Annotated in this window: 208 protein-coding genes and 2 tRNA genes (2 of these 210 cut by a window edge); 119 read left to right on the top strand and 91 right to left on the bottom strand. The window is 69.3% G+C overall.

The genetic code is table 11. The annotated features are described in order from the left end of the window. A protein-coding gene (gene dgt, locus ACIPY8_RS11635) for a dGTP triphosphohydrolase (protein ID WP_400818221.1) crosses the window boundary here: on the bottom strand, positions 1-589 show its 5' portion. It extends 965 nt beyond the left edge of the window; only the first 589 of its 1,554 coding nucleotides appear in the window; its start codon is at positions 587-589; its stop codon lies off the left edge, out of view. 26 nt (positions 590-615) lie between these two features. Further along, on the bottom strand, positions 616-852 hold the full coding sequence (locus ACIPY8_RS11630; RefSeq protein WP_400818218.1) for a hypothetical protein: 237 nt from the start codon (positions 850-852) through the stop codon (positions 616-618). Between the two features lie 160 nt (positions 853-1,012). On the opposite strand from ACIPY8_RS11630, the gene ACIPY8_RS11625 reads away from it, so the two are divergent. The 5 genes from ACIPY8_RS11625 (at position 1,013) to ACIPY8_RS11605 (ending at position 8,047) form a co-directional block, all read left to right on the top strand. Then, on the top strand, positions 1,013-2,353 hold the full coding sequence (locus tag ACIPY8_RS11625; protein WP_400818215.1) for a hypothetical protein: 1,341 nt from the start codon (positions 1,013-1,015) through the stop codon (positions 2,351-2,353). Further along, positions 2,346-3,326 (top strand): hypothetical protein, encoded by a 981-nt coding sequence (locus tag ACIPY8_RS11620; RefSeq protein ID WP_400818212.1) that lies wholly within the window; start codon positions 2,346-2,348, stop codon positions 3,324-3,326. Before ACIPY8_RS11625 ends, ACIPY8_RS11620 begins: the two co-directional genes overlap by 8 nt. Continuing rightward, positions 3,326-5,302, top strand: coding sequence for a hypothetical protein (locus ACIPY8_RS11615; RefSeq protein WP_400818209.1), 1,977 nt, complete (start codon positions 3,326-3,328; stop codon positions 5,300-5,302). The genes ACIPY8_RS11620 and ACIPY8_RS11615 overlap by 1 nt, the downstream gene beginning before the upstream one ends. Next, positions 5,296-6,291 (top strand): hypothetical protein, encoded by a 996-nt coding sequence (locus ACIPY8_RS11610; protein ID WP_400818207.1) that lies wholly within the window; start codon positions 5,296-5,298, stop codon positions 6,289-6,291. Before ACIPY8_RS11615 ends, ACIPY8_RS11610 begins: the two co-directional genes overlap by 7 nt. Positions 6,292-6,718: 427 nt before the next feature. Continuing rightward, positions 6,719-8,047: a hypothetical protein gene (locus ACIPY8_RS11605; RefSeq protein ID WP_400818204.1), complete on the top strand. Its 1,329-nt coding sequence runs from the start codon at positions 6,719-6,721 to the stop codon at positions 8,045-8,047. Between the two features lie 409 nt (positions 8,048-8,456). Here ACIPY8_RS11605 and ACIPY8_RS11600 read toward each other — a convergent pair whose 3' ends face one another. Both ACIPY8_RS11600 and ACIPY8_RS11595 read right to left on the bottom strand, forming a co-directional pair. Continuing rightward, the gene (locus ACIPY8_RS11600; protein ID WP_400818203.1) at positions 8,457-9,263 is read right to left on the bottom strand and encodes a metallophosphoesterase; all 807 of its coding nucleotides are present in this window, start codon (positions 9,261-9,263) and stop codon (positions 8,457-8,459) included. A gap of 101 nt (positions 9,264-9,364) precedes the next feature. Next, complete coding sequence (locus tag ACIPY8_RS11595) at positions 9,365-9,829, bottom strand: hypothetical protein (protein ID WP_400818201.1); 465 nt, start codon at positions 9,827-9,829, stop codon at positions 9,365-9,367. 98 nt (positions 9,830-9,927) lie between these two features. Between ACIPY8_RS11595 and ACIPY8_RS11590 the strand changes: the two genes are divergently transcribed. The 4 genes from ACIPY8_RS11590 (at position 9,928) to ACIPY8_RS11575 (ending at position 15,828) form a co-directional block, all read left to right on the top strand. Continuing rightward, complete coding sequence (locus tag ACIPY8_RS11590; RefSeq protein WP_400818200.1) at positions 9,928-10,671, top strand: TnsA-like heteromeric transposase endonuclease subunit; 744 nt, start codon at positions 9,928-9,930, stop codon at positions 10,669-10,671. Positions 10,672-10,686: 15 nt separating this feature from the next. After that, the gene (locus ACIPY8_RS11585) at positions 10,687-12,708 is read left to right on the top strand and encodes a Mu transposase C-terminal domain-containing protein (protein ID WP_400818197.1); all 2,022 of its coding nucleotides are present in this window, start codon (positions 10,687-10,689) and stop codon (positions 12,706-12,708) included. 119 nt (positions 12,709-12,827) lie between these two features. Further along, positions 12,828-13,805 (top strand): ATP-binding protein, encoded by a 978-nt coding sequence (locus ACIPY8_RS11580; RefSeq protein WP_400818194.1) that lies wholly within the window; start codon positions 12,828-12,830, stop codon positions 13,803-13,805. Further along, the gene (locus ACIPY8_RS11575) at positions 13,795-15,828 is read left to right on the top strand and encodes a zinc-ribbon domain-containing protein (protein ID WP_400818191.1); all 2,034 of its coding nucleotides are present in this window, start codon (positions 13,795-13,797) and stop codon (positions 15,826-15,828) included. Before ACIPY8_RS11580 ends, ACIPY8_RS11575 begins: the two co-directional genes overlap by 11 nt. A 588-nt stretch (positions 15,829-16,416) precedes the next feature. Here ACIPY8_RS11575 and ACIPY8_RS11570 read toward each other — a convergent pair. From ACIPY8_RS11570 to ACIPY8_RS11540, 7 genes are all read right to left on the bottom strand, one after another. Then, positions 16,417-16,836, bottom strand: coding sequence for a hypothetical protein (locus ACIPY8_RS11570; RefSeq protein WP_400818189.1), 420 nt, complete (start codon positions 16,834-16,836; stop codon positions 16,417-16,419). An 83-nt stretch (positions 16,837-16,919) separates the two neighbouring features. Beyond that, positions 16,920-17,963 (bottom strand): nucleotidyltransferase, encoded by a 1,044-nt coding sequence (locus ACIPY8_RS11565; protein WP_400818187.1) that lies wholly within the window; start codon positions 17,961-17,963, stop codon positions 16,920-16,922. A gap of 505 nt (positions 17,964-18,468) precedes the next feature. Next, positions 18,469-19,437: a DUF2971 domain-containing protein gene (locus tag ACIPY8_RS11560; protein WP_400818184.1), complete on the bottom strand. Its 969-nt coding sequence runs from the start codon at positions 19,435-19,437 to the stop codon at positions 18,469-18,471. Between the two features lie 84 nt (positions 19,438-19,521). Further along, positions 19,522-21,024: an AbaSI family restriction endonuclease gene (locus tag ACIPY8_RS11555; protein ID WP_400818181.1), complete on the bottom strand. Its 1,503-nt coding sequence runs from the start codon at positions 21,022-21,024 to the stop codon at positions 19,522-19,524. Positions 21,025-21,803: 779 nt separating this feature from the next. Next, positions 21,804-22,340, bottom strand: coding sequence for a hypothetical protein (locus ACIPY8_RS11550; RefSeq protein ID WP_400818178.1), 537 nt, complete (start codon positions 22,338-22,340; stop codon positions 21,804-21,806). Then, positions 22,337-22,900 (bottom strand): hypothetical protein, encoded by a 564-nt coding sequence (locus ACIPY8_RS11545; protein WP_400818175.1) that lies wholly within the window; start codon positions 22,898-22,900, stop codon positions 22,337-22,339. Before ACIPY8_RS11545 ends, ACIPY8_RS11550 begins: the two co-directional genes overlap by 4 nt. Before the next feature lie 274 nt (positions 22,901-23,174). Then, entirely contained in the window at positions 23,175-23,429 is a 255-nt protein-coding gene (locus ACIPY8_RS11540) for a DUF3892 domain-containing protein (protein ID WP_400818173.1), read from the bottom strand. A gap of 319 nt (positions 23,430-23,748) precedes the next feature. Between ACIPY8_RS11540 and ACIPY8_RS11535 the strand changes: the two genes are divergently transcribed. Further along, positions 23,749-24,609 (top strand): hypothetical protein, encoded by an 861-nt coding sequence (locus ACIPY8_RS11535; RefSeq protein WP_400818170.1) that lies wholly within the window; start codon positions 23,749-23,751, stop codon positions 24,607-24,609. On the opposite strand, the gene ACIPY8_RS11530 is transcribed toward ACIPY8_RS11535, so the two are convergent. Then, a complete protein-coding gene (locus ACIPY8_RS11530) occupies positions 24,584-25,141 on the bottom strand; it encodes a hypothetical protein (RefSeq protein ID WP_400818167.1) in 558 nt (185 codons plus the stop codon). The two genes, ACIPY8_RS11535 and ACIPY8_RS11530, sit on opposite strands and share 26 nt — an antisense overlap. Positions 25,142-25,747: 606 nt before the next feature. Between ACIPY8_RS11530 and ACIPY8_RS11525 the strand changes: the two genes are divergently transcribed. Continuing rightward, entirely contained in the window at positions 25,748-28,807 is a 3,060-nt protein-coding gene (locus tag ACIPY8_RS11525; protein WP_400818165.1) for an RHS repeat-associated core domain-containing protein, read from the top strand. Between the two features lie 1,395 nt (positions 28,808-30,202). On the opposite strand, the gene ACIPY8_RS11520 is transcribed toward ACIPY8_RS11525, so the two are convergent. Then, entirely contained in the window at positions 30,203-30,523 is a 321-nt protein-coding gene (locus ACIPY8_RS11520; RefSeq protein ID WP_400818162.1) for an ATP-dependent DNA ligase, read from the bottom strand. A gap of 176 nt (positions 30,524-30,699) precedes the next feature. On the opposite strand from ACIPY8_RS11520, the gene ACIPY8_RS11515 reads away from it, so the two are divergent. The 8 genes from ACIPY8_RS11515 to ACIPY8_RS11480 all read left to right on the top strand — a co-directional run bounded on the left by ACIPY8_RS11515 (position 30,700) and on the right by ACIPY8_RS11480 (position 37,976). After that, complete coding sequence (locus ACIPY8_RS11515) at positions 30,700-31,038, top strand: hypothetical protein (protein WP_400818160.1); 339 nt, start codon at positions 30,700-30,702, stop codon at positions 31,036-31,038. 1,084 nt (positions 31,039-32,122) lie between these two features. Beyond that, positions 32,123-32,620 carry a hypothetical protein gene (locus tag ACIPY8_RS11510; RefSeq protein ID WP_400818158.1) on the top strand — a complete coding sequence of 166 codons (498 nt, stop codon included), beginning with the start codon at positions 32,123-32,125 and terminating at the stop codon, positions 32,618-32,620. 454 nt (positions 32,621-33,074) lie between these two features. Next, complete coding sequence (locus ACIPY8_RS11505; protein ID WP_400818156.1) at positions 33,075-33,728, top strand: excisionase family DNA-binding protein; 654 nt, start codon at positions 33,075-33,077, stop codon at positions 33,726-33,728. Further along, a complete protein-coding gene (locus ACIPY8_RS11500) occupies positions 33,721-34,662 on the top strand; it encodes a hypothetical protein (RefSeq protein ID WP_400818154.1) in 942 nt (313 codons plus the stop codon). The genes ACIPY8_RS11505 and ACIPY8_RS11500 overlap by 8 nt, the downstream gene beginning before the upstream one ends. A 324-nt stretch (positions 34,663-34,986) precedes the next feature. Continuing rightward, a complete protein-coding gene (locus tag ACIPY8_RS11495) occupies positions 34,987-35,262 on the top strand; it encodes a hypothetical protein (protein ID WP_400818152.1) in 276 nt (91 codons plus the stop codon). Positions 35,263-35,274: 12 nt separating this feature from the next. Next, positions 35,275-36,291, top strand: a complete 1,017-nt coding sequence (locus ACIPY8_RS11490; protein WP_400818150.1) for a hypothetical protein — start codon at positions 35,275-35,277, stop codon at positions 36,289-36,291. After that, positions 36,291-37,595, top strand: coding sequence for a HEPN domain-containing protein (locus tag ACIPY8_RS11485; RefSeq protein WP_400818149.1), 1,305 nt, complete (start codon positions 36,291-36,293; stop codon positions 37,593-37,595). The genes ACIPY8_RS11490 and ACIPY8_RS11485 overlap by 1 nt, the downstream gene beginning before the upstream one ends. A 69-nt stretch (positions 37,596-37,664) precedes the next feature. Further along, positions 37,665-37,976, top strand: coding sequence for a hypothetical protein (locus ACIPY8_RS11480; protein WP_400818147.1), 312 nt, complete (start codon positions 37,665-37,667; stop codon positions 37,974-37,976). A gap of 201 nt (positions 37,977-38,177) precedes the next feature. On the opposite strand, the gene ACIPY8_RS11475 is transcribed toward ACIPY8_RS11480, so the two are convergent. The 7 genes from ACIPY8_RS11475 to ACIPY8_RS11445 form a co-directional block, all read right to left on the bottom strand. Then, positions 38,178-38,930 carry a ThuA domain-containing protein gene (locus tag ACIPY8_RS11475; protein WP_400818145.1) on the bottom strand — a complete coding sequence of 251 codons (753 nt, stop codon included), beginning with the start codon at positions 38,928-38,930 and terminating at the stop codon, positions 38,178-38,180. Further along, positions 38,923-40,008, bottom strand: a complete 1,086-nt coding sequence (locus ACIPY8_RS11470) for a Gfo/Idh/MocA family protein (protein ID WP_400818143.1) — start codon at positions 40,006-40,008, stop codon at positions 38,923-38,925. Before ACIPY8_RS11470 ends, ACIPY8_RS11475 begins: the two co-directional genes overlap by 8 nt. 115 nt (positions 40,009-40,123) lie before the next feature. Further along, positions 40,124-40,624, bottom strand: coding sequence for a hypothetical protein (locus ACIPY8_RS11465; RefSeq protein ID WP_400818141.1), 501 nt, complete (start codon positions 40,622-40,624; stop codon positions 40,124-40,126). Beyond that, positions 40,621-41,997 (bottom strand): aldehyde dehydrogenase family protein, encoded by a 1,377-nt coding sequence (locus ACIPY8_RS11460; protein ID WP_400818139.1) that lies wholly within the window; start codon positions 41,995-41,997, stop codon positions 40,621-40,623. Before ACIPY8_RS11460 ends, ACIPY8_RS11465 begins: the two co-directional genes overlap by 4 nt. 37 nt (positions 41,998-42,034) lie before the next feature. Continuing rightward, complete coding sequence (locus ACIPY8_RS11455) at positions 42,035-42,946, bottom strand: carbohydrate ABC transporter permease (protein WP_400818138.1); 912 nt, start codon at positions 42,944-42,946, stop codon at positions 42,035-42,037. 8 nt (positions 42,947-42,954) lie between these two features. Continuing rightward, entirely contained in the window at positions 42,955-43,839 is an 885-nt protein-coding gene (locus ACIPY8_RS11450) for a carbohydrate ABC transporter permease (protein ID WP_400818136.1), read from the bottom strand. A 58-nt stretch (positions 43,840-43,897) separates the two neighbouring features. Then, positions 43,898-45,172: an ABC transporter substrate-binding protein gene (locus ACIPY8_RS11445; protein WP_400818134.1), complete on the bottom strand. Its 1,275-nt coding sequence runs from the start codon at positions 45,170-45,172 to the stop codon at positions 43,898-43,900. Positions 45,173-45,384: 212 nt separating this feature from the next. Between ACIPY8_RS11445 and ACIPY8_RS11440 the strand changes: the two genes are divergently transcribed. The 4 genes from ACIPY8_RS11440 to ACIPY8_RS11425 all read left to right on the top strand — a co-directional run bounded on the left by ACIPY8_RS11440 (position 45,385) and on the right by ACIPY8_RS11425 (position 50,407). Further along, positions 45,385-46,422: a Gfo/Idh/MocA family protein gene (locus tag ACIPY8_RS11440; RefSeq protein ID WP_400818132.1), complete on the top strand. Its 1,038-nt coding sequence runs from the start codon at positions 45,385-45,387 to the stop codon at positions 46,420-46,422. Between the two features lie 82 nt (positions 46,423-46,504). Next, positions 46,505-48,451 carry a primary-amine oxidase gene (locus ACIPY8_RS11435; RefSeq protein ID WP_400818130.1) on the top strand — a complete coding sequence of 649 codons (1,947 nt, stop codon included), beginning with the start codon at positions 46,505-46,507 and terminating at the stop codon, positions 48,449-48,451. A gap of 22 nt (positions 48,452-48,473) precedes the next feature. Continuing rightward, entirely contained in the window at positions 48,474-49,502 is a 1,029-nt protein-coding gene (locus tag ACIPY8_RS11430) for an SIS domain-containing protein (protein ID WP_400818129.1), read from the top strand. Continuing rightward, a complete protein-coding gene (locus ACIPY8_RS11425) occupies positions 49,499-50,407 on the top strand; it encodes an N-acetylglucosamine kinase (RefSeq protein ID WP_400818127.1) in 909 nt (302 codons plus the stop codon). The genes ACIPY8_RS11430 and ACIPY8_RS11425 overlap by 4 nt, the downstream gene beginning before the upstream one ends. On the opposite strand, the gene ACIPY8_RS11420 is transcribed toward ACIPY8_RS11425, so the two are convergent. The 11 genes from ACIPY8_RS11420 to ACIPY8_RS11370 all read right to left on the bottom strand — a co-directional run bounded on the left by ACIPY8_RS11420 (position 50,404) and on the right by ACIPY8_RS11370 (position 62,243). Further along, a complete protein-coding gene (locus ACIPY8_RS11420; protein WP_400818125.1) occupies positions 50,404-51,171 on the bottom strand; it encodes a GntR family transcriptional regulator in 768 nt (255 codons plus the stop codon). The two genes, ACIPY8_RS11425 and ACIPY8_RS11420, sit on opposite strands and share 4 nt — an antisense overlap. 95 nt (positions 51,172-51,266) lie before the next feature. Continuing rightward, on the bottom strand, positions 51,267-52,376 hold the full coding sequence (locus ACIPY8_RS11415; protein WP_400818123.1) for a Gfo/Idh/MocA family protein: 1,110 nt from the start codon (positions 52,374-52,376) through the stop codon (positions 51,267-51,269). Continuing rightward, positions 52,373-53,119: a sugar phosphate isomerase/epimerase family protein gene (locus ACIPY8_RS11410; RefSeq protein WP_400818122.1), complete on the bottom strand. Its 747-nt coding sequence runs from the start codon at positions 53,117-53,119 to the stop codon at positions 52,373-52,375. Before ACIPY8_RS11410 ends, ACIPY8_RS11415 begins: the two co-directional genes overlap by 4 nt. Before the next feature lies 1 nt (position 53,120). Next, positions 53,121-54,104, bottom strand: coding sequence for an NAD-dependent epimerase/dehydratase family protein (locus ACIPY8_RS11405; protein ID WP_400818120.1), 984 nt, complete (start codon positions 54,102-54,104; stop codon positions 53,121-53,123). After that, on the bottom strand, positions 54,101-54,865 hold the full coding sequence (locus ACIPY8_RS11400; protein ID WP_400818118.1) for a sugar phosphate isomerase/epimerase family protein: 765 nt from the start codon (positions 54,863-54,865) through the stop codon (positions 54,101-54,103). Before ACIPY8_RS11400 ends, ACIPY8_RS11405 begins: the two co-directional genes overlap by 4 nt. Further along, positions 54,862-55,515, bottom strand: a complete 654-nt coding sequence (locus tag ACIPY8_RS11395; RefSeq protein WP_400818116.1) for a ThuA domain-containing protein — start codon at positions 55,513-55,515, stop codon at positions 54,862-54,864. Before ACIPY8_RS11395 ends, ACIPY8_RS11400 begins: the two co-directional genes overlap by 4 nt. A 65-nt stretch (positions 55,516-55,580) precedes the next feature. Then, complete coding sequence (locus ACIPY8_RS11390) at positions 55,581-57,224, bottom strand: ABC transporter substrate-binding protein (RefSeq protein WP_400818114.1); 1,644 nt, start codon at positions 57,222-57,224, stop codon at positions 55,581-55,583. An 89-nt stretch (positions 57,225-57,313) separates the two neighbouring features. Then, positions 57,314-58,276, bottom strand: a complete 963-nt coding sequence (locus tag ACIPY8_RS11385) for an ABC transporter ATP-binding protein (protein ID WP_400818112.1) — start codon at positions 58,274-58,276, stop codon at positions 57,314-57,316. Continuing rightward, positions 58,273-60,156: a dipeptide/oligopeptide/nickel ABC transporter permease/ATP-binding protein gene (locus ACIPY8_RS11380; RefSeq protein WP_400818110.1), complete on the bottom strand. Its 1,884-nt coding sequence runs from the start codon at positions 60,154-60,156 to the stop codon at positions 58,273-58,275. Before ACIPY8_RS11380 ends, ACIPY8_RS11385 begins: the two co-directional genes overlap by 4 nt. Next, positions 60,153-61,136 carry an ABC transporter permease gene (locus ACIPY8_RS11375; RefSeq protein WP_400818109.1) on the bottom strand — a complete coding sequence of 328 codons (984 nt, stop codon included), beginning with the start codon at positions 61,134-61,136 and terminating at the stop codon, positions 60,153-60,155. Before ACIPY8_RS11375 ends, ACIPY8_RS11380 begins: the two co-directional genes overlap by 4 nt. 36 nt (positions 61,137-61,172) lie before the next feature. After that, positions 61,173-62,243, bottom strand: a complete 1,071-nt coding sequence (locus tag ACIPY8_RS11370; RefSeq protein ID WP_400818107.1) for a Gfo/Idh/MocA family protein — start codon at positions 62,241-62,243, stop codon at positions 61,173-61,175. Between the two features lie 180 nt (positions 62,244-62,423). On the opposite strand from ACIPY8_RS11370, the gene ACIPY8_RS11365 reads away from it, so the two are divergent. The 6 genes from ACIPY8_RS11365 (at position 62,424) to ACIPY8_RS11340 (ending at position 70,228) form a co-directional block, all read left to right on the top strand. After that, positions 62,424-63,377: a zinc-binding dehydrogenase gene (locus ACIPY8_RS11365; RefSeq protein WP_400818105.1), complete on the top strand. Its 954-nt coding sequence runs from the start codon at positions 62,424-62,426 to the stop codon at positions 63,375-63,377. A gap of 130 nt (positions 63,378-63,507) precedes the next feature. Further along, the gene (locus ACIPY8_RS11360; RefSeq protein WP_400818103.1) at positions 63,508-64,788 is read left to right on the top strand and encodes an ABC transporter substrate-binding protein; all 1,281 of its coding nucleotides are present in this window, start codon (positions 63,508-63,510) and stop codon (positions 64,786-64,788) included. Between the two features lie 64 nt (positions 64,789-64,852). Further along, positions 64,853-65,767: a carbohydrate ABC transporter permease gene (locus tag ACIPY8_RS11355; RefSeq protein WP_400818102.1), complete on the top strand. Its 915-nt coding sequence runs from the start codon at positions 64,853-64,855 to the stop codon at positions 65,765-65,767. 13 nt (positions 65,768-65,780) lie between these two features. Then, positions 65,781-66,698 (top strand): carbohydrate ABC transporter permease, encoded by a 918-nt coding sequence (locus tag ACIPY8_RS11350; RefSeq protein ID WP_400818100.1) that lies wholly within the window; start codon positions 65,781-65,783, stop codon positions 66,696-66,698. Position 66,699: 1 nt separating this feature from the next. Then, a complete protein-coding gene (locus ACIPY8_RS11345; RefSeq protein ID WP_400818098.1) occupies positions 66,700-68,430 on the top strand; it encodes a glycoside hydrolase family 9 protein in 1,731 nt (576 codons plus the stop codon). A gap of 49 nt (positions 68,431-68,479) precedes the next feature. Then, positions 68,480-70,228 (top strand): DUF4304 domain-containing protein, encoded by a 1,749-nt coding sequence (locus ACIPY8_RS11340; RefSeq protein ID WP_400818096.1) that lies wholly within the window; start codon positions 68,480-68,482, stop codon positions 70,226-70,228. Between the two features lie 25 nt (positions 70,229-70,253). Here ACIPY8_RS11340 and pgi read toward each other — a convergent pair whose 3' ends face one another. Next, positions 70,254-71,933 carry a glucose-6-phosphate isomerase gene (pgi, locus tag ACIPY8_RS11335; protein WP_400818095.1) on the bottom strand — a complete coding sequence of 560 codons (1,680 nt, stop codon included), beginning with the start codon at positions 71,931-71,933 and terminating at the stop codon, positions 70,254-70,256. Between the two features lie 75 nt (positions 71,934-72,008). On the opposite strand from pgi, the gene ACIPY8_RS11330 reads away from it, so the two are divergent. Both ACIPY8_RS11330 and ACIPY8_RS11325 read left to right on the top strand, forming a co-directional pair. Next, positions 72,009-73,037, top strand: coding sequence for a hypothetical protein (locus ACIPY8_RS11330; protein ID WP_400818094.1), 1,029 nt, complete (start codon positions 72,009-72,011; stop codon positions 73,035-73,037). A 46-nt stretch (positions 73,038-73,083) separates the two neighbouring features. Next, a complete protein-coding gene (locus ACIPY8_RS11325; RefSeq protein ID WP_400818093.1) occupies positions 73,084-73,410 on the top strand; it encodes a hypothetical protein in 327 nt (108 codons plus the stop codon). Between the two features lie 22 nt (positions 73,411-73,432). Here ACIPY8_RS11325 and ACIPY8_RS11320 read toward each other — a convergent pair whose 3' ends face one another. Beyond that, complete coding sequence (locus tag ACIPY8_RS11320; RefSeq protein ID WP_400818091.1) at positions 73,433-74,044, bottom strand: flavodoxin family protein; 612 nt, start codon at positions 74,042-74,044, stop codon at positions 73,433-73,435. A 136-nt stretch (positions 74,045-74,180) separates the two neighbouring features. Between ACIPY8_RS11320 and ACIPY8_RS11315 the strand changes: the two genes are divergently transcribed. After that, positions 74,181-74,384, top strand: a complete 204-nt coding sequence (locus tag ACIPY8_RS11315) for a hypothetical protein (protein ID WP_050722708.1) — start codon at positions 74,181-74,183, stop codon at positions 74,382-74,384. A 24-nt stretch (positions 74,385-74,408) separates the two neighbouring features. On the opposite strand, the gene ACIPY8_RS11310 is transcribed toward ACIPY8_RS11315, so the two are convergent. The 3 genes from ACIPY8_RS11310 to ACIPY8_RS11300 are packed head-to-tail and all read right to left on the bottom strand — an operon-like array spanning position 74,409 to position 75,884. Next, the gene (locus tag ACIPY8_RS11310; protein WP_400818089.1) at positions 74,409-75,011 is read right to left on the bottom strand and encodes a GNAT family N-acetyltransferase; all 603 of its coding nucleotides are present in this window, start codon (positions 75,009-75,011) and stop codon (positions 74,409-74,411) included. A gap of 33 nt (positions 75,012-75,044) precedes the next feature. Next, positions 75,045-75,485, bottom strand: a complete 441-nt coding sequence (locus tag ACIPY8_RS11305) for an ImmA/IrrE family metallo-endopeptidase (protein ID WP_400818088.1) — start codon at positions 75,483-75,485, stop codon at positions 75,045-75,047. Positions 75,486-75,509: 24 nt separating this feature from the next. Continuing rightward, positions 75,510-75,884 (bottom strand): helix-turn-helix domain-containing protein, encoded by a 375-nt coding sequence (locus ACIPY8_RS11300; RefSeq protein ID WP_400818086.1) that lies wholly within the window; start codon positions 75,882-75,884, stop codon positions 75,510-75,512. Positions 75,885-75,978: 94 nt separating this feature from the next. On the opposite strand from ACIPY8_RS11300, the gene ACIPY8_RS11295 reads away from it, so the two are divergent. The 3 genes from ACIPY8_RS11295 to ACIPY8_RS11285 are packed head-to-tail and all read left to right on the top strand — an operon-like array spanning position 75,979 to position 77,563. Continuing rightward, on the top strand, positions 75,979-76,188 hold the full coding sequence (locus ACIPY8_RS11295; protein WP_400818084.1) for a hypothetical protein: 210 nt from the start codon (positions 75,979-75,981) through the stop codon (positions 76,186-76,188). Positions 76,189-76,225: 37 nt separating this feature from the next. Then, positions 76,226-77,155, top strand: coding sequence for an aldo/keto reductase family oxidoreductase (locus tag ACIPY8_RS11290; protein ID WP_400818082.1), 930 nt, complete (start codon positions 76,226-76,228; stop codon positions 77,153-77,155). A 24-nt stretch (positions 77,156-77,179) separates the two neighbouring features. Beyond that, positions 77,180-77,563: a PLDc N-terminal domain-containing protein gene (locus ACIPY8_RS11285; RefSeq protein ID WP_400818080.1), complete on the top strand. Its 384-nt coding sequence runs from the start codon at positions 77,180-77,182 to the stop codon at positions 77,561-77,563. Here the strand turns inward: ACIPY8_RS11285 and ACIPY8_RS11280 are convergent. The 4 genes from ACIPY8_RS11280 to ACIPY8_RS11265 form a co-directional block, all read right to left on the bottom strand. Continuing rightward, entirely contained in the window at positions 77,560-78,480 is a 921-nt protein-coding gene (locus ACIPY8_RS11280; protein ID WP_400820327.1) for an epimerase, read from the bottom strand. The two genes, ACIPY8_RS11285 and ACIPY8_RS11280, sit on opposite strands and share 4 nt — an antisense overlap. Positions 78,481-78,545: 65 nt before the next feature. Further along, the gene (locus tag ACIPY8_RS11275) at positions 78,546-79,154 is read right to left on the bottom strand and encodes a DUF4166 domain-containing protein (RefSeq protein ID WP_400818078.1); all 609 of its coding nucleotides are present in this window, start codon (positions 79,152-79,154) and stop codon (positions 78,546-78,548) included. 13 nt (positions 79,155-79,167) lie between these two features. Further along, on the bottom strand, positions 79,168-80,112 hold the full coding sequence (locus tag ACIPY8_RS11270) for an NYN domain-containing protein (protein WP_400818075.1): 945 nt from the start codon (positions 80,110-80,112) through the stop codon (positions 79,168-79,170). Then, a complete protein-coding gene (locus tag ACIPY8_RS11265; protein ID WP_400818073.1) occupies positions 80,105-81,100 on the bottom strand; it encodes a Gfo/Idh/MocA family protein in 996 nt (331 codons plus the stop codon). Before ACIPY8_RS11265 ends, ACIPY8_RS11270 begins: the two co-directional genes overlap by 8 nt. Positions 81,101-81,235: 135 nt before the next feature. On the opposite strand from ACIPY8_RS11265, the gene ACIPY8_RS11260 reads away from it, so the two are divergent. The 8 genes from ACIPY8_RS11260 (at position 81,236) to ACIPY8_RS11225 (ending at position 90,162) form a co-directional block, all read left to right on the top strand. Next, positions 81,236-82,624 (top strand): NtaA/DmoA family FMN-dependent monooxygenase, encoded by a 1,389-nt coding sequence (locus ACIPY8_RS11260; protein WP_400818071.1) that lies wholly within the window; start codon positions 81,236-81,238, stop codon positions 82,622-82,624. A 114-nt stretch (positions 82,625-82,738) separates the two neighbouring features. Then, positions 82,739-84,373, top strand: coding sequence for a TIGR04028 family ABC transporter substrate-binding protein (locus tag ACIPY8_RS11255; protein WP_400818069.1), 1,635 nt, complete (start codon positions 82,739-82,741; stop codon positions 84,371-84,373). 10 nt (positions 84,374-84,383) lie between these two features. Next, a complete protein-coding gene (locus ACIPY8_RS11250; RefSeq protein ID WP_400818067.1) occupies positions 84,384-85,346 on the top strand; it encodes an ABC transporter permease in 963 nt (320 codons plus the stop codon). Further along, complete coding sequence (locus tag ACIPY8_RS11245; RefSeq protein WP_400818065.1) at positions 85,343-86,233, top strand: ABC transporter permease; 891 nt, start codon at positions 85,343-85,345, stop codon at positions 86,231-86,233. The genes ACIPY8_RS11250 and ACIPY8_RS11245 overlap by 4 nt, the downstream gene beginning before the upstream one ends. Beyond that, complete coding sequence (locus ACIPY8_RS11240) at positions 86,230-87,882, top strand: dipeptide ABC transporter ATP-binding protein (protein ID WP_400818063.1); 1,653 nt, start codon at positions 86,230-86,232, stop codon at positions 87,880-87,882. The genes ACIPY8_RS11245 and ACIPY8_RS11240 overlap by 4 nt, the downstream gene beginning before the upstream one ends. Beyond that, on the top strand, positions 87,879-88,955 hold the full coding sequence (locus tag ACIPY8_RS11235) for a putative FMN-dependent luciferase-like monooxygenase (protein ID WP_400818061.1): 1,077 nt from the start codon (positions 87,879-87,881) through the stop codon (positions 88,953-88,955). The genes ACIPY8_RS11240 and ACIPY8_RS11235 overlap by 4 nt, the downstream gene beginning before the upstream one ends. Continuing rightward, positions 88,952-89,545 carry a CMD domain protein gene (locus ACIPY8_RS11230; protein ID WP_400818059.1) on the top strand — a complete coding sequence of 198 codons (594 nt, stop codon included), beginning with the start codon at positions 88,952-88,954 and terminating at the stop codon, positions 89,543-89,545. The genes ACIPY8_RS11235 and ACIPY8_RS11230 overlap by 4 nt, the downstream gene beginning before the upstream one ends. Further along, a complete protein-coding gene (locus tag ACIPY8_RS11225; protein WP_400818057.1) occupies positions 89,542-90,162 on the top strand; it encodes an alkylhydroperoxidase domain protein in 621 nt (206 codons plus the stop codon). Before ACIPY8_RS11230 ends, ACIPY8_RS11225 begins: the two co-directional genes overlap by 4 nt. On the opposite strand, the gene ACIPY8_RS11220 is transcribed toward ACIPY8_RS11225, so the two are convergent. Further along, positions 90,159-91,103, bottom strand: coding sequence for a zinc-binding alcohol dehydrogenase family protein (locus ACIPY8_RS11220; protein ID WP_400818056.1), 945 nt, complete (start codon positions 91,101-91,103; stop codon positions 90,159-90,161). The genes ACIPY8_RS11225 and ACIPY8_RS11220 overlap by 4 nt on opposite strands. Positions 91,104-91,237: 134 nt before the next feature. Between ACIPY8_RS11220 and ACIPY8_RS11215 the strand changes: the two genes are divergently transcribed. Continuing rightward, positions 91,238-91,540, top strand: a complete 303-nt coding sequence (locus ACIPY8_RS11215) for a GIY-YIG nuclease family protein (RefSeq protein ID WP_400818055.1) — start codon at positions 91,238-91,240, stop codon at positions 91,538-91,540. A gap of 90 nt (positions 91,541-91,630) precedes the next feature. On the opposite strand, the gene hrpA is transcribed toward ACIPY8_RS11215, so the two are convergent. Further along, positions 91,631-95,530, bottom strand: coding sequence for an ATP-dependent RNA helicase HrpA (hrpA, locus tag ACIPY8_RS11210; RefSeq protein ID WP_400818053.1), 3,900 nt, complete (start codon positions 95,528-95,530; stop codon positions 91,631-91,633). Between the two features lie 59 nt (positions 95,531-95,589). Between hrpA and ACIPY8_RS11205 the strand changes: the two genes are divergently transcribed. Genes ACIPY8_RS11205 through ACIPY8_RS11195 form a run of 3 tightly spaced genes read left to right on the top strand, consistent with a single transcriptional unit; the run spans position 95,590 to position 99,216 of the window. Next, positions 95,590-96,759, top strand: a complete 1,170-nt coding sequence (locus ACIPY8_RS11205) for a heparan-alpha-glucosaminide N-acetyltransferase domain-containing protein (protein WP_400818051.1) — start codon at positions 95,590-95,592, stop codon at positions 96,757-96,759. Positions 96,760-96,813: 54 nt separating this feature from the next. Further along, positions 96,814-97,386: an FMN reductase gene (msuE, locus tag ACIPY8_RS11200; RefSeq protein WP_400818049.1), complete on the top strand. Its 573-nt coding sequence runs from the start codon at positions 96,814-96,816 to the stop codon at positions 97,384-97,386. 30 nt (positions 97,387-97,416) lie between these two features. Then, positions 97,417-99,216 (top strand): thioredoxin domain-containing protein, encoded by a 1,800-nt coding sequence (locus ACIPY8_RS11195; protein ID WP_400818047.1) that lies wholly within the window; start codon positions 97,417-97,419, stop codon positions 99,214-99,216. A 1-nt stretch (position 99,217) separates the two neighbouring features. Here the strand turns inward: ACIPY8_RS11195 and ACIPY8_RS11190 are convergent, their stop codons facing one another. Then, on the bottom strand, positions 99,218-100,774 hold the full coding sequence (locus ACIPY8_RS11190; RefSeq protein WP_400818045.1) for a dolichyl-phosphate-mannose--protein mannosyltransferase: 1,557 nt from the start codon (positions 100,772-100,774) through the stop codon (positions 99,218-99,220). 35 nt (positions 100,775-100,809) lie between these two features. Between ACIPY8_RS11190 and rsmI the strand changes: the two genes are divergently transcribed. The 3 genes from rsmI (at position 100,810) to ACIPY8_RS11175 (ending at position 103,516) form a co-directional block, all read left to right on the top strand. After that, on the top strand, positions 100,810-101,631 hold the full coding sequence (gene rsmI, locus ACIPY8_RS11185; RefSeq protein ID WP_400818043.1) for a 16S rRNA (cytidine(1402)-2'-O)-methyltransferase: 822 nt from the start codon (positions 100,810-100,812) through the stop codon (positions 101,629-101,631). Beyond that, positions 101,628-102,242, top strand: a complete 615-nt coding sequence (locus tag ACIPY8_RS11180; protein ID WP_400818041.1) for a class I SAM-dependent methyltransferase — start codon at positions 101,628-101,630, stop codon at positions 102,240-102,242. The genes rsmI and ACIPY8_RS11180 overlap by 4 nt, the downstream gene beginning before the upstream one ends. A gap of 179 nt (positions 102,243-102,421) precedes the next feature. After that, positions 102,422-103,516, top strand: a complete 1,095-nt coding sequence (locus ACIPY8_RS11175) for a LacI family DNA-binding transcriptional regulator (RefSeq protein WP_400818039.1) — start codon at positions 102,422-102,424, stop codon at positions 103,514-103,516. Between the two features lie 27 nt (positions 103,517-103,543). Here ACIPY8_RS11175 and ACIPY8_RS11170 read toward each other — a convergent pair whose 3' ends face one another. Further along, positions 103,544-103,912 carry a VOC family protein gene (locus ACIPY8_RS11170; RefSeq protein WP_400818037.1) on the bottom strand — a complete coding sequence of 123 codons (369 nt, stop codon included), beginning with the start codon at positions 103,910-103,912 and terminating at the stop codon, positions 103,544-103,546. A 58-nt stretch (positions 103,913-103,970) separates the two neighbouring features. On the opposite strand from ACIPY8_RS11170, the gene ACIPY8_RS11165 reads away from it, so the two are divergent. The 9 genes from ACIPY8_RS11165 (at position 103,971) to ACIPY8_RS11125 (ending at position 115,200) form a co-directional block, all read left to right on the top strand. Continuing rightward, positions 103,971-104,417: a MarR family winged helix-turn-helix transcriptional regulator gene (locus ACIPY8_RS11165; protein ID WP_400818035.1), complete on the top strand. Its 447-nt coding sequence runs from the start codon at positions 103,971-103,973 to the stop codon at positions 104,415-104,417. 117 nt (positions 104,418-104,534) lie between these two features. Beyond that, positions 104,535-106,199, top strand: coding sequence for an ABC transporter substrate-binding protein (locus ACIPY8_RS11160; protein WP_400818034.1), 1,665 nt, complete (start codon positions 104,535-104,537; stop codon positions 106,197-106,199). Then, positions 106,196-107,176, top strand: coding sequence for an ABC transporter permease (locus tag ACIPY8_RS11155; RefSeq protein WP_400818032.1), 981 nt, complete (start codon positions 106,196-106,198; stop codon positions 107,174-107,176). The genes ACIPY8_RS11160 and ACIPY8_RS11155 overlap by 4 nt, the downstream gene beginning before the upstream one ends. Before the next feature lie 55 nt (positions 107,177-107,231). Next, complete coding sequence (locus tag ACIPY8_RS11150; protein WP_400818030.1) at positions 107,232-108,155, top strand: ABC transporter permease; 924 nt, start codon at positions 107,232-107,234, stop codon at positions 108,153-108,155. Further along, positions 108,152-109,879, top strand: coding sequence for an ABC transporter ATP-binding protein (locus ACIPY8_RS11145; protein ID WP_400818028.1), 1,728 nt, complete (start codon positions 108,152-108,154; stop codon positions 109,877-109,879). Before ACIPY8_RS11150 ends, ACIPY8_RS11145 begins: the two co-directional genes overlap by 4 nt. Positions 109,880-109,912: 33 nt before the next feature. Next, positions 109,913-111,082, top strand: a complete 1,170-nt coding sequence (locus tag ACIPY8_RS11140) for a glycoside hydrolase family 1 protein (protein ID WP_400818026.1) — start codon at positions 109,913-109,915, stop codon at positions 111,080-111,082. A 60-nt stretch (positions 111,083-111,142) separates the two neighbouring features. Continuing rightward, positions 111,143-112,684 (top strand): molybdopterin-dependent oxidoreductase, encoded by a 1,542-nt coding sequence (locus ACIPY8_RS11135; RefSeq protein ID WP_400818024.1) that lies wholly within the window; start codon positions 111,143-111,145, stop codon positions 112,682-112,684. A 39-nt stretch (positions 112,685-112,723) separates the two neighbouring features. Then, positions 112,724-114,313 carry a methionine--tRNA ligase gene (metG, locus tag ACIPY8_RS11130; protein ID WP_400818022.1) on the top strand — a complete coding sequence of 530 codons (1,590 nt, stop codon included), beginning with the start codon at positions 112,724-112,726 and terminating at the stop codon, positions 114,311-114,313. Further along, positions 114,310-115,200, top strand: a complete 891-nt coding sequence (locus ACIPY8_RS11125) for a TatD family hydrolase (RefSeq protein WP_400820325.1) — start codon at positions 114,310-114,312, stop codon at positions 115,198-115,200. Before metG ends, ACIPY8_RS11125 begins: the two co-directional genes overlap by 4 nt. Here the strand turns inward: ACIPY8_RS11125 and ACIPY8_RS11120 are convergent. After that, positions 115,179-116,465 (bottom strand): MFS transporter, encoded by a 1,287-nt coding sequence (locus tag ACIPY8_RS11120; RefSeq protein WP_400818020.1) that lies wholly within the window; start codon positions 116,463-116,465, stop codon positions 115,179-115,181. The two genes, ACIPY8_RS11125 and ACIPY8_RS11120, sit on opposite strands and share 22 nt — an antisense overlap. A gap of 36 nt (positions 116,466-116,501) precedes the next feature. On the opposite strand from ACIPY8_RS11120, the gene rsmA reads away from it, so the two are divergent. The 7 genes from rsmA to ACIPY8_RS11085 all read left to right on the top strand — a co-directional run bounded on the left by rsmA (position 116,502) and on the right by ACIPY8_RS11085 (position 124,738). Continuing rightward, entirely contained in the window at positions 116,502-117,371 is an 870-nt protein-coding gene (rsmA, locus tag ACIPY8_RS11115) for a 16S rRNA (adenine(1518)-N(6)/adenine(1519)-N(6))-dimethyltransferase RsmA (RefSeq protein ID WP_400818018.1), read from the top strand. Positions 117,372-117,380: 9 nt separating this feature from the next. Continuing rightward, the gene (gene mgrA / locus ACIPY8_RS11110; protein ID WP_400818016.1) at positions 117,381-118,448 is read left to right on the top strand and encodes an L-glyceraldehyde 3-phosphate reductase; all 1,068 of its coding nucleotides are present in this window, start codon (positions 117,381-117,383) and stop codon (positions 118,446-118,448) included. Between the two features lie 7 nt (positions 118,449-118,455). Next, entirely contained in the window at positions 118,456-119,388 is a 933-nt protein-coding gene (locus ACIPY8_RS11105; protein ID WP_400818014.1) for a 4-(cytidine 5'-diphospho)-2-C-methyl-D-erythritol kinase, read from the top strand. A gap of 100 nt (positions 119,389-119,488) precedes the next feature. Then, positions 119,489-120,529 (top strand): LacI family DNA-binding transcriptional regulator, encoded by a 1,041-nt coding sequence (locus ACIPY8_RS11100; protein ID WP_400818012.1) that lies wholly within the window; start codon positions 119,489-119,491, stop codon positions 120,527-120,529. Positions 120,530-120,683: 154 nt separating this feature from the next. Then, complete coding sequence (gene mmsA, locus ACIPY8_RS11095) at positions 120,684-122,204, top strand: multiple monosaccharide ABC transporter ATP-binding protein (RefSeq protein WP_400820323.1); 1,521 nt, start codon at positions 120,684-120,686, stop codon at positions 122,202-122,204. Continuing rightward, a complete protein-coding gene (mmsB, locus tag ACIPY8_RS11090; RefSeq protein ID WP_400818010.1) occupies positions 122,201-123,559 on the top strand; it encodes a multiple monosaccharide ABC transporter permease in 1,359 nt (452 codons plus the stop codon). The genes mmsA and mmsB overlap by 4 nt, the downstream gene beginning before the upstream one ends. 57 nt (positions 123,560-123,616) lie before the next feature. Beyond that, a complete protein-coding gene (locus tag ACIPY8_RS11085; RefSeq protein WP_400818008.1) occupies positions 123,617-124,738 on the top strand; it encodes a substrate-binding domain-containing protein in 1,122 nt (373 codons plus the stop codon). A gap of 31 nt (positions 124,739-124,769) precedes the next feature. Here ACIPY8_RS11085 and ACIPY8_RS11080 read toward each other — a convergent pair whose 3' ends face one another. The 5 genes from ACIPY8_RS11080 to ACIPY8_RS11060 are packed head-to-tail and all read right to left on the bottom strand — an operon-like array spanning position 124,770 to position 131,446. Further along, a complete protein-coding gene (locus ACIPY8_RS11080) occupies positions 124,770-126,074 on the bottom strand; it encodes a glycoside hydrolase family 125 protein (RefSeq protein ID WP_400818006.1) in 1,305 nt (434 codons plus the stop codon). After that, complete coding sequence (locus tag ACIPY8_RS11075; protein WP_400818004.1) at positions 126,062-128,329, bottom strand: glycoside hydrolase family 3 protein; 2,268 nt, start codon at positions 128,327-128,329, stop codon at positions 126,062-126,064. Before ACIPY8_RS11075 ends, ACIPY8_RS11080 begins: the two co-directional genes overlap by 13 nt. After that, positions 128,326-129,177: a carbohydrate ABC transporter permease gene (locus tag ACIPY8_RS11070; RefSeq protein ID WP_400818002.1), complete on the bottom strand. Its 852-nt coding sequence runs from the start codon at positions 129,175-129,177 to the stop codon at positions 128,326-128,328. The genes ACIPY8_RS11075 and ACIPY8_RS11070 overlap by 4 nt, the downstream gene beginning before the upstream one ends. 19 nt (positions 129,178-129,196) lie before the next feature. Then, positions 129,197-130,129, bottom strand: coding sequence for a carbohydrate ABC transporter permease (locus tag ACIPY8_RS11065; protein WP_400817999.1), 933 nt, complete (start codon positions 130,127-130,129; stop codon positions 129,197-129,199). A gap of 18 nt (positions 130,130-130,147) precedes the next feature. Next, entirely contained in the window at positions 130,148-131,446 is a 1,299-nt protein-coding gene (locus ACIPY8_RS11060; protein ID WP_400817997.1) for an ABC transporter substrate-binding protein, read from the bottom strand. 132 nt (positions 131,447-131,578) lie between these two features. Between ACIPY8_RS11060 and ACIPY8_RS11055 the strand changes: the two genes are divergently transcribed. Both ACIPY8_RS11055 and ACIPY8_RS11050 read left to right on the top strand, forming a co-directional pair. Then, positions 131,579-132,601 (top strand): LacI family DNA-binding transcriptional regulator, encoded by a 1,023-nt coding sequence (locus tag ACIPY8_RS11055; RefSeq protein WP_400817995.1) that lies wholly within the window; start codon positions 131,579-131,581, stop codon positions 132,599-132,601. A gap of 35 nt (positions 132,602-132,636) precedes the next feature. After that, entirely contained in the window at positions 132,637-133,902 is a 1,266-nt protein-coding gene (locus ACIPY8_RS11050) for a glycosyl hydrolase (protein WP_400817993.1), read from the top strand. A gap of 138 nt (positions 133,903-134,040) precedes the next feature. On the opposite strand, the gene ACIPY8_RS11045 is transcribed toward ACIPY8_RS11050, so the two are convergent. Beyond that, positions 134,041-135,390, bottom strand: coding sequence for a DUF222 domain-containing protein (locus ACIPY8_RS11045; RefSeq protein ID WP_400817991.1), 1,350 nt, complete (start codon positions 135,388-135,390; stop codon positions 134,041-134,043). A gap of 135 nt (positions 135,391-135,525) precedes the next feature. Between ACIPY8_RS11045 and ACIPY8_RS11040 the strand changes: the two genes are divergently transcribed. The 11 genes from ACIPY8_RS11040 to ACIPY8_RS10990 all read left to right on the top strand — a co-directional run bounded on the left by ACIPY8_RS11040 (position 135,526) and on the right by ACIPY8_RS10990 (position 147,449). Further along, complete coding sequence (locus tag ACIPY8_RS11040; RefSeq protein WP_400817989.1) at positions 135,526-136,437, top strand: phosphotransferase; 912 nt, start codon at positions 135,526-135,528, stop codon at positions 136,435-136,437. A gap of 14 nt (positions 136,438-136,451) precedes the next feature. After that, entirely contained in the window at positions 136,452-136,931 is a 480-nt protein-coding gene (locus ACIPY8_RS11035) for a DUF664 domain-containing protein (RefSeq protein ID WP_400817987.1), read from the top strand. 45 nt (positions 136,932-136,976) lie between these two features. Next, positions 136,977-138,797 carry an ABC-F family ATP-binding cassette domain-containing protein gene (locus ACIPY8_RS11030; RefSeq protein ID WP_400817985.1) on the top strand — a complete coding sequence of 607 codons (1,821 nt, stop codon included), beginning with the start codon at positions 136,977-136,979 and terminating at the stop codon, positions 138,795-138,797. Positions 138,798-138,892: 95 nt separating this feature from the next. Beyond that, a complete protein-coding gene (locus tag ACIPY8_RS11025) occupies positions 138,893-139,852 on the top strand; it encodes an ABC transporter substrate-binding protein (protein WP_400817983.1) in 960 nt (319 codons plus the stop codon). A gap of 30 nt (positions 139,853-139,882) precedes the next feature. Then, the gene (locus ACIPY8_RS11020) at positions 139,883-140,926 is read left to right on the top strand and encodes a FecCD family ABC transporter permease (RefSeq protein ID WP_400817981.1); all 1,044 of its coding nucleotides are present in this window, start codon (positions 139,883-139,885) and stop codon (positions 140,924-140,926) included. A 3-nt stretch (positions 140,927-140,929) separates the two neighbouring features. Further along, positions 140,930-141,982, top strand: coding sequence for a FecCD family ABC transporter permease (locus ACIPY8_RS11015; RefSeq protein ID WP_400817979.1), 1,053 nt, complete (start codon positions 140,930-140,932; stop codon positions 141,980-141,982). Next, a complete protein-coding gene (locus ACIPY8_RS11010; RefSeq protein ID WP_400817977.1) occupies positions 141,979-142,764 on the top strand; it encodes an ABC transporter ATP-binding protein in 786 nt (261 codons plus the stop codon). The genes ACIPY8_RS11015 and ACIPY8_RS11010 overlap by 4 nt, the downstream gene beginning before the upstream one ends. Positions 142,765-142,804: 40 nt before the next feature. Continuing rightward, entirely contained in the window at positions 142,805-144,610 is a 1,806-nt protein-coding gene (locus tag ACIPY8_RS11005; RefSeq protein WP_400817975.1) for a Na+/H+ antiporter, read from the top strand. Positions 144,611-144,713: 103 nt separating this feature from the next. Beyond that, entirely contained in the window at positions 144,714-145,622 is a 909-nt protein-coding gene (locus ACIPY8_RS11000; protein ID WP_400817973.1) for a MetQ/NlpA family ABC transporter substrate-binding protein, read from the top strand. A 124-nt stretch (positions 145,623-145,746) separates the two neighbouring features. Beyond that, a complete protein-coding gene (locus ACIPY8_RS10995) occupies positions 145,747-146,790 on the top strand; it encodes a methionine ABC transporter ATP-binding protein (protein WP_400817971.1) in 1,044 nt (347 codons plus the stop codon). Then, entirely contained in the window at positions 146,790-147,449 is a 660-nt protein-coding gene (locus ACIPY8_RS10990; protein ID WP_400817969.1) for a methionine ABC transporter permease, read from the top strand. Before ACIPY8_RS10995 ends, ACIPY8_RS10990 begins: the two co-directional genes overlap by 1 nt. Positions 147,450-147,452: 3 nt before the next feature. On the opposite strand, the gene ACIPY8_RS10985 is transcribed toward ACIPY8_RS10990, so the two are convergent. Beyond that, positions 147,453-148,379 (bottom strand): pseudouridine synthase, encoded by a 927-nt coding sequence (locus tag ACIPY8_RS10985; protein ID WP_400817967.1) that lies wholly within the window; start codon positions 148,377-148,379, stop codon positions 147,453-147,455. Positions 148,380-148,389: 10 nt separating this feature from the next. Next, the gene (locus tag ACIPY8_RS10980; protein ID WP_400817965.1) at positions 148,390-149,325 is read right to left on the bottom strand and encodes a GlxA family transcriptional regulator; all 936 of its coding nucleotides are present in this window, start codon (positions 149,323-149,325) and stop codon (positions 148,390-148,392) included. 116 nt (positions 149,326-149,441) lie between these two features. On the opposite strand from ACIPY8_RS10980, the gene ACIPY8_RS10975 reads away from it, so the two are divergent. Next, positions 149,442-150,395: an NADP-dependent oxidoreductase gene (locus ACIPY8_RS10975; protein WP_400817963.1), complete on the top strand. Its 954-nt coding sequence runs from the start codon at positions 149,442-149,444 to the stop codon at positions 150,393-150,395. A gap of 18 nt (positions 150,396-150,413) precedes the next feature. On the opposite strand, the gene ACIPY8_RS10970 is transcribed toward ACIPY8_RS10975, so the two are convergent. Together ACIPY8_RS10970 and ACIPY8_RS10965 are read right to left on the bottom strand one after the other, a co-directional pair. Next, a complete protein-coding gene (locus tag ACIPY8_RS10970) occupies positions 150,414-150,908 on the bottom strand; it encodes a MarR family winged helix-turn-helix transcriptional regulator (RefSeq protein ID WP_400817961.1) in 495 nt (164 codons plus the stop codon). Positions 150,909-150,915: 7 nt separating this feature from the next. Then, positions 150,916-151,404, bottom strand: a complete 489-nt coding sequence (locus ACIPY8_RS10965) for a GNAT family N-acetyltransferase (RefSeq protein WP_400817959.1) — start codon at positions 151,402-151,404, stop codon at positions 150,916-150,918. 80 nt (positions 151,405-151,484) lie between these two features. Between ACIPY8_RS10965 and ACIPY8_RS10960 the strand changes: the two genes are divergently transcribed. The 7 genes from ACIPY8_RS10960 to ACIPY8_RS10930 all read left to right on the top strand — a co-directional run bounded on the left by ACIPY8_RS10960 (position 151,485) and on the right by ACIPY8_RS10930 (position 158,192). Further along, a tRNA-Gln gene (locus ACIPY8_RS10960) sits at positions 151,485-151,556 on the top strand. Between the two features lies 1 nt (position 151,557). Next, positions 151,558-152,988, top strand: coding sequence for a bifunctional UDP-N-acetylglucosamine diphosphorylase/glucosamine-1-phosphate N-acetyltransferase GlmU (glmU, locus tag ACIPY8_RS10955; protein WP_400817957.1), 1,431 nt, complete (start codon positions 151,558-151,560; stop codon positions 152,986-152,988). A gap of 8 nt (positions 152,989-152,996) precedes the next feature. After that, positions 152,997-154,031: a ribose-phosphate diphosphokinase gene (locus ACIPY8_RS10950; RefSeq protein WP_400817955.1), complete on the top strand. Its 1,035-nt coding sequence runs from the start codon at positions 152,997-152,999 to the stop codon at positions 154,029-154,031. Positions 154,032-154,149: 118 nt separating this feature from the next. After that, positions 154,150-154,620 carry an FMN-binding protein gene (locus ACIPY8_RS10945; protein ID WP_400817953.1) on the top strand — a complete coding sequence of 157 codons (471 nt, stop codon included), beginning with the start codon at positions 154,150-154,152 and terminating at the stop codon, positions 154,618-154,620. Between the two features lie 18 nt (positions 154,621-154,638). Further along, positions 154,639-155,496, top strand: coding sequence for an FAD:protein FMN transferase (locus ACIPY8_RS10940; RefSeq protein ID WP_400817951.1), 858 nt, complete (start codon positions 154,639-154,641; stop codon positions 155,494-155,496). A 46-nt stretch (positions 155,497-155,542) separates the two neighbouring features. Further along, positions 155,543-157,117, top strand: coding sequence for an FAD-dependent oxidoreductase (locus tag ACIPY8_RS10935; protein WP_400817949.1), 1,575 nt, complete (start codon positions 155,543-155,545; stop codon positions 157,115-157,117). Between the two features lie 238 nt (positions 157,118-157,355). After that, positions 157,356-158,192, top strand: coding sequence for an endonuclease domain-containing protein (locus ACIPY8_RS10930; protein WP_400817947.1), 837 nt, complete (start codon positions 157,356-157,358; stop codon positions 158,190-158,192). A 149-nt stretch (positions 158,193-158,341) separates the two neighbouring features. On the opposite strand, the gene ACIPY8_RS10925 is transcribed toward ACIPY8_RS10930, so the two are convergent. Both ACIPY8_RS10925 and ACIPY8_RS10920 read right to left on the bottom strand, forming a co-directional pair. Next, positions 158,342-159,817, bottom strand: a complete 1,476-nt coding sequence (locus ACIPY8_RS10925) for a sensor histidine kinase (protein ID WP_400817945.1) — start codon at positions 159,815-159,817, stop codon at positions 158,342-158,344. Positions 159,818-159,843: 26 nt separating this feature from the next. Continuing rightward, a complete protein-coding gene (locus tag ACIPY8_RS10920; RefSeq protein ID WP_400817943.1) occupies positions 159,844-160,572 on the bottom strand; it encodes a response regulator transcription factor in 729 nt (242 codons plus the stop codon). A gap of 174 nt (positions 160,573-160,746) precedes the next feature. Between ACIPY8_RS10920 and ACIPY8_RS10915 the strand changes: the two genes are divergently transcribed. Together ACIPY8_RS10915 and ACIPY8_RS10910 are read left to right on the top strand one after the other, a co-directional pair. Continuing rightward, the gene (locus tag ACIPY8_RS10915) at positions 160,747-162,216 is read left to right on the top strand and encodes an ABC transporter permease (RefSeq protein WP_400817941.1); all 1,470 of its coding nucleotides are present in this window, start codon (positions 160,747-160,749) and stop codon (positions 162,214-162,216) included. Between the two features lie 32 nt (positions 162,217-162,248). After that, positions 162,249-162,974: an ABC transporter ATP-binding protein gene (locus ACIPY8_RS10910; RefSeq protein ID WP_400817939.1), complete on the top strand. Its 726-nt coding sequence runs from the start codon at positions 162,249-162,251 to the stop codon at positions 162,972-162,974. 55 nt (positions 162,975-163,029) lie between these two features. Here the strand turns inward: ACIPY8_RS10910 and gndA are convergent, their stop codons facing one another. Continuing rightward, positions 163,030-164,484 (bottom strand): NADP-dependent phosphogluconate dehydrogenase, encoded by a 1,455-nt coding sequence (gndA, locus tag ACIPY8_RS10905; protein ID WP_400817937.1) that lies wholly within the window; start codon positions 164,482-164,484, stop codon positions 163,030-163,032. A 79-nt stretch (positions 164,485-164,563) separates the two neighbouring features. Then, positions 164,564-164,689, bottom strand: coding sequence for a hypothetical protein (locus ACIPY8_RS10900; RefSeq protein ID WP_268768105.1), 126 nt, complete (start codon positions 164,687-164,689; stop codon positions 164,564-164,566). 219 nt (positions 164,690-164,908) lie between these two features. Here ACIPY8_RS10900 and ACIPY8_RS10895 point away from each other — a divergent pair, with 219 nt between their 5' ends. Then, positions 164,909-165,538 carry a 50S ribosomal protein L25/general stress protein Ctc gene (locus ACIPY8_RS10895; protein WP_400817935.1) on the top strand — a complete coding sequence of 210 codons (630 nt, stop codon included), beginning with the start codon at positions 164,909-164,911 and terminating at the stop codon, positions 165,536-165,538. A 116-nt stretch (positions 165,539-165,654) separates the two neighbouring features. After that, a complete protein-coding gene (pth, locus tag ACIPY8_RS10890) occupies positions 165,655-166,236 on the top strand; it encodes an aminoacyl-tRNA hydrolase (protein ID WP_400817933.1) in 582 nt (193 codons plus the stop codon). Between the two features lie 10 nt (positions 166,237-166,246). On the opposite strand, the gene ACIPY8_RS10885 is transcribed toward pth, so the two are convergent. Together ACIPY8_RS10885 and trpS are read right to left on the bottom strand one after the other, a co-directional pair. Next, entirely contained in the window at positions 166,247-166,966 is a 720-nt protein-coding gene (locus ACIPY8_RS10885; RefSeq protein WP_400817931.1) for a hypothetical protein, read from the bottom strand. Between the two features lie 21 nt (positions 166,967-166,987). Next, a complete protein-coding gene (gene trpS / locus ACIPY8_RS10880; protein ID WP_400817929.1) occupies positions 166,988-167,992 on the bottom strand; it encodes a tryptophan--tRNA ligase in 1,005 nt (334 codons plus the stop codon). A gap of 64 nt (positions 167,993-168,056) precedes the next feature. Here trpS and ACIPY8_RS10875 point away from each other — a divergent pair, with 64 nt between their 5' ends. From ACIPY8_RS10875 to ACIPY8_RS10865, 3 genes are read left to right on the top strand one after another with little or no spacing between them, the layout of a single operon-like run. Then, positions 168,057-168,716 (top strand): SRPBCC family protein, encoded by a 660-nt coding sequence (locus tag ACIPY8_RS10875; protein WP_400817927.1) that lies wholly within the window; start codon positions 168,057-168,059, stop codon positions 168,714-168,716. Then, positions 168,713-169,399, top strand: a complete 687-nt coding sequence (locus tag ACIPY8_RS10870) for a DUF4166 domain-containing protein (protein WP_400817925.1) — start codon at positions 168,713-168,715, stop codon at positions 169,397-169,399. The genes ACIPY8_RS10875 and ACIPY8_RS10870 overlap by 4 nt, the downstream gene beginning before the upstream one ends. After that, the gene (locus ACIPY8_RS10865) at positions 169,396-170,043 is read left to right on the top strand and encodes a DUF4166 domain-containing protein (RefSeq protein ID WP_400817923.1); all 648 of its coding nucleotides are present in this window, start codon (positions 169,396-169,398) and stop codon (positions 170,041-170,043) included. Before ACIPY8_RS10870 ends, ACIPY8_RS10865 begins: the two co-directional genes overlap by 4 nt. Here the strand turns inward: ACIPY8_RS10865 and ACIPY8_RS10860 are convergent. From ACIPY8_RS10860 to ACIPY8_RS10830, 7 genes are all read right to left on the bottom strand, one after another. Next, complete coding sequence (locus tag ACIPY8_RS10860) at positions 170,031-170,870, bottom strand: exodeoxyribonuclease III (protein ID WP_400817921.1); 840 nt, start codon at positions 170,868-170,870, stop codon at positions 170,031-170,033. The genes ACIPY8_RS10865 and ACIPY8_RS10860 overlap by 13 nt on opposite strands. A gap of 10 nt (positions 170,871-170,880) precedes the next feature. Beyond that, positions 170,881-172,095: a YihY/virulence factor BrkB family protein gene (locus ACIPY8_RS10855; RefSeq protein ID WP_400817919.1), complete on the bottom strand. Its 1,215-nt coding sequence runs from the start codon at positions 172,093-172,095 to the stop codon at positions 170,881-170,883. A gap of 98 nt (positions 172,096-172,193) precedes the next feature. Beyond that, the gene (locus ACIPY8_RS10850) at positions 172,194-172,961 is read right to left on the bottom strand and encodes a succinate dehydrogenase iron-sulfur subunit (protein WP_400817917.1); all 768 of its coding nucleotides are present in this window, start codon (positions 172,959-172,961) and stop codon (positions 172,194-172,196) included. A 2-nt stretch (positions 172,962-172,963) separates the two neighbouring features. Then, the gene (sdhA, locus tag ACIPY8_RS10845) at positions 172,964-174,790 is read right to left on the bottom strand and encodes a succinate dehydrogenase flavoprotein subunit (protein ID WP_400817915.1); all 1,827 of its coding nucleotides are present in this window, start codon (positions 174,788-174,790) and stop codon (positions 172,964-172,966) included. 19 nt (positions 174,791-174,809) lie between these two features. Continuing rightward, entirely contained in the window at positions 174,810-175,253 is a 444-nt protein-coding gene (locus ACIPY8_RS10840; protein ID WP_400817913.1) for a succinate dehydrogenase hydrophobic membrane anchor subunit, read from the bottom strand. After that, the gene (sdhC, locus tag ACIPY8_RS10835) at positions 175,253-175,693 is read right to left on the bottom strand and encodes a succinate dehydrogenase, cytochrome b556 subunit (RefSeq protein ID WP_400817911.1); all 441 of its coding nucleotides are present in this window, start codon (positions 175,691-175,693) and stop codon (positions 175,253-175,255) included. Before sdhC ends, ACIPY8_RS10840 begins: the two co-directional genes overlap by 1 nt. A 162-nt stretch (positions 175,694-175,855) precedes the next feature. Further along, positions 175,856-177,133, bottom strand: a complete 1,278-nt coding sequence (locus tag ACIPY8_RS10830) for a CAP domain-containing protein (protein ID WP_400817909.1) — start codon at positions 177,131-177,133, stop codon at positions 175,856-175,858. Between the two features lie 66 nt (positions 177,134-177,199). Here ACIPY8_RS10830 and ACIPY8_RS10825 point away from each other — a divergent pair, with 66 nt between their 5' ends. The 9 genes from ACIPY8_RS10825 (at position 177,200) to ACIPY8_RS10785 (ending at position 187,701) form a co-directional block, all read left to right on the top strand. Beyond that, positions 177,200-178,315 (top strand): mannose-1-phosphate guanylyltransferase, encoded by a 1,116-nt coding sequence (locus ACIPY8_RS10825; protein ID WP_400817908.1) that lies wholly within the window; start codon positions 177,200-177,202, stop codon positions 178,313-178,315. Positions 178,316-178,463: 148 nt separating this feature from the next. Next, positions 178,464-179,546: a BMP family protein gene (locus ACIPY8_RS10820; RefSeq protein WP_400817907.1), complete on the top strand. Its 1,083-nt coding sequence runs from the start codon at positions 178,464-178,466 to the stop codon at positions 179,544-179,546. Positions 179,547-179,649: 103 nt separating this feature from the next. After that, positions 179,650-181,164, top strand: a complete 1,515-nt coding sequence (locus ACIPY8_RS10815) for an ABC transporter ATP-binding protein (protein ID WP_400817905.1) — start codon at positions 179,650-179,652, stop codon at positions 181,162-181,164. Beyond that, complete coding sequence (locus tag ACIPY8_RS10810; RefSeq protein WP_400817903.1) at positions 181,161-182,423, top strand: ABC transporter permease; 1,263 nt, start codon at positions 181,161-181,163, stop codon at positions 182,421-182,423. The genes ACIPY8_RS10815 and ACIPY8_RS10810 overlap by 4 nt, the downstream gene beginning before the upstream one ends. Then, a complete protein-coding gene (locus tag ACIPY8_RS10805) occupies positions 182,420-183,694 on the top strand; it encodes an ABC transporter permease (protein ID WP_400817901.1) in 1,275 nt (424 codons plus the stop codon). The genes ACIPY8_RS10810 and ACIPY8_RS10805 overlap by 4 nt, the downstream gene beginning before the upstream one ends. A 22-nt stretch (positions 183,695-183,716) precedes the next feature. Then, positions 183,717-184,115, top strand: coding sequence for a cytidine deaminase (locus ACIPY8_RS10800; RefSeq protein ID WP_226531693.1), 399 nt, complete (start codon positions 183,717-183,719; stop codon positions 184,113-184,115). Further along, on the top strand, positions 184,112-185,404 hold the full coding sequence (locus tag ACIPY8_RS10795; protein WP_400817899.1) for a thymidine phosphorylase: 1,293 nt from the start codon (positions 184,112-184,114) through the stop codon (positions 185,402-185,404). The genes ACIPY8_RS10800 and ACIPY8_RS10795 overlap by 4 nt, the downstream gene beginning before the upstream one ends. Positions 185,405-185,455: 51 nt before the next feature. Beyond that, positions 185,456-186,571 (top strand): adenosine deaminase, encoded by a 1,116-nt coding sequence (locus tag ACIPY8_RS10790; RefSeq protein WP_400817896.1) that lies wholly within the window; start codon positions 185,456-185,458, stop codon positions 186,569-186,571. A 17-nt stretch (positions 186,572-186,588) separates the two neighbouring features. After that, positions 186,589-187,701 carry a polysaccharide deacetylase family protein gene (locus tag ACIPY8_RS10785; protein ID WP_400817894.1) on the top strand — a complete coding sequence of 371 codons (1,113 nt, stop codon included), beginning with the start codon at positions 186,589-186,591 and terminating at the stop codon, positions 187,699-187,701. 11 nt (positions 187,702-187,712) lie between these two features. Here ACIPY8_RS10785 and ACIPY8_RS10780 read toward each other — a convergent pair whose 3' ends face one another. From ACIPY8_RS10780 to ACIPY8_RS10745, 8 genes are all read right to left on the bottom strand, one after another. Then, positions 187,713-188,462 (bottom strand): alpha/beta hydrolase, encoded by a 750-nt coding sequence (locus ACIPY8_RS10780; RefSeq protein ID WP_400817892.1) that lies wholly within the window; start codon positions 188,460-188,462, stop codon positions 187,713-187,715. Positions 188,463-188,471: 9 nt separating this feature from the next. After that, a complete protein-coding gene (locus ACIPY8_RS10775) occupies positions 188,472-189,794 on the bottom strand; it encodes a flavin-containing monooxygenase (RefSeq protein WP_400817891.1) in 1,323 nt (440 codons plus the stop codon). A 97-nt stretch (positions 189,795-189,891) separates the two neighbouring features. Next, entirely contained in the window at positions 189,892-191,064 is a 1,173-nt protein-coding gene (locus ACIPY8_RS10770; RefSeq protein ID WP_400817889.1) for a mannitol-1-phosphate 5-dehydrogenase, read from the bottom strand. Then, entirely contained in the window at positions 191,064-191,495 is a 432-nt protein-coding gene (locus ACIPY8_RS10765; RefSeq protein ID WP_400817887.1) for a PTS sugar transporter subunit IIA, read from the bottom strand. The genes ACIPY8_RS10770 and ACIPY8_RS10765 overlap by 1 nt, the downstream gene beginning before the upstream one ends. Positions 191,496-191,571: 76 nt before the next feature. Further along, positions 191,572-193,203: a PTS mannitol transporter subunit IICB gene (locus ACIPY8_RS10760; RefSeq protein WP_400817885.1), complete on the bottom strand. Its 1,632-nt coding sequence runs from the start codon at positions 193,201-193,203 to the stop codon at positions 191,572-191,574. After that, a complete protein-coding gene (ptsP, locus tag ACIPY8_RS10755; RefSeq protein ID WP_400817883.1) occupies positions 193,200-194,882 on the bottom strand; it encodes a phosphoenolpyruvate--protein phosphotransferase in 1,683 nt (560 codons plus the stop codon). The genes ACIPY8_RS10760 and ptsP overlap by 4 nt, the downstream gene beginning before the upstream one ends. After that, on the bottom strand, positions 194,879-195,157 hold the full coding sequence (locus ACIPY8_RS10750; RefSeq protein WP_400817881.1) for an HPr family phosphocarrier protein: 279 nt from the start codon (positions 195,155-195,157) through the stop codon (positions 194,879-194,881). Before ACIPY8_RS10750 ends, ptsP begins: the two co-directional genes overlap by 4 nt. Beyond that, entirely contained in the window at positions 195,154-195,468 is a 315-nt protein-coding gene (locus ACIPY8_RS10745) for a PTS sugar transporter subunit IIB (RefSeq protein WP_400817879.1), read from the bottom strand. Before ACIPY8_RS10745 ends, ACIPY8_RS10750 begins: the two co-directional genes overlap by 4 nt. Positions 195,469-195,638: 170 nt before the next feature. Between ACIPY8_RS10745 and ACIPY8_RS10740 the strand changes: the two genes are divergently transcribed. Beyond that, positions 195,639-197,561 carry a BglG family transcription antiterminator gene (locus tag ACIPY8_RS10740; protein WP_400817877.1) on the top strand — a complete coding sequence of 641 codons (1,923 nt, stop codon included), beginning with the start codon at positions 195,639-195,641 and terminating at the stop codon, positions 197,559-197,561. Between the two features lie 14 nt (positions 197,562-197,575). Here the strand turns inward: ACIPY8_RS10740 and ACIPY8_RS10735 are convergent, their stop codons facing one another. From ACIPY8_RS10735 to ACIPY8_RS10725, 3 genes are read right to left on the bottom strand one after another with little or no spacing between them, the layout of a single operon-like run. Continuing rightward, positions 197,576-197,839 (bottom strand): HPr family phosphocarrier protein, encoded by a 264-nt coding sequence (locus ACIPY8_RS10735; RefSeq protein WP_400817875.1) that lies wholly within the window; start codon positions 197,837-197,839, stop codon positions 197,576-197,578. Between the two features lie 8 nt (positions 197,840-197,847). After that, positions 197,848-199,518, bottom strand: a complete 1,671-nt coding sequence (locus tag ACIPY8_RS10730) for a phospho-sugar mutase (RefSeq protein ID WP_400817873.1) — start codon at positions 199,516-199,518, stop codon at positions 197,848-197,850. Next, positions 199,515-200,348, bottom strand: coding sequence for a purine-nucleoside phosphorylase (locus ACIPY8_RS10725; RefSeq protein ID WP_400817871.1), 834 nt, complete (start codon positions 200,346-200,348; stop codon positions 199,515-199,517). The genes ACIPY8_RS10730 and ACIPY8_RS10725 overlap by 4 nt, the downstream gene beginning before the upstream one ends. Before the next feature lie 48 nt (positions 200,349-200,396). On the opposite strand from ACIPY8_RS10725, the gene ACIPY8_RS10720 reads away from it, so the two are divergent. Further along, positions 200,397-201,845, top strand: a complete 1,449-nt coding sequence (locus ACIPY8_RS10720; protein ID WP_400817870.1) for an NAD(P)H-quinone dehydrogenase — start codon at positions 200,397-200,399, stop codon at positions 201,843-201,845. A gap of 61 nt (positions 201,846-201,906) precedes the next feature. On the opposite strand, the gene ACIPY8_RS10715 is transcribed toward ACIPY8_RS10720, so the two are convergent. Together ACIPY8_RS10715 and ACIPY8_RS10710 are read right to left on the bottom strand one after the other, a co-directional pair. Continuing rightward, positions 201,907-203,673 carry an acetyl/propionyl/methylcrotonyl-CoA carboxylase subunit alpha gene (locus ACIPY8_RS10715; RefSeq protein ID WP_400817868.1) on the bottom strand — a complete coding sequence of 589 codons (1,767 nt, stop codon included), beginning with the start codon at positions 203,671-203,673 and terminating at the stop codon, positions 201,907-201,909. 78 nt (positions 203,674-203,751) lie between these two features. Next, a complete protein-coding gene (locus ACIPY8_RS10710) occupies positions 203,752-204,390 on the bottom strand; it encodes a Maf family protein (RefSeq protein ID WP_400820320.1) in 639 nt (212 codons plus the stop codon). A 23-nt stretch (positions 204,391-204,413) separates the two neighbouring features. On the opposite strand from ACIPY8_RS10710, the gene ACIPY8_RS10705 reads away from it, so the two are divergent. The 5 genes from ACIPY8_RS10705 to ACIPY8_RS10685 all read left to right on the top strand — a co-directional run bounded on the left by ACIPY8_RS10705 (position 204,414) and on the right by ACIPY8_RS10685 (position 210,054). Further along, positions 204,414-205,643: a class I SAM-dependent RNA methyltransferase gene (locus tag ACIPY8_RS10705; protein ID WP_400817866.1), complete on the top strand. Its 1,230-nt coding sequence runs from the start codon at positions 204,414-204,416 to the stop codon at positions 205,641-205,643. Between the two features lie 42 nt (positions 205,644-205,685). Further along, the gene (locus tag ACIPY8_RS10700; protein WP_400817864.1) at positions 205,686-206,348 is read left to right on the top strand and encodes a response regulator; all 663 of its coding nucleotides are present in this window, start codon (positions 205,686-205,688) and stop codon (positions 206,346-206,348) included. Next, positions 206,338-207,570 carry an ATP-binding protein gene (locus ACIPY8_RS10695; RefSeq protein WP_400817862.1) on the top strand — a complete coding sequence of 411 codons (1,233 nt, stop codon included), beginning with the start codon at positions 206,338-206,340 and terminating at the stop codon, positions 207,568-207,570. The genes ACIPY8_RS10700 and ACIPY8_RS10695 overlap by 11 nt, the downstream gene beginning before the upstream one ends. After that, complete coding sequence (locus ACIPY8_RS10690; RefSeq protein ID WP_400817860.1) at positions 207,567-208,574, top strand: hypothetical protein; 1,008 nt, start codon at positions 207,567-207,569, stop codon at positions 208,572-208,574. Before ACIPY8_RS10695 ends, ACIPY8_RS10690 begins: the two co-directional genes overlap by 4 nt. A 265-nt stretch (positions 208,575-208,839) precedes the next feature. Next, complete coding sequence (locus ACIPY8_RS10685; protein ID WP_400817858.1) at positions 208,840-210,054, top strand: ROK family transcriptional regulator; 1,215 nt, start codon at positions 208,840-208,842, stop codon at positions 210,052-210,054. A 185-nt stretch (positions 210,055-210,239) separates the two neighbouring features. Here the strand turns inward: ACIPY8_RS10685 and ACIPY8_RS10680 are convergent, their stop codons facing one another. The 4 genes from ACIPY8_RS10680 to ACIPY8_RS10665 all read right to left on the bottom strand — a co-directional run bounded on the left by ACIPY8_RS10680 (position 210,240) and on the right by ACIPY8_RS10665 (position 213,937). After that, entirely contained in the window at positions 210,240-210,482 is a 243-nt protein-coding gene (locus tag ACIPY8_RS10680; RefSeq protein ID WP_400817857.1) for an acyl-CoA carboxylase subunit epsilon, read from the bottom strand. Continuing rightward, positions 210,479-212,068, bottom strand: coding sequence for an acyl-CoA carboxylase subunit beta (locus ACIPY8_RS10675; RefSeq protein ID WP_400817856.1), 1,590 nt, complete (start codon positions 212,066-212,068; stop codon positions 210,479-210,481). The genes ACIPY8_RS10680 and ACIPY8_RS10675 overlap by 4 nt, the downstream gene beginning before the upstream one ends. A 100-nt stretch (positions 212,069-212,168) precedes the next feature. After that, a complete protein-coding gene (locus tag ACIPY8_RS10670; protein ID WP_400817854.1) occupies positions 212,169-213,158 on the bottom strand; it encodes a hypothetical protein in 990 nt (329 codons plus the stop codon). Between the two features lie 86 nt (positions 213,159-213,244). Then, the gene (locus ACIPY8_RS10665) at positions 213,245-213,937 is read right to left on the bottom strand and encodes an NTP transferase domain-containing protein (protein WP_400817852.1); all 693 of its coding nucleotides are present in this window, start codon (positions 213,935-213,937) and stop codon (positions 213,245-213,247) included. A gap of 250 nt (positions 213,938-214,187) precedes the next feature. Here ACIPY8_RS10665 and ACIPY8_RS10660 point away from each other — a divergent pair, with 250 nt between their 5' ends. Genes ACIPY8_RS10660 through ACIPY8_RS10650 form a run of 3 tightly spaced genes read left to right on the top strand, consistent with a single transcriptional unit; the run spans position 214,188 to position 217,754 of the window. Next, positions 214,188-215,906, top strand: coding sequence for an ATP-binding cassette domain-containing protein (locus ACIPY8_RS10660; RefSeq protein WP_400817851.1), 1,719 nt, complete (start codon positions 214,188-214,190; stop codon positions 215,904-215,906). Further along, on the top strand, positions 215,882-217,447 hold the full coding sequence (locus ACIPY8_RS10655; RefSeq protein WP_400817850.1) for a hypothetical protein: 1,566 nt from the start codon (positions 215,882-215,884) through the stop codon (positions 217,445-217,447). Before ACIPY8_RS10660 ends, ACIPY8_RS10655 begins: the two co-directional genes overlap by 25 nt. 40 nt (positions 217,448-217,487) lie before the next feature. After that, entirely contained in the window at positions 217,488-217,754 is a 267-nt protein-coding gene (locus tag ACIPY8_RS10650) for a DUF3039 domain-containing protein (RefSeq protein ID WP_028503536.1), read from the top strand. Between the two features lie 25 nt (positions 217,755-217,779). On the opposite strand, the gene ACIPY8_RS10645 is transcribed toward ACIPY8_RS10650, so the two are convergent. Then, complete coding sequence (locus tag ACIPY8_RS10645; protein WP_400817847.1) at positions 217,780-219,180, bottom strand: nicotinate phosphoribosyltransferase; 1,401 nt, start codon at positions 219,178-219,180, stop codon at positions 217,780-217,782. Here ACIPY8_RS10645 and murI point away from each other — a divergent pair. The 4 genes from murI to ACIPY8_RS10625 all read left to right on the top strand — a co-directional run bounded on the left by murI (position 219,179) and on the right by ACIPY8_RS10625 (position 222,031). Further along, the gene (gene murI / locus ACIPY8_RS10640) at positions 219,179-220,006 is read left to right on the top strand and encodes a glutamate racemase (RefSeq protein WP_400817845.1); all 828 of its coding nucleotides are present in this window, start codon (positions 219,179-219,181) and stop codon (positions 220,004-220,006) included. The two genes, ACIPY8_RS10645 and murI, sit on opposite strands and share 2 nt — an antisense overlap. A gap of 62 nt (positions 220,007-220,068) precedes the next feature. Next, a complete protein-coding gene (gene rph / locus ACIPY8_RS10635) occupies positions 220,069-220,803 on the top strand; it encodes a ribonuclease PH (protein ID WP_400817843.1) in 735 nt (244 codons plus the stop codon). Then, positions 220,803-221,396 carry an RdgB/HAM1 family non-canonical purine NTP pyrophosphatase gene (gene rdgB, locus ACIPY8_RS10630; protein WP_400817841.1) on the top strand — a complete coding sequence of 198 codons (594 nt, stop codon included), beginning with the start codon at positions 220,803-220,805 and terminating at the stop codon, positions 221,394-221,396. Before rph ends, rdgB begins: the two co-directional genes overlap by 1 nt. A gap of 80 nt (positions 221,397-221,476) precedes the next feature. Then, a complete protein-coding gene (locus tag ACIPY8_RS10625) occupies positions 221,477-222,031 on the top strand; it encodes a dihydrofolate reductase family protein (RefSeq protein ID WP_400820318.1) in 555 nt (184 codons plus the stop codon). A 7-nt stretch (positions 222,032-222,038) separates the two neighbouring features. Here the strand turns inward: ACIPY8_RS10625 and ACIPY8_RS10620 are convergent, their stop codons facing one another. Next, positions 222,039-222,206: a hypothetical protein gene (locus ACIPY8_RS10620; RefSeq protein ID WP_400817839.1), complete on the bottom strand. Its 168-nt coding sequence runs from the start codon at positions 222,204-222,206 to the stop codon at positions 222,039-222,041. Between the two features lie 47 nt (positions 222,207-222,253). Next, on the bottom strand, positions 222,254-222,463 hold the full coding sequence (locus tag ACIPY8_RS10615) for a hypothetical protein (RefSeq protein WP_400817837.1): 210 nt from the start codon (positions 222,461-222,463) through the stop codon (positions 222,254-222,256). A 112-nt stretch (positions 222,464-222,575) separates the two neighbouring features. On the opposite strand from ACIPY8_RS10615, the gene ACIPY8_RS10610 reads away from it, so the two are divergent. Further along, complete coding sequence (locus ACIPY8_RS10610) at positions 222,576-223,496, top strand: cation diffusion facilitator family transporter (protein WP_400817835.1); 921 nt, start codon at positions 222,576-222,578, stop codon at positions 223,494-223,496. A 16-nt stretch (positions 223,497-223,512) separates the two neighbouring features. Here the strand turns inward: ACIPY8_RS10610 and ligD are convergent, their stop codons facing one another. Beyond that, on the bottom strand, positions 223,513-225,480 hold the full coding sequence (gene ligD / locus ACIPY8_RS10605) for a non-homologous end-joining DNA ligase (protein WP_400817833.1): 1,968 nt from the start codon (positions 225,478-225,480) through the stop codon (positions 223,513-223,515). 73 nt (positions 225,481-225,553) lie between these two features. On the opposite strand from ligD, the gene ACIPY8_RS10600 reads away from it, so the two are divergent. Next, positions 225,554-226,420, top strand: a complete 867-nt coding sequence (locus tag ACIPY8_RS10600) for a Ku protein (RefSeq protein WP_400817831.1) — start codon at positions 225,554-225,556, stop codon at positions 226,418-226,420. A 20-nt stretch (positions 226,421-226,440) separates the two neighbouring features. On the opposite strand, the gene ACIPY8_RS10595 is transcribed toward ACIPY8_RS10600, so the two are convergent. Both ACIPY8_RS10595 and ACIPY8_RS10590 read right to left on the bottom strand, forming a co-directional pair. Then, positions 226,441-227,196 (bottom strand): DedA family protein, encoded by a 756-nt coding sequence (locus ACIPY8_RS10595; RefSeq protein WP_400817829.1) that lies wholly within the window; start codon positions 227,194-227,196, stop codon positions 226,441-226,443. A 64-nt stretch (positions 227,197-227,260) separates the two neighbouring features. Continuing rightward, positions 227,261-227,330 (bottom strand) — tRNA-Leu (locus ACIPY8_RS10590); it runs 12 nt beyond the window's last position.

Below are 227,330 nucleotides of genomic sequence, written 5' to 3'. Positions count from 1 at the left end.
ACGGGTACTTCAAGATTGCTGCCAAAGTGACATCGGTCAGGTTCAGACCGAATTCCGATGTTCCTTTGATGCGGTCCAGGCGTGTCACAGTACGGAAGGTCTGCGCGTTCCCTTCGAACCCGTCCAAGACTTCATGGTCTTCCAAGTAGTCATTAAGCGCATCCTCGCCTGCGTGTCCGAACGGTGGGTGCCCGATGTCGTGAGCTAGACCCGCCGCTTCGCACGCGGCAATGTCGAGCCCACCATTCGCGACGACGACGTCGATCCACTTGGGGTGGTCCGGGAGGGAACGCACGATGTGATCCGCGATCTCTCGAGCAATCATCGCCACCTTGTGCGTATGTGATGACCGGCTGTGCATCTGCGACGAGGCGAGCTCAGGCGAGACCACCTGCGTGACTCCCGCGAGCCGACGGAGGTACTCGGAGTATCCCAGTCGCCCTCGGTCGCGTTCCGCAGGAGTTCGATGATCCGTCGCAGCCTTCACGGAGGTATCCCCGCGTCGGTGGCGTCGAAACTCCCGTTCGGGATCGATGACAGATCCGTCAGCAAGCTTGTCGAGAGGCGAGGCGAGACTATCCTTGGTCACCGGCTCAGCGTACTAGTTCGCGCGCTTTATACGAGTTCAAGCATCCCAGAGCGAAGGTCGGCCGTGAGCCTATGGTCGGCGACCGCTGAGTTCACGATGTAGGGAACCTCCGACAAAGGTAGACCCGTGATGTCCGCGACGACGGGCACAGCGTCACTCATGCGCATCGAACCGCCCTCGGATGCTACGACCTGCACAAGCTCCTCAATGAGGTTCCTGAGCTGCTGTGCGCGTGATTCTACGGGCGGCGATGCGATGGTCATCAGAATCCCTCCAGGTGAGCGTCGACTACCAGTCTAACGTTTGGGAGCCACAAACCATACCCTACGGCACCAACATCCGTCGCTTTCTGGGCCGGCGCGGCGAGCGTGTTCGGCTGACAGTGTACCGTGAGCGAAGGCTGAGCTAGAGGAAGGGGAAGAAATGGTCGCTGCGGCGGAACCGCTGGCGGAGCACGTGGTCGCGGCTGACGTACATCCGGCCGTCAAGCCCCCGACATCGAAGCACTACTCGCGAGAATACGCGGCGCTCGTCCGAGAGTACGTAGGGCAACCCGTAGACACCAGCTTCCGCGAGTTGGTCGGCCCACTTCCTGCCAGCGAGTACACACATGGCCTGTACCCGTATCCGGCCCGGCTTCTCCGCCACATTCCCCGTTTTCTCCTATCCACAGATGCCGTCGTCGCGGACATCGATACAGTCTTTGACCCGTTTGTCGGTTCCGGGACCGTGCTCCTCGAAGCACAGCTTCGTGGATACGCATCCATCGGGGTAGAGCAGAACCCTGTTGCCGCGTTAGTGAGCCGCGTCAAGGTGTCTCAGGGGTCACATGCTCACTCCGCGCGCATATTGAACGAGGCGATGGTTGCGGCCAAACGTCGCCGGCGTACCATTCTTCCCTCGCCGCTCCTCACACGCTGGTATTCAGAGGGATCGCTGTCCGCCCTCGGGCGCCTCGCCGCCGTAGCAGCGGAATACGACGGAGATGACCGAGATCTTCTGGAACTCTGCCTCGCTCTTACTGCGAGGCGCATGTCGACGACAGACCCTCGGATACCCGTGCCGGTGAAGAGCGCCCGGAACGCGGCCGCTTCCTCCTCGGACGTATGGAGCCAGTGGGCGCACCAGAGTGCCTCGATTGTCGCAAAGCTCGTTACCTTGCCGCCACAGCGCCCCAATGCGGATGTTCGCGCGGGCGATGCTCGGAATCCTGCGTTGTGGCCCAGCAGCGAACAAGCGGCGAAGACGCTGCTCTTGAGCAGTCCTCCCTATGGAGCCGCGCAGAAGTACGTCCGCAGCACCAGCTTGGAAGCCGCCTGGTTGGGTCATGCCCCGACCGGGAAGACCGTGCACCTCGAGCACGGCAGCATCGGGCGGGAACATCTCTCCCTGCAGGACCTGGACCTGAGCGTCTCGCAACTAAGCAGCGCACATCTCAGGAGTGCGCTCACCGCCATCGGGGAGAAGAACCCGCGTCGAGGCGCCATCTACATCGCGTACTTCGCAGACATGCAACGGATCTTTGAGAACGCGCGCGACGTCGGAATGAGACGGATCGCGCTGGTCTCGGGCGACAACTATGTGACGGGCGAGATCCTGAGGACAAGCCAGCACCTTGCGGATATCGTTCAGTCGATGGGATACCGACGGGCTCTCTCACTGCGCGATCCAATCCGAGGCAGAACGCTCCTGACATCCAGGAAGAACGGTGTCCCGGCACCGGCGGAGTACATCGAGATCTTCGAGATGGCCGACCGTGATTGAGCTGGGCGGCTTGGATGAAGACCTGGCATCCATTCGGAAACGAATCATGGTGTTGTCTGACAGCATTTGGGAAGGCAACGGGAGCACGGAGGATGTGAACCTCTGGCTGGAGAACTTCACAGGGAAAACCGACGACGTCTCCGCAGAAGTCGAACAGTACCACGCAGCACACTTGCTCTCCCACTTCACCTACTTCGGGCTTCGCGAACTTCGAGAGCTCCTCAAGGCGCTGTACCGAGACCTCTTCCGCTACGCGCTGATTCAGAAAATCAGGGAGGCTTCCGATGGGAGTGCCGACCCTAAGTTACTACGAGAGGCTTTTGACGATGCCCTCGCGCAGACACGCTTTCTCGGGGTGGGCAACCCCGCCGAGAGCGGTACGCATCTTCTCTACTACTTCAGGCAAGAAAACCGTCTCCCCAAAGAACTCTTTCCGAACCCGTATGAGGTCCTTCGCGCTTCGCACGATGAAGGCTTCCGCATCGCGGACCCGATGGTGCGACGACTCGTCTTCATCGACGATGTCGTCGGGACGGGACGGCAAGCCGCGGAACACAATGTTGCGTTCATCGACCACGTCCGTCGGGCCGCTGAACTCAGCGAGCAACCTATCGAGATCTGGTACCTCACACTCTTCGCGGCGCCGAAAGGCATGGAGATCGTCAAAGAGCTCGGATTCGACCACTCAGCTGCCGTCCATGAACTGAACGCGTCGCAGCTCGCCTTCAGCGAAGAGTCGCACGTGTACGCCGCACCGCCCGAAGGGATCAGCCGCGAGACCGCCAAGGCCATCGCCGAACGCTACGGCGCGGACCTCGTGATTGGGGACACGACGGGATATGGCGACGGCGAACTGATGCTCGGCTTACACCACAACGTCCCGGACCATACCTTGCCGATCTTCTGGGTACAGCGGGCCTACGGTCCGTGGAATCCAATGTTCCGCCGCTATCCGAAGGAGCTGAACGGCTAGTGCGAAGCCCGTTTGACATCACGAAGGCTGTCGACCTCAACGACCCCCAGATCGAACACACCTATGTGTCGTTCGGCGGTAGAGACCGGTCTATCGTCGACCCTGCCAGCGCGATGCCTCAGTTTTTGACCGGGCTGAAAGGCGGCGGTCGCACTCATCTTCTACGGCACTACTCGTACCCGCTGCAGAAGACGCGCAACGAACGCCCCCTCAGCCAGGTGCGGGCCGATGGCTACATCGGGATCTATTTTCGATGCGGGGGCCTGAATGGAAGCCGCTTCCAAGGGAAAGGTCAGTCAAAGGAGGCATGGGCTTCGACTTTCGCCTATTACATGGATCTGTGGATCACGGAACTCCTCATCGCGACCATCGCTGACGTGAACGAGTCGGAGCAGTGGAGTGATGAGGAAGCCGCCGGCGTGTACCTTGCGGTCGCGCGAGCGCTGCAGGTCTCCACGTCCGAAGCGGCTGGGGTCTCCCGACCGCTATCGGTGATCTTGGACTACATCACGCAGCTTCGTCGCGAAATCGACTGGGCGGTGAACAACGCTGCGCACACCGGGAGTCTCGGCGTCGTTGTGAGGTCGAACCCCGGGGAGCTCATTTTTGCAACCGCAGCGGCGGTCGCCACGCTCCCGGGTCTTGAGGGCGTCACCATTTCGTTTCTCGCCGACGAGTACGAAAACCTCACGGAAGAGCAGCAGGTGTACTTCAACACTCTCATTCGAGAGAAGGAAGCGCCTGCGACTTTTCTCGTGGGCGGGCGCAGTTGGGGAATCCGGACGTTCGAAACACTCAGCGCCGGCGAAGTGAACAAGAAGGGCAGCGAGTACGAGCTCTACCCGATTGACTCGGCCTACTCCAGCAAGCCGCGTCAGTACTATCACTTCTGTCGAGACCTGATTATGAGGCGTCTTATTGCGTTCAACCTCGATGAGCAGGAAGCAGAAGGCTGGATCTCCAGACTGTCGTTCGAGGCCGACGACCGTCTTTACACCAACCGGCTCCACGCCGTCACGACCCGCTACCCAGCGCTCGAGCGACCATACCTGGCTCGCTTGCGCAGTGCCGTGAAGACGGCGGTGGGTGCGGACGTCGCAGACGAAGTCATACACGTGGTGAGTATGCCCGAGCATCCGCTCATCGAGAAGCTCGCCGTTCTTCGTTTCTACCAGTTGTGGTCCGGTGGGCTGAGGCCGACTTCGGGTTTGGCAAAGGCGTCGCGAGACTTCGTTGCCCCGCTTGTCGACGGCGCCGAAGGCGCGGAGCTGATGAACTTTTTCAAGCACCGTAAGAGCGATGCGGTCGCTCAGATCTACGCGGACGTTGGGCGCCAGACCGCGTACGCCGGTTTCACGGAGCTGGTCAGCTTGTCGGGGTTTCTACCTCGCAATCTGCTGATGATCCTGAAGTACGTCTGTCACTGGGCCCAGTTCCACGGAGAGAACGTCTTCCGCGGTTCCACTCCGATATCGGAGCAGGCGCTCAGCGAGGGAGTGCTTGACGCGTCGCGATGGTACCTGTCGGATGCCAAGCCTCTCGGCCAGCAGGGAGAGGAGTGCGAGATCGCGATCCGAAGGCTCGGTCAGTACATGCACTCGATCCGGTACGCGGACAAGCCCAGCGAGATCGACATCTCGACCTTCTCCACGAGCCTGACTCATGTTTCGCCGGATGCGCTCGCCGTCTTGGAACGCTGCGCGAAGCACGGGCTACTCATCGAAGTCAAGGGAGGGCGCTCCGGACGCAACCATGGAGCGCGTCATCGTAAGTTCCAACTTCATCCCATGCTGACACCTTTGTGGGGGCTGCGGCCCGGCCGTCGGGGGGACGCGACACTGGAGCGCGCCACGGTGGAAGCGATCTTCAGCCCGAAGGTAGAGGACCTCGCGTTCCAGCAGGTAAGAGAAACGCTCGAGACGTCATTGAATGGCCCCTTTCGGGTCGTCTCCGACGAGGAGGACCGGCTGTGGTGACGCCCGTCGAGTACGCGGCGTTCAAGAGAAACCGGTTAGATCACGACGAAGTCAGCACGCGGCACTATGACCTTTTTCTGACGGCGCTCAACGACTCACCCCGCGTGCACGCGCTGGCCGGCGCGGTACATGCCTCCCGCAAAGTGTGGCTCGTTCATGACGAGTACGGGTATACCGCTGATGAACTACCCGAAGAGGAAGTGATCCACGCGCCTCATGGATCGAGTCCCGCAGAGTCGTGGGTGCATGTGCTTGAAGAACTGAGCGGCTCTGGACCGATACAGGACATGTCCATCGCGATTGACATCACGGGGATGATGCGCCCCCACATTGTGATGCTGCCGTTTGCGTTGAGGACCGCGGGCATCTCAAAGGTCACGGTCTTCTACTCAGATCCCGACTCGTACAAGCTGGGCGAACGAACAACGTTCACGCGTGGTCCGGTCTCCCGCGTAGGGCTGGTTCCCGGTATGGAGGGTGCGCACTCAAATCATCCAAGTCCGCGCGATGCACTGATTGTGGGCGCCGGATACGACCACAATCTGATTACAGCAGTGGTCGAAGATAAGCCGAACGCGGAGCACATCATCCTGATGGGACTCCCCGGGCTTCAGCCTCACATGTATCAGGAGAGCATGCTGATGCTGGCCAACTCAAGCAACTCCATCCGCCACCACCGGTCCGCGTCGCACATCTACGCCCCAGCGAACGATCCGTTCGCTACCGCACACGAGCTGTCGACGAAGGTCGAAGCAATGGGTGAACTAGACCACCTCTATCTGAGTGCGGTCGGGGCGAAGCCACACGTGCTCGGTTTCGCTTGGTACTACTGGTGCGAGGGAGTCACCCGCAACGCGAGTTTCCTCGTACCGTTCGCGGATAGATACGACCGCGAGACTTCCAAAGGAGTCGCAGCAGTACACGAGTACATTCTCGAGCTCGACTTCGTGCGTCTGCCCGAGCCTCCTCCCCCTGCGGTGCTGCGCTGAGCCGCTGGGCGGACACCTCTCCATCTCTGCGGGCCACTCCACCCGGACACCGCTTACTGAAGGGGGACCGCGTTGCTCGCAGAAGCGAACGCGTCGTCGCGCAGCTCCCGAACTGAGCGCGGCAGTAGCACCGGTCTCAGGTGTTTCGGGTGCAGGTCTGCGTTCCGAGGGCGGGCAAGCCGAGCCCGCATTCGTCGGCAACGGCAGTCGCCGTCTTTGCTGCGCCAGATCTCAGGCGGGAGCGGGCGACGCGGAGACGTACGTGGGAATAGCCGAAGGATCCGTTGGGAAACGCATGGGAATAGGGCTTTGTGAGCTCTGTAGAGAGTAGGCCGAAAGGAGATACGGGAAAGCCCCTGGATGAAGGTCTGGGCCGGGGAGTCCGCGAAGGCGCCCGAGTAACCATGCAGTGCGGTTGAATCGGACCATGGGGATCGTGGATTCGAGCAAACTGCCGACCGGTAACCGAGCGCGTGCCGCTTTCATCGCTGCGCTGGAGGCGAGCGATGACCGCGTCGAACGTCACTACCTCGAATTGAAGAGCGGCTTCGATCTGACCAGCAAGGCTGACAGGCGCAAGGTCGTGAAGTTCATCCTCGGCGCCTCTCATCGCGACCCTGCCAAGGCCGCGCGCCACTTCAACGGATACGCAGTGATGGTGCTGGGTCTGACCCGCGACGGTGTTGCAGGGGTGCCGAAGTTCGAGCTCATGGACCTGGAGCGCGACATTGACACGTTCGCGGGCACGGACCCGCCGGGATGGGACGTCGACCTTGTCCCGGCCTCGGGCGGACGTGACTACGTCATCGTTATCGTCGATCCGCCGGACGATAAGATCCGCCCGGTGCTGCAGTCCAGCGACGCGCTGCAGAGTGGCGACGTGTACATCCGTGTGGAGGGTGCCACGCGTAGGGCGACTGGGCCCGAGCTCGTCGCGATGATGAGGCGGGCGCAGGGGCAGGGTCAGGGGCCGGTCCTCGACGTCAGCGTCGAACCATCGGGGATCTTGCAATCGCTGGTCATCGACGTTTCCGAGCTTCGGAACCTCATCGATTGGCATCGAGACCACTTCGAAGCTCAGCTTGAAGACACCGCGCCTCGTTCACCTTTTCCGGTACTCCAGGGCTCATTCTCCTCGGACCGTCGCAGTCACCAAGAGTTTCTCGACGCCGTGGAGAGGTGGCGTGATGAAGCCCTGGATGAGCCCGAATCCGGGCTTCACGACCTCGCATCGCAGATGAGCCGACCGTTCCTCCTGAAAATCAGCAACAACAAGATGACGTCGCTGAAAGAGGTCAGGTTGGAGCTGACGTTCGACGCCCCGGTGACAGCTCTGTACTGGCGGGAGCAGGACAACACTTTTGATCTGTATGCGGATCGGCCCAAGAGCTGGGGGACCGACTCGTATCTCACGCCGTCGCTCAGCGGACTGCGACCGCTTGTTGCACCGCACGCGTTCGAGGGGGCGATACGCATTGCGACACAGCGCCCGGCTGAGCTCGTTGTCGAGATGCGGCGACTGCATTCCGAGCAGAGCCTCAGTACTCCCGACGACGACGTGGTCCTCGTTCTGTTCGCCGACGGACCGGACGCTATCCCTGATACCGTGACGGCGACATGGCGTCTGACTGCGGGCGAAGTGAATGAGGTGCTTCGAGGGTCATTCGAGATGGACATGTCGTGGGGAGACTGGCGTGGACCGTTGCACTCCACCATCGCCCGATTGCGGGGTGACGCCTCCGAAGAGTGCCGGTGACAACCGCTGCTCGCGTCGAAGAATGCGACATTTACCTCAGGAACTCCATGACCAGGCGGTGTGGCGGGCGTCGCGCAGCACGTCGTCCAGGTTTCCTGCTCGAAGTTGCTCGATTGCTGTGGGTGACGGTTCGCCCGACTCGTCGTCAACGGCTGCGTTCAGCCATTGCGCCCATGTCCACCTCGACTCCGTTCCGTGCGCAGCATGTGGAGAACTGTCGCGAGACTATCCACCACCCGGCCGTTCCTCACTTGAAAGGCGGGGTAAAGCAAGGTGCCCTCGACCGATTCGAGTTCGAGAAGGCTGAGCGTCGCCGCGGCCCTCGCCACCTCGTGCTCTGTCCACCCCAGTGCGCGCGCCAGAGATGCTCGCGTATAACACGGGCCGACGATGGCGGCCCACGGGTTCGTCATTGCCCGGCCGCGTCGCGGATCTCTCGAAGGCTGGGGGTGTGCATCGTCAACGTGAACATGTCGAGGAACGCGATACTGCCTTGCTGCCCGTCGCACCCGAAGCTCGCCACTCGCCGGCCGTCGTCGGTCTGACCGCCGCCCGGTGCGTGCATATGTCCGTGGGCGAGGAGGGCGGGATGAACGAGGTCCCACACCTTCGCGACGCGTCGTCGGGAGTGGAGAGAGTCGAAGAGTGCGCCGTCGGGGAAACCCATTGGGTTGGTGCGCAGGACCTCTTGTACTGCGCGCACAGGAGTGCGGTCGGGGGACTCATGTGTGAGCATCAGATCCACGTCGCCACCCTCAATAGCGGCTCGAACCTCTTCGTCCGAAATGTCCTCATCGGGCCACCAGCTGACACCTTCCCTCCTCCACGCCTTGTCGACGGAGGTGGCCCCGCCGAGGGAGAGTACTGATCGTTCCCCGATGGTCAGCCGTCCGGGCCGGGGGAGGATCCAGGTGATCTCGGAGACGCGGACAGCGTGCCCGGGGTGCGCGTTCAGCAGCGGGGTGATCTCGTTATAGACCTCGTGGTTGCCCAGCGTGACGTAGACGCGTTCGATCCCCGCCTCGATGAGGAGGGCGTCGGCGGCCGGGTCCATCGACCAGTCGCCGAGCTGCAGGATCGTGCGGATGTCGGGGGCGAGGTGGGGGATGGCCCTGGCTAACGTGCGGACCCAACCTATGTTCCCGTGCCAGTCGCCGCATAACGCGACACGGGTGTCGGGCAGAGTGATGTCTTCAGCGACCTCAAGGGCGTCCATGGGGATCCTTCCATCTGACTATTGTCGAAATTCACCATGCGTATTAATATCCGCACATGTCGAAACTACAGCTCGACACGCCGATGGTCAACGAAATTCGTTCAACGCATTGGCGGTGGCGACGACGGCCGTCGCGGTACTCCCGCGCGCATCAGTCGTTCTCGGCGTTCTCGCGCAGCCTCCCGATCCATTGCTGCGCGACCCTCCGTCAGCAGCGCCGCATGGCGCCCCCGGAGAAGCCACGGGTCCACACTGTCGCCGATGAGTTGGCGAAGTCGTCCGAGATCTTCGAGCTGCATCACGCTGTGCCCGGAGAGCATCTTCTGCAGCCGCGCGTAGGGAAAGTCGAGCGCCTCAGCCAGCGACGTCATCTGCCGCGTCTCCGAGCGTGGCATGTACAGCTGAGTGACGCCGTACGCGACGCCGTGTTGGAGGTGCGCTGCATCTCGCTGGGCGAGCTCTCGGGTCGTCAGACCATCCTCGCCGCGCCACTCGATGAGTGGCTTCCGTCCGAATTCGAGCGGGTAGAGCGCGAACTCGCGCGGGACGTAGCGAGGGTTCGACATGCCTCAGATTTTATCTTTTGGCACGTAGCGAAGCCAAAAGATCGCCGGAAGCCGTCGATCTCCGTCGCGACGCAAGGGCGACGCGCATGAGAAGAAACATGGCAAAGATAACTGGCATCAAGAAGACCCCCGGATTCGGGGTCGACCGTATCGAGTGGAAGGACGCGAAACACCGCGTCCACTCGGCCCGCGCCGTAGACCCGGCGTCGGTGGAGAAGGTCGCACCGGCCCAGCCCGCGCGGCTGCCGATGAAGTGGGACACGCAGCGCTCCTCCCAGGGCTACTACTGGTGCGCGTGCACCGAGACGATGGTCCGCTACGAGTCGATGAGCGAGTTCACCGCCCTGATGTTGTTGGACCACGTCTTCGACATCGTCGACATCATCTCCCAGCCCATGATGCTCACCTTCCAGCGCGACAACCTGCATCACGTCCCCGATGTCTTCTTCCGCACGGCGCAGGGCGAGAACATCCTCGTGGACGTCCACGACGCCGAGCGCACGACCGAGGCGGAAGCCTTGAAGTTCGAGCTCACCGCGCAGATGTGCGAGCGAATCGGCTGGCGCTTCGAGCTGTTCAACACCTTCCCCGACGTGACCCGCTGGAACCTCGAAATGATGGGCCGCTATCACCACCCGCGCTTCGAACCCGACGACGAGACCCGTGACCTGCTGCTGCACGTCGCACGCGAAGTCGGGACGTTCGGCGCCCTTCGAGATGCCCTCCGGACTGACCGCCCCGGGGAGCACCTCCCCGCCGCGTTCCACCTCATGTGGCAGCGCGCCATCCGCTTCGACCTCACCAAGCCCTTCACCGACAACACCCCTATCCACCCCGCCTAAAGAAAGCCCACACTCATGCGTAAGCCCCGCACCATCCTCATCGGACAGACCATCGAACTCACCGACGGCCTCTACAAGCTCGTCGGCTACGAAGGCGTCGTCTACCGCCTCCGCCACGAACTCACCAACGAGACCATCCTCCTGCACCAGTCCGAACTGTTCCGCCTCCTGGCGCCGGGAGAGCGACTCGACAACGTCGAGGCAGAAGCCGAGGACGACTCCAAGAAGAAGGGCAAGAAGAAGGTCCTCATGCCCATCGTCGAGGCCCTCGACCACCTCGATGCCGACACGGTCACCCTCATCCCGCACCTGCAGGAACTCGTCGACGGCACCGCGCCCGACGGGGGAGAGGCCCGAGCGAAGTACGACCCGCGGCTGCCCATGAAGGGCCGGCTCGAATGCAAGATGAAGGAGCTCGACGACCTGGGCATGCCGATGCCCTACCGGACGCTGCAGCGCCGGTTGCAGCGGTATCGCGACGGCGGTGTCGCAGCACTCGGCGACAAGCGCACCCATGACCGCAAGGAGGAGGCCTTTTCCCGCGCTGACGCGCGGGTCATCACCACCCTGCGCCGGGTGCTGAAGACGTACGCGGGACGGTCAAAGACGTCCTACGCCGTCATCCGGGCCGACCTGAAGCTGGAGCTGGAGGACGAGTACCCGCACCCGAACGACCGCCCCACCCTCCCGTCCACCTCCACCGTCGAACGGTACGTCAAGCAGCTCTCCGGCAACCAGGACCCCACGACCCTGGCGCAGCTGCGCAACACCGCAGCCCTCGTTCCGAAGCACACCTTCCGCAAGCGTGACGTCACCGCGCCCGGGGATGAGTGCCAGATGGACACGACCTGGTTCGACGCGTTCGTGCGCATGCCGGACGGGTCCGTCATCCGCCCGCACCTGACGACGCTCATGGACAAGCGCACCCGCAGCATCATCGGCTTCAACTTCACCGACGGTGCACCTGTCGCCGAAGACCACGCGTGGCTCATCGCTCGGACCCTCGTCCCGCACTCGCTGCGTCCGTGGAGCAACCAGTATGCGGAGCTCGAACTCCCAGAGATGCCGTGGGCGAAGCTCGTCGAAGACCAGGAGCACTCGTACGACACCTATCGGCCCTACATCTTCCCCCGCCGCATCCTCGTCGACAACGGCCAGGACTACCGCGGAATCGTCGTCCACGCCGCCTGCACCCGCTACGGGATGCACATCACTGAGACGCCACCGCGGACCCCGACCGGTAAGCCGCACGTCGAACGGCACTTCGACACCATCAAGACGATGTTCACCCGACACCTCCCCGGCTACGCAGGCGGCAGCCTCGCCGAGCGCAGCGCGAAGGCGGAAGAAGAGGACGTCCTCGAACTGCGCACGGTCATCGAGCTGTTCGACCGCTGGGTGAGCATCATCTGGCAGAACCGAGAGCACGAGGGTCTCACTGACCCGCTGGACCCGACGTTCGTGCACACCCCGAACACGATGTACGCCGCATCCATCGAGTACACCGGTCAGTTCATGCTCCCGCTCGGCGAAGAGGACTTCATCGCGCTGATGCCCCGCACCGACCGCACGGTCCAGGTCGACGGCATCCTCTTCCAGGGCCGCACCTATGACAGCCCGTACCTGGCGCCCATGCGTCTGCAGAAGGACGCAGACGGACACAGCATCAAGGTGTCTGTCCACTACGACCGCCTCGACCCGTCCCAGGTCTGGGTGCTCTCGCCGACCGACGGTGAGTGGATCACCTGCGGGTGGACCGACGACGCGGGGCTCCTCCGCCCGAACGAGCGCGCGATGCTCCACAACGCCCGCACCATCGGCAAGACCAGCAAGCGGTTCACCAACGAGGAAGCGCACGACTTTGTCGCACGCTCCCGCCGCGAAGCCGGTGTGGTGGAGAAGGCCCTGAAAGCCGAAGCCGCTGCCGCGAAGAAGAAGGCCGCGAAGCGCGCCACGCCCACCGACATCGAACCCGTCGTCGACCGCAGCCACGTCGCCGACGACTACCTCAACTTCGACGAGCTCGAGCTCGCCTAACCCCAGAGAAAGCACCCACACTCATGTCCCTCATCGACGACGCGCCCCTCGGCCACTTCGACCGTGAGCGCACCCTGCTCCCACTGCTGGAAAGCTATGAGACCCCGCATCCCGAGCCCATGACGCTCGACGAGTTCGCTGCGCTCGACGCATCTGCCCAGGCCGCGTTCAATGACCGTCGCGTCGACCGCATCGCCGGGAACACCGACATCCTGACCCCTGACCTGAAAGACCTCCTCCGCGAGGTACACCGCGCCTCTCTCCGGATGAGCCGCGCAGTCGGACGCACGAGCGTCATGGTCAGCGGCCCGCCGACCGCCGGAAAGACCACCGCCGCGAAGCACGTCATGGTCGACGCCCTGCGCCGCCACGAGCGGCAGCACCCGGAATGGAAAACGCTGGGGCACTCACCCATCGTGTACGTGGAGACGCCGTCCTCCTGCACCCCGAAGAACCTGATGGGTCGGTTTCTGACGTTCCTCGGCATCCGCTTCACCGCCCACACCACGGTCGAGGAGCGTACGAAACTGGTCACCGACGCCCTCATTCGCCGGCGCACCTCGCTCATCGTCATCGACGAGATGCAGAACATGGCGTTCACCGGCCGCGGGCACTCGGAAACCCAGCAAGCGACGAAGAACCTCATGAACGCCGTTCCCGCAGTCCCGCTCTACCTCGGCTTCAACCTCGAGCAGAAGCTGCACTCGGACAAGGGGCTCGGAGAGCAGTTCGCTGCTCGGTCCACCCTCGTCCGGCTCAACCACTTCGGCCGAGACACGGCTGAGGAGCGCAACCTCTGGGGTTCCATCGTCTTCGCCTTCGAATCCCAGCTCGGCCTCCTCGCCCAGACGCCAAAGTCCCTGCCGGCCGCGCACGCCGACTACCTGTGGAGCCGCACTCGTGGGTCGCTGAGCGCCCTGTCGCGGCTGCTGACCACGGTCGCGCTCGACCTCATCGACGCGGGCGACCCCACCCAAGAGTTCATCACCCGTGAACACATGGACAAGGTGCGACTCGACCTGACCAGCGAGCGCGAGTACGAGCGCGAAGTGCAGCGCGGGGCGAAGCGGAAGAAGGTGACGGCCCGTGCTGCGTGACGCGGTGGTGTCGCTTCCGGAGCGCATTCGACCGGTCGCCCACGAGACCCCTGCCAGCTTCGAACGTCGCCTGAGCGTGGCGAACGGCTACACCGAGCGCGCCTGGAACGTCGCCATCAACGACGCACTCCGTGCTGCAGCCCCGGCAGACCGGGTCAGCGTTCTCGAGATGTTCGGTGGACTGCGCCCCGGGCACTTCGCGCGCGAAGAGCGTCGAGGAGGCACATTCGAGGTCATCGGGCAGCGGTACGCGTGCGTCCTGTGCGCCCACGGTGAGCATGCAGAGCAGACGTCCCACGACGGGCCTCGCGTCTGCGGTCAGCACATGCGGTGGACGGGCCCCGACACGTCGCCGGACGACCAGTATCCCGTCGACGTGGATGTTCTCCGGGCGGACCGCGCCTACCGTCGGTTGCGGAAGGCCGGTTTCATCGACGCCGCACGTCTGAGCGAACTCCTCGCGTGCGTCGACGCCTGGACGGCGGCGGCAGTCCGCCCCATGGACCCCGCCCAGCGGTTCTACGTCGCCGTCGCACTCGCGCAGTCGTTGCCGAAGGTGTGGGCTACGCCCGTGGTGGAGGACCGTTACGCGTTGCTCGTCGCTCTCGTCGAACGAACGGTGGACTGCCGGAGCTCCGCCGTGCTTGTCGACGCTCTTTGGCTGTTGCTGCGCGCCGAGCGCTACGCCGGCCTTATCGTCGGCAGCGACGGGAAGATGGCGGGGCACGAGGATCTGCATACTCACCTGACCACGAGCTTTTACCCCCGCACTCGTCACTTGCAGGTGACGCAGATGGTCCGGCCCGACGGCATCGGCGACCGCTTCACTCACGCTGAACGATGGGACCGAGAAAACGACTACGTGTGCGTTGCCGGACACCCGTTTACCTCGACCGGCCGCCGTCTCCGGGCATCGAAGGCAAGCGGCGGCTGCGGTATCTGTGCGCGGAAGAAGGCGAGCCCAGACACCTCGCTCGCCGCGACCCACGAGCTACTGTGTAGCGAGTGGGACCACGAGAAGAACGGCGACATCAGCCCAGAGGATGTGCTCGCCGGGTCCGGAGTTAAGCGGTTCTGGGTGTGCGCGGCAATGGGCCACTCGTTCGAGGTATCACCGAACGCGAGGACCACGTCCGGCGTGGGGTGCGGGTATTGCGCCAACCTTCTCGTCGACGAGACGAACTCCCTTCGCGCCACGCACCCAGATATCGCCGCCGAGGTCAACGAGGCACTGAGCGGAGGACGCACGGCCGACAACGTCGTCGCGGGCTCCGAGTACACCATGACCTTCACGTGTTCCCTAGGGCACGACTATGAGACGACGCCGGCGAACCGGACTCGCGGCTCGCAGTGTTTGGTGTGTGCTCATCAGGTGGTCCACCTGAGCACGTGCCTGGCAACCGTCGCCCCGGACGTCGCGGCCATGTGGCACGAAACCTTGAACGGCGACCTCACCCCGTGGGACGTGTTCCCGGGCTCCATGGCCAAAGCATGGTGGAAGTGCCCGAACGGATGCGACTACGACGGGGCCATCGTCAAGCGCGTCGAGGGCGTCGGCTGCCGCTACTGCTCGAACCGCGCCGTCAGTGAGAGGAACTGCATGCGGGTTACGAGGCCGGACCTCGCCGCTGAGTTCCACCCCTGGAAGAACAACGAGCGGACACCGGACAACGTCGTGGCCGGCACCGCCCACAAGCTGTGGTGGCTGTGCATCCCGCACGGGCACGACTGGGAGGTGTCCGGCGGCAACCGCGTCCGGCAAGGCACGGGCTGCCCGTACTGCAGCGGCAAAAAAGTGTGGGTCGGGTTCAACGACATGGCGACGACCAGACCTGACATGGCCGCGGACTTCTCCCGAACCCGCAACGGCGACCTCACCCCTCAAAACGTCGTGGCCGGGACTGGCAAGCGCCTGTGGTGGGAATGCCAGACCTGCGGGCACGAGTGGCCGTCGACCGGTGATTCGCGGGCGAACAGCAAGCGAGGGTGCAAGGAGTGCGCGCGTCGCAAGAAGTCGATGTGAACGAGGGTGGTGCACCCGAACCAGAGCGGCTGGATGCCTTTGCCTATTGGCGTGCCTTTGCCTATTAACGGCCGTTCACCCGCCGTGACGCTCCTCGGTCGTATTGCCTAATGGCTTTCAGATACTCGGTACGGGCGGCGAGGATCCTTGCGCGGTCGTAAGGGTGCGGGCACGGGACTCTCGCGTCTCGCCGAATCCGCGGAGAGCGCCAGGCGGCGGACATCGCTGCTCCCGCCACGCTCTTCGTCACCCCGACGAGATGGCGATAGGAGGCTGCGATGCGCGTGTCGGCGGAGATGTCGAGGAGCGCTCGGCTCAGCGCAAGCCGTGATTGGATCTCGCTGATCTGCGTGCTGACGGTGGCTCGGGCCTCTTTACCTTCGCGGCGGCGAACAAGAAAAGGTGCTTCGGCGTAGTCTTCGACGGCTCGGAGCGCCTCCCCGTACATGAGTGCGCGTTTGTCTGCGCGGGCGTGCGTTTGCTGCCACGCGTAACCGAGGACCGCGAAACCCGCAGCGAGGATCGCGGCAATGATGGTTGCTCCGGCCTCGGACACCCAGAAACACGCATCCCATACACTGCCGCACGTCACGGCGCCACTCCCAGCCGACCGTGCGGGGCTTCATCGAACGGCCAGGTGTGGTTGCTGCTGCGCCAGTAGTCTTCGGCAAAGAGGTGGCGTGCCGCGAGAGCGAAGAGTTCGTCGAGGCCGTCGTCGGCCGTCCATCGCCGCGACGGTGGGTCGTCGGGGTAGTACAGGCACAGGCTGTCATCGGGCATGCGGTGGGGTGAGCAGGCGCCGGGGTCGGCGAAAACGCGGGGATAGTCTGCCGCCGACAGTCGATACCTTGCGTAGGGAGGGTCGCGGTAGAACTCCACACGCACGGGAACCAGATTTGGCCGCCCCAACACCTGCACCTTGAGCTCGTACGCGAGGCATCCGGGTCGCTCCGTCCTGCGCAGCGCTTCACCGTACCGTCGCCTGGCTCCGGCTTCCAGCGGGTACATCCACGCCGGATCATTCCCCCACCACCGTTGGAAGGGCAGGCCCAGAGGCTCTGCTAAACGCGGGCGGGGGAGCCCCGCGCAGGTCACCGCAGACCCCACGAGCGTACAGGTGTCGTTGTGGGGCGTGGAGTGGAGGTGATGAGTGCCGGAGCGCCGAACGTCCTCGCGGGCGCGTTGTAGAAGCGAGCTCCTTCACGCAGCACGTCCGCGCGGGAGGGCGACGGGAGCATGTGCTCGTCGTTGAACATATCGGCGAGTTCCTTGCAGGCGAGCACTGGGAAGCCGGCTTGGTCGAGCTCCGCTGCCTTCTCCAGACGTGCCGATGCGTCTCGCAGTCTCCGCAGAACCTCGGCACGCGTCGCATTCAATGAGATGGGTTTGTCGCTGACGTGGGCGGGGTCGCGAGTCTCGCCCTGCTGGAGCGAGATGATGGCGTAATCGAACCAGGTGCGCATCGCGGTGATCAGAGCGCCGTCAGCGAGCCCGGCATCCAGCGCAAGCGCCTTGATGTTCCAGGTGCACAGGGTTCTGCCGTTCATGCGGTTCCAGTGCTTGAGGAGGCGAATCGTGCGCGCGAAAACCGAGTGGGTGCGCGTGTTCGCGTCAGCGATGAGCTGCGTGTGCTTCTCCGGGTGCGAACGATCCCACTTAGTGAAACGAGGAATGTAGAGGCCATCAGCGGACGGATTGTCGATGGCGATGATGACGTCGGCGGTGAAGTCGGGCTGGCCTGGACGAATGGGGTCGCGGAATCGAATCAGGATCGACCGCTTGCGGTCACGGAACTCGATGCGGAGATCCGGGTACTGATCCGCTAACTCCCGCCGGATGATGTTCGCCGCATGCTCCTGGAGGTCTGAGGGACCCTTCTTGCCGGGGCCGTAGAGCCCGAGCGGGTTCGGGACGACTATGCCGAGGTCGACGTCGGTCAGTGGGGTGAGCGCGTCTCCATGCGCAATGCTTCCGTTGAAATAATGTCGGGAGCCGGGGAACGCAATGTGCAATGCTCGGGCGAGCGCGGCGCGTCGAGCTCGAGCTTCCCCGAGCTCGTTGTCCGTGACCTGGATGCGGGTACGCGCGACGTTGACGACCTGCTCGATGGTCGGGTACGGACGATGGGTATCCACTGGGCCTCCTTCGCTGACCGCGGCAGAGGGTCCCCCGCGGGAAGGTAGGTCGATTCAGCCCACAACGGTGAGCTTGATCACGCTACGAATTGCGCCTAGGGTCAATTTGTCCGCCAAGACAACCGGCCCCGACCTACCTGAGCCCCGCCTCGGAGTGAGTCGGGGTCGTTCTCTTCCTTCCGCTCCCATTCTACTTGCGGCATCCGACATCGGGTGAGGTATTATTTTCGCCTTAGCGGGCCTGCTCGCTCCCCGATGGGGTTGCGAGGGGCGGCGGGGTCGATAGGCCCGTAGGAGCGAACCAGTGCCGTGTGAACGGCATTTCAGCGCCCGGGGGGATGGTCCGGAACTACATGCTTGTCATTTCGACTGACCACAATGCACCGATTGTCACCGACGACACGCAGAAAGCCTCCACCATGCATGGCCCCAGTGGTCGGTATCGATGGACTGACCTCTCGAGACGCCGTCCGCACGGCTACTCGCGCGCGGAGCAAAAGACGCGTCAGACGCTGCGAAACAGGTGATGTGAGTGGCGGATCCTCACCTTGTTCTTATCGCTTACCCAGTCCGCGACCTCGGCTCGCCCGTGCTCGTCGCGGATCGTCGCGAACTCGGTCTCCCCGTCGATGATGTAGTCGTGAAGGCCTAGCAACCACGTCAGAGACTCGACTGCTGCAGCCGGTGCTTCGGGGCCAAGAACGACCTCGCGGATGGGAAGCTTGGTTCGCTGTTGGGGAGGCGGCGATGCCCACGCATCGGAGGTTCCGAGCAAGATATACGGGCGCGGACCCAACCGTCCGTCGCGGAAGCGGACTGCGGCTTTCGGGGGAGCGGCGACCGTGATTCTTGTCTCGTCCTCGTGGCGGTAGGAGGCGTGCTTAGCTTGGGCGCGGACGTCATTCCAAATGCTTCGAAGACCTGTGTGGAGAACATCGCGGTCGTCGCGCAGCTCGTCCTCTCCTCGGATCTCCCGCCATCGTGCAGCCAGATCGTCGAGGTCGTCTCGGATCGCGGCCGCCAGGTCGGATTCCGAGTATTGGACGTCCCGCCACGGCGTGACTTCTGTATCTTCGGCCCCGTCGACGACACCGAGAGGCACGCTCCGGTCAAGCCCGATAGCGCATCCCACTGATCCGGCTGACCCGTATGTGCGCCATGCATGGAAATTGTCGCTGTCACGCGACGCGCAGAGGATGAACCGGGACGAGGCGAGGAGACGCTCGTCGTTCAACGCGTACGGGCTCCCAAGCCTGAACTCTTCGTACATGAACGTCGCGCGGAAACCAAACCCGGTGCGACCGTCCTGTGTCCTCATCCCATCCAGTGCGGAACGTAGTGCTTCATGCGCGGCTCGGGTCTCGTAAGGGTCATTCTGGAACCCCACCTCCGTGGCCATGAGGGCCCTGTCTCGCAAGATGTGGATAAGAGACCCGAGCGACGTGTAATGCCACGCAAGGTTGTTACCGGACATGGTGCCTCCGCAGATCGGTCATCTGTATCGACTCCTGAAGCTGCGAACAGTCACACGGATCGCGCGTCAGACTGTAGGCGGCGTCTATGCGCGCGCGGGCGGATCCGGGTACACCGTGAGGTCCACCACATCTGCGACCCGCTTGTAGGTGACCAGCTTCTTGGGTTCGGGATCATCTGTCTGGCTGATCCCGACGACCTTGAACACCCCAAGAAATCGGTAGTACTCGGCGAGCGTTACTGGGTCCTTGAATTTCGCGAACGTCACGCTGCGAAGATCAGGGTCGTAGGTGTAGCTCCCGTCGCGCTTTTGCACCTCCTCGATGGTCATCTCATCGGGGCTGAGAGTGTTCTTCCAGTCGTCCCTCGATGGCCGCCCCCTCTGCTCGAGGACCGGCATCCACAACTGCAGGTCGGTGCCGAGAGACATCGTGGCATGCTGATAGTGCAGATGGTTCTTGCCGAACAGCGCGCACACCTGCGGCGTGCGGGGCATCTGGGCGTCATCTCGGGTCGTGATCTGTCCCACTGACCGCCAGTACATGGGGTCGTAGCGATTGCCGTAGAAGAACGGCACGAAGGTGCCGCTGTCGATGGCTCCTTTCTTCCACTGGCGAATCTCGTCGATGAGCTCATCGACCTGCTCTTTCAAATCGTCGAGTGAGCTGGCGTCTGCCTCGCCCACGACCCTGATCTGGATGCCGGCGGTCTCGGCGACGGCGTGCTGGCGAGCGTGGTCGAACTGCTTGTTGGCGCTGGTGATGTGGTGGCGTTCGTTGACTTCGACCCCTACACCGAACTGTGGAAGGTACAGATCCAGCAGGGCCAGCTTCCCATCACGCAGGCGAATCGGCTGTTGCGTGACCAGCTCGATCTCCGGGTCGGCGAGCAGGTGCAGGACCCGGCTGACCGCGTACACCTCATGCCCCTTGCCACTGATGGAACTCAACATCCTGGCGTAGAAGTCCACCTCTGTCGGCATGACCCACCGCTTTCGGGTGCGCGTGGTGGCGCCTCCTCCATTGGTGTCCGGATCGTTGTTTCTGGCGTTCGTGCTCATCGTTCCCCCTCCGGCCCGCAGTCTGCGGGCACACGCGACGACCCTATCGAAGAGGGGAGGGGTCTCCGCGGATGCCAGGGCGTCTGAAAGCACGTACGAGGAATCCGGTTGAGCTCTCATCGTGGTGACGGCCAACGGGAGGTCACGCAGGATCGCGGCGTTCTCCTCGTGCGCACGGGAAGTACTATTCCGACGGCCCTGCATCTCCTCTGGCCGGTGCCCGAGCGGGAGGCGGACGGTGTGCGCGAGAGCCGATGACATCTGGACGTTGCGGGCCTGGCCGGCGTCGGACTGAGCCGCGTCGGTCGTATGCCACCGCCCGGACCCCACGATTGCGCGAAGGCGCTCACGGATCACCTCCAACTGCGCAAGAGGGAAGAGCACGGCGGCAAGGACATAGAAACTGTTCCCGCCGAGAGCTTGGGCGGGAGTCCGGTAGGACTCGTCGATGAAAGCTGCCATCGTGCCCCTCGCCTGAGCGAACATGGAATCGAGCGGGCTGACGGCGACGGTGGCGGTTTCGGGCACGTTCCTATTCTTGCGTAGCGTTCGGCCCCTAATTCTGTTCACGTCGTGAAGCGCCCAGTTGGTCCGGGTAGACGACAAGTACGCGCACAGCCTGTGGCGGAGGACAGGCGGCAGGAGCCGGTCACGGACGTAGACGATGCACGGATTCTGTCCTCGTTCGGCTCCTCTGCGCGCTCGAATAGGCGTGGCGGGTACGCGCAGGCGTTGGTTGCCGGTGAGGACCGCGCATGGGGCATGAGAGCGGCCGTACGGCTTCTTGCCCCCCCAGATCTCCCAGGACCTCCCCATGAATTCGGCCGACGCCCATTCGTTCGTACGCGACAACATCCTTGTGTCCGCATGGGGGCGAGATCAAGACAACATCGACTTCTACCAAGTGGTTCGAGCGACGCCGAAGACTCTCGTCGTGCGACGGATCGAGTCACGGATCACTGAGATCGTCGGGCGCACTGAGGTCACCGTCGTCGCGGTGCCTGGCTCGCTTCGCGGCGACGCACTACGTCGTCGCCTCGTTCACGACCAGGGTGTGTGGTCCGTGTACGTATCGGGCTGGGAGCGGGCAACGCGGTGGGATGGAGCGCCACGGTTATCGACGCGATACGCCTGAACGCCTTCACCAACGGGCGGGCGCAGGCGAAGCCGATAGACACCAGCGTCAATCGAGTTCGCACGGGACGCGGAGGTGTTCGTCTGTCCCGCTTCGCCCTCCTGTCACAGGGTAGCGAGGGAGAACGGAGAAGCCCTTGCCGGGTACCGGTCGCAGAAAACGAGACCGACGGTCAGCCGCGGCGAATTGCCATGATGAAGCCGGCCGTGAGCAGGACGGCGCCGAGGGCGATGCCCCCGCCACCCCAGCCGAGCGTGGCCGCAGTCATCTTGTCGGTCGTCTCAGTAATGATGGGGCCGAGGAGCATGGGTGCACCGATGCCCATGACCACACCGCCGAGGGTGGTGCAAATGAGGACGATGACGTTGCTGCCCGCACCGTTCACGAGAAGTTTCCGAGCCCACGCGAGGTCCTCCATGAGCAGGACGCGGTCATTGGGGTGAGTGCGCGCGCGACGGACGGCGAGCCGAATCAGGTCGGCGGTAAACCGTTGAGTGATCACCTCCGCCTCGGCCACGACCTCCGGGTCCACATTCAACGGACGGCGAGAACGCGCTTCTACCTGCGCGCGCAGGTCGAGGACGCGCGATAGATACTTCTCCTCCTCGTCGGTCGTCTGAACCGTGAGTTCACTGCCCGAGGCGTCAGCGAACGGCGGGAGAAGGCCCGCGCCGCCCGTCTCGGACGACGCACGGGTGACAGAGCTCACGACGCCAGCTCGTCACGGCTCGTCGATGCCAGCGGTTGCGACGACAGCCGATCACGGCGCGTAGACGCAGCCGCTTCGTGCGACGCTGCAAGTGCCCGTCGAGCGGCGATAGACCGAGCCTCGTGATAAGCACGCTCACGGGCAGCGTTGAGGGCGTCTTCTAGCTGACGCTGGCGAATGAGGTTGTACAGGCTCAGAGCTGCGACGGCCGTGGCCGTGATCCCGAGGATCCCGAAGAGGATGAGGTTGAATGTCGTCGCACCAGCGGAACCGTCCACTTCGGTGCCGGCGAGCACTCCGCCTTTCAACGCGATCCATCCGAGGGAGACTGCGAACACAATGCCGGTTCCAAAGAGAAGCAGGGCTTGGATCCGCCGACGACGGGACTGCTGCGCGGCGGCGCGGTCGGCCACGCGCGGACGAAGGGCCATCAGCTCCATCATCTGTGCAGCCTGTTCGTCCGCAGTGCCCTCCAGCACCCAAGAGGTGCGCGTGATATCGCCCGCACGGGCGCGCATGTGCTGAGCATCGCGTCTGCGTGTTGGATGCGTGATGGTCATGTTCCCCCGGTTCCCCATGCCTCATACTATGCGGCGGGACGCAGGGGATGTCACCATGTCACGGCCGCGGCGGCAATACCAACATTGATGAAGGCGGCGAGACCACGTACACGGATAGGGCGCGAGGGTAATTGCCACGAGGAACTGAATCGACACGATCATGCTGTGGCGGTGCGCAGCAACTCGCCTGAACTAACGACCTACCCTGCGGGCGGGAGCGCGCGGAGAAGGTCGAGGCGCGTGCCGCGCGCAAGGGGTGCTCGGGAGATTCAGGTCAGCAGGGCTGAAGCGAGTCGAGATTGTTGGCCTGAGTGCCGTCCCAGTTCGTGCGCAAGTAGGGGCCGTTCGCGCCGCGAACGATCTCGATCTTGGCGCGGGAGCCGTCAGTGAGCGGCACGAAGAAATCGTGACCGAGTTGGATCATCTGCATCGCAGTTGTCACGCTTATCGCGTTCAGCTGCGGTCCGCAGATTGAGACGACGTCGCCCGAGTCGGTCTTGCTGGCACCAGTGACTGCGTAGCTGGCCATTAGGAGCTCCTTTGCTCGTTCGGATGAGCAGAGCCTAGCCGGACGAAGTGGCTAGCGTCAGCCCAGCTCCGCGCGGAGATCAGACAGGATCCCTTCGCGGCTCGAGTTTCGCTTGTCCGCGCCCTAACCACGGTATTGGAATAGCCTCGCCATCGTTCACACCGCGCTGGACAGGTCATCGTCCGCATCGTCTTGCGGGCATTGTCCCCCAAACTGCCTACAGACATGACTCGACCACCATGCTTGGCTGGATGCGTTTGGCAAGGGTTGCTCAGCTTCCTGGGTGACCTGATGAAATACAGCGAGGGATAATATCGATATGAGAACACGCAGAACAGTGATATCAGGAGCGCTTGCCTTGGCGCTTATTGTCACCGGTGGAGCTCCAGCATTCGCGGTCGACATGGGAGCGACTGATTCGTCGTTGTGTGCTGACCTCGCGAAAGAAGTGCTGTCTGAGGAAGGCGTCGTGGCGGACAATTCTGGGACGGTATCATTTGCATGCTTGGGGAATCAGGTCGTCGCGACCGTCGACGCCAATACGGCGCAATCGCAGCGATTCACCCGAGAGGTTGAGTTCGAAGGAGCAGCGCAGACTTCGCGCGAGGCCGATCCGAACAGCTCCTCAGCAAGCGATCCTCTGGGAGAACCTTTGGTCGTCCCTTTCTCCGCGACCGCTGCTCTAGCCGATCCGTGCATCACCGGAGAGTACCAGCGCGAGGTGAGGAGCGAACTCGAGGACTTCATCTACGGTTGCGCCAGGTACGGTGAATACAATAAGGACACGGGCGCAATCATTTGGGAGCGTTCGATTACATACGAGTGGACGTTGTACACCGGCTGGCCTTCGGCGCAGAACAAACTGCGGACCATTCCTTCGGTGGGTTCGCCAACGATGAGCGGAACATTCACCAGCTACAAGCAGAATGGCATCCTGCCGCCCGACTCCCTTGCCTTGACTGCATTCACAAACGTTGGCAATACGACAACGAGTGGATGGAATGTTGGAAGCCTCAACACCGGAGGTCAATTCTCTGTGTGGATGGGGGACGTCGTCATTAAGGACACCTCCAAGAATTACGAGGAGTATTTCGAAGGCTATGTTCCCAGCCACCGATTTACTTGCGACTCAGGCGTCCAGCGGTGCTATTACCCTAATGGCCAAGAGGCCGGCCTATAGTCTGAGCGCGTCGGGCGGCGGCGATCTCCGTGTACTCGATGAGAAGCGTCGGAGTGTCGAGCTTCACCGCGATGCGGAAGGGGTCGCTCACAACGAGCGACCCTTTCACCGTGTCATCCTTCGTGTGCACAAGTGCGAGCTTGATCTGCTCGCCGTTTGCGCTTGCCTCGCCGGTGAGTCGGTAGTTGTCGAAGCTGCGTCCCCAGATCGGTAGCGACATAGGAAACGCGAGACGAGCGGCAAGATGTTCCGCATAGAACGAGTTTCGAGGAATGTCTTGCACCGGAGTTTCGCTCCTGCGGGTGTGGGTGTATCCGTCATAGTCGTCGACCAGTTCTCCGTCCTCGCTGTGGAGCGTGTAGACGAGGTCGCGTGGTGAAGCGTCGAGGAGGAAACTCTCGACCGGTGCGCCAGCCCCCTGACGGAGGACGACCCGGGCCTTGCAGGATGGGATCAATGGTCCGGACATCAAGATGGTCATCGCGCGAACGAAGTGCTCGCGGGCGTCGGGGGTAGTGTCCATGAGGTCCATCCATCCAGCCTAACTGCGCGAGCTTCTAGGGCCTGAGGTGGCCGGGGCGGATGATGCTCTCGCTTCTACTTCGAGCAGACTCCTCCTGCGGACGCCAGAAACACCGCGGGACCAGAAAGCCCTGTCGATAATCACTCGCATCCCCACGCTCGCGACGGCCCCGGCTGCTGGCCTTTTCCTTCCGGCTCGCGCTGATCCACCCATTCGCTCCCGAACGGGAGTGAGCGCACTAGCTCAGTCGCGACACGCGGTACCCGCCTGTGTGCTCACTAGTGATGCCGTAGATGGACCCTGCGCATATATCCCTTCTCCAAAGTCAGTCTTCCCAAACGCTCACAGCTGACGCTAAGGTTCGAGCAGTTTCCGTGCCGCTCTGGTCGGAACGATCTCTCATTGATGAGTGGAGCCAACGTGCGCGCTGGGGTCAAGCGGTGGATGTCTGCGGTTTCGGTAGCGGTGTTGAGCGCAGGGTTGGTGGTGGCAGTCGCGGCGCCAGCGAATGCGGCGCTGCCCGTAGGGCCCACCACAGTGGGGCAAACGGGGTCTCGTCCGGGGGCTACCGAGATCCCGTTTGCGGTATCTGACCAGGTATCAGCCTACGTCGATGTGGCCACAGGCAACCTGCGAGTGACGAACCAGAGCCTGTCGCTCGTCGGTGTCACCGGTCAGGTGAGTATCGCGCAGTCATACAACTCGCTCAGCGCGGTTCCGGGGTCGGGGAGTGTGCCGGCGGCGAACCGGTGGACGACTGGCATTCAGGGCGTCGGGTATCTCGCCGCCGCGTACGGCAGCTCGGGGATCATCTACACCGCTGGTGACGGGACGACGTGGCTGTACGCGGCCGCAACCGGTGGCGGGTACACGGCCCCAGCGGGCGCGAAGGCGGATCTCGCTCCGGTTGCGGGTGGCGGCTTCACGCTGACGGAGCGGGAGTCGCGTCAGGTGGCCACGTTCAACGCCGACGGCCAGCTCACCACCATCGCGGACCGCAACGGCAACGCCACGACCATCGGATACGCGAGCCCTGGGAACCCGAACAGCGTCGTCAGCAGTGCCGGGCCGGTAGCCGCGCGCACGGCGACTCTCGCCTACTCGTCGTCGACGCGCACATTGACGGCGACGCAGACGTCGGGCTCGTCGACACGCACGCTGTCGTGGGTGAAAGACTCATCCTCGAACCTCACCTCGATTGTTGACGCAGAGGGCAAGACGACCGCGTTCGGGTACACCGGCCAGCAGCTCACGACCATCACGGGTCCCACGGGCGCGGTGGTGACCATCGGGTACGAGTCGGCATCGTCGAGCCGGGTGACATCTGTGTCGCAGGCGAACACCACCGCCGGATCTCCCGGCGCGAGCGTGACCCGCTTCGCCTACCCGACAGCGACCACACGGTTCGTCGCCCGCGGTAACACGAACCAGTCGACGGCCGTCGCCTCGGTGCCGCATGTGACCTTCACGATTGACTCGTCGACCAATCTGGTGAGCGCGTCGACCGATGAGATGGGTCGGCAGAAGGGGGCGACGTACACCCCGAACGGCGATGTCGCGACGTCCACGTCCGGGACGGGCTCGACCGCGGGGACGAGCACGGCGACGTACGGGGCGAACAACGGCGACTCGATGACGTCGCTGCAGGCGCCGGGCGGTTCCACAACGTCGGCGGCGTATGCGAATACTGCAGCCGCGACCGCGTACCTGGCGTCTTCGAGCACGGACTCGGCGGGCAACACCTCGACGTACACCTACAACGGTGCGGGCAACGCACTGACAAGCTCGAACGCGCTGGCGGCGACCGCGACACTGACCTACAACGCCGACGGCACGGTCGCGACCGCGCTCGCACCGGGCAACGGGACGAACAGCACCGTCTACGGGTACAACGCGAACAAGCAGCTCACCTCGATGACCCCGGTCACCGGATCCTCGCTCGGCGCCCGCGCGTTCACTTACGACGACTTCGGTCGGCTGCGGACTGCGACCGACGGGCGCGGCACGACCACGACCTACACATACGACAAGCTGGACCGGCTGCTGTCCACCGCGTTCTCGGACTCAACCCCGACGGTGACGAACACGTACACGAACCGCGGTCTTCCGGCGACGCGCGTGGACGGCAACGGCACCACGACGTACACGTACGACCAGCTGGGCCGCCTCATCGCCCGCGGCAACACCTTCTACGGCGGGACCATCACCTACGGGTACGACAAGTCCTCCAACCTCACCACGGTCACGGACGGGCGCGGGACGACGGTGAACTCGTTCGATGACGCCGGGGTGCCGACGAAGATCACGTACAACAAGGACAGCGGCACACAGGTGCTCGAGTTCGCTGTCGACGACCAGGGCCGCCGCACCGACTCGTGGTTGCAGTCCAACCCCACGCACACGACCTACCGGGCGCACACGCACCTCGACTACGACACCACCGGTCGCGTGTCCCGCTCCATCGCGGAGATGAAGGACGGCAGCAGCGCCGGCACGGTCACGACGGTGTTCGACACGTCGTACTGCTACAACACGTCCTCGGCCGCACCGACGTGCGGGACGACCACCGCGAACGACCGGTCCAAGCTGCAATGGTCGCGCGACAACCTCACCGGCCAGGTTACCGCCTACGGATACGACACTGCCGGACGCCTCCTCACCGCGACACAGTCCGGCGGGACCAACCCGTCAACGTACACGTACACGTACGACGCACGCGGCAACCGTCTCACCGCGACCGTCACCGGTGCGGGCGCGTCGACCCAGTCATTGACGTTCAACGCAGCCAATCAGGTCACCAACACCGGCTTCACCTACGACGGCACCGGCAACCTGACCAAGGACAACGTCAACGGGATCTACACGTACAACGGGGCGCAACAGATGACCGGGGTGTCCAACGCGACCGGCACATTCACCTACAAGTACGCCGGCACCAGTCAGGTGGAGGTGCTGCAGCAAGAGGACAACTCCCGCAACTACAAGCTCGTCTACGGGCGCACCAACCAGGTCGGCCTCCCCGTCATCGAGCAAGTTCAAGCTGGCAACAGTCGCGCCTATATTGAGAATGACCCCGTGACCGGGGAGCCGCTCATGCTGCGCTCCTCCTCCGGGATCGAAACCCTCTACGTGTACGACGGGCTTGGATCCCCGGTGGCACTGCTGACCGACTTCGCCTCCCAGTCCTACGCGTACAACTTCGACCCGTACGGCACAGCGGTCCTCACCGCCGGCGGCACCGGGAACGGCGCGGTGGAGAACCCGTTCCTGTTCAAGGGCGGCATCCAAGACCGCGCCACCGGATGGGTACACTACGGCAACCGCTGGTACAACCCCACCCTCGGACGCTGGACCCAACAAGACACCCTCGACACACCCCTCGACCCCAACAACGCCAACCGGTATGCCTACGCCGGCGCCGACCCCGTCAACAATGTAGATCCCTCAGGGCGTGCGATTGGTCTGCCCTGCGCCATTGGAGTTCTCGCGGGTCTTGGCATCATCAGCCTTGGAGTCTCCGAGCTCGCGGGAGATACCCTTGCCTCAGTTGCTGGTGCAGTTCCTTCATTTGGAGGCAGCCTGATTGCGGGCGGGGCGCTAGCTGTCGGTATCGCAGCCGAGATCGCCTTCGGCGTTTACGTAGCGGCGAGCGCGTTCAGAGAATGTATCCGATGACCGGGGGCCTAAAATGCGTCGCATGACGATTGTTCGACTGGCAGTGATCTTTGGAGTAGTAGGGTTCGGGATCGCTGCAGCCCTCACGTCAGGGCCAATCTCCATCACCTTGTGGATAGTCGTCGGGGTTTTGGCGGCGATCCAAGCTTGGTTGATCATCGAGCGAACGCGTTCCGCTCGCAGAAGTGACCCACATGAGGCAAGCGATGGTGCCCCCGAGCAGACGGACTAACCGTTACAGCCCTCACGGTTCCGTACCAGGGCTTGGCTGCCTTGCCGTAATCGTGCCGTAATCGGTGACCGGTTCTGATACCGTCCGGTGCGCGTTTGAAGGCGCCCACTGTGCTCAGTAACGACGGCTCCCTTTGGCGGAGACGGTCCAGCAGCGTCGGGGAAACGTGCCGAAGAAGTAGGGGTGGCGGGATGCGCGAACAACAGCGACTAACGTGGTCAATCGTTGCCTCTGTGCTCACGTTGGTATTCGGGGGTGTGGGAACCGTCTTCGGGCTTGTGGGATACATCGGGCAGTCTGAGGTCGCCAAGGTCGTGATGACTGTTCTCTGGGTGGCAGCCATCAGTGCTGCGATATTGGCTGCTCTGCTGCGGCGCCGGGCTCGTCGTAACTTTGGGCCGGGCGATGAACCGAGGGATGAATAGTGAGCGGGCACGCTTAGTCACATCAGTATCGGCTGCCGACGGAGGATAGCCGTTTCGACGAGCGGAAAACGACGGCGCAGATGAAGCAAGACGGCGAAGATGACGAGGAGCTCACCGAAGCGGAGCGTCGCAATCGACTCCGCGCTATCGAGTTGGAGCACAAAGGTCTTCTTTAAGACACCATGGGCAGGGCGACAGTCTTCAATGCCGAGATCATCGGGCGACAGCGGGACTTAGAAGCGGAAGCCGACGAGATTAGATCCCAGCTGGGAGAGTCTCGCCAAGGTTCGAGGCAGTCCCCTGGTGGCGCGCTGTTCGGTTGGATCGCTCTCGTCGGAGGAGTAGTTGCGATTATCGCGGGCTCACTCTTGCTGACGCCTCGTTGACGGCGTCAGCATAGGCCCATGGCCGACCGGCGGCCGGGCCTTGGACAGTGGTTGGCTCGCACCAACCGCGGGCGGTGTCAGAGACGAGGATAGGGCAGCGGTCTCTCCCGCGGTGACGGGGTTCCGGCCCCTCCCGAAAGAGGGGCCGGACAGTCGAGAGAAGGTCCGCTAGCGCACCCACCACTCCCGATTGAAGCTCGTACCCGAGAAAGTCCGAGCGCCGCCTGGGCCGACCGACGAAGAGCGGCGCAGAGGCGGCTAGTCGTACCTCACACAGTACGCGAGATCAGTTCTTGCCCCTCGAGCGTTGACGAGGCACGAGACTAACTGCTACCGAACCTCATGTTCGAGGTTAGGCGGCCTCAGTGGTGCGTGTCGGTGACGGCTCGGGAACGACGTAGAGCCCGCTGGGTGCATTGGCGATGGAGTCGAGCGCGTGGATCCACGCGCGGTTGACTGCGGGCGGCTTACTTCCGGAGTACTTGAACACGAGGCTGGCGTGGGAGTGGATCCATACGGTGGTGCGCCCGCCGCCCGTGCTCCGGTCGTCCTTCCAGCTGAATCCGAACGGTTCTCCGCGGCGGAGCTTGGAGACCATGACGATCTGCACATGTGTGAGTGCACGGTCTTCGATATCCACCTTCTGGGTGTTGTCGTAGATGAAGCGGCCCATGGGGCTCCCTCCGCTGCCACGAGACCTCTGCAGGCGCAATTCTGGGGATCGCTGCGTGGGCTCGCTCATCCTTTCACGGACCTCCGACAATGCCTCGCCGCGTGAACCGGTACACGATGCGGAGAGCCTGAGGCAATCCCCAGCAGAAGAATATTTCTACCTGAGATCCTGATGATATGAAGCTCGTGTCCTACGCCGGTCAGCAGTTAGTCACCACGGACGATGTCGCTGACGCGCTCGTCGAACTCGCCGCAGCCATCGCTCGCGACGGGGAGACGGAAGCGCTGCGGCTGCCGATTGTCAAGGACGGCGAGGTCGACTACGCGGAGCTCATCGCCGGCGTCGGCAACGACATCCTTGTCGGCCCTCAGGCCTCCGAGGGCATTGACCCCGATTTCTCCGAAGACGCGGCGAAGCTGCGCTCCCACCGTCTGTACCCGCGGCGGGAGAACGACGACAATGCGGACGGCACCCCTGTTCCCGATTTCGACCCGGACTTCCACCCGGGACAGTGACCCACTCTTATCGGCACCGAGGACACTCCCCTCACAGGTCACCCCAAGGCCTCTTCGGACGCCGCTCCGACCGGATCCACCGCAGTCCCGAGATCCGGTTGATCTGGCCCCTCCGCCCCAGCGTGAGGGGCCAGATCTCTGCCCGCCCGGCACGGACGGTTGAGACCGGGCCCCCGGACTGGACAGCGGGCGCACGGCAGTGATCCGGCCTCCCCATCCCCAGAGCGAGAGGCCGGACCACTTATCCGACGAGCAGCTTAGACGCGTTCCCAGAGGCGTTCGCGGATCCCCCTACCCGGCTGTGTCGACTTTGACGCACGAACCCGAATGGGTCAGGCTCCACGCTCCTGCATGATACGTCGAAGCATCCTCGTCGCCCAAGCACCATCAACTAGCCAAACACGCCTTTAGAAAAGCTAGCGAGATCGCTTCCGGCCAGAGGAATCAAGTACGACCCGACCACCGCGGTTCGGAGGGGCTGCCGGCGGGTCAGTAGTTGCGGACGTAGACAGCGCCGATCCACACGCGCGTGCCGTTACTCTCCCGAGACGCGACGCACGAGCTCACCTGAGTGACGACCCTGCCTGCCCGCGTGTACGTGTTGACAGCGTTGTTGAGGCTCGTCTGGCACGAGGCTTGAGTCGGACCCTTGATGCGGTGGCCTGTTTGGTAGTCCGCATGAGCAGCCGTCGCTCCCGCAGACGTCAACAGAGCGGCCGTGACAACGGAAGCTGCGAGCATCGAACGAATCTTCATGAATGATCCTTTCCTGGAGTACGGCAGGTGCGGCACCCCTCACCTCTGGACCGTAGCGAGGTCGACCCGGGAGCTCGATGGGGAGAATTGTCCACCAGGGCAGCGAGAAAAAACTGGAAAGGACGTGAGTGAAAGGAGGGGTCTGGGCGATGAGTGCGAGGGTCGGCATCGCGGATGTAAGCGAAGCACACCATCAATACCGCCGTCGATAACAGCAGCACAGGAGGCGTGGACCCGACCCTAGGGCCAGCGGCCGCAAGCCCGCCGCGCTCCTCTTGTGCCGCCGCGCATAGAGGGGGCAAGTAATCGCCAGCGTCCAGGAGAGACAATGAGTTCAAACAACGTGCAGAGCACCCGCCGCCTTGAGGTGGAGCCGTCCGACGTTGCAAGCGCCGAGGGCGCCGGTACCCTCGAAACTGCGCTGAGCCACCTGTCGCCCGTGAGCGTCGACGAGTCGGGTATCGCCATCGCGGTCAACGAGGTCGGTCGTTACGCGACGCTGGACTTCGAGGTCCCGTCAGGGTTGCCGCTCACCCCGTCGGCGCGTGCGCGTCTCGAAGCTCTACGTGACCGGCGAATCGAGTACACCGGCCACAACGACCGGGCATTCGAAGAGTGGCTCGAAGTGTTCCCTGCTACGGCCTGGAACGAAGCCAGCCCGTTCGTGCGCGCGGTGCGAGACGCGCGACGAGATGCGCAAGCGGAGATCACTCACGAGCTCCGTACGGTCGCGCTCGACTACCTCGCCACAACCGTCCGCGAGGCGGGGGCCGAAAGCGACGTGCTCCGGGCTCTGCGGCGAATAATGCTTCGCGACGGCGTTTAGCCCAGATGGGGACGAGAAGTAGCGCGCAGACGTTGCCTCTCGTCCGCGGGCGGCGTGGCATTGCACGACACGTGTGCACTCGCCTGCTCGGCGTTACGTCCGCGGCGAAGCCGGGCACCGCGACAATCTGAGGTACCGTCGCTGAGCCGACTGAGGTCTCAGTTGCCCCGTGACCACAAGAGTGTCGCGAGCGCCAACCGCAATGCGTCACGCCTGCGGCGCTCGCGGAACTCGGGTGCTGTGAACAACTCTGACAGCGTGGTCTAGAGCCTGTTCGCGACACTCTTGTTCGGAAGCTGTGAAAGAGGTTGAGCGCTGCGCGTCGATGTCGCGGTCTTCGTGCCGTGCGAGGCAGGCGTCCAGATCCTGTTTCGGGCTGCTTGGCCTTGGTCGCGTGCGGCGAGAGTCCCGCTCAATGTTGACAGTATTATACCGAGTGCGGAATAATACTGTTATGAATCTGGTCAGCGTGGTTGATGCCGCATCGCAGCTCGGAGTCTCGGATCGCCGGGTACGCGCGATGCTACAGGCTAACGAGATCAGTGGTGAGCGGGTCGGGCGTCAGTGGCTGGTGGACGCGGCGAGCCTGCCCGCCGCCGTCCGACGGTCGGGACAGCCGTTCAGCCCGCGAATCGCGTGGGCACTTATGGAGGTGGCCGACGGGCATGTCCCCGAATGGCTGGGCTACTCAGAACTATCTCGCCTGCGGTCGCGGTGGAGGGACCTCCTTGAAGGAGGCGACCCCGTTGACGTTCTTCGCTCATCACTTTCGCGTCGCGCGCATCGCTCTCGATGGTCTGCACCGGAACCGGACGGTCTGTTTCGGGACGCCCGCTTCATCGCGTCTGGGAAGAGCGACCCCCGAGCGGGGATATCCGCAACGAAGTTCGCCGAAGGCTACGTGCACTCTGACGACTTGGAGAGCCTGGTGCGCCGACACATGCTGATCCCCGCGCGAGGGCCAGAGAATGTGGTGCTACGCGCCGTCGACGGTCCTGTACCTTCCCCCGCACCCTGGCTCGCGGTCGTGGCGGACCTTTCTGAGGGTGGCGCACGCGAGAAGCAGCAGGCGGACATTCTCTTCAAAAAGGAGGCGTCGCTTGTCTGATGTCATCGTGATGTCGGCGATGACCGACGCTCAGGAGCAGGCATGGCACGCTCTGCTCGATCTTCATCAACAGCTACCCGAGCACTGGACAGTGGTCGGTGGTCAGATGGTCCACCTGTGGTGCGCGGCGCGGGGAAAGTTCATCGCGCGACCCACCGATGACGGGGACGCTGTGCTCGACGTGCGTCTGAAAAAGACCATTCTCTGGGATTTCACAGACGCCCTTCAAAAGCAAGGGTTCACGCCGGAGACGGCGAGCAACGGCACGCAGCACCGTTGGACCAAGGACGATGCCGTCATCGACGTGCTCATCCCCAGGCACCTGGGACCGCACAGCGAGAAGCTCAAAGGTGCAGGCGGCGGGACCACCATCCAAACACCCGGCGCCCAGAAGGTGATGAATCGAACCGAGGTGGTCCACGTTCGGATAGGTGACCGCACTGGCACAGTTCCGCGCCCGTCTCTGCTTGGGGCCATCGTCGGCAAGTCTGCGGCCTACACCGTTGACCTGGACCGGAAGCGCGACAGGCACCTGGGGGACCTCGTGGTTCTCGCAACTCTCCTCAGCCCGCGCGACGTCGACGGACATCGGCTGCTGGACAGGCGAGAGCTGCGGTTGGTCAGCAACGCTGTGGGAAATGCCCGGAGTAAGCCCGGGACGTGGAGCTATGTCGATGGTGGCGCCGACGGCCTGGATCGCCTGTCGGGTGTGCTCGGCGAAACTCGCCGCCTGCGTGATCTGCACGGGAGGCAGTGGACGAAGACGGCCGTTTACGGAGGGGAACAGAACGTTGCGGCACAACCCGGCAAGGGCGCTCCGACAAGACCCGCCAGCTGGGGGGCGGGGAACACACGAGGGAAGACGACCGCGAAGTCGAACAGGGGTTCATTCGCTCCGCAGCAGAACAGCGCACCAGAGAATAGCCTCGGCTGACGCACTCGGCGCGAGGTGTGTCGTCGTGACGACGACGTCACGACGACACTCACCCTGTCGAGGAGGGTGCGCCTGAGCCAGTGCCGGCGACGACGTCGGTCATGACGAGGTTCTTCGAGACGGAGCGCGTCACCCCGGCCGCACCTACGACCAGATGCGAGCGGAAAGCCCGCTTCTCGGGTCGAGGACAGTTGAGGGTCGATCCGAGAAAGTTCGTCAGGAGTTGCGGGCTGATCCAATGTGCAGGGGCGGTGTCCCACCTGGACGCTAGTGTGAGCGACGAGACGTGGGGTCTCGATAGTGACGCGTATGAAGGGGATGCTCATGGCGGTGCACTGGGTGAACTATGACCTGAGAAAACAGGGCCAGGACTACACGAAACTCATCGACTACTTGAAATCGTCGGGAACCTGGGCGAAGCCGCTCAAGAGCAGCTTCTTCGTCAGCACCACGTTGACTGCCTCGCAGCTCCGAGACGGGATCTTGGAACACATCGACGCAAATGACGTGGTGGTCGTCGTCGATGTCACCGGGGATGACTGGGCGGCTGTCGGTATTCCACAGGAAGTCGCCGACTGGATGAAAGACCACCTGGCGTAAGGCAGGACACGCATGAGTAAGAAGAGTGCACAGGTCGAAAGCGGACAGACTCCGTCCGCGACGATCTATCAGAACTCAGACCAGGTGGCCGGAGTTCTCCAGCAACTGTTCACCCAGCCTCTCATCGTCGACGAGACACGGGAAGTGACCGCCGGCGCGGAAGATGAGAAAGCGGTCACCGCGAACGCCAGCGCAGGCGGTGAGGGCGGCTTCGACGTTCCGCTGCTCGGAGCGCTGAAAGTCAAAGGCGCCGGCGGGGTCGCGGGCTCCGGAAGCTGGACGTCGAACACGGGAACTGCGTCCCGGCAGCAGTACGTGTACTCGCAGGCTTACTACCTCCACCTCGTGCGCCAGCAACTGGCTCAGGACGGCAACGTTCGCTCCGTTCGTCACGACGACGATCTGGACGGCATCGCCCCGGGGACGTTCGTCGAATACACCACATCGTTCGACCCCGTCGAGGTCGCTCTCGCACTCGAAGTCATCACCCCAGACCTCGTCGATGCCATCACGCAGTGGACAGTCCGCAAGCAGTACACGTCCGCTTTTCCCGAGGACGGTGGGTTCGAAGCGGTGCGGGTCCATGCAGAGAAGATGAAAGTGGACGCTGAATCCAAAGGGCAGTTCGCTCGCGCTGTCGCCGCGGCGGTGCAGGCGGACGCACGCCAGGAATCGACGCGTGAGTACTACGGCAGGATCTCGCAGGATCCCGCCATCACCGCTATCACCGTCTGCGAACGAGAGCACTTCATCACCGCCGACCCGGACCGGCTCCTCGACGGCACGTTCACGGTCTTCGGCAAGGTGATCTCCGCGCCCGAGACAGACGTGTCGACGTTCGCTCGGAACAAGCTGCTCCGTAACCTCTCTGCGGACGCCTTCGACTACGTCATCGACCAGATGCAGTCAGCCCTTCGCAAAGGCACGCCTGTCGCAGGAATCGCGATGGAAGACTTCATCGACCTGAAGCTGGACTCTCGCGTGCGGGGCCAGTCGTTCCGTGTACTCCCTCTGGCGATCTTCAGTTGATGAGCGCGACGACGCACCGCGGTCACTGGTGGCTGCCTGGGTTGCCCGACGATGTGACAACCGGCCACCTGGTCGTCGATGACAGCGGGCGGTGCACCCTCGAGCTCATCGGAAGCCTCGACCTTCGCGCAGCGGCGTTGCTCGAGCACGCCGGAGATGCAGCGGCCAAGGCCGTCCAGCAAGAGCGAGTTCGTGTCGTGCACGGACTTGTGCGCGGACAGCCTGTCACCCTGCTGAACTGCTTCGCAGGGCATACCGACGGTTTCTCGCACCGCGACCGCTCGCGGGTGGACCTGCACGTGCAGGACGCTCTCATCGGCGCACACGTCGAGCCTGATGAGCCAGCGTTTCGTTCTGCGCTCGTAGAGATCGAGAACCTGACGGGGTGGATCGGTGTCGAAGAACAGGTTCACCGCACGAGTGACAAAGAAGAGGGCGCCACGCTCTCCCGACTCGAGGATTTGGTGGCGGAGGTGGATGGGTGGACCATCACCGCACGTCGAACCCCGCAACCTTTCCAGGTGGATGCCTCCCACGGACGGACCGAGGTGCGCAGCCATGTCGCGGCGTACCTGGTCGTGCGCGCACCAGAGCCGCGTCCTGCGCATGACTACCATTCGGTGGTCCTGGAACTCATGGACCTTCTGACGTTGGCTTCCGGTCGTGCCTCCGGACAGATCTCCCTCACGCTCATCCATCGAGATGACCAAGTAACGCCGGACCGGGACGGATCAGCTCTCAAATACGAGACACGTGTGGAGACTTTCGGCGGACGGATACATACGGCAGCCCCTGACAAGACCGGTCCCCTTGACTGGGAGTTCCGCTTCCGTGGCCGCGACCATTCGTTCGAAGACGTCATCCCGGCGTGGATACGGCTCCGCAGGCAAGTGGCTGACGCCTGTAACGTATTCTTCGGCCCGCAATACGCGAGGCCGACTTTCACGGAAGCTCGTTTGCTCCTGGTGGCTATCGTCGCGGAGGCGTTGAGCGCGGGGCTCGACGGTATCAATCCGGTCACGGACAGGACCACATACCGAGCCCGTCTTCGAGCGCTGGCCTCAAAGCCTGATGCGGATGCGGTGGCGACCATCATCCCGGATGTCGAGGCATGGGCTCTGGATCTTCATCATGCCCGCAACACCCTCGCGCACACCGGCAACGACGACGCGGGTCGAGACATCTTCGAGCTGGAATGGAGGACATCCTCGCTGCTCGCGTTGGTGTTCATGACCGAGATTGGAATGTCCGCCGAGGTGCAGAGGCGCGCGGCATCCTCGGTGCTGAAGCTGCCGTGGTCGTGAGGCCTGCGCTCCCGGTGAGGGTTGTGTCCGCCCAGTGAGCCTCTCGACGTGAGGGCCTACTCTGGTTGCGTGCCCACCTTTCAGAGCTTGGACGGCCCTGTCGACCTCGAGGCGTCGGACGAACTCAGATTCGACATCGAAGACGCCCTGTCCTTCTGGTACCGGTACGGACGGCATCCGTACCGGTCGCTCGGAGGGATGCCGAAGTTCATGATTACGAGCGCAGACTTCCGCTACATCGACAGCCCGCGCTTCTGGCGGTTCACCTTCGATCAGACCGAAGACTTGGTAAGGCGCCTCTGGCCGGCTGACGGAGCGGAGGGCCTCGCGCACCTGCAACGCATCAGCGGGTACGAGCCGAGCGAACTCGGAAACCCCTGATTTTCCGGGGGTCAGAAACAGTGCCACGTTCTACGCTTCAACATCGGGGATAGGGGAGAGCGTGACTTCAGTCGGCACTTGAGCCAACTACGTCGAATCTGGACCAGGTTGGTCGACGCCGCACACGCTCGCACGACACGACGCTGATACGACGACGGAGGGGCGGATGCTGCGGCATCCGCCCCTCCGTCGTCCCGCGTCTCAGTCCTGGCCCTCGAGGAACCAGCCGGTCGCGTGGTAGTCGGCGGTCGACGGGGTGCGGTCCACGGTCGGCCGGGCCCATTCCACGCCGTTCGCGAGGACGCGGCGGACGTCCGGGTGGTGGTAGACGGGGAAGTCCTGGTCCCCGGGGGAGAAGTAGAACACGCGACCGTACCCGCGCGTGTAGGTGACTCCGGAGCGGAAGACCTCGCCGCCCGCGAACGTCGAGAGGAAGATCGTCTCCTCGGGTTCGGGGATGTCGAAGTGCTCCCCGTACATCTCCTGCGCGGGGATCACGATCGGATGGGGCACGCCCTGGGCGATGGGGTGGCGCGGGGCGATGGTCCAGACGAGCTCCCGCTCGCCGTCGCTGCGCCACTTCAGCGCACAGGACGTGCCCATGAGGCGCTGGAAGATCCGCGAATAGTGCGCGGAGTGGAGGATGAGGATCCCCATGCCCTCGAGGACGTGACGGTGGACCCGGTCGACGACCTCGTCGGAGACCTGGTCGTGGCCGATGTGGCCCCACCAGAGAAGCACGTCGGTCTGCGCCAGAGCCTCCTCCGACAGCCCGTGCTGATCCTCCTGCAGCGTCGCGGTCGTCACGATCACGTCGTCGCCGAGGGTGGCGCGCAGTCCTTCGGCGATGGTCGAGTGGATGCCGTCGGGGTAGTTGCCGAGCGTGGCTTCGTGGCCGGTGGTCTCGTGCAGGTTCTCGTTCCAGACGAGGACCCGGATCGCGGTGTCAGGCACGTGCCTGCTCCTTTCGGTCTGCGAGGTCGTCGAGTCGGGCGGGGAGGACGACGGGTTCGAGGAGCCCGGAGTCCGCGGATCGCGTGGCGGCTTCCATGAGGGCGATGCTGCCGACGTTGTCGCGTCCGTGATGTCCGGTCGACTCGCCGGTGAGGATGTCGTGCGCGAAGGCGTGCAGGCTTCCGGCGCGGTCGACGAGTCCGCTCACGGCGAGCGGCAGCGCGCGGCGCTCCGCCGTCGCGACATCGCGCACCTCCACGAGGTCTCCGGCACCGTCCTCGGTGCCTCCGAGCCTGCTGGTGAAGGAGATCTCCCCGTCGGAGCCGTCGATCCGCCATTCGCCGGCCCACGCCGTCGGCTCGCCGCGACTGACCCAGCTGCCGCGGTACGACACGGTGGCACCGCTGTCGAGCTCGATGATCACCGCGGCGGCCGCCTCGTCGTCGTACTTGCTGAACGACGGCGCGGAGGACTTCGCGAACACGGCGCGCGCCTCCTCGCCCGTCACCATGCGAATCAGGTCGAAGTGATGGATCGCCATGTCGTGCAGCAGCGGGTGCGGGAACCGGTAGTGCGGGTGCGTGCCCACGGGCAGGTCGTTGTCCCACTGGCGGAAGTCGATGTTGATGGCGACGACCTCGCCCACGGCCTTGCTCGCGATCAGGTCGCGCGCCGCCTGCGGGGCGGGGTAGTAGCGGTAGTTCTGGCTGACGTGGATCAGCAGCCCCGCCTCGTCTGCGGCCGCCACGAGAGCGGCGGCCTCCTCGGCGGTGGCCGCGAACGGCTTCTCGACGAGGACGTGCTTGCCGGCGGCCAGGGCCTCGCGGGCCAGCGGAGCGTGGGTGACGGCGGGGGTCGTCAGGAGCACGGCATCCGACTCGACCGCGTCCAGCGCGGCCGCGAGCGAGGCGAAGCCGAGCGTGGCAGGGAGCCCCAGGTCTGCGAGAGCGGCGCTGCGAGTCCTCTCGTCCGGCTCGACCAGCGCGGCGACCTCGATCAGCGCCTCGTTCGGCACGACGTTCCGCGCCCAGTTCCCGCCCCATCCGCCGAGTCCGACATGGATCAACCTCACCGACACCGGTGTCCCCCTTCATCTCGTGAATCACTCACCGTTCGCGGGCTCACCTGCGAGCGGATCACTCAAGTCTAGGAGTGCGTGTGTCCTGTCCGGTCGGCCGGCGCCCCCGCCGGGATCACCGTCCGACGTGTCCGAGGACGACCATCCCCGCCATCATCGCGAGGCAGGTCCAGAATCCGGGGTCGGTCGCCCAACCCCGCGCCCGCAGACGAAGGACGGTCCAGCCGACGACCACCGCCGCGCTGAGGACGACCGTCATGCTCATCGACAGCGATGTGCCCGCCGACGTGGCGCCGCCCCCGTCGTGGGCGTGCCCTCCGAGCAGGAGCGGCAGGTACGGCACGGCCATGAGCAGCGCCATGGCGAACGGATCCGTCACCGGTGCCGTGCGGCCGTCGAGTCGGGCGGCACCGTGCCGTCGGCTCTGCGCACCGGCGACCGCGGCCCAGGCGAAGAACGCGAACATCGCGCCGATCGCGCCGATCGAGGCATGCCCGCCGACCCACGCCGGCAGCATCAGTACGAGCATCGCGGCGGCGGAGAGTCCGTGGCGTGCGGCGACGCCGACGGGGGAGGAGCGGAGGCTCACGCTCCCCGCCGCCGTCGGGGCGGTCACGCCGTCCACACCACCTTGGCGTTCACGAACTCGCGGATGCCGTAGGCGCCGAGCTCGCGTCCGTAGCCGGAGTCCTTCACACCGCCGAAGGGCAGACCGAAGAACGACGCCGAGTTGCCGTTCGCGAAGACCGCTCCGAACTCGAGTGCGTCGTGCAGGCGGGCGATCTCCGCCGCGTCCTGCGTCCACACGCTCGCCGCGAGCCCGAAGTCGGAGTCGTTGGCCGCGGCGATCGCCTCGTCGACGGACGACACCCGGTACACGCATGCCACGGGCCCGAAGCACTCGTCACGGAAGATCCGCATCTCCGGGGTGACGTCGGTGAGCACGGTCGCGGGGTAGAACCACCCGGGACCCGCGGGCATCTCGCCGCCCGTGAGCACCGTGACTCCCTTGTCGATCGCGTCCTGCACGAGCTCGTGCGCGTCGGCGCGCACCTGCGCGGTCGCCATCGGCCCGAAGCCGGTCGCCTCGTCGCGCGGGTCGCCGTAGGTCGTCGCCGCCATGTGACCGACGAACGCCTCGAGCCACGCCTCGTAGACGTCCTCGTGCACGAAGAAGCGCTTGGCGCAGATGCACGACTGCCCGCTGTTCTGCGTGCGCGACGCGGCGCCGAACTGCGCCGAGCGGGCGACGTCGGCCGAGGGCATGACGATGAACGCGTCGGTGCCGCCGAGCTCGAGCACGCTCTTCTTGATGTTGCGTCCGGCGGCCGAGGCGACGGCGGAGCCCGCGCCCACCGAGCCGGTGAGCGTCACCGCGCGGATGCGACGGTCGTCGATCAGCGCCGACGCGGCGGCGCCCTCGATCAGCAGGGTCTGGAACGCGCCCTCCGGGAATCCGGCGCGGGCGAACAGCTCTCCGAGGTACAGCGCGGTCTGCGGCACGCTCGACGCATGCTTGAGCAGGCCCGTGTTCCCGGCCATGAGCGCGGGCGCGGCGAAGCGGATGACCTGCCAGAACGGGTAGTTCCACGGCATCACCGCGAGTACGGTGCCGAGCGGCTGGAACACGACCTCCGCGGCGGACCCGCCCACGGATGCCGCCTCGACGGGGCGCTCCGCGGCGAGATACCCCTCGGCGTGATCGGCGTACCAGCGCATCCCGTTCGCGGACTTCGTGACCTCGTACTTCGCGGTGCCGAGGGTCTTGCCCATCTCGAGCGCCGCGAGCCCGGCGGCGTGATCGAGGTCGGCGTCGAGCAGGTCGGCGGCCCGCCGCATCCACTCCGCGCGCTGCGCGAACGTGGTGGACGCCATGACGGCGTTCGCCGCCGCCGCCCGGGCGAGGATGGCCTCGACCTCCGCGGGGGTGTGGGCGGCGAACTCCTGCACCAGCTCGCCCGTGGTCGGATCGATCGTCGCGATGGTCATGGGGTCTCCCTGTCGTCGTGGGTGGGGGTGATCGAGGTCATTTGCCGTAGCCCTTGGTGAGTCCGGCGATGTACTGTCGCGAGAAGATCGCGAAGAGCAGGATGAGCGGGATCGCGCCGAGGGTGAGCGAGGCCAGCAGAGCCGGGTAGTCGTTCTGGAACTGGCCGACGAACTGCTGCACGCCGAGCGTCACGGTCTGATTGCCCTTGCTCGGCGCGAGGATCAGGGGGAACCACAGGTCGTTCCACACCGGCAGCATCGTGATCGAGGCGACGGCGGCGATCCCCACGCGGACGATCGGCAGGGTGATCGCGAGGGTGCGCCACTCTCCGGCCCCGTCGATGCGGGCGGCCTCCTTGAGCTCGGTCGGCACGGCGCGGAAGTACGTCATCATGAGCGCGATCGCGAGCGGCAGCTGCATCGCCGTGTAGACCAGCACGAGGGCGGTGAGCGTGTCCATGAGCCCGGTGGAGGTCATGATCTTCAGCAGAGGGACGGTGCCGAGCCGGATCGGCAGCATGATGCCGACGACGAAGAACCCGGCGAGCAGCGGCGTGATGCGCACCTTGTACTCCACGAGCGCCCAGGCGGCGATGGTCCCGAGGGCGATCGTGAGCACGATCGTGGCGAGCGTGACGATCAGGCTGTTCTGGTAGTTGAGCACGAAGTTGCCGCGGGTGAAGACGTTGATGTAGCCCTGCACGCTGAAGGTCTCGGCGTCGGGCAGGGCGAACGGCGATCCGAAGATGCCCTGCGTCGTCTTGAACGAGTTCATGAGGACGATGAGGATCGGGACGATCGACGAGATCGCCATGACGACGAGCAGAAGGTGCACGCCGCCTCCGGCGAGCAGATCGCGGATGGTGCGCGGACGGCGCCGCGGCGCGGGAGACGTCGTCGCGGCGCGGGTGGCGACGGGCGCTGCCGGGGGACGGGTGTCGATGGTCATCGGGGCTCCTAGAGCTCGTAGGTCTTCAGTCGGCGCTGGACGAGCCAGAAGTACGCGGCGGTCGTGACCAGGATGAGGAGGAAGATCACCGAGGCGACGGTCGCGCCGAGGTCGAGGTCGGCCACCTGTCCGCTGGATCCGAAGAACGAGCGGTAGAAGAAGGTACCGAGGATGTCGGTGGAGTAGTTCGGACCGGGCGCGGATCCGTTCAGCGCGTACACGATGTCGAATCCGTTGAACGTCCAGATGTAGGTGAGGATCGCGATCAGGCCGAACTGCGGGGCGATGAGCGGGAACTTGATGCGCCAGAACGTCGTCCAGGCCCCGGCTCCGTCGATGCGCGAGGCCTCGATCACGTCGTCGGGGATCGCGAGCAGCGCGGTGTAGAGGAAGATCATCGGGATGCCGATGTACTGCCACACCGACATCAGCGAGATCGTCGGAAGAGCCGTGGCCTCGGTCCCGAGCAGCGGGAACTCGACGAGACCCCATAGCGGGTTGATGATCAGTCGCCAGATGAACCCCACGATCACGACCGAGAGCGTGGCCGGCACGAACAGGAGAGTGCGGTAGACGCCGACCGATCGGCGCAGTCGTCCGGAGGTCAGGAGCGCCGCCATCAGCAGGCCGACCGGCAGCTCCACGAGCAGGTGGATGAGGAAGAACTCGACGTTGTTGCCGAGCGCGTTCCAGAACCGGGCGCTCGTGGTGGGGTTCGTGAAGAGGTCGACGTAGTTCGCGACGCCGACGAACGCGCTCGCCGACCCGGAGGACTCGAAGAAGCTCAGGACCACCGAGCTGATGAGCGGGTAGACCGAGAAGGCCACGTAGACCACCAGGGCCGGCAGCACGAACATCGCCAGCAGGCGGTATCGGGCGGGCGTGCGGATCATGCGGGATCTCCTGTGCGGATCGGTGCCGGGGCGGGAGACGTCCCGCCCCGGCGGCGGGTCACGGTGCGGGGGTGTACCAGGAGTCGAGGCCGGCCTGGAGTTCGGCCGTCGCCTCCTCGGGGGAGAGCCCCGAGTTGTACATGAGCTGCGCCACGCGCCAGATCTCGTCGTCGAGCGGAGGTTGGCCGGCGCTCAGCCGGTCGAGGGCGAGGCGCGAGGTGAGCTCGGCACCCTCCTTGAGGTCGGCGAACTGCTGCGCGAGGGCGTTGTCGTACTTCACGGCCTCGGTCCCCATCGAGAAGAATCCGGGGAGCTTGTTCACGTAGAGCTGCTGGAACTCGCTCGTTCCGAGCCACTCCAGGAACGCGGTCGCGGCCTCCTTCTGCTCGCTCGCGGCGTTGAGGCCGAACGCCATGTCCGCCATCTCCTGCTGATAGCGCTGATCGCCCTCGGACGCGGGCGGGGCGCCGAACACGCCGACGTCGAGGCCGGTCGACGTGACCTGGGAGATCTGCCACGATCCGTCGGGCAGGATCGCGGCCTTGCCGAGCGTGAAGAGCTGCGTCATGTCCTCGTACGAGATCGACTCGAAGCCCTGCGGGAGGTAGTCCGTGAACGAGTCGAACACACGGAACCCCTCCACGAAGTCGGGGTCCGTGAGCTTCTGGGTGCCGTCGATCAGGCCGAGTCGACCGTCCTCGCCCTTCCAGGCGTTCGGCCCGACCTGGTACAGCAGGTTGTACGCCAGCTGCCATCCGTCGGCGCTGCCGAGGGCGAGCGGCGCGTAGGTGCCGTCCTTCTTGATGGCGTCGAGCACCTCGAGGAACTCGTCCTGCGTCTGCGGGACCTCGAGGCCGAGCTCGTCGAAGATCGCGGTGTTGTAGTAGAAGCCGGCGAGCACCGACGCGACGGGGACGCAGTACGGCGTGCCGTCGTCACCCTCCCAGGCGGTGAGGGCGGACTCGGGGAAGGAGCCGATCGCCTTCACGTCGTCGAGGGGCTCGAAGTAGCCCTTCTCGATCCAGGAGCGGTTCACGTCGAAGGGGCGGCACATGATGAGGTCGGGGCCGGTGCCGCCCTCGATCTGCGACTGGATCGCCGCGTTGTAGTCGTTCGTGTCGATGGGTGCGTACTCGATCGCGATCCCCGGGTGGCTGGCCTCGAACGCGGGGATGATGTCGTTCTCCCACATCGTGGCGTCCTCGGTGCGCCAGGTGCCGAGCGTGAGGGTGACGGAGTCGCCGTCGTCCCCACCCCCCGTGGCGCATCCGGCGAGGCCGAGCGCGAGGGTGGTGGCGGCGAGGGCGGCGAGCGGTGCAGTGGCGGAGCGCATCTTGACCTTCTCTCTGGACATGAACGCGCGGTCTCGGGGTGACCTGCCGCACCGATGCGGCGGCGCGCGGTGCTGGTCAGCATATATAGGTCTCAATGCGGTAGCAAGAGGTATTATCCGAATCTCGGGATTGTCCTCAAAGACGCGCTTCTGATAGACATTGCTAAGACAAGTGGTATCTTGTGGATAACAACCTCTGAAGGAGGGCTCCAGTGATTCGTGTCGGCATCCTCGGCTCCGGGTTCATCGCAGACTCGTACGCCGACTCCCTGCTCGACGTCCGCGACGGCATCCTCGCCGCGAACTTCTCGCGCGACGCAGCCCGCGCCGCCGACTTCGCCGCACGCTGGAGCAGCCCGCGCACGTACACCGACATCGCCGAGCTGTGCGCCGACCCGGAGGTCGACGTGGTCGTCGTCGCGCTGCCGAACGAGGCCCACGTCGACGCCGTGCGCATCGCCGCAGCCGCCGGCAAGGGCATCATCTGCACCAAGCCGCTCGCCCCCACCGGCGCCGAGGCGGCCGAGATCCTGCGGATCGTCGAAGAGGCAGGAGTCTGGCACGGGTACGCCGAGAGCTCGGTGTTCTCGCCCAACGTGCAGAAGGCCCACGAGATGGCCCAGGCCGGCGGGATCGGACGACTCCTCACGATGCGCGCCCGGGAAGCGCACTCGGGTCCGCACGCGCCGCACTTCTGGGACGCCGAGACCGCCGGCGGCGGCGCCCTGCTCGACATGGGCTGCCACACCGTCGAATCCGCCCGCCACTTCTTCGGGAAGGACAACCCCGTCACCGAGGTGTTCGCCTGGGGGTCCACGCTCGTCCACGCCGACAAGACCACCGGTGAGGACACGGCCGTCGCGCTGCTGAAGTTCGCGGGCGGCGAGCTCGCGATCATCGAGTCCTCCTGGGCCGAGAAGGGCGGAATGCAGCTGCGCCACGAGTTCAGCGGAACCGAGGGGCGCCTCGTCACCGACACGTCCGTCACCCCGGTGTGGGGATTCCTCGGCGCGCCCGTCGGCTACCTCGTGGAGAAGGCGGACTCGGAGACCGGCTGGGTGCATCCCGTGCCCGAGGAGACCCGCGCCTACGGCTTCTCGCAGCAGATGAGGCACTTCATCGACCACTACGCGGCCGGGACCGTTCCGCTGGAGACATTCGAGGACGGATGGATCGTCAACTGCATCCTCGACGCGTGCTACCGCGCGATGCGCTCCGGCACCTGGGAGCGCGTGGTCCTCGAGCGCTGACGCCGGGATCCGCACGATGACGACGACGTCAGGACACGACGACATGACACACGACGACCGCACACGAGGAGAGACCGGGACGATGACGAGAGCACTGCCGGCCGGAGCGAACGCGCTGCTGGCCACCCTCGCCGCCGAGGAGATCGCCGCGAACCGCGCCACGCTGGAGCTCGCGGGGATCGCGACCGCCGACACGCACTACTCGTACGTGGGCCTCCTGCCGCCCGACAAGCGCCGCCTCCTCGCCGGGGAGGGCGTCCCGCGCCTCGTCCGCAGCTTCCTCATCGACATGACCACAGGAGCGTCGCACGACGTCGTGGTCGATCCGGACGCGGGAGCAGTGGTCTCGTCGCGCCGGCTCGACCCCGAGGTCGACGGCGCCGTCCCGGTCGTGATCCGCGAGTTCGGTCTCGTCGAGGAGATCGTGCACCGGGACGAGCGGTGGATCGCCGCGATGGCGAAGCGCGGTCTCACCGATCTCTCGCAGCTCCGGGTGAACCCGCTCTCGGCCGGCGTCCTGGCCGACGACGAGCGGGGTCGGCGCATCCAGCGGTGCTTCACGTTCGTGCAGCGCACCCCGGACGACCTCGGCTGGGCCCACCCCGTCGACGGTGTCACGGTGATGGTCGACGTCGTCACGGGCGAGGTGCTCGATGTGGTCGACCACATCGACCTGCCGGTGCCCTCGGAGGACGGGAACTACCACCTGCCCGACTGGCGCGGTCCCGACCGTCAGGGCCTCACGCCGATCGAGATCACGCAGCCCCAGGGCCCGAGCTTCACGATCGACGAGCACGGCGTGCTCGACTGGGCCGGCTGGCGACTGCAGATGGGCTTCGACCAGCGCGAGGGCCTCGTGCTGCACGACGTCTCGATCGCCGACGGCGACGTGCAGCGATCGGTGCTGTACCGCGCGTCGATCGCCGAGATGGTCGTGCCCTACGGCGACCCGAGCCCGCAGCGCTGGTTCCAGAACTTCTTCGACGGGGGAGAGTACCTCTTCGGCGGTTTCGCGAACTCGCTCGAGCTCGGCTGCGACTGCATCGGCGACATCACCTACCTCGATGCGATCGTGGCCGGGAACGACGGAGCGCCGCGCATCGTCCGACAGGCGATCTGCATCCATGAGGAGGACGCGGGGGTGCTCTGGAAGCACTCCGACAACTGGAACGGCTCCTCCGAGACGCGCCGCAACAGGCGTCTCGTCGTGAGCTTCTTCATGACGGTCGGCAACTACGACTACGGCTTCTACTGGTATTTCGGTCTCGACGGGGCGATCGAGTTCGAGGTCAAGGCGACCGGCATCGTGTTCACGTCCGCCTACCCCGGGAAGGGCTACCCCTTCGCGACCGAGGTCGCCCCGGGACTCGGCGCGCCGAACCACCAGCACCTGTTCAGCGCGCGCCTGGACGTCGCGATCGACGGACTCGCGAACGCGGTCGACGAGATCGAGGCGGTCGCCGTGCCGCGAGGCCCGCAGAACCCGCACGGCACCGGGTTCACGCAGAGCGTCACCCGGCTGCGCACCGAGTCCGAGGCCCAGCGGATCGCCGACAACCTCACCGGGCGGGTCTGGTTCATCGGCAACACCGAGGTGCAGAACCGGCTCGGCGAACCCGTCGGCTGGACGCTCTACCCGGAGGGCAAGCCGCTGCTGCTCGCCGACAGCGGATCCGACATCCACAAGCGCGCCACCTTCACGACCAGGCACCTCTGGGTCACGGCCTACGAACCCGACCAGCTGTATCCCGCGGGGGACTTCGTGAACCTGCACCCCGGCGGCGCCGGCCTGCCGCAGTGGGTGGCCGAGGACCGACCGGTCGACGGCACCGACATCGTGCTCTGGCACACGTTCGGCCTCACGCACTTCCCGCGCGTCGAGGACTGGCCGATCATGCCGGTCGACACGTGCGGGTTCGTGCTCAAGCCGCACGGGTTCTTCGGCCGCAACCCCTCACTCGACATCCCCGGAGCCGTCGGCCACTGCGCCGTCGACGCGGCGCATCACGACCACCACGCCGGTCACTGACCGGACGATCGCAAGGAACGACATGGACGGATACATCAGCTACGCCCAGGCCACCGCAGGCCAGGCCGAAGCGCTCGAGACGGCGATCCCGCGTATCGAGGCGCAGGTGCGCGCGCTCGCCGCAGACGGCGCCCTCACCGACGTGGGGCCGCTCTTCCTCGGCATCGGCGCCAGCCTCGCCGCCACGGCGCCCGCGGTCTGGCACCTGCGCGAGCGCGGCATTACCGCCTGGCGCCTGGACGCCGGTGACACCCCGCTGCCGTTGGCGACGGGCGCCCACCCGGTGATCGGCGTCTCGCAGAGCGGGCGCAGCAGCGAGACGATCGCCGCGCTGAACACGATCCCCTCGTCGCTGCGCTACGGCGTCGTGAACACCGTGCCGTCTCCGCTCTCGGAGCTCGCCACCCGTCTCGTGGGGCTCGGCACGATCCCCGACAGCTACGCCTCGACCATCGGCTACACCGCCACCGTCGTGGCGGTGAGCATGCTGGCCGAGGCCTGGGCCGGGGGCGACATCGATCCGGCGTGGCGCGACTTCGCCGCGCTCTTCCGCGAGACTGAGGACATGCTCGCTCCGCAGATCGACCGCGCCGCCGCGCTCGTCGCCTCCGCGCCCAGCCTCGACTTCGTCGGCGCCGGCCCCTCGACGGGGTCTGCCGAGGCCGGCGCTCTGCTGTTCCGGGAGGTCGCCAGGATCCCGGCGAGCGCCATGGGGACGAGACAGTACCTGCACGGGTCGATGGAGTCCGCGGGCGAAGGTGCGCACGTGCTGTTCGGCGGCGATCGCGAGCACCGCGTCGCACGCACGCTCAGCGATGCCGGGCACCGCGTCGTCCTCGTCACGACCGACGACGTCGACGGCGCCGAGCACCTCGAGACCGTGCGGCTGCCGCGCAGCTCCGCCACCGCGCGCGCTGTGCTCGAGGCGCTGTTCCTCCAGGGGCTCGTGGCCCGTGTCGCGGACGCTCGCGGGGTCGACATCGAGGAGTTCGTGTTCCACAACGACGACACCAAGGTCGACGCGACGGTCGAATCCGGAGTCGCGCAGTGACGGCCGCCGACGGCGACGGGGGGCTCGTCGTCGGCATGGACGTCGGCGGTACGAAGGCGGCGGTGCGCGCTGCCCGACCGGACGGCGAGACCGTCGTGGACGTCGTCGTCGGCTCAGGGGCCTGGGACGCGGAGCCGGCGGACGCCGCCGCGGACTGGCTGCTCGATGTGCTGGAGAGGTCGATGCCGGTGGGGGAGCGCATCCGCGCGCTGGTGATCGGCGCGCAGGGCCTCGACACCCCGCAGGTGGCGCGCGAGCTGGAGGAGGCTCTGCATCTCCGCGGCGTGCCGAGCGTGCGGTGCGTGAACGATGCCGCGCTGCTCGTCCCGGCGGCGGGGCTCGACGAGGGCATCGGCCTGATCGCGGGCACGGGGGCGATCGGCGTGGGCATCGACGCGCAGGGGGCGCAGATCTCGTCGGGAGGCTGGGGCTGGGTCATCGGCGACGAGGCGGGCGCGGCGGGTCTCGTGCGCGAGGCGACGAAGGCGGCGCTTCTGGCGCATGACGACGGAGACCCCGACGACGGTCTGCTCGGCGCGCTGCTGGCCGACTTCGGGGTGGCGGATGCCGAGCGCCTGGCCCGAGCGGTGAACGACGAGCCGACCATGGCGAACTGGGGGCCGCACGCGCCCGCCGTGTTCCGGGCCGCCGACCAGGGGTCCGAGCGGGCCCGCGCGGTGATCGACGCCGGCGCCGAGCACCTCGTGCGGCTCGTCGATCAGCTGCGCCGCCGCGGAGCGCGCGGTCAGGCGGTCGTCGCCGCCGGTGGCGTGATCACGGCGCAGCCGCGGCTGGCCGACGGCGTGCGGATCCGACTCGCCCAGCGGCATCCGGAGCTCCGGCTCGTGCTGCTCGACGATCAGCCCGTCGCCGGTGCCCTGTTCCTCGCGAGCCGACAGGCCTAGCGCGTCGGACCGGATCCCCGGGTGAACACCGTGCGCAGGCGGTACCTCTCGCCGACGTAGCGGATGGTGGAGAGGGCGACCACGCGCCCGTCCGCGCCGTGCGCGACCTGGCGCATCACGAGCAGCGGACTCCCCTCGGCGACGTGCAGCGCCTCCGCCGCCTGGGCGTCGGCCTCACGGGCCTCGACCGTGCTGTCGGCGCGCTGAGGCGCGGAGCCGGCATCGTCGAGCAGGTCGTACAGGGACTCGACCGTGAAGTCGGTGCCCGACACGTCGGGCAGCAGGGCGGCCGGGACGACGGAGGCGTCGAGGGCGATCGGCACGGCGTCGAGGAGGCGGATGCGGTCGAGACGGAACACCGGTGTGCCCGGGGCGACGCCGATCGCCTCGGCCTCGTCGAGGCTCGCGTACCCGGTCTCGGCGCGGCGCACGACCGAGGTGGACTCGAGTCCCATGCGTCGTGCCGTCTCGCTGAAGGATTCGAGGCTGTTGGGCCACTCCTTCGCGACGGGGGCGGAGGCGACGTACCAGCCCCGACCGTGCGAGGAGCTCAGCACGCCCTCCTCCACGAGTTGCAGCAGAGCCTTGCGCAGCGTGACGCGGCTGATGCCGAGCTGCGTGCACAGCTCGCGTTCCGGGGGGAGGCGCATGCCTTCGGCGAGGCGGCCGGACGAGATCTCGACCTTGATGAGGTTCACCGCCTGGATCCACAGCGGCTCCGGGTAGTCCGCGCGAATCGGTGACTCGCTGATGCTGCTCGTCATGCCTGCTCCCTCTGGATCAGTGTGTCTTCGATGCACGGTACACGGCACTCCTGCGCCATACCAATGACGACCATTCTAAGTCCTCGGCGTTACCGTCATTCGGGGGACGCGCCCGCATCCCACTCCGGGGTGAGCGGCGGCACCGCAAAGAAACCGCTGGTCACAGGCACGGGAAGGCCGCTCTCCGCGGATTCCTCGACCGCGAGCAGGACGTCGAGGACGTGGTATGCCAGAAGGCCGCTCGCACGCGGTTCACGACCAGCCCTGATCGCCTCGGCCATCTCCACCACTCCGACGCCCCGGGAGCGCGTCGACCCGGGCGCTGCGATCTCCGTCGGCTCCGGCACGGGTGTCCCGGCGGGGACGAGCGTGTTGGGCCCGTCGAAGCCGCTCACCGGCACGGTCAGCGTCCCGCCCGACCCGGTGACCTCGAACAGCTGGCGTCGCACGGGCGAGTCGAAGCTGTAGATCGAGGTGCCGACCACGCCGGAGCGGAAACGGGTGAGCACGCTGACGTGCGTCCAGACCTCCACGGGGATGCGGTTCCCCGCGCGCTCGCCATAGGGGACGGTGCGGACGTCGAACGCGCGGTGTCCGAGCGCCTGCACGCTCTCGACCGGTCCGAGCAGCAGCGCGAGCGCGGTGATGTAGTACGGACCGATGTCGAACAAGGGCCCGGCGCCGCGGGCGAAGAGGAAGTCGGGTCGCGGATGCCATGCGTCGGGACCGGGGCCCTGCATGAGCGTGAGGACGGTCTGCGGCGTGCCGATGCGCCCGTCGGCGATGAGGCGCTGGGAGTGCTGGACGCCGCGGCCGAGCACGGTGTCCGGCGCGTTGCCGACGAGCACGCCGGCCTCGGCGGCCGCGTCGAGGACGGCGCGGGCCGAGGTCCGATCGAGGGTCAGCGGCTTCTCGCTCCACACGTGCTTCCCCGCGGCGATCGCCTGCAGCGCGACCTCGGCGTGCACCGCGGGGATCGTGAGGTTGACGACCAGCTCGAGGCCGGGCAGCGCGAGCAGGTCCGCGGTCGTCCCGGACCAGGGGACGCCGTACCGGGCCGCCTGGTCGGCGGCGCGTCGTTCGTCGAGGTCGGCGACGCCCATCAGCTCGATCGTCGGCGCGGCGCTCAGGGTCGTGAGGTACTCGTCGGAGATGTTCCCCGCCCCGATCACTCCGACCCGCACCGGTCCCGCGCCGCGCGTCATGACAGCGCCGCCGCGAAGAACCGCGTGTTCCGCTCGACGGCCGGGAGCGGATCCCCGTCCACCACGACCTCGACGACCACGAGCTCGCACGAGCGCGCCGCCAGCGCGACGACCTCGCGCATGCGACCGACGACGGGGACGCCGAGCGCGGGCGGGTCGTCGGGCTCGGGCTCCTCGTCGTTGACGTGCACGGCGCTGATGCGGTCGGCCAGACGCGGCAGCAGCTCGAACACGTCGGCGCCGCCCACGCTCGCCCAGTACGTGTCCACCTCGAGCACGACCCTCTCGTCGAGCAGTTCGACCAGCAGCTCCCAGGCGGCACGACCGTCGATCAGCGTCGAGAACTCGAAGTCGTGGTTGTGATACCCGACCCGCAGGTCGTGTGCGGCGGCGACCTCCGCCGCCTCGTTGATCGTCCGGGCGAGGGACTCGACGCCGTCGCGATCGGCGAACAGCGCCGGATCCGCCCACGGCACCAGCAGCGTACGCACGCCGACCGTGCGGGCGGCGGCGATGGCGTCCTCGAGGGGCACGTCGAGCAGCTTGACGTGCGCGGTCGGGGCCGTGAGCCCGGCGTCCGCGAGCTCTGCGGCGAGCCGCTCGGGATCGGTGAGGATGTCGTAGGGCTCGACGAGCGCGTAGCCGAGGCCGGCGAGCCGACGCAGGGTGTCCGCGCGGCGGTCGCCGAGCTCGGTGCGCACGCTGTAGAGCTGGATCGAGAGCGCCGGCGTCGTGTCTGTCATGTCATCCGTTCCGGATCAGGCGGTCGAAGGCCGCGGAGAGGTCGTCGTCGAACGTGCGGCGCGCGGCGTCGGCCTCGTGCCAGGCGACGATGCGGCGTGCGCCCTCCGAGAACGTCACCCGCGGATGGAACCCGGGCACGAGGGTGCGCAGCTTCGTCGTGTCGAAGAGGATCGAGTGGCGGAAGTCCTCCTGCAGCACCTCCGCCCAGCCGGGGATCTCGCGCCCGATCGACTCGCTCGACCGGTGCGCGAGAAGCGGCTCGCGTACACCTGCGGCCTGCGCCAGAGTCGTGTGGATCTGATCCCAGGTGAGGATGTCGCCGCTCACGAGGTTGACGCTCTCGCCGACCGCGTGCTGGTTCCCGAGCAGGGGGACCAGCGCGCGGGCCACGTCGCTCGAATGCGTGAGCGTCCACAACGACGTGCCGTCTCCGTGCACGACGGAGGCCTCACCGCGCCGCATCCGCTCGATCGCCGTCCAGCTCACGGGGAAGATCATGGTCGTGTCGTCGTAGGTGTGCATGGGGCGCACGATGGTGAGGGGCAGCCCGCGTTCGCGATAGGCGTCCTCCAGCGCCAGCTCGGCCGCGAGCTTGTCCCGCGCGTACCCGAACACCGGATGCCGTCGGGGGCTCGACTCCGTGATGGGCAGCTGCGGCACGGGGCGACCGAACACGCTGCACGTGCTCACGAACACGTACTGACCCGTGCGGCCGGCGAAGCGGTCGACGTCGGGGAGCACGTGCTCGGGGGCGAAGCCCACCCAGTTGACGACCGCGTCATACTCGTCGTCGCCCAGCGCGGCGTCGAGCGAGGCCGCATCGCGCACGTCGGCGCGCACCGAGCGGACCTCGGTGGGCAGCGGTCGGCGGTGCTCGCCGCGCGTGACCACCGTGAGGTCGATGCCCGCGGCGACCGCCTCCCGGGCGACGGCCGAGCCGATCATCCCGGCGCCGCCGAGGAACAGCACCCGCAGAGCGCTCATCGGGTGCCCGCCGTCACGCCGTGGCCCGTGAGGTAGCGATAGGACTCGTCGAGAGCGAGGAAGGGATCGACGTCGAGACGCTCGAGCTCCACGATGTGCCACTCCAGCGTCGACGGCTCCCGGAGCGCGCCCAGCACGTCGACCGAGCCCTGGCCGATCGGCACGAGCGTGTCGTGCCCGTACGTGAGCGCCGGACCGTCCTTGACGTGCACGTAGCGCAGGCGGGGTCCGATCGAGCGCACGACCGCGGCGGGGGACGCGCCGCCGACGGCCGCCCAGTACAGGTCGAGCTCGACCCTGGCGTCGGGGTGCAGACGCTCCAGCAGCAGATCGTAGGCGGGACGCCCGTCGATCTCGTTCCGGAACTCGGCGTGGTGGTTGTGATACGCCACCGTCATGCCGTAGGCGCTCGCCGCGTCGACTCCGCCGTTGACGCGTTCGAGGCCGCGCTCGATCGCGTCGAGGTCGTCGAACTCCTCGGCCTCCATACTCCACGCGAGGTTCGGGGCGCCCAGCTCGGCGTACTCGTCGAGGATGCGCGTGGCGTCCGGTCCGTGCGGGAAGGGCGCGTGCGCGCTGACGACCCGCAGGCCGGTGCGTTCCAGCATCCGCTTCACGTCCGCCGCCGAGCGGCCGTGCAGACCGTAGGTCTCGACGCCGGTGTAGCCGAGGGCGGCGATGCGCTCGAGCACGCCCTCGAAGTCGTCGTCGAGCAGCGCGTCGACCGTGTACAGCATGACGGCGGCGCCGGGGAGGCTCATGCGCGGCCCGCCCAGCGGATCGCCTGGATCACGAGGCGCTGGAACGCGGGCTCGCCCCACGAGCGCATGTCGTGTCCGAGGGCGAGGTACACCACGCGGCCGTCGCCGACCTCGCGCGCGTACAGCACGGGGATGCGGACGCCGTCGTCGCGCGTGCGCTCGGCGAGCACGACGTGATCGTCGTCGGCGAACGCGAACTCGTAGTACTCGTCGAACAGCTCGAAGTCCTCGACGCCGGCGGTGATCGGGTGCTCCGCGACGATCTCGATGCGGTGCCGTCCCTCGTGGTGGCCGGGGCCGTGCGAGAGGTAGTGGTTGCCGAGGAGGTCTCGGTGCGCGCGGTCCGCGCCCGCAGGATCGGCCATGACGTTCGACATGTGCAGGGCGACGAGGCCCGTCCCGCCGGCGACCGTGTCCGCGAGGGCCTCCTGCTGCCGGGTGGGGAAGAGGGCACCGGAGTCGTAGAGCACGAAGACGTCGGCATCCGCCGTGTCCGGTCGGGGGTCCGCGAAGCGCTGCATCCCGACGGCCGCGGCGGTCGCGAAGCCGGCGGCGGCGCCGAGGCGTGTGAGGACGCCGGCGGCGCCCAGGAGGTCGTGGTGGGTGTCGTCACCGCCGACGACGACGAGGGCGCGGGGACTGCGGGACATGGTGCGGGACTCCTCGGGGTGGGGATGGACCGGGGCGCCTCCGCGCGGAGGCGCCCCGGGTGTCGTCACTTCTGGGGCTGGAGCTCCAGGGCGACGACGGGATTGACGAAGGCGCCCCAGTACGGGTCGGCCTCCTCCGGCCAGCCGGTGGCCTTCTTCTCGCTCCACCCGGCGTACGCCTGGTAGTACGAGAGCACGAGCCACGGCATCTCCTCGATGAACTGCTCCTCGAGACCGGTGACGGCCGCGGTGCGCTCGTCGTCGGTCGTCGCGGCGAAGTAGTCCGCGAAGTACTGCGCGATCTCCGGGTCCTCGGTGCGCTGGATGTTCTGGTACGTCGGGATCGCCTCGCCGATCGGCAGCGAGTAGGCGGGGTTCATCCACGAGTCGTACAGGTTGACCGCGAGGATCTGGGTCGCGATCGGGTAGCCGATCGTCGCCTGGAACTCGCCCTTGCTCGTGATGCCGTTGATCGCCTCGACCGCGACGCCGTTCACGTCGACCTTGAAGCCGGCCTCCTTGAGGTTGGACTGGATGATCTGCGCCGCCGCGACCTGCTCGGTGAACGCCTGCGGGATCGTGATCTCGAAGGCCAGCTGCTGGCCGTCGCGCTCGTAGTAGCCGTCCGATCCCATCGTGAAGCCGAGTCCCTCGAGGATCTTCTTGGCGCCGTCGACGTCGTACTCGTAGACCTCCTTCTCGAGACCAGGCGCGATCGCATCCTCGAACACGGGCAGCGGCAGGCCACCCTTCCACGTCGCCGCCGGACGGTTCGCCACGTCGGCGACCTGCTGGCGGTCGATCGCGAGGCTCGCCGCCTCGCGGATCTCGCGCTCGTTGAACGGGAAGCTCTGGTTGTTCGTGATGAGGCCGTCGGCTCCGACCACGGACCAGAGGATGTGGTAGTCCGGGCTCTTCGAGAGGAAGGTCTCCTCGACGTTCGCCATGTAGCAGCTGCACCAGTCGACGTCGCCCTGCACCATGGCCTGCGACACCGCCGTGTTGTCCTTGTACGGGACGAAGCGCAGACCATCGATCGCGGGCTTGCCCTTCTGCCAGTAGTCCGGGTTCTTCACGAGCGTGTAGCTCTCGGGCGTGAAGGTGTCGAGCATGAACGGCCCGGTGCCCACCGGCTTCTCGTCGGCGTACCCGGCGACGTCGTCGATCTCGCCGTAGACGTGCTCCGGCACGATGCTCAGGTAGATGATCTTGTCGAAGAAGTTCGCCGAGGGGGTCGCGAACGAGAGCACCACGGAGTGCTCCTCCGGGGCCGTGATGGTGTCGAACTGGATGCCGGTGAGGTTGAGCTCGGGGTGGTCGCGGATCAGCTCGTAGCTGTACACGACATCGTCGGCCGTGAAGGCCTCGCCGTCGGTCCAGCTGACGTCGTCGCGGAGCTGGAGGGACAGCTCCGTGCCCTCCGTGTTCCACTCCCACTCGGTGGCGAGCCAGGGCTTGAAGTCGCCGGCCTTGGTCGTGTTGACCTGCACGAGGGGCTCGTAGATCATGCCCTCGGAACCGAGCTGGTAGGCGGTGGTGGGCAGGTAGGGGTTGAACACCTGCTGCACGGATGCCGAGGATCGGCCGACCGTGAGGATGGTGCCGCCCGCGGTGTCGCCCGTGCTGGGGGCGCAGGCCGCGAGGCCGGTGATGAGTGCTGCGACGGCCAGCGTGGCGATGGCCGCTCGTCTCGACGTGCGCGTGGGCATGTCGACGTCCTTTCTCGGGGGGATCGGTCTCGGGATTTCTCTCGGGATCGGGATGATGGTGCGGATCATGCGGGAACTGCGGTGGGCGCTCACTCGGGGGCGCCGATGCCCTCCTTCCCCGAGACGCGGCTGTCGGCGAGCAGACGGATGACGCTCTCGTCGTCCTCCCACTCGCGGGCCCAGTGGATGCCGTCGGCGCCGGGCTCCGCGGTCGGGTCGACGTCGCCCACCTCGACCTCGGGGTGGCGGAGTCGGCGGGTGACGTCGACCTCGAACGGCTCGGACCGCGGATCCGGCGCGGCGCGAACGAGGAGCTGGGTGTACGGGTGCACCGGCACGGCGATGACCTCGTCGCTCGGTCCGCGTTCGACGACGCGCCCGTTGCGCATCACGACGATCCGGCTCGAGAAGTGTCGGGCGGTCGCGAGGTCGTGCGTGATGTACAGCACCGCGAGGTTGCGCTCGAGCTTGAGACGGTCCAGCAGCTCGAGGATCTCCATGCGGATGGAGACGTCCAGCATCGACACGGGCTCGTCCGCGATCAGCACCTCGGGCCGCGGGGCGAGGGCGCGGGCGATCGCGACGCGCTGACGCTGACCGCCGGACAGCTCGTGAGGGAACTTGTCGAGGTACTCGGGGGAGAGGTTGACCGAGTCCAGCAGGCGCTCCAGCTCGGCCTGCTCGTCCTTCGCGCCGCCGACGATGCGGTGCACGCGCAGCGGCCGCCGCAGGTGATGGCGCACCGTGCGCAGCGGGTTGAGCGAGGCGAACGGGTCCTGGAACACCATCTGCACCCGTGAGCGGTAGGCGCGGATGCCGTGCTGGCCGCGCGGCACCGTCTCGTCGTCGAGGCGCAGCTCGCCGGATGAGGGATCGGTGATCCGGAGGATCATCTTCGCCATGGTCGACTTGCCGCTGCCGGACTCGCCGACCAGCGCGACGGTCTCGCCGGGGCGCACCGTGAGCGAGACGCCGTCGACGGCGCGCAGCGTGGCACCGCGCCGGCCGAGGTGGTAGTCCTTCGTGAGGTTCACGGCGTGCAGCGTGGTCATCGTGCTCCCACTTCCTCGGAGGCGGTCTCGCCGTCCTCCGCGATGTAGCGACCGCCGCCCGCCGTGGGTCCGTCGCCGCGCAGGCTCGGGAACGACCGCAGCAGGTGACGGGTGTAGTCGTGCTCCGCATGGGCGAGCAGCTCGGCCGGCGCGTTCTCCTCGACCAGGCGGCCCTTGCGCATCACGCCGACGCGGTCGCTGATCTCCAGCAGCAGGCCGAGGTCGTGCGTGATGAACAGCACCGCGAAGCCGAAGTCATGGCGCAGCCGGGCGATCTCGTCGATGATGCTGCGCTGCACGATCACGTCGAGCGCCGTGGTGGGCTCGTCCATGATGATGACGCGCGGCTGGAGGGACAGCGCCATCGCGATCATGACGCGCTGGCGCATCCCGCCGCTGAGCTGATGCGGGTAGCTCGCCAGCCGGTCCGGATCGATGCCGACCGTGCGCAGCAGCTCACCGGCGCGATGGCGACGCTCCTCCCTGCTGAGGCGCAGGTCGTGGTCGATGAAGATGTCCTCGATCTGGTCGCCGATCGAGATGACCGGGTTCAGGGCGTTCATGGCCGACTGCAGCACCATGGCGATCTCCGACCAGCGGAACGCCTTGAGCTCGCGGTCGTCGAGGCCGAGGACGTCGATCTGCGCGCCGTCGCGACCCGTGTACACGATCTCGCCCCCGGTGATCACGGCGGGTGGACGCAGCAGCCGTGTCACGGCGTAGGCGAGCGTGGTCTTGCCGGAGCCGGACTCGCCCGCCAGCCCCACGATCTCCCCGCGGTGCAGGGTGAGGCTGACGTCGTCGACCGCGCGGAACGCGCCGTCGTGGGTCTGGTACTCGACAGAGAGGTTCGTGATCTGGAGCACGGCCTCGCCCGCGACGTAGACGCCGGTGTCGTCGAGGTCGCGGCGCGGCCGACGCAGGTTCAGCAGCGGCTGGCGCGGACGGCGGAACTGCGTCTTCGTGCCCGCTTTGGTGCCCAGACCGGCGGCGCGCAGCCGCGGGTTCACGAACTCGTCGATGCCGAAGTTGACGAGGGCCAGGGCGGTGCCGACGACGGCGATCGCGAGACCGGGCGGCACGAACCACCACCAGGCGCCGAACAGCAGCGCCGAGCTGTTCTGAGCCCAGTAGAGGATGCCGCCCCACGACCACTCGGTGACGTCGGTCATGCCGAGGAACGCGAGGCCCGCCTGCGTGAGGATGCCGCCGGTCACGGTCGCGAGGAACGACGAGGCGACGATCGCCAGCATGTTCGGGAGGATCTCGCTCCAGATGATCCGGAACGTGCGGTCGCCGGCCACGCGGGCCGCCTCCACGAAGTCGCGGTTGCGCAGCGACAGGGTCTGTGCGCGCAGCACCCGGGCGCCCCAGGCCCACCCCGTGATCGAGATGACGATGATGATGCCGATCGATCCGGTGCTCGGCAGGTAGCCGGCGAGGATCACCACGAGCGGCAGGCCGGGGATGACGAGGAAGATGTTCGACAGCACCGAGAGCAGCTCGTCGCCGATGCCGCCGACGTAGCCGGCCGTGAGGCCGACGATCAGCGACAGCGCCGTGGCGAAGAACGCCGATACGACGCCGACGAACAGCGAGATGCGGGTGCCGTGGACCATCTGCGCGAGCAGGTCCTGGCCGGTGTGCGTGGTGCCGAGCCAGTGCTCGGGCGACGGCGGCAGCAGCACCTCGGTGCTCACGGCGCTGGGGTCCGTCGTCACGACCATCGGGCCGAAGATCGCGACGAGAACGAACAGCAGGAAGACGCTGCCGCCGACGATGATCTTGCCCGAGCGGAGGCCGCGGAGCCAGTCGAGGTTGCGACCCTTCTTCGCCTCGGGCTTCGGGGCGGCGAGGGTGGCGGTGAGCGGCGTCGTCATCGGCGGGCCTCCTGTCGGGTGCGCGGATCGAGCATCACGTAGGCGAAGTCGGCCACGAGGTTCGCGACGAGCACGGTGATCGTGATGACGAGGAAGATGCCCTGCATGAGCGGGTAGTCCTGCTGCTGCACGGCCTGGAAGAGCGTGTAGCCCAGGCCCGGGTAGTTGAAGACGACCTCGGTGACGATCGAACCGCCGACGAGGAAGCCGAGTGACATCGCGAAGCTCGCGAGCGAGGGGAGCACGGCGTTGCGCCCGGCGTAGGTGCTCATGACGCGGCCGGTCCTGAGACCCTTGGCCTGCGCGAGCAGCACGTAGTCCTCGCTGAGGGTCGTCACCATCATGTTGCGCATGCCGAGCAGCCATCCGCCGATCGACGACACGACGATCGTGATCGCGGGCAGCAGGCCGTACGAGATCACACTGCCGATGAACTCGCCGGTGAACCCGGGCGTGAGCCCCGGCTGGTAGCCGCCGGACAGCGGGAACCACCGCAGCAGCACCGCGAAGACGTACACCATGATGAGGCCGAACCAGAAGTACGGGATCGAGGAGATGAAGGTCGTCGCCGGAACGAGACCGTCGAGCCACGATCCGCGGCGCCAGCCGACGAGCATGCCGAGTCCCACGCCGATCACGAAGCTGAGCACCGTGCAGATGCCGATCAGCGACAGCGTCCAGGGGAGGCCCTGCAGGATCAGCGTCGACACGGGCGCCGGGTAGGCGCTGATCGACACCCCCAGGTTGCCGGAGAAGATGTCGCCCCAGTACTGCCAGTACTGGGTCCACAGGTTGTCGTCGCCCTGCCCGAACAGCTGGCGCAGCGCGTACACCGCCTCGGGGCTCAGCTTTCCCTGGAACCGGGTCAGCATCCGTTCGATCGGGTCACCCGGCATCATCCGGGGCAGGAAGAAGTTGATCGTGATCGCGGCGAACGCCGTGATCACGTAGAACAGTCCTCGCCGCAGGAGCACTCTCATGCCACGGCCTCTCTCATCGCATCCATCTCTCTCACGTCAGAACGTCGAAACGATCTCGGTCTCGGGCCTCCAGGCGCCGGCGTCGAGGCCGCGCTGCAGGGCGTTGTCGAACACGTCGAGCGGGAGCCGCACCAGGCCGCGTCGCAGGCTCGACTCGTACGCGGCGAACACGATCTCCGCCGCGGCGAGCCCGTGCCGGGCGTCGAGCACGGGAGTCCGTCCGGTCTCGACCGCGTCCACGAGATCCGCGAGCGCGAGCGCCGTCTGCTCGATCACGGCCGGATCGACGCCGTGCAGGTCGATCCGGTGCTCGGCGGAGACGCTCTCGGCGATCACGCGCGTCTCGGCGCCGTCGACGTGGACGAGTGCGCGCCCTCCGAAGATCTCGACGCGACCGCGCGTGCCGGAGAGGACGATTCCGTTGTCGCCGAGCGGATGCAGCGACTCGTCGCGTCCGGTCGTGACGACGGCGTCGATCGCGGAGTCGAAGCGGACCTTCACGATGCTCGCGGTCTCGGTGAGCGCCCCGTAGACGCGTTTGCGGGCCGCGACGTCGATCTGGGCGAGCACGGACAGGGCGCGCGGATCGCCGAGGTGCAGGCGCAGCAGGTCGATCGTGTGGGAGCCCCAGTCGAAGAGGTTGGCGCAGAAGCCCTGGGCTCCGACGACGTCGCCGATGCCGCCGGCGGAGACGAGGTCGCGCACCGAGCGGTGCATGCGGTCGAAGCGGCGCTGGTGATTGATCGTGAGGACGACCCCGTGGCGCGCGGTCGTGTCGACGAGGTGCGTGGCGTCTCCGTAGGTGAGGGCCAGGGGCTTCTCGCAGTGGATCGCCCTCACCCCGTGCGCGACGGCCGCGTCGACGACGTCGCGGTGCGCCGCAGCGGGCGCGCAGATGCTGAGGAGGTCGATGCGCCCCTCGGCGAACACCTCGTCGGCGTTCGTGCAGGCCCGGGCGTCGACGGCCGCGGCGAGACGGGCGGCGGCCTCGGGCACGGGGTCCGCGACGGCGGCGATGCGCAGCCCCGGGAGACGACCCAGGCCGTGGGCGTGCACGGCACCCTGAGCACCTGCGCCGATCACGGCGGCGGTCGTGATCCGCCTCATCGTGATCCGCCGGAGCGGGGGGATGCGTGCACGTCGTCCTCTTCCTCGAGTCATTGCGGTAGTCCAAGCAGATACCACCAGACGCCAACGTAATACGCATCTAAGCTGAGTACAACCACTTACTGTCCATTAGAGACAACTGAGTGCGACATGCACCGCCGCCCGTCGAAGGAGAAATCCATGCTCATCAGCCAGGTCATCGGCCCTCGTCGATCCGAGATCGTCACCGCCCCCGATCCCGTGCCCGGCGCGTCGCAGGTCGTGATCGACGTGCTGGCGTGCGGAGTGTGCACGTCCGATCGCACCCCCTGGCGCGAGCACGGCTCCCGGGCGACGCCGGTGCGGCTCGGTCATGAGACGGTGGGCCGGATCAGTTCCGTGGGCGACGCCGCCGGACGCTGGAGCGTGGGGGAGGTCGTCACGGGTCTGGGCGGCGACGGGTTCGCGACCAGGGTCGCGCTGGATGCGGACTCGATCCTGCGGGTCCCCGCCGGCTTCGCGCCCGAGCACGTGATCGGCGAGCCGCTCGCCGACCTGGAGGAGGCGCTGTCCCGCAGCGGCATCCGACCGGGCGACCGGGTGGCCGTGGTGGGTCTCGGCTTCATGGGATTGGGCCTCATCCAGCTCGCGGCCGCCCGCCTCCCGGGGCTCCTCGTCGCGGTCGACCCGAATCCCGCGGCTCGCGCCCGCGCCCTCGCCCTCGGGGCGCACGAGGCGCATCACCCGGACGAACTGCCCGAGGAGTTCGTCGGGGCGTCGGGGCGACGAGAGCAGCGGATGGACGTCGTCGTCGAGGCGGCGGGGGCGACGCCGGCGCTGGCGACGGCCTCCGCGCTCGTGCGTCCGTACGGGACGGTCTGCGTCGTGGGGTACCACCACACGGGCGACGCCCCCATGGACATGGAGCTCTGGTACAAGGGGGCCACGATCGTGAACGGCTTCTCGCCCCAGCGCCCGCGCACTCTCCGGGCGATGGCGGACGGGCTGGCGATGATCGCCGACGGCCGTTTCAGCTATCGGCCGCTCGTCACGCACACCTTCGCGCTCGAGGACGTCGACCGCGCCTACGAGCTCATGGAGGAACGGCCGTCGGACTTCGTCAAGGGCGTCGTGGTGCTGCCCGACCGGGGGTGAGCCCGCGCCGAGTCCGGCATCTTGGTCACCGTTCGATCACGAGATGCAATACCAATGTTGACCACTTAGAGTCCGAGACAGTACATTTGAGCAACCGCCGGCACCCGACCGGCCGACAAGGAGGTCCTCCGTGCAGAAGCGCGTGTCCATCCCCCTCGCAGCGGTCAGCGTGCTCGCGCTCACCGCGAGCCTCGGCGCCTGCGCGAGCGGCGCCACATCCTCTCCCGACGAGATCGTCGTCCAGACCAACTGGACCTCCGGGCAGGCGCAGAACAAGCCGCTGTTCGACGCCTTCGAGGCGTTCACCGAGGAGACCGGCATCGAGGTCAAGGTCCTCGAGTCCGGCGACAACCTGAACCAGGTGTACGAGACCTCGCTCCTCGCCGGCGAAGAGGCGGACGTCCTGCTCGTCGGCCTGCTCGAGAAGCAGCTCGACTGGGCGGTCAACGGCGCCGTCGTCCCGGTGAACGACTACATCGAGGACTGGGGCATCGCCGATCGGATCCCCGACGACGCGCTCGTGGACTGGACGGATGCCGAGGGCAACGTGCGGGCGCTGCCGTACTCCGGCTTCACGTGGCCGTGGTGGTACAACACCGACCTGCTCGCGCAGGCCGGCGTGGATGCGGTTCCGACCACGACGGAGGAGCTCATCGCCGCGACCGACAAGCTGCGCGCGGCGGGCATCGCACCCGTCGTCCTCGGCGGCATGGACTGGTCCGGGCAGAAGATCTTCCTCCAGTTCCTCGAGATGTTCCTCACCACCGAGGAGGCCAAGACCGTCTACGCCGAGGGCGCGACGTGCGAGAACCCCGACGCCATGAAGGGCATCGAGCTGCTCGTCGAGCTGCGCGACGCCGGCGTGTTCGTCGACGGCGTCGAGGGCTACACGGCCGATCAGGCGCAGGCCGCGTACCTCGACGGGCAGGCGGCCATCGCGCCCCTCGGCTCCTGGGCGTACCCCGGGGCCTCGGACGAGCTCGCCGCCGCGACCGTCCTGGGCGGGCTCCCCGTCGCCGACGGAGCGGCGTTCGACAAGCCGCTCGCGTACCGCGGATCGACCTCGGCCGGCTGGTGGATCAGCCCCAACGGAGAGAAGAAGATCGACGCCGTCGAGCAGCTGATCTCGTACATGTACGACGACGCCGTGCTCAAGGCGATCCTCGACGAGGGCGGCGTGATCCCCGTGGCCGACTTCGGTGGCGACACCTCGGGCGTCTCGGCTCCGCTGCTGGCGCAGTCGCTGACGGATCTGCCCGACGCGGTCGACTTCCCGGTGATGCCCGACATCTACGTGCCGGCCGATGTCTCCAACCCGATGTACCGCGCGACCTCGATCGCGTTCACGCCCGGCACCGACGCCGCGACGATCTGCAAGACCGTCGACGACATCTACGCCGCCGCGAAGTAGCACCCTCCTGGGCGGTCCGGCCTCCGTGGCCGGACCGCCCGCACCGACCGCTGGAGCCCCCGCCATGACCGCACTCTCATCCGACGTCGTCACGCGACGACGAGCACAGCGACGACGACGAGGAGAGCTTCTCCAGTTGTCGGCCACGCTGCCCGCCCTGCTGTGGTTCCTCGTGTTCACGATCGGGCCGCTGGTCAGCCTCTTCTACTTCTCGACCGTCAACTGGCGCGGTCTCATCGCCCCGCGCACGCCGGCCGGGTTCGAGAACTTCGTGCGCCTCGTGAACGATCCGATCGTGTGGCTCGCGACCGGGAACACGATCCTCCAGCTCGTCGTGACGCTCCCGATCGTCGTGGTGGGCGCGTTCATGATCGCGTACTACCTCAACCTCAAGCCGCGCGGCCACAGGTTCGTCCGCGCCCTCATGTTCACGCCGGTGCTGCTGTCGGCCTCCGCGCTCGCGATGGTGTTCGTCGGCGTCTTCGCACCCCAGGGCATGATCAACGGCTTCCTCCGCGCGATCGGGCTCGAGCAGCTCGTGCGCCCCTGGCTCGCGAACGGCGACAGCGCGATGTGGGCCATCATCATCGTCACGATCTGGTGCAGCATGTCGGTCTCGGCGATCATGCTCGCCGCGCGGCTCAACTCGATCGACGCCTCGGTGTTCGAGGCGGCGGAGATCGACGGATGCGGTCATCTGCGTCGCATGTGGAGCATCGCCTGGCCCATGTGCCGCGAGTTCGTCGGCGTCGTCACGATGCTGCAGTTCCTGTGGACCCTGTTCTCCTCGGCCGCGGTCGTGCTGCTCCTCACCAAGGGCGGTCCGGGGAACGCCACCGCGACCCTGTCGTTCCTCGTGTACGACTTCGCCTTCAACCAGTCGAAGGTCGGGTACAGCCAGGCCGTCGCCGTGGTGCTGTTCGTCGTCGGCGTCGCCGGCATCCTCGTGATCCGCCGGGCCTTCCGGCAGAAGTACTGATGGGACCCCTCGCATGACCGCCGTCTCCGCCCCCGCCGCGCGCCGGGCCCCCGCATCCGCCGCTCGCACGCCGAGCCGACGTCGTGTCCGCTCCGGTGCCCTCGCCCGCACGGGGCCGTCGAAGTACCTCGCGCACGCAGGCGTGTGGCTGTACGTGCTGCTGCTCGCCGCGCCTCTGTACTACCTCGTCATCTCGGCGTTCAAGCACAACACCGACATCTTCACGCAGCCGTTCTCGCCCTTCACGCCGCTGACGCTCGACAACTTCGGGCTGGCGTTCTCGCAGGCGTCGCTGGGAACCGCGCTGCTGAACTCCGCGTACATCACGGTCGGCGCCGAGGTGCTGACTCTCGTGCTCGCGGTGCCGGCGGCGTTCGCACTGGCCAGGGGCAAGGGCGCGGTCGGCGTCATGGTCGAGCGGGTGTTCGCGCTCGGCTTCCTGATCCCCGGCTTCGCGGCGCTCGTGCCCACCGTGCTCCTGTCGATCTCGATCGGGCTGTTCCACACGCGCGAGTTCCTGATCCTCTTCCTCCCCGCCTCGGCCATGCCGCTCACCGTGATCCTGCTGACGCAGGCGATGCGGGCGGTACCGGCCGAGCTCGAGGAGTCCGCGCTGCTGGACGGCGCAGGACCGCTGCGGGTGCTGTGGTCGGTGTACGTGCCGCTCGCGGTGCCGACGCTCACGGTGGTGGCGATCCTCAACTTCCTCTCCTTCTGGAACGAGTACTTCTTCTCGCTCGTGATCATCGGCCCGGATGCCGCGCTGCGCACCGCGCAGGTGGCGCTGCCCACGTTGTCGATCGCGAACGCCGCGCAGTACGGTGTTCTCGCCGCCGGCATCCTCATCACCCTCGTGCCCGCGTACCTCGTGTACGCGGTGTTCGCCGAGAAGATGGAGAACGCGGTCCTCGCCGGAGCACTCAAGGGCTGATATGCGCATTCTCACCTCCCACCTCGGCTACGACGTCGGGGCGCCCAAGTCCGCGCTCGTGGAGCTGCCGGAGGCGGGGGCGACCCCGCACGTCGAGCTGCTGTCGCTCGACGACGGATCGCGCATCCGCCTGACCACGGCCGCGGCCACGGTCGTCGACGCCTGGCGTACGGGCGCTTACTGCCGCGTGCAGTTCGACGAGGTCGAGACGCCCGGCCGCTACGTGATCGCGGCGGCGGTCGACGAGGAGGTCGTGTCGTCGGAGCCGTTCGCGATCGGCGTCGAGCGCATCGCGGCCGGCACGCTGTCGGACGTGCTCTTCGCGTTCAAGGCCATGCGCTCGAGCGGGGAGATCGACCGCAAGGACGCCGCGGCCCGTCTCTACGGCGACGACTCGGGAGTCACGGTCGATGCGCGTGGCGGCTGGCTCGACGCGAGCGGCGACACCAGCAAGTTCCTCAGTCATCTCACCTACTCGCCGACCATGAGCCCGCAGCAGATCCCGCTCTGCGCCTGGGCGCTGCTCGAGACGCGCGACGCGCTGGAGCGACGGCATCCGCGGTTCCACCGTGCGCTCGGTGCGCGTCTGCGCGACGAGGCACTGCACGGCGCCGACTTCCTCGTGCGCTTCCGCACCCCGGACGGCGCCTTCTACAGCGGCATCTTCGACGCCCTCACGAAGCGCCTCGAGGAGCGGGTGATCACCGCGCCGCTGCCCGAATGCGTGCGCACCGACCGCTATCGGGCGTCGTACCGCGGCGGCGGCGGACTCGCGATCGCCGCTCTCGCCCGCGCCTCGCGCGAGAGCGTGCACGGCGACTTCACCGCGGAGGAGTACCTCGACGCGGCGATCGGCGGGTTCGACGACCTCGAAGCGCACAACGCGGAGTACCTGTTCGGACTCGACCTCGCGACCGGCGAGCTCACCGGGAGCAGCGAATCGATCGTCGACGACCACTGCGCGCTGCTCGCGGCGAGCGAGCTCGCGGTCGCCGCGCCCGACGGCGGCGCGCGGTTCGCCGAGGCGGCCGATCGACGTGCGGCGTCGCTGATCGCCCGCTACCGCACAGCCGACGACGGGCCCGGATGGTTCGAGGCGTGGGCCGACGGACGCCCCTACTTCTCGGCCGTCGAGGCGGGACTGCCCGTCGTGGCGCTGCTGCGCTACGCGGCTCTGCTGCCCGACGCCCTGCACGCACGGGCGGCGCGGGAGCTCGCGGTGCGCGTGCTGCGGGATGCCCTGGCCCGGACCGAGGCCGTCCCGAACCCGTTCGGCTATCCGCGTCAGCGCACGCAGCCGCGCGGAGGCGCCGTGCGGGACGCGTTCTTCTTCCCGCACGAGAACGACACCGGCTACTGGTGGCAGGGCGAGAACGCGAACATCGGCTCGCTCGCCGTCGCGGCGATGTCGGTCGCCGAGCTCGACGAGTGCGGCGAGGACCTCGCCATCGGGCTGCGTCGCTTCGCGGCCGACCAGGTGCACTGGGTGCTCGGGCGCAACCCCTTCGACGCGTGCATGCTGCAGGGGAGAGGGCGCAACAACGTCGAGTACACGCCCGACTTCCCGAACGTCCCCGGCGGGATCGTCAACGGGATCACGAGCCACCCCGACGACGAGTCCGGCATCGCGTTCCTCCTGCCCGACACCGCGGAGGGCCCGGATTCGTGGCGCTGGGCCGAGCAGTGGATCCCGCACTCCGCCTGGTTCCTGCTCGCGGTGAGCGCGATCTGACCGCGCGTCCGACCGCTCCGACGTCCGAGGCGTGCATCAGACTGGGCCCATGCCCAGCGACGCCGCCTCGACGCCCCTGACCCGTGAGAGCCTGACCCGCGAGGTCGCGCACGCGCTCGACGGCATCGGCGTCGGGTGGGCGGGCTGGCCCGCGGAGGCCCGGAACACGCAGCTCACGCCGCGCCACAGGCTCGCCGCCCTGCTGCTCGTCATGGATCAGAGTCCCGCTCTCGTCAACGGCTGGCCCTACGGCGGAGACGAGGACGCCATCGTCCGCACCTTCCCGCGCAAGAAGCTGCCCTGGGACGAGGCCTCCGCGGTGTTCGCACTCGAAGCCGCCCTCGCGATCGACTGCATGAACTACGTCTGCGGACCGGCGCTGCGGGGAGCGCAGGTGGCGATGGATGCCGGTGCCCGCGGCCCCGCGCTCTTCGACGTGCTCACGCGCTGTGCCGCGCACCTCACGGCACTCGGGCCGTACCGCTGGGGTGTCGACGCCGACCGGCGGCTCGCCGAGCGACTGCTCGCGGCGTTCATGCCGCCAGGACTGCTCGACCTCTCGGCGGTGCACGACGGCGACGGCTGGGCCGAGGCCGCCAGAGAGACCGCTCGCGCCACCCCGCTCGACGCCGCGGAGGCGATCGTGCGCACGCTCGCGGACCTCGGTCACAAGTCCCTCTCGCAGACGTGGCAGAAGCGCGTGCAGGCGGCGCTCGTCCTCGACGGCGCCCGCGAGCTCGTGGCGACCTGGCTGCGTATCGCGGCGGAGGTCGAGGAGGTGACCGACCCGCTCGACGGTCAGGTGCGGCTCTTCGTCGCCCCGAACGACGACGTCGTCCGCGCCGCGGCGCTCACCGCGCGCTGGCTCACCGAGGAAGAGGTGCCGGCGGCTCTGCTGGGCGTGCTCGTGCGGCGCGGTGCAGCGACCAGACCGCCCGGCACCGAGTCGCTGGCCCTGCGCGTCGCGTCCGCGTCGATCGACTCCCTCGTGGCTCGGGGCGGCGACGCAGACCGCGCCGAGCTGGGCAGGCTGCTCGAGGATCTCACGCGCCGCGACCTCGTGAAGAAGATCGGTGCGGCGCTCGGCGCCGAGGGCGCTGCCGTCGCGCGCGACCGCGACGCGCTGATCGCGAAGGAGAAGGCCCGTGTGGTCCGGGCGAAGTCGGACCCCGTTCCGCGCCTGCTCCGCGCGGATGTGGACCGCGAGCTCCGAGAGCATCTCGACGAGACCCTGCGCGGGCTCGGATTCCGGAAGGACGGGCGGACGTGGCGACGTGACCGCGGGGACCGCGTCGACGTCGTGAACTTCGGGTCGAGCGGGCCATGGATCGCCGTGCGGTACGGGGTGTACTGGCCGGCCCTGCATCCCGAGGGCGGACCCCGGCACGTCTACGACACTGCCCGCCTGACAGCCCACGACCTCGACGTCCTCGTCGTCGAGCAGAGCTGGGAGGCGGAGGAGGACGACCTCGTCGAGCTCGCGGTGCGGATGCGGCGGATGATCTCGCCGTTCCTCGACGCCTGCGGTTCCCGGCGCTTCCTCGTCGGGCTGTGGACGGCGGGCACCGGGATCCCGCTGAGCGCGCGCGGGTCGGGGGACCTGTTCCTCAACCGGAAGCCGTTCCCGCACGAGGTGGCCCTCGGTGCTCTCGCGCTCGCCGACGACGACCCCGCGGCGGCGCGCTGGTGGTTCGCCGAAGCCGCGCGGTCGATCGGGGAGCGCTCGAGCAGAGTCGGCGTCGAGGAACTGGCCTACTGGAACGCCCGTCTGCAGGAGCATCCGCTGCCGCCCGCCTGACGGCGATGCGTGCGCTCGCGACGCCTCAGGTCCGATTCGCGCGGTAGTAGCCCAACAGCGCCCTGGTCGACGGATCCTGCGCCGCGACGGCGTCCTCGTCCCCGCCGATGGCCGGGGCGATCTGCATCGCGAGCTGCTTGCCGAGTTCCACGCCCCACTGGTCGAAGGAGTTGATGCCCCAGATCGTGCCCTGCGTGAACGTGATGTGCTCGTAGAGCGCGATGAGCTGACCGAGGACCTGCGGGGTGAGCGCGGGGGCGAAGATCGACGTCGTCGGACGGTTCCCGGCGAAGGTCCGCGCCGCCACGAGCGCGCCGGTCGTCCCCTCGGCCTCGACCTCGGCGGCCGTCTTGCCGAACGCGAGCGCCTTGGTCTGTGCGAGGAAGTTCGCGAGGAACAGCTCGTGCACGTCCTGGCCGTCGTCGGTGAGGGGATACGCGGGGTTCACGAACGCGATGAAGTCCGCCGGGATGAGTCGAGTGCCCTGGTGGATGAGCTGGTAGAACGCGTGCTGGCCGTTCGTGCCGGGCTCGCCCCAGAAGACCTCGCCGGTGTCGGTCGTGACCGGCGAGCCGTCCCAGCGGACCGACTTGCCGTTGGACTCCATCGTGAGCTGCTGCAGGTACGCGGGGAACCGGCTCAGCTGCTGCGCGTAGGGGAGCACCGCGTGCGACTGGGCGCCGAAGAAGTTGACGTACCAGACGTTGAGGAGACCCATCAGGACGGGGACGTTCCGCTCGAGCGGCGTCGTGCGCACGTGCTCGTCGACCACGTGGAACCCGGCGAGCAGGTCGCGGAACACGTCCGGGCCGAGGGCGATCGCGAGCGAGAGGCCGATCGCGGAGTCGACCGAGTACCGGCCGCCCACCCAGTCCCAGAATCCGAAGGCGTTGACGGGGTCGATGCCGAACGCGGCGACCTTGTCGAGCGCGGTGGACACGGCGACGAAATGGTGCGCCACGGCGTCCGTCCGCGAGTCCTCGGAACCGTCGATCGCTCCGGATGCCGCGAGCCCGGCCCACAGCCAGTCGCGCGCGAGTCGCGCGTTCGTGAGGGTCTCGAGGGTCGTGAACGTCTTCGACGCGACGATGAACAGCGTGGTCTCGGGGTCGAGGTCGGCCGTCTTCTGCGCGAGGTCGGTCGGGTCGATGTTCGACACGAACCGCGCCTCGATGCCCGCGTCCGCATACGGCTTGAGCGCCTCGTAGACCATGACGGGGCCGAGGTCGGAGCCGCCGATGCCGATGTTGACGACGTGCGTGACCTTCTTGCCCGTCACTCCGAGCCAGTCACTGCCGCGCACGCGGTCCGCGAAGGCCGAGAGGGCGTCGAGCACCGACTGCACGTCGGCGTCCACGTCCTGCCCGTCGACGACGAGCGCGGGGGAGGAGCCGGCCGGGCGGCGCAGGGCGGTGTGCAGCACCGCGCGGTCCTCGGTCGTGTTCAGATGCGCGCCCGAGAGCATGGCCGAGAACCGCTCGGCGACGCCGGTCTGCTCGGCCAGACGCAGGAGCGCGGCGAGGACCTCGTCGGTCACGAGGTTCTTCGACAGGTCGACGTGCAGGTCGGCGAGCGGGAACGCGAAGCGCTCGGCGCGGCCGGGATCGTCTGCGAACCACGCCCGCAGGTCGGGGGCGAGCCCCTCGTGGAGTCCGGTGAGCTCGGACCAGGCGGACGTGTGCGTCGGATCGACAGGGGCGGTCATGGCTCCACGCTACTCCCGCCCCGGCGCTGCCGGACGACGCATGACGACCGCGCGGATCCCCCTAGGATGACGAGGATGCCCGAGGAGACCGCCGACGCCGCTGCCGCAGACGCGGCCGTCGCCCCGGGGCGTGCCGAGCGGCATCTCACGCGGACCCCGGCGCTCGTCGGCGTGATGCTGCTCGTTGCGGCCGCGGGGTGGACGCTGGCGGCCGACGACCTCGGATTCCCGGGCTTTCTCCTGATGATCCTCGGCGGCTGGTGTCTCGGGTTCGCCTTCGTCAACACGGTGTTCGCGATGCAGCCCGTGCGTCTCGGCGTGATGCTCCACATCGGGGTCGCCGTCGCGCTCGGCCTCGCGATGTACGCGATGATCGAGCACGGCTCCCGGCTCGTCGACGGCCTCCCCGAACAGGCGCGCGCGCCGATCCTCGTGCTGCAGATCGCCGCAGGACCCGCCGCCGGGTGGATCTGGCTCGGGCTGCTGTCGCGCCTCGCGGACGTGTTCACACGCCGCGATCGCGCGCGGAGGCCGACCCCGACCACGCCGACGTGGGAGCGCGAGCCGGACGGCGACGGCTCCGGCGTGAGGTTCTCCGCGCTCCCTCTGCGGATGTCGACGATCACCCGCGCGACGGTGGTGATGGTCGTCGTCCTCGGCGCCGCGGGTGTCGCGCTCCTGATCGCTCTCGACGACCTCGTGATGCGTCTCGGTGCACGTGTGGCGATCATCGCCCTCGGCATCCTGATCGCGTTCCCCGCCTACCTCGGCGTGCTCGCCGTGGTCCGACGCCGGACGCTCCGTTGCACACTCGCGTTCGGCAACGACGAGGTCCGCGTCGTCGCGGGTGCACGGACCCACGTCATCCCCTTCCGGGAGCTGGATGCCCTGGTCTGGCGTCGCGGCACGGACTATGCGCGTGTCGAGGTGCGTGGCGACGGCGTCGACCTCTCGCTCGTCGTGGGGCTCGCGAAGCCCGCTCGCGGGCGCACGCCGGAGCTGCCGGAGCTGCCGCGCCGCGTGTTCCGGCGCCTGGAGCTCGCAGGCATGTCGGTCGAGAGGTCGCGCCGCGACGAGATCGTGACGTTCCGCCGCGCGTCGTGACCTCTCCTGCGTGCGGAATCCAGGCCGGAGGGATACCTTTTCACTCATGGGAAGACTGCGTTACGACGGCACCTCCGAGCCGATCCACATCGATGACGAGACCTTGGCGGTGCTGAAGGTCATCATCGGCACGAAGCTGCGCCGCCAGGAGAGCTTCATGATGACGTGGCGCACGATCGAGGGCGGCGACCCCGAGCGGATCACCGTGTGGGTGCACCCGGCGATCCCCCTGCAGTTCCTCTTCTCCTCCTCCGATGCGCAGCACGTCGAGAAGAAGCGCGTCGAGGACATGATGCACTCGCTCAACGCCACCGGGGAGCTCGTGATCGACGAGCTCGCGCGCGTGGAGTCGACGGGCCAGGACACCGCCTGACCCGTCGCGCCTCCTCGCGGGACTACTCGGCCGGGTACTTCTCGGCGCGCAGCGCGCGGGCGAGGTGCGCCGCGTTCCGCGCCGCGGTCGCCGTGGCGGAGGCGACCTTCTCGGGCGTCTCGGGGAGGTCCTTGTAGTCCACGGTCTGCATGGCCTCGCCGTTCCAGTAGACGGAGCCCTGCGCCGCGACCGTGTAGCCGACGTCGTTCAGCGACTGGAAGAGGATGCCGGCGATGTGATGCGCTCCGTCCTCGTTGCCGACGATCCCCGCGATCGCGACCTTGTCGAACAGGATCGGGCGACCCTCGTCGTCCGTCTCCGACAGCTCCGCGTCCAGGCGCTCGAGCACGCGCTGCGCGACGCTCGAGTGCTGGCCCATCCACGTGGGGGTGACGAGGACGAGGATGTCGGCGTCGCGCACCTTGCGTCGGATGACCGGCCATTCGTCGTCGCCGCCCATGTCGGCCTCCACCCCGGGGCTCAGATCGTGGTCGACGGCGCGGACGAGCTCGCCGCTCACGCCGTGTCGCCCGAGGGCCGTGAGGATCTGCGACGACAGCAGATCGGAGCTCGACACGTCGGGCGAGGGCTTGAGGGTGCAGGAGATGGCGATGGCAGTCGGTTGTGCGCTCATGCACGGCACGAAACCACTCCGCGGCTCGGGGCCCAAGGGGCTTTCGTGTACGGCGTCGCTGCGCTAACGGCCGCGCGGCGAGAGCGGCGCGCGGACGACGGTATCCTGGATGACGGCCGCTACGACAGGAGACCCCGTGATCCTCAGCTTCATCTTCTTCATGATCCTCTTCCTCGGAGGCATCTACCTGATGGGTCTCGCTCAGTCGCTCGAGGACTTCCAGGCGATCGTCTTCACCGGAGGACTCCTCATCACGATGCTGTCGCTGGCGTTCATGATGCGTCAGGGAGGCACGGCCACCCGTCGCTCGAACAACTGGTCGGGCAACGCGACCGAGTAGTCGCCGCAGCGCGCGTCCCGGCGCTCAGCCCCTGGTCGAGAGACGCGCCTCCAGGTTCGCCTTCACGGCGGGCCACTCCGGCTCGATGATCGAGTACTCGACGCTGTCGCGGAGCGCGCCGTTGCGGTAACGGCTCATGGCGCGCATCACACCGTCCTGCTTGGCGCCGAGGCGCTCGATAGCGGCCCGGGACTGGAAGTTCACCCACTGCGTCGTGAGTCCGACCCGGAAGACGCCCAGCTGCTCGAACGCGTGCTGGAGCAGGAGCAGCTTGGACTCGGCGTTCGTGCCCGTCCCGTGGGCCGAGGGGCGGTTCCACGTGTACCCGATGTGGAGTCGCGGCACCTCCGCGACGATGTCGTAGTACGACGTGAGGCCGAGGGTGCGCCCCGCCGCGTCGAACGCGGTGAACGGGATCATCTCATCCGTCTCGATCAGGGCGAGTCGACGGTCGATCTCGGCGGCGAGCCCCTCGGGGGAGGGCACCGACGTGTACCAGGCGCGCTTCCAGAGGTCGCCCTCCGTCAGCGCCTCGAGCAGACCGTCGTGGTGCGAGCGCTCGAGCGGACGCAGTTCGACCAGACGGCCGGTGAGGGTGAGCGGGGCGGGGCGGGTGCGGAACGTCATATCGACATCCAAGCAGCGTGGCTCGGGCCGGGCTCACGCCGACACGGCTCGATGCGCCCATTGCCCGGCGCCCATGCGCGCGTCGACATAGGTCGCGTCGCCCAGGCGGCGGAGCAGCCGTCGATAGGCGAGGACGAGGTCGACCGCCACGCCGAGGTCGAACGCCATGCTCGCCGGGTGGCCGTCGCGGAGGGCCTCCGCCTCGGCGTAGGCCTCCGGTGCGATGAGCAGGCGCGCGGCCCACTCGTCGGCGCGCAGCTCCTGCCGTGCACGGATCGCCGGGTCGACGGTGGGCTCGTGGCCCAGGACGGCGTGTCCGAGTTCGTGGGCGATGATGCTGCGCGTGGTTCGTGCGCTCTGGCCCGGGGCGACGCGGATGGTGGAGGTCTCGGGGCGATAGCCGCCGCGGGAGGGGCCGGGCTGCTCGATCAGGCGGAGCCCGTGCTCGTCGAGGAGCCGGAGGAGCTGGTCCATGTCGGCCTCCCGGGCGGTGATCGTCTACGGGTAGAGATCGTCCGTGTCGTCGCCGTGCGGGACGGACGAGTCGAAGGCGACCTCGGATCCATCATGGCGTCGGGTGGGGACATCGACGCGGGGCGTCAGCGCGGTGACCGGCGCGAGATGCCCGTCCTCCGCGCGCAGGCGCTCCTCGGCGCGGCTGAGCACGAGATGCGGAGCGATCCCAAGGGTCGCGCTCACGGCGTACACGATCGGGATCGGGATGGCGCGCCTGCCGGTGACGTAGTTGTCGAGAGCGCTGCGGGCGATCCCGATCTGACGGGCCATCGCGGCGATGCTGCTCCCCGCGGCGGCGATCTCGCCGCGTAGCTGTCGTCCGACCGCCGCGTTGAACTGTTCGCCCTGTGTCTTCACGCGAGTCACGATAGCACCGCGCCAGGGCCAGGATGCCGTCATATTGGCGCATCGGGGACTTGAGTACTCTCGCGCGGGGCGTTAGCGTCGTCGTGTGACGACAGAAGTGGGACGTCTGGTGGCAGGCGCGATCGGTTCCGCACTCCGACAGCGAGAGCGGGACGTGCGATGGCTGTCGGCTCGGTCGGGGATCGAGCTGGGGACTCTCGAGCGCGTACTCGCGGGCGAGCGCGACGTGACGGTGATCGAGCTCGCGGACATCGCACGGGCGCTCGGGGTGCCCGTCGCGCGGCTCACGCCGTGACACCCCGAGCGCCGCTGTCCGCGCTAGCGTGGGGAGCATGAAGACCATCCCCTTCGGAGCCACCACCGCCCCCGCCGTCGTCGCCGGGATGATGCGCATCGACGACAAGGACGACGCCCACATCCGCGAGCTCTACGACGCGGCGCGCACGGCGGGCATCGACTTCTTCGACCACGCCGACATCTACGGCGGGCGCATGCACTTCTGCGAGGAGCGCTTCGCCGCCGCGCTCGACCTCTCCGTGTCCGAGCGCGACGAGATCGTGATCCAGACCAAGTGCGGCATCGTTCCTGCGCAGGGCATGTTCGACTTCTCCTACGACCACATCATGCGCCAGGTCGAGGGGTCGCTCACCGCGCTGCGCACCGACCGCATCGACGTGCTCCTGCTGCACCGCCCGGACGCGCTGGTCGAGCCCGAGGAAGTGGCCCGTGCGTTCGACGAGCTCGAGGCGTCGGGCAAGGTGCGCGCCTTCGGGGTGTCGAACCACACGCCGCGGCAGATCGACCTGCTGCGCACCGCCGTGCGTCAGCCGCTCGTCGCCAATCAGCTGCAGCTGTCGATCACGCACGCGCCGATCATCGCCCAGCCCGTCGCGGCGAACATGATGGGCGAGGGGCAGAGCGTCGTCCGGGACGGCGGCGGCATCGTGGAGTACTGCCGCATCAACGGGATCACGGTGCAGGCCTGGTCGCCGTTCCAGGGCGGATTCTTCACCGGGGTGTTCCTCGGCAATCCCGAGTACGCCGAGCTCAACGCCGTGATCGATCGTCTCGCCGCCGCCCATGACGTGACGCCGATCGCCATCGCGACCGCCTGGATCACGCGGCACCCCGCCCACATGCAGGTCGTCCTGGGGACCACGACCCCCCAGCGCGTGCGGGATGCCGCGGTCGGCGCCGATCTCGAGCTCAGCCGCGCCGAGTGGTACGAGCTGTTCCGCGCGGCGGGACACCTCCTGCCGTAGCGCGCCGTCGTCTACCCTGAACACATGCCGTTCCTCTTCTCGCTCCTCGTCATCGCGCTGATGGTCGGCGCGCTGGTCGACATCATCCGGCGCGACGACGCCCAGGTGCGGTTCCTGCCGAAGATGGCCTGGATCATCATCGTGATCCTCCTGCCGCTGATCGGCAGCCTGCTCTGGTTCGCGATCGGACGCGAGTACTCCGAGGCCGGGCTGCGCATCCCGAGGATGCGCGCCGCGTCGCCGACCGCGCCGACGGCGGATCCGCGTCCTGTCCGCCCCGTCGACGCGCGCTCCACGGAGGAGCAGATCGCGGACCTCGACCGGGAGATCGAGGAGTGGCGGCTGCGCGCGGAGATCGAGAAGCGTCGTCGCGAGAACGGCGAGTCCCCGGAGACCCCGGCCCTCTAGCCCGCGCGGTCGAACGACTCGCGGATCGCGCCCTCGAGAGTCGGGTGGGAGAACGCGAACCCGGCGGCCTCGAGCTTCTCGGGCAGCACCCAGCGGCTCTTGAGCACCAGCTCGGTCTCGGTGCGGATGCCGATCGCGCCGAGTTCCAGCATCCAGCGGGGAAGAGGCGGGCCGATGCGCACGCCGAGGACGCGTCGCACCGTGCTCATGAACGCGGTGTTGTCCACCGGATTCGGCGACGACGCGTTCACGGCGCCGTCGAGCGACGGCGTGCGCTCCAGGAAGTCGATGACGCGCGCGACGTCCTCGACGTGGATCCAGCTGAAGCGCTGAGCGCCGCGCCGGGCGGCGAACTCGTGCCCCGTGCCCGCGGCGCGGCGTGCGCGGCTGATCGGCCACCTGCCGTCGTGCGCGGCTCCTCCGAGCCCCCGCCGCGCGAGGCCGCGGAGCGGGCCGAGGACGCCGCCGTGGCCGAGCACGATCGCGCTGCGCAGGGCGACGCGGCGGGTGCTCGGGAGGTCGTCGGCGAACAGCGCCTGCTCCCAGGCGGTCGCGACGTCGACCGAGAAACCCCGACCGATCTCGCCGGTCGACTCCGTCATCGGGCGGTCCTCGGCGTGCCGGTAGATCGTGGCGGTCGACGAGTTCACCCACAGCGCGGGCGGCGTCTCCGCGCGCGCGATCGCGGTGCTCAGCGACGCCGTCGTCTCCAGGCGCGACCGGAAGATCTCCGCCCTGTTCTCGGGGGTGTACCGGCAGTTGACGCTCTTGCCGGCGAGTCCGATCACGAGGGAGGCTCCGTCGACCGCGCGGCCGATCGCCTCCTGGTCCCCCCAGGCGATGTCGGCACCGGAGCGCGAGATCGTGACGACCTCGCGCCCGGCCGCCCGGTATCGCGGGGCGAGGTACTGTCCCATGAAACCGGTCGAGCCGCCGATCACGACGCGTCCGGCGTGCCCGTCGACGGGGGAGGAGGGGGTGCTCACGGGTGCTCGCTCTCGATCGTGTACTCGAAGAATCCGGTGTACTCGTAGACGCGGCCGAGGAGCGGTGCGTCGATGGTCATCGCGACGTGGTGCCGCTCGCGCTCCTCGTCCCATCGTTCGACGAGGGCGATGGTCGGACGCAGGAACCCCGGGGTCGAGAGCCGGAGGGGCCCGAGACGCAGACCCACGCGGCGGATGCTCAGCACCACGGCTCCGTCGCGCACGCCGATGTCGAAGGTCGTGACGACGGTCCCGCGGTGGCCGATCTCGTTGCGCAGGACGCCTCCGGGGCCGAGCGCCACGACGTCGGGCATGACCCAGGTGCGTCCGGGCAGCTCGAACCAGCGCGCCGCGACCGCGCAGCCGCCGACGGTCCTGTTCTCGATCCGGAAGGGCACGTCGCGCTCCCAGCCCGCGAACGCGACCCCCGCGGCCTCCGCGATCCGGAACAGCGGGTGGAGCCAGCGGTGACGGGACCCCGCGGTCGTGAACACGCCCCGGCCGACGCCGACGCTCCCCGCGGGGATCGTGCGGAAGTACCAGGCGGTCTGGGGGTGCAGATCGTCGATGCGGGGACCGAGCGCCCGCTCGTACGGCGAGGTCATCGTGAGCGCCGGCTCAGGGCTCGCGCAGCCGGACCAGACGCTCGTGCCCGGTCTCCTCGAGCTCGGCGATGTCGCCGCGCGACTTGAGGAAGTCCGAGAACGACCGGAACCCGAGCGCCTTCTCGCTGAACGACGGATCCATGCGGCGCATGTGCGTCTTCACGGCCGAGCTGTGGAGCCACTCGTCGGCATCCGCCTTGTCATGGCCGAGCCGCAGCGCACGCTGGAGCAGCTCGGTGGCCTCGTCCTTCTCCTCGACCTTCGCGGGGGCGGCCTTGGCCCTCCCGTTCTTGGCCGGCGGGCGGGACTTCGCCTTCGCCGCGGGCTCGGCCGCCGGCTCGGCGACCGTCTCGGGGAGCTCGACCGCCGCGGGCGGGGCGGCCTTCGTCGGGCGCACGACGCCCGGCAGCGAGTCGTACGCCTCGAACTCGTCGCATGCGGCGGCGAGGGACTTCGCGGTGGAGCCGGCGACGCCGACGCCGATCACGTACCGGCCGAGGCGCTTGCACCGCTGCGCGAGCGGCACGTAGTCGCTGTCGCCGGCGACGATCACGACGTGCGTGAGGTCGGGCAGCCGGAACATGTCCTCCACGGCGTCCACCGCGAGCCGGATGTCCGCGCCGTTCTTGGCGTAGGCCGCGGCGGGGAAGAGCTGCACGAGGTCGACCGCGCGTGCGACGAGCTGCGAGCGGTACTCCGCGTTCACGGGCGACGACCAGTCGGCGTAGGCGCGCGTGAGCACGAGCGTGCCGAACGAGGAGGCGTAGTCGATGATCGCGCCGACCTCGATCATGGCGCGTGCGAGCCGGTCGGCGACTTCGGGGTCGTCCGGGTTCTCGGCGATGCGCTGGCGGTCCTTCCCGTACGCGTTGCGTCCGTGCACGCGGTCGTACCAGGAGATGACGATGTTGTCGAAGTCCAGGTACACCGCCACACGGGCGTCGGTCGCCTCAGCCATTGCTGGCCCCTTCCCTCGGGTAGCGCACTCCGATCTGCGCGCGGATCTCGTCGAGCGTCCCCATGATCGCCACGCTCTCGGAGAGCGGGAGGACGTCTCCTTCGAGGAGGCCGTCGCGCACCAGGCGCTCCGCCGCCATGGCCTGGTACTCCATGCCGCGCCCGGCGACGTCGGAGGCGTACTCCTCGGCGATCGTGCCGTCCGCAAGGACGACGCGGAACGTCGTGGGCATGTACCAGACACGGTCGATGTCGATGCGGGCGTCGGTGCCGATGACGCTCGCGACGTCGGGTCCGGCCGCACGCGACGAGGACAGGCTCGTGGAGATCGCGCCGCCCTCGTGCGTCATGATCGTCGCGACCTCGGAGTCGGCGCCGGTCTCGATCAGCCGGGCGACGGCCGTGACGGTCCGCGGTGCGCCGAGGACGTCCCAGATGAACGAGATCGGGTAGATGCCGAGGTCGAGCAGGGCTCCACCGCCGAGCTCGAGCGCGTTCAGGCGGTGCTCGGGGTCGGCGGAGATCTTCTGCGTGTGATCGGCGGTCACGGCGCGGATCTCGCCGAGCGTGCCGGCGGCGATGATCTCGCGGATGCGCACCATGTGCGGCAGGTAGCGCGTCCACATCGCCTCCATCGCGAGCAGTCCGCGCTCGGAGGCGATGCGCTGCAGGTCCTCGGCCTCGGCGCGGTTGAGCGTGAACGCCTTCTCGACGAGCACGTGCTTGCCGGCCTCGAGGGCGAGCTTCGCGTTCTCGTGGTGCATCGGGTGCGGCGTCGAGACGTAGACGATGTCGACGTCGGGGTCCGCCACGAGGGCCTCGTAGGAGGCGTGCGCGTGGGGGATGTCGAATCTCGCGGCGAACGCGTCGGCAGACTCCTGCGAGCGCGAGCCCACGGCGACGAGGTCGAGGCCCGCCGTGCGCAGATCGGAGGCGAACGTGTCGGCGATGAAGCCGGTGGCGAGGATTCCCCAACGAAGACCAGTCATGATCTCAGCGTAGAGGGTGATCGCGAGTCGTCGGATGTGTCCGCGTCTTGCGGCCCGTGTCCTCGTGTTGCATCCCGTTTCGCTCGGCTTCCCGGCGGTGGCCGTCGTCGCGGGACCGCTCCTAGCGTCGGCATCATGAGCGAACCCCTGATCGTCGGCGCCATGGTGCGCACCCTCGGCGCGTATCCCTCCGGCTGGCGCCAGCCGGGCGCGCACCGCACACCCGCGACGGACGCCGACATCCTGCGCCGAGTCGCCCGTGCCGGCGAGGAGGCCGGACTCGACTACCTGTTCTTCGGCGACTGGCTCGCGACCGGACCCGACCTCGAGTTCCGCGACCCCTACCTGCTCGCTCGCATCGATCCCGTGAGCGCCGTGCTCTACCTCGCCGGCCTCACCTCGCGCATCGGGCTGATCGCGACGGTCAACACGACCTACGCGGATCCCTATGCCACGGCGCGCTCCCTCGCCTCCCTCGACGTGCTCACGGGCGGACGGGCGGGGATCAACCTCGTCACGGGCGCCGAGCCCCGCGCCGCCGGCAATCACGGTCGCGACGCGCACGCCGACAACGAGAACCGGTACGACAGGGCCGAGGAGTTCGTCTCCGCGCTCTCGGGGCTGTGGGACTCGTGGAGCGAGGACGCGTGGATCGCGGACGCCGAGCGCGGCGTGCTGATCGATCCGACGGGGCTGCGTCCGACCGACCTCCGCGGCGCGCACGTCCGCGTCACCGGTCCGCTCAACGTCGCACGTCCGCCGCAGGGGCGCATCCCGATCGTGCACGCCGGGACGTCGCCGCGGTCCCGGGCGCTCGCCGCGGCCGAGGCCGACCTCGCGCTGATCGCGGCCCCGACGATCGACGAGGCGGTCGCCGCGCGTCGCGTGCTGCGAGACCTCGCGGCGCAGGCGGGGCGCGCCCCCGGGGACGTGCGTGTGATCGCCCCGGTGCTGCCGGTCGTGGCGGAGACCGTCGACGCGGCGCACCGCATCGTCGAGCGACTCCTCGCGCTGGTGCCCCTGGCCGACGACGCCCACAAGGACAGGACCTCCTTCCCGGCGAACCGGTCGGTCGACGCCCTCGCCGACGTGCTCGGCGTCGATCCCGAGGACCCGCTGCGCGCGGCGACCTTCGACGACGCCGTGACGCGTGCCGACGTCACACGGCTGGGCTCGGGAGGCGCCGCGCTCGTCGAGCGCCTCGCCGTGATCGCCGGACTCCGGGTGGGAGCGACGTTGACCTGGCGCCACCTCGTCGCCGCGAACGCCGTTCCCGGCGCCTTCGTGGTCGGCGACGCCGCGACAGTGGCCGACCACTTCGAGACCTGGCGCGACGAGGGCGCCGTCGACGGCTTCAACGTCCTCTCGGCGTTCCAGCCCGCCCAGTTCGAGGCGTTCGCGGGTCTCGCCGCACCCGAGCTGCGCCGACGGGGCCTGCTGCGTCGCCTCGACGACGCGGACCGTCCGACCCTGCGCGACCGGGTGTCCGGGTTGCGCCCCGTGACCCGACATGACGCCGTATGACAGGTCGCGTCAGCGCGTGACGTCCCGGTCGCACGCCCCCGACGCCGTCCCTAGCGTGACCTCTACCCGCCCGCACACCACGACCACCACAGCATCCCTCCTGGAGGAAACCAGATGAACCGCCGTCTCACCCGCGCCGCCGCCGTGGCGCTCCCGCTCGCGCTCGCGGCAGGGCTCGCCGCGTGCGCCTCGTCCCCGGCGCCGTCCGATCCGAACGCCGACGCGGGCGACCCCGTCACCGGCGGCACGCTCACCTACCTCGAGCACCAGACCTACACGAACCTGTATCCGCCGCAGGCCGGCTTCTATCCGAACGGCGGCCTCGTGAACAACATCGCGGCCCGGCTGACCTGGCAGAACCCGGAATCCCTCGAGATCGAGCCGTGGATCGCCTCGGACTGGACCGTGAACGAGGACGCCACCGAGTACACGTTCGACCTGCGCCCCGACGTCACCTTCTCGGACGGGACCCCCGTCGACGCGGCCGCCGTCGCGAAGAACTTCGACACCTACGGTCTCGGCGACGCCGAACGCGGCCTCACGGTGTCGGAGGCGATCAACAACTACGCCTCCAGCGAGGTCGTCGACGACGACACCGTCGTGTTCCGCTTCACCGCGCCGTCTCCCGGATTCCTGCAGGCGACGTCGACCATCAACTCCGGCCTGCTCTCGCCCGAGACGCTCGACGGCACGATCGAGGACTTCGGCGCCGGCAACGCCGAGGAGATCATCGGCGCCGGCCCCTTCACGATCTCCGACGAGAAGCTCGGCACCGAGCTCACGCTGAACGCCCGGGACGACTACGCGTGGGCCCCGGAGAGCGCCGAGAACCAGGGCCGTCCCTACGTCGACGCCGTGCACCTGATCGTCACGCCCGAGGACTCGGTGCGCATCGGCTCGCTGCTCGCCGGGCAGGCCGACTACGTGCGCTACGTGCAGGCGTTCGACGAGGACCGCGTCGAGAGCGCGGGTTTCTCGCTCTACGCGCCGCAGACGCGCGGTGTGAACAACGCCATCTCGCTGCGTCCGCAGAACCCGCTGCTCGGCGACCTGAAGGTCCGCCAGGCGCTCGTGGCGGCGGTCGACGCGCACGAGGTCGTCGACACGCTCTTCACCGAGAACTATCCCGTCGCGACCTCGGTGCTGTCGGCGGAGGCGCTCGGCTACAAGGACGAGTCGGAGCACTACGCCTACGACCCGGACAAGGCCGAGGAGCTTCTCGATGAGGCCGGCTGGACGCCGGGCTCCGACGGCGTCCGCGAGAAGGCCGGCCAGCGGCTCGCGATCACCGTCTACGAGGCCGCGCCCCAGCCGCTCTCGAAGCAGACGCTCGAGCTCGTCGCGCAGCAGCTCGCGAAGGTCGGCGTCGAGCTCACCGTGAAGCCCGCGGATGCCGGGACGTACGCGACCGACATCCGCGACCCCGAGATCACCGGCTTCTACCACTCGATGGTCGGCCGGGCGGACCTCGACGTCATCAAGAGCCAGTACTACACGAAGAACCGCGACGTGCTGATCTCCGACGACGCGCAGCTCGACTCGCTGCTCGAGGCCGTCGCCTCGGAGCCCGACCCCGACAAGCGCGTCCTCGCCTCTCAGGCCGTGCAGGACTACATCGCCGAGCAGGCGTACGTGATCCCGCTGTTCGAGGAGCCGCAGGTGTACGGTGCCGCGACCTACGTGCACGGCGTCGCCTTCGAGTCCGTCGGACGCCCCACGTTCTCGGGCGTGTGGCTCGCCGAGCACTGATCGGACGCTCATGACCTTCGTCCTCCGACGAGCCGGGCAGGCCGCGATCGTGCTGATCGCGGCCTTCACGGCCACGTTCTTCCTGCTGCAGCTGCTGCCGGGCGACGCGATCCTCATCAAGTTCTCCGACCCCAGCCTCGGTCTCTCTCCCGATCAGATCGACAGCATCCGCGCGACCTACGGCGCCGATCTGCCGTGGTGGGAGCAGTACGTGCACGCGGGACTCGGGTTCCTCGCGGGGGACTTCGGATACTCGACGCAGTTCGGCACTCCCGTCCTCACGATGCTCGGGGAGGCGCTGCCTGCGACACTGCTGCTCGCCGCTCTGGGGCTCGTGGTGGCGCTCGTCATCGCGGTGCTCGTCGCGGGGCTGTCGTCGCTCGCCCCGTTCGGCTGGCTGCGCGACGGCCTGCGGCAGGTGCCGGGCCTCTTCGTCGCGGTACCGGTCTTCTGGCTCGGCATCCTGCTGATCCAGGTGTTCTCGTTCGGCCTGGGCTGGGTTCCGATCGTGGGCGCCGACCCGGTCGCCGGTCTCGTGCTGCCGGTGCTCACGCTCGCCGTGCCGATCTCCGCGCCTCTCGCCCAGGTGCTCGTGCGGGCGATCGACCAGGTGCAGGCACAGCCCTTCATCACGGTCGTGCGGGCCAAGGGCGCGACGCCGCTCTGGGTGCTCACGCGATCGGTGGCCCGCAACGCGGCGCTGCCGACCCTCACGATCGCCGGGGTGCTGTTCGGAGAGCTGGTCGGCGGGGCTGTCGTGACCGAGACGGTCTTCGGCCGCACCGGCATCGGGCGACTCACCGAGCAGGCGGTGTCGAACCAGGACATCCCCGTGCTGCAGGGCGTCGTGCTGCTGTCGGCGCTGGGGTTCGTGCTCATCAGCTTCGCGGTCGATCTCGTGACGCCCCTGATCGACCCCCGTCAGCGGGCCGTCACGCCGACGGCCGCCCCCAAGGCAGGAGTCCACGCATGACCGTGACCGCCACCGCGATCGTCGCGGATGCTGACAGCGAGCGTCCGGATCCGGCGCGCCGTCCGACCGCGGTCGCCGGAGTCCGACGAGCCCGGGTCCTCCCGTGGGGACTGGTCCTCGCGGTCGCGGTCGTCGCGCTCGCGGTGCTGTGGGCTCTGATCCCCGGTGTCTTCGCACCGGGGGATCCTCTCACCGGGACGCCCGCCGACAAGCTCCTGCCGCCGAGCGCGGCGCACTGGTTCGGCACCGACACGCTCGGCCGCGACCTGTTCGGCCGGGTCGTGCACGGAGCGGTCCACTCGCTGTCCGGGGCTCTGATCGCGGTGACCGTGGGTCTCGCTCTCGGCACCCTGGTCGGCGCGATCGCCGGCGCGCTCGGCGGGGTCGTCGACGACGTGCTCATGCGTGTCGTCGACGTGCTGCTCGCGATCCCCGGCCTTCTGCTGTCGCTGTCGGTGATCATCCTGCTCGGCTTCGGCACCGTCAACGCGGCCATCGCCGTGGGGCTCGGAAGCGTCGCCGCGTTCGCGCGGCTGATGCGCGCGGAGGTCGCGCGCGTGCGGCGCTCGGAGTACGTGGAGGCGGCCTACGGCAGCGGGGGCACCTTCGTCTCCGTACTGCGTCGACACGTGCTGCCCAACTCCCTCACGCCGATCGTCGCTCTCGCGGCGCTGCAGTTCGGCACCGCCATCCTCGCGATCTCGACCCTCGGCTTCCTCGGCTACGGTGCGCCCCCGCCCACCCCCGAGTGGGGACTGCTGATCGCGGAGGGCCGCAACTACGTCGGCACGGCGTGGTGGCTCACGGCTCTGCCGGGCCTCGTCGTGGTGCTCGTCGTGCTCAGCGCCAACAGGATCTCCCATCGCCTCGGAAGGAGCGCGTCATGACGGCATCGACGACCCCCGGCGAGCCCGTCCTCGCCGTGGAGGACCTCCACGTGTCCTACGCGACACGGACGGGGAGGCGCGAGGTGGTGCACGGCGTCTCTCTCCAGATCCCCCCGGGGGAGACGCTCGCACTCGTCGGCGAGTCCGGTTCGGGCAAGTCGACGACGGCGCACGCGCTGCTCGGCCTGCTCCCGGCCGGCGGGCGCGTCGACACCGGGACGGTGCGCCTGGGCTCTCTCGACATCTCGGGATGGACGGATCGCGCCCTCCGCGATGTCCGCGGCACCGAGGTCGGTCTCGTGCCGCAGGATCCGGTGACCTCGCTCGACCCGGTGCGGCCCGTCGGGGTGCAGGTCGAGGAGATCCTCCGGCTGCACGGCCATCGGGATCGGCGATCACGGAGGGTGCGGGTTCTCGAGCTGCTCGACCGCGTCGGGATCGACGACCCCGCGCTCCGCGCACGGCAGTATCCGCACGAGCTCTCCGGCGGCATGCGGCAGCGCGTGCTGATCGCCACGGCGATCGCGCTGCGCCCGCGCCTGCTGATCGCCGACGAGCCGACCAGCGCGCTGGACGCGACCGTGCAGCGCCGCGTGCTCGACCTGCTCGACGAGCTGCGCCGGGAGGAGGGCACGAGCATCCTCCTCGTGACCCACGACCTCGGCGTCGCCGCGGATCGCGCGCAGCGCATCGTCGTGCTCAAGGACGGACGCATCGTCGAGCAGGGCGCGAGCGCGCAGGTGCTCGCGGCCCCGTCCGACGCGTACACCCGCCGACTGCTGGCGGATGCGCCGGCGTTCACGAGCGGGTTCCGCCGGCCGGAGGCACCGACGTTCCTGCGCGACGCCGCCGCGGTCGCCGCCGAGAACCCGTACGCGATCACGGCCGAGGGCCTCGTCAAGGAGTTCCGCGTCGCGGGACGTGAGCGCTTCCGCGCGGTCGACGACGTGTCGTTCCGGGTGCGTCGGGGGACCACGCACGCGCTCGTGGGCGAATCCGGTTCCGGGAAGACAACGACCGCGCGCCTCGTGACGCGGTTCCACCGGCCGGACGCCGGCACGATCGACGTCGACGGCACGGACGTCACCGCATTGGGGGGTGTGGGGCTCCGAGCGCTGCGCCGCCGCATCCAGCTCGTGTACCAGAACCCGTTCGCCTCGCTGGATCCGCGCCAGCAGATCCAGGACGTCGTCGCCGAGCCGCTGCACAACTTCGGCGTCGGAACACGCGGTGAGCGCCGCGAGCGCGCCCTCGCGCTGCTGGACCGGGTGTCGCTGCCGAGTGACGTGGCCGGCCGTACTCCGCGCGAGCTGTCGGGCGGTCAACGTCAGCGCGTGGCGATCGCGCGGGCGCTCGCGATCGACCCCGACATCGTCGTGCTCGACGAGGCGGTCTCGGCGCTCGACGTCACGGTGCAGGCGCGCATCCTCGAGCTCCTCACCTCGTTGCAGGCCGAGCTCGGGCTCACGTACCTCTTCATCTCGCACGACCTCGCGGTCGTCCGGCGCATCAGCCACACGGTCTCGGTCATGCGCCGCGGCCGCGTGGTGGAGGAGGCGGCGACGGAGGAGCTCTTCCACGATCCGCAGCACGACTACACCCGGGAACTGCTCGCGGCAGTGCCGGGACGAACGGAGCAGCCCGTATGACCGGACCGACCCTCGCCTTCTTCACCCGCCTTCTCGACGACGCCGCGCCGACGGAACGCTACGCGCTCGCGCTCGCGCAGATCCAGCACGCCGAACGCCACGGCATCGGACGCGCCTGGGTCGCGCAGCATCACTTCCGCGCGGCCGAGGGCGGTCTCCCGTCGCCGCTCGTCCTCCTGGCGCACGCGGCGGCGCGCACCACGCGCATCCGGCTCGGCACCGGAGTGATCACGCTCCCGCTCGAAGACCCGGTGCGCGTCGCCGAGGACGCCGTCGTGGCCGACCTCCTCGCCGGCGGGCGCCTCGACCTGGGTCTCGGCAGCGGCGGCACGCCGTCGTCGTTCCCGCCGTTCGGCGAGGACGTGCGCGACAAGGCGCCCGTCTACGACCGCAAACTCCGTGTGCTGCTCGACGCGCTCCGAGGACGCGACATCGGCGCCGACAACACCCTCTACCCGGATGCCGGCGACCTCGCGTCGCGGATCTGGCAGGCGACGTTCTCGGCGCCCGGCGGTCATCGCGCCGGCATCCACGGCCACGGGCTGCTGCTGTCGCGCACGCAGCCGCGGCCGGCCGACGCGCTGCGCGCTCCGCTCGCGCAGCTGCAGGACCCGGTGATCGACGCGTACCTCGAGGCTCTGCCGACGGGCACGGCGCCGCGCATCACGGCCTCTCGGACGGTGTTCGTCGCCGATGACCGGGCCGAGGCGCTGCGCTTCGCGGAGGTGGGGCTGCGCCGGGCGGCGGAGGGCTTCCGTCGACAGGGACAGACGATCCCCGGCGACGACCTGGACGATCTGATCCTCGCTCTCGACACCCACCTCGGCACGCCGGACGAGGTCGCGGCGTCGCTCGCGGCCGACACGACCCTGAACCGTGCGACCGAGGTGGCCTTCCAGGTCCACTCCGTCGACGCGCCGCACGAGCACGTCCTGCGGTCGATCGAGCTCTTCGCGGAGCAGGTCGCCCCGGCGCTGGGCTACACGACCGCATCCTCATCCACCGCATCCTCATCCACCGCATCCTCATCCACCGCATCCTCATCCACCGACACCCTCAGGGAGAACGCATGACGTACGACATCGTCGATCGGATCGTGGGGGTGACGCCCGAGCTGGATGCTCTGCGGCGTCGCCGACCCGTGACACGCGACCAGCTGCAGGCCAGCTTCGACGCCCTGTTCCAACCGGTCTCCGTCGAGCACGTCTCGCAGGCGGAGCGGGAGCTCGTCGCGGCGTTCGCGACGCGCTTGGCGGGCGACACCGACCCGGTCGGCACCTTCTACGCCGACCGCGCCCTTGCGATCGATCCGCGGCGTGCGGGCGCGGTCCTCGCGGAGGCCGCGCGCTCCGAGGCGGCCGGTCCGTTCGGGGCGTACACCGAGGCAGGCCTGCGGGCGGAGAGCACCGACGGGGAGCGGTACACGCCGTCTGCCGCGGTCGTCGCCGAGCTCGGCGACCGGCTGGCGGCCGCGCTCGCGCACACACACCTGCTGGTGCTGCGCCCGCGCGAGGCCTCCGGTGCGGACATCCAGCGCCTCCTCGACGCGGGCTGGTCGGCCGACGGCATCGTCACGCTGTCGCAGCTGGTCTCGTTCCTCGCGTTCCAGCAGCGCGTGATCACGGGACTGCGCGCCCTGTCCCGGGCGGGGGTCGCCGCATGACCGCCGCGACCGCGACCACGATCCTGCATCACGACGCCGCGCATCCGGACGCCTTCACACGGGCCGAGGTGGGCTGGGCGCCGCACCTGCCGCCGCTTCCGGAGGACGACCTCACGGACCGGCACTACGCCGGTCTCGTCGACGCCGCGCGCGCGAAGAACGACTACTTCCGGCTGCTGGCGCGCGACCCGGAGATCCTCCGCGCGCGCACCCTCGTCGACAAGGACATCTTCTACAACACGCGCGAGGGCCTGCCCCGTGCGGAACGCGAGCTCGCGGCGACCGCCGCCTCCCGCCGCAACGGCTGCGTGTTCTGCGCCTCCGTGCACTCCCGGTTCGCGGCCCACCACAGCGACCGCGTCGCCGACGTCGACCGTCTGCTCGACGAGGGGGTGCAGGCCGAGCTCGGCGACCGCTGGGATGCCGTGGTCGCGGCGTCCGTCGCGCTCACCGACACCCCGAGCGCGTTCGCGGAGTCCGACATCGCGCGTCTTCGCGCCGAGGGTCTCGACGACCTCGAGATCGCCGACGTCATCCACGGGGCGGCGTTCTTCAACTGGGCGAACCGGCTGATGCTGTCGATCGGCCGCCCGGTCGCTCCCGCGGAGGCGGACTAGGGGACGAGGACGATCTTGCCCGAGGCGGCGCCGGACTCCATGAGCTCATGGGCCTGCGCCGCCTCGGCGAGCGGCAGCTCCGGCCCGAGCTCGATCGTGAAGTCGCCCGTCGCGATCAGAGCGATGGTCGCCTCGAGAGCCTCCGCGCGCCACGCGAGCTCCTGCTCGGTGAGAGGCACCGGGGATCCTCCCGAGAAGGCCCGGATGCCGAACTCGGCGGCGTCCGGTCCGCGGACGATCGTCGCGATGCGGTCGCGGTCGGCCACGAGATCGAGCGACGTCCGGATCGCCTCGTCCGTGCCCGCGCCGTCGAGCGCCACGGTCACGCCCTGCGGGGCGGCCTCGCGGACGCGGTCGAGCAGGCCGTCGCCGTAGGCCACGGGGACGGCGCCGAGCTCGCGCAGCTGCTCGTGCCGAGCGGGACTCGCCGTCGCGATCACGGTCGCCCCCCAGGCGACCGCGAACTGCACGGCGGCCTGGCCGACGGATCCGGAGCCGGCGTGCACGAGCACGACGTCGCCCGCCGTCACGCCCAGGGACTTGAGCGCCTGGTACGCGGTCCCGGCGGGGATGCCGATCCCGGCTCCTTCGGCGGCGGTCACGGAGTCGGGCAGCGCGGCGAGCCGCTCGACCGGCACGGCCAGCAGGCTCGAATAGGTGCCCATGGTGTCGCGGATCGCGACGCGCTCGCCGACCGCGAAGCCCTCGACGTCGTCGGCGAGCGCTTCGATCACGCCCGCGCCGTCGAACCCGACGGGTCGCGGTTCGGTGATCGGCGGGGAGGGGCGCTCCGCGCGGCGCAGCTTGCCGTCGATCGGGTTGACCCCGGCCGCCTCGATGCGCACGATCGCCTCGCCGCGCACCGGGACGGGATCGGGGATCTCGATCTGGTGGAGGACGTCAGGGGAGCCGAATTCCGTGTACACGATCGCGCGAGCCATGCAGCCAGGCTAACCCCGCCCTCTGCCTCCCTGGCACACACCGGTCGTTGAGCGAGGAGCGCAGCGACGAGACGAAACGCGTCAGGTGCCTCGGAACGCGGCGATGTCGGCGTCCCCGACTACGGTGCTGCCGCATGGGGACCGTGTACATCCTGAGAAGCTCCGACGGCACGTTCTACGTCGGCAGCACGATCGACCTCCCGCGACGGCTGATGCAGCACGCCGACGGGTCGGGCAGCTCATACACGCGCCGCCGCCTCCCGGTCGAACTCGTCTGGAGCGAGGACTTCGCCCGCGTCGACGACGCGTTCCGCTGGGAGAAGCGCATCCAGGGATGGAGCCACGCCAAGCGCCTCGCCTTCATCGAGGGGGGAGTCGACGCCGTCCGCGGGTGGAGTGCGCGACAGCGGAGGGATCGGCGCTCTGCGCAGAGCTGACGCGTTTCGTCTCGCTCCGCTCGCTCAACGACCGGTGTGGGGCCGCGCCCGCCCTCCGCGCCCTGACGCGTTCCGTCTCGCTCCGCTCGCTCAACGACCTCCGGCGAGGGCCTTCGTGATGCGCTGCGGCGAGACGGGCTGCGCGGTACCGAGGCGCTGCGCGAACACGCTCACGCGGTATTCCTCGAGCAGCCACCGCGTCTCGACGAGAGCGGGGGAGGCGTCCCGGGCGAGGGGGATCGTGCCCCCGGCATCCGCATACACCGTCGACATGCGCTCGTATTCGGTCATGCGCGTGCGGTCCTTGCCCGGCTCGTTCGCGAGGGTCTTCAGCCGCTCCAGCATCCCGTCGAGGTACCGGGGCAGGTGAGCCAGGCGTTCGACGCCCGTGGCCGACACGAACCCGGGGTGCAGCAGGCCGGACAGCTGCGTGCGGATGTCGTTCAGCGGCCCGAGGAGCGCGAGCGAGTTCTGCGACTTGATGCCCCGCTCGACGTCGCGTGCCTTCGTGAGGATGCGCGCCACGAGCGATACGCAGGCGAAGAGCTCGTCGACGAGCGCGGACGACACGTGCTCGCGCACCCGGGCGAACGCGGCTTCGGAGCGCACGATGCCGCGGGCGTCGCCGGTGGCCTGGTCGATCAGACGGCGCACCACCGCGGCGCGGCAGTCTTCGATGAGGGCCGCGGCCGAGGAGTACGGCGAGGCGGCGAGAGCCAGCTTCTCGGCGCTCGTCAGATGCTCCTGCACGTACGACGACGGCGAGGGCACCGCGAGCAGCACCAGGCGCTGCACGCCGGCGCGCGTGGCCCCGGCGGCGGCCTCGGCTGTGGCCTCGACGCGCACGGCGACGGTCTTGCCCTGGTCGACGATCGCGGGGTAGCCGCGCACCACACCGCCGGCGACGCGGGTGTCGAGCACCTCGGGCAGGTCGCCGAACGTCCATCCGGTCAGGCCGTCCTTCTCGATCGAGGTCGGTGCGACGGCCGGCTGGGGGCCGCGCTCGGGCCCCGGGCGTCGGGACGGCGCCGCGATCGAGCGGGCGACGCTGCTGCGGGCGCGGTCGGCGAGCCGGGTCTGCAGGTCTCCGAGGTCGCGTCCGGACCCGACGACACGGCCCCGTTCGTCGACGGCCCGGAAGTTCATGCGCAGATGCCCCGGCACCCGGTCGTCCTCGAAGTCGGCCGCCGACACGAGCTGGTTGGCGAGCGGCTGGATCAGGCGCGCGAGCGCCTCCTTGAGCGTGCGGCCAGGGCGGCCGTCGTGCGCCTCGGGGCCGTCGCCGGCAAGCTCGGCGCCGAACTTCTCCGCCCAGTCGGCGGCGGGCACGACATGGCGGCGGATCGCCTTCGGCAACGCACGCAGCAGCCCGGTGACGAGTTCGGCGCGCAGACCGGGCACCTGCCAGTCGAATCCGCGGTCCTCGATCTGCGCGAGCAGCGGCAGCGGGATCACCACGCTGACACCGTCGTCCACGGCACCCGGCTCGAACCGGTACGCGAGTCCGAGCACCTGGTCGCCCTGCGTCCACCTCGTCGGGAACTCGCTCTGGTCCGCGCGGCTGTCGTCGTCGATCAGGTCGGCCTCGCGCATCACGAGCAGCTTCGGGGTCGCGGCGAGCGTCTCGCGCCACCACGCCTCGAACGAGCGCACGTCGAACACCTCGGCGGGGATCCGCTCGTCGTAGAACCGGAACACGGCCTCGTCGCCCGCGAGGATGTCGCGACGCCGTTCGCGCTCCTCGAGCTTCTCGAGGCGTCGGCGCAGTTCGGCGTTGCTGCGCCAGAACGCGCTGACGCGCTTGTCGATGCGACTCGGATCCCATTCGCCCTCGACGAGCGCGTGCCGCACGAAGAGCTCGCGTGACGCGGCGCGGTCGATCCGGGCGAACTGCACGCGACGGCGCGGGATGATCTCGACCCCGAACAGCGTCACCTTCTCGTAGGCGACCGCCGCCCCGGCATCCTTCGACCAGTGCGGTTCGGTGACCTGTCGCTTCGCGAGGTCGCCCGCGAGCGTCTCGGCCCACGCCGGGTCGATCGCGGCGACCGTGCGGGCGTAGGTGCGGGAGGTCTCGACGACCTCGGCGGCCATCACGGCGCGGGGGCTCTTCTTGCGCAGGGCGGACCCCGGGAAGATCGAGAAGCGGATGCCGCGGGCGCCGCGGTACTCCGCCGCCCGCCGCTTCTTCGGGTCGGATCCCTTGCCGGTGGTGCGCTCGTCGAGGATGCCGATCTGCGACAGGAGTCCCGCGAGCAGCGCGCGGTGCACGGCGTCGGGATCGCTGGTGCCCCCGTCGCGGGAGTCCTTGTCGCGAACGAGGCTCCGCAGCTGACGATGCACGTCGAACCACTCCCGCACCCGCACGTAGTTGAGGTGCTCCGAGCGGCACAGCCGGCGGAACGCGCTCGAACCGAGCTCGCGCTGCTGTTCGCGCAGGTGGTTCCAGAGGTTCAGGATGGAGAGGAAGTCGCTGGTCGGGTCGGCGAACCGCGCGTGCAGGCGGTCGGCCTCGTCGCGCACGCTCTGCGGGGCGTCCTGCGAGGGGCGTTCGCGCACGTCCTGGATCGACATGCCGGCGACGATCGCGAGCACGTCGCGCGACACCGATCCCGCGGAGGAGCGTCCGGCCTCGATGAGCATGCGGGCGAAACGCGGGTCGATGGGGATGCGCGAGATGTCGCGGCCGATGCGGGTCAGGCGGGGGGTGTCGCCCGAGGCGTCGATCGCGCCGAGCTCGGTGAGCAGGTCGAAGGCCGCCTTCACCCCACGGGAGTCCGGAGGGGTGAGGAACGGGAACGCCGAGATGTCGCCGAACCCCAGTGAGAGCATCTGCAGGATGACGGAGGCGAGCGACGTGCGCAGGATCTCCGGCTCGGTGAACTCCGCTCGGCGCTCGAAGTCCTCCTCGCCGTAGAGGCGGATCGCGATCCCGTCGCTCGTGCGGCCCGCACGGCCCGAGCGCTGGTTCGCGGACGCCTGGGAGATCGCCTCGATCGGCAGGCGCTGGACCTTGGAGCGCGCGCTGTAGCGGGAGATGCGCGCGGTCCCCGTGTCGATCACGTAGCGGATGCCGGGCACCGTGAGGCTCGTCTCGGCCACGTTCGTCGCGAGCACCACCCGTCGTCGGACGCCCGCCACACGGCTGCGCTCGAACACGCGGTGCTGCTCGGCCGCGGACAGGCGTCCGTAGAGGGGGAGCACCTCGGTCGGGGCGCGGTCGTGCGCATAGGCGCCGCGCACGGCGTCGGCCGCGTCGCGGATCTCCGCCTCGCCGGGCAGGAACACGAGCACGTCTCCCGGCGCCTCGCGGTCGAGCTCGCGCAGCGCGGCGACGATCGCGGTGACCTCGTCGGCCTCCGCGGGGGCGTCGTCCTCGGCGTCCGCCTCCTGCGAGCGGTAGCGGATCTCCACGGGGTAGGTGCGGCCGGAGACCTCGATGATCGGCGCGGGCGTGCCGTCGGCCGTCGCGAAGTGGCGGGCGAAGCTCTCGGGGTCGATCGTCGCCGAGGTGATGACGACCTTGAGGTCGGGACGCTCGGGGAGGATGCGGGCCAGGTAGCCGAGGAGGAAGTCGACGTTGAGCGAGCGCTCGTGCGCCTCGTCGATGATGATCGTGTCGTAGCGGCGCAGCAGACGGTCGCGGCCTAGCTCGTTGAGCAGGATGCCGTCGGTCATGAGCGCGACGCGCGTCTCATCGGAGACCTTGTCGGTGAAACGCACCTTGTAGCCGACGAGCGTTCCGAGCTCGACCTGCAGCTCCTCCGCCACCCGCTCGGCGATCGTCCGCGCGGCGAGACGGCGCGGCTGCGTGTGCGCGATGCGCTCACGTCCCAGCTCGAGGCAGATCTTGGGCAGCTGCGTGGTCTTGCCCGAACCGGTCGCCCCGGCGACGATCACGACCTGGTGGTCGCGGATGGCGTCGGCGATCTCGCCCCTGGCAGCGCTGACGGGCAGCTCAGGGGGGAAGGAGATCACGGGGGAGGACATAGCCCTCCATCGTATGACGGTATGCCCGTGCTCCGGTGCGCGCCGCCTACTATCGTCGGGTGACCTTCGCCCTCACCGCCCCCGCGCACTGGTTCCGCTCGTTCGGACGGTTCCCGCGCATCCTCGGCCTCGACATCGCCCGCGGACTCGCGATCCTCGGCATGGCCGGCGCGCACATTGGGGAGACGCCGACCTTCGACCCGCTCGACCCCGGGACCTGGCTCGACCTCGTGCACGGACGGTCCTCGATCCTGTTCGCGGTGCTCGCGGGCGTCTCGATCGCCCTCATGACGGGCCGCCACGAGCTCCCCGACCCCGCCCGGATGCCGAGCATCCGCCTGCAACTGCTCGGTCGCGGGGCGGTGATCTTCGTGATCGGTCTCGCGCTCGAGATGCTGAACACCCCGATCGCGGTGATCCTCACGCTCTACGGGCTGCTCTACGTCGCGGTGATCCCGTTCCTGCGGTGGCGCCCGGGCACCCTGCTCGTCGCAGCGGGGGTGCTGGCGCTCGCCGGACCCGCACTGCTCGCCCTCGTCGGCGTGCTCACGCTGCACCCCTTCGGCGCCGGCATCAGTCTCGTGCTGTACGGCTCGTATCCGATCACCGTGTGGCTGGCGTTCGTGTTCGGCGGCATGGCCCTCGGACGGCTGCATGTGGAGCGACTCGAGACCGCGGCCGTCGCGCTCGGCATCGGGGTCGGCCTCATGGTCGTGGGCTACGGTCTGGGCCTGGTCGGCGCCGTCGCAGGCATCGAGTCCGGGATGGACTCGGGCCCCGCCTCGGGGTGGGGGTCGACCTCCGGCTGGAGCACGTATCCGCAGGCGCTCGCCGACGCCGACCCGCTTCGCTCGGTGCTCCTCGCCGTCTTCGGCGTCGCCCCGCACTCCGGCGGTACGGCGGAGATCCTCGGCTCCGGCGGGTTCGCGCTGGCGGTCGTCGCGGTGTGCCTGCTGCTCAGCCGCCCGCTGCGGTGGGTGCTGCTGCCGCTCGGTGCGCTGGGATCCATGCCGCTGTCGGCATACAGTGCGCACGTGCTGTCGGTGGCGCTGATCGGCGGCCCCGGAGGTTTCTTCACGAGCAACGCCTTCTGGGGATGGACCGTGCTCGGGCTGCTGCTCACGACGACGCTGTGGTCGATGTTCGTCGGTCGCGGTCCCCTCGAACGGCTCGTGGGCCGCGCCGCGATCGCGATGGCGAGTCCACCCGCAGGCTCTCCCGTCAGATGACGTCGCATGTCGCTCCGCGCGACAGCGCGGGGATGCGTGGGTAGCGTCGTCCGCATGACAGCCACCTACCGTGTCGTCGCCGTCTCCGGATCGCTGCACGAGCCGAGCAAGACGACCGCCCTCGTGCGGGCGATCGCCGAGGCCGTGGTCGAACGCGCCGAGGTCGAGGTCGAGCTCATCGAGCTCACCGACATCGGCCCGTCGCTCGCGGGAGCGTTGCGACGAGACCAGCTCCCGGCGTCCGTCGAGGAGAAGCTCGTCGCCATCGAGTCCGCCGACCTGCTGATCGTCGGCAGCCCGGTCTACCGGGCGTCGTTCACGGGGCTGTTCAAGCACCTGTTCGACTTCGTGGGGCAGTACGAGCTCGTCGGCAAGCCCGTGCTGCTCGCCGCGACCGGCGGGGGAGAGCGGCACGCGCTCATCATCGAGCATCAGCTGCGCCCGTTGTTCGCCTTCTTCCAGGCGCTCACGCTGCCCCTCGGCGTGTACGCGAGCGACACCGACTTCGACGGCTATGTGATCTCGTCCGACGTGCTGCGCTCGCGCATCGACCTGGCCGCCGACCGCGCCCTCCCGCTCGTCGGCTATGCGGCCAGCAGGCCGACGGAGACGCTCCTGGTCTCCTGAATCATCCGTGCGCGGGCGTAGCGTGAGGGTATGACGAACCGGCTCGCCGACACGCTCAGCCCGTACCTCCGCGCGCACGCCGACAATCCGGTGGACTGGTACCCCTGGGGGCCCGAGGCCTTCGCGGAGGCCGCCCGGCGCGATGTGCCGCTGCTCATCTCGATCGGCTACTCGACGTGCCACTGGTGCCACGTCATGGCCCGCGAGTCGTTCGCCGACGTCGAGACCGCCGCGCTCGTGAACGGGGACTTCGTCGCCGTGAAGGTCGATCGCGAGGAGCATCCCGAGGTCGACGGGGCGTACATGGCCGCGGCGTCCGCGTTCACGCAGAACCTCGGATGGCCGCTCACCGTGTTCGCGACCCCGACCGGTCGCACGTTCTACGCCGGGACGTACTGGCCTCCGGAGGCACGCCCGCCACTGCCGGCGTTCCGCGACGTGCTCGCCGCCGTGCGTGAGGCGTGGACCGTCCGGCGCGCGCAGGCCGAGGAGTCGGCCGAGGCGGTGACGGACGCGCTGCGCCGCGCGGCGGCCGTCGCTCCGTCCGACCTGCCGGATGCCGCCGCCCTCACGGCTGCGGCGAGAGGCATCGCGGAACGGGAGGACCCGCGGCACGGCGGGTTCGGCGGAGCCCCGAAGTTCCCGGTCGCGACCGTGCTGTCGTTCCTGCAGGCGCCCCTCGTGCGGCGGGAGGCCGAGACGGCGGCGGCGGCGGCCGACCGCGCGCTCGCCGCGATGGCGGCATCCGCTCTGCGCGACTCGGACGGCGGCTTCTTCCGCTACGCGACGCAGCGCGACTGGAGCGTGCCGCACTACGAGCGGATGCTGACCGACAACGCCCAGGTGCTCGACGCCGCGCTCGCGGCGGGCGACGAACGCACGGTGCGGGGGATCGCGGACTTCCTGACGACCACGCTGCGCCGCGTCGACGGCGGGTTCGGGGCCGCGCAGGATTCGGAGTCGTGGGTCGACGGCGCGCGCAGCGAGGGCGGTTACTACCTGCGACCGCTCGGGGAGCGTGCGGGGCTGGAGCCTCCGGCCGTCGACGGCAAGGTCATCACCGGATGGAACGGACTCGCGATCGGCGCCCTCGCCCGGGCAGGCGCCGCTCTCGGCGAGCCGGAGTGGGTGCGGGCGGCGTCCGAGGCCGCCGCACACGTGCTGCGCGTGAACCGTGACGCGGACGGCGCCCTCGTGCGCGCGTCGGTCGACGGCGTCGCCTCCGCCGCGGCCGCGACCACGGCGGACGCCGCGCTCCTCGCGGAGGGGCTGTTCGCCCTCGCTCTCGCGACCGGCGACGTCGCGTGGGCGTCGCGGGGGCTCGGTCTGCTCGACGCGGCCCTCGCCGGACTGCGCGGCGACCCGCTGCTCTCGGCGCAGGGGATCGCGACCGCGTCGGATCAGACCGACGGCGATCTGCCCTCGGGCGATGCGGCCGTCGCGACGGCCGCACTCACCGCGTGGCGGCTCGGCGCGGGCGACCGGTATCGCGGTGCCGCCGAAGAGCGGGTGCGGGCGCACGCGGTATCGGCCACAGCGCAGCCCTTCGCGCACGGCAGCCTGCTGCGGGTGGCCGCGGGGCTCGTCGAGGCGCCGCGGCAGATCGTCGTGGTGACGGATGCCGCGGACGGCCCTCTCGCGCAGGCGGCTCGAGGCGCCGACGCGGACGTGGTCTCGATCGTCAACCCCGCTCAGGCACGGGCGTTCGAGGAGGCCGGCTTCGAGCTGTTCGCCGCGAAGGCGGACGCGGTCGAGAAGGCGTTCGACTGCCGATCCTTCGTGTGCCGCCTGCCGACGGGCGATCCTGCGGAGCTGTCCCGCGAGCGGTGAGCTAGACCCAGCCCGGCAGCCAATTGTGCACCAGCCAGAACTCGTAGGGCACGCTCATGCCGGTCCACACCGGATAGTAGAACGCCGAGACGAGCACGACGATCCCGAGGAAGACCAGCACGGTGCGCTCGCCGGCCCGGCGTCGGTGCAGCGGGTCCTCGCGTCGACCGGCGATCCGCCGCAGCACGACGGCGAGTCCGAGAACGAGGAACGGCGCCATCGCGACCGTGTAGAACTGGAAGATCGTGCGCTCCGGGAACATCAGCCACGGGAGGTACGTCGCGGCGAGTCCGATCAGCGGGAACGTGAGCGCGGGGCCCGGGATCGGTCGACGCCTGATCCACGCGCGCACCAGCTGGTACACGAGGAAGATCGCGGCGGCGATGCTCGCCCACCAGATCAGCGGGTTCGGGATCGTGGAGATCACGGCGATGCAGTGGTCCACGCCGCACGGCGCCGGGTCGGAGCCGACCCAGACCGCCGTCGGGCGCAGCAGGAACGGCCACTCCCAGGCGGGGCTCGCGTAGGGGTGCCCGCGCGTGAGCCCGACGTGGAAGTCGAGGATCTGCTTGTGGTAGTTCCACAGTGCGATCAGGGGATTCGGATCGCTCCGTCGCGCGTAGCCGCCCATCGTGACGAGCCAGCCGGTCCAGCTGACGACGTAGGTCACGAGGGCCGGGAACACGAGCAGCACGAACGACACCGGGCCCTGCCGGAACGCCGCAGCCGTCGGCCACAGCACGACGCCCGCCCGGCGCCGGGCGAGAGCGTCGGTCACGACGACGTAGAGCCCGAACGCCGCGAGCGCGTACAGCCCCGACCACTTGACGGCCGACGCGGCGCCGAGCGCGACCCCCGCCGCGACGAGCCAGGGGCGCCGCCACAGGACCCGCCCCCACATCGGGTCGGGGCCGTCGGGATCGGGGCGTTCCAGTACCGGGATGGTGCGCTCGCGGTCGTACAGGATGAACAGCGCGCCGAGCAGGAGGAAGAAGGTGAGCGGACCGTCGAGCAGCGCGGTCCGGCTCATGACGATGCTGAGACCGTCGATCGCGAGCAGGCCGGAGGCCGCGGTCGCGACGACGATCGAGCCGGTCAGACGGCGCGCGACCAGATACACCAGCAAGACGGTCGCAGTGCCGAGGAGCGCGGTCGCGAGGCGCCAGCCGACCGTGTTGTCCGGGCCGCCGAGGGCCATGCCGAGCGCGATGAGCCACTTGCCGAGCGGCGGGTGCACCACGAACGAGCCGACGTCGGAGAGCGGGAGCTTCTGCAGCGTGACGAACGCCTCGTTCGCGCCCTCGCCCCAGGTGCCCTCGTAGCCGAGGGTCCACAGCGACCACGCGTCCTTGACGTAGTACGTCTCGTCGAACGCGAGCTGATGCGGGTGACCCAGGTTCACGAGCCGCAGCACCGCGGCGACCGCCGTGACGACGAGCGGCGCGAACCAGCGCAGCATCCGCCCCCAGTCGGGGTCGAGCAGGATGCGGTCGCGCAGCGCTCCGTAGCGTGTCAGCCGCTCCGCGGGAGGGGGCAGCAGCGGCACGGGTTCGGTCACCTGCCCAGCCTAGACAACCCGCCTAAGCTGGGCGGGTGATCATCCTCGCCGCCACGCCGATCGGAAACCTGGGCGACGTGTCGCGCCGCCTCGTCGAGGTGCTCGAGAACGCCGAGATCGTGGTCGCGGAGGACACCAGGACGACCGCGCATCTGCTGCGCGCACTGGCGATCGAGAATCGCCCGCGGCTCATCGCGCTGCACGACCACAACGAGAAGCAGAAGGCCGCGGAACTCGTGGCGCTCGCCGCCGAGCAGGACGTCGTGGTGGTGAGCGACGCGGGGATGCCGGCGATCAGCGATCCCGGATACGGCGTGGTCGCCGAGGCCGTGGCGCAGGGCGTGACCGTCACCGCGATCCCCGGTCCCAGTGCCGTGCTCATGGCCCTCGCGATCTCGGGCCTGCCGACCGACCGGTTCACGTTCGAGGGGTTCCTGCCCCGCAAGCCGGGGGAGCGGCGGTCCGCGCTGGCCGCGCTGTCGGCGGAGCCGCGCACCATGGTGTTCTTCGAGTCGCCCGCCCGCCTCGCCGCGACACTCGCCGACATGGGTGCCGCGTTCGGCGGGGAGCGGCGCATCGCGGTGTGCCGTGAGCTCACCAAGCTCTACGAAGAGGTCCGCCGTGGCACCGCACCGGAGCTCGCCGAGTGGGCCGCCGCGGGGGTCAAGGGCGAGATCGTGGTCGTGGTCGAGGGCGCTCCGCGCGTCGCCGCCTCGCCCGAGAGCGCGCTGATCCAGGTGCAGGAGCTCGTCGCCTCCGGCATCCGCCTCAAGGAGGCGTGCGGTGAGGTCGCCGCCGCCACCGGCCTCTCGTCGCGCGATCTCTACCAGGCCGCGCTCGCGGCCCGACACGGATGAGCACGGAGACGAACATCGCGTCGGCGTACGGCGCGCGTGCCGTGGAGTACCTGGCGGTCGCCGGGGATCTCGCGCAGATGGACGACCGGGACATCGCGACGATCCGCGCGTGGCGCGACGGGACGACCGGTCCGCTGCTGGACGCCGGCTGCGGGCCGGGGCACTGGACGGCGTTCCTCGCGGAGGACGGCCGGGACGTCGTCGGGGTCGACCTCTCCGGGGAGTTCATCGCGTCCGCGCGGGGTCGGCATCCCGGCATCCGGTTCGAGGTGGGCTCGTTCCGCGGGCTGGGGGTCGACGACTCCTCACTGGGCGGCATCCTCGCCTGGTACTCCCTGATCCACACGCCGCCCGCGGAGATCCCACTCGTGCTGGCCGAGTTCGCGCGCGTCCTGCGCCCTGGCAGCACGCTCCTGCTCGGCTTCTTCGACGGCGAGCCGCGCGCGCCCTTCGCGCACGCCGTGACCACCGCCTACTTCTGGTCGGCGGATGCGCTCGGCGGGCTGCTGACCGACGCGGGGTTCGAGGTGGAGGGGAGCGAGCATCGGGACCGGACGCCGCAGGAGGTCAGCGCCCGCGCTCATGGGGCGATTCGCGCGCGCCGCAGATGAGTCGCCGCACGCCCGCGACGGAGCCGTGCGCGTCGGAAGGCTGAATTCCGCGCATCCGTCCTGTCGTGCCGTACATCTCCGTGCGGGGCGCTCGCGGACCTCGTCCGCGACGCGGGTTACCCTGGTGCACACCCGAGCGGGTCATGCGCACCCGAGCGAGCGACCGAGGAGGAGGCAGCGTGAGCAGGAAGGCGACGGTCTACGACGTCGCGGAGCGAGCGGCGGTGTCGATCGCCACCGTGTCGCGCGTGCTGCGGCAGCCGGATGCCGTGCGCCCGGCGACTCGTGAGCGCGTCCTCACCGCAGTGTCGGAGCTCGGCTACGTGCCGAGCGGCAGCGCTCGCGGGCTCGCCGAGCGCCGGACCGGCGTGCTAGGGCTGTACTTCCCGGGCTTCGACGCGGCCGAGGATGCGCCGGCGCTCGACGTGCTCGGCGACAGACCGGCCCCGCCGTTCACGGTGATGCACGAGTCGGGCGACGCGGTGTCGTCGCCGACCATGCTGTTCCTCGACGAGGTGCTGCGCGGCGCGGAGCTGGAGGCGTGGAAGCGCGGCTTCGTGCTCATGATCGGCGTCGGGCGCGACGACCCCTCCCGGGAGACCGTGCGCGACATCGCCGGACGCGTCGACGGTCTCATGGTGCTGGCGCAGAGCGTCCCGGACGACGTGCTCGAACGCCTCGCGCAGCGCATCCCGGTGGTCGTGCTCTCCGGGCCGCCGCGCGGCGACAGCTACGACCACGTGACGGTCAGCAACGCCGAGGCGATGACCGAGCTGACGCGGCTGATCCTGCACGGCGCCGCCCCCGAGCGGCTGGCCTATCTGGCGGGTCCGAAGGATTCCCCCGACGGCGCCCAGCGCTGGGAGGGCTTCCGGGCGGCTCTCGCCGAGGTCGGGGCGACCACGGATGCCGTGACGCTGATGCGCGGCGACTTCACGCGCGAGTCCGGACGTCGCGCCGGAGCGGAGCTCGTCGAACGCGGGGCGCCGAGCGCCCTGATCGCGGCGAACGATCAGATGGCGCTCGGCGCGATCGACGCGTTCCGGGCGGCGGGTCTGCGGGTCCCCGACGACGTGCGCGTCACGGGGTTCGACGGGATCGAGGCCGCCGCGCTGGCCCGCCCGGCGCTGACGACCGTGCGGCAGCCGATGATCGACCTCGGCCGGGCGGCCGTCCAGCTGCTCGCCCGACGTCTCGAGCAGCCGGACGCGGATCCGGTGACGGTGCGGCTCCCGCTGCAGATCCTCGTGCGGGAGAGTTCCCGCTCGGCCTGAGCCGCCCGGAGACGGTCGAACCGCCTCTCAGCCGCGGTCGTGCAGCGTGATCCGATAGCCGTCGGGATCCGCGAACGTGAAGGTGCGGCCGAACGGACCGTCGATCGGTGCGCCGACGATCGGGTGACCGTCGGCGGCGAGCGCGTCGTGGATGTCCTGCACATCGGTCGCATGCAACCAGACGGCTACTCCGATGCCGGGGTGCGGGGCGGCGTCGAGGTCGGTGCCCTCGACGATGTCACGCAGCGCGAACGCGATGGGCGCGGTGGTGAACACGACGGCGTGCGGCGGGCCGGCGGGGGAGCGGACGAGGCCGAGATAGCGCTCGTAGAACGCCTGGGAGGCTTCCAGGTCGCGGACCTGGAGGGAGATGAAGTCGGGGCCGGTGACGGGCATGGCGAGAATCCTTTCGTGTCAGTTATCTGACACGCAAAGCGTATGTCAGAATACTGACATGGGTCAAGAAGTGATCGATCTGGACACCTCGCTGGGGTACCTCCTCAAGGAGGCGTCGAGCGCCCTGCGGGTCGCGATGGAAGAGGTCCTCCGCCCGTTGGGCATGACCGTCACCCACTACTCGTGCCTCGAGCTGCTCGCCCAGCGTCCCGGACTGTCGAACTCGGAGCTCGCACGCGGCGCCTTCGTGACGCGGCAGTCGATGAACGTCCTGCTGCAGGCTCTCGAGCGCGACGGATCCGTCACGCGACCCGATGAGGCGCCGGTCGGGAAGGTCCTGCCCGCGCGCCTGACGCCGCAGGGGAGGCGCCGCCTGACGGCGGCCAGCGCCGCGGTCCGCGGGGTCGAGAGGCGGATGCTGGCCGGGCTCTCGGACGTCGAGCGAGAGGCCGCGCTGCGGAGCCTCCGCAGCATGATCGGAGCCCTTCGCGCACCGTCCGCCTGATTCGCGAGGGGTTGCGCTTCGGAAATGTATGCGCTTACAATCGCTCATGCGGCTCCGGTCGCAGGGCGTCTCCGACCAGGGGACCCCTTCATGACACAGACGACATGAGGTGGCAGCGTGGCGAAGACGCACATGCTCCGACGCTGGCGGAGAGCGGCGATCGTGGGACTGGCGGCTGCGGCCGTCGTTCTCAGCGGATGCAGCATCCAGATCAGCTCGCAGCCCGACCCTTCGATCGGCGATGACACGATGCTGATCAACGCCGACAAGGGGAATCCGTTCTTCACGCGGAACTTCAACCCCTACCTCACGAACACGCGCACGGCGTCGCGGTGGATCTACGAGCCCCTCATCCTCGTGAACCCGCTCGACAACACGCTCAACCCGTGGCTCGCGAGCGAGTGGTCGCAGCCCGACGCCGGCACCGTCGTCATGACGATCCGCGACGACGTCGAGTGGAGCGACGGCGAGGCCCTCACGCCCGACGACGTGGCTTTCACGTTCCAGCTGCTGAAGGACAACCCCTCGCTCGACATCAAGGGCGCCTGGCAGCACCTCGAGAGCGTCGAGGTCGACGGCGACGACGTCATCATGCATCTTCAGGGCGACGACGCGCCGTCGCTCTCGATCCTCGGGCTCACGATGATCGTGCCGGAGCACATCTGGGCCGATGTGAAGGACCCGGGGACGTTCCGCAACGAGGACCCGGTCGGCACCGGCCCGTTCGTGCTCGGCAACTACAACGACCAGCAGTACTCGATGGACAAGAACCCCGACTACTGGCAGGCCGACAAGATCGAGATCGAGCACATCATCCTGCCCGCCACCAACACCCAGCTCGACACGGTGACGCGCGGCTACGACTGGTCGTACTCGTTCATCTCGGACGTCGAGGGCACGTGGGGAGCGGCCAGTCCGGACAACTCCTGGTGGTTCCCGCCGGGGGGCGTGATCGCGCTCATGCCCAACCTCGAGGTCGCGCCGTTCGACGACGTGAACGTGCGCCGCGGCATCGCGCTCGCGCTCGACCGCGAGGAGATCGCCGAGACGGCGTCCGAGGGGTACATGGAGCCCGCCGGGCAGACCGGCCTCATCCTCCCCAACCAGGAGCAGTACCTCGACCCGTCGATCCCCGACGGCGGCATGATCACGCAGGACGCGGATGCCGCGCTCGCGGCGTTCGCCGAGTCCGGGTACTCGCTCGACGGCGACCGCCTGGTCGGCCCGGACGGCGAGCAGCTCGAGTTCGCTCTCACCACCGCGAACGGCTACTCCGACTGGACGCGCGCCGCGCAGTCCGTGCAGCGCCAGCTCGCCGAGGTCGGCGTCAAGGTCACGCTCAAGCTCCCGCAGCCCGCGGGCTATCAGAGCGCGATCAGCAACGGCGACTTCGAGATGGCGATCGGCGGCATGGGCGGCGGCGACGTCTACCAGGCGTACAACAACCTGCTGTCGAGCCAGTTCTACGTCCCGTCCGGCGAGGCCACCGCGAACAACTTCGAGCGGTACCGCTCCGACGAGGTCGATGCGCTGCTCGCCGAGTACCGCGAGACGGTCGACCCGGCTCGTCAGACCGAGATCGCGTACGAGCTGCAGAACATCGTGTACGACGAGCTCCCCGTGATCGGCCTGTACTACGGCGGGATCTGGGGCCTGTTCAACGACTCCAAGTTCACCGGGTGGCCCTCCGCCGAGGACCCGTACATGATCCCGCAGAACTACGACTCGCCGCCGCTGATGATCTTCACCCGGCTCGAGCGCGTGAAGGGAGACGACCAGTGAAGTACGTCCTCCAGAAGGTCGGCCTGTTCGTGCTCACGCTGTGGGCCGCGGTCACCCTGAACTTCTTCCTCCCGCGCATGATGCCGGGATCGCCCGCCGACGCGGCGATCGCGAAGCTCGCGCAGAACGGCCCGGTGTCGGATGCGACGCGCGCCGCGATCGAGGCGCAGCTCGGCGTGCCGACCGGATCGCTGTGGGACCAGTACGTGTCCTACCTCGGCCAGGTCGTGCGGCTCGACTTCGGCGTCTCCTACACGTTCTATCCGCAGAGCGTGTCGAGCATGGTCTCGACCGCGCTGCCCTACACGATCGGCCTGGTCGGCATCGTCACGATCCTCGCGTTCGTGATCGGCACGCTGATCGGCGTGACGGCGGCCTGGCGGCGCGGCACGTGGCTCGATTCGCTGCCGACGCTGACCGGTTCCTTCCTCAGCACCTTCCCCTACTTCTGGACCGCGCTGCTGCTGCTGTTCTTCCTCGGGTACGTGCTGCACTGGTTCCCGACCACGGGGGCCTACGCGGCCACCACGACCCCGGGGTTCACGGGTGACTTCCTCGCCGATCTCGCCCGACACGCGGTGCTGCCGGCGCTGACGATCCTGCTCACGTCGCTCGGCGGCTGGATCATCGGCATGCGCAACGCGATGATCAACACGCTCGGCGAGGACTACGTGACCTTCGCCGAGGCGAACGGACTGCGCGGCCGCACGATCGCCCTGCGCTACGCCGCCCGCAACGCGATCCTGCCGAACCTCACCGGCTTCGGGCTCACGCTCGGCGGCGTGGTCGGCGGATCGATCCTCGTGGAGCAGGTGTTCCAGTACCCCGGTATCGGGTACCTGCTCTTCAACGCCGTGATCGGGCAGGACTACCCGCTCATGCAGGCGCTCTTCCTGATGATCACCGTCAGCGTGCTCATCGCCAACTTCCTCGTGGACATCCTCTACGGGGTACTCGACCCGAGGACTCGCCGATGATGATCTTCCTCGCTCCCATCCATCTGCACTGCGTGCTCGACCCGAGGACTCGCCGATGAACGCTTCGGAAACGACCATCAACGTCAAGGTCCCCGACGACCGGATCGCGGCGCCCAGCCCGTGGCGCGCGTTCGGCCGCATGGTGGGCACGCTGTGGGCCAACGGCAAGGCACGCCTCGGCCTCATCATCCTCGGACTCTTCGTGCTGGTCGCGGTGTTCGCGCCGCTGCTGGCGCCCTACGGGGCCAAGGACAACTCCTTCGAGCGCAACGCCGACGCCTCGGCCGCGCACTGGCTGGGCACCACCGCCGCGGGCGAGGACGTGCTGAGCCAGCTGATCTACGGCTCGCAGGTGAGCCTGCTGGTCGGCCTCGCCGCCGGCATCCTCTCCACCGTCGTGGCGGTGCTGATCGGCCTCAGCTGGGGCTATATGCGCGGCTTCGCGGGTGAGGTCATCGGATTCATCGTGAACCTCTTCCTCGTCATCCCCGGGCTGCCGCTCATGATCGTGATCGCGGCGTACCTGCAGAACGGCGGCATCCTCATGATCATCGCGGTGATCGTGGTCACCGGATGGGCGTGGGGCGCGCGCGTGCTGCGCAGCCAGACGCAATCGCTCCGCGGCAACGACTTCGTCACCTCGGCGCAGTTCTCGGGCGACAGCCGGGCGCGCATCGTGTTCCGCGAGATCCTGCCGAACATGACGTCGATCATCGCCGGCACGCTCTTCGGCGCGGCCACCGCCGCGATCCTCGCCGAGGCGGGGCTCGAGTTCCTCGGACTCGGCGACTCCAGCATCGTCAGCTGGGGCACCATGCTCTACTGGGCGCAGAACTCCAACTCGCTGCTCACGGGGCAGTGGCTGCTGCTGTTCGCCCCCGGTCTGTGCATCGCTCTGCTGGCCCTGAGCCTCACACTCATCAACTTCGGCGTGGACGGCATCTCCAATCCGCGCCTCCGGGAAGGGAAGGGGCGATGAGCGCCATGGCACCTCAGACCACGACCACGAGCGACATCCTCCTCGACGTGCAGGGACTCTCGGTCGAGTACGCCTCGCCCGGAGCGACCCCCGTCACGGCCGTCGACGACGTCTCGTTCTCGCTGCGTCGCGGCGAGTTCGTGGGGCTCGTGGGCGAGTCCGGATCGGGCAAGTCGACGCTCGGCTTCGCGCTCACGCGGCTGCAGAAGCCGCCGGCACGGATCAGCGGCGGGCGCATCCTGTTCGGCGGGCGCGACATCCGCGAGCTGGATGCCGAGGAGCTGCGCCGCCAGCGCCAGGGCGGTTTCGCGATGGTGCTGCAGTCGGGCATGAACGCCCTCAACCCCGTGCGCACGGTGGGCAACCACTTCCGCGACATCTTCGCCGCGCACGGCCACGTGCCGCGGGAGGAACGGGAGGCCAGGGCTCGTGAGCTGATCGGCAAGGTCGGGCTCGACCCGGCAGTGCTGTCGCGGTACCCCGGCGAGCTGTCCGGCGGTATGCGTCAGCGCACGTCGATCGCCCTCGCCCTGTCGCTCGAGCCGCAGCTCATGGTGTTCGACGAGCCGACCACGGCGCTCGACGTGCTCGTGCAGCACGCCGTCATGGACACGATCAAGGAGCTGCAGCACTCCGAGCACTTCACGGCGATCCTCATCAGCCACGATCTCGGCATCGTGCTCGAGGCCACCGACCGGGTCATGGTCATGCACGAGGGGCGAATCGTCGAGGACGCGCCGAGCCTCGACATCCTGCACAGCCCGCAGGACGAGTACACGCGGATGCTGCTGAGCCACTACGCCGACCCGCGGGCCGAGTCCATCTCGATCCCCGGCTTCGTGGACCTCGGCACCCGACGTCGCGAGGGCACCTCCCGCACCGACGTGACCGAGACCGTGCCGACCGTGTCGCAGCGCGACACCCGTCGTGCGGATGCCGCGGTCGTGGTCGAGGGCGTGACCAAGCGCTATGCGCCGCCGCGCCGCGGGGAGAAGCCCGTCGTGGCGGTCGACGACGTGTCGTTCCGCCTCGAGCCGGGTGAGGCGCTCGCGCTCGTCGGTGCCTCGGGGTCCGGCAAGTCGACGCTCGCGAAGCTCATCACGGGCGTCGAGAAGCCGACCGAGGGATCCGTGCGCTTCGGCGACGTGGACGTCGCCTCTCTGGGACGCAAGGGGCTGCGCGACCTCCGCAAGGACGTGCAGATGGTGTTCCAGGACCCGTACGCCGCACTCAATCCGCTGCACACGGTCGAGTACGCGCTCAGCCGTCCGGTGCGCAACTACACCTCGCTGCGCGGAGCCGAGGCGCGGGCGCGCGTGCTGGAGCTGCTCGAGACGGTGGGACTGACCCCGGTCGAGCAGTTCGCCGCGAAGCTGCCGCATCAGCTCTCGGGTGGACAGCGGCAGCGCGTCGTGATCGCGCGTGCCCTCGCGAGCGATCCGCAGGTGCTGATCGCCGACGAGCCGGTGTCGATGCTCGACGTGTCGCTGCGCGCCGGGGTGCTCGCCCTGCTCGAAGACCTCCGGGAGCGGTGGGGCATCAGCATGCTCTACATCACGCACGACCTGCTGAGCGCGCGCCTGGTGACCGAGAACATCCTCGTGCTCAACAGCGGCCGCGTGGTCGAGCGCGGCGAGACCTCTGAGGTTCTGCAGCATCCCGAGGACCCCTACACGGTCCAGCTGCTGGATGCCGTGCCCAACCCGGCACGAATCTCGCGCTGAACAGGAACACCCGCACGATCGAAAGGAGCACTCGTGCTCACCTTCCCTGACGGCTTCCTCTGGGGCGCGGCGACCGCCGCGCACCAGGTGGAGGGGAACAACACGACCAGCAACTGGTGGACCATGGAGCACGCTCCGGGGTCGCCCATGGTGGAGCCGTCCGGCGACGCCGCCGATCACTTGCACCGGTACCCGGAGGACATGGGCCTGCTCGCCGCCGCCGGCCTGAACTCGTACCGCTTCTCGGTCGAGTGGGCGCGTATCGAGCCCGAGCGCGGGTTCATCTCGCGCGCCATGCTCGACCACTACCGCCGCATGATCGACACGGCCCTCGGCCTCGGTCTCGACCCGACCGTGACGCTCATGCACTTCACGGTGCCGCAGTGGTTCCAGAAGGACGGGTTCTGGCGTGCGTCCGACGCGGTCGACCTGTTCGCCCGCTACGTCGAGACCGTGCTGCCGATCCTCGACGACGTGACGTACGTGTGCACGATCAACGAGCCGAACATCGCCGCGATGCTCGCCGGGGGAGAGGATGCCGCGAATCTCGTGGCCTACGGCCTCCCGAACCCCGACCTCGCCGTCGCCGACACGCTGCTCGACGCGCACCACCGCGCCTCGGAGATCCTGCACTCGACGTCCCGCATCCAGGCGGGGTGGACCATCGCGACGCAGGCGTTCCATTCCACGGGCGAGCCCGGTGCCGACGAGATGCTCGCGCAGTACGGCGACCCGCGCGACCACTGGTATCTCGAGCAGTCCGCCGGCGACGACTTCGTCGGCGTGCAGGCGTACACCCGCACGTTCATCGGACCGGAGGGTCCGCGTCCGGTGTCGCCCGACGTCGAGACCACTCTCACGGGCTGGGAGTTCTTCCCCGAGGCGCTCGAGATGGGCGTGCGCAGTGCCTGGGAGCGCAGCGGCGGCGTACCGGTCTTCGTCACCGAGAACGGGATCGCCACGGCCGACGACACCCGGCGCATCGCCTACACGCAGGGCGCGCTCGAGGGTCTGCACCGCGCGATCTCCGACGGCATCACGGTGCACGGGTACCAGCACTGGAGCGCTCTCGACAACTACGAGTGGGCGAGCGGATACCGGCCGACCTTCGGCCTGATCGGCTTCGACCGCGAGACGTTCGCGCGCTCGCCGAAGCCGTCGCTCGCCTGGCTCGGCGAGGTCGCGCGGCGCAACGGCCTCTGACCCGCCTTCGTCCGGGGGCCGCACGGCCCTCGGACGCGCTCCCGGGGTTACGCTCGGTCCATGACCCACGTCCTGACCGCGCGGCGCGGTGCTCGCCTCCGCTCCGCTGCGGCCGGGGTGAGCGCCGCGGTCCTCGCGGTCGGCGCGGGGGAGCTCGTCGCTGCGGTCGTCGAACCGGCGGCGAGCCCGGTTGCGGTGATCGGCAGCGGCCTGATCGACCTCGCGCCCGCCTGGGCGAAGGACACCGCGATCGCCCTGTTCGGCACCGGCGACAAGGCCGCCCTGATCACCGGCATCGCGATCGTGCTCGCGGCCGTCGCGGCGCTCGCCGGCATCCTCGAGGCGCGTCGCGCGGGCATCGGCTCCGTCGTCCTCGGCGTACTCGGAGCTCTCGCCCTCGTGGTCGCGATGACGCGTCCCGGCGCCGGTCCTTTCGCCTGGCTCCCCGGCCTGATCGCGGGTGTCGTGGGCGTGGTCGCCCTGCGTCTGCTCATGCGCACGGTGCAGCCGATCCCGTACGTGCGCCCCGAGTCCGAGGAGCGCCGGCGCTTCCTGCTCTGGACCGCGGGCGTCGCCGTCACGGGTGTCGCCGCGCTCGTCATCGGCAACGTGGCGCGCGGCGCGACGAGGTCGATCGAGGCCGTGCGCGCCGCACTGAGACTCCCCGTCGCGGCCCGCCCGGCGGCTCCGGTCGCGGCGGGTGCCGACCTCGGCATCCCCGGTCTCGCCCCCGTCGTCACCCCGAACGCCGAGTTCTACCGGATCGACACGGCGCTGATCGTGCCGCGCATCGATCCGGCGGACTGGCGGTTGCGGATCCACGGGATGGTCGAGCGCGAGGTCGAGATCGGCTGGGACGAACTGCTCGCCCTACCGATGCAGGAGGCGCACGTCACTCTGGCGTGCGTGTCGAACGAGGTGGGCGGGTCGCTGATCGGCAACGCCCGCTGGCTCGGTCACCCGGTGCGCGATCTCCTCGCCCGGGCGGGCGTCGACCCGGATGCCGACATGGTGCTGTCGACCTCGTCGGACGGCTTCACCGCCTCCACGCCGATCGAGGCTCTCACCGACGAGCGCGACGCATTGCTCGCGGTCGGGATGAACGGCGATCCGCTGCCGATCGAGCACGGCTTCCCGGTGCGGATGGTCGTCCCCGGGCTCTACGGCTATGTCTCGGCGACGAAGTGGGTCGTCGACCTCGAGGTCACGCGCTTCGACCGGGTGACGGCGTACTGGACGACGCGCGGCTGGTCGGACCACGGGCCGATCAAGCTCCAGTCGCGGATCGACGTGCCGCGTCGCGGTCAGCGGGTCGAACCGGGAGACTCCGTCATCGCCGGCATGGCCTGGCAGCAGCATGTCGGCGTGGACGGCGTCGAGGTGCGTGTCGACGGAGGGTCGTGGCAGCGCGCGGAACTCGCCTCGCCGATCTCGGCGGACACCTGGGTGCAGTGGAGCCTGCCGTGGACCGCCGAGAGCGGGACGCACAGCATCGAGTGCCGCGCCGTGAGCGCCGACGGCGAGACGCAGACCTCCGAGCCCGCCGCGCCCGCGCCGGACGGCGCACAGGGCTGGCACCGCATCGACATCACCGTGGGCTGAGCGCGTAACCCCCGGTCATACGACGCCTAGAATTGCTCCATGCCCGCAGGCGAATCCTTCTACATCACGACGCCCATCTACTACCCGTCCGACGTGCCTCACATCGGCCACGGGTACACCTCGGTGGCGGTCGACGCGCTCGCGCGCTGGCACCGCCAGGGCGGCGACGACACCTGGATGCTGACGGGCACCGACGAGCACGGGCAGAAGATGCTCCGTGCGGCGGCGGCGAACGGCGTGACCCCGCAGGAGTGGGTCGACAAGCTCGTGACCGAGGCGTGGTTCCCGCTGCTGAAGACGCTCGACGTCGCGAACGACGACTTCATCCGCACCACGCAGGAGCGGCACGAGGAGCGCGTCAAGAAGTTCGTGCAGGCGATCTACGACCGCGGGTACATCTACGCGGGCGAGTACGAGGCGCTGTACTGCGTGGGCTGTGAGGAGTTCAAACCCGAGTCCGAGATCCTCGACGGCACCGGACCTTTCGAGGGCCTCAAGGTGTGCGCGATCCACTCCAAGCCGCTCGAGCTGCTGCAGGAGAAGAACTACTTCTTCAAGCTCAGCGAGTTCCAGGACCGGCTGCTCGAGCTGTACAAGACGCAGCCCGACTTCATCCGTCCCGAGTCCGCGCGCAACGAGGTCGTCTCGTTCGTGCGGCAGGGGCTCAAGGACCTGTCGATCTCGCGCTCGGCGTTCGACTGGGGCATCGAGGTGCCCTGGGACAGCTCGCACGTCATCTACGTGTGGGTCGACGCGCTGCTCAACTACGCCACGGCCGTCGGCTACGGTGACGACCCCGAGACCTTCGATCGCCGCTGGCCGGCGTATCACGTGGTCGGCAAGGACATCCTGCGGTTCCACGCGGTGATCTGGCCCGCGATGCTGATGGCGGCGGGCGTCGACGTGCCCAAGGGCGTGTTCGCGCACGGCTGGCTGCTCGTGGGCGGCGAGAAGATGTCGAAGTCGAAGCTCACCGGCATCGCGCCGACCGAGATCACCGACGTCTTCGGCTCCGACGCGTACCGGTTCTACTTCCTGTCGGCGATCGCGTTCGGTCAGGACGGCTCGTTCTCGTGGGAGGACCTCGCGGCCCGCTACCAGGCCGAGCTCGCGAACGGCTTCGGCAACCTCGCGTCCCGGACGACCGCGATGATCGAGAAGTACTTCGAGGGCGTCGTGCCGCCTCCCGTCGAGTACCTGGAGCAGGACCTCGTGATCCAGCGCCTCGTCGCCCGGGCGACGACGGATGCGGATGCCGCGGTCGAGCAGTTCCGCATCGACGAGGCCATCTCGGCGATCTGGACGATCGTCGACGCGCTCAACGGCTACATCACCGCCAACGAGCCGTGGGCGCTGGCCAAGCAGGCCGCAGCCGGAGACGAGTCTCAGCGCGAACGTCTCGGCACGGTGCTGTACACGTGCGCCGAGGGACTGCGCGCCCTCGCGGTGCTGCTGTCGCCGGTCATGCCGGTGTCGACCGAGAGGCTGTGGATCGCGCTGGGAGCGGCCGAGACCCTCGGGCGTCTGCAGGACCAGCCGATCCGCGAGGCCGGCTCGTGGGGCGCGCTGCGTCCGGGCACGAGCGTGAACGGTCTCGCCCCGCTGTTCCCGCGCGTGGAGCAGAGCTGACGGATCCCGTGCCGGACACCTACGTGCAGCGCCGGGACGGCGACGGGCGCAAGGACCTGCGGTATCCCGCGGCTCCCGAGCCCCTCGCCGTCCCGGTCTACGACAACCACGCCCACCTCGAGATCGTCGACGGGGACGAGCCGCTGTCGCTCGGCGAGCAGCTCGACCGGGCTGAGGCCGTGGGCATCGCGGGAGTCGTGCAGGCCTCGGGAGACATCGAGTCGTCGCGGTGGGCGGTGGAGGCCGCGTCGTCGGACCGCCGGGTGCTCGCCGCCGTCGCGATCCACCCGAACGACGCTCCGGCGTACGCGGAGGAGGGCCGGCTCGACGAGGCGCTCGCGGTGATCGACGAGCTCGCCGCGCATCCGCGCACCCGGGCGATCGGCGAGACCGGGCTCGACTTCTTCCGCACCGAGCCGGAGCGGCGCGATCCGCAGTTCGCGTCGTTCGAGGCGCACATCGCGCTCGCGAAGAAGCACGGCATCGCGATGCAGATCCACGATCGCGACGCGCACGACGCGGTGCTCGAGACCCTCACCCGCGTCGGCGCGCCGGACACGACGGTGTTCCACTGCTTCTCGGGCGACGCCGCCATGGCTCGCATCTGCGCGGATGCCGGTTACCACCTGTCGTTCGCCGGGAACGTGACGTTCAAGAACGCGCAGAACCTGCGTGACGCCCTGGCCGTGACCCCGCTCGACCGCATCCTCGTCGAGACCGACGCGCCGTTCCTCACGCCGACGCCGCTGCGGGGCCGCCCGAACGCGCCCTACCTCGTGCCGATCACGGTGCGCTTCATGGCCGCCGAACTGGGCATGGACCTCGACGAGCTCTGCGCACAGCTCGCCGCCAACACGCTCAGGGTCTACGGCTCGTTCGACGACTGAGGATCGATCTGCTCGACGGGCTTCGCGCTGACGATGTGCGAGATCGGGCGCCAGACGAGCAGCAGCGTCAGAGCGGAGCCGGCGAAGGCGAACCACCACGGGGCGGTGAGGCCCCAGATCTGGGCGATCACACCGCCCAGGGCCTGGCCGATCACGAGTCCGGCGAACACGCCCACCATGTTCACGGACGAGACACGACCCTGCAGCTCGGCGGGGACGAGCCGCTGTCGCACGGTCGTGGAGATCGTCGCCCACACGAACGCGTAGGCGCCGAACACCACCATGATCACGAGCGCCACCCAGCCGGTCGTCGTGAGGGCGAAGGCCAGGTGCATGAGCACCTCGAGCGAGAGCACCACGCGCATGAGCGTCGCGAACGACACGTGCCGTTCGAGCCAGCCGAAGGTCAGGGTCGCGAGGATGCCGCCGGCGGCGGATGCGGTGGTGAGCGCTCCGTAGCCGACCGCGCCCATGTTCAGGTGCTCGGTGGCGTACAGCACCAGAACGCCCCAGGGCGCGGCCCAGGTCACGTTGAACACGAGGATGATGATGACCAGCATCCGCACCGGCGGGTTGCGCCACAGCCAGCGCAGCCCCTCGGCGATGTCGGTGTGCACCGCGGACTTCGCCACGGGAGTGCCGTCGACGCTCGCTGTCGGGCGGGGCGGGACGGGAGTGCGCGCCATGCGCGAGATCAGCACGATCGCGAGCGTCACGCACACGACCTCGATCAGGAACGGCCACGCCGTGCCGGCCGCGAACAGGAAGGCGCCGAGCGGCGGCCCCGCGAACTGGTTGGCGACCAGGTACCCGGCCTGCAGGCGGGCGTTGCCGATGCCGAGGTCGGCGGGCTTCACGAGCATGGGGAGCAGCGTGCTGCCCGCCGTGTCGACGAACACCTCGGCCGTGCCGTAGAGGAACGCGACCGCGAGCACGATGACGATGTTCGCGGTGCCGGTCACGAGGAACACGCACAGCGCTGCGAGCACGACGGCGCGGGCGGCGTTCGCGACCATGACCAGTCGGCGTCGGTCGAAGCGGTCGGCGATCGCGCCCGCGTGCAGACCGAAGATCAGCCACGGGAGGAACTGCAGGATCGCGCCCGACGCCACGAGGATCGGCGACGAGGTCATCGATGCGATGAGCAGCGGCGCGGCCGCGAGGGCGACCCCGTCGCCGACGTTGCTCGTCCACGACGACGCGAGCAGCCAGCGGAAGTCCCTGCCCATGCGGCGGGGTGCGACGAGTTCACCGAGGGAGGGCATCACAGCAGAGTAGTGGGGGTGAGGGACAATGGACACATGACCGTCACGCTGCTCGGCGCCACCGAGATCCGTCGCCTCGCTGCCGAGCTCGATGTCGTCCCCACCAAGAAGCTCGGCCAGAACTTCGTGGTCGACGCGAACACCGTCCGCAAGATCGTGCAGGCGGCCGCCGTCCGGCCGGGGGAGCGCGTGGTCGAGGTGGGGCCGGGCCTCGGCTCGCTGACCCTCGCGATCCTCGAGGCCGGGGCCTCCGTGACCGCGGTCGAGATCGACCACCGGCTCGCCGCACGTCTGCCGCAGACGGCCGTCGAGCACGGGGTCGACGCCGACATGCTCACGGTGGTGGATGCCGACGCGCTCCGGGTGACCGAGCTGCCGGGCGCGCCCGCCGTGCTCGTCGCGAATCTGCCGTACAACGTCTCGGTGCCCGTGCTGCTGCACTTCCTCGAGACGTTCCCGTACCTGCAGCGCGGCGTCGTGATGGTGCAGGCGGAGGTCGCCGAGCGCCTCGCCGCGAAGCCCGGCTCGAAGATCTACGGATCCCCCAGCGTCAAGGCCGCCTGGTACGGCGAGTGGAAGCTCGCCGGCACGGTGTCGCGTCAGGTGTTCTGGCCGGTGCCGAACGTCGACAGCCTGCTCGTGGGCTTCGACCGCACCGAGGGCGAGCGCGGCTCGGAGGACGAGCGGCGGCGCACCTTCGCGATCGTGGACGCGGCGTTCAACCAGCGCCGCAAGATGCTCCGACAGGCGCTCTCGGGACTGCTGGGCGGCTCCGCCGCGGCATCCGAGGTCCTGATCGCGGCCGGCGTCGCCCCCACCGCGCGCGGCGAGGACCTCACGGTCGACGACTATCAGCGTGTTGCGCAGGAGGTCGCCCGGGTCGGCGACTCCGTCGTCACGGACTAATCTGGCACCGTGACCGACTCTCCGCGCTTCCGCCCCGACGTCCCCGAACTCCACCGCCCGTACGCCGCCGACGAGGGCCGCTACCAGCAGTTCGCCTACCGCCAGGTCGGCTCTTCCGGCCTCTACCTGCCGCCCATCTCACTGGGTCTGTGGTGGAACTTCGGCGACAACATCCCGCTCGACGACCAGCGCGCGCTGCTGCGCCACGCGTTCGACCGCGGCATCACGCACTTCGACCTCGCCAACAACTACGGCCCGCCCTACGGCTCGGCCGAGAAGAACTTCGGTCGCATCTTCGCCGAGGACTTCCGCCCCTACCGCGACGAGCTCATCATCTCGTCGAAGGCGGGCTGGGACATGTGGCCGGGGCCGTACGGCGACTACGCGAGCCGCAAGTACATCCTCGCCAGTGCAGAGCAGTCGCTGACCCGCATGGGGCTCGACTACGTGGACATCTTCTACTCGCACCGCGTCGACCCGGTGACGCCGATCGCCGAGACGATCGGCGCGCTCGACACCCTGGTGCGCCAGGGCAAGGCGCTCTACGTCGGCATCTCCTCGTACAGCGCGGAGCGCACCGCCGAGGCCGTGGCGGTCGCGAAGGACCTCGGCACGCCGCTCGTGATCCACCAGCCGGCGTACTCGATCCTCAACCGCTGGGTCGAGGACGGGCTGACCGAGACGCTCGAGCAGTCGGGTGTCGGTGCGATCGCGTTCACGCCGCTCGCGCAGGGGCTCCTCACCGACAAGTACCTCGGAGACGGCACCGCTGATCGTGCGCAGAAGCGCGGTTCGCTGCCCGACGCGCCGCTGAGCGACGAGGCCGTGCAGATCCTCCGTTCGCTGAACGAGGTGGCGCAGGGTCGCGGGCAGACGCTCGCGCAGCTGGCGCTGCAGTGGACGCTGCGCAACCCTGTCGTCGCCTCGGCGCTGATCGGCGCCTCGCGTCCCGCACAGCTCGACGAGAACATCGCCGCGCTCGACGGCCCCGCGTTCACCGACGAGGAGCTCGCCCGCATCGACGAGCTGTCCGGCTCGATCGACGTGGACCTCTGGGCGAACTCGACGGAGCTGTGACCGACGCATGACCTTCTCCGCCTCCGCCGAATCCGTGCACGTCCGCGCCCCGGGCAAGATCAACGTGTACCTCGGCGTGGGCGGCCGTCACGAAGACGGCTATCACGCCCTCGCGACGGTCTTCCAGGCGGTGTCGCTCTACGAGGACGTCATCGCGCGCCATGCGGACGACTTCTCGATCACGGTGTCGGGCGTCGACGATCCGGACTCTGTGCCCGTGGACGACCGCAACCTCGCGATGCGGGCGGCCAAGCTGCTCGCCGCCGCGGCCGACTACGGCGGCGGAGTCGCGCTCGAGGTGCGCAAGAGCGTGCCGGTCGCCGGCGGCATGGGTGGGGGATCGGCCGACGCCGCCGCCGCGCTCGTCGCGTGCGATGCGCTGTGGGGGACCGGCTTCTCGACCGCGCGCCTGCACGAGCTGGCCGCGCGGCTCGGCGCGGACGTGCCCTTCGCGCTGCACGGCGGCACCGCCGTAGGCACGGGACGCGGCGACCAGCTCAACCCGGCGCTCGCCCGCGGGCGATTCGACTGGGTGCTCGTGCCGAGCGATCGGGGACTGTCGACTCCGATGGTCTACGAGCGCCTCGACGCGCTGCGCGACGACGAGGGTGCTCTCGCCGACGATCCGCCGCTGTCGCTCGACGTGCCGATCCCGGTGCTCCAGGCGCTGCGCTCCGGAGACCCGGTTCTGCTCTCCGAGAGCATCTACAACGACCTGCAGGAGGCGGCGCTGCACGAGCGGCCCGAGCTCGAGATGACGATCCTGCGGGGCATCCACGCGGGAGCGCTGCAGGGCGTCGTGTCGGGATCCGGCCCGACCGTGGCGCTGCTGTGCGCCGATCCCGGTGCCGCGCGGGCCGTGCAGGAGACGCTGCGCGGCCAGGGGGTCGAGTCGCTCCATGTGCACGGCCCCGTGCCCGGGGCGCGCATCCTCTCCTGAGCCGCTCACGGTCCCGAGAGCGTCACCGAGGTGCGTTCCGGGTGCCCTGGGGACATAATGGGGATGACGATGTGACCGTGCACATGCGAGGAGGCGTGAGATGTCCACAGCCTCCGAGCGCGCCCGCATGCCGAGCATCCGCGACGTCGCCCGCCTCGCCGGCGTCTCGCACCAGACCGTCTCCCGCGTGCTCAACGACCATCCGAGCATCCGACCGGAGACCAAGGCCAAGGTCCTCGACGCGATCGCGGTGCTCGACTACCGTCCCAACCTCGCGGCGCGCGCGCTGGTCACCAGTCGGTCGAACATGCTCGGGGTGCTCTCGGCGACGATCGGGGAGTTCGGCCCGACCTCGTCGATCGCCAGCATCGAGGAGGCGGCCCGCGAGGAGGGCTACTCCGTCTCGACCCTGAATCTGTCGGCGACGTCGCCCGAGGCGATCGGCAACGCCGTGCGGCAACTGGCGCGGGAGCAGGTCGACGGGATCGTCGTGCTGGCTCCCCAGGTGCGGGTGTTCCACGTGATCCGGGGGATGGCGGTCGACTTCCCGTTCGTGACCCTGCAGACCGCGTCCGGGTCCGACGGGGTGAGCCTCTCGGCCGATCAGGTCGCAGGAGCACGGGCGGCGACGGAGCACCTGATCCGCCTCGGGCACACCGACATCCTGCACCTGGCCGGCCCGCAGGACTGGATCGAGGCGGAGTCGCGGATGCGAGGATACCTCGACGCCCTGCGCGAGGCCGACCTGCCCACGTTCCCGCCGATCCGGGGGGACTGGACCGCGGACTTCGGCTATTTCGCGGGGCAGGAGCTGTCGCGTCGTCGCGACTTCACGGCCGTGTTCGCCGCGAACGATCTGATGGCGATCGGGATGCTGCACGGGTTCCGCGACGCGGGCATCCGCGTGCCCGACGACGTGAGCGTGGTCGGGTTCGACGACATCCCGGTCGCAGCGCACGTCGCGCCGACGTTGACGACCGTGCATCAGGACTTCCCCGAGCTCGGGCGCCGCGCCGTGCGCATCCTGCTCGCGCAGATCCGCGGGGAGCAGCCGCCGGTGTTCGGGCCGGTGCAGGCGTCGCTCCTGGATCGGGAGTCCGCGGGCCCTCACGTCGCCCGCGTCGCGCACGTGTCACGGTAACGACACGAAATCGCGAGTCGGACTTGACATCTCTCCGTGACGGGGAGTTACATGTACCAATGTGAACGGTCACATCGACGGTGGCCGCACGTAGCGAGGAAGATCCGTGAGCACCACAGCAACGTTGCCGGTCGTGTCAGGCCCCATCCTGGAGATGCGCAGCATCACCAAGGAGTTCCCGGGGGTCAAGGCACTGTCTGACGTCTCCATCACCGTCCGCGCTGGAGAGATCCACGCGATCTGCGGCGAGAACGGCGCCGGGAAGTCGACCCTCATGAAGGTCCTCTCCGGCGTGTACCCCTACGGCTCCTACGACGGCGACATCCTGCTGTACGGCGAGGAGCAGCGTTACAAGGACATCGCCGCGAGCGAGCAGGCAGGGATCGCGATCATCCACCAGGAGCTCGCCCTCATCCCCGAGCTCTCGGTCACGGAGAACATCTTCCTCGGCAACGAGATCCGCAGCTTCGGCCGCATCGACTGGCAGGCGCAGAAGCAGCGCGCGATCGAGCTCCTCGCCCGCGTCGGCCTCAAGGAGGACCCGGACGTCGCGATCAAGACCCTCGGCGTCGGCAAGCAGCAGCTGATCGAGATCGCGAAGGCCCTCAACAAGGACGTCAAGCTCCTGATCCTCGACGAGCCGACGGCCGCGCTGAACGAGAACGACTCGCAGCACCTGCTCGACCTGATCCTGGGGCTCAAGGCCAAGGGCATCGCGTCGATCATGATCAGCCACAAGCTCAACGAGATCGAGCAGATCGCCGATGAGATCACGATCATCCGTGACGGCCGCACGGTCGAGACCCTCGACATCTCGCGCGGCGAGATCAACGAGGACCGCATCATCCGCGGCATGGTCGGCCGCTCGCTCGAGAGCCGCTACCCCGACCGCACGCCCGAGATCGGCGAGGTCTTCTTCGAGGTCAAGGACTGGTGGGTGCAGCACCCCTCCGTCGCCGAACGCATGGTCGTCAAGGGATCGAGCATCAACGTGCGTCGCGGCGAGGTCGTGGGCATCGCCGGCCTCATGGGCGCGGGTCGCACCGAGTTCATGATGAGCCTGTTCGGCCGCTCCTACGGCAACTTCCAGTCCGGCACGATCGTCAAGGACGGCCGGGAGGTCGTGATCCCCGACGTCGCCACCGCGATCAAGCAGGGGCTCGCCTACGTGAGCGAGGACCGCAAGGTGCTCGGGCTCAACCTGCTCGACACCATCAAGCGCTCGGTCGTCTCCGCCAAGCTCGGCAAGATCACGCACCGCGGAGTCGTCGACGAGCGCGAGGAGTTCTCGGTCGCCGAGCGCTACCGCAAGGCGTTGCGCATCAAGACCCCGTCCGTGGAGGAGGGCGTCGGCAAGCTGTCCGGCGGCAACCAGCAGAAGGTCGTCCTGGCGAAGTGGATGTTCACCGACCCCGACCTGCTCATCCTCGACGAGCCCACCCGAGGCATCGACGTCGGCGCCAAGTACGAGATCTACGCGATCATCAACGAGCTGGCCTCGCAGGGCAAGGGCGTCATCGTGATCTCGAGCGAACTGCCTGAGCTGCTGGGTATCTCCGACCGCATCTACACCGTCTTCGAAGGTCGGGTCACCGACTGCATCCCCGCCGATCAGGCCACACCCGAGGCCCTCATGCGCAGCATGACCTCCGCGACCCAGAAAGCATCCGCATGACCACCGACCTCACGACTACGAAGCGCGGCTTCCACTTCGGCGACATCCGCAAGATGTTCGGGAGCAACGGCACCTCGACGCTGCGCCAGTTCGGCATCCTCGGAAGCCTCATCGTCATCATCGTGCTGTTCGAGATCTTCACGCTCCTGCGCAACGGTCCGAACGGCGCCACGCTAACGCCGGGCAACGTGATCAACGTCATCAACCAGTACTCGTTCATCCTGATCCTCGCGATCGGCATGGTGATGGTCATCATCATGGGTCACATCGACCTGTCGGTCGGCTCGGTCGCCGCGTTCACCGGCATCATCGTCGCGAAGTCGATGGCCGAGTGGAACCTCCCCTGGCCGCTCGCGATCGTGCTCGGTCTCGGCGTGGGGGCTCTGGTCGGCGCCTGGCAGGGATTCTGGGTGGCCTACGTCGGAGTGCCGGCGTTCATCGTGACCCTGGCCGGCATGCTGTTCTTCCGCGGCGCGCAGCAGTGGATCGGTGACGCGCAGACGATCCCCGTGCCCAAGGGCTTCCAGTACATCGGCACCGGCTACCTCCCCGAGGTCGGCCTGCCGCTGCCGTTCAACGTCCCGACGATGATCCTCGCGCTGCTCGCCGTCGTGTGGCTGATCTTCTGGGAGATCCGCACCCGCCGCGTGCAGCACAAGATGGGCTCGGAGAGCGCCCCCGTCTGGGTGAGCACCGTCAAGGTCGTGCTCCTCTCCGTGGTCGTGCTCGCCGCAGGATGGATGTTCGCGACCGGCCGTCCCGGCACGAGCTTCCCCGTCCCGGGCCTCATCCTCCTCGCTCTCGTCATCATCTACTCGTTCGTCACCCGCAACACCGTGTTCGGCCGTCACATCTACGCGGTCGGCGGCAACCGCCAGGCGGCGCGTCTGTCGGGCGTCAAGGACCGCTGGGTCGACTTCTTCGTCATGATGAACATGTCCGTCATGGCCGCCCTCGCCGGCATGATCTTCGTCGCCCGTTCCCAGGCCTCCGGACCGAACGACGGCACCGGCTGGGAGCTCGACGCGATCGCCTCGGTGTTCATCGGCGGCGCGGCCGTCGCCGGCGGCATCGGCACCGTGATCGGATCGATCATCGGTGGTCTCGTCATGGCCTTCCTCAACAACGGCCTCGCTCTGCTCGGCCAGGGCGCCGACGTCGTGTCGATGATCAAGGGCCTCGTGCTCCTCATCGCCGTCGGCATCGACGTCTGGAACAAGCAGCAGGGCCGCCCCTCGATCATCGGCTTCATGACGCGCCGCTGGGGTCGCAAGGACGACCCCGAGGCGTCGCCGGTCTTCGAGCCGAACAAGACTTACCAGGCCCCACCCGTCGAGAAGACGCGGGGCGAGTAAGCGTATCCTCACGCAGAGCTCGCGCAGGATCCGTCACCACACACAGAAAGAGATCACATGAAGAAGATCATCGTCACCGCGACAGCGCTCGTCGCGACGGCTGCCTTCGCGCTCACCGGCTGCTCGGCCGAGCGTGGCGGCGACAGCGGATCGGGATCGGGCGAAGAGGCCTCGAAGGGCTTCGCCGCCGACGCCACGATCGGTGTCGCCCTTCCGGACAAGACCTCGGAGAACTGGGTCCTCGCGGGCCAGCTGTTCACCGACGGTCTCGAGAAGGCCGGCTTCAAGGCCGACGTGCAGTACGCACCGGCCACCAACACGGTCGCCGAGCAGCAGAACCAGATCCAGGCCATGGTCACCAACGGCGCCAAGGTCATCATCATCGGCGCGAAGGACGGCAAGCAGCTGGCCACGCAGGTGCAGGCGGCCAAGGACGCCGGCGCCTACGTGATCGCGTACGACCGTCTCATCGAGAACACCGACGCGCTCGACTACTACGTCGCGTTCGACAACTTCAAGGTCGGCAACCTGCAGGGCCAGGCCCTGCTCGACGGCCTCGCCGAGCGCGCGGGCCACGAGGCCCCGTACAACATCGAGCTGTTCTCGGGCTCGCCCGACGACGCCAACTCGAAGGTCTTCTTCGACGGCGCCATGGAGGTCCTGCAGCCGAAGATCGACGACGGCACGCTGAAGGTCGTCTCGGGTCAGACCGAGCTCGCCCAGACCGCGACCGAGGGCTGGCTCGCGGAGAACGCCCAGAACCGCATGGACACGCTGCTCACCGGCTCGTACAGCGGCGACACCGTGCTCGACGGCGTCCTGTCCCCGAACGACACCCTCGCCCGCGCCATCATCACCTCGGTGCAGCAGGCCGGTCGTCCCGTCCCGGTCGTCACGGGTCAGGACTCCGAGGTCGAGTCCGTGAAGTCGATCATGGAGGGCATCCAGTACTCCACGATCAACAAGGACACCACGCTCCTCGTCGCACAGGCCATCAAGATGGTCGGCGAGCTGCAGAAGGGCGACGAGGTCGACGTCAACGACACCGAGTCCTACGACAACGGCTCCAAGGTCGTGCCGTCGTACCTGCTCGACCCGGTGATCGTCACCAAGGAGAACGCGGCTGACGCGTACGCGAACGTCCCGAGCCTGCTCGAGATCGTGAAGTCGTACCAGTAAGCACCGCAGTGCACGACGGGAGCCGCCCGGGTCACTCGACCCGGGCGGCTCCTTCGTCTGCGACCTGCAGCGCGAGCTCGCAGAACATCGACTCCGCCCACGAGAACCACGGCCGCGTGAACACGGTCGGGTCGTCGACGTCGATGCTCTCGTGGATGTGGCCGGTGCCGGCATCCGTCCGAGCGATCGTCGCGAGCAGGCGGATGCGGTCGGCGGGCGTGCCCACGAGACCCTGGACGGCCAGCGCGATCGGCCAGACGCGGTGCGCGCGGGTGTGCGGGCTGCCGATGCCCTCGAGCGCCGTGCCGGAGAACCAGTGGGGGTTCGCGGGGCCGAGCATCGCCGTGCGGGTGGCTTCCCACACGGTGCGGTCGAGAACATCGGGGGCGATCAGGGGGAGCGAGAGCAGCGACGGGGTGTTGGCGTCGTCCATCACGAGGACGCCGCCGAGCCCGTCGACCTCGTACGCGTAGATCGGCGCGCCGTCCGGGCCCGGCACGATGCCGTGCGCGGTCACCGCGTCGGCGAGCTCCTCCGACAGGACGCGCGCGTCCTGCGCCAGAGCCGCGTCGTCGAGCACCTCCTCGGCGATCTCGCCCAGCGAGCGGAGAGCCTGCGCGGCGAAGAGGTTCGCGGGGACGTTGTAGCCGTACGTGCAGGCATCGTCGGAGGGGCGGAAGCCGCTCCACGTCATTCCCGTGCGGGCGACGGCCGAGCCCCGGCCCCCGCGGGCGAGCGTCTCGGTGGGGATGGCCGTGTCGCGCTCGAACCGGTACGGCGAGGAGTCGTGGTCCTGCTCGGCACGGAGCTGCGCGACGATCGCGCGCAGCACGTCGTGGACCTGCCGGTCGAGGAACGCCGTTCGGCCGGTTCGACGCCACAGCGTGTGCGCGAGCGTCACGGGGTAGCAGAGGCTGTCGACCTCGTACTTCTGCTCCCACACCTCCGGGTCGTCGCACACGTCATCGGGGTCGTAGTGCGCGCCGGTCGGGCCGTCGTTGAAAGCGTTGGCGTAGGAGTCGTGCGCGAGGAAGCCGAACTGCCGGCGCACGACCCCCTCGACGAGGTCCGCGAGCTGCGTGCTCCGATCGAGGAACCGCAGGTACGGCGTGAGCTGGGTCGTGGAGTCGCGCAACCACATCGCCGGGATGTCGCCCGTGATGACGAACACGCGGCCGGTCTCGTCGACCCCGACCGTGTCGGTGAGGGTGCGCACCAGCGCTGCCTCGACGAGGTCGCCGACGCGCGCTCCGCTCGTGCGACGCACGTCGTCCGCGGCGCAGCGGAGCAGCGTACGCGTGGCGGTGTCGGGTTCGAACGCCCTCAGCGATCCCATCCGGTGCGTCCTTCCTCGTCGGAGATGTGCACGACGACCGTCTGCCCGCCGTCGTCCCCCGGGTCATGGGTCGGGGTCGCCCACACGACGACTTCGGCGCGCACAGCCTCCGGGCGACCGGCCTTCCACGAACCGAGCTCGTCGAGTCCGAGCTCGTAGCGGAGGAGGGTTCGCCCGCCGGCGGCGAGCCGCACGCGCTGCACGGCGAGCAGGCTGCGCCGGCGCGGGCGGATGCCGAGCTCGTGGCGGCGTCCGTAGAGCGGCACGGGCAGGGAGATCTCACCGGAGGTCGTGTTCGACACCTCGGCCTCGATCGTGACGGTGCCTCCGTCGTGCAGCGACGAGGCCGGGATCGTGAGCGCCGCCGGCGCGAGGCGCACGGTGAGTCCGGTCGGGGCCCCGGTGCCGAGCAGCGCCCCGGCGGGATGGCGAGCGTCGAGATAGCCGCGCGCGGTCTCGCGGCGCTCGTCGTGGGCCACGGGGAGCACGCCGTCGGCGCGGGGGAGCGTCGCCGGGAGCAGCCCGCCGCCGCGTCCCGTCAGCAGGGCGTCGACGATCGCCGCGCCGCCGGACGTCCCGGGGAACGGGGCGACGACCACGGCGTCCGCGAGGGCGATCACGTCGTCGAGCGGACGCGGACGCCCGTCGATGACGACCGCGATCACGCGCGCGGCGCTGTCGCGGGCGGCGCGCAGCAGCGCGAGCTGTGCTTCGGGGAGCGCGAGCCGCGAGAGGTCGACGCCCTCGCCGTTCGTGGTGTCGGGAGCGGGGGCGTCGACGGCGCCGTTGTCGGCGAACTCGTCGTCGTAGCTGCGGCGGCTCGTGCCGCCCAGTACGACGAGCGCGGTGTCGGCGTCGGCGAGGGCGTCGCGCACGGCATTCATTCCTCCGTCGAGGACGTCGCGGTGACGCGACCCGCGCGCCACGCGGACGGCATCCGCTCCGAGCCTCGCGACGAGCGCCTGGTGCACGGTCGACGACGTCGGGTCGTCGGCAGGGCGCGGCGGGGTGTAGTCGCCCAGCTGCGCGTCGAGGTCGTCGGCGTTCGGGCCGATCAGCGCGACGGCTCCCGACGCGGGGAGCGGCAGGCCGCCCTGGTCGTGCACGACCACGACCGACTGCGCGGCCGCGCGGTCGACGAGCGTCGCGAACTCCCGGGCGTCGAGGGGCTCGACGTCGACGGGCACGGCGTCGTCGAGCATCCCGAGCCGCCGCTTGAGGTCGAGGACGCGGTCCGCCGCCTGGGTCACGACCTCCTCGTCGACGAGTCCCCGGTCCACCGCCTCCTCGACGTGCGTGAACGCCTCGTCCCAGAGACTGAGGTCGACGCCCGCGACGAGCGCGAGGGCCGCGGCGGACGCGGGGTCCGGGGAGCTGTCGCGCAGACGGTCGATCGCGGTGCCGTCGGCCATCACGAGGCCGCGCCACCCCCAGTCCTCGCGGAGCGTGCCGGTGAGCAGCTCGCGGTGCGCGCTGCACGGGATGCCGTCGATGTCGTTGTACGCGGCCATGAAGCCGGCCACTCCTGCGCGCACGGCGGCGTAGGCGGGGCGCAGGTGGACCTCGCCGAGCTCGCGCCGCCCGATCGGGGCTCCGGAGCCGTTCCGGCCGCCGATGCCGGCGCCCTGACCGGCGAGGTGCTTGGCCACGACCGCGATGCGATCGGCGGGGATGGGGGAGCCGGGCGCGCCGGAACCCTGCATCCCGCGCACCGTGGCGGACACGAGGAGCGCGGCCAGCGCCGGGTCCTCGCCGAAGCACTCCTCCGCGCGTCCCCAGCGCGGGTCGCGGAGCATGTCGAGCCCGGACACGAGAGCGACGTGCGCGCCGCGGGCACGTGTCTCCGCGGCCACGTGCGCGGCGAGCCGTTCGGTGAGCTCGACGTCCATGCCCGCGCCGAGCGCGAGGTTCACGGGCAGGGTCGTCGCGCCCAGGGCCATGAGTCCGTGCGGCACCTCTTCCACGAACAGCGCCGGCAGACCGGCGCCCTGGGAGACGATGTGGTCCTGCACCGCCTGGTACGCCTCGGCGCTCCGCTCGGGCGGGATGCCGTCGGCCCACCGCACCTTCGACCACGGGTCGGCTCGCAGCACGCCGTAGATCGCGCCGATGCCGCCCCAGCGGTCGACCTCGCGCCGCAGCACGTCGGTGATCCGCGGGCGGCCGTCGATCCACCGCACGGCCTCCCACCCCTTGAGACGCTGGTTGATCTGGCCGATGCGCTCCCTGAGCGGCAGCGCGGCGCTTCCCGTCATCCCTTGATCGCCCCCGAGACGAGCGCCTTCTGCATCTGCCGCTGCAGCACCGTGTACACGAGGTAGACGGGGAGCAGGGTGAGCAGCGTGCCGGCCATCAGGACACCGTAGTCGGTGCCGGCGTCGACCTTGAGCGTCGGCAGCGCGACCTGGATGGTGCGCTGCGACGTGTCGGGGCCGATGAGGATGAGCGGGTAGAGGTAGGCGTTCCAGAACGACAGGAAGTTGAGCAGCAGCACGGTCGCGATGCCGGGGATGCAGATCGGGAGGTACACCTGACGCAGCACCTGCAGGGTCGTGGCCCCGTCCATCGACGCCGCCTCCTCGAGCTCTCGCGGGATCGTGCGCATGAACGCCGTGAGGATCACGATCGACAGGGGGAGCGCCGTCGCGGGCAGCAGCAGCACCACGAACGTGCGGGTGTGGAACAGGCCGAGCGACGCGGCGAGGAGGAACGTCGGGAACAGTGCGGCGAAGGACGGGATCAGGAAGCCGAGGCTGAACACGGTCTCGATGATCCGGCCGACGCGCCCCGTCGCGCGCGCGAGGGCGAATGACGCGGGCAGCGCGAGCAGCAGCGTGAGCACGAGGGCGGCCACGGTCGTGAGCGCCGAGTTGGCCACGGCGAGGCCGAGATCCGCCTGGCGCAGGGCGGTCTCGAAGTTCGAGAAGTCCCAGGTGCTCGGGAGCGCGAGAGGCGACTCGAAGATCTCCTCGTTCGTCTTGAACGACGAGGAGATGAAGTAGTAGAAGGGGATGATCAGCACGGCGGCGTAGATCCAGGCGAGCGTGCCGCTCGTGATCGAGCCGATCCGGTCGCGGAGCGGGATGACGGTGCGTGGTGCCATGGGAGGTCTCCTTCTCCGGTCAGTGGGTCGCGCGCAGCGTGCGGCGGATCAGCCACATGCCGAGCAGGCCGAGGATGAACAGGATGACGCCGACAGCCTGGCTGTAGCCGAGGTTCGTCTCGACGAAGGCCTTGCTGTAGATCAGGTACGACAGCGTCATGGTCGAGGTGCCCGGTCCGCCCTGCGTCAGCAGCAGCACCGTCTGCGCGGAGTTGAAAAGCAACGACAGGAACTGCAGCATCGTGACGACGCCGATGAAGTCCTGCGCGATGGGCCAGTACATGCGCCACGCGACCCGCCAGTCGCCGGCGCCGTCGACGCGAGCCGCCTGCACGATCTCGGTGTCGACGCCGTCGAGACGGGCCGCGATGAGGACGGCCGAGTAGCCGATGCCGCTCCACAGCTCGACCGCGATGATCGCGCCCAGCGCCGTCGCCGGGTCGGCGAGCCAGGCGTTGCCGGCGAGACCGAGCGGGGCGAGGATGCCGTTGACCAGCCCGTCCGGGTTGAGCATGGCGTAGAACACCATGGCCGTCGCCGGCGCGGAGATGAGCGCGGGGATGAACAGCAGGTACCGCAGCACCCGGTGCCCTCGCGGTTTCTGCACGACGTAGAACGCCAGCAGGAACGCGAGCACGATCATGATCGGGAGCCCGACGACGATCTGCACGGCGGAGTTGCCGAGTGCGGCCCAGAACGTCGCGTCGGTGAAGACGGCGCGGAAGTTGTCCCATCCGGCGAAGGTCGGGGTCTCCAGCATCCCGGGCCAGTGCAGGAACGAGATGACGAAGATCGCCACCACGGGGCCGATCATGAAGACGGCGTACCAGATGAGGGCGGGCAGAGCGAAGCCGGGGAACCGTTCACGCAGCGGCGAGCGGCGCGGGCGGCCGTTCGTCGGCGCGGCGGTGACGAGCTGCTCCGTGGTCGGGGGCGGGGCGATCGCGGTCATGGTGTCCTTCCGGGGCCCTCAGGCCGCGTCGTAGGCCTTCTCGAAACGGTCGATGATCTGTTCGGCGGAGGCGTTGCCGTAGGCCATCGCGGTGGCGCGGATCATCGGCTCGAAGACGGCGTCGGGGATGAGGAGGTCGGGGAGCATGACCGGGGTGACCTGCGAGGTGGTGAGCTGCGAGGCCTGCGCGACGAGAGGGAAGTCCTCGCTCACGACGTCGGTGATGCGGCTCATGTCGCGTCCGGAACCGAGGATGAACTCGCTCGTGACCTCGGGCGTGTAGAGATTCTGGATGAACGGCTTGAGGAGGTCGAGCTTCTCGGCGCCGTTCGCGCTGATCCAGATGCCGTGGCCGTTGTAGCTCTGGATCACGGTCGGGTGCGCGACGACTCCGCCCCGTGAGGGGACGGGCCAGCCGCCGACCGTGACCTCGGCCGCGCGTTCGGCGGGCACGAGCGACAACGCCGACGACATCGCGGGGACGATCGCGGCCTTGCGCGTGTTGAACTGCGTGAGCTCGGAGTCGGACGTGTAGCCCTGCACGTTGTCAACGAACACTCCGGCGTCGCGCAGCTCGACGAAGTGCTCGACGCCGGCGATCGCGCCGGGGATCTCGGAGAGCTTCCCGGTCGAGAACGCCGTCGTCGCCTCGTCGCGCGTGAGGAAGCCCTGGAGGATCTGCAGGAACATCTTCTGCCCGCTCCAGTCGGACCCTCCGACCGTCACGGGGCCGATGCCCTTCGAGCGCAGGGCGTCGGCGACGGCGATGAGCTCGTCCGAGGTGGTGGGGATGCCGACGCCGGCCTCCTCGAGCAGGCCGGTGTTGAACGACACCGGCCAGTTCGTGCGGGTGAACGGGAACGCGCGCAGATGGCCGTCCTCGTCGGTCCACTCCTCGAGCGCCTCGGGGATGATCTTGTCGCGCAGGCCCCACTCGTCGAGGAGCTTCTCGACGGGGATCGTTGCGCCCAGGCGCGTCCACGACAGCGTCCGTCCCTGGAGGTTGACCATCGCGATGTCGGCCTCCTTGCCGGCGAGCGAGCTGGTCTCGAACACGATCGGCAGATCGGAGCCGTTCTTGAGCAGGGCGACCGGGCGATCGTGGGCTCGCGAGTAGGCGGCGACGACGTCGGAGAACACCTGGGCTCCCGAGACCGCACCGCTGAGCTGCGTGTGCACCGAGATCGAGCCGCGGGTGCTCGACATCGGCATGAGCGGACCGCAGCCGGCGAGCAGGGGGATCGCGACTCCCGTGCCGAGCACCGCACCGAGGAAGGTGCGTCTGCTGATGCCTGGGGACGTGGTGCCTGCGGTCATGAGACCTCCTGAGAGCTGCGGTGCGTCTGCGGGTTCGGGGTGCGACGCGCGCTTTGTAAAGCGGTACACGTCAACGTGCGATTAATGTATACCGCTTTACAACAGACGGTCAACACCCTAATCTCGGTGGTGATGAACGAGAAGAAGCCCGCTCGCGCCACCATCGCCGCGGTCGCCGCCCGAGCCGGGGTGTCGCCCTCGGCCGTATCGCACGTGTTCAACGGGCGTCCGAACGTGTCGGCGGCGACGGCGGAGCGCATCCGTCGCGCTGCGGATGAGCTGCACTGGCGTCCGAACTATGCGAGTCGCAAGGTCAGCGGCCGGGGAGGACGCAGCCTGGGTCTCGTGGTCGCGCGGTCGGGCGACACGTTCGAGCGCGATCCGTTCTTCATGAGACTGATCGCCGGTCTCACCGCGCCGCTCGCGGAGATCGGATGGTCGCTCGCCCTCACTCTGGTGCGGGCGGACGACGAGGAGGCGGTCTACCGTGAGTGGTGGAGCGAGCAGCGCGTCGACGCCTTCCTCCTCGTGGACGTCCGCGACGACGATCCGCGCATCGGACTCGTCCGCGAGCTCGCGGCGCCCGCCGTCCTGCTCGGCTCCCCGGTCGACGACGCCGTGCCCGCCGTGACGGTGCACGACGAGGCGGCGTACGAGGAGGTGCTCGGGCACCTGCAGGGACTCGGGCATCGCTCCATCGCCCGGGTCAGCGACTCGCCGGGACTCGTCCACGCGCGCGACCGCGACCGGCGCTTCCTCGACGCCGCTGTGGCGCGCGACATGACCCCGGTCGTGCTCCAGTGGGATGCCGCGGCAGACGATCCCGTCGCCGATCTGCTGCGCAGGTCCGGCGGGGCGACGGCGCTGCTCGTCGACAGCGAGTCGATGGCAGCGGAGATCGTCGCCCACGCGCCCGAGATCGGAGTACGGGTGCCGGAGCAGCTCTCCGTGATCGCATGGGAGGACTCGTGGGTGTCTTCGCTCGTGCGTCCGCGGCTCACCGCGCTCGACGCTCCCGTGGAGGAGAGCGCCCGCACCGCGGTCGCCCTGCTCGTGGCGCTCGTGGACGGCGAGGACGCCGCCTCCCGCACGGTATCGGCCCGGCGGCTGATCGTGCGCGACTCGAGCGGCCCCGCGCCCTCTTCCGACCTCTGAGATCTCCCGTTCCCCGTACGAAGGATGGACCCGCAGTGACCGCTCACCCCTCCCGTTCCGCCGCGCCCCGTTTCGGGGCGAACTACACGCCGTCGAAGGACTGGATGTTCCAGTGGATGGGCATCGACGCTGACGTCGTCCGCGCGGACTTCGCGGCTCTCGCCGGGTTGGGCCTCGATCACGTGCGCGTCTTCCCGCTGTGGCCGGTGCTGCAGCCGAACCGGACGCTGATCCGGCGTCAGGCGCTCGACGACATCGCCCTCGTCGCCGACATCGCCGCCGAGTTCGACCTCGACATCGCGGTGGACGTGATCCAGGGTCACATGTCGGGCTTCGACTTCGTTCCCGCGTGGCTCGTGAACTGGCACGACGGCAACATGTTCGTCGACGAGCCCGCGATCCAGGCGCAGGCGGATCTCGTGCGCGCGGTGTACGACGCGGTGCGGGATCGCCCGAACTTCCTCGGACTGACGCTCGGCAACGAGCTGAACCAGTTCCAGCCGCCGAACCCCGCGGCGATGCCCGCCGACAGCGACCAGATAGCGCATTGGCTGCGGTCGCTCCTGCAGGCGCCGGTCGACCCGGATCCGCGGCACATCATCACGCACAGCGAGAACGACCACCTCTGGTATCGCGACGAGCATCCGTTCCTGCCGGCCCACGCTGCGCGGCTCGGCGATGTGACGACCGTGCACTCCTGGATCTTCAACGGCACGGCAGCGCGGTACGGCGGCCTGTCGGCGCAGTCGGTGCGGCATGCCGAGTGGATGATCGAGCTGTCGAAGGCCTTCGCGGTCGACCCGGATCGTCAGGTCTGGCTGCAGGAGGTCGGCGCGCCGTCGATGAACCTCACCGATGACGAGATGCCCGAGTTCGCGGCACGCACCGTCGAAGCGGCGCTCACGACCGAGGGACTCTACGGCATCACGTGGTGGTGCTCGCACGACGTCTCGCGGTCGCTCGGCGACTACAAGGATCTGGAGTACTCGCTGGGTCTCCTCGACGTCGACAACACGGTCAAGCCGCTCGGCCGTCGCTTCGCCGAGCTCGTCGCCGCAGCGCGGGCCGATGCCGGTGGGCAGGTGGTCCCGCGGACGGTCGGCGTGGTGGTGGACGTGGACGAGCACGACCTCCCGGTCTCCCGTGCGGCGCTCGCCCCCGGCGGCGCGGTGTTCGAGCGGTGGCACACGATGCGCGAGCAGGGTGCGCCGGTGACCGTGGTCACCTCTCGGACCGCCGCGGACCCGACGGCGCTCGCCGCGCGCGGGATCGTGAGCGTCGAGGCTCCGCAGCGGACGTGACGCGAGAACGCCGGGCGTGAGCTCGCGGGCGCGCGGGGTCAGAACAGCGTGAGTTCGCGGGCGCGGAGGGTCAGAACGGCGCCGGTTCGCGGAGGGTCAGAACGGCGCGGGTTCGCGGAGGGTCCGGCGGCGCGAACGTCATCGTGTTCTGCGGGGCGGTCTGTCGATGTAGCTGCGGCCGGTGGGGCTCGTCCACTCGAGCACCCCGCCCGTACGCTGCTCGACGTGCCAGGGGGAGTGGTGCTTGAGCACGTGGTGCCGTCGACAGAACTCGGCGAGGTTCGTGTCGCGGGTTTCGCCTCCGGTCGACGCGGCGTGGTTGTGATCGAGGTCGCACTTGCGCGCCGCGATCCCGCATGCCGGGAACCGACAACGTCGATCCCTCGCCCGCAGATGTCGTCGCAGCTGTTCGCTCGGTCGGTAGCGGTCGACCGCGAGCATCGTGCCGGTGATCGGGTCCGTGAGCACGCGGTCCCATCCCGTCGCGGAGCCGGCGAGAAAACGCGCCGTCTCGGCGTCGATCGGCACGACTCCGTCGAGTTCGGCGGGTGGGAGGTCGGCGGGGGCGTGCTCGACGCCTCCCCTGTCGGGGAGCGGGGTCGCGGGGGACTCCTCGTGATCGTCCGACACCGTGGGATTTTCCATGAGTGTCATCACGGGCACGGTGATCTCGACGCGCGCACGGATCGCGCCGAGCGTCCCGTCGGCGGTGTCATGGCCGCTCGGGGTGCCGGTGAGGACGAGATCCGTCAGCAGGTCGGCCCGGATCTCGTCGACGGTCCGCTCGTCGTGTCCGGCCGTTGCGGCTTCATCGCTCGCGCTCTCCCGCGCGAGGCGACGGTTCTCGTCGCGCACCGCGTGCGCAGCCTGCGAGAGACGGTCGAACATGCCGTGCACCAGAACCGCCGGAGCGTGCACATGGAGATCGGCCATCGCGTCTTCGCCGTCGGTGAGCCAGACGCGCCGAGTCGAGCGTGCGTTCCGATGCCGCTCGTCGACCGACCGTTCGAGGAACCGCTCCGCGACACGACGGGCCAGCGGGCGCAGTCGGTTGGGGGACTCCTCCTCGGCGATCGGGACCATGATCGCCGAGTACGCCTCGCGGTCGGCGTCGTCGATGAGATGCGACCCGGCGTCGACGATCGCGCGAGAGTGCGCCGCACTGATCCGCCCTTCACCCTGCGCCGCCCAGACGGTCGGGAACTGCTCGACGAGCAGTGTCGCATCGGCCATGCGCCGCTCGATCGTGCGGTCGCTCACGCGCTGCACGGCCCCGAGCTCGGCTGCCACGCAGCGGATCGAATGGTCTCCGCGGTCGGGGTGATCACCCTCACGGGCGATGTCGAGAGCGAGGCGCCCGGCGATCGCCAGCAGCCCGTCGCGCGCGGCCTGCATCGCGGAGAGCGTCTGCTCGGCCGCATGCAGGGACTCGACGAGGCCGGCAAGTGCCGCCATCTGCGAGTCGGTCGCATCGATCAGTGCTGTCATGACCTGAGTCAACCACCGACCACCGACATTCGAACGAAGATTCGAACGTTGTGAGTGGAATGCCGGAACTCTCGCGCGCGGCGACGCGAAGTCAGGAAGTGCGGACCGTCCGCGACGCCCGGATAGGGTGGCCCGATGGCACGGCTCGACTGGACAGACCTCCCTCCCGGCATCCGGACCCGCGTCGAGCAGGTCGCCGGATCCGCCGTGGCCGAGACCCACTCGCAGCCCGGCGGATTCTCCGCGGGCCTCGCCTCGCGCGTGACCTTCGCCGACGGACGACGCCTCTTCGTGAAGGCCGTGCCCGCGTCCTCGCCGGGCACGTACGACCTGTACCGGCGCGAAGCCGACATCCTGCGTTCGATCCCGCGCGACCTCCCTGCCGCCCATCTCGTCGAGGCGTTCACCCATGACGACTGGGCGGTGCTCGTGATCGAGGACGTCGACGGCCGCCATCCCCGCAAGGGCTCGCGGGCCGATGCCGTCCTCGTGCTCGATGCGATCGACGCGCTCGCCGCCGTTCCTCCGCCCGCCGGACTTCCGCTGCTGGCCGACGAACTCGCCGAGGACGCGGACTCCTGGTCGCGCCTCGATGCGGCCGGGCTCCTCGCCGAGACGACCCCGTGGTGCGCCGACAACCTCGCGTTCCTTCGCGCGCACGCGGAACGCGTGGGCGACGCGGTGACGGGCGAGAGGATCGTGCACGGCGACCTGCGCCCCGACAACATCCTCATCGACGCGACCGGTCGTGCACGACTGCTCGACTGGCCGTGGGCCGCTCGGGGAGCAGGCTGGGAGGACGCACTGCTCTACCTGCTCGATCTGCGCGTCGCCGATCCCGCGGCCGACGTCGAGCCGCTCCTCGCGCATCCGGTCTTCGACGGGTCGGCCCGGAAGGATCACATATCGCTCCTCGCGGCGATCGGCGGGGGCTGGTTCGAGAAGTGCCGGTGGCCCGCGCCTCCGGGGATGACGACGCTGCGGGACTTCCAGCGGCGCGAGGCGCTCGCATCCGTCGCCTGGATCGCTCAGATGTCCGAGGGGTGAGGAAGGATCCCCGCATGGCCCACCATCATCACGCCGATTCGAGCGTCTCGACCCGCGACGACCTCGACGCGCGCATCGAGCAGTGTCGCACGCTGATCCTCGGCAGCCTCGACGGGTTCACCGATGAGCAGGCGCGCGAGATCCTCATCCCCGGGCGACCGTCGATCCTCGGCGTGGTCCGACATACCGCCTATGTCGAGGGCGTGTGGTTCGGTGAGGCGATCACCGGCCGCCCGCGCGCCGACCTCGGGCTTCCCGTCGCGACCGCCAGCTCGTGGAAGACGCGCAAGGTCGACACGATCGAATCCGTCACGGCGCACTGCCGCGAGATCCACGAGCACTCGCGATCGAACCTCGCGGATCTCGACCTCGACGACGTCGTCACCGGACGCCATCCGCGCACCGTCCTGAGCCTGTACACCCACGTGCTCGACGAGCTCGCTTGGAACACCGGGCAGCTCGACATCCTGCGCGCGCTCGCCGAGAGCCGCTGAACGCGGCCGTCGAGACGGTCACGCCCGACTACCCTGGAAGACGCTATGGCACATCTTCTGGGGGCTGAGTCCCTGCACCTCGAGTACCCGACGAGAGTCGTCTTCGACTCCGTGACCCTCGGCATCGAGGCGGGGGATCGCATCGGCATCGTCGGCCGCAACGGCGACGGCAAGTCGAGTCTGCTGGGGATGCTGGCCGGACGCAAGGAGCCCGATTCGGGGCGCGTGACAGTCCGCGGCGGGACGACGATCGGAGTCCTCGACCAGGCTGACACCCTCGACGACGACCTCACGATCGCCGAGGCGGTCGTGGGAGACACCCCCGAGCACGAGTGGGCAGGAGACGCCCGGGTCCGCGATGTGATCGAGGGGCTGCTGGCCGAACTGCCCTGGGACGCGCGCATCGGCGCCCTCAGCGGCGGGCAGCGCCGTCGCGTCTCGCTCGCGAAGCTGCTGGCGGGCGACTGGGACGTCATCGCGCTCGACGAGCCGACGAACCACCTCGACGTCGAAGCCATCACCTGGCTCGCCGGGCACCTCAAGAAGCGCTGGTCGGCGAACTCGGGCGCCCTGCTCGTCGTGACCCACGACCGCTGGTTCCTCGACGAGATCTGCACCGAGACCTGGGAGGTGCACGACCGCATCGTCGAGCCCTTCGAGGGCGGCTACGCGGCGTACATCCTGCAGCGCGTCGAGCGCGATCGCATGGCCGCGGCCACCGAGGCGAAGCGGCAGAACCTCGCGCGCAAGGAGCTCGCCTGGCTGCGCCGCGGAGCGCCGGCCCGCACGAGCAAGCCGAAGTTCCGCATCGACGCGGCCAACGAGCTCATCGCGGACGTGCCGGAGATCCGCGACACCGTCTCGCTGCAGTCTCTCGCGGTGTCGCGCCTCGGCAAGGACGTGGTCGACCTCCTCGACGTGGGCGTGGAGTACCCGACCGAGGACGGCGGCGTGAAGCGTGTGCTGTCCGACGTGGAGTGGCGCATCGCGCCCGGCGAGCGCACCGGCATCCTGGGCGTCAACGGCGCGGGCAAGTCCACCCTGCTGGGCCTCATCTCGGGCACGGTCGAGCCGACGGAGGGGCGCATCAAGCGCGGCACGACAGTCAAGGTGAAGACGCTCACGCAGCGTCTCGACGAGCTCGAGCAGCACTGGAACGCTCCGGTGCGCGTCGTGATCTCGGGCCTGCGCACCTCGTACACGATGGGCACCGGCTCCAAGGCGCAGGATCTCACTCCCGGTCAGCTGCTCGAGCGCCTCGGCTTCTCGTCGGCGCAGCTGTCCACACCCGTGAAGGATCTGTCCGGAGGGCAGCAGCGCAGACTGCAGCTCCTGCTCGTGCTGCTCGACCAGCCCAACGTGCTGATCCTCGACGAGCCCACGAACGACATGGACACCGACATGCTCGCGGCGATCGAGGATCTCCTCGACTCCTGGTCGGGCACGCTGCTCGTGGTGAGCCATGACCGGTACTTCCTCGAGCGCGTCACCGACCAGCAGTACGCGATCCTCGGCGGTCGCCTCCGGCACCTGCCCGGCGGGGTCGACGAGTACCTGCGGCTGCGTCAGTTGCAGGATGCCGCGCCCGCGGCGACCTCGGGTGCGTCGACGTCGACCGCCACGACCCCTGCCGCGCCCGCTCTCGACGGGGCCGCCCTGCGTGCCGCGCAGAAGGAGGTCTCGTCGCTCGAGCGCCGCATCCAGAAGCTCACGCAGCAGGTCGACGCGGCGAAGCACGCGCTCGCCGACCACGACCAGTCCGATTACGCCGGGCTGGGGGAGCGGATGAAGAGGATCAGCGAGCAGGAGGCGGAGATCGAGGAGCTCGAACTGCAGTGGTTCGAGCTCACCGAGCAGATCGGCTGAGCGCGACACGCCAGAGCGCTCGATTAGGTTTGGCTACCCTAAGTAGCAATCGATAGGGTCGAAGCATCCCTTCCGTCGACAGAAATGGTCATGCCGTGAATCGCCGCCTCGCCCTCGCCGCCCTCGTCTCCGCCTCCGCGCTGCTGCTCGCCTCGTGCGCCTCCGCCGACGCCACGGGAGAACCGGCGGCCGACGGCGGTGACGGCGTCACGCTCGTGCACCCGTCGATCGACGGGCTCGAGATCGACTTCGACGCGCAGCCCGAGAACATCGTCATGGACTGCTACGCGTACAGCTCGCTGCACGAATACGGCATCGAACCCGTCGCGCTGTTCGGCTACGAGTGCGACAACCCCTTCGTGATGGGCGACGCCGACATCAGCGGCATCGAGGTCGTCGGCAAGGACGGCGAGATCGACGTCGAGAAGCTCGCCGAGCTGCGACCCGACGCGATCGTCGGACAGGGCACGGCTGACGGGTGGCAGTGGTTCGACGAGGACGTGAACGCGCAGATCACCCGCGTCGCGCCGTTCGTGGCCCTGCCCGGCAGCGACACGATCGACGGCCGGATCGCCGACACCCGCGAGATCGCGGAGTTCTTCGGGGGAGACGTCGCCTCGGAGGAGATCCTCGCGTCGGACGAGGACCTCGAGGCCGCCAAGGAGGCGCTCCGGACGGCGGTGACCGACAGCGGCCTGGACATCATGCTCACGAGCCCCACCAAGGAGGTGCTCTACACCGGCGTCGGCTTCGCGCAGGCCGACCTGCTCGAGGAGCTCGGCGCGACGATCGTCGGCGCGGACGCCCCCGCGACCGGCAACCCGTGGGGTCAGGTCGCCTGGGAGGACGCGTCGACCTACCCCGCCGACATCCTGCTCGTCGAGGGCTATAACGACGACTTCTCGTTCTCGGCCGAGCTCTGGGACGCGCTGCCTGCGGTGAAGGCGGATCAGCTCGGCGCGTGGAGCTCGAAGGGTGCCATGACCGCGTCCACGTACGCGCAGTGGCTGAACGACGTCGCCGCCCTGGTCTCGGCATCGGCCGAGGTCGCCTGACCTCGCCCGTCCCCTCCTCCACCTCATCTGATGTCGCAGGTCTCGCTCGCCGAGCCGCGCCTCGACGGGGAGCGCTCCGGCGCTCCCCGTCGCTGGGTCGGCCTCATCCCGCTCCTCATCCTCTGCGCGCTCGCGCTCGCCGCGAGCATGCTGGTCGGATCACGAGCAGTGGCCCCGGCCGATGTCCTCCACGTCCTCGTGCAGCCCGATCCCGAGGACGCGATCTCGCAGACCGTCTGGTTCTCACGGGTTCCGCGCACCGTGCTCATCCTCGTCGCGGGGGCGGCGCTCGGCGTCGCGGGGGCGCTCATGCAAGCGGTCACACGCAACCCGATGACCGATCCGGGCATCCTCGGCGTCAACGCGGGGGCCTCGCTCGCCGTCGTGGTGGGACTCGCATTCTTCGCCGTGACCGACATCTCGCAGTACATGTGGTGGTCGTTCGTCGGCGCGATGCTGACGTCCGTGCTGGTCTTCGTGATCGGCAACACGGGTGCGGCGCGCGGCAATCCCGTGCGCATGACGCTCTCCGGGGTGGCCCTCGGCGCGGTGCTCTCGGGTTTCAGCTCGGCGGTGCTCCTGTCGAATTCCGAGGTGCTCGAGCGCATGCGCGGGTGGTCGGCCGGCACGACGGCATCGCAGCCGCTGGACGCGACCCTCGCGATCGTCCCGTTCATCGTCGTGGGCCTCGTGATCGCGATGCTCAGCTCCCGGTCCCTCGACGTGCTCTCCCTCGGCGAGGCCTCGGCCGTCGCGATGGGCGCCCACCCGAACCGCATCCGCCTCGTGGCGCTCCTCGCGATCGCGCTGCTCGCGGGCGGGGCGACCGCGGCCGCAGGTCCCATCGGATTCCTCGGTCTGCTCGCGCCGCACGTCGCGCGCATGATCGTCGGTCCGCACCAGGGATGGATCATGGCGTACTCGGTGCTCATCGCGCCCATCGTGCTGGGGTTCGCCGACGTGCTCGGGCGCGTCATCACGGCGGGGGAGGTGCCGGTCGGCGTCGTCACGGCGTTCATCGGCGCACCCGTGCTCATCTGGATGGTCCGGCGCTTCCGGGTCTCGGAGGTCTGACGCATGACCGATCTCGACTTCGGACGACGGATGCTGCGCGTCGGCCCCTCCGCCCGGCCGCTGCTGCTCGTCGACGCCCGCTCCCTGCGCGTCTGCACGGGACTGTGGATCGCCACCGCGGCGCTCGCGGTCTTCGCCGTGTTCTCCGGCTCCGCGCAGATCTCGTTCCTCGAGGCGATGGCGGCGCTCGTCGGCCGCGGCGACGACTACACGACGATGGTCGTCCTCGAATGGCGCGCTCCGCGCATCCTCATGGCCGTGCTCCTCGGCACCTGCCTCGCGATGAGCGGCGCGATCTTCCAGAACCTCACGGGCAATCCGCTCGGCTCACCCGATGTGATCGGCTTCCAGACCGGCTCGTACACCGGCGCCCTCGTCGTCATGCTGCTGCTCGGCGGCGGATCGGCGGCGACCATGGGCGGCGCGCTGATCGGCGGCGTCGCGACGGCGTTCCTCGTCTTCCTGCTCGCGTCTCGTCGCGGCGCCGTCCGCGGGGTGCGACTCATCATCGTCGGGATCGGCGTGAGTGCGATGCTCGCCTCGGTGAACGTGTGGATCCTGCTGAACGCCACCGTGGAGGACGCCATCATGGCGGGGCTGTGGGGCGCGGGCAACCTGTCGGGCGTCTCGTGGCCCACGGTCGCGATCACTCTGGGCGGGTCCGGGGCGTTCCTCCTCGCGGCGCTGCTGCTCAGCCGGCCCATGAGACTCATGCAGATCGGCGTGCCCTTCGCGACGGCGCTGGGGCAGAACGTCCGACTCGTGCAGGTGAGCGCGATCGTCGTGGGCGTGGGGCTCACGGCTCTCGCGACCGCGACCGTCGGACCGATCTCGTTCATCGCGCTCGCCGCGCCGCAGATCGCCCGCCGCATCGTGCGCTCCGACGGCCTCGCGCTGGGGCCGACCGCCGCGGTCGGGTCGTTGCTGCTCCTGCTCGCCGACGTCGTCGCGCAGCGGATCCACCCGGACTCGCCGCTGCCCGTCGGCATCGTGACCGTCTCGATCGGCGGACTGTACTTCCTATGGCTGCTCCTGAGAGAGGGGAAGAGAAGATGACCCGTCTGACCGTCGCGGAGGCCGCGCTCGGCTACGCCGACCGGATCGTGTGCGAAGAGGTGTCCGTCGAGATCCCCGACGGCGCGTTCACGGTGATCGTCGGGCCCAACGCGTGCGGCAAGTCGACGCTGCTGAAGAGTCTCACCCGGTTGCTTCAGCCCGCGCGGGGCAGCGTGCTGCTCGACGGGGAGAGCCTGCATCGGCTGCCGACCAAGCACGTCGCGCGCGAGGTGGGTCTGCTACCGCAGGGGCCGGTCGCGCCCGACGGCATCCGTGTGATCGATCTCGTGTCGCGGGGCCGCTATCCGCATCAGCGTCTGTTCTCGCCGTGGTCGCCCGAGGACGAGGCTGCCGTGGCGGAGGCGATGGATGCGACCGGCATCCGTCATCTGTCCGGCCGGCTCGTCGACGAGCTCTCCGGCGGTCAGCGGCAGCGCGTGTGGATGGCGGTGGCGCTCGCGCAGCAGACGCCGATCCTGCTGCTGGACGAGCCGACGACGTACCTCGATCTCAGCCACCAGGTCGAGCTGCTCGAGCTGTGCCGATCGCTGAACCTCCGCCAGGGCAACACGCTCGTCGCGGTGCTGCACGATCTGAACCAGGCCGCGCGGTACGCCGATCACATCATCGCGATGAAGGACGGTGCCGTCGTGTCGAGCGGGCGCCCGGATGAGGTGATCACCGAATCCCTCGTCGCGCACGTGTTCGGCCTGGACGCCAGGGTGATCGCCGATCCCGAGTCGGGGAGTCCGCTCGTGATCCCGCGCTGGTCGCACGGCTGAGCGAGGAATATCCTTCTCCTACCTGCGTTGGGAGATAGGGATGGAAGGCCTCGAAGTAACCGTCCTGATCGGACTCACGATCCTCGTCGGAGCACTGCTCGCACCTCGCGTGCGCCTCGCGCTCCCTCTCGTCCTCGTCATCCTCGGCCTCGCGCTCGGCTTCGTGCCGCAGCTGCGGGAGATCCAGCTGCCGCCCGAGACCGTGCTGCTGCTGTTCCTGCCGGTGATGCTGTTCTGGGAGAGTCTCACGACCTCCCTGCGGTCGATCCGCCGCGACTTCCGCTACATCCTGCCGATGAGCACACTGCTCGTCGTCGCCTCCGCGTTCGCCGTCGCGGGCATCGGTCTGCTGTTCGGGATGCCGTGGGAGACGGCGTTGATCCTCGGCGCGGCGGTCGCGCCACCCGACGCGACCGCGGTCGCGGCCCTCGGTCGTCTGCTGCCGCGGCGGATGTTCATGAAGTTGAAGGCCGAGAGCCTCACGAACGACGGCACCGCGCTCGTGCTCTACGCGATCGCCGTGTCGCTCGCGCTCGGCGGCAACATCACCCCGTGGTCCGTGACCGGGTCGGTGCTCATGTCGTACCTCGGCGGCATCGCCGCAGGTGTCGTGATCGCGATGCTCGGCTACCTGCTGCTGCGCAGCTCGTCGTCGACCGTCGTGATCAACGTGACGCTGCTGCTCATCCCGTTCTCGGCGTTCCTGCTCGCGGAGATCGTGCACGCTTCCGGCGTCCTGGCGGTGGTCGTGGCCGGTCTCATCGTGGCCTACGTGTCGCCGCGCGTGACGACAGCGTCGTCACGACGCCAGGCAGACGCGGCCTGGCCGTTCGGGGTGTTCCTGCTCAACGGCGCGCTGTTCGTGCTGATCGGCCTCGAGGTGCAGTTCGTCGCGCACGAGATCTCCGGCGCGGAGATCGGACGCCTCGTACTCATCACCCTCGCCGTGTGGGCGACGCTGCTCGTGGTGCGCTACGTCTTCCAGCTCCTGAACGTGTTCCAGCGTCCGACCGGTCCCCGACCGACGCGCGGCGCGAGAGCCCGGGCGCGCGCCGTCTCCACGGTCGCGGGCATGCGCGGCGCCGTGTCGCTCGCGATCGCGCTGTCGGTGCCCGCTTCGGCCGCGACCGGCGGCGAGATCGCCGGACGCGACGAGATCGTCTTCGTCACCGCCGGCGTCATCCTGTTGAGCCTGCTCGTCCAGGGTCCGCTGCTCCCGGCGATCGTGCGCTGGGCGCGGTTCCCCGTCGACCATGTCGAGGCCGAGGAGTACGAGCTCGCCGAGCGGACGATCTCCGGTGCGGCGCTCTCGGCTCTCGATGACCTCGCGGTCGAGCACGGCATCGGCCAGGAGGTGCGCGACCGCGTGCGCGCCGAGGGCTACCAGATGCTCGAGTTCTCGAACGCGAAGGCGCTCGCACGCGAGCAGGCTCTCGTCGACGCCGAGGCACAGGCGCTGGACGACATGCTGGCCGAACCCGATCCCCTCGGATCCGCCGGCTCGGCGGGGTCGAGCAGCATCGGGGGAGGGGATGCCGCGCCTCTGCGCACCGCGGACTCCGACGTCGCGCTCGGGATCGACGGCGACGCCTCCGACGGCACCGCGGGAGAGGTTCGGACGCTGCAGATGATCGCGACCTCGACCGATGTCGACGTCATGCAGCGCTCGCCGCTGCTGCGGCACGAGGAGCACACGCGCCTCAAGCTCGCCCTCCTGGAGCGCAAACGCGAGGTGCTGCTGGGCCTTCGCCGGTCGGGCACCGTCGACGATCTCGTGGTGCGTCGCATCTCGGCTCGACTCGATCTGGAGCAGGTGCGGCTGCAGGGCATCGAGGAGTACGACTGACGCGGCGTGACGCGCTGTGACGCTCTGTGACGCCCGATTCTCGGGTCGTCGTGCGGCCTGCCTACCGTAGTCGAGTCCCCGCACACGAAGGAACGAAACACACATGTCCCGCCGCACCACCTCCGTCCTCGCCGCGCTCGTCGCGGTCCCGCTCGTCGTCGCCCTGTCGGGCTGCGCCACCGCCTCGTCCGACGCCGGCTCCGGCGACTCCGGCTCCGCCGACGAGACCGTCAAGATCGGCGTCGTCGGCAAGGGCGACGAGCAGTGGGCGCCGTTCGTCGAGGCGGCCGCCGAGGAGGGCATCACGGTCGAGCTGGTCGACTTCGGCTCCTACGAGCAGCCGAACCCCGCGCTCACCGAGGGCGAGATCGACCTCAACCAGTTCCAGCACATCGTGTACCTCGCCGAGTACAACAACGCCTCGGGCTCCGACCTGACGCCGATCGGATCGACCGCGATCTACCCGCTGGGCCTCTACTCGAAGAAGTACGACGATGTCGACAGCATCCCGAAGGGCGAGACGGTCGCCGTCCCGGACGACGCGTCGAACCAGGCCCGCGCGCTCAACGTGCTGCAGCAGGCCGGCCTCGTCGAGCTGAAGGACGGCGGGACGCCGTACTCCGACCTCGCGCAGGTCGACACCGAGAAGTCCAAGGTCAAGGTGACGGCTCTCGAGGCCGCGCTGATCCCGACCTCGCTGCCCGATGTCGCCGCCGCGATCATCAACAACGACTTCGTGCAGGACGCGGGGCTGACCTTCGACGACGCGATCGCGCAGGACGACCCCGAGGACGCCAGCTCGCTCCCGTACGTCAACATTTTCGCCGCCCGCGCCGAGGACGCCGACAACGAGACCTACCTCAAGCTCGTCGAGATCTTCCAGACGAACGAGGACGTGCAGGCGGGACTCCAGGAGTCGTCGGGCGGCACCGCCGTGGCCCTGCAGACGCCGGTCGAAGACCTCGTCGCCTCGTTGAAGAAGGTCCAGAAGGACGCCGACGCCGAGAAGTGAGCCGGCGCGGGGTGGGACCCGCCCCGCCTGATGCGAGAGAATCGGGTGGCGCCTCGTGCGTCACCCGATTCGTCGTCCCGCCGTCGCACGCGAAGCCCGCCGACCACACCACCCCGGAGCATCCATGCCGATCGTGAGCCTGACCGCCGTGTCGAAGGCCTATCCCGCCCGTACCCCGGGCGACGGCGAGATCGTCGCCGTCGACGACGTGACCCTCGATATCGAGAAGGGCGACGTCTTCGGCATCATCGGCTACTCGGGTGCGGGCAAGTCGACTCTCGTGCGCCTCATCAACGCGCTCGAGCCCGCGACCGGCGGCACGATCCACGTCGACGGCGTCGATGTCACCGCACTCCCGGAGAGCGCGCTGCGCAAGGTCCGCGGCGGCATCGGCATGATCTTCCAGCAGTTCAACCTCTTCTCGTCGCGCACAGTGAAGGCGAACATCGCCTACCCGTTGAAGCTCGCGGGGTGGTCGAAGGCCGACATCGAGGAGCGGGTCGCCGAGCTGCTGTCGTTCGTCGGGCTCGCCGACAAGGCGAAGGCGTACCCCGAGCAGCTCTCCGGCGGACAGAAGCAGCGCGTCGGCATCGCCCGCGCGCTCGCCACCAAGCCGGCGATCCTCCTCGCGGACGAGGCGACGAGCGCGCTCGACCCGCAGACCACGCACGAGGTGCTCGACCTGCTGAAGCGCGTGAACCGCGAGCAGGGGGTGACGATCGTCGTCATCACGCACGAGATGGACGTCATCCAGACGATCGCGACGAAGGTCGCCGTCATGGAGCGCGGCCGCGTGATCGAGCAGGGCGACGTGTTCGACGTGTTCTCCGCACCGCAGAACCCCGCCTCGCAGCGCTTCGTGAGCACGGTCGTCAAGGGCGTGCCGTCGCCCGCCGAGCTGGCCGTGCTGCGCGAGCGTCACGCCGGCCGGATCGTGACGTTCTCGTTCCGCGACGGGGACTCGTCGCAGGCGCAGGTGTTCCTCGACCTCGCCGCCGCCGGGCTCGACTTCGAGCTCGTGTACGGCGGCATCAACGACATCCGCGGGCGGGCCTTCGGGCATCTGACGCTCGCGATCCGCGGCGACGCCGCGGAGATCGACCGCACGCTCGAGACGATCGGCGCCCGCGTCGAGGTCACGGAGCTCGCCGGAGAGGAGGCCCGCTGATGGATCGCCTGTTCGAACTGGGTCCGGAGTTTTGGTCCGCAGCGCTCGAGACGCTGTACATGACGACGTTCGCGCTCGTGCTCGGCGGAGTGCTCGGCCTCGTGATCGGCGTGATCCTGTACGTCACGCGACCGGGCGGGCTGATGCAGAACGCCGTCGTGGCGGCGATCGCGAACCTCGCCGTGAACTTCTTCCGACCCATCCCGTTCGTGCTCTTCGTCGCGGTCGCGCAGCCCTTCGCGCGAGCCGTGGTCGGCACGGGCATCGGCACGACCGCCGGAGCGTTCATCATCGGCATCGCCGCGGCCTTCGCGATCGGCCGCATCGTCGAGCAGCATCTCGTGTCGGTCTCGCCCGGGGTGATCGAGGCGGCGAAGTCGATGGGCGCGAGCCCGCTGCGCATCCTCTTCACGGTCGCAATCCCCGAGTCTCTCGGACCGCTCATCCTCGGCTACACGTTCGTCGTGGTCGCACTCATCGACATGACGGCGATGGCCGGTCTGATCGGCGGCGGCGGCCTCGGAGCGTTCGCCCAGATCTACGGCTTCCGCCAGTTCGAGCCGATCGTGATGTGGGCCGCGATCGTGCTGATCGTCGTGTTCGTGCACCTGGTGCAGATGCTCGGCACGCGACTGGCGCGCAAGGTCATGCGCCGCTGACGGTCAGGATCCCGCGGGGGCGAAGTCGAGCGCGCGTCGCGTCGTGAAGACGCGGTCCACGCCGGTCAGCGGATCGACGAACTTCAGCTCGCGGGCGAGCAGCTGCAGCGGGCGCCCGAAGTCGTCGGGAGCCTCGGGGAGCAGTTCGGGGTAGAAGCCGTCGTGCAGGATGCCGAGGCCGAGCGCCGCGAGGTGCACGCGCAGCTGGTGCATCTTCCCGCTGTGCGGGCGCAGTAGGGTGTGCACGACGCGGTCGTCGGCGTGCAGCGCCTCGATCAGGGTCTCGGAGTTCGGCTCCCGGTCCGGTTCGACGCGCACGCGCACCTCGCCCCGATGCTTGACGATGTGGTTGCGGTAGACGAGCGGGTAGGCGGCGGCATCCCAGTCCGCGGGCCGCGCGGACACCGCCTCGTACACCTTCTGCACCTGTCGGCGCTCGAACATGAGCTGGTAGGCGCCGCGGGTCGCGGGTCGGGCGGAGAACATCAGCAGACCGGCCGTCGCGCGGTCGAGGCGGTGGATCGGGGCGAGCTCGGGGTTGTCGAGCAGATTGCGCAGGCGCACGAGCGCGGAGTTCTGCAGGAACCGTCCGCCGGGCGTGGTCGGCAGGAAGTGCGGCTTGTCGATGACCACGAGGTCGTCGTCGCGATGCAGCACCTCGATCGCGAAGGGGACCTCGCCCTCGACCGGGGGCTCCCGGTAATACCAGACGAACTCCTCGGCGCCCAGCGGGGTGTCCCGGGCGAGCGGGCTCCCGTCGCGCGCGACGATCTCGCCGCGGTCGAAGCGCACCAGCAGGCGCTCGGGGTCGAGGTGGAAGAAGCGTTCGACCATGTACGCCGCGACGGTGGGCCATTCACCGCGCAACGGCACGTGCAGACGTGTCGCGCCGACGCCGTCGCGCACGGGGAGAGGGGAGGGCATACCCATTCGTCCCACCCTACGCGGCGCGGGCGAAGCGTGACCGGTACTGCTGCGGCGACAGCCCGATGCGGTCGCGGAAGTGCTTGCGCAGCGCGGCGCCGGTCGCGAAGCCGGAGCGGGCCGCCACGTCGTCGATCAGGAGGTCGGTGGTCTCGAGCAGCTCGCGCGCCCGGTCGACGCGCGCGTCCGCGAACCAGTCGCCCACGGTCCGCCCGGTCTCGGAGCGGAAGCGGCGGGTCAGGGTGCGCACGCTCATCCCGAACCGCGTCGCGACCTCGGCGAGCGAGAGCGGCTCGTGGATGCGCGAGGACAGCCACTCCTGGATGTCGCCGGCCGACCCCGCCGCCGCGGACGGCACGGACGGGCGGGCGATGAACTGTCGCTGACCGCCCCCGCGGTGCGGAGCGGCGAGCGTCGCCCGGGCGACCTGTGCGGCGACCGCGGCGCCGTGATCCTTCGCGATCAGATGCATGGTCGCATCGACCGCCGCCGAGGCTCCGGCGGCGGTCAGCACCGAGCCGCTGTCGACGAACAGCTCGTCCTCCCGGAGGCGCACGCGGGGGAAGCGGCGGGCGAACTCGGTGGAGGCGCACCAGTGGGTGGTGGCCTCGAGACCGTCGAGCAGGCCTGCGGCGGCGAGCGTGAACGCCCCCGTGCAGTAACTCATGATGCGGCGGTCGGAGAGGGCGGCGAGTCCGATCGGGTCACCCGACACCTCGGCGGCGCTCCACGGCGGCACGATGATCGTGTCGGCGGCGTCGAGCGCCGATCGATCGGCCTGCGGCGTCACGGAGAAGTCGGCGTTGGTCGCCACGGGGAGCCCGTCCAGGGTGCAGGTGGTGACCGAGTACAGCGGGACGCCGTCCTTCTCGGCGGCGCGGAAGAACCGGGCAGGCACGCCGAGCTCGTAGGGGAACACCCCGGGGAGGGCCACGACGACGATCGAATGCATGGCTCTATCGTGACACATGTTGTCCATCCGGCCACTGTCAGCGCGGGAGGCTGCTGAGGATGCTGGGACAGCGGCCCCGGATGCACCGGGATGCCGCCCGAAAGAAAGGCAGCGCCGTGCGCTCAGCGAAGTACACCGGACCGGGCTCCGCCGCCCAGGTCGTCTCGATCACCGTCATCGACACCCCTCGTCCCGCCGCCGGCGAGGTGCTCGTCCGCGTCGGCGCGGCGGGGCTGAACCCCGTCGACGTCAAGATCCGCGCCGCCGCGACCGACTTCGGTGTCATCCGGTACTCGGATCTCCCGGGATGGGACGTCGCCGGCGTCGTGGCGGCTGTCGGAGACGACGTCGAGGAGTGGACCGTCGGAGACCGCGTGCACGCGCTCGCCGGCTTCCCCCGTGCGGCGCACACCCTCGCCGAGTACGCCGTGGTGCCGGCATCCGACCTCGCGCGCCTCCCGCAGGTGTGGAGCACCGCGCAGGCCGGGGCGGCTCCGCTCGCGGCCCTCACCGCGTGGCAGGCGCTCGACGCTGCAGGCGTACGCTCCGATGCGGGCACGGGGCAGCGGGTCCTCGTGCTCGGCGGCGCCGGCGGCGTGGGGCACCTGGTGATCCAGCTCGCCGTCGCGCGCGGGGCCTCCGTTCTCGCGACGGCCAGCCCCGCCAAGCACGACCTCGTCCGCTCGTGGGGCGCGGACGAGGTCGTCGACTACCGCGACGAGCAGGCGCTCGCCGCGATCGCACCTGTCGACGCCGTGATCGTCACGGTCGACGGCACGCTGCCGCCGCGCGGCGCTGTCGCGCAGGGGACGGCGGTCATCAGCATCACCGGACTCTCCGACGCGCAGCGCGCGCAGCTGGGGGAGTGGGGAGCGTCGCCCGTCGAACGGATCCTCGTGCACGCGGACGGCCCGCAGCTCGGGGAGATCGCCGACCTCGCGGATGCCGGACGCGTGACCGTGCACCTGGACTCCGAGTTCCCGCTCGACGAGCTCGTCTCCGCCCAGGAGCGCGTCGAGACGGGACGCGCGACGGGCAAGGTCGTCGTCATCGTCGACCCGGAGGTCTGACTCCGGTCAGGTGCGGCGTCAGGCGTCGAAGCTCAGGCTGAGCTTGCGCAGCAGTGCGGCCAGACGGTCGCGATCGCCCCGCGAGAGCCCCTGCAGCAGGTCGGCCTCGACGTCGACGAGCCGGGTGATCGCGGCGTCCACCCGGATCCGGCCGTCGTCCGTCAGCGTGACCAGCACGCTCCGGCCGTCGGCCGGGTCGGCCTCCCGGCGGACGAAACGGCGCCCGACGAGGCGGTCGATCCGGTTCGTCATGGTCCCGCTGGAGACGAGGGTCTGCTGCAGGAGCTGCTTGGGCGACAGCTGGAACGGCGTGCCGGCACGACGCAGCGCCGACAGCACGTCCCACTCCCAGGGCTCGAGATCGCTGCGACGGAAGACGTCGCGCCGGGTACGGTCGAGCAGACGAGTGAGCCGGTCCATGCGCGACAGCACCTCGAGGGGCGAGAAGTCGAGGTCGGGTCGCTGGGTGTTCCACGCGCCGACGATCCGGTCGACCTCATCCGCCTGACTCATCCGTCCATTATCGCGCGTGCGTCCGGCCGTCCACATCGAGCGTCCGCGTCAGGAAGACGCTGTGCGGGTCGAGGACGTACTCGCCGAACGGCCCGGACTCGACGAACCCGGCTCGGGCGTAGAGCGCATGCGCGGGCCGGAAGAACTCCGCGCTGCCGGTCTCGAGCGAGATCCGGCGGATGCCGCGACTGCGTGCATCGTCGAGGAGCGCGTCGACCATGCCCCGTCCCAGACCCTGTCCGCGACGCGCCGGAGCGGTGCGCATCGACTTCAGCTCCTCGTGCGCGTCGCCCAGTGTCGCCAGCGCTCCGGTCGCGACGATGTCGTCGTCGTCCCGTGCGACGAACAGGCGGATGCCCGGAGCCAGCAGCCGGTCCAGCGACAGCGCGTGCTGGCTCTCCGGCGGCGCCGTGCCCGCCATGTCGTCGTGGTGCGCGAGGAGGAACGCCGCGAGGCCGGGGGTCGGTCCCGTGACGCGATCGATCTGGATGCTCATGGCCGAAGCATCCCAGAGTCGTGTTTCGGTCCGATGTCGGCGTGACAGAATGAGCGGGCGGCTTCCCTCGGGGGCCGCGGTCCGCCGTGGTGTAATGGCAGCACGACAGCCTTTGGAGCTGTGAGGTCTAGGTTCGAGTCCTGGCGGCGGAGCATGACTGGGAACAACCTCGCCATCATCATCCTCGCCGCGGGCCAGGGCACGCGCATGAAGTCGCGCCTGCCCAAGGTGCTGCATCCGATCGGCGGACGTCCGCTCGTGGGCCACGTGCTCACCACGGCGGCGCGCCTCAGCGCCGCGCACGTCGAGGTCGTCGTGCGGCACGAGCGCGACCAGGTGGTCGCCGCCCTCGCCGAGAGCTACCCCGACGCGGTCTTCGTCGACCAGGACGAGGTGCCGGGCACCGGACGCGCCGTGCAGGTCGCGATCGATGCGCTGCCCGCCGAGTTCGACGGCGACGTGCTCGTGCTGTCGGGAGACGTGCCCCTGCTCGAGGTCGACACGCTCCGTGCCCTCATCGAGGGGCACCGCGCGGCCGCGGCCGCGGCCACGCTCCTCAGCGCGCGCCTCGACGACCCGACGGGCTACGGCCGCGTCATCCGCGACGCCTCGGGAACGGTGCAGCGCATCGTCGAGCAGAAGGACGCCACGGCCGAGGAGGCCGCGGTCACCGAGATCAACGCGGGCGTCTACGTGTTCCGCGCCCCGGACCTGCGCACCCAGCTCGCGCGCGTGACGCAGGACAACGCCCAGGGCGAGATGTACCTGACGACGGTCATCGAGCTGCTGCGGGCCGAGGAGCAGCCGGTCGCGGCCGAGATCGCCGCCGACACCGCGTCGACGTTCGGCATCAACGACCGCATCCAGCTCGCCGAGGCCGGCCGCGTGCTGAACGACCGCATCGTGCGGCACTGGCAGCGCCAGGGCGTCACCGTCGTCGACCCCGCGACGACGTGGATCGACGACGACGCCGTGCTCGCCGCCGACGTGACGCTCCTGCCGAACACGCAGATCCTGCGTGCCACGACCATCGGCGCGGGTGCGGTCGTCGGCCCGGACACCACCCTCGTCGGCTGCGAGGTGGGGGAGGACGCGACCGTGCGCCGCACCGACGCGACGTTCGCCGTGATCGGCGCCGAGGCGACCGTCGGCCCGTTCTCGTTCCTGCGCCCCGGCACCGTGCTCGGGGCCAAGGGCAAGATCGGCGCCTACGTCGAGACGAAGAACGCCGAGATCGGCGAGGGCAGCAAGGTCCCGCACCTCTCGTACGTGGGCGACGCGACGATCGGCCGCGGGGTCAACCTCGGGGCGAGCACGATCACCGCGAACTACGACGACGTGAACAAGCACCGCACGGTCGTGGAGGACGAGGTGCACACGGGCTCGCACACGACGCTCGTCGCGCCCGTTAGGCTGGGAGCAGGCGCCAAGACAGGTGCCGGAGCCGTCGTCCGCAAGGACGTCCCCGCCGGTGCCCTTGCCATGAGCGTCGCCCCCCAGCGCAACATCGACGGCTGGGTCGAGAACAACAGGGCAGGCACGGGAGCGGCGGACGCCGCGGCCCGCGCCCGAGCGGCGGAGTAGGCGGACTGATGGCGCGCAAGAAGAAGACGGTCGATCTGGATCGGGACAACGGCATCGCCCCGGGTCTCGTCGCCAAGACCAAGAAGCGGCTCGTCGTCGCGGGCGGGCGCTCGCATCCCGAGCTCACCGCGGCCGTCGCGGCGGCTCTCGGCACCGAGGTCGTGCCCACCGAGCACCGCACGTTCGCGTCGGGGGAGATCTACGCCCGCTTCGAGGTGTCGATCCGCGGCTGCGACCTGTTCCTCATCCAGACGTTCGGCGAACCGGTCAACGAGTGGCTCATGGAGACGCTCATCATGATCGACGCCGCCAAGCGCGCGTCCGCCAAGCGCATCACGGTCGTCGCGCCGTACTATCCGTATTCGCGCCAGGACAAGAAGGGCCGCGGCCGCGAGCCGATCAGCGCCCGCCTCGTGGCCGACCTGCTCAAGACCGCCGGCGCCGACCGCGTCATGAGCGTCGACCTGCACGCCGCGCAGATCCAGGGCTTCTTCGACGGCCCCGTCGACCACCTGTTCGCGAAGCCCGTGCTCCTCGAGCACTTCCAGCGCACCCTGAGCCCCGCCGACCGCGAGATCCTCACGGTCGTGTCGCCCGACATGGGCCGCGTCCGCGTCGCCGACACCTGGTCCGACAGCCTCGGCGCCCCGCTCGCGATCATCCACAAGCGTCGCGACCCCAAGGTCGCGAACCAGGTGTCCGTGCACGAGATCGTCGGCGCCGTCGAGGGGCGCACCTGCCTCCTCGTCGACGACATGATCGATACGGGCGGCACGATCGTCAAGGCGGCGCAGGCCCTCAAGGCGAACGGCGCGCACCGCGTCATCGTCGCCGCGACCCATGCGATCTTCAGCGACCCGGCCTCCGAGCGCCTGCAGGACGCCTCGATCGACGAGGTCGTCATCACCGACACGATCCCGCTCACGGAGTCTCGCCGCTGGGACAACCTCACGATCCTCCCGATCGCCCCGCTGCTGGCCCGTGCGATCCACGAGGTCTTCGAGGACGGCTCGGTCACGAGCATGTTCGGCGGCGACGCGTAGCGGCCGCCGCGGCGGCGTGCTTAGGTGACGCTTACCTCGAGCACAGCCCGTCCATAGCCAGGATCCCTACGGTCGATTCATCGACATACAGTCGTCTCGACACAGCCGGAGGACCATCATGATCCGCACGACCGTACCGACCACTGTCCGCAAGGGCTCCGCCATCCTCGGCGTCGCCGGGCTCCTGGTGCTCGCCGGATGCTCGGGCAACGCCGACGCCGAGTCGCCCGCGAGCGAGGGCTCCGGCACCGACACGAGCACGCAGTCGTCCGACTCCGGCACGACGGGCGGCGACTACAAGGACGGCACATACACCGCCGACGGCTCGTACCAGACCCCCGAGACGGTCGAGCAGATCTCCGTCACGCTGACGATCGCCGACGGCGTCGTCGAGGACGTCGAGGTCACGGGTGACCCGCAGGCGCGGGAGACCGAGCAGTACCAGGGGCAGTTCATCGAGGGCATCTCGGACGAGGTCGTGGGCAAGTCGCTCGACGACCTGAACGTGAGCCGCGTCGCCGGATCCTCGCTCACGAGCGGCGGATTCAACCAGGCCGTCGAATCGATCAAGGAGCAGGCCGCGGCCTGATCCGGGAGCCCCGCGACCATGGCGATCTGGCGCTTCGACGCGATCGGCACCGTCTGGGAGATCGAGAGCGCCCACGAGCTCGGCGCCGACGCGCGTGGCCGCGTGGATGCGGTGATCGAACGCTTCGACCGGGAGTGGTCGCGTTTCCGCGCCGACTCGGACGTGACACGGATCGGGCGCGCGGGCGGGACGATGCTCTCACCGGATGCGGCGCCCATGCTCGACGCGTACCGCTTCGCATCCGACGCGACGCGCGGTGCGGTGAACCCGCTCGTCGCGGGCAGCCTCGTCGCGCTCGGCTACGACGCGGACTACTCGCTGGTCGCGGGGGAGCCCGTGGCGGCGGATGCCCGCTGGACCGACATCGTCGCGTGGACGGACGGAGAGGCGTCGGCATCCGCTCCCGCCCTCCTCGATGTGGGGGCGCTCGGCAAGGGGCGGCTCGTCGACCTCGTGGCCGCGGAGCTCGCGGACGTCCCCGGCGACCTCGTCGTCGACGCGGGCGGGGACATCCGGGTGAGGGGCGGCGCCGTGCGCATCGGACTCGAGCATCCCTATGACGCGACCAAGGCGATCGGGGTGGCGGAGGTGCAGGATGCCGCCCTGTGCGCATCGGCTGTCAACCGACGCGCGTGGGGCGACGGACTCCACCACGTGCTCGACGCACGCACCGGCATCCCGGTCCGCACCTGGGCGGCGACGTGGGCTGTCGGCACGGACGCGATGCACGCGGATGCCGTCGCCACGGCCCTGTTCTTCGACGGCGGACCGGAGCTCGCCGCGCAGTGGGGCGTCGAGTGGGTGCGGATGTCGACCGACGGTCGCGCCGAACGCTCACCCGGCTGTCCGGTCGAGCTGTTCACCGCTGGCGCCTAGCGCGGATTCCCGCCTCCACCGACCCGAACTAGGGAAGAGTAGACCCGTGATCACCTCCATCACCGCCCTCCGCCAGCGCGTTCTCGCGCTCCTCGGCGGCATCTCGATGTACCGTCTGGTCCTGTTCGCGCTGACGGCGCTCGCGGTCATCGCGATCGTCCTCTCCGCGCTCGGCGTGATCGTGTCGCCGACCCCGCTCGAGATCCTCGTGTCGTTCGTGGTGCTGGCTGTCGTCATCTCCGCCGTGGATGCCGCGGCCCAGCGTGTGCTGCGCCTCCCGTGGCGCATCGAGTCGTCCCTCGTGACCGCGCTCATCCTCCTGTTCGTGCTGCGTCCTGGGCTCGAGCCCTCCACGCTGCTGGGCCTTGCGATCGCAGGCGCCCTCGCGAGCCTCTCCAAGTACCTGATCGCCTGGCGCGGCCGCCACATCCTCAATCCCGCAGCGTTCGGCGCCGCCGTCGTGTCGATCCTCGGCTCGTTCGGGGCGTTCGAGTGGCTCGGCACCTCGTCGTCGTGGTGGGTCGGCACGCCGTCCCTGTTCGTCCCGGTGGCGGTCCTCGGCCTCGCGATCCTCTGGCGCACGGAGAAGGTGCGCATCGTGCTGACCTTCCTCGTGATCGCGATCGCCGTATCCGTGCTGCGCCAGGCCGTGCAGGCACAGCAGTTCGATCTCGCGTTCGACCTCGGATCCGCGCTCTCCTTCGCCGTGCTGCAGTCGCCGTTCCTGTTCCTCGGCGCGTTCATGCTCTCGGAGCCACTGACGATGCCGCCTCGGCGCTGGCAGCAGTTCTCCGTGGCGGCGCTCGTCGGCGTGCTCGCCGGCTGGCCGATCGCGATCGGATCGCTGTTCACGCTCGGTCAGGAGCGTGCGCTGCTGATCGGCAACCTCCTCGCGTTCGCCTTCGCCCTGCGCGGCTCGGTGCGCCTCGTGCTCGAGAACCGCCGCTTCATCACGCCGACCGCGCAGGAGCTCACGTTCCGCGCGCGGGGGAAGGTGCGGTTCCTCCCGGGGCAGTACTTGGAGCTCGACGTGCCGCACCACAAGCCCGACGCTCGGGGCACCCGCCGAGAGTTCAGCATCGTCTCCGCACCCGCCGACCTGCCGACGCTGCGCATCGCCTACAAGGACGGCGACCAGAAGCATCCGTCGAGCTACAAGCGCGCCCTCGCCGCCGCCGAACCGGGAGCGACCCTCGCGGTCACCGGCACCTGGGGCGACTTCCTGCTGCCGCGCGCGGAGACGCCCGTGCTCATGGTCGCGGCAGGAATCGGCGTCACCCCCTTCGTGTCGCAGCTGCGCCAGCTGCAGAGCGCGGGGCAGCAGCGCGACGTCGTCTTGGTGTACGTGGCCTCCGACAGCAGCGAGCTGGCGTTCCGTGATGAGCTCGCGGCGACGGGAGCACGCGTCGTGGTGTTCACCCGCGACGAGCCGGCCGATCTGCCCGCGCACTGGACCTGGGCCCGGGGCGTGCGCCTCGACGCCGAGGGTCTGGAACGCTGCGTGCCCGACCTGAGCCTGCGCCACGCGTACATCTCCGGGCCGCCGCGCCTGATCGCCGACCTCGCTCCGGCGCTCCAGAAGGCCCGATCGCTCACGACCGACGCGTTCGCCGGGTACTGAATCCGACCCCCGCCTCGTGCCTCGTGCCTCGTGCCTCGTGCCCGGGGCGTGCCGTCCGCAGGACCGCGCCCCGGTTCCCCCGGCGTTTCCACGTGAACCGTCCTGCACTCGTGCGGGAGTCCTGCAGGCGGACAGCAGCGGCGACCGCGACTTCGCCTCCCGAGCCGCCGGGATCGCATACTGTCCACACCCGAGTGGAGAACGGCGGCAGCAGACGGCCGCACGTCAGGATGAGCGGATGCTCGACGCCGCCACCATCCTCCTCCACCACGGCGAGATCGCCCGAGGGACGCTGCTCCATCGGTACGGGCTGACCCGAGGGACCCTGTCTTCGGCTGTCCGCGCCGGGACGATCGTCCGCCTCCGTGCCGGCGTGTTCGCCCTCCCACAGGACGATCCCGACATGATCACCGCCGCGGTGCACGGCGGGGCGCTGACGTGCTCACGCGCGTTGCGCCTGCACGGCGTCTGGGTGCTGGAGAGAGGGACGGCGCCGCACGTGTGGCTGGGAGCGCACGGGCGTGCCCATCCGCATACGGACTGCGACTGCGTCGGACACTTCTTCGCCGGCAGGACGGTGCTCGGTCTGGCGCCGTTGGAGGACGCCCTCGTCCACGTCTACGCGTGCGAGGGCGCCGAGGTCTTCTTCGCCGCCCTGGAGTCCGCGCTCTCGTTGCGCAAGATCCGAGCCGCCGGCCGGGACCGCATCCGTCGCCGCCTCCCCGCGACGGCGCAGTGGCTGGTGGATCTCGCCCGCAGCGATTCCGGGAGCGGTTTGGAGTCGCTGCTTCGACTTCGACTGCATCTCGCCGGCATCACTCGGGAGTGCCAGGTCGAGATCGCCACGGTCGGTCGCGTCGACTTCGTGATCGCGGGTCTTCTGATCTTGGAGACAGACGGTGCCGAGCATCACAGCTCTCCGCGGAGCCGCCATCGCGATCTGCGGCGCGATGCGGCGGCGTCGGCACTCGGCTTCGAGACGCTCCGGTTCGATTACGCGATGGTCGTGCACGACTGGCCGATCGTGGAGTCGGCGATCCGAGGTGCCCTCGCGCGACTCTCCGACCGCCTGTGACGATCGTCACGTCGGTCGTGCCTTCGTCGTAGTCCGCCTGCAGGATTGCGGCGCGCCCAGCCCGTCGAAACGGCCGGGTCCGCCCTGCATCCGTGCCCGGGTCCTGCAGACGGCTTAGGGCGAAGGAACAGAACGCCGGAGCGCGGGACTCAGTCCTCCGCGGCGGGGGCACCGGGGGTGACGGGGATGCGCACCGTGAACGTGGTGTCGCCGGGTTCGCTCTGCACGGTGATCCGTCCGCCGTGTCCCTCGACGATGGCCTTGGCGATCGCGAGGCCGAGGCCCGTGCCGCCGGTCTGCCGTGCACGCGAGGTGTCGGCGCGGGCGAACCGGGCGAAGAGCTCGTCGCGCACGCTGGGGTCGATCCCCGGCCCGTCGTCGTGCACGCGCAGCACCGCGTCGTCGCCCTCACGGCTCACGCTGAGGGTGATCTCGGTCCCGGCGGGCGTGTGCGTGCGGGCGTTGGCGAGCAGGTTCGCGACGACCTGGTGCATGCGGCCGGCGTCGCCGAGGACGACGATCGGCTCGTCGGGTACGTCGATGCTCCAGCGGTGGTCGACCGCGGTGGGACGAGCGTCCGAGAGCCCCTCCAGAGCGAGCTGGGTGAGGTCGACGGTGCCGTACACGAGCTCGCGGCCCTCGTCGAGTCGCGCGAGCAGCAGCAGATCCTCGACGAGTCTGGTCATGCGGAGCGACTGCGCCTGGATGCGCTCGAGCGACGTCGTGGTGCCCTCGATCGCCGCGGGACCCTGCTGCTGGCTCAGGGCCCGCAGCGACAGTTCGGAGTATCCGCGGATCGACGCCAGGGGCGTGCGGAGCTCGTGGCTCGCGTCGGCGACGAATCGCCGCATCCGCTCCTCGTTCTTCTGCCGAGCAGCCAGCGAGGAGTTCACGTGGTCGAGGAGCTTGTTGAGGGATGCTCCCACCAGGCCGGTCTCGGTGCGCGGGTCGGCCTCGGAGGCGGGGACGCGCTCGGTGATCTGCACCTCGCCGCGGTCCAGCTGCTGGTTCGCGACGCGTGTCGCCGTCGCGGCCACGGCCCGCAGCGGTCTCAGACTCACCCTGATGGTGATCGCGGTGGTGAGCGCGAGCAGGATGAGGCCGCCGAGGGTCGCGAGCACGATGACCGTCAGGAGCGTCGTGAGCTGGTTCTGGATCTCGTCGCGGGGGAGACCGGCGACGATCGTCGCGCCGGTGCGCGGTGCGGTGACCACGACCACGCGGTACGAGCCGACACCGTCGATCGCCACCGTGGCGTTGCGCGCGCCGTGCAGCGCGGATTCGATCTGCGCCAGTTGGGTAGAGGTGAGCGTGTCGGGACCGGAACCGACGGCGTTGCCCGGGTTGTTGAGCACGACGCCGCTGGTTCCCGCCTGATTCGAGACGGCGAAGAGCAGGCCGGGTTCCTGGGCGGTCTTGCCCGCGAGGACATCCTCCGCGGTCGCGATGTTCGAGGGGAAGTCGTCGACGATGTACGACAGCTGTGTCGCGTACTGGCCGATCTTCTCGTCGAGCTGACGCTCGAGGGTCGCCCCCAGAGTCGCGCTCGTGATGACCGCGACGATCACGAGGATGAGGGACACGAATCCGATCACGGCGGTCATCAGCCGTGTCTGCAGACTCATCGGCCGTCCCGCCACCCTCGTGGCGCTCACTGAGGCGCCTTGATCATGTATCCGACGCCTCGGACGGTGTGCAGCAGGGGGGCGCGCCCCGCGTCGATCTTCTTCCGCAGGTACGAGATGTACAGCTCGACCACGGAGGACTTGCCGCCGAAGTCGTAGCTCCACACGCGATCGAGGATCTGCGCCTTCGACAGCACGCGGCGCTCGTTGCGCATCAGGTACCGGAGCAGTTCGAACTCGGTCGCGGTGAGCTCGATCTCGGTGCCGTCGCGCACGACCTCGTGGCTGTCCTCGTTGAGCGTGAGGTCGGCGACACGGAGGATCGACTGCCCGTCGTCCGCGGTGGCGTGGCCGGTCCGGCGGATGATGGCCCGCAGGCGCGCGATGACCTCCTCGAGGCTGAACGGCTTGGTGACGTAGTCGTCGCCGCCGGCGGTGAGTCCGGCGACCCGGTCGCCCACGGCATCCTTCGCGGTGAGGAACAGCACGGGCACGAGGTTGCCGGCCTCACGAAGACGCCGCAGCACGGACATCCCGTCGAGGTCGGGCATCATGATATCGAGCACGAGCGCGTCGGGCTCGAACTCGCGGGCGACCTGCAGCGCCTCGAGGCCGGAGGACGCGGTCCGCACCTCCCACCCCTCCATCCGGAGGGCCATGGCCAGCAGGTCCGTGAGCATCTGCTCGTCGTCGACGGCGAGGATGCGCAGCGGAGAGCCGTCGGGGCGGCGCAGTTCGGGCAGGTCGTTGGTCATGCCCCCATTCTGCGGAATCTCCTATGCGATTTCTATGGAAATCACTATGGGTGCGCTGTGAAACGGATGCGGCGACGATCGGCATAGATCTTCCATCACCTCCACCTCGATCACGCAAATAACCGGTTCATATCGTCGTGATCGGTCCGCGAACGGCGCGGCGGAAGGAGACACATGTACGGCACATATCTGCGGCGCGAACTGGCGGGTCGCAAGAAGCAGACGGCGATCGTCGCGATAGGACTCGCGATCGCCATCGCCCTGGTCATCATCGTCAACGCGCTCACCGCCGGAGTGAGAGACGCGCAGGCACAGGCTCTCGCGTCGGTCTACGGTGTCGGCACGGACCTCACCGTCACCGGTGCGGCGGCCGAGCCGGGGCAGGGAGGAGGCCAGCGTTTCGACTTCGGCTCCGACGACGGCACGACCGATGGCGACACCACCACGCTCAGCCAGTCGACGCTGCGCACCGACGTCATGCGCGGCACGCTCGCGGCCTCGGTGCTCGACACCGTCGCCTCGACCGAGGGGGTCACGGCGTCGACCGCCGCGCTCAGCCTCACGAACTCGACTTTCTCCGGGGAGCTGCCGAGCGGCGGCTTCGGCGGAGAGGCGGATGCCGAGGGCACCGTGCCGACCGAGGGGCAGGCGCCTCCGCAGGGCGGGGATGGAGGCGGCGGCTCCTTCGGGGTCGACTCGTTCACCGTGCTCGGCATCGATCCCGCCGCGACGTCGGTCGGCCCGCTCGCCTCGGTCGAGGTGAGCGACGGACGCGCACTCGACAGCGACGACGGCGGAGCGCTCGTCGCTCTCGTCGACGCGACGTACGCGAGCACGAACGAGATCGGGGTAGGCGACACGATCGACGTGGCGGGCTCCGGCGTCGAGGTCGTCGGGATCGTGGCATCCACCTCGGGCTCCGCCGACACCGCGGCGAACGTCTACCTTCCCCTCGACACCGCGCAGGAGCTGTCCGGCGCGGGCGACGTGATCTCCACCGTGTACGTGCAGGCCGAATCGGCATCCTCGATCGACGCGGTCCAGACCGCGCTCACCGACGAGCTGCCCGACGCGACCATCACCTCGCAGTCCGAGCTCGCCTCGACCGTGTCCGGCTCGCTGTCGAGCGCGACGTCGCTCATCACGAACCTCGGCACGTGGTTGTCGATCATCGTGCTCGCCGTGGCGGTTCTCCTCTCGGTGCTGCTCACGCTGTCCGGCGTCTCGCGACGCACGCGTGAGTTCGGCACGCTCAAGGCGATCGGCTGGTCGAACGGCCGGGTGGTGCGCCAGGTGGCCGGCGAGTCGATGGTGCAGGGCCTGATCGGCGGAGCCGTGGGGCTGGTGCTCGGTGTCATCGGCATCGTGGTCATCAACCTGGTGAAGCCGACCGTCGCCGGGTCGGCCGCGGTCGGCGCTGACGGCGGGGGACCCGGCGGCATGTCCGGCGGTCCCGCGGGCGGAGGCAGGGGCATGTTCCAGACGTCGCAGGCCGCAGACATCGTGCTGCAGGCGCCGTTCAGCCTCTGGGTGCTCGTGGCGGCAGTCGGCCTCGCCGTGCTCGGCGGGCTCGTCGCCGGAGCGTTCGGAGGCTGGCGCGCCGCCCGACTCAGCCCCGCAGAAGCACTGCGGTCCGTCGCGTGACGGTCGCACCCCAGACAGACAAGGAGACACACATGACCATCGCAGACGTCGTCACGGCGACCACACCCACGGACGCCGAGCAGCCGTTGTACCGCGCGCAGGACGTCACACGTACCTACACGCAGAAGGGGAGGATCGTGAAGGCCCTCACAGGGGTGGACCTCAGCATCCACGCCGGGGAGTTCGTGACGATCCAGGGGCCGACCGGGGGAGGAAAGTCGACTCTGCTGCAGTTGCTCGGAGCCCTCGACAAGCCCTCGTCGGGTTCATTGCGTCTCGGCGACATCGAACTCGCCTCGGCATCCGCCCGCGAGCTCACCCGGATCCGCTCCGAGGAGATCGGCTTCGTGTTCCAGGGGTTCAACCTGATCCCCACGCTCACGGCCGCCGAGAACGTCGACATGGCGCTCGAGCCGCTGTCGCTGGACAGAACGGAGCGCAGGACCCGCGTCGCCGAGGCGCTCGCCCACGTCGGGCTCGCCGACCGGGGCGACCACCTGCCGACCGAGCTCTCGGGCGGGCAGCAGCAGCGCGTGGCCATCGCCCGCGCGATCGTGAAGCGGCCGCGGGTGCTCCTCGCGGACGAGCCCACCGGTAACCTCGACGAGAGCATGCGCGACGAGATCCTCACCCTTCTCGAGGGGCTCTGCGCCGAGGGGATCACGATGATCGTCGTCACGCACGACTCCGCCGTCGCCCGTCGCGCGACCAGGCGGCTGCGTCTCTCGAAGGGCGTCGTGCAGGACATCACCCGGTGAGGACGATGGAGGCCCCGGCTGCAACAGCCGGGGCCTCCATCTCAGCAATCGATGCTCAGTGCGTGTCTTCGGCCTCGATCTCGGTGCGGTCACCCGACCACTGGGTGTGGAAGGTGCCGTCCTTGTCGATGCGCTTGTAGGTGTGCGCGCCGAAGAAGTCGCGCTGGCCCTGCACGAGTGCGGCGGGGAGGCGGTCGGCGCGGATGCCGTCGTAGTACGACAGGGACGACGAGAACGCCGGGGCGGGGATGCCGGACTGCGCCGCGGTGACGACGACGCGGCGCCAGGCGGCCTGGCCGCGGGTGAGGGCCTCGGCGAAGTACGGCGCGGTCATGAGCACGGGCAGGCCGGGCTCGGCGGCGTAGGCGTCGGCGATGCGGTTGAGGAACTGGGCGCGGATGATGCAGCCGCCGCGCCAGATCTTGCTGATCGCGCCGAGGTCGATGTTCCAGTCGTACTCGGCGGCGCCGGCACGGATCTCGTCGAAGCCCTGCGAGTAGGCGACGATCTTCGAGGCGTAGAGCGCGAGGCGCACGTCCTCGATGAACGCGTCGACGTCCTCGGCCGCGACCGTGAACGCGTCGTCGGGACCGGGGAGGGCGGCGGCGACGGCGCGCTGCTCGGGGTGGCTGGAAAGAGAGCGGGCGAAGGTGGCCTCGGCGATGCCCGAGACCGGGACGCCCAGCGACAGAGCGGTCTGCACGGTCCACGCGCCCGTGCCCTTGGCGCCGGCCTGGTCGACGATGACGTCGACGAGGGGCTGGCCGGTGGCGGCGTCGATCTGACGGAGCACCTCGGCGGTGATCTCGATGAGGTACGACTCGAGCTCGCCGCGGTTCCACTCGGCGAAGATGTCGGCGATCTCGGCGGGGGTCTTGCCGGTGCCGCGGCGGATGAGGTCGTAGGCCTCGGCGATGAGCTGCATGTCGGCGTACTCGATGCCGTTGTGGACCATCTTCACGAAGTGGCCGGCTCCGTCGTGGCCGACGTGGGTGACGCAGGGCTCGCCCTCGGCGACCGCGGCGATGGACTTGAGGATCGGGCCGAGCGTGACCCACGACTCGTCGGAGCCGCCGGGCATGATCGAGGGGCCGGTGAGGGCGCCCTCCTCACCACCGGAGATCCCGGCGCCGACGAAGTTCACGCCCGTCTCGCGGACGGCCTTCTCGCGGCGGATCGTGTCGGGGAAATAGGCGTTGCCGCCGTCGACGATGATGTCGCCGGGCTCGAAGACCTCGAGCAGCGAGTCGATCACGGCATCCGTGGGGCGGCCGGCCTTGACCATGATGATCGCGGTGCGCGGCTTCTGCAGGCTGTCGGCGAACTCCTGGTAGGTGCTCGCGGGGAGGAAGCCGGCCTCGGGGTGTGCGGAGACCAGGTTCTCGGTCTTCTCGTAGGAGCGGTTGAAGATCGCCACCGTGTTGCCCTCGCGGCTGGCGAGGTTGCGGGCGAGGTTCGAACCCATGACGGCGAGTCCGACGACTCCGATGTTGGCTGATGCTTCGGGCACAGAAGGCTCCTCGATCGTGAAGGTTGGGATGCCTCCAGATTATCGCGGCGGGAGCCGATGAGCCGCGCGTGTGTCGCCGTCAGTCCTTGCGGTACCCGGAGCGGCCGAGCGAGAAGAGCGCCGCGAACGTCGTGACGGCAGCGCACACGGTCATCGCGCCGATGACCCAGGCGATCACGTGGGAGAAGAGGGCGCCGTCGAGCATGAGGGGGACTCCGTGTTCTGTGGGAGGGAACGGTGTCCTCAGCCTACCGGGTGGTTTGATACCATGAGGGGAGTACCTCGGCGAGGGATGCTTCTGCGCGTGCGCAGAGATCCGTTATCGACGCGGCGAAGCGAGCCCGGTGGCTTTCCTCACGCGTCTGCGTTCGAGTCCGAAACCCAGACCACCGCGCAGCCTCGCTGCGTGCCCGAAGGAGAAACCATGTCTGAAGACACCAAGGTCGTCGCCGAGCTCCGCGAGAGCTTCGGCAAGGGCTTCGCCCGCCGCCTCCGCGCCGCCGGCAAGATCCCCGCCGTCATCTACGGCCACGGCACCGAGCCCGTGCACGTCGCACTGCCCGGCCACCAGGTCTCGCTCATCATCCGTCGCGCCAACGCGCTGCTCGAGCTCGACATCGCCGGCAAGGAGCAGCTCGCGCTGGTCAAGGACGTCCAGAAGGACCCGGTGCACCAGATCATCGAGCACATCGACCTCCTCGTCGTGAAGAAGGGCGAGAAGGTCACGATCGACGTTCCCGTCGTCGTCACGGGCGAGCCCTTCGCCGGCACGATCGCCAACCTCGACGCGACCACGCTGTCGCTCGAGGTCGAGGCCACGCACATCCCGCAGAACGTCGAGGTCTCGGTGGAGGGTCTCGAGGAGGGTGCGCAGATCACCGCTGCCGACGTCACGCTGCCCAAGGGCGCGACGCTGCTGACCGACCCCGAGGTCCTCGTGGTCGCCGTCTCCGTGCCGGTCCTCGACCTCGAGAGCGACGCCGACGCCGAGACCGAGGAGCCCGCCGAGGGCGAGACCGAGGCCGAGGCCGCGCAGGAGGACGCCGCGGAGTGATCTCCGTCGGCGCAGCGCACAGCTGACTGCTTCACAGAGGGGGCGCGAGCACATCGCGCCCCCTCTGTCATATCCTGACCCGGGACCCGCGTCCCGGCACCCGAGAGGACGAGGACATGGCATCCACCTGGCTGGTGGTGGGACTGGGCAATCCCGGCCCGCGCTACGAGACCACGCGGCACAACATCGGCCAGATGGTGGTCGACGAGCTGGCCGCCCGCCGCGGCGAGTCGTTCCGTGAGCACAAGGGTGGCGCACGGGTCGTCGAGACCTGGCTGCGCCCCGGTGGCGACAAGCTCGTGCTCGCCAAGCCCAACACGTTCATGAACGTGTCAGGCACGCCGGTCGCCGCCCTCGCGCGGTTCTACTCGGTACCCGCCGAGCGGATCATCGTCGTGCACGACGAGCTGGACATCCCCTTCGACACGGTGAAGCTCAAGACGGGCGGCGGGCACGGCGGCCACAACGGCGTGCGCGACATCGCCCGCGCGATCACGACCCCGGACTTCCCCCGCGTGCGCGTGGGCATCGGACGACCCGTCGGCCGTCAGGACCCCGCCGACTGGGTGCTTTCGCCGTTCGGCAAGGACGAGCGGGCGAACCTGCCGATCCTCGTCTCGGACGCGGCGGACGCCGTCGAGCTGCTCGTCGCCGAGGGGCTCCTCGCGGCGCAGCAGAAGCACCACGCGCCGCGCTGAGCGGGCGTGCTCAGCCGGCGGGGAGGAAGCCCGACGCCGTGCCGATCGCGATCGCGACCACGAGCACCACCCAGAAGATCACGGGCCCGACGACCGCCACGACCAGCGCGGCGATGCCCTGACCGCGGCCCTTCCTGCGCACGATGGCGATGATCCCGAACACGATCGCCGCGATGCCGAGCACCGTCCCGACCCAGAAGGTGATCTCCGCCCACAGCACCTGATCCCGGGCGGGCGAGAGCGTCGCCAGGAACTCCGGGTCGTTCGTGTCGATCCCGGAAGGGATCCGGACGCCGATCTCGAACCCGGCGATCCCCGCGACGATCGGCGCCACCACCGCGGCGACGATCGCCAGCACCAGCGCGAGGATGCCGAGAGAGCCCGACTTCCTGGTCGGGGCCTCCGGCACCTGATAGGCGCCGACGGTCTGGGCGTAGCCGCCCACCGGGACCTGATAGGCACCGGGAGGCGCGGTCTGGGGTGCCGGCGAACCCGCGTTCGGGAAGGCCGAGGCGCCGGGCTGCGGCGACGGGCCGGGCGCGTACGCCGGAGGAACGGGAGGCGTCGCGCCTGTGGCCGGGGGTGCCGGCGGAGCGGAGTAGGTCGGGGGCGCGGAGTACGCCGGGGGAGCGCTGTACGGAGGCGGAGTCGGGGACGCCGGCGCCTCCGATGCGGGCACCGGAGGAACGGGCGGGACGGCACCGGATGGGGGCAACTGCTGATCGCTCACGCCCCCATCCTAGGGCGCAGGTCAGACGCGCCGCAGCAGACCGACCCGCTCGTACACGGCGCCGAGGGTGGCGTCGGCGACGGCATCCGCGCGTGCCGCGTTCGCGGCCAGGATGCGGTCGAGCTCGGCGGGATCGTCGAGCAGCTCCAGTGCCCGGGCGCGCACGGGCTCGAACTCGTTCACGACGACCTCGGCCAGGCCCTTCTTGAAGTCGCCGTACCCGCGGCCCGCGTACTCGTCCTCGATGGCCGGGACCTGACGGCCGCTCAGCGCCGCATAGATCGTGAGCAGGTTCGAGACGCCGGGCTTGTTCTCGCGGTCGAAGCGCACGGCCCCCTCGTTGTCGGTCACCGCCCGCATGATCTTCTTCGCGGACTTGGCGGGATCGTCGAGCATCCACAGCACGCCCGCATCGCTCTCCGCCGACTTGGACATCTTCGACGTCGGGTTCTGCAGGTCGTAGATGCGCGCCGTGTCCTTCTGGATCACCGGACGCGGCACCACGAAGGTCTCCCCGAACCGGGAGTTGAACCGCTCGGCGAGGTCGCGCGTCAGCTCGACGTGCTGCTTCTGGTCGTCGCCGACCGGGACGACGTCGGTCTGGTACAGCAGGATGTCCGCCGCCATCAGCACCGGGTACGTGAACAGGCCGACGCTGGTGGCATCGGCGCCGTAGCGGGCCGACTTGTCCTTGAACTGCGTCATGCGGCCGGCTTCGCCGAACCCGGTGATCGTGGAGAGGATCCACGCGAGTTCGGCGTGTGCCCGGACGTGCGACTGCACGTACAGGGTGGACTGCGAGGGCTCGATGCCCGCGGCGATGTACTGGGCGGCCGTGCGGCGGGTCTTCTCGCGGAGCTCGGCCGGATCCTGGGCGACCGTGAGCGCGTGCAGGTCGACGACGGAGAAATACGCGTCGTAGGAGTTCTGCAGGTCCCGCCACTGCAGGAGCGCGCCGATGTAGTTGCCGATCTGGAGGGAGTCGGCGGAGGGCTGCATTCCGGAGTAGAGGCGAGGCTTGGTCACGGTATCAATCCTAGGCCGACGCGCCGGGTCGGGCGGTGCGCCGGGCCTGTCTAGGCTGGGGCGCATGACCTCTGCACGCCGTGCGTCCCGCCCCGGAGCCCGGCGGGACGCCGCCCTCTACGTCGAGATCGTCATCCGTGCGCCGATGGAGCGCGTGTGGGAGCTGACCCAGGAGCCGAGCGCGCACGTGCGCTGGGACGGACGTTTCACCACCATCCGCCCCACCGCGGTCCGCGAGGACGGCGCGCAGGAGTTCGCCTACGAGCTCGACCTCGGCGTCCACACGATCCGCGGCAGCGGGGTGTCCCGCGGCGAACGGCGGGGCAGGGCGGGCGAGCGCACCTCGGCACTCCTGTTCGACACGACGGACCGGCTCTCGCCCCTGGGTGCCGGGCGCGGGTACTGGCGGTACATCCCGACCGACGACGGCGTCCGCTTCCTCACGGGGTACGACTACGCCCCCGGCTGGGGCCCGCTGGGACGGGTCCTCGATCCTCTCGTCACGCGACGCTTCGTGTGGTGGCTCACGGCCTGGAGCTTCGACCGGCTCCGTCTCTGGGCCGAGGAGGGGATCCCTCCCGAGCAGACCGGCTGGTGGCGCTCCCTGCGCCCCGGACGTCGTCCTCGCGCCCATGCGCGGCGCTGTCTGTCCCGTCCGCCTCGTCCCGGAGACCTCACCATCATGCAGAACGCCCCGCCCTCCCTCGCGGAGCTGGACCGATGACCGTCGACAGCGGCGTGTTCCGGCGCGCGCTGGGCGCCGATTTCGACCGGCTGCACCCGCGCATGCAGGAGCGCTTCGGCGTCGGCGTGGCCGCCGGCTACGGATGCGTAGGACGCGGTGTCATGAGCGAGGTCCGCCGCGGTCCCTGGTGGACGCTGCCGTTCCTGGGGATCGGCACCATGCGCAACATCATGTTCCCGGACCGGGGACGGGACATCCCCTTCCAGATCGACAACTACGCCTACACGGACGGTCTGGGGCGGGAGACGGTGACGTTCGTCCGCACGATGCAGATCCGACACGCGCGTCGACGACGCTTCGACGCGACGATGATCTTCAGCGAGTCCCGCGGGCGGATCGTCGACTACCTCGGCACGCATCAGCATCTCGCCGTCGACCTGGATCTCGCCGTGACCGACGAGGGCGGTCTCCGGCTGACGTCCGGGGAGCAGCGCTTCTACGAGGGGCCGGTGGCCTTCCGCTTCCCGATGCTGTTCAGCGGTCGGGCGCACCTGACGGAGCACTACGACGACGAGCGCGACTGCTACGTGATCGATCTCGAGGTGCGCAACGACATCCTGGGGTTCCTGTTCGGCTACCGAGGCACGTTCTCCGGCGAGTTCGTGCCGGGCGAGGACGCGCCGGCCACCGCCAAGCCCTACCGCGAGGAGCCGCGGGAGTGACGGTCAGCGGCGGAGTCCTCCTGGAGGCCCTCGGTGCGGAGGCGTCCCGCCTGCACCCGATGCTCCGCGCACAGATGTCCTCGTCGGGGGAGCGTCAGGAGGCACGCGGCGTGTTCACGCTCGCCGGGAGCCGCTTCCGACGTCTGAACCTGCTCGGCGTACCGATCGTCGGTCGGGACGCTCTGGTGAGCCGCTACGAGCGCGACGTCCCGTTCGTGCTCGTGACGGCGACGCGGCGGGACGAGCGCGGGCGAGCAGCGCTCGACACGGTGCGGGAGTTCGGGTTCCGCGGCGACGCCCAGCTCATCGCCGACCGACTCGTCGCGAGCACGCACCCCGGACTGGTGCGCGACGTCCTGGGCCGGGCCGGGCGGATCGAGCTGATCCTCCGCTGCGAGGTCGCCGAGCACGGCGCCCTCCGGATGGTCAGCGAGCGCGCGGCCGTGCGCGTCGCCGGGCGGCGGATCGCCCTCCGGGGCCTCCTGCGGCTCGACGTCCGGGTCGAGGACGGATGGGATGCCGTGGAGCAGAGGCGGACCATCCGGATGCGCGCCCGCAACCCGCTCGCCGGCACCGTTCTCGAGTACCGCGGCTGGTATCGGACGGTCTCCCTCGGTGCGGACGACGCCGTTCAGAAGGTGTAGTCGACGACCACGGGCGCGTGGTCGCTCCAGCGCTGATCGTAGGCCTCGGCGCGGGCCACGTGGTACGTCGTCACGCGCTCTGCGAGGGCCGGGGTCGCGAGGTGGTAGTCGATCCGCCACCCCGAGTCGTTGTCGAAGGCCTGGCCGCGCATCGACCACCACGTGTACGGGCCGTCGACCTCGCCGTGGAAGCGGCGGCCCACGTCGACCCAGCCGAGACCGGTGCCGGTCGACCCGTCGACGCCCTGCACGATCTCGCCGGCCGCACCGAGGAAGCGGTCGAAGTACGCGCGCTCCCGGGGGAGGAAGCCGGCCTTCTTGCGGTTGCCGCGCCAGTTCTTGATGTCGAGCTCGCGGTGGCCCACGTTCAGGTCGCCCGTCACGAGCGCCAGAGCGTCATCCGTCCCGAGTTCGGCCAGACGCGTGCCGAAGGCGTCGAGGAACTTCCACTTCTCCTCCTGCTTGGGCGTGTCGGCCTCGCCGGAGTGGACGTACGCGCTCACGACTGTGAGCGGGCGGTCGCCGATGAGGAAGTCGGCCTCGATCCAGCGGCCCTTCGAGTCGAAGTCGTCGGGGCCGAACTCCGTGCGCGAGGCGAGCGCGGGGGTGCGACTGGCGATCGCGACGCCGGCGCGGCCCTTCGCGGTCGCCTCGTCGTGCACGAAGGTCCATCCGGGGAGCGCGGCCTCGAGGTGCTCGTCCTGTCCGCGGACCTCCTGGAGAGTCAGGATGTCGACGTCGGCGGCGTCGAGCCAGGAGCTCATCCCGTTGCGGGCCGCCGCCCGGATCCCGTTGACATTGACCGAGGCGATACGCAGATGAGGCATGGGATCAAGCCTAACGAGGGCCGCCGACATCGTCGGACGAGCCATCACGCTCGGCGCGCAGACGCTGGAGGAACGACGGCACCGGCTCCGGCAGCGGCGGTGCGGAGGCCTCGAGGTCGGCGAGATCGGACTCCGCCTCCCGCACGGCGTGCGCCGCCGCCCACGTCCGGTACCACGGGGCGTCCGCGCGCGCCGCCCGAGCCGCATCCAGCCGGATCTGCGCGGCCGCGACGAGCGTGCGGTGCTCGTCGGCCCGCCGCTGCGCATCCGAGCGGTGCGTGAGGGGCAGATCGCGGTCGCGCGCCGACACCGCGATCCACGACGACGCCACCAGCATCACCACGCCGTTCACGCGGAACCACAGCAGCAGGCCGATGAAGATCGCGAACGTGGCGAGCAGCGGGTTGCTCGGCGTGTAGCTCAAGAGGAAGCCCGCGCCGTACTGGAGGACGGTCATGGCGCCGCCGCCGAGCAGCGCTCCGGGCCAGATCGTCCGCCATGCCAGCGACGTGCCGGTGAGGAACCGCACCATCGCGGCCAGCGCGCCCGACAGGAGCGCGAACGACACGACGACCGTGGCCAGACGGATGCCGAGGGTCGGCCCGACCGACCACGTGTCCCAGCCGACCAGTCCGAGGAACCAGCTCAGCGCAGCCGCGCTCGCCGAGCTCAGGAGCGATCCCGCGAGGAGGGCGACCCCGAAGATCAGCGCGGCGAGGAGATCGCGGGCCTTGAGCAGGAGGTAGTTGCGCAGGTCCGGCGGGAGACCGAAGATGTCGCGCGTGGCACGTCGGGAGAACGTCACCCACCCGATGGCCGTCCAGATCACGGTGCCGAGCGCGATGAGGCCGGTGACGCTGAGGACCCCGGTGGTGCTGGCGGCGATCTCCTGCACCTGGTCGGGGGTGAACAGCCCGCCCTCCGGGCGGATGAGGTTCGGGATGTAGCTGTTGATCACGACGATCAGCGCATCGACGGCCTCCTCGCTGGCCCCGAGCCAGAGGCCGGCGACCGCGAACGCCAGATAGATGGCCGCGAAGATCGCGAACAGCGCCTGGTAGCTCACGCCGGCGGCGAGGAGGAAGCCGTTGTGCTGCAGGAAGTGCCGCCACACCCGCACGGGGAAGAGGGCCAGGGTCTTCCGTGTCAGCGAGGTCGCACGCTCGACCGCGGCGTCGATGCGCCCGGATTCGGGCTCGGCAGCTGCACGATCGGGGTCCGGCACGTCCCCACCCTATCGGCGCGCCACGCCCCGAGCGGGCGCGGAGACGGAGAAGGCGGCCTCCCGGGTGGGAGACCGCCTTCTCGCGCCGTGCGAGGTCGTCAGGGACGGCCGCGCAGCACGGCCTGCTTGACCTCGGCGATGGCCTTGGTGACCTCGATGCCGCGGGGGCACGCCTCGGAGCAGTTGAAGGTCGTGCGGCAGCGCCACACGCCCTCCTTGTCGTTGAGGATGTCGAGACGCACGGCGGCGTTGTCGTCGCGCGAGTCGAAGATGAAGCGGTGCGCGTTCACGATCGCCGCGGGGCCGAAGTACTGGCCGTCGGTCCAGAACACGGGGCACGACGAGGTGCACGCGGCGCAGAGGATGCACTTGGTGGTGTCGTCGAAGATCTCGCGGTCGGCGATCGACTGCGTGCGCTCCTTGTTCTTCTCGGGCACGGAGTTCGCGACGAGGAACGGCTGCACCTCGCGGTACGACGCGAAGAACGGCTCCATGTCGACGACGAGGTCCTTCTCCAGCGGGAGGCCCTTGATCGCCTCGACGTAGATCGGCTTCGAGATGTCGAGGTCCTTGATCAGCGTCTTGCAGGCCAGGCGGTTGCGCCCGTTGATGCGCATGGCGTCGGAGCCGCAGATGCCGTGGGCGCAGGAGCGGCGGAACGTGAGCGAGCCGTCGACCTCCCACTTGATCTTGTGGAGCGCGTCGAGCACGCGGTCGGTGGAGTACAGCTCCACGTCGTAGTCGACCCAGTGCGGCTCCGCGTCGACCTCGGGGTCGAACCGGCGGATGTTGAACGTGACGATGAAGGACTGGATGCCGGTGTCCTCCGTGACCTCCGCGGGGGCCTCGGCGAGTGCGTTCGACATTCTCAGTACTTCCTCTCCATCGGCGGGTAGTTCAACTCGCCCTGCTCGTTCTTGGTGAAGACGACAGGCTTCCAGTCGAGCCTGATGTGGTCGCTCGGGTCGGAGGAGTGCGGGTCGCCCGTCAGGTACGCCATGGTGTGCTGCATGTAGTTCTCGTCGTCGCGCTTCGGGAAGTCGTCGCGCATGTGACCGCCGCGGCTCTCCTCGCGGTTCTGCGCGGCGTAGACGACGACCTCGGCGATGTCGAGGAGGAAGCCCAGCTCGACGGCCTCGAGCAGGTCGGTGTTGAACCGGTGGCCCTTGTCGTCGACGTGCACGTTCTTGTAGCGCTCGCGCAGCTCGGCGATCACGCCCAGCACGTGCTGGAGCGACTCGTGCGTGCGGAACACCTGCGCGCCCTTGTCCATCTCGTCCTGCAGCGTCTTGCGCAGCACGGCGATGCGCTCGGTGCCCTGGTTGTTGCGCAGGCCCTCGAGCATGTCGGAGACGAACGCCGCGGGGTTCTCGGGCAGCGGCACGAACTCGGCCGTCTTGACGTACTCGACCGCGTTGCGACCCGAGCGCTTGCCGAACACGTTGATGTCGAGCAGTGAGTTGGTGCCGAGGCGGTTGGCGCCGTGCACCGACACGCAGGCGCACTCGCCGGCCGCGTAGAGACCGGGCACGACGGTGTCGTTGTCGGCGAGGACCTCGCCGGCGTTGTTCGTGGGGATGCCGCCCATCGCGTAGTGCGCCGTCGGCATCACGGGAACCGGCTCGACCACGGGGTCGACGCCGAGGTACGTGCGCGCGAACTCCGTGATGTCCGGGAGCTTGGTCTCGAGGACCTCGGCGCCCAGGTGCGTGCAGTCGAGCAGCACGTAGTCCTTGTGCGGGCCGGCGCCGCGGCCCTCCGCGACCTCCTGGACCATGCAGCGTGCGACGATGTCACGCGGGGCGAGGTCCTTGATGGTCGGGGCGTAGCGCTCCATGAACCGCTCGCCCGAGGCGTTGCGGAGGATCGCGCCCTCACCGCGCGCCCCCTCGGTGAGCAGGATGCCGAGGCCGGCGAGGCCGGTCGGGTGGAACTGGAAGAACTCGAGGTCCTCGAGGGGAAGTCCCTTGCGCCACACGATGCCGACGCCGTCGCCCGTGAGCGTGTGCGCGTTCGAGGTGGTCTTGAAGATCTTGCCGAAGCCGCCGGTCGCGAAGATCACGGCCTTGGACTGGAAGACGTGCAGCTCGCCGGTCGAGAGGTCGTACGCCACGACGCCCGCGATCTGGGTCTTGCCCGCGGCATCCTTCACCGTGATGAGGTCGAGCACGTAGAACTCGTTGAAGAAGTTGATGCCGAGCTTGACGCAGTTCTGGAACAGCGTCTGCAGGATCATGTGGCCCGTGCGGTCCGCGGCGTAGCAGGCGCGGCGCACCGGCGTCTTGCCGTGCTCGGCCGTGTGGCCGCCGAACCGGCGCTGGTCGATCTTCCCCTCGGGCGTCCGGTTGAAGGGGAGGCCCATGTTCTCGAGGTCGATGACCGCGTCGATGGCCTCCTTCGCGAGGATCTCCGCCGCATCCTGGTCGACGAGGTAGTCACCGCCCTTGACGGTGTCGAAGGTGTGCCACTCCCAGCTGTCCTCCTCGACGTTCGCGAGGGCTGCGGCCATGCCGCCCTGCGCCGCACCGGTGTGCGAGCGCGTCGGGTAGAGCTTCGAGATGACGGCGGTCTTGGCGCCGGGTCCCGCCTCGATCGCCGCGCGCATGCCTGCACCGCCGGCTCCCACGATGACGATGTCGAACTGGTGGTAGTGCACGCCGTCGCGCACGAAGGAGTCCTGGGTCTCGGTAGTCACTTCTCGTTTGCCTTCTCTTCTACTTGCCCAGCGTCTGGCACTGTTCCCACAGCGTGCTCGACTCGGTCACTCCGAGGCACGGGTCGAACGTGAAGACGACGAGCGTGCCGAGGAGGATGAGCAGAGCCGCGGCGAGGCCGAGCGCCCAGACGAGCGCCTTGCGCGCGGTGGTGTTCGTGACGTAGTCGTTGACGATCGTGCGCATGCCGTTCGCGCCGTGGATCAGCGCGAGCCACAGCATGATGACGTCCCACCACTGCCAGAACGGCGTCGCGAACTTGCCGGCGATGAAGGCGAAGTCGAGGGCGTGGATGCCCTCGCCGACCATGAGGTTGATGAAGAGGTGCCCGAAGATGAGGATCACGAGCAGCACGCCGGAGCCGCGCATGAAGAGCCAGCCCCACTTCTCGAGGTTGACTCCGCGGCGCGTGCGCACGGGGGCGGCGACGGTCTGAGCGGTCATCAGTGTCCTCCTCCGGTGCCGAAGCCGGCGAACGCGAGCATCAGGTGGCGCGGGACGAAGCCGGCCATGATGATGCCCCAGACGAGCAGGACACCCCAGAAGAGCTGGCGCTGGTACTTCGCGCCCTTCGACCAGAAGTCGACCGCGATGATGCGCAGACCGTTCATGGCGTGGAACACGATCCCGGCGACCAGCACGACCTCGCCGAGGGCCATGATCGGGTTCTTGTAGGTGCCGATGACGGCGTTGTACGCCTCGGGGGACACCCTGATGAGCGCCGTGTCGAGCACGTGCACCAACAGGAAGAAGAAGATGGCGACTCCGGTGATGCGGTGAAGCACCCACGACCACATGCCTTCGCGACCCCGGTAGAGGGTGCCGCGGGGTGTCTTCGACGTGGTTTCCGAAATCGACGGTGTCAAGCGAGCGCTTGTGGACACGGTCGTCCTCCCTGGATCGATGTGACTCGGTCGCGTGCACTGCGCCCGTACAGGTGACCCTGTCGAGGTCAGGCATGCCCGATCGACGTCCATCCTATTCCTGTGAGAAGCCTGCGGGCGACGAAGGGGACCCTAAGTGCCCGCAGGCCTCTCGACGGGAGCTCAGCCGATCTGCGCCATCCCGTTCCAGCCGGTGCCGATCAGCCTCGCGGAGAGGAACCCGCCGCGACCGTTGCCGGGATAGAGGATCAGGTCGCCGCCGGCCGTCCGGCCGATCACGTCGGGGGCGCCGTCGCCGTCGAAGTCGCCGGCACCGTGGATCGAGGTGAGCGATCCCCAGCCGACGCCGATCCGCACCGGCGTCCCCCAGGTGCCCGCCCCCGTGGTGGGGTACAGCCACAGGGCGCCGTCCGAGACGGCCCTCGCGATCAGATCGCCGCGCGAGTCGCCGTTGAAGTCGCCCGCGTACGAGATGGAGTTCAGGATGTTCCAGCCGTTGCCGATCTTCACACCGCTGCCGGTGAGCCAGCCGCCGCGGCCGTTGCCCGCGTAGACGTAGAGGTCGCCCGTGGCGGTGCGGGCGATCACGTCCGGCAGCCGATCGCCCGTGAAGTCGATGCCGCCGATCAGCTGGGCGAATCCGCCCCAGCCGCTCCCGATCTGCACGGCGGGGAGGAGGCCGCCGCGGGAGTCTCCCGAGTGGAGCATGAGACGCCCGTCGGTCTCGACGCGCGCGAGGTCGGCGTTGCCGTCTCCCGTGAAGTCTCCGAGCGTCGTGAAGGGGCGGTCGCCCCAGTACGGTGCGGGCGTGAGCGCGGTGCCGAACCCGCCGGTGCCCGTGCCCGGGTAGATCGTGAGGGCGCCCGCGGACGTCCGTGCGACGACGTCGCCCTTCCGGTCGCCGGTGAGGTCGCCCGCGCCGCCGGGGAGCTGACGCACGGGGGAGCCGATCCCGAAGACCTGGACCCAGTACGTGCGATAGCACGTGCCGGTGGCGTATCCGACGCCCATTCCGGTGTAGCGGCTGTCGAGGATGTTCGCCTTGTGGCCGGCGGAGTTCATCCACGCGACGACGACGGCGTTCGCGTCGGGCTGTCCGGCGGCGATGTTCTCACCGCTGGCGATCCAGCCGGAGGACGCGATGCGGGCGCTGCGCCAGGAGGCGGTGCTGTGTTCGAACGTGCAGGACGCCGCGAGCTGCCGCGCCCACTCGGCGGCGGCGGCGTCGAGCGCCGGGTCCGACACGAGGGGACGCAGACCCGCCTGCGTGCGCTGGGCGTTGGTGAGCGAGAACACGTCTCCTGCGGGGCCGCTCGCGGCGGTCGCCGTGGTCGCGGGGACGACGGAGGCGGCGGCGGTGAGGGCGATGACGAGGCTGAGGGCGAGGGCGAGGGTGATTCGTCGGCGCTGGGGAAGACGCCGACCGGGGGTGGGGTTCATGGCAGAACCATAGTGGGCGCAGGCGTCGTCCCGCGGAATTCCCGCGCCCACGGTTACGCTGGCTCCATGAGTCAGCCGATCCCCGACTTCTACGCCGTCATCCCCGCCGGAGGCATCGGCAGTCGTCTCTGGCCGCTCTCGCGCGCGGATGCGCCGAAGTTCCTCCACGATCTCACCGGGTCCGGCCACTCGCTGCTCCGCGACACCTGGGACCGGCTCGAACCTCTCGCCGGCGCCGACCGGATCGCCGTCGTGACGGGGCGCGCGCATCGGGCCGCGGTCGAGGCGGAGCTCCCCGGGATCGCCGATCTCAACGTGTTCCTCGAGTCGGAGCCGCGCGAGTCGGCGGCCGCGATCGGCCTCGCCGCCGCGATCCTGCACCGCCGCGACCCCGACGTCATCATCGGCTCCTTCAGCGCCGACCACGTGATCCGCGGCACGCGAGTGTTCGAGTTCGCGGTGCGCGACGCGGTCGAGGTCGCCCGCGAGGGGTACATCTGCACGATCGGCATCTCGCCCACCGAACCGGCCGTCGGCTTCGGCTACATCAAGAGAGGTCCCGAGCTGGTGGTCGATCGGGCGCGCGAGGCCGCGCTCGTCGAGAGCTTCGTCGAGAAGCCCGACCTCGAGACGGCCAAGGCGTACTTCGCGAGCCGCGACTACCTGTGGAACGCGGGCATGTTCATCGCGAAGGCGAGCGTCCTGCTGGACGAGCTCGCCGCGAACGAGCCGGAGCTGCACGCCGGGCTCGTCGAGCTCGCCGAGGCCTGGGACGACCGCGATCGGCGGGGACCGGCCGTCGACCGCATCTGGCCGGGGCTGAAGAAGATCGCGATCGACTACGCCGTCGCCGAGCCCGCCGCGACCCGCGGACGCCTCGCGGTCGTCCCCGGCCACTTCGACTGGGACGACGTCGGCGACTTCGCCTCGCTCACCAAGCTCATCACGAACGGTCGCAAGGGTGACCTGGCCGTGCTGGGCCCGAAGGCCCGTGTGCTGACGGATGCGGCGAGCGGCATCCTCGTGAGCCAGACCTCCCGCGTGATCAGTCTCGTCGGCGTGCAGGACATCGTCGTCGTCGACACCCCGGACGCGCTGCTCGTCACGACCGTCGAGAACGCCCAGCGCGTCAAGGGAGTCGTCGAGTCGCTCAAACTCACCGGTCGGGGCGACGTGCTCTGATGCGCACGGGCGGATGCTCATCCGCTGGCTTGATTTCAGGTTCGTAACCATTCACTGAAGCCGTGCCCTCCGGCATGCGCGAAAGTCGAAACAGTAGGTAACTTTGATCGATCCGCGAGGGCCGCGGGTTCGTTGAGGGAGGCATGAGTTGACCATCTCCACCACCAAGAAGCTGCTCGGCGCCACCATCGCCGCTGGCGTCGTCTTCGCACTCGCCGGCTGCGGCCAGGCTCCGACCGAGTCGGGCGGCAACGGAGGCGGCGAGGCTGCATCCGACTTCACCGCGTGCATCGTCTCCGACGCGGGCGGGTTCGACGACAAGTCGTTCAACCAGCTCTCGTACGAAGGCACGAAGAAGGCGGCCGACGAGCTCGGCGCCGACTTCAAGCAGGCCGAGTCGAACGCCGAGACCGAGTACGGCCCCAACATCGACAACATGGTCTCCGAGGGCTGCAACACGATCGTCACGGTCGGTTTCGCGCTGTCGCAGGCGACCGTCGACGCGGCCAACGCCAACCCCGACACCCACTTCATCCTCATCGACGACGCGGGCGGCGACGAGAAGCCCGACAACGTGAAGCCGCTGCTGTACAACACGGCCGAGGCCGCGTTCCTCGCCGGCTACCTGTCCGCCGGCTACACGCAGACCGGCAAGGTCGGCACGTACGGCGGCATGGAGTTCCCGACCGTCACGATCTTCATGGACGGCTTCAAGCAGGGCGTCGACTACTTCAACACCGAGAACAGCGCGGCCGTCGAGGTCGTCGGCTGGGACGGCACGACCGGTTCCTTCACGGGCGGCTTCGAGGCCAACCAGGAGGCGAAGACCACCGCGCAGAACATCATCGACCAGGGCGTCGACGTGCTCTTCCCGGTCGGCGGTCCGATCTACCAGTCCGGCCTCCAGGCCATCAAGGACTCGGGCAAGGACATCGCCCTGATCGGGGCCGACGCCGACCTGTTCAACACCGACCCGACCACGGCCGACTTCGTGCTCACCTCTGTCCTCAAGGCCATGGACGTCTCGACCTACGAGGCCGTCAAGTCCAGCGCCGAGGGCGACTTCAGCGGCGAGCCGTACATCGGCACGCTCGACAACGAGGGCGTCGGCATCGCGCCGCTGCACAACTTCGAGAGCAAGGTCGACGCGGAGCTCGTCTCCAAGCTCGACACGATCAAGCAGGACATCATCGACGGCAAGATCACCGTCACGTCCTACCTGAGCGAGTAACACACCCACAGCACAGCGGGGAGGCCGCCCGGCGGCCTCCCCGCTGTCGTCTCTGCCCGGGCGATCCCTGGGCGGAGGCGGATGTCATGAATAGGATCGACACATGAAGCTCGAGCTGCGCGACATTACGAAGAGGTTCGGCGCACTGACGGCCAACGATCACATCGATCTGGTCGTCGAACCCGGCGAGATCCACTGCCTCCTGGGCGAGAACGGTGCGGGCAAGTCCACTCTGATGAACGTGCTCTACGGCCTCTACCAGGCCGACGAGGGCGAGATCCTCATCGACGACGTGGTGCAGCACTTCTCCGGCCCCGGCGACGCGATGAACGCCGGCATCGGCATGGTGCACCAGCACTTCATGCTCGTCCCCGTCTTCACGGTCGCCGAGAACGTGATGCTCGGTCACGAGCAGACGAGCTTCGGCGGACGCCTGGACCTCGCCGCGGCGCGTCGTCAGGTCCGGGAGATCTCCGACCGATTCGGGTTCGACGTCGATCCCGACGCGGTCGTCGAGGATCTCCCCGTGGGCGTGCAGCAGCGCGTCGAGATCATCAAGGCGCTGTCGCGCCAGGCCAGCATCCTCGTCTTCGACGAGCCGACCGCCGTGCTCACCCCGCAGGAGACCGACGAGCTGATGGCGACGATGCGTCAGCTCAAGGCGCAGGGCACCGCGATCGTCTTCATCACCCACAAGCTCCGTGAGGTCCGCGAGGTCGCCGACCGCATCACGGTGATCCGGCTCGGCAAGGTCGTCGGCGAGGCGTCGCCCACGGCGTCCAACACCGAGCTCGCCTCGCTCATGGTCGGCCGCGCCGTCGAGCTGACCGTCCACAAGGACGCCCCCGTGCTGCACGACAACGCGCTCGTCGTGCGAGACCTCACCGTGACGGACGCGTTCGGAACCGTGCTCGTCGACGACGCCTCGTTCGAGGTGCGCGGGGGCGAGGTGCTCGCGATCGCCGGCGTGCAGGGCAACGGCCAGACCGAGCTCACCGAGGCGCTCATGGGACTCCAGGACAAGGTCAGGGGCAGCGTCCGCCTCAACGGTCAGGAGCTGATCGGCCGCAGCGTGCGGCAGATCCTCGACGCGGGCGTGGGGTTCGTCCCCGAGGACCGCGGCGTCGACGGGCTGGTCAAGGAGTTCTCGATCGCCGAGAACCTCATGCTCGACCGCTCGAACGGCGCCCCGTTCGTCAAGAACGGCGCTCTGCAGATGCGCGTGCGCGACGACTTCGCGCGCGAGAAGATCACCGAGTTCGACATCCGCACCCAGGGTCCGGCCCAGGCGGCCGGCCGGCTGTCCGGCGGCAACCAGCAGAAGGTGGTGCTCGCCCGCGAGCTGAGCCGCGATCTGTCGCTGTTCGTCGCGGCCCAGCCCACCCGCGGGGTCGACGTCGGATCCATCGAGTTCATCCACAAGCGCGTCATCGAGACGCGCGACGCGGGCGTCCCTGTGATCGTCATCTCCACCGAGCTGGACGAGGTCGCGGCACTGGCCGACCGGATCCTCGTGATGTACCGCGGCAAGATCGTGGGCATCGTGCCCGGCGACACCCCGAGGGACACCCTCGGACTGATGATGGCCGGCGCCGCGAACGAAGGAGCGCACGCATGACCTCCGCCCCGACCCAGAACTCCCCGGTGCAGACCACGCCGGGGATGCCTGCGCCCTCGAAGTGGCGTGCCGCCTTCACACAGGTCGTGAAGGGCAACGCGCTCGTCTCGGTGCTGGCCGTGGTCGCCGCCGTGATCGTCGGCTCGCTGATGATCGCGCTCACCGACCCGGCGGTGCAGGCCGCAGCGGGGTACTTCTTCCAGAGGCCGGGCGACACCTTCAGCGCCATCGGCAGCGCGGTCGGCGGCGCCTACGCCGCGCTCTTCCGCGGATCGATCTACAACTTCAACGCGGACTCGTTCGCGATCGGCATCCGCCCGCTCACGGAGACCCTGAAGTTCGCGACGCCGCTCATCGCGGCCGGCCTCGGCGTCGGACTCGCGTTCCGCGCCGGTCTGTTCAACATCGGCGGCCAGGGCCAGATGCTCATGGCCGCGGCGGCCGCGGGCTACGTCGCGACCGCGTGGGACCTCCCGTTCCCGCTGCACATGATCGCCGCCCTCGTGGCCGGCGTCGTGGCCGGCGCGATCTGGGCCGGGATCGCCGGTCTGCTCAAGGCGCGCACCGGCGCGCACGAGGTGATCGTGACGATCATGCTCAACCACATCGCGTTCTACCTGCTGGCCTGGATGCTGGCGACGCAGGGCCTGCTGCAGGCTCCCGGGTCCAGCAACCCGAAGACCGCGCCCATGGCCGAGTCGGCGATCCTGCCTCCCATCCTCGGTCCGATGTACAAGCTGCACCTCGGATTCCTCTTCGCGCTCGTCGCCGTCGCCATCACGTGGTGGCTGCTGGAGCGCTCGAGCCTCGGCTTCCGCTTCCGTGCCGTGGGTGAGAACCCCGCCGCGGCGCGCACAGCGGGCATCTCCGTCGGCCGCATGTACTTCACGGTGATGCTGATCGCCGGCGGTCTCGTCGGACTCGCCGGGGTCAGCCAGGTGCTCGGCACCGAGCCCAAGGGCTTCAGCGGCGGGATCGACGCGGGAATCGGCTTCGACGCCATCACCGTGGCGCTGCTCGGACGGTCGCGTCCGCTCGGCATCCTCTGGGCGGGCCTCCTGTTCGGCGCGTTCAAGACCGGCGGGTTCACCATGCAGGCCTCGCAGGGCGTGCCGATCGAGATCGTGCTCGTCGTGCAGTCGCTGATCGTCCTGTTCATCGCGGCCCCGCCGCTGGTCCGTGCGATGTTCGGACTCCCGCAGCCCGGCCGTGCGACCCGTCGACAGCGTCGCGCCGCGAAGAAGGAGGTGTCGGCATGAGCGTCCAGACCCTCGATGCAGAACCCCGCACCGTCTCCGTCGTCTCCTGGAAGGCGCCGATCATCTTCACGATCGTCACCGTCCTGGTGGCGCTCCTGCCCCTGTTCGCGCCGCGCGCGGGCGACGCGACCTTCCGGCTCACCGCCGGAGGGGAGCTGATCGCCCTCCCGAACATCGTCGTCCCCGGGACCGCGACGGCGTGGATCGCCGTCGTCGTCGCCGCGCTCATCACGGCGGGGGCCTGGCTGCTCGCCTCGCGCCGCCGCCCGGTGCCGCTGTGGATGACGGCCGTCTTCGCCGTCGTGCTGATCGTCGGCTTCCTCGCATGGGCGGCCGCCGGCAGCAAGGGCACCCTCCCGATGATCGGACTGCTCGCCGGCGCCCTCGCGCTGGCGACGCCGCTGATCTTCGGCGCGCTCGGCGGCGTGATCGGAGAGCGCGCAGGTGTCGTGAACATCGCGATCGAGGCGCAGCTGCTCGCCGGGGCGTTCACCGCGGCGATCGTCGGCTCGGCGACCGGTACGCCCTGGGCGGGTCTCATCGCCGCGATGGCCGCAGGTGTGCTCGTCGCGCTCATCCTCGGCGTCTTCGCGATCACCTACTACGTCGACCAGGTGATCGTCGGTGTCGTCCTCAACGTGCTCGTGATCGGCGTGACGACGTTCCTCTTCCGCCAGGTGCTCGCGCCGAACCAGGAGACGCTCAACACCGTGACGCCGTTCCCGGTGCTGCCGATCCCGCTGCTGAGCGAGATCCCGATCCTGGGACCGATCCTCTTCAAGCAGACCATCGTCGTGTACCTGATGTACATCGTCGTGTTCATCGTCTGGTTCGGCATGTACCGCACCCGCTGGGGCCTCCGCATGCGCGCCGTCGGCGAGCACCCGCAGGCGGCCGACACCGTCGGCATCAACGTGGCGCGCACGCGCTACATGAACGTGCTGATCGCCGGTGCGATCGCGGGTATGGGAGGTGCGTTCTACACGCTCGTCTCGGTGCCACGGTTCAACCCGGAGATGACCGCGGGCGCCGGATTCATCGCCCTCGCGGCCGTGATCTTCGGCAAGTGGGATCCGATCAAGGCGACTCTCGCCGCACTGCTCTTCGGTTTCGCGACGAACCTGCAGGGCGTGCTCAGCGTGATCGGATCGCCCGTGCCGAGCCAGTTCATGCTGATGCTCCCGTATGTGGTGACGATCTTCGCGGTGGCCGGCCTGGTCGGGAAGTCCCGAGCGCCCGCCGCCGACGGCAAGCCGTACATCAAGTCCTGACACCCCGAGGAGTCGAGAAGACATGACCGATATCGACTGGGACGAGCTGCGTCAGGTCGCGACCGACGCCATGACGAAAGCGTACGCGCCCTATTCCCGCTACCGGGTGGGTGCCGCAGCGCTCGTCGGAGACGGCCGCATCGTGGCCGGGTGCAACGTGGAGAACGCCTCCTACGGCGTGACGCTCTGCGCGGAGTGCGCGCTCGTCGGAGACCTGCACATGTCGGGCGGCGGCCAGCTCGTCGCGTTCGTGTGCGTCAACAACGAGGGGCAGACGATCATGCCGTGCGGCCGCTGCCGTCAACTGCTGTTCGAGCACGCGATGCCCGGGATGCTGCTGGAGACCGTCTCCGGCATCCGCACGATCGACGAAGTGCTGCCCGACGCGTTCGGGCCGCGCGACCTGGAGGACGCCCGATGACTGTTGAGCCTTTCGACGCGGTCGACGTGATCCGCGCCAAGCGCGACGGAGGAGCGGTCTCCGAGCCTGCTCTGCGCTGGATGGTGGACGCGTACACCCGCGGCTACGTGTCGGACGCGCAGATGGCGTCGTTCGCGATGGCGGTGTTCCAGCGCGGCATGCAGCGCGACGAGATCCGCGTGCTCACCGACGCGATGATCTCCACGGGCGAGCGCATGAGCTTCGCGAGCCTCGGCAAGAAGACCGTCGACAAGCATTCCACCGGCGGCGTCGGCGACAAGATCACCCTCCCGCTCGCACCGCTCGTCGCCGTGTTCGGCGTCGCCGTGCCGCAGCTCTCCGGACGCGGCCTCGGTCACACGGGCGGAACGCTCGACAAGCTCGAGTCGATCCCCGGGTGGCGCGCCGCGCTCAGCAACGAGGAGATGTTCGCGCAGATGCAGAGCGACGTGGGCGCGGTCATCTGCGCCGCGGGCTCCGGTCTCGCTCCCGCCGACAAGAAGCTCTATGCGCTGCGCGACGTCACGGGCACGGTCGAGGCGATCCCGCTGATCGCCTCGAGCATCATGTCCAAGAAGATCGCTGAGGGCACCGACGCCCTGGTGCTCGACGTGAAGTTCGGCTCCGGCGCGTTCATGCAGGACATCGAGCGCGCCCGGGAGCTCGCCCGCACGATGGTCGCGCTCGGCACCGATTCGGGCGTCGCGACCACGGCGCTGCTCACCGACATGAACGTCCCGCTGGGCTTCGCGATCGGCAACGCGAACGAGGTCCGCGAGTCCGTCGAGGTCCTCGCCGGCGGCGGACCGTCCGACGTGCGCGAGCTGACGGTGGCCCTGGCCCGCGAGATGCTCGCGCTCGCCGGGCAGCCGGACGCCGACGTCGAGGCGGCTCTCGACGACGGACGCGCCATGGACAGCTGGAAGGCCATGATCCGCGCGCAGGACGGCGACCCGGATGCCGCGCTCCCGACCGCCCGCGAGACGCACGTCGTCACCGCCCCGGTCGACGGCGTCGTGACGCGCATGGACGCCCTGCCCTTCGGCGTCGCCGCCTGGCGGCTCGGCGCCGGTCGCGCGCGTGCCGAGGATCCCGTGATCTTCGAGGCGGGCATCGACCTCCACGCCAAGCCCGGCGACCGCGTCGTGGCCGGTCAGCCGCTGTTCACGCTCTCGGCCGCCGACGAGGCACGGTTCCCCCGCGCGTTCGACGCGCTGGAGGGGTCGTGGGAGATCGGCGACCAGGCTCCCGAGACGGGGCCGATCGTGCGCGAGCGCATCACGGTCTGAGCGCACGGCCGGTAGCCTGAGAGCTGCGGATCTGCGACCGAGAGGAACCCCATGTCGATCGACGCGAACGGCGACGTCACCATCCAGGGAACATCCCTGCGCGCCCTGCCGAAGGTGTCCCTGCACGACCACCTCGACGGCGCCGTCCGGCCTGCCACCATCATCGAGCTCGCCGACGCGATCGGTGTGGACGTGCCGGCGGACGACCCGCGCGCGCTGGGGAAGTGGTTCGCGAAGAAGAGCGACTCCGGCTCGCTCGTGGAGTACCTCAAGACCTTCGACCTCACCACGGCCGTCATGCAGACCGAGGAGGGGCTCACGCGCATCGCCCGCGAGTTCGTGCAGGACCTCGCGAAGGACGGCGTGATCTACGGGGAGGTCCGCTGGGCGCCCGAGCAGCACCTCACGCGCGGCCTCTCGCTCGAGCAGGTCGTCGAAGCCGTGCAGCAGGGCATCGAGGAGGGCGAGGACGCCGCCGACCGCGCCGGGCACAGCATCCGCGTCGGACAGCTCCTCTCGGCGATGCGCCACAACGACCGCGCGAAGGAGATCGCCGAGCTGGCTGTGGACTTCCGCGGACGCGGAACCGTCGGGTTCGACATCGCCGGCCCCGAGGACGGCTTCCCGCCCTCGGACCACCGAGCCGCGTTCGACTACCTCGCCGGGAACTTCTTCCCCGTCACGGTGCACGCGGGTGAGGCGGCAGGTCTCGCGTCCATCCGCTCGGCCCTCGTCGACGGACGCGCGCTGCGTCTCGGGCACGGCGTGCGGATCGCCGAGGACCTGCAGGTCGTCACGCAGGAGGGCGACGAGGTCCAGGTGCAGTTCGGCGACCTCGCACGCTGGGTGCGCGACCGGGAGATCCCGCTCGAGCTGTCGCCGTCGTCGAACCTGCAGACCGGCGCGATCTCGGCCTGGGGCACCACACTGGCCGACCACCCGTTCGATCTGCTGTACCAGCTCGGCTTCGCCGTCACGGTCAACGTCGACAACCGCACGATGAGCGCCACGTCCCTCACGCGCGAGCTCGCGCTGCTCGTCGAGGCCTTCGAGTACGACCTCGACGACCTCGAGACCTTCCAGTTCAACGCCGCGTCCGCCGCCTTCCTCCCCGTGGAGGAGCGGGAAGAGCTCGTCGAGATGATCGCCGAGGGCTTCGACGCCTGATCATGGACGACTGAGACATGGCTTCCGGGGGGAAGAGACGGCGCGGGGGGATCATCGCCGCCATCGCGATCGCCGTCGTGCTCGTGGGCGGGGGAGCGGTCGGCGCGTACGTGTGGATGACACGGGCGCCCGAGGCCGCCGCCCCGCCGCGGGTGATCGGCGTCGACGCGTTCGAGCGGCAGCTGACACCCGCTCAGCAGTTGATCGCCGATGCGGACAACCCGCTCGCCTGCGCGGTCTCGTTCGCCGGCGACGGCGCTCCGGCCGATCCGCAGCTGCAGTGGCAGAACGGACTCTACGTCGCGCTGCCCATCCCGTCGGCGGACGGTCGCGTGTTCGCCGGGTGGTACCCCACCGAGGCCGACGCCGCGGCCCTGACGATCGACGCACGCGTGAACGGCTCCGATCGCGTGACCTGCGCCGACCAGCAGATGCAGCTGTACGCGGGATGGACGACGCCCGAGGCCAACGTCGCGGAGAACGCGCAGATCCCGATCCTCATGTACCACCAGTTCACGGTGAACCCGGACGGCGAGCAGGGCTGGCTGCGCGGCAACTACGCCTACATCGGCGACTTCGAGGCGCAGATGCAGCACATCGCCACCACCGGCTTCTACCTCCCGACGTGGGACGAGCTGAGCGCCTTCATCGACGGACGGCTCTACCTGCCCGCGCACTCCGTGATCATCACGGACGACGACGCGGATCAGACATGGTTCGACCTGGCCGTGCCCGTCATCGACGAGTACCAGCTGCTGTCCACGTCTTTCATGGTCACCGCCTACCGCTCGGATCCGCCGCCGTCGATCTACGTGCTGCGTCGCTCGCACACGCACGACATGCACCAGGCCGGCGAGAACGGGAAGGGTCGCATGGTCAACTGGACCGCGGAGCAGATCGCGGCCGATCTCACCACCTCGGGTGACGTGCTCGGGGTGCGCGAGGTCATCGCGTATCCGTTCGGGCACTACGACGACACGGCGAAGCAGGGCGTGGCGATGGCCGGGTACGAGATGGCGCGCACGATCGAGCCGGGATACGTCACCATCGGCACGGACAAGCTCGCGCTGCCGGTGGTGCGCATCGACTACGGCATGGGACTCGACGCGCTGATCAAGAAGATCGGCTGACTCCGCGCGGATCAGTCGACGGGGATGTCCGCGAAGAAGCCCTGCAGCAGCTCGTCCATCCTGGCGTGCATGTCGGCGCGCGAGATCGTGGGCTCGCCGTCGCCCGCCTGCGGACCGTAGTCGCCGAACGACGCATGCGACGCGCCGTCGATCTCGACCATCTCCGCGTCGGCCGGGAGCAGGTGCCGCGCGGCGTCGATCTTCGCGGGTGTGGAGAGCCCGTCCTCGCTGCCCGAGATGCTGAGCACCGCGAGGTCGCGGGTCGACACGTCGTCGGTGCAGTACGAGCCGAACAGCACGAGAGCCTCGGCGTCTGCGGCGAGCTGGCACGCGCGCACGCCACCCAGGGAATGACCGCCCACCGCCCAGTCGTCGATGTCCGGCGCCGCGGAGGTGAAGGCGTCGAGCCCGCGCAGGTCGAAGAACGCGAGGTTCAGCCAGGGGCGCGTGATCACGACCGTGACGCCGTCGTCGGCGAGACCCTGCAGGATCGAGGCGTACGCCCACGGATCCACCTTGGCACCGGGCACGAAGACCAGACCGCGGTCGGAGTCGCCGTCGGCGGGCGTCATCACGATGCCCTGGGGCGCGTCCTCGATGCGGATCGCGGGGTCGGCCCGCACGTCGGCGAGAGGCTCCGGCTCGGCCGCCATGACGCCGACCTGGCTCCACACGAGGATGCCGCCGACACCGAGCACCACGATCGCGACGAGTCCCCAGAGGACGACCTTCAGGACCCGGCGACGCCTCTTCTTCTGCACCTCTCCAGGCTACGTCGTCGTGCGAGGCCCGGCGAACGGTCGGACCGGCTGCTCGAGCGCCTCCCTCTCCCGCCGCACCGCGGCCCGGTAGGCGTGGTTGTTCACGTAGTACGACATGCGGTCGAGCGCGAGATAGCGGTAGCCGCCGGTGACGTCCGGCCAAGGAGCGCCGGTCACACGCTCACGGAATCGAGCGGCGCGCGGCGGGTCGTTCTCGACGGCGTCGAGGTAGGTCGCCAGGAGGTCGGCCTGCTCGTAGCGGCCCTGCCAGCCGATCCCGGACGCCTCGATCATGCCGACGACGTACAGACCGTTGAACGACGCGGGGATCATGTTGAGGAACAGCCGCGGAGACGCGCCTCGCCAGTGCAGGTGCTCCCTGTCCACGAAGGGGTAGTCGAGCGTGTAGCCGGTCGCGAGCAGGACGAGGTCGTAGTCGTCGGCGGAGCCGTCGCGGAACCGGACGGTCGCCCCGTCGAACTGCTCGACGTCGGCGCGGATCCGCAGATCGCCCTGGCCGAGGTGGTTCAGGATCATGGTGTTCACGATCGGGTGGGACTCATAGATGCGGTAGTCGGGCTTCGGGAATCCGAACCGCACCGGATCGCCGGTGAAGGCGCGGAGCACACGGCTGTCGATCGCCTGCTTGAGGCGGGCGGGGAGCGGGCGCCCCTGGTTGAGGGTGTCGCTCGGTCGTCCGAACAGATAGCGCGGCACGAAGTAATAGCCGCGACGGACGCTCATGTCGACGGAGGCAGCGTGGTGCACGGCGTCGACCGCGATGTCGCATCCGGAGTTGCCGGCGCCGATCAGCAGCACCCGCTTGCCCGCGAGCTGGGCCGGGGACCTGTACGCGCTCGTGTGCAGGAGCTCGCCGTCGAAGCGACCGGGGAACGCGGGGACGTGCGGCTCGGCGAGCGTCCCGTTCGCGAGCACGACCCCGGCGTACCGGCGCGTGCGCTCGCCGTCGGGCCCGACGCTCGTGAGATCCCAGGCGCCGTCCCGCGGTGCGATCCGGGTCACCCGCGTCCCGAAGCGGAACAGCTCCGTGAGGCCGAAGCGCGCGGCGTAGGCGCGGAAGTACTGCAGCAGCTCTCGGTGGCCCGGGTAGTCGACGGTGGAGTCCATCGGGAACTCCGCGAACGCGGTGGTCGTGCGCGAGGAGATGAGATGGGCCGACTCGTACATCGTGCTGCGGGGGTTGTCGATGTCCCACAGGCCGCCGACCCCGTGCGAGGCCTCGTAGCCGTCGACCGCGATCCCTCGTCGCGACAGAGCGCGCGCTGCGGCGAGACCCGACGGCCCGGCACCGATCACCGCGTAGCTGCTCATGGTCCTCCTGCACGTCCTCGTGCCGGGCGGGCCGCACGCACGACGACGCCCTCCGCCGATCGTATCGGCAGAGGGCGTCGAGGGGACCTCCGCGAGATCAGGCGCGCAGCGCGGTCTGTCGTGAGGCGACGGCGTCGCGCACGGCGGGGAACAGCGGATGCTCGGGGTCGAGTCCCGTGGCGCGGGCGGTGAACGTCTCGGCGTCCTCCGTGCGCAGGAGCTTCTGCAGCTCGACGGCCTGCTCGTCCTCCGGCTCCTCGAACTCGAGGGCGGCGGTCACGGCGCCGATCAGCGCGACCGTCGGCAGGCCGCGCTCGGCCGCCATGGCCGCGGGGCCGATGAAGCGCTCGTGCCGCGAGATCTTGCGCAGCGGCTGGCGACCGACCCGCTGCACGGTGTCGACGAGCGCCGGGTTGCGGAAGCGCTCCAGGATCGTCGCGCGGTACTCCGCGAGATCGGCCGGGTCGAGACCGTGCTCGGCGACCAGAACGGCGGAGGTCTCCTCGAGGGCAGCCGACACCCGGGTCGCGATGTCCGGATCGGCGAGGGCGTCGGAGATCCGCTCGATGCCCGCACGCGCCCCGAAGTACGCGGTGGCCGCGTGCCCCGTGTTGACCGTGAAGAGCTTGCGCTCGATGTACGGCGCCAGGTCGTCGACGAAGTGCGCGCCCGGGATGCTCGGCAGGTCGCCGCCGAACGCACCGGACTCGATCGCCCACTCGAAGTAGGGTTCGACCGTGACGTCGACGCCGCCGTCGGCAGGCTGCCCCGGGACGATCCGGTCGACCGCGGTGTTCGCGAACACGGCGCGGGAGAGCAGCTCCTCGGCATCCGCGCCCGCGGCCTTCTCGACCTCGGCGCGGAGCGTGTCGGTCGCGCCGATCGCGTTCTCGCACGCCATGACCTGGAGCGGTGCGGCGTCGGGGGAGCGGCGGGCGAGGCCGGCCACGATGGTCGGGGCGACGAAGCGCAGCACGGTCGGACCGACCGCGGTCGTGACGACATCCGCCGTCGCGACCTCCTCGGCGACGCCCTCGGGGTCGTTCTTGCTGTTCACGGCGCGGAAGCCCGTGACGACGTGGTCGGCGCCTCCGGGACCCGCCTCGTGCACGGTGTAGGAGTCGACCGCGTTGATCGCGTCGACCAGGGCGTCCGCGACATCGGAGAAGACGACCTCGTAGCCGCCTTCGTGCAGCAGCAGGCCGACGAAGCCGCGGCCGATGTTGCCCGCGCCGAAGTGCACGGCCTTCCGGGTGCCCGCCGCGGTCATCAGGAGTTCACGGCCGAGAGCAGGGCGAACAGCTCGTCGGGGGTCTGGGCGGCGTTGAGCTTCGCGACCTCGTCCTCGTCGGAGAAGAGGATCGCGATCTGCGACAGGATCTCCAGGTGCTCGTCGCCGCGACCGGCGATGCCGACCACGAACGTGACTGGCTCCCCGGCCCAGTCGACGCCGCCGTCGTAGCGGACGACCGACAGCGCCGAGGCGAGGATCGCGTCCTTCGTCTCGTTCGTGCCGTGCGGGATCGCCAGGCCGTTGCCCATGTAGGTCGACACGGTCTCCTCACGCTGACGCATGGCGTCGACGTAGGCGGGGGTGACGGCTTCGGCCGACACCAGGATGTCGGTGGCCTCCTGCAGAGCGGCCTCCTGCGTGCTGGAGCCGGAGTGGATGCGGACCTGGCCGAGGGTGAGGACGTCCATGGTGATTCCCTTTCTGCGGATGTGCGGAGGATGAGGGGGCGGGGCGGATGCCGTGGCACCCGCCCCGCCCGGTCTGTCACTCGCCGGATTCGCGCTGCTCGCGCACCATCTCGACGACTTCTTCATACTGCGGTGCGTTCATGAAGTTGTCCACGGACACGTGCACCGAGTTCGGGGACTTCGAGCGAGCGCGATCCGTGAGCTGCTGCTGCGTGATCACGAGGTCGGCCGTGCCGTCGAGGTTCGCGATCGCCTGGTTGGTGACCGTGACGCCCTCGATGCCCGCCTTCTTGAACTTGTTGCGCAGGACGCTCGCGCCCATCGCCGACGAACCCATACCGGCGTCGCACGCGAACACGACGTTCTGGATGGGGGCCGTGGCGACCGCGGTGGCCGTGGCCGAGGCGGCGCCCTCCGCACCGGACGCCGAAGAGGCGCGCAGCGCGTCCATGGCGGCGGAGGACTTGCCCTTGTTCGCCTCGGTCTGCGCGATCGCCGCGCCGAAGGTGTCGCCCTCGGCCGCGAGGTCGCGCTTGCGCGAGGAGCGCAGGATCACGGCCGTGATGAGGAACGTGACCGCGGCGGCGATGACCACCGAGAGGTACACGACGAGCAGGTTGCCCACACCGGAGCCGACCGCCGCCGCCGTGACCGCGATGATGCTGCCCGGAGCCGCCGGGAAGCCGAGACCGCCGCCGAGGACCATGTTCGTCGTGACACCGGCCGCGCCGCCCGCGATGAGGGCGAGGATGGTGGTCGGCTTGCTGAGCGCGTACGGGAAGTAGATCTCGTGGATGCCGCCGAAGAACTGGATCACGGCCGCGCCGGGAGCCGAGGCCTTCGCCGCGCCGACGCCGAAGAACGTGAACGCGAGCAGGAGTCCGATACCGGGGCCGGGGTTGGCCTCGATGAGGAACAGGATCGACTTGCCGGTGTCCGTCGCCTGCTCGATGCCGAGCGGGGTGAACACGCCGTGGTTGATGGCGTTGTTGAGGAACAGCACCTTCGCGGGCTCGACGATGATCGAGACCAGGGGCAGCAGGTTCAGCGAGACGAGCCAGTCGACCGCCGCACCGAGCACGGCGCTGACGCCGAGCATGACCGGGCCGAAGGCGAAGAAGCCGACGATCGCGAGGATCATGCCGAGGATGCCGGCGGAGAAGTTGTTCACGAGCATCTCGAAGCCGGGGCGGATCCTGCCGTCCCACAGCTTGTCCATCTGCTTGGTGATCCACGCGGCGATCGGCCCCATGATCATGGCGCCGAGGAACATCGGGATGTTCGTGCCCACGATGACGCCCATGGTCGCGATGGTCGCGACGACGCCGCCGCGCTCGCCGTAGACCATGCGGCCCGCGGTGTTGGCGATCAGCAGCGGGAGGAGGTAGGTGACCATCGGGCCGACGAGGCCGACGTAGGCGAGGAAGTTGCCGCCGTCGCCCTCCGCGATCGCCGTCATGGCGCCGTTCCAGCCGATCGCGGCGGAGTCGCCGCCCCCGCCGATGATCTCGGCGACCGGTGCCCAGTGCCAGCCGAAGGGGCTGTCCGCGCCGAAGAAGCCGGCGGGGATGAAGAGCATGGTGATGAAGCCCCACGCGATGAACGCCGCGATGTTGGGCATGATCATTCCGGACAGGAACGTGCCGAAGCGCTGCACGCCTGTTCGGAGGCCGCCCGATTTCGTGGCGGCCGGTGACGTCGTCGTCATGATGTCGTCTCTTTCTGGTGAGGGAGGGTCGCTGTGGCGTCGACCACGGCGGTGCGGGCGCCGGCGGCGTCATCGGCCGCCAGTGCCAGTTCGGCGAGGCTGCGGGCTTCGTCGAGGGTGTATGCGGACAGGGTCTGGCGCACGTCCGCCAGAGCGGACGGAGCCATGGAGAGGCTCGTCGCGCCGAGGCCGACGAGCACGACGGCGAGCAACGGGTCTGCTGCCGCCTCGCCGCAGATGCCGACGGGCTTGCCCAGGCGAGCGCCCGCGGCGCCCACCTCCCGGACCAGGCGCAGCACGGCGGGGTGCCACGGGTCCTGGAAGCCGGCGACCGATCCGAGGAGTCGGTCGGCTGCCATCGTGTACTGCGTGAGGTCGTTGGTGCCGATCGAGGCGAAGTCCGCGTGGGCGAGCACGCGATCGGCGAGCAGGGCGCTGGACGGGACCTCGACCATGACGCCGGCGGTCTTGAGCCCGTACTCGCGGGCGAGGGCCGTGAAGTACGCGGTCTCCTCGACGGTCGCGACCATGGGCGCCATGACCCACAGTTCGGCCTCGGTCTCGGCATCCGCTTCGGCGAGGGCCGTGAGCTGCTCGCGGAGGATGTCCTCGCTCGCGCGGAGGGCACGGAGACCCCGGAGCCCCAGGGCGGGGTTCTCCTCGTGCGCGTCGTTGAGGAACGCGAGCGGCTTGTCGGCGCCGGCGTCGAGCATGCGCACGACGACCTTCTTGCCCGGGAAGGCGGCGAGGAGCTCCCGGTACGCCTCGCGCTGCTGCGCCACGGTGGGCGCCTGTGCGGACGAGAGGAACAGGAACTCGGTGCGGAAGAGCCCGACGCCCTCGGCCCCACGTGCGACGGCATCGGACGCGTCTGCGGGCTTTCCCAGGTTCGCCAGCAGCGGGATCAGCGTGCCGTCGGCGAGGGCGCCGGGAGTCAGGGGAGCGGCATCCGCCGAGCGGCGGGCCGCGGCGCGCTGCTCGGCGCGCTCCTTCTCGTCGTCGGTCGGATCGATCGTGACGATGCCGGCTGCCGCGTCGACGATGACGCTCTCGCCGGTGGTCAGCGCGGATGCCGCGGCGGCGCCGACGATCGCGACGATGCCCTTCTCCCGGGCGAGGATCGCGGTGTGCGAGGTGGGTCCGCCGTCGAACGTGATGAGGGCGAGGACCTGGTCGAGGTTCAGCAGAGCCGTGTCGGCGGGCGCGAGGTCGCGGGCGACGAGGACGAACGGGTGACCGGGGTCGGGAACGCCCGGTGCCTCGACGCCGCGGAGCCGGGCGAGCACCCGCTGGGCGATGTCGTCGAGGTCGGCTGCGCGCTCGCCGAGGTAGCCGCCCACCGCCTCGAGAGTCGCGCGGAAGCCGGCGAACGCGTCGTGCACCGCCCACTCGGCCGTGGCGCCGTCGTCGATGCGCGTGTCGACCTCGTCCTGCAGCGTCGGGTCCTCCGCGATCATCGCCTGTGCCTCGAGCACCTCCTGAGCGGATCCACCGGCCTTCTCGCCGCGCGCGGTGAGCTCTTCGGCGACGGCGGTGATCGCCTCGCGGACACGTGCACGCTCGGCGTCGGCGCCCTGGGTGCTCGGGGAGTTGTCGGGAGCGGGGAGCGCCTCCGTCATCCGGACGACGGGCCCCTGGGCGACGCCGAGGCCGATCCCCACTCCGCGCAGTTCGCTCATGCGCTGTCCTGGTCGTGGTCGGTGGTGAGCAGTTCGGTGAGCGTGTCGAGCACGGCCTCGGCGTTGTCGCCGTCGGCCGTGAGCGTCACGTAGTCGCCGTGCTCGATCGCGAGGGCGATGACACCGAGGATGCTGGCGGCGTTGACGGCCTTGCCGGAGTCCTTCGCGATCGTGACGGGGATGCCGGAGTCCTTCGCCGCCTGCGCGAAGAGCTTGGCCGGACGGGCGTGGAGCCCGTGGGAGGAGCCGATCCGAACGGTGCGGGAAACGGTCATGATGTTCCTTTCGGGGTGTTCCTGACGTCGATGATCGAGCGCGCGAACGCGAGCGTGCGTGTGCCGTCCCTGTCGGCGAAGACGTCGTCGGGCAGCACGGCGACCGGGGCGATGACCGATGCGGTGAGCGCCTCCAGACGCGGGGCCATGTGCGGCCCGAGGAGGACGAGGTCGTGGTCGCTGCCGATGAGGGAGGTCTCGGTGCCCGCCGCCGCATCCCAGTCGAGGCCGGCGTCGGCCGCCGCGCGCCGGAGCCGCTGTGCGACGAACGTGCTCGACGCGCCCGCGCCGCACACCACGAGGATCCTCATCGATCGATGCCACCTTTCCTGAGAACATTCTGGGAACAGCGTGGTGGGGCGCGCCAACATGTTCCTTTCCGCCCCCGCGGAACCCCCGTTCCGGAGCAGGCGTTTCGTGCACCTGGCAGGATGGGAGTCACGTCACGACAGTGCGGTCAGCACGGGAGAAGGGGAGGACGATGTCTCGGCAGCGCCAGGACCAGCTCCTCTCGACCCTGCTGCGCCAGGGCACGTGGGCCACGGCCGCGAGCCTCGCCGATCAGCTCGGGGTCACTCCGCGCAGCATCCGCTCGTACGTCGCCGCGCTGAACGCCCGCACCCCCGACGGAGACGCGATCGAGTCCGGGCCCGCCGGCTACCGCGCCGGCCCGCAGGCCCGCTCGGCGCTCCGCGCGCGGCAGGGGGGCGAGTCCGCGCCGCGCGATCGTCTGCACGCCGTGGTCCGCGCTCTGCTCGACGACCCCCAGGGGATCGACGTGTTCGCCATGGCCGAGCGGCTGCACGTGAGCGAGGCCACGCTCGAGGCCGATCTCGCCCGCGTCCGCCAACTGCTCGACGACAGCGGTCTCGCGATCGACCGCGACCGCGAGGTGGTCCGGCTGCGGGGCAACGAGGCCGCGCAGCGCCGGCTGCTGTCCCGACTCGCGCACGACGAGATGGACGCCGCGTCCTTCCACCCCGAGACGTTCCGGCGCGCCCTCGCCGGCAGCGCGGTCGCCGCGGATGCGGTCGGCCCGTTCAAGTCCGCGCTCGTGCGCGAGCTCGGTGCGCTCGGCTACTACGTGAACGAGCTGGCGATCTCGGACGTGCTGCTGCACGTCGCGATCGCCGCCGACCGGGTCGCGGCCGGTCACGCCCTCGAGTCGACCGCGGCCGGAGCGCGTCCGGAGATCCCCGCCGTGGGGTCCGTGATCGCCCGGCTCGCCCAGGAGCACTTCCAGGTGGCTCTCGGTCCCGGCGACAGCGGCCACCTGGCGTCTCTCGTCCTCACCCGCATCGTCGCGCCGGGACAGGATGCGACGCGCGAGGTCGCCCGCAGCGGCGTCGAGCCCGCGGTCGAAGCCGCCGTCCGTGAGGAGATCTCCCGCGCGGCCGACGACTTCCAGGTCGATCTGCTCGACGAGACCTTCGTGCTCCGCCTCGCATTGCACGTGCAGAACCTGCTGCGCCGGGCGGAGGAGAGCGCCCTCACCCGCAACCCGCTCACGCGCTCGCTCAAGACCTCGTACCCCATGATCTTCGAGGTCGCGGTGTCGATCGCGAGCGGGCTGCACGACCGGCTCGGCACGCCCATCCACGACGACGAGATCGCCTACATCGCGATGCACGTGGGCGGCCGCCTCGAACGCAGCCGCAAGGCCGAGTCCATCCTCACCGCCACGATCGTCTGCCCGGGATACTACGAGCTGCACGAGTTGCTGCGCTCGAGCGTCGACCGGTCGCTGGGGTCCGCGATCGAGGTCACGAGCGTCATCACGAACGTCGACCCCGACTGGTCGTCGTTCGACACCGACCTCGTGCTGAGCACGATCGAGCCCGGAGCGGTCGGCGACCGCTTCGTGCGCATCCAGCCGTTCCTCACGGACGCCGACGTGGACCGCATCCAGCAGGCCGCCGCGCGCGTGCGGCGCGTGCGCCGCCTCGCGCGACTCCGGGCCGAGCTCGCCCGCTACTTCGTGGCCGAGGCGTTCGTGTACCCGCTCCCCGACGCCGGGGAGGAGACCATCATCCGGCGCCTGGGCGGTCTTCTCGTCGATGCCGGGCTCATCGGCGAGGACTACATCGACAACACGATCGCCCGCGAACGGATGTCGTCGACCGCCTTCACGGATGCGCTCGCCGTGCCGCACGCGCTGCAGATGACGGCCGCCCGCACCGCGATCGCGATCGGCGTGGCCGAGGGCTCGGCGGCGTGGGGAGAGGGGCGCGTGCAGGTCGTCGCCCTCGCCGCGTTCAGCGAGAGCGACCGCGCCGCGTTCCAGACGGTGTTCGAGCAGCTCGTCGAGGTGTTCAGCGAGCGCGACAGCGTGCAGCGCATCGTGCGCCGCGGCACCACGTTCGAGGCGTTCCTCGACGAGCTCGTCGCCGTGATCGACGGCTGAGACCGCTCGCCGGCTCAGCCGCGGGGGTCGAGCACCCCCGCGAGCGTGTCGAGTACCGCGTCGGCCCCCGCCGACTCGGGCGTCTCGAGCACCACGGCGTCGCCCTCCGCGAGGGCGAGGTCCATGATCGCCAGCACGCTGCTGAGATCGACCACCGCCCCCGCCGAGGTCCGCAGGGTCACGCCGTGCGTGTGCGCCTGCACGAGGCGCACGAGCTCCGCGACGGGGCGCGCATGCACGCCGTTGTGCGCGGTGATCACGACGTGTCTGCGGGGCATGACGGGGCCTAGGAGCGCTCGTCCAGGAGGGCGCGGACCGCGGTCTCGAGCTCGCCGACCGCCAGCGCCGCGTGCTCCGCGGAGTCGCCGGCGGCATCGATGTAGACCTTGAGCTTGGGCTCGGTCCCGCTCGGGCGCACGATGACCCGGGAGCCGTCGGTGAGGCGGTAGCGCAGCACGTCACCCGACGGCTGACCCGGCCCCGCCTGCAGCAGGTCCTCGGCCGAGGTGATCCCGCGCGTCCCGAACTGCGTCGGCGGCAGAGTGCGGAGCGACAGCATGACCGAGCCGATCATCGACAGGTCCTCGACGCGCACCGACACCTGGCCGCTCGCGAAGTGGCCGTACGTGTCTCCCAGCTCCGCGAGCAGATCGGCGAGGGAGGATCCACGTCCGTACGCCTCCGCCGCCAGGCCGAGGATCGCCACGACGGCCGAGATGCCGTCCTTGTCGCGCACCGTCTCCGGGTTCACGAGGTAGCCGAGGGCCTCCTCGAAGCCGAACACGATGCCCGGGGCGCGGGAGATCCACTTGAAACCGGTGAGGGTCTCGTGGAAGTCGAGACCGTGGTGCGCGGCGATCGCACCCAGACCGGGCGACGACACGAGCGAGCACGCGAGCGCGGCGCCGGGCGTGCCCTCGGCCGCTCGGGCGGCGCGGGCGCCGAGCAGCAGGCCCACCTCGTTCCCGGTGAGACGGCGCCAGCCCCCCTCCGCGGAGGCATCGGGGACGGCGACGGCGAGTCGATCCGCATCCGGGTCGTTCGCGAGGATGAAGTCCGCCTGCACGCGCTTCGCCCGGGCGAAGGACAGGTCCATCGCTCCCGGCTCCTCCGGGTTCGGGAAGGACACGGTGCGGAACGTCGCGTCGGGCTTCAGCTGCTCGCCGACGACCATCGGCTGCGGGTACCCGGCCGCCTTCACGATCGCCGACACGGTCTCCCAGCCGACGCCGTGCATGGCCGTGTAGACCCAGCGCAGGCCCGACGCGGCCTCCGGGGCGGGGGCCACCGCGGCGGTCGCGGAGACGTAGGCGTCGACGACGTCCTCGCCCGCGGTCTCGTACGAGGTCGATCGAGGGAGCGCCGACACGTCGCCGGCGTCCGCGACGCGCTGGATGTGCGCGGCGATCTCGGCATCGGTGGGAGCGACGATCTGCGAGCCCTGATCGGCGCCGCCCAGGTACACCTTGTACCCGTTGTCGTTCGGCGGGTTGTGCGAGGCCGTGACCATGACGCCGGCGTCGGCGCCGAGGTGGCGCACCGCGAAGGCGAGCACCGGCGTCGGCAGCAGACGCGGGAGGAGGACGGCCCGCAGGCCCGCCCCTGCGAAGAGCTCGGCCGAATCCAGGGCGAACACCCGGGAGTTGCGGCGTCCGTCGTAGCCGATCACGACGGTGGGCACGGTGCCGGGCGACTTCTCGCGCAGATACGCGGCGAAACCGGCGGCGGCCTGCGCCACGAGCACGCGGTTCATGCGGTTGCTGCCGGCGCCGAGCTCCCCGCGCAGACCCGCGGTGCCGAACGCCAGTCGGGACCCGAAGCGGTCGTCCAGGTCGGCGATCGCCGTCTCGTCACCGCCACCCGCACGGGTGATGACGCCCGCGAGCTCGTCGCGCGTCTCGTGATCGGGGTCCTGGCGCAGCCATGCGCGCGCCTGAGCCAGGCGCTCCTCGCTCACAGCGCCTCGACCACTCGGGCGAGCAGCGCCGAGATGACGGGCTCCGCCTCGCGGCCCGCCTCGATCACCTCCGCGTGGCTGAGCGGCGTCTTCTGGATCCCGGCGGCGAGGTTCGTGATGAGCGAGAACCCGAGGATCTCCATGCCGGCCTCGCGTGCGGCGATCGCCTCGAGCGCGGTCGACATGCCGACGATGTGACCTCCCATGTGCTTCGCCATCTGCACCTCGGCCGGCGTCTCGTAGTGCGGGCCGCGGAACTGCGTGTACACGCCCTCGTCGAGCGAGGGGTCGACCGTCCGGGCGATGTCGCGCAGGCGCGACGCGTAGAGGTCGGTGAGGTCGATGAACGTCGCGCCCTCGAGCGGCGAGTCGGCCGTGAGGTTGATGTGGTCGCTGATCAGCACGGGCTGACCGGGCGTCCAGGTCTCGCGCACGCCTCCGGCGCCGTTCGTGAGGACCATGATCCTCGCCCCCGTCGCGGCGGCGGTGCGGACCGAGTGCACGACGCGGCGGACGCCGTGGTTCTCGTAATAGTGCGTGCGCGCGCCGATCACGAGCACGTTCTTGCCGTCCGGGGTGCGGATGCTGCGCAGCGTGCCGACGTGACCCTCGAGGGCGGGCTTCGAGAAGCCGGTCACCTCGGTCGCGGGGATCGTCGCCGTGGTCTCGCCGAGGAGGTCGGCGGCCTTGCCCCAGCCGCTGCCGAGCGTGAGGGCGATGTCGTGCTTCTCGACGCCGGAGAGGCGGGCGATGTCCGCGGCGGCGGCGGCCGCGACCTCGAACGGGTTCGCGGTCGGGTCGTCGAGAGGGTTGCTGTGGTTTTCAGGCATGGATCCACTCTAGGAAGGTGGACGGCCGGGTGCCAGGATTGCGGAAGAATGGAGACCATGTCTTCCACCCCTTTTGAGCGCACCCAGCGCGTCGCCGTGCTCGGCGGCGGTCCCGGCGGCTACGAGGCGGCACTCGCTGCCGCCCAGCTCGGAGCCGAGGTGACCCTGGTCGAGCGCGTCGGCGTCGGCGGGTCCGCCGTGCTGACGGACGTCGTGCCCTCGAAGAGCCTCATCGCCACCGCTGATGCCGCCGTCGCGATCTCCGAGGCGTCCGACCTCGGAGTGCAGTTCTACGCCAAGGGCGAGCACGGCAAGCCGCTCAAGCCCGAGATCGCCATCAACCTCGCGGCCGTCAACAAGCGTCTGATCGCTCTCGCGGGGCAGCAGTCCGAGGACATGCGCGCCACGCTGCTCGAGGCCGGCGTGCGCATCCTCTCCGGTCACGGGCGGCTCGAGGGTCCGAACGCGATCATCGTGTCGACCGGGCAGGACGGCACGGACTTCGACCGCGTCGAGGCCGACACCATCGTCGTCGCGGTCGGCGCCTCGCCGCGTGAGCTCGATTCCGCGAAGCCCGACGGCAAGCGCATCCTCACCTGGACGCAGCTGTACGACATGAAGGCGCTCCCTGAGCACCTGATCGTCGTCGGATCGGGGGTCACGGGAGCGGAGTTCGCGTCCGCGTACATGAACCTCGGCGCCAAGGTCACGCTGGTCTCCAGCCGTGAGCAGGTGCTCCCCGGTGAGGATCAGGACGCCGCGAAGGTCCTGGAGAAGGTCTTCAAGCGCGGGGGCATGGAGTTGCTGTCGAAGGCCCGCGCCGAGAAGGTCGAGGTCGTCGACGGCGGAGTGCTCGTGACGCTCGCCGACGGGCGCACGGTCGAGGGCAGCCACTGTCTCATGGCGGTCGGCTCGATCCCGAACACCGCCGGCATCGGGCTGGAGGAGGCCGGCGTCGAGCTCACCGAGCAGGGCACCATCCGGGTGAACCGCGTCGCGCGCACCTCGGTGCCGAACGTGTACGCGGTCGGCGACTGCACGAACTTCTTCCCGCTCGCCTCGGTGGCGTCGATGCAGGGGCGCACCGCCGTGTTCCACGCGCTCGGCGACATCGTGATCCCGCTCGAGCTCATCAAGATCACCTCGAACATCTTCACGGCGCCGGAGATCGCGACCGTCGGCTACTCGCAGAAGGACGTCGAGGACGGCGTCGCCGACGGCCTGGTCTACAAGCTGCCGCTGGCCGCGAACCCGCGCGCCAAGATGATGGGCATCAAGGACGGCTTCGTCAAGCTCATCGCGCGCAAGGGTTCCGGCACCGTGATCGGCGGAGTCATCGTGGCTCCCAAGGCGTCGGAGCTCATCTACCCGATCGCGGTCGCGGTCGAGCGCCGCCTCACGGTCGACCAGGTGTCGCGCGTCTTCGCGGCGTACCCGTCGCTGTCGAGCAGCATCACCGACGCGAGCCGCGCGATGCACCTCGTCAACATCTCCTGAGGTCGGAGACACGAGAAGGGCGCCCCACCGTGGTGGGGCGCCCTTCTCGTGCGGGTGCGCGTCAGCTGATCGTGAGGAGCTGATGCCCCGCCGAGACCGTGGCACCGGCATCCGCGTTGATGTTGCCGACGACGCCGTCCTTGTGCGCCTGCAGCGGCTGCTCCATCTTCATCGCCTCGAGGACGACGACGAGGTCGCCCTTGACGACCTGCTGGCCCTCCTCGACAGCGATCTTGACGACGGTGGCCTGCATCGGCGACTTCACGGCGTCGCCCGAGGCGCCCGCGCTGACCGAGGTCGAGTGGCTGCGACGCGACGGCGGGACGGCGGCGGGACGTCCCGCGGTGCCGGCGGCGACGGCGACGCGATCCGGGAGGCTGACCTCGAGACGTTTGCCGCCGACCTCGACGACGACCGTGTGGCGCCCCGCCGCGGCGGTCGGAGACTCCAGCTCGCCGTCCCACGCGGGGATGTCGTTCTCGAACTCGGTCTCGATCCAGCGCGTGAAGACGCGGAACTCGCCGTCCTCCGCGGTGAAGGCGGGATCGTTCACGACCTTGCGGTGGAACGGGAGCACGGTGGGGAGCCCCGCGACCTCGAACTCCTCCAGCGCGCGGCGCGACCGCTCCAGCGCCTCCGCGCGGTCCTTGCCCGTGACGATGATCTTCGCGAGGAGCGAGTCGAAAGCCCCCGACACCGAGTCGCCGGCCGTGACGCCCGAGTCGAGACGGATGCCGGGACCGCCGAAGGTCTTGAAGACGTGGATCGGGCCCGGCTGCGGGAGGAATCCGCGTCCCGGGTCCTCGCCGTTGATGCGGAACTCGATCGAGTGGCCGGTGGGGGCGGGGTCGTCGTAGTCGATCGTGCCGCCCGCGGCGATGCGGAACTGCTCGCGGACGAGGTCGATCCCCGTGACCTCCTCGGACACGGGGTGCTCGACCTGGAGTCGCGTGTTCACCTCGAGGAACGAGACGGTGCCGTCGGCGCCGATCAGGAACTCGCACGTGCCCGCGCCGACGTAGCCGACCTCCTTGAGGATGGCCTTCGACGCGGAGTACAGCTGCGCGTTCTGCTCCTCGGTGAGGTACGGCGCCGGGGCCTCCTCCACGAGCTTCTGGTGGCGGCGCTGCAGGGAGCAGTCGCGCGTCGAGATGACGACGACGTTGCCCGCGGCATCGGCGAGGCACTGCGTCTCGACGTGACGCGGCTTGTCGAGGTACTTCTCGACGAAGCACTCTCCGCGGCCGAACGCCGCGACGGCCTCACGCGTGGCGGACTCGAACAGCTCGGCGACCTCGTCGAGCTCGCGTGCGACCTTGAGACCGCGTCCGCCGCCGCCGTAGGCGGCCTTGATGGCGATCGGGAGGCCGTGCTCCTTCGCGAACGCGACGACCTCGTCGGCGCCGGAGACCGGCCCGGGGGTGCCGGGTGCGAGCGGGGCGCCCACCTTCTCGGCGACGTGACGCGCGGTGACCTTGTCGCCGAGCGCCTCGATGGCCTCGGGGGAGGGGCCGATCCAGGTCATGCCCGCACCGATCACGGCACGGGCGAAGTCTGCGTTCTCCGCGAGGAAGCCGTAGCCCGGGTGCACGGCGTCGGCGCCGGCACGGCGGGCGATCGAGAGGATCTTCTCGATCTGCAGGTACGTCTCGGCGCTGGTCTCGCCCCCGAGGGCGTAGGCCTCGTCGGCGAGACGGGTGTGCAGCGCGTCGCGGTCCTGGTCGGCGTAGACGGCGACCGAGGCGATCCCGGAGTCACGAGCGGCACGGATGATGCGTACGGCGATCTCGCCGCGGTTGGCGATGAGCACCTTGGCGATATCAGGCATGATTGCCAGCCTAGCGAGAAGAACGCCGATCTCTTTGACGACTCCCCACAAGAAAGGTCGGGAAACGTCGACGGGACCCTACGACCAGAGGTCGGTCCACGAGACGCCGAGTTCGGCGGCCAGGCGACGGACGGTCGACAGCGACATGCCCACGACGGTCGAAGGATCGCCCTCCACGCGCGTGATGAACGCGCCCCCGAGGCTGTCGACCGTGAACGCCCCCGCCACGTGGAGCGGCTCGCCCGAGGCGACGTACGCGGCGATCTCGGCATCGGTGATGTCGTCCGCGAACGTCACGGCGGCCTCGGCGGTCGCCGTCGCCTCGACGGGCTCGACGCCGGGGGACACCCGGTACACGGAGTGGCCGGAATGCAGGATGCCGGTCGCGCCGCGCATCTCCTGCCAGCGCCGCGTCGCCTCCTCCGGCGTGTAGGGCTTGCCGTAGACGCGGCCTCCCAGCGCGAACATCGAGTCGCCGCCGATCACGAGTCCGTCGAAGGAGCGTTCCGCGGCCAGTCGCCGAGCCACATCGGCGGCCTTGGCCCGGGCGAGCAGCAGCACGAGGTCGGCGGGCGGGAGCTCGGCGCCGCGCTGTGCGGCCGCCGCCGCGGCGACGGCATCCTCGTCGACGTCCGGGGACACCGTGAGCGGTTCGATCCCCACCTGGCGCAACAGCATGAGACGGGCGGGCGAGGTGGAGGCGAGGCAGACGCGCATGTGCACCACCGTATCCTCGAAGGATGACTTCCTCCCCTGACCTGCTCGATCTGGACATCACCGGCATCGCGCACGGCGGAACCTTCATCGCCCGCCATGAAGGTCGGGTCGTGTTCGTGTCCGACGCGATCCCGGGCGAACGGGTGCGCGCGCGGCTGGACGCCGAGTCCACGGGCGACTCCAAGAGCTTCTGGCGCGCCGAGACCGTCGAGGTCCTGGACGCGTCGCCGCACCGCCGCCCGCACATCTGGGCGGAAGCCGACGTCGCGAACGCCCCGGAGTCGCGCCCGGGCGGGGCCGACCTCGGCCACATCGAGCTCGCGCACCAGCGCGTCCTGAAGCGTCAGGTGCTGACGGAGGCTCTCGACCGGTTCGCGGGCGGCGGGCTCGAGGCCCCCGAGATCGAAGCGGTCGACTCGACCGACGGCACCGGCTGGCGCAGCCGCATCACCCTGCACGTCGACGACGACGGTGCGGTCGGGCCGTATGCGGCACGCAGCCACCGCGTCATCCGCGTGGGCGCCCACCCCCTTGCGCGTCCCGCCGTCGCGGAGGCGGCTCTCGCGCTCGCCGGCGGACGCCCGGGCAGCGTCGACCTCGTCGAACCCGGTGACGGTCGGGTGCGAGTCCTCCGCCGCGAGCGGATCGAGGGACGTCCGGAGCGTGGCCGGGGGCGTCGGCCTCAGCCCGAGGTCGTGTACGAGACGGTCGGGGACCGGCGCTTCCAGGTGGATGCGGGGGGCTTCTGGCAGGTGCATCCGCGGGCCGCGTCCGTGCTCGACGCCGCAGTGTACGGCGTGCTCGACGGGCACGTGGACGAGGTTGCCACGCACTACGACCTGTACGGCGGGGTCGGACTGTTCTCGGCGACGCTCGGCGACCTGGGCGGCACCGACGTCGTCACGGTCGAGTCGAGTCGAAGGGCGACCGCGCACGCCGCGGAGAACCTCGCCGCGCTCGACGTCACGGCTGTCACGGCCCGGGTGGACCGCTATCTCGCGGGTCTCCCGTCGGGCGCGACGGCCGGGGCCGTGGTGCTCGATCCGCCGCGCGCCGGGGCGGGACGAGCCGTGGTGGAGTCCCTGCACGCGCTCGCGCCCGACGCGATCGCCTATGTGGCGTGCGACCCGGTGGCGCTCGCCCGAGACCTCGGCACCTTCCGCGACCTCGGATGGCAGGTCGGGACGATGCGCGGATTCGATCTGTTCCCGCACTCGCACCACTTCGAGGTGGTCGCGCTGCTCACGCGCTGAGCGCCGCTCTCACCACTGATCCCGACTCAGTAGGCTGGACGGATGAGCAGGGTCGCACTGATCGACGATCACGAGTCCGTCCGTCTCGGACTGGAGGCGGCGTGCGCTCGTGACGGCGCACAGACCGTCGTCTTCTCGGGCAGCACGGTCGTCTCGTATCTGGACTGGCGCGCGTCGACCTCCGCCGCTCCCGCCGACGTCGTCGTGCTCGACCTCACGCTCGGCGACGGGACCACCGTCACCGAGAACGTCTCGTCGCTCGTCGCCGACGGGGCGAGCGTCGTGATCCACAGCGTCGCCGACCGGCCGGCGGCCGTGCGCGAGGCCCTCGTGGCCGGAGCGGCCGGCGTCGTGAGCAAGTCCTCTGCGCTCGACGACGTGCTCGACGCGATCCGCACCGTCGCCCAGGGCGACCCGCTCAACAACGTCGAGTGGGCCAGCGCGGTGGACGGTGACCGGGAGTTCGCCGACGCCCAGCTCTCCACCCGCGAACGCGAGGTCCTCCGGCTGTACGCGACGGGGCTTCCGCTCAAGGCCGTGGCCGAGCGGCTGGGGGTCGCCTACTCGACCGCCAAGGAGAACATCACGCGCATCCGCGTCAAGTACGTCGATGTCGGGCGTCCCGCGCCGACCAAGGTCGACCTGCTGCGCCGGGCGATGGAGGACGGCATCGTCGCCGCCGACGGGGCGCCGAGTGCCCACTGATCCGCTCAGCATCCGCGAGGCCTGGGGCAAGATCCCGTCTCCGGGCAGCGTGGAGACCGAGTTCGAGCGCTTCACCGGCAAGCGCATGGAGCGCATCCTCGCGACGGTGGTCGCCGTGGGCTCCGCCGTGCTGGGCACCCAGGCGCTGATCGCCGCGCTCGCGACGACCGCCTGGAGCGACGGCCCTCGGGTCGCGACGCTCCTGGCCGTGTACATCCCGCTCGCTCTCATGCTGGTCGCCTGCGTGATCGGGCGCGCGGTGCGCACGACCTCCGGGATCTTCGCCATCGCGTACGTGGTCGCGCTGGGAGCGTGGCCGAGCCTCGTGGGTCCCGCCGGATCCGCCGCGGATCAGCCCTGGATCTTCTTCCTCGTGAACGTCGGCGTGGTCGCCGCGATGCTGGCCTTCCCGCTCTGGCTCCAGTTCGCCTGGGCCGTGGGCCTCCCGTTCGTGTACGGGTACGTGCGACTCGTCGAGGGGTCCTTCTCGCGCGACTTCTGGGTCACGACGGCGTTCGACGTCTCCTTCACGCTGATCCTCGGAATCGTCATCATCTCGCTCGGGTGGATGTTCCGCTCCGTGGCGGCGGGCGTCGACGAGGCCAGAGCGCGTGCGGTCGCCTCCTACGCGGATGCCGCCGCCGCGGCCGCCGCGGAGGAGGAGCGCGTCGCGATGTCGGCGTTGATGCACGACAGCGTGCTCGCCGCGCTGATCGCGGTGGAGCGCGCCGAGGGGGAGCGCGCCCGAGAGCTCGCCGTGGGCATGGCACGCGAGGCGCTCACCCGTCTGGCGAACACCGAGGCCGCGGTCGCGCAGGAGGGGAGCGACGAGCCCATCGGGATGGCGCAGATCGTCGTCGAGCTGCGGCGGGCGCTGTCCGAGCTCGGCGCCGACGCGATCGTCGAGGAGCGCGGCGGTCTCGGGCTGATCCCGGGTCGGGCGGCCAGGGCGCTGGTCCTCGCGGCGCGTCAGGCGCTCGGGAACGCGGTCACGCATGCGCACGGTCGAGGACTTCACATCGTCGCGGAGGGGCGGGGCGACGACGGCATCCATGTGACGATCTCGGACACCGGGCCGGGCTTCGACGTGGCCTTGATCGGCGCGGACCGTCTGGGCATCCGCGCGTCGATCCTCGCCCGCATGGCCGGGGTCGCCGGCACCGCCTCGATCGACTCGAGCGAACTCGGCACCGTGGTCGCACTGGGATGGGAGAAGCCGTGAACCGGACGGTGCGCAGTGTCGCGACCTCGCTGGCCGTGGGGTTCGCGATGTACTTCGCGGCCCGCGGCGTCTGGTGGATCGAGCAGCCGACCGGGCCGCTCCTCATGGTCGCGGCGATCGCGCTGTACCTGGTCGTCGTGAACGCGGCGATCCTCTGGAACTCCGCCGTCACGGTGCGGATGCCGCTGTGGACGGCGCTGGTCGCCCTCGCGTCGACGGTGCTCATCCCCGTCCTGGTCACGCTGTCCCTCGACCCCGCGACGCTCACGGCGCCGTTCGCGACCTGGTACATCGGGGCTCTCGGACTGCTCGGCATCGTCTGCGTGGTGCGCCGCCGCTTCGTGATCGGGTGGCTCACCGTCGTCGCGCTGATCGCCGCATCGTCTCTCGCGCTCGGATTCGTCAGTGCCCTGTCGCTCGGTCTCGTCGGGTCGGTCATGTGGGTCGCGGTCGCGCACCTGCTCGTGATGTTCTGGGACAGGGCGGTGCGCGACACCGAACGTCTCGCCGGCATCCAGCAGGCCGTCTCGGCGTGGCACGCGACGCAGCAGGTCCGGCAGAAGGAGCGTCGTCTGCGCACGCAGTTCGCGCTGGCGGTGGCCGGTCCCGTCCTCGGACGCGCCGTCGCGACGCATGGTGTGCTGGACGACGCGGAGAGGCTGGACGCCCGCCTCGCCGAGGGGCGGCTGCGCGACGAGCTGCGCGGTGCCGACCTCCTCAACGACGCGGTCCGGGACGCGATCGAGGACGCGCGTCGGCGAGGCGCCGTCGTCACGGTGTTCGACGAGGGCGGGCTGGACGACGTCGATGAGGAGCGCCGGGCGGGGATCCGGGACGAGCTCGCCGCGGTGCTGCGCGACGGGGCGGCCCAGCGCTGGATCATCCGCGCCGCGCGCGACCCGCACACCGCGGTGACGGTCGTGGGGCGAGCAGCCGCCGGAGCGTCGAGCGACGACGATGCGGTGGACGTCTGGCACGAGATCCCGCGGACGCCGCGGCCCTGATCACCCCTCTCGACTCCGGCCGGGGGAGGTGGCCGGAGGCGAGCGGTGAAGAGAATGGGCGAGGGGCGGCGAAGCCGCCTGCCCCTCGCCATGCGGAACAGTTACCCGAAAACCGTCCCGCCGAAGACCGGTCTGCGTCTGTCTACCCTGGGACAGAGAGACCAGCCGAACGCGAAGCGTCCCCTTTAGTCTGATGGTTCTTCAAGTCGTTGTCTGTAGGTATTTTGGGGGACACGAAACGCGCCCGTTTGCGAGAAGATGGGGCATGGTCATGCGGCGCGGAACCAACCTGCCTCGGATGGGGGACTTCAACCAGTCCGTCATCCTGGAGGCGATACGTCGCTCGGGTGAAGGCCTCAGCCGGATCGAGCTCGTCGACGCGACGGGGCTGTCCGCGCAGACCGTCACGAACATCACGCGCCGGCTGCTCGACGAGAAGGTCATCGCCGAGGCCGGGCGCACGATCAACGGGCCGGGGAAGCCCCGCGTGACCCTTCGTCTCGTGGCCGAGAGCCGCTACTCGGTCGGAGTGCACCTCGACCCCGCGGTCATCACGGTGGTGCTGCTCGACATGGCGGGGACCGTCGTCCACCGGCACGTGGTGCGCACGTCCGAACGGGATGCGCACGAGATCGTCGCGACGATGGCCCGCACGATCGACGCGCTGATCCGCGACGCGGGGATCGACCGGTCCGCTGTCGCCGGAGTGGGTGTCGCCGCGCCGGGGCCGATCGACGCCGACCGGGGGACCGTCATCGACCCGCCCAAGCTCGACGGTTGGCATCGGGTTCCGCTGCGGGCCGTCCTCGCCGAGGCGACGGGGCTCGACGTGACCCTCGAGAAGGACACGACCGCCGCCGCGGTGGGCGAGCAGTGGACGGGACGCTGGGACGCGGACCGGTCCTTCCTCTTCATGTATCTGGGCACCGGCATCGGCGCCTCGCTGGTCCGCGACAGTGAAGCGGTGCGGGGGAGCTCGCACAACTGGGGCGAGATCGGCCACATCATCGTCGATCCGGACGGTTCCGAGTGCGTGTGCGGCAGCCGGGGGTGCGTCGAGGTGGTGTGCACGCCGCAGGCCATCGTCGAGCGCGCGGCGAGAGACGGTGTCGTCCTCGACGGGGACGACGTCGAGGAGCGGTTCACGCGGCTCTGCGCCCGTGCGGGGGAGGGCGACGCGGCGGCGGCCGAGGTGCTCCGCACCGCGGCCGGCCATCTCGCGGTGCTGATCTCCTCGCTCACGAACGCCATGGACGTCGATCGCGTGGTCATGGGAGGGCCGTTCTGGACGCGCGTGTCCGACGTCTACCTCCGGGAGCTCCCGGTGCTGCTGGAGCGGCGCAACGCCACACACGCCCTGAGATCGCTGCCGGTCGACGGCACGGTGGTCGGCGACGACGTGGCCGCAGTGGGGGCGGCGTGCGTCGTGCTGGACGAGATCCTCAGTCCGCGTCCGTCCGACCTCTACCTCGAAGACTGAACGTTCACGCAACCCGTATACCGGAATATCGGTTTTAACCCTCAGGCATATCTCCACTCGATGTACTATCGAAAGCGGATGCGATGACTGGGGTACCGAGGGGGAAGCCGTCTCGCGTTTACGACGGAGGCTGTCTGCGCGGTCCGTGAGCTGGGGGGCTCGCGGACCCGCAGATTCGGCCGTCCTCACCCGGAGAAGCGACCCCAGGGGATGTCACGCCGCAGCGGACGCCGCATCGCGCGCTGCGTGCGGGTCCACGCCGAGACGCGCGGCTCCTCCGCGACCGCGTCGGCCGACTCCTGCGCGTAGGCATCGCTGACCACGGCGATCAGCGCCGCGAGCTCTTCCTCCGTCGCGGAGCCGCGCGTGATCTCGATGGTCGGCGGTTGCGCGCCGGCCATCGAGCCCTCGTCGTCCGCCGCGGTCACAGCGGGATGTTCCCGTGCTTCTTGGGCGGCAGCTCCGCGCGCTTGCCGCGCAGGGCGCGCAGTGCCTTCGCGATCGACACGCGCGTGTTCGCCGGCTCGATGATGCCGTCGATCTCGCCGCGTTCCGCCGCGAGGAACGGCGACGTGACGCTGTAGGTGTACTCGTTCGCGAGGCGTGTGCGGACGGCGGCGACGTCCTCGCCGGCCTCCTCGGCCTTCTTGATCTCGTTGCGGTACAGGATGTTCACCGCGCCCTGGCCGCCCATGACCGCGATCTCGGCCGTCGGCCACGCGAGGTTGACGTCGGCGCCGAGCTGCTTTGAGCCCATCACGATGTACGCGCCGCCGTAGGCCTTGCGCAGGATCACGGTGACCATCGGCACGGTGGCCTCGGCGTAGGCGTAGATGAGCTTCGCGCCTCGGCGGATCACACCCGTCCACTCCTGGTCGGTGCCCGGAAGATAGCCCGGCACGTCGACGAGCGTGACGATCGGGATAGAGAACGCGTCGCAGAAGCGCACGAAGCGGCTGGCCTTCTCGCCGGCCTCGATGTTCAGCGTGCCCGCCATCTGCGAGGGCTGGTTCGCGATGATGCCGACCGAGCGCCCCTCGACGCGGCCGAACCCGATCACGATGTTCGGCGCGAACAGCGGCTGCACCTCGATGAAGTCGCCCGCATCGACCACGTGCTCGATCACGGTGTGGATGTCGTAGGGCTGGTTGGGGGAGTCCGGGATGATCGCGTTGAGCGAGCGGTCGGCGTCCGTGGTCTCCCATTCGAAGCCGCTCTCGTAGCCGGGGATCTCCGCCATGTTGTTGTCGGGGAGGAAGCTGAGGAGCGTGCGCGCGTAGTCGAGCGCGTCGTCCTCGTCCTGCGCCAGGTAGTGCGCGACGCCCGAACGGGTGTTGTGCGTGAGCGCACCGCCGAGCTCCTCCATGCCGACGTCCTCGCCCGTGACCGTCTTGATCACGTCGGGTCCGGTCACGAACATCTGGCTGGTCTTGTCGACCATGATCACGAAGTCGGTGAGGGCCGGACCGTACACGGCGCCACCGGCGGCCGGACCCATGATGATCGAGATCTGCGGGATGACGCCCGAGGAGCGCGTGTTGAGGCGGAAGATCTCGCCGTACTTGCTGAGGGCGAGGACACCCTCCTGGATGCGGGCGCCGCCCGAATCCAGGATGCCGATGATCGGCATCCCGTTCGTCAGCGCGAACTCCATGATCTTGATGATCTTGTCGCCCGAGACCTCGCCGAGCGAGCCGCCGAAGGTCGTGAAGTCCTGCGAGTAGACGGCCACCGTTCGTCCGTTGATGGTGCCGACGCCGGTGACGACCGAATCGCCGTACGGACGGTTGCGGTCCATGCCGAAGGCGGTGGTGCGGTGGCGCACGTACTCGTCGAACTCGACGAAGCTCCCCGGGTCGACGAGCAGCTCGATGCGCTCGCGGGCGGTCATCTTGCCCTTGGCGTGCTGCTTCTCCTGCGCGACCTTCTCGGCGTCGACAACGGCTTCGTTGTAGCGAGCGCGGAGGTCTGCGATCCTGCCTGCGGTGGTCGAGAGTTCGGGCTGTTCCGTCACGGATTCCACCCTATCGTCGCCACGGCCCGCCCCGTTGGATGCTCGCCACAACGGCTCGCCGGATCCTTTGGCGCCTGTCGCGTACGCCGCGGGGCGTCGGTCACTCCCGTGCGTCGCCCGAGGGCGAGGACCAGCCGCCCTCGGGCAGGTCGTGTTCGCCGGAGGCCGTGATGCCGGGAGCATCCTGCGCGCGCCGTCCGCGACCGACCGCGGCGACCTTGCGGCCGGCCCAGCCCACACCGCGGGCGGCGACCCCCGCCGCGCCCGCCACAGCCCCCGCGACGTACTGCGCGCCGTGCAGTACCCGGAGCTCGACCTTCTCTGCGCCGTCCACGGGTTCGAGCTCGATCGGAAGGCCCACGGGGGCGGCCCCGAACGCGTGATGAGAGGTGGTGAGCACGCGTCGACCGAGGATGTGGTTGCCGGCGCCGCCGACCGCCGCACCCACGCCGAAGGGCAGCGCCTTGCCGAGGAAGGACGCCCCGCCCTTCGCGGCGAACTGCTTCACGAACATGCTCTTGAGGCGGTCGACCAGAGGGCCGACGGCCGCGCGGGGGAGGGACTTCGTCACGAGCTCGCCCCAATACGACGAGCGCGTCCCGCCACGACCGCTGGCCTGTCCCGCGAGCTGCCCGACCAGGGCGACGCCCTCCTTGCCGAGCATCAGCGTCATGACCAGCGCCCGTGCGCGATCGGGGTTCGACACCGCGATGCCGTGCACCTCGGCCACCGACTGCGCGAACAGCGCGGTCGACTCGATGAACCCCAGGGTCTCCACGCCGGAGAGCGCGAGCGTGACCCCCGTGCCGATGCCGGGGACCACGGCGGTCGCGCCGACCGCGGCGCCTCCTGTGGTCACGGCTGCGAGGTAGCGTCGCTCCAGGATGCGGATGATCTCCGACGGGGTGGCGTGCGGATTGCGCAGGCGGATGCTCCGGATGTGCGCGAGGACGAGCGGGCGCTGGATCGCGAGCACCCGGTCGAGCCCCCGCACCATCAGGGGATGCTCGGTCGAGCCGACCGGGGGCACACCCCTGTCCCAGGGCGCGTCGTCGGGGAGCGAGTGGATCTTGTGCACCTTCGGAGCCATGGTCCCGATCCTAGGAACGGATGCCGCGAGAACGCCGAAAGCCCGGCCCCGTTGACGGGGCCGGGCTTTCGTGCATGCCGTGCGGATCAGACGAAGAGGTTCGCCCGCTCCAGATCCTCGGCGAAGTCGACCTCGACCGCGTACAGGTCGGAGACGTCCATCGGCTCGAGCAGCAGTCCGTCTTCGGCGATCGCGAGCTCGAGGCCGCGCTCGAAGTAGTCCTGGTCCTCGACGCGCTGCAGCTGGCGCATGAACGCCTTCTTGTGGGTCGAGGAGATGTAGTTGATCCCGACGGCCTCGCCGAGACCGCCCTTGACCGTCTTCGACAGCTCCTTGATGAAGCCCTCGGCGGTCACGGTGTACTTGACCTCCTCGTCGCTCACCTTGGAGGTGTTGACGGTGACGAAGGACTGGTCGCGCTCGATGAACTCGGCGGCGCGGCCGAGGATCATCGGGTCGAAGACGACGTCGCCGTTCATCCAGAGCACGCCCGAGCGGCCCGTCGCGCCGAGGGCGCGCAGCAGGCTCTTCGAGGTGTTGGTCTCGTCGTACCGCTCGTTGTGCACGTAGTTCACGGAGGGGAACGCCTCGATGATGGTCTCGGCGCGGTAGCCGACCACGGTGGTGATGCGCGCGTCCGAGCCGAAGGCGGCGCGGATGTTGTCGTGCTGCTGACGCATGATCGTGCGGCCGTCGCTCAGTTCGGTCAGCGGCTTGGGCAGCGCACGGCCCAGGCGCGAGCCCATGCCTGCGGCGAGGATGACGGTCTGAAGAGTCACGAGTGCTCCTAAGGATTAGGTGTTCACGGTCGGTTCACCGACCGGACACTTCGTCGTGCCGTGAGTCATGCTAGCGATACAGCCTGGGAAGGACCGGGGCAGGAGCGCCCCGTTGCCGTTTCGTGATCCAGTACACACCGAACACTCAGATTCGTCCAGGGGTTGACACGGCGGGCGCGATTCCGGCGCGCGTCCGTGATTTATTGCACCGGACGGAGGAATTATCGCACCCCGTTGATACCGTAGGACGGTGACTGCTTCCCCCGACGACCGCACCGATCCGGTGGCCGACGCCGTGACCCCGCCCCAGAAGAAGGCGCCGGCTCGGAAGACCCCGGCGAAGCGGGCGCCCGCCCCGCGGACCCCCGCGCGCTCCGCCGCCGACAAAGCGGCGGCGACCGTGGAGGTGGTCGCGGAACCGGTCTCGAAGCCGGGTGCGGGGACCGGGGCCGCCGCCACGGGTGGAACCGCTCCCACCGGCTCGTCGAAGTCGACGGCCGCGAAGTCGACGGCCGCGAAGACGACGGCCGCGAAGACGACGGCTGCGAAGACGACGGCTGCGAAAACGGCCGCGGCGAAGCGGACCACGTCGCGGACGAGCTCCGCGACGGCACGGACCGCGGCCGCCAGGAGCGCCGCGGCGAAGGCGTCGGGGGAGGGGACCGAGGGAGCCAAGACCGCGGCGCGCACGGCCACCGCGAAGACCGCCGCGGCGAAGGCCGCAGCGGAGAAGTCCGCGGCGCAGAAGAGCACGGCGCGCACGACCGCGGCCCGCACCGCGGCCGACCGGACGGCCGCGGCGAAGAAGGCGGCCGCCACCCGGGCCGCGAAGGCGGCCGCGGCGAAGGCCGAGGCCGAGGCGCGGGCGGCCCGAGAGGACGCGACCCCCGAGGTCGAGGAGGTTGCGATGATCGCGACCGAGCCGCCCGTCGAGGCCACGCCCGTCGAGATCGAGCCCGCTGCAGCCGCTCCCGTCGAGGCTCCCGCGGCGACCGAGGACGTCGTCGCGACCGAGGAGCCCGCCGCCACCGATGCGCCGGCCGCCGCCGCGGAGCCTGCCCGCACCGATGACGCGGTCGTGACCGACGACGCCGTCGGGATCGAAGAGTCTGCCCCGACCGATGAGGCCGCGGCCATCGAGGACGTCGTCCCGGTCGTCGACGGTGCCGCTGCCGAGGAGCCCACGTCGACCGGCGCCGCGGCATCCGCGACCGAGGCCATCCGCATCCGCGGTCTGGTGAAGAGCTTCGGCGATCACATCGCCGTCAACGGCGTCGATCTCACGGTCCCCGCCGGGTCGTTCTACGGGATCGTCGGGCCGAACGGCGCGGGTAAGACCACGACACTCTCGATCGTCGCCGGCCTGCTGCGCTCCGACAGCGGCGAGGTCGTGATCTGCGGTGTCGACCAGCGGTCGAACCCGCTGGCGGCGAAGCGGATGATGGGTGTGCTGCCGGACCGGCTGCGCACGTTCGACCGACTCACGGGGCGTCAGCTCCTCTACTACTACGGTCTGCTCCGCGGCCTGGCATCGGACGTGATCGAGAAGCGCGTGGGCGATCTCGCCCGGGCCTTCGACCTCGGCGATGCACTCGGACGTGTGGTCTCCGACTACTCCGCGGGCATGACGAAGAAGATCATGCTCGCGGGAGCCATGATCCATTCGCCGCGCGTGCTGGTGCTCGACGAGCCGTTCGAGGCCGTCGACCCGGTGTCTTCCGCGGTGATCCTCGACATCCTGCGCGCCTACGTCGCGCACGGCGGCACCGTCATCCTCTCGAGCCACGGCATGGATCTGGTCGAGCGCGTCTGCTCGCGTGTCGCCATCATCGTGGGCGGTGACGTCCTCGCCGAGGGCACGATCGACGAGGTGCGCGCGGGGCAGACGCTCGAGGCGCGCTTCGTCGAGCTCTCCGGCGGAATCGGCGAGGTGGAGGGGCTCGAGTGGCTGCACACGTTCTCCGACTGAGGGCGGCGCTCCTGATCGGATCGCTCCGCGGCGAACGTCGGGTGCGGACACTGCTCATGCTCGCCGTCGTGGTCGTCATCACGGCACTGGTGTGCGCTGCGGTGCTGACCCTCGAGACCGCGCACGTCGACGTCGCGCGCACGGTCGTCGTGCTCGGCAGCGCCGCACTGTTCCTCGGCTTCCTCGTGGGGCCGATCCTCGTGGGTGCCGTCGACCAGCTCGATCCCCGCCGCTTCGCCGTCTTCGGGGTCGATGAGCGGCGGATGCCGGGGGTCCTCGCCCTCGCGTCGCTCATCAGCGTGCCGAGCCTCGCCGTGATCGCCGTGCACGTGAGCATGTGCGTCGTCGCCGTCCGGCTGGGTGCGCCGTGGCCTGCGGCCGTTCTCCTCACCGTGGTCGGGGCCCTCTCGACGATCCTGGCGGCGCGCGTCGGCATGGCCGTCAACGCGCTGCTGCTGCCCGAGCGCCGGTCGCGGGAGCTGACCGCGCTGTTCGCGCTCGCGGTGATCGTCGTGGCTTTCCCCGTCGCGGTCTTCCTCGCCTCGCTCAAGTGGGACGGTCAGGTGCCCGCGATCGTGGGGAGCATCACGACCGCCGTGGGCGTCACGCCGCTCGCCGCGGCGCCGCGCTTCCTGTTCGCGGCCGCGGCCGATGACGTCGCGGGCGCCTGGGTCAGCGGTCTCGTGGCGTTCGCCACCGCAGCGGTCCTGTGGGTGCTGTGGTCCTGGCTGGTGCGCCGTCTGCTGACGACGACCGAGCGTCCGGTGGCCTCACGGGAGCGAACTGGTCTCGGCTGGTTCGGCCTGCTGCCGTCGAACGCCTTCGGGGCGATCGCCGCGCGGAGCCTCGTGTACTGGCTGCGCGATCGCCGCTACATCATGAACGTGATCGTGGTGCCCGTCGCCGGTGTGCTCACCGTGCTGCCGCTCGTCGTCGCGGGTGTGCCGCTCGAGATCGCCGCCCTCATCCCCGTCCCCGTCATGGCCCTGTTCTTCGGCTGGCTCCCGCACAACGACGTCGCCTACGACTCGACCGCGCTGTGGACCCATGTCGCGAGCGGCGTGCGCGGCGTTCCCGATCGTCTCGGCCGCCTCGTTCCGGTGCTGCTCGTGGCGCTGCCCGTGCTCGCGATCGCGGTGCCCCTGACGCTGCTGTCGATCGACGACTGGCGCCTCCTGCTTCCCCTCGTGGGGGTCGGGGCGAGCCTGCTGCTGTCGGCGCTCGGGCTGTCGAGCATCGTGTCGGTCATCGCGCCGTACGCGGTGTCCAGGCCCGGCGACAGTCCCTTCCAGCAGCCGCAGCGCCCCACCTCTCGGGGAGCCTACGGGCCGGCAGCGGCGTTCCTCGGGGCGATCGTGCTGAGCGGACCGACGATCTGGCTGTTCGCGCTGACGACCGTCGAGGACTCGGCGTACGCGCCGGCGACGTTCTGGGCAGGCCTCGGGAGCGGTGCGATCGTCCTCGCGCTCGGCGTGGTGATCGGCGGCCGGATCTTCCAGCACGAGGGCGAGAGGCTGATGGAGTTCGTCGAGACCGCATGACGGCCGCCCATCGGCGTCCTGGCGCGGCTAGACTCGGCGCATGAGTACTCCGCTGGACAGCCCCGATCAGGGCGGCGTGGCAACGCTCGATCGCGAACTGGAAGAGCTCCTCCGCGAGGAGAACCTCGAGCCGGGCGACCACGAGCGCTTCTCCCATTACGTGAAGAAGGACAAGATCCTCGAGTCCGCGATCACCGGCAAGCCGGTGCGGGCGCTGTGCGGCAAGAAGTGGACCCCGGGTCGCGACCCGGAGAAGTTCCCGATCTGCCCCACGTGCAAGGAGATCTACGAGTCGATGGTCGGCTGACCGCCGCCTGTCACCTCACCGCCGGTCAGTCGGCGTCGACGAAGAGCGTCGGGATCGCCGGGTCCGACTTGCTGAGCGCGAGCGCGCGCACCGGGAGCTCCTCGCGCACGCGGAGGTGGTGCGCGCGGGCGGACGCCGTTCCCTCGACGCCCTCGTAGGCCGCGTCGATGTCGCCGGCCTCCATGAAGGTCACCTGCAGCGCGCGTCCGTCCGGGTGATCGGCGGCGGTGTCGAGCTGCTCGAACCCGTCCGACACGACGACGGTCTCGGTGGTCGCGACGCCGTCGACGATCGTGCGGAACGCGGCCTTGCGACCGCCGTGCGATGCCTTGTCGGTCGACGCCTTCGCGACGCCGACCCAGGCGCCGTCCGACCCCTGCCGGGCGACGAGCTTGTAGACCATGCTGGCGGTCGGGTACCCCGATCCCGTGACCACGGAGGTGCCCACGCCGTACGCGTCGACGGGAGCGGCGGCCAGGGTCGCGATCGCGTACTCGTCGAGGTCGCTCGTGACGGTGATGCGCGTGCCGGTCGCACCGAGCTCGTCGAGCTGCGCACGGACCTCGGCCGCGACGATCGGCAGGTCGCCCGAGTCGAGGCGCACGCCGCCGAGGCCGGTGCCCGCCACGCGGATCGCCGTCTCCACGCCCGTGCGGATGTCGTAGGTGTCGACGAGCAGCGTCGTGTCGGTGCCGAGGCTGTCGATCTGCGAGCGGAACGCCTCCTCCTCGGTGTCGTGCAGCAGCGTCCACGAGTGCGCGGCCGTGCCCATCGTGGGGATGCCCCACAGTCGGCCGGCCTCGAGGTTGCTCGTGGCGCCGAAGCCGGCGATGTACGCGGCGCGCGCCGCGGCGACGGCCGAGCGTTCGGCGGCACGGCGCGACCCCATCTCGGCGAGGGGGCGCTCCCCGGCGGCGATGCTCATGCGCGCGGCGGCCGTCGCGACGGCGGAGTCGTGGTTGAGGACGCTCAGGGCGAGGGTCTCGAGCACGACGGCATCCGCGAAGGTGCCCTCGACCGTGAGGATCGGGGAACCAGGGAAGTACAGCTCACCTTCCCGGTAGCCGCGGATGGAGCCCGTGAAGCGGTAGTCCTCGAGGTACGACAGCGAGGAGGCGTCCACCACGTCGTTGTCGCGTAGGAACCGCAGTTCGTCGTCGCCGAAGCGGAAGTCTCGGAGCAGGCCGAGCAGGCGTCCGGTGCCGGCGACGACACCGAAGCGGCGACCGCCGGAGAGTCGGCGGGAGAAGAGCTCGAAGACGCTCGGGCGAGCGGCTGTCCCGTCGCGGAGGGCGGCGGCGAGCATCGTGAGCTCGTAACGATCGGTCAGAAGCGCCGTGGACGTCGTCATGCGCTCAGCATAGTGACGACTCCGCTCGTCGTCGGCGCGCGTGCCGGGGCGGGCGCGACTAGGCTGGGGAGTCATGAACGACGCGCCGATCGGAATCTTCGACTCCGGTGTCGGCGGGCTCACGGTGGCCAGGGCCATCCGGGCCCAGCTGCCCCGCGAGTCGTTCGTCTACATCGGCGACACCGCGCATTCGCCCTACGGCCCCAAGCCGATCGCCGACGTGCGGCGCTACGCGCTCGAGGTGCTCGACACGCTCGTCGACCAGGGCGTGAAGATGCTCGTGATCGCCTGCAACACGGCATCCGCGGCGATGCTGCGCGATGCGCGCGAGCGCTATGACATCCCGGTCGTCGAGGTCATCGCTCCCGCCGTGCGCCGCGCCGTCTCGACCACGCGCAACGGCCGGGTCGGCGTGATCGGCACGGTCGGCACGATCGGGTCGCGTGCCTACCAGGACATGCTCGAGGTGAACGAGAGACTGTCGGTCTTCACGGCGGCGTGCCCCCGGTTCGTCGAGTTCGTCGAGGCCGGCATCACCGACACCCCCGAGGTGCTCGCGACGGCCGAGGAGTACCTCGCGCCGCTGCGCGACGCCGGGGTCGACACCCTCGTGCTCGGATGCACGCACTATCCGTTCCTGCGCGGTGCGATCAGCTACGTGATGGGCGAGGACGTGACGCTCGTGTCGAGCGACGACGAGACCGCGGGCGACGTGTTCCGCCAGCTGGTGCGCGGCGACCTGCTCGCGACCGCCGATGCCTCGGCCTCGTACGTCTACGAGGCCACGGGGGCGTCCGCCACCGAGTTCACGGCTCTCGCGAACCGCCTGATGGGCCGCGAGGTGCGCGACGTGCAGCTCGTGCAGACCGGCGTCATCACGCTTCCCGACGTCGCGCACTGATCCGCCCCACCGCTTCCCCGCCGCCGCAAGACCATCCCGCGTCCCCCGACCGAAGGAACACCATGTCAGACATCGTCCGTGCCGATGGCCGCTCCACCGACCAGCTCCGCGAGGTCACGATCGAGCGCGGCTGGAGCGCTCACGCCGAAGGGTCGGCGCTGATCAGCTTCGGCGGCACCAAGGTGCTGTGCACCGCCTCGTTCACGAACGGCGTGCCGCGCTGGCTCACCGGCAAGGGCAAGGGGTGGGTCACCGCCGAGTACTCGATGCTCCCTCGGGCCACGAACAGCCGCAACGACCGCGAGAGCGTCAAGGGACGCATCGGCGGTCGGACGCACGAGATCTCGCGCCTCATCGGGCGCGCGCTGCGTGCCGTCGTCGACACCAAGGCGCTGGGCGAGAACACGATCGTGATCGACTGCGACGTGCTGCAGGCCGACGGCGGCACGCGCACCGCGGCGATCACGGGCGCCTACGTCGCCCTCGCCGACGCGATCGAGTGGGGGCGCGAGAAGAAGTTCATCGCGAAGAACTCGTCGCCGCTGATCGACTCGGTGTCGGCGATCTCCGTCGGCATCATCGATGGCGAGCCGATGCTCGACCTCGCGTACGTCGAGGACGTGCGCGCCGAGACCGACATGAACGTCGTGGTCACGGGTCGCGGTCTGTTCGTCGAGGTGCAGGGGACCGCCGAGGGTGCGCCGTTCGACAAGCGTGAGCTCGACGCACTGCTCGACCTCGGCGTCGCGGGCTGCGCCGACCTGAAGACCCACCAGCTGACGGCGCTCGCGGGCTGATGAAGGTCGTCCTCGCCACCCACAACCCGCACAAGGTGGCGGAGTTCCAGCAGATCGTGTCTCTCACGCGTCCCGATCTCGAGATCGTCGCCTACGACGGGCCCGAGCCTGTGGAGGACGGCGTGACCTTCGCCGAGAACGCGCTCATCAAGGCGCGCGCGGCGGCCGCGCACACCGGACTCGCGGCGCTCGCCGACGACTCCGGCATCTGTGTCGATGTGCTGGGCGGATCGCCGGGCGTGTTCTCCGCCTACTGGGCGGGGCAGAAGAAGGACGCAGCGGCCAACCTCGACCTGCTGCTCGACCAGCTGCGCGACATCGCGGATCCGCACCGCACTGCGCACTTCACCTCGACCATCGCGCTCGTGACGCCCGACGGCACCGAGCGCGTCGTGGAAGGGCTCTGGCCCGGGCGCCTCGCGCACGCGGCGTCCGGCGAGGGAGGGTTCGGCTACGACCCGATCTTCCTCCCCGACGGCCAGCCCGCGGGGGAGGAGCGCTCGGTGGGCGAGTTCACGGCCGAGGAGAAGCAGTCGCAGTCGCACCGGGCGCGCGCGTTCGAGGAGCTCGTGCCCCTGCTTACCGGGCTCTGATCGATCGCGTCATCAACCACTACGCTTGACGTACTTCATGCGTAGTGGTTAGCTGATGCGCATGAGAGCTCACGTACTACATCGGCGTCACCCTCGACGGGTTCATCGCGGGGCCGGACGACGAGGTCGACTTCTTCCCCGTGACGCCGGCGTTCGCCGAGACGCTCGGTACGGAGCTCGCCGATCTGCAGCCGGCGTTCGTGCGCGCGGCGCGCGGGGGAGCGGACCAGCCGCTCGCGAGCTTCGACGCCGTCGTGATGGGGCGCCGCACCTACGAGCCCGCCCTCGAGCAGGGTGTGCTCGATCCGTACTCGCACCTGCGCACGGTCGTCGTCAGCTCCACGATCGACGTCCCGGCGCACGACAACGTCGAGATCGTGCGGACCGACCCCGTGGCACGCGTCAGGGAGCTCAAGGCCGAGGACGGGCTCGGGATCTATCTCGCGGGCGGCGCCGGCCTCGCGGGCGTGCTGCTCGACGAGATCGACCGGTTGATCGTCAAGAAGTACCCGGTGATCGCCGGCTCCGGCATCCCGATGGTCAGCCACGGCTTCCAGCCCACGGCCTTCACCCTCGATCGGGCCCGCACCTACGACAACGGCTGCGTCGTGCTGGAGTACACCCGCGCGCGGTAGGAGATGATCAGTGCTTACCGCCGGGGTCGTCGTCCCGCGGGACCCGCGGGTCCCGCGGGTCCCGACGGCTTCGCCATACGAGGATGACGGCGACGATCACCGCGATCACGACCACCGCGATCCCGAGGATGAGGAGGAGCTCCGGGATCGAGGGAAGGAACGGGTTGCGGATCATGCCCGGAGTCTACTGAGGATGCGCGTGGCTCATGCTCGATCGTGTGACTACGAGAACCCCAGCGCGGGAAGCACCCACACATGCACCGCCGGGACGGTCGCGAGGGCCGCCCCGGCGGATGCGAGGATCACAGTGACGTACCACTTCCGACTGTAGATCTCCACGCCACCGTCGCGGCGATACTTCACTGCGAGCGAGACGCCCGTCAGCAAGAGCGCGGTCCCGATGACGATGAACGCGACGTGGATGGGCGGCATGGGACGATGATAGGCGAGCGCGCAGAGCCCGATGGTCCTACTGAGAATCATCACCATTCCCGAGTACGCGGATCCGCCCTCCCGGAGCGGAAACCGACCCTAACCTGGTCGTATGCACGATCACGCGCCCGCCGCCGGCGGCATCCGTTCGGCCGGCCACCGTCGCCTCCTGGCGATCTCGCTGACCCTCACCGCGACCATCATGGTCGTGCAGGTGGTCGGCGCGATCCTCACGGGCTCGTTGGCGCTGCTCGCGGACGCGGCGCACATGTTCACCGACGCCTCGGCGCTCGTGATCGCCCTGATCGCCGCCGCGGTCGCTGCGCGTCCTGCCGACGACCGTCGCACCTTCGGCTACCAGCGCGCCGAGGTGTTCGGCGCACTCATCAACGCGATCATCCTCATCGTGCTCTCCGGCTGGGTCGGGATCGAGGCGATCGGGCGTCTGCTGAACCCCGGCGAGGTCGAGGTCGCCGGTGGGCTCATGCTCGTCGTCGCGGCGGTCGGCCTGATCGCCAACGCGATCTCGATGTGGCTGCTCAGCCGCGCGCAGCGCACCAGCATCAACGTACGCGGCGCGTACCTCGAGGTCATGGGCGACCTGATCGGCTCGGCCATGGTGATCGTCGCGGCGATCGTGATCGTCACGACCGGATGGATGCCGGCGGATGCGATCGCGTCGATGGCGATCGCGGTGCTCATCATCCCGCGGGCGATCGCCCTGCTGCGCGAGGTGTTCTCGGTGCTGTCGGAATCGGCGCCGAAGGGCACGGCCGTGGCCGATATCCGCCGGCACCTCCTGGACTACGAGGGCGTGGTCGGCGTGCACGACGTGCACGTGTGGCAGCTCACCCGTGGCGCCCCGGTGTTCAGCGCGCACGTGAGCGTCGAGCCCGCACTGCTCGCCGAGGGGCGCTCCGCCCGATTGCTGACGGACATGCAGGAGTGCCTCGCCGAGCACTTCGACGTCGAGCACTCGACGTTCCAGATCGAACCGGCCGAGCAGTCGGACTGCGAACCTCACCACGCCTGAGCGTCCCGGCCGCTTCTCAGCTCTCGACGACGACCTCGTCCGGAGACTTGTCGGGGCGGAGACCCCGCCAGCGCGCGTGACGCAGCACGCCGTCGGGTGTCCAGTTCGCGAACTCGACCTCGCCGACGAGTTCCGGCCGCACCCATAGGGCGTCCGACGCATCCGGTGCGGGCACTCCGTCGAGCGGGGCCTCCTCCACGCGCAGCGGCGCGAGGCGTGCGAGCAGATCGCGCAGCATCCGATCCGTGAACCCGGTGCCGACGCGTCCGACATAGCGCAGTCGCCCGGTCTCGGGCACGGCGAGCAGCAGGGATCCGAACGTCCCCTCGCGATCGCCCTTGCCCGGGCGGATGCCGACGATCACCGCCTCCTGCATGCGGGTGTGCTTGAGCTTCAGCCAGGAAGGGGAGCGCTGTCCCGGGCGGTACGACGATCGAGGGTCCTTGACGACGACGCCCTCGAGGCCGAACTCCTCGCTCGCGGCCAGAGCGGCGTCGAGATCGTCGAACACCGGGGGCACGCGCATGGGCGCGTCGAGATCGGAGACCACGTCCTCCAGCAGCGTCCTCCGCTGCGACAGCGGCATGGTCGACAGATCGTGACCGTCGAACCGCAGCAGGTCGAACACGAGGTACACGATCGGGGTGCGCACGACCTCGCGCTCGATCTCGCGAGCGCGCGTCAGGTGCATCCGGTTCTGCAGCAGCGAGAAGCTCGGGCGCCCCTGCGCGTCGAAGGCCACGATCTCCCCGTCGACGATCGCGTCGTCCGCGGGGAGGAAGGGTGCACCATCGGCCGTGAGCTCGGGATAGCGTGCCGTGATGTCTATGCCGCTGCGGGCATGCAGCTGCATCCGTCCCTGCGACCAGGTGCCGACCGCACGGATGCCGTCCCACTTCACCTCGACCCAGGGCGGCGTGCTCAGGCCGCGCGCGATCGCCGGGGTCCCGTTCTCGGCGAGCATGGGGGAGAGCGATGCCGGGACGGCGTCGGCGGCCGGTGCCGCAGCGATGCGGGGACGGTGCTCCTTGCGAGCAGTGCGCTCGGTGCGCGCAGCGGGCTCTCTCTCCGAGGAGTCGCGCGGGACCGCCGGATTCTCCGGCCGCAGGGCCGCGAGGGGATCCATGCCCGCGGCGGCACGTTCGAGGACCTGCTCGATGTCGAGCTGCGCGAGGTCGGGGTCGTCGAGCTCGTCCCAGGTCCGCGGGGCGGCGACCCACGGCTGCGCACGCCCCCGGAGGGAGTACGGCGAGATCGTCGTCTTCTTGCCGTTGTTCTGGCTCCAGTCGAGGAACACCTTGCCGCCTCGCGCGGCCTTGGCCATCGTGCTGGTCGCCAGGTCAGGATGCTCGGACTCGATGAGCCGGGCGACCTCCTTCACGACCGCGGAGATCTCGTCGCTCGTCTGCTGACCCGGCAGCGACGCGTACAGGTGGATGCCCTTGCTGCCGCTCGTCACGGGCAGCGGATCGAGTCCGATCCCGGTGAGGATGCCGCGCGCGAGGCGCGCGACGTCGGCGCACTGCGCGAGACCCACGCCCGGACCGGGATCGAGGTCGAGCACGAGACGGTCCGGCCGACCGGGCAGTCCGTCGGCGTCGAAGCGCCACTGCGGCACGTGCAGCTCGATCGCCGCGACCTGCGCGAGCCACACCAGGGCGGGGACGTCTTCGACCAGCGGGTACTCCTTGGGGCCGTCGGAGTGCTGGATCGCCTGACGCGGGATCCAGCGCGGCGCCCCGGCTTCGAGCTGCTTCGTGAAGAACGCGTCGGCGGGAGCATCCGTCGTGCCGACTCCCTCGACCCAGCGCTTGCGCGTGACGGGACGGCCGTCGAGCAGAGGCAGCAGCAGCGGGGCGATCGCCGTGTAGTACGCGAACACCTCGCCCTTGGTGGTGCCGGTCTCGGGGTACACGACCTTGTCGAGGTTCGTGACGCGCAGGCGGCGGCCGTCGATCTCCACGTTCTGCGCCTCGCCTGCCATGGAGCCAGCGTAGTCAGCGCCGGCATAGTCAAGGGACTGGCTGTGACCCGTGTGACTGGTGTTCACTGTTCCCATGAGGACGATCTGGAAGGGCGCGCTGACCTTCGGTCTCGTGAACGTTCCGGTCAAGGTGTACTCCGCGACCGAGGACCACGACGTGCCGCTGCATCAGGTGCACGACAAGGACGGCGGGCGCATCCGCTACCAGCGCACGTGCGAGATCTGCGGCGAGACGGTCGCGTACGCCGACATCGACCGCGCGTACGTCGACGAGGGGCAGACCGTCGTGCTCACCAAGGACGATCTCGCGGCGCTGCCCGCCGAGAAGAGCCGCGAGATCGACGTCGTCGAGTTCGTGCCCTCCGACCAGGTCGACCTGCTGACCCTCGACAAGCCGTACTACCTCGAGCCGGACTCGAAGTCCCCCAAGGCCTACGTGCTGCTGCGCAAGACCCTCGAGCAGACCGACCGCACCGCGATCGTGCGCTTCACGCTGCGGCAGAAGACGCGGCTCGCGGCGCTGCGCGTGCGCGGCAAGGTTCTCGTGCTGCAGACGCTGCTGTGGGCCGACGAGGTCCGCGAGGCCGAGTTCCCCTCGCTCGACGAGGACGTGCGCATCTCGAAGAAGGAGCTCGAGCTCTCTGCATCCCTCGTCGACAGCTACTCGGCGGACTTCGACCCCGAGTCGTTCGTCGACGAGTACCAGAAGGAGCTGCGCACCCTCATCGACGCGAAGATCGACGCGGGCGACACCTTCGACGTCGCCGACACGTTCGGCGAGGACGAGGGCGATGCCAAGAGCGGTGAGGTCATCGACCTCATGGAGGCGCTGCGCGCGAGCGTCGCGAAGTCCAAGGCCGCACGCTCAGGCGGCGCGGATGCCGACGAGGACGCGAAGCCGAAGAAGAAGACGGGCACGTCGAAGAAGAAGGCCGGCTGACCGGCATCCGCCTGCCGGGGTCAGTGCTTGCCGTCGCCGTCCAGGTCGGGAGCACGGTCGAAGACCTCGGGGTCGAGCGCGAGCTCTTCGGCCTCGGCCGCATCCGTCGCACCATCGCCGGAGGCCGCGGCCTTGCGAGCCTTGTGGCGCTCGACCAGGTAGTGCCACAGCGTCACGACAGCGGTGCCGCCGACCGCGATCAGCAGGATGATGTCGATGTACTCGACGACCAGGTCGCGGATGAAGGGGATGTACGCGATCAGGTACCCGACCATCGTGAGGCCGAAACCCCAGATCATCGCGCCGATGAAGTTGTAGAGCGAGTACTTGCGCCACGGCATGTGGCCCACACCTGCCGCGACGGGCGCGAAGGTGCGCACGATCGGCACGAAGCGGGCGAGGATGACGGTGATGCCGCCGAACCGCTCGAAGAACGCGTTCGTGCGTTCGACGTTCTTCTTGCTGAAGAGCCCGGACTCCTTGCGCTCGAACACCGCGGGACCGCCCTTGTGGCCGATCACGTAGCCGACCTCACCGCCGATGAAGGCCGCGAGCGCGATCAGCAGCGAGACGATCCAGATGTTCACGCCGAACACGTTGCTCGTGTGCGTGAGGAGGCCCGCGATGATCAGCAGCGTGTCTCCGGGGAGCAGGAAGCCGACCAGCAGGCCGGTCTCGGCGAAGATGATGAAGCAGACCACGAGCAGAGCCCACGGGCCCGCGGCGCCGATGATGGTGGCGGGGTCGAGCCAGGGGAGGAGTGCGGCGTGGTGCATGGGATTCCCGTCGTGAGCTGTGTCGGCGGTGATGTCGTCGGTCGCCGGAGATGCGACTGATCGGTGCGGAAGGTGGGACTTGAACCCACACGCCCTGAGGCACAGGAACCTAAATCCTGCGTGTCTGCCAATTT

The organism is Microbacterium sp. NPDC089696 (genome assembly GCF_044749125.1).
In the GTDB taxonomy this organism is placed as follows: domain Bacteria; phylum Actinomycetota; class Actinomycetes; order Actinomycetales; family Microbacteriaceae; genus Microbacterium.
The sequence above is the reverse complement of the archived record's forward strand: the minus strand, read 5'-3'. Positions and strand labels throughout refer to the sequence as shown.

Coding starts and splice junctions, on each gene's coding strand:
- ACIPY8_RS11305 (WP_400818088.1), bottom strand. CDS start 75,485: ATGGACCAGCTCCTCCGGCTCCTCGACGAGCACGGGCTCCGCCTGATC.
- ACIPY8_RS11310 (WP_400818089.1), bottom strand. CDS start 75,011: ATGACGTTCCGCACCCGCCCCGCCCCGCTCACCCTCACCGGCCGTCTG.
- ACIPY8_RS10615 (WP_400817837.1), bottom strand. CDS start 222,463: ATGCCGCCCATCCACGTCGCGTTCATCGTCATCGGGACCGCGCTCTTG.
- ACIPY8_RS11250 (WP_400818067.1), top strand. CDS start 84,384: ATGACCTTCGTCCTCCGACGAGCCGGGCAGGCCGCGATCGTGCTGATC.
- ACIPY8_RS11520 (WP_400818162.1), bottom strand. CDS start 30,523: ATGGGCCGCTTCATCTACGACAACACCCAGAAGGTGGATATCGAAGAC.
- ACIPY8_RS10700 (WP_400817864.1), top strand. CDS start 205,686: ATGAGCAGGGTCGCACTGATCGACGATCACGAGTCCGTCCGTCTCGGA.
- ACIPY8_RS11080 (WP_400818006.1), bottom strand. CDS start 126,074: ATGGGATCGCTGAGGGCGTTCGAACCCGACACCGCCACGCGTACGCTG.
- ACIPY8_RS10705 (WP_400817866.1), top strand. CDS start 204,414: ATGACTTCCTCCCCTGACCTGCTCGATCTGGACATCACCGGCATCGCG.
- ACIPY8_RS11240 (WP_400818063.1), top strand. CDS start 86,230: ATGACGGCATCGACGACCCCCGGCGAGCCCGTCCTCGCCGTGGAGGAC.
- ACIPY8_RS11180 (WP_400818041.1), top strand. CDS start 101,628: ATGAGCACGGAGACGAACATCGCGTCGGCGTACGGCGCGCGTGCCGTG.
- ACIPY8_RS11450 (WP_400818136.1), bottom strand. CDS start 43,839: ATGATCCGCACGCCCGCCCGATACCGCCTGCTGGCGATGTTCGTGCTG.
- ACIPY8_RS11150 (WP_400818030.1), top strand. CDS start 107,232: ATGAACGCTTCGGAAACGACCATCAACGTCAAGGTCCCCGACGACCGG.
- ACIPY8_RS11040 (WP_400817989.1), top strand. CDS start 135,526: ATGGCACGGCTCGACTGGACAGACCTCCCTCCCGGCATCCGGACCCGC.
- ACIPY8_RS10710 (WP_400820320.1), bottom strand. CDS start 204,390: ATGCGCGTCTGCCTCGCCTCCACCTCGCCCGCCCGTCTCATGCTGTTG.
- ACIPY8_RS11015 (WP_400817979.1), top strand. CDS start 140,930: ATGACCGATCTCGACTTCGGACGACGGATGCTGCGCGTCGGCCCCTCC.
- ACIPY8_RS10850 (WP_400817917.1), bottom strand. CDS start 172,961: ATGTCGAACGCACTCGCCGAGGCCCCCGCGGAGGTCACGGAGGACACC.
- ACIPY8_RS10610 (WP_400817835.1), top strand. CDS start 222,576: ATGCACGATCACGCGCCCGCCGCCGGCGGCATCCGTTCGGCCGGCCAC.
- ACIPY8_RS11195 (WP_400818047.1), top strand. CDS start 97,417: ATGACGAACCGGCTCGCCGACACGCTCAGCCCGTACCTCCGCGCGCAC.
- ACIPY8_RS11375 (WP_400818109.1), bottom strand. CDS start 61,136: ATGAGAGTGCTCCTGCGGCGAGGACTGTTCTACGTGATCACGGCGTTC.
- ACIPY8_RS11290 (WP_400818082.1), top strand. CDS start 76,226: ATGAAGACCATCCCCTTCGGAGCCACCACCGCCCCCGCCGTCGTCGCC.
- ACIPY8_RS10750 (WP_400817881.1), bottom strand. CDS start 195,157: ATGACCGTTTCCCGCACCGTTCGGATCGGCTCCTCCCACGGGCTCCAC.
- ACIPY8_RS10940 (WP_400817951.1), top strand. CDS start 154,639: ATGGCGATCTGGCGCTTCGACGCGATCGGCACCGTCTGGGAGATCGAG.
- ACIPY8_RS11000 (WP_400817973.1), top strand. CDS start 144,714: ATGTCCCGCCGCACCACCTCCGTCCTCGCCGCGCTCGTCGCGGTCCCG.
- ACIPY8_RS10745 (WP_400817879.1), bottom strand. CDS start 195,468: ATGAGGATCCTCGTGGTGTGCGGCGCGGGCGCGTCGAGCACGTTCGTC.
- ACIPY8_RS11580 (WP_400818194.1), top strand. CDS start 12,828: ATGACGCTCGACGAGTTCGCTGCGCTCGACGCATCTGCCCAGGCCGCG.
- ACIPY8_RS10620 (WP_400817839.1), bottom strand. CDS start 222,206: ATGATCCGCAACCCGTTCCTTCCCTCGATCCCGGAGCTCCTCCTCATC.
- ACIPY8_RS10830 (WP_400817909.1), bottom strand. CDS start 177,133: ATGAACCCCACCCCCGGTCGGCGTCTTCCCCAGCGCCGACGAATCACC.
- ACIPY8_RS11595 (WP_400818201.1), bottom strand. CDS start 9,829: ATGTCGAACCCTCGCTACGTCCCGCGCGAGTTCGCGCTCTACCCGCTC.
- ACIPY8_RS11020 (WP_400817981.1), top strand. CDS start 139,883: ATGTCGCAGGTCTCGCTCGCCGAGCCGCGCCTCGACGGGGAGCGCTCC.
- ACIPY8_RS10965 (WP_400817959.1), bottom strand. CDS start 151,404: ATGAGCATCCAGATCGATCGCGTCACGGGACCGACCCCCGGCCTCGCG.
- ACIPY8_RS10990 (WP_400817969.1), top strand. CDS start 146,790: ATGGATCGCCTGTTCGAACTGGGTCCGGAGTTTTGGTCCGCAGCGCTC.
- rdgB (WP_400817841.1), top strand. CDS start 220,803: ATGAAGGTCGTCCTCGCCACCCACAACCCGCACAAGGTGGCGGAGTTC.
- rsmA (WP_400818018.1), top strand. CDS start 116,502: ATGACCGTCACGCTGCTCGGCGCCACCGAGATCCGTCGCCTCGCTGCC.
- ACIPY8_RS11590 (WP_400818200.1), top strand. CDS start 9,928: ATGGCAAAGATAACTGGCATCAAGAAGACCCCCGGATTCGGGGTCGAC.
- ACIPY8_RS11060 (WP_400817997.1), bottom strand. CDS start 131,446: ATGACCGCAGGCACCACGTCCCCAGGCATCAGCAGACGCACCTTCCTC.
- ACIPY8_RS11385 (WP_400818112.1), bottom strand. CDS start 58,276: ATGACCACGCTGCACGCCGTGAACCTCACGAAGGACTACCACCTCGGC.
- ACIPY8_RS10720 (WP_400817870.1), top strand. CDS start 200,397: ATGGAGACCATGTCTTCCACCCCTTTTGAGCGCACCCAGCGCGTCGCC.
- mmsB (WP_400818010.1), top strand. CDS start 122,201: ATGACCACCGACCTCACGACTACGAAGCGCGGCTTCCACTTCGGCGAC.
- ACIPY8_RS11225 (WP_400818057.1), top strand. CDS start 89,542: ATGACCGCCGCGACCGCGACCACGATCCTGCATCACGACGCCGCGCAT.
- ACIPY8_RS10775 (WP_400817891.1), bottom strand. CDS start 189,794: ATGAGCAGCTACGCGGTGATCGGTGCCGGGCCGTCGGGTCTCGCCGCA.
- ACIPY8_RS11100 (WP_400818012.1), top strand. CDS start 119,489: ATGTCCACAGCCTCCGAGCGCGCCCGCATGCCGAGCATCCGCGACGTC.
- metG (WP_400818022.1), top strand. CDS start 112,724: ATGCCCGCAGGCGAATCCTTCTACATCACGACGCCCATCTACTACCCG.
- ACIPY8_RS11365 (WP_400818105.1), top strand. CDS start 62,424: ATGCTCATCAGCCAGGTCATCGGCCCTCGTCGATCCGAGATCGTCACC.
- ACIPY8_RS10950 (WP_400817955.1), top strand. CDS start 152,997: ATGGCGCGCAAGAAGAAGACGGTCGATCTGGATCGGGACAACGGCATC.
- ligD (WP_400817833.1), bottom strand. CDS start 225,480: ATGGCAGGCGAGGCGCAGAACGTGGAGATCGACGGCCGCCGCCTGCGC.
- ACIPY8_RS11400 (WP_400818118.1), bottom strand. CDS start 54,865: ATGAGCCTCCCCGGCGCCGCCGTCATGCTGTACACGGTCGACGCGCTG.
- ACIPY8_RS11540 (WP_400818173.1), bottom strand. CDS start 23,429: ATGGCCAGCTACGCAGTCACTGGTGCCAGCAAGACCGACTCGGGCGAC.
- ACIPY8_RS11605 (WP_400818204.1), top strand. CDS start 6,719: ATGGGGATCGTGGATTCGAGCAAACTGCCGACCGGTAACCGAGCGCGT.
- ACIPY8_RS10770 (WP_400817889.1), bottom strand. CDS start 191,064: ATGACCGCGGCGGGCACCCGGAAGGCCGTGCACTTCGGCGCGGGCAAC.
- ACIPY8_RS11260 (WP_400818071.1), top strand. CDS start 81,236: ATGAGCGAACCCCTGATCGTCGGCGCCATGGTGCGCACCCTCGGCGCG.
- ACIPY8_RS10840 (WP_400817913.1), bottom strand. CDS start 175,253: ATGACCGCTCAGACCGTCGCCGCCCCCGTGCGCACGCGCCGCGGAGTC.
- ACIPY8_RS11215 (WP_400818055.1), top strand. CDS start 91,238: ATGGGGACCGTGTACATCCTGAGAAGCTCCGACGGCACGTTCTACGTC.
- ACIPY8_RS11370 (WP_400818107.1), bottom strand. CDS start 62,243: ATGAGGCGGATCACGACCGCCGCCGTGATCGGCGCAGGTGCTCAGGGT.
- ACIPY8_RS11075 (WP_400818004.1), bottom strand. CDS start 128,329: ATGACGGGAAGCGCCGCGCTGCCGCTCAGGGAGCGCATCGGCCAGATC.
- ACIPY8_RS11045 (WP_400817991.1), bottom strand. CDS start 135,390: ATGACAGCACTGATCGATGCGACCGACTCGCAGATGGCGGCACTTGCC.
- ACIPY8_RS10650 (WP_028503536.1), top strand. CDS start 217,488: ATGAGTACTCCGCTGGACAGCCCCGATCAGGGCGGCGTGGCAACGCTC.
- ACIPY8_RS11135 (WP_400818024.1), top strand. CDS start 111,143: ATGACCCACGTCCTGACCGCGCGGCGCGGTGCTCGCCTCCGCTCCGCT.
- ACIPY8_RS11010 (WP_400817977.1), top strand. CDS start 141,979: ATGACCCGTCTGACCGTCGCGGAGGCCGCGCTCGGCTACGCCGACCGG.
- ACIPY8_RS10600 (WP_400817831.1), top strand. CDS start 225,554: ATGAGGACGATCTGGAAGGGCGCGCTGACCTTCGGTCTCGTGAACGTT.
- ACIPY8_RS10945 (WP_400817953.1), top strand. CDS start 154,150: ATGATCCGCACGACCGTACCGACCACTGTCCGCAAGGGCTCCGCCATC.
- ACIPY8_RS11505 (WP_400818156.1), top strand. CDS start 33,075: ATGAATCTGGTCAGCGTGGTTGATGCCGCATCGCAGCTCGGAGTCTCG.
- ACIPY8_RS11275 (WP_400818078.1), bottom strand. CDS start 79,154: ATGACCTCGCCGTACGAGCGGGCGCTCGGTCCCCGCATCGACGATCTG.
- ACIPY8_RS10900 (WP_268768105.1), bottom strand. CDS start 164,689: ATGCTCGACGGCGCCCTCTTCTCCCACGTGATCGCCTGGGTCATCGGC.
- ACIPY8_RS10685 (WP_400817858.1), top strand. CDS start 208,840: ATGGTCATGCGGCGCGGAACCAACCTGCCTCGGATGGGGGACTTCAAC.
- ACIPY8_RS11120 (WP_400818020.1), bottom strand. CDS start 116,465: ATGCCCTCCCTCGGTGAACTCGTCGCACCCCGCCGCATGGGCAGGGAC.
- ACIPY8_RS10920 (WP_400817943.1), bottom strand. CDS start 160,572: ATGACCAACGACCTGCCCGAACTGCGCCGCCCCGACGGCTCTCCGCTG.
- ACIPY8_RS11535 (WP_400818170.1), top strand. CDS start 23,749: ATGAGAACACGCAGAACAGTGATATCAGGAGCGCTTGCCTTGGCGCTT.
- ACIPY8_RS11560 (WP_400818184.1), bottom strand. CDS start 19,437: ATGTCCGGTAACAACCTTGCGTGGCATTACACGTCGCTCGGGTCTCTT.
- ACIPY8_RS10800 (WP_226531693.1), top strand. CDS start 183,717: ATGACCGATATCGACTGGGACGAGCTGCGTCAGGTCGCGACCGACGCC.
- ACIPY8_RS11570 (WP_400818189.1), bottom strand. CDS start 16,836: ATGTACCCGCTGGAAGCCGGAGCCAGGCGACGGTACGGTGAAGCGCTG.
- ACIPY8_RS10595 (WP_400817829.1), bottom strand. CDS start 227,196: ATGCACCACGCCGCACTCCTCCCCTGGCTCGACCCCGCCACCATCATC.
- ACIPY8_RS11530 (WP_400818167.1), bottom strand. CDS start 25,141: ATGGACCTCATGGACACTACCCCCGACGCCCGCGAGCACTTCGTTCGC.
- ACIPY8_RS11380 (WP_400818110.1), bottom strand. CDS start 60,156: ATGACGACGCCGCTCACCGCCACCCTCGCCGCCCCGAAGCCCGAGGCG.
- ACIPY8_RS11390 (WP_400818114.1), bottom strand. CDS start 57,224: ATGCCCACGCGCACGTCGAGACGAGCGGCCATCGCCACGCTGGCCGTC.
- ACIPY8_RS11455 (WP_400818138.1), bottom strand. CDS start 42,946: ATGACCATCGACACCCGTCCCCCGGCAGCGCCCGTCGCCACCCGCGCC.
- ptsP (WP_400817883.1), bottom strand. CDS start 194,882: ATGAGCGAACTGCGCGGAGTGGGGATCGGCCTCGGCGTCGCCCAGGGG.
- ACIPY8_RS11350 (WP_400818100.1), top strand. CDS start 65,781: ATGACCGCCGTCTCCGCCCCCGCCGCGCGCCGGGCCCCCGCATCCGCC.
- ACIPY8_RS10870 (WP_400817925.1), top strand. CDS start 168,713: ATGACCGTCGACAGCGGCGTGTTCCGGCGCGCGCTGGGCGCCGATTTC.
- ACIPY8_RS11445 (WP_400818134.1), bottom strand. CDS start 45,172: ATGCGCTCCGCCACTGCACCGCTCGCCGCCCTCGCCGCCACCACCCTC.
- ACIPY8_RS10810 (WP_400817903.1), top strand. CDS start 181,161: ATGACCTCCGCCCCGACCCAGAACTCCCCGGTGCAGACCACGCCGGGG.
- ACIPY8_RS11065 (WP_400817999.1), bottom strand. CDS start 130,129: ATGACCGCGATCGCCCCGCCCCCGACCACGGAGCAGCTCGTCACCGCC.
- ACIPY8_RS10715 (WP_400817868.1), bottom strand. CDS start 203,673: ATGCCTGATATCGCCAAGGTGCTCATCGCCAACCGCGGCGAGATCGCC.
- ACIPY8_RS10645 (WP_400817847.1), bottom strand. CDS start 219,180: ATGACTCCCCAGCCTAGTCGCGCCCGCCCCGGCACGCGCGCCGACGAC.
- ACIPY8_RS10825 (WP_400817908.1), top strand. CDS start 177,200: ATGAGTCAGCCGATCCCCGACTTCTACGCCGTCATCCCCGCCGGAGGC.
- ACIPY8_RS11415 (WP_400818123.1), bottom strand. CDS start 52,376: ATGACGCGCGGCGCGGGACCGGTGCGGGTCGGAGTGATCGGGGCGGGG.
- ACIPY8_RS11085 (WP_400818008.1), top strand. CDS start 123,617: ATGAAGAAGATCATCGTCACCGCGACAGCGCTCGTCGCGACGGCTGCC.
- murI (WP_400817845.1), top strand. CDS start 219,179: ATGAACGACGCGCCGATCGGAATCTTCGACTCCGGTGTCGGCGGGCTC.
- ACIPY8_RS11280 (WP_400820327.1), bottom strand. CDS start 78,480: ATGGGACAGTACCTCGCCCCGCGATACCGGGCGGCCGGGCGCGAGGTC.
- ACIPY8_RS11270 (WP_400818075.1), bottom strand. CDS start 80,112: ATGGCTGAGGCGACCGACGCCCGTGTGGCGGTGTACCTGGACTTCGAC.
- ACIPY8_RS10915 (WP_400817941.1), top strand. CDS start 160,747: ATGTACGGCACATATCTGCGGCGCGAACTGGCGGGTCGCAAGAAGCAG.
- ACIPY8_RS10735 (WP_400817875.1), bottom strand. CDS start 197,839: ATGCCCCGCAGACACGTCGTGATCACCGCGCACAACGGCGTGCATGCG.
- ACIPY8_RS11495 (WP_400818152.1), top strand. CDS start 34,987: ATGGCGGTGCACTGGGTGAACTATGACCTGAGAAAACAGGGCCAGGAC.
- ACIPY8_RS11585 (WP_400818197.1), top strand. CDS start 10,687: ATGCGTAAGCCCCGCACCATCCTCATCGGACAGACCATCGAACTCACC.
- ACIPY8_RS10970 (WP_400817961.1), bottom strand. CDS start 150,908: ATGAGTCAGGCGGATGAGGTCGACCGGATCGTCGGCGCGTGGAACACC.
- ACIPY8_RS11145 (WP_400818028.1), top strand. CDS start 108,152: ATGAGCGCCATGGCACCTCAGACCACGACCACGAGCGACATCCTCCTC.
- ACIPY8_RS11230 (WP_400818059.1), top strand. CDS start 88,952: ATGACGTACGACATCGTCGATCGGATCGTGGGGGTGACGCCCGAGCTG.
- ACIPY8_RS11545 (WP_400818175.1), bottom strand. CDS start 22,900: ATGACCATCACGCATCCAACACGCAGACGCGATGCTCAGCACATGCGC.
- ACIPY8_RS11340 (WP_400818096.1), top strand. CDS start 68,480: ATGCCCAGCGACGCCGCCTCGACGCCCCTGACCCGTGAGAGCCTGACC.
- rph (WP_400817843.1), top strand. CDS start 220,069: ATGTCAGACATCGTCCGTGCCGATGGCCGCTCCACCGACCAGCTCCGC.
- ACIPY8_RS11420 (WP_400818125.1), bottom strand. CDS start 51,171: ATGACGAGCAGCATCAGCGAGTCACCGATTCGCGCGGACTACCCGGAG.
- pgi (WP_400818095.1), bottom strand. CDS start 71,933: ATGACCGCCCCTGTCGATCCGACGCACACGTCCGCCTGGTCCGAGCTC.
- ACIPY8_RS10670 (WP_400817854.1), bottom strand. CDS start 213,158: ATGGCTCCGAAGGTGCACAAGATCCACTCGCTCCCCGACGACGCGCCC.
- ACIPY8_RS11005 (WP_400817975.1), top strand. CDS start 142,805: ATGGAAGGCCTCGAAGTAACCGTCCTGATCGGACTCACGATCCTCGTC.
- ACIPY8_RS11435 (WP_400818130.1), top strand. CDS start 46,505: ATGACGAGAGCACTGCCGGCCGGAGCGAACGCGCTGCTGGCCACCCTC.
- ACIPY8_RS11405 (WP_400818120.1), bottom strand. CDS start 54,104: ATGAGCGCTCTGCGGGTGCTGTTCCTCGGCGGCGCCGGGATGATCGGC.
- ACIPY8_RS11485 (WP_400818149.1), top strand. CDS start 36,291: ATGAGCGCGACGACGCACCGCGGTCACTGGTGGCTGCCTGGGTTGCCC.
- ACIPY8_RS11355 (WP_400818102.1), top strand. CDS start 64,853: ATGACCGCACTCTCATCCGACGTCGTCACGCGACGACGAGCACAGCGA.
- ACIPY8_RS11030 (WP_400817985.1), top strand. CDS start 136,977: ATGGCACATCTTCTGGGGGCTGAGTCCCTGCACCTCGAGTACCCGACG.
- ACIPY8_RS10875 (WP_400817927.1), top strand. CDS start 168,057: ATGACCTCTGCACGCCGTGCGTCCCGCCCCGGAGCCCGGCGGGACGCC.
- ACIPY8_RS10760 (WP_400817885.1), bottom strand. CDS start 193,203: ATGACGACGACGTCACCGGCCGCCACGAAATCGGGCGGCCTCCGAACA.
- ACIPY8_RS11245 (WP_400818065.1), top strand. CDS start 85,343: ATGACCGTGACCGCCACCGCGATCGTCGCGGATGCTGACAGCGAGCGT.
- ACIPY8_RS10995 (WP_400817971.1), top strand. CDS start 145,747: ATGCCGATCGTGAGCCTGACCGCCGTGTCGAAGGCCTATCCCGCCCGT.
- hrpA (WP_400818053.1), bottom strand. CDS start 95,530: ATGTCCTCCCCCGTGATCTCCTTCCCCCCTGAGCTGCCCGTCAGCGCT.
- ACIPY8_RS10895 (WP_400817935.1), top strand. CDS start 164,909: ATGTCTGAAGACACCAAGGTCGTCGCCGAGCTCCGCGAGAGCTTCGGC.
- ACIPY8_RS11325 (WP_400818093.1), top strand. CDS start 73,084: ATGGGAAGACTGCGTTACGACGGCACCTCCGAGCCGATCCACATCGAT.
- msuE (WP_400818049.1), top strand. CDS start 96,814: ATGACAGCCACCTACCGTGTCGTCGCCGTCTCCGGATCGCTGCACGAG.
- ACIPY8_RS10980 (WP_400817965.1), bottom strand. CDS start 149,325: ATGCATTCGATCGTCGTCGTGGCCCTCCCCGGGGTGTTCCCCTACGAG.
- ACIPY8_RS10815 (WP_400817905.1), top strand. CDS start 179,650: ATGAAGCTCGAGCTGCGCGACATTACGAAGAGGTTCGGCGCACTGACG.
- ACIPY8_RS11510 (WP_400818158.1), top strand. CDS start 32,123: ATGAGTTCAAACAACGTGCAGAGCACCCGCCGCCTTGAGGTGGAGCCG.
- ACIPY8_RS11395 (WP_400818116.1), bottom strand. CDS start 55,515: ATGTCCCGCAGTCCCCGCGCCCTCGTCGTCGTCGGCGGTGACGACACC.
- ACIPY8_RS10790 (WP_400817896.1), top strand. CDS start 185,456: ATGTCGATCGACGCGAACGGCGACGTCACCATCCAGGGAACATCCCTG.
- ACIPY8_RS11055 (WP_400817995.1), top strand. CDS start 131,579: ATGAACGAGAAGAAGCCCGCTCGCGCCACCATCGCCGCGGTCGCCGCC.
- ACIPY8_RS11460 (WP_400818139.1), bottom strand. CDS start 41,997: ATGACCATCGCGACGATCGATCCGACCACGGGCGAGCTGGTGCAGGAG.
- ACIPY8_RS11220 (WP_400818056.1), bottom strand. CDS start 91,103: ATGGCTCGCGCGATCGTGTACACGGAATTCGGCTCCCCTGACGTCCTC.
- ACIPY8_RS10795 (WP_400817899.1), top strand. CDS start 184,112: ATGACTGTTGAGCCTTTCGACGCGGTCGACGTGATCCGCGCCAAGCGC.
- glmU (WP_400817957.1), top strand. CDS start 151,558: ATGACTGGGAACAACCTCGCCATCATCATCCTCGCCGCGGGCCAGGGC.
- ACIPY8_RS10725 (WP_400817871.1), bottom strand. CDS start 200,348: ATGCCTGAAAACCACAGCAACCCTCTCGACGACCCGACCGCGAACCCG.
- ACIPY8_RS11625 (WP_400818215.1), top strand. CDS start 1,013: ATGGTCGCTGCGGCGGAACCGCTGGCGGAGCACGTGGTCGCGGCTGAC.
- ACIPY8_RS11600 (WP_400818203.1), bottom strand. CDS start 9,263: ATGGACGCCCTTGAGGTCGCTGAAGACATCACTCTGCCCGACACCCGT.
- ACIPY8_RS10740 (WP_400817877.1), top strand. CDS start 195,639: ATGTCTCGGCAGCGCCAGGACCAGCTCCTCTCGACCCTGCTGCGCCAG.
- ACIPY8_RS11320 (WP_400818091.1), bottom strand. CDS start 74,044: ATGAGCGCACAACCGACTGCCATCGCCATCTCCTGCACCCTCAAGCCC.
- ACIPY8_RS10930 (WP_400817947.1), top strand. CDS start 157,356: ATGCTCGACGCCGCCACCATCCTCCTCCACCACGGCGAGATCGCCCGA.
- ACIPY8_RS11630 (WP_400818218.1), bottom strand. CDS start 852: ATGACCATCGCATCGCCGCCCGTAGAATCACGCGCACAGCAGCTCAGG.
- ACIPY8_RS10910 (WP_400817939.1), top strand. CDS start 162,249: ATGACCATCGCAGACGTCGTCACGGCGACCACACCCACGGACGCCGAG.
- ACIPY8_RS10805 (WP_400817901.1), top strand. CDS start 182,420: ATGAGCGTCCAGACCCTCGATGCAGAACCCCGCACCGTCTCCGTCGTC.
- ACIPY8_RS11345 (WP_400818098.1), top strand. CDS start 66,700: ATGCGCATTCTCACCTCCCACCTCGGCTACGACGTCGGGGCGCCCAAG.
- mmsA (WP_400820323.1), top strand. CDS start 120,684: ATGCGCAGCATCACCAAGGAGTTCCCGGGGGTCAAGGCACTGTCTGAC.
- ACIPY8_RS10765 (WP_400817887.1), bottom strand. CDS start 191,495: ATGGACGTCCTCACCCTCGGCCAGGTCCGCATCCACTCCGGCTCCAGC.
- pth (WP_400817933.1), top strand. CDS start 165,655: ATGGCATCCACCTGGCTGGTGGTGGGACTGGGCAATCCCGGCCCGCGC.
- ACIPY8_RS11070 (WP_400818002.1), bottom strand. CDS start 129,177: ATGGCACCACGCACCGTCATCCCGCTCCGCGACCGGATCGGCTCGATC.
- ACIPY8_RS11490 (WP_400818150.1), top strand. CDS start 35,275: ATGAGTAAGAAGAGTGCACAGGTCGAAAGCGGACAGACTCCGTCCGCG.
- ACIPY8_RS11165 (WP_400818035.1), top strand. CDS start 103,971: ATGGGTCAAGAAGTGATCGATCTGGACACCTCGCTGGGGTACCTCCTC.
- ACIPY8_RS11235 (WP_400818061.1), top strand. CDS start 87,879: ATGACCGGACCGACCCTCGCCTTCTTCACCCGCCTTCTCGACGACGCC.
- ACIPY8_RS10985 (WP_400817967.1), bottom strand. CDS start 148,379: ATGGGTATGCCCTCCCCTCTCCCCGTGCGCGACGGCGTCGGCGCGACA.
- ACIPY8_RS11430 (WP_400818129.1), top strand. CDS start 48,474: ATGGACGGATACATCAGCTACGCCCAGGCCACCGCAGGCCAGGCCGAA.
- ACIPY8_RS10785 (WP_400817894.1), top strand. CDS start 186,589: ATGGCTTCCGGGGGGAAGAGACGGCGCGGGGGGATCATCGCCGCCATC.
- ACIPY8_RS11265 (WP_400818073.1), bottom strand. CDS start 81,100: ATGACTGGTCTTCGTTGGGGAATCCTCGCCACCGGCTTCATCGCCGAC.
- ACIPY8_RS11105 (WP_400818014.1), top strand. CDS start 118,456: ATGACCTTCTCCGCCTCCGCCGAATCCGTGCACGTCCGCGCCCCGGGC.
- ACIPY8_RS10925 (WP_400817945.1), bottom strand. CDS start 159,817: ATGAGTCTGCAGACACGGCTGATGACCGCCGTGATCGGATTCGTGTCC.
- ACIPY8_RS11255 (WP_400818069.1), top strand. CDS start 82,739: ATGAACCGCCGTCTCACCCGCGCCGCCGCCGTGGCGCTCCCGCTCGCG.
- ACIPY8_RS10860 (WP_400817921.1), bottom strand. CDS start 170,870: ATGCCTCATCTGCGTATCGCCTCGGTCAATGTCAACGGGATCCGGGCG.
- ACIPY8_RS11285 (WP_400818080.1), top strand. CDS start 77,180: ATGCCGTTCCTCTTCTCGCTCCTCGTCATCGCGCTGATGGTCGGCGCG.
- ACIPY8_RS11515 (WP_400818160.1), top strand. CDS start 30,700: ATGAAGCTCGTGTCCTACGCCGGTCAGCAGTTAGTCACCACGGACGAT.
- ACIPY8_RS11035 (WP_400817987.1), top strand. CDS start 136,452: ATGGCCCACCATCATCACGCCGATTCGAGCGTCTCGACCCGCGACGAC.
- ACIPY8_RS11410 (WP_400818122.1), bottom strand. CDS start 53,119: ATGACAGACACGACGCCGGCGCTCTCGATCCAGCTCTACAGCGTGCGC.
- ACIPY8_RS11330 (WP_400818094.1), top strand. CDS start 72,009: ATGCCCGAGGAGACCGCCGACGCCGCTGCCGCAGACGCGGCCGTCGCC.
- ACIPY8_RS11170 (WP_400818037.1), bottom strand. CDS start 103,912: ATGCCCGTCACCGGCCCCGACTTCATCTCCCTCCAGGTCCGCGACCTG.